Below are 230,686 nucleotides of genomic sequence, written 5' to 3'. Positions count from 1 at the left end.
CTGCAGGCGTTCAAGAACGTGATCCGGCGCTACGGGATGAGTGCGGTGTACGTGTCGCACGACCTGGCGGTGGTTGCGCAGATGGCCGACCGGATCGTCGTGTTGAGCGACGGCCAGATCCGCGAAGCGGGCGAGACCGAACAGATCCTGCATGCGCCGGCGCACCCGTACACGCAAAGCCTGATCGCGGCGGTCATGCCAGGCGCGATCGAACGCGACGCGAAATTCGCGCAGGCCGCGCCCGCGCCGCTGCTCGACGTGCGCGGCGCGGTCGCCGGCTACGGCGGCCGGACCGCGAAAGGCTGGCCCGCGAAGGTGATCCTGCACGAGGTGGACCTGCGCATCGGGCGCGGGCAGACGGTCGGCGTGATCGGCGAATCGGGCTCCGGCAAGACGACGCTCGCGAAGGTGATCGCGGGCCTCGTGCCGGCGACGGCCGGGCAGATCCTGCTCGACGGCGAGCCGCTCGCGCTCGACATCGGCAAGCGCTCCAAGGAGCAGCACCGCCGCGTGCAGATCGTGTTCCAGAACGCCGATACCGCGCTCAACCCGGTGCATACCGTCGAGCGCACGCTGGCGCGGCCGCTCGCGTTCTATCACGGGATCAAGGGCGCGCGGGCGCGGCAGCGCGTCGCGGAACTGCTCGACCTCGTGCGGCTGCCGCAGGCGGTGGCCGCGCGACGCACAGGCGAGCTGTCGGGCGGGCAGAAGCAGCGCGTGAACCTCGCGCGCGCACTCGCGGCCGAGCCCGACCTGATCCTGTGCGACGAAGTGACGTCGGCGCTCGACACCGTGGTCGGCGCCGCGATCATGGACTTGCTGCGCGACCTGCAGGCGAAGCTCGGCGTGTCGTACGTGTTCATCACGCACGACATCGCGAAGGTGCGCGCGATCAGCGACGACATCGTCGTGCTGTATGCGGGCCGCCGCGTCGAAACCGGCAGTCGCGATGCGCTGTGCGCGCCGCCTTATCACCCGTATTCGCACCTGCTCGTGTCGTCGGCGCCGGAGCTGCGCGCGGGCTGGCTCGACGATGCGGCCGAGCGTTGCCATCGGCCGCTGGTGCCGATCGGCGAGCGCGAGAACGAGGCCGAGCTGTGCCCGTTCCTGTCGCGCTGCTCGATGCGGGTGGACGGCGTGTGCAACCAGACGGCGCCCACGCTGCGCACGCTCGGGAACGGCGCGAAGGTGTTGTGTCATCGCAGCGAGGAAGACCTCACGCGCTTCCAGGCGGAGCCGGTGGAGGCCGACGGCGCGCCGGTGCAGCCGGTGCGTCTGTAGCGCGCCGGACGTTACGTGTTCGTCGCGCGTGCCGTGGCAGCCGGTGCTCCGCATAGTCTGCTGCGGCGGTCGCGCAAAACGGCAATTTGTACGCGTGCCGCGCGCGAATACGCGGCAACTGCGGTTTTTGACGGTGATTAAATGATTCTCATTGAACGGTCGCCGATCGTCATTGCCGGCATGCAAAGAAGGATCCGATGAAACTGGAATCGTACTGGCTGGATACCCGCCCCGCGTTTCGCGCCGGCAGCGAAGGGCCCGTCGACGGACGCGCGGACGTGGTCGTGATCGGCGGCGGTTTCACCGGCTTGTCGGCAGCGCTCGCGCTCGCGCAGCGCGGCGTCTCGGTGGTCGTGCTCGAAGCCGCGCAGGTCGCGGGCGAAGCGTCGGGCCGCAACGGCGGCCAGTGCAATACCGGCGTCGCGCAGGACTATGCGTCGCTCGCCGCGCGCATCGGTGTCGCGCAGGCGAAGCAGTTCTATCGCGCGTACGAAAGCGCGGTGAAGAGCGTCGAGACGATCGTGACCGAACAGGCGATCGACTGCGACTTCCGGCGCGCGGGCAAGCTGAAGCTCGCCGCGAAGCCGCAGCATTTCGCGGGGCTCGCCAGAACGTTCGACGCGTTGCGGCACGACGTCGATCCGGACATCGAATTGATCGAGCCGACGCGGATCCGCGATGAAGTCGGCTCCGACGGTTTTTACGGCGGGCTGTTGCAGCGCAACGGTGCGCAGATGCACATGGGCAAGTTCGGCGTCGGGCTCGCGCACGCAGCCGTGCGGGCCGGCGCGCGCATCTACGAGCATGCGGCCGTCACGCAACTCGAGCGGCTCGACGGCGAGCGCCACACGATCACCAGCACGCGCGGCACGATCGTCGCCGACCGCGTGCTGGTCGCGACCGGCGCATCGCAGCTCGGGCCGTTCGCATGGTTCCGGCGGCGCATCGCGCCGGTCGGCAGCTTCATCGTCGTCACCGAGCCGTTGGCCGACGCGCAGTTGAACCGGCTGTTCCCGCATCGTCGTGCGTATGTGACGTCGCGCCAGATCGGCAACTACTTCCGCGTGACGCCCGATAACCGATTGTTGTTCGGCGGCCGCGCGCGCTTCGCGATGTCGAGCCCTCGCTCGGACGCGAAAAGCGGCGACATCCTGCGCGCCGGCATGGCCGGCTATTTCCCCGAGCTGGCTCACGTCCGCCTCGATTACTGCTGGGGCGGGCTGGTCGACATCACCGCCGACCGGCTGCCGCGCGCGGGCCAGCACGACGGGCTCTATTACTCGATGGGCTACAGCGGCCACGGCGTGCAGATGGCGGTGCACATGGGCCGCGTGATGGCCGACGTGCTGTACGGCGCGGCCGCGTCGAACCCGTGGCGCGAGCTCGACTGGCCGGCGATGCCCGGCCATTTCGGGCACGCGTGGTTCCTGCCGATCGTCGGCGCGTATTACCGGATGCAGGATTTCCTGCACTGAAGCGAGCGCCCAGGAGATTCGACATGAAAGTGCGTTTCGTTTACCCATTCTCCGTCGTGCAGGCGGCGGCATGAGGGCGGCGAGCATGACTGGTCCGTTCCACGATCCGGTTGAGGATGCGACGCCCCGCCCGGTGCGTGTCGCGCGGCCCGTGTCGCCTGCGATCGGCGACGTGCTGCGCACGATCGACGCGTCGTTCGCGCAGCCGCTGAACCTCGACACGCTCGCGGCCGTGGCCGGATTGAGCGTGTCGCGTTTCACCGCGCGTTTTCGCAGCGAAACCGGGCTGTCGCCGCACCGATATCTGTGCCTCGTGCGAGTGCGGCGTGCGCAGGACTTGCTGCGCGCCGGTCTCGCGCCGTCGGTCGTCGCGACCGACGTCGGCTTCTTCGATCAGAGCCATCTGTGCCGGCATTTCCGGCGGGTGCTCGGGATCACGCCGGGTGATTACGTGGTGGCGCGGCCGGGTAGGCCGCCCGCGCGAACTTCGCCGACGCGCACACGCGCCGAACGCAGCGACGCGTCGTGTCACGTCGCGTAGGCGCCAGGCGCGGGCCGCATGCCGCGCGCCCGCAGATTTCCGGCTCGTAGCCGGCGAACGACGATTTCCGATATCGCGCGACGGCTTTCGACCGGCCGCCGCGCACTGCACAGGAGCAGGAATGACCGCAGCTTTCGTGTTGCACCGTGCCGACGGCACACTTTCTTCAACCGCGTTTCGCAAGCAGGCGTTCGGCGAGAACGATCCTTTCGCGCGAGATCGCGAGATTGCGTGGGAAGGGCCCGACGCGATGGCTGCGGGACGGATCGGCTTCGTCGGCGAACTCGACATCGCGAGCTTTCCGCACATCGAAACCCTCGTGGTCGTCGCAGGCGAGCTGACACTCGAAGCGGCCGGCGCCGCGCCGCTGGTGCTCGGCCCGCGCGAGGGCGTGGTGATCGGCGGTGGCACCGCGCTGCGCATCTCCGCGCAAACGCCCGTGCTGTTGACGTTCTGCGCGGCCGCGTGCACGAACCCGACGAAGCGCGGCCTCTTCGCGCTGCGTGCCGACGCCGACTTCAAGCCGTCGTCGACGCTGCCCGCGGAAGTGCTGCTCGGGCCCGCGCCGCAATGCCGCAGCGACAACGTGTTTCTCGACGACAGCGCCGAGTACTGCGCGGGCACGTGGGATTCGACGCCCTATCACCGGATCATTCGCCCGCATCGCGTGAACGAATTCATGCTCCTGCTGGACGGCGGCGTGCGGTTCGCCGCGCCCGACGGCAGCGTCCTGTCGCTCGGCGCAGGCGACGCGCTGTTCGTGCCGCGCGGCGCGCCGATCGGCTGGGAAAGCAGCGAACGCGTGGCGAAGTTCTACGTTGTGCAAAACGTCCAAGCATCAACCGACCGAGACTGAACATGTCCCCTCCGCTGCGCCATATTGAAACTTCGCCCACGCCACCGGCTTCGGCCGACGTCGTCGTGATCGGCGGCGGCATCATCGGCGTCTTCACCGCCTACTACCTCGCCCGGCGCGGGGTGTCGGTCGCGCTGGTCGAGAAGGGCCGCATCGGCGCCGAGCAGTCGAGCCGCAACTGGGGCTGGTGCCGGCAGCAGAACCGCGACGCGCGCGAGTTGCCGATGGCGAGCAAGAGCATCGACCTGTGGGAACGATTCGCCGCCGAATCCGGCGAAGACACGGGCTTTCATCGCTGCGGGCTGCTGTATCTGAGCAACGACGACGAAGAGCTGTCACGCTGGGCCAGCTGGGGCGAATTCGCGAAGACCGCGGGCGTGACCACGTACATGCTCGACAGCAAGCAGGCCGCCGAGCGCGGACGGGCAACGGGGCGGCAGTGGAAGGGCGGCGTGTTCTCGCCGACCGACGGCACGGCCGACCCCGGCAAGGCCGCGCCGGCCGTGGCCGCCGCGCTGATCAAGCTGGGCGGCAGTGTCCACCAGCACTGCGCGGCGCGCGGCATCGAACTCGAAGGCGGCCGGGTCGCGGGCGTCGTCACCGAGGCGGGCGTCATCAAGACCCGAACGGTCGTGATGGCCGGCGGTGCATGGGCGTCGTCGTTCTGCCGCCAGCTCGGCATCCGGTTTCCGCAAGCGTCGATCCGTCAGTCGATCCTGAGCGTGTCGCCGGTCGAAACGCCGTTGCCGGATGCGATGTACACGTCCGGCGTGTCCATCACGCGCCGCAGCGACGGACGCTACGCATTGGCGATCAGCGGCCGCGCGCGCGTGGACCTGACGCCGCAGTTCCTGCGCTTCGCGCCGCAATTCGTGCCGATGTTCGCGAAACGCTGGCGCAATCTGCTGCCGGGCGGCCTCGAAGGCGTGCGCGGCGGCCACGAAACGTTGAAGCGCTGGCGCCTCGACGCGCCGACGCCGATGGAAGCCGTGCGCATTCTCGATCCGAAGCCCGACATGCCGACGGTCGCCGAAACGTACCGCCGCGCGGCCGAACTGTTGCCCGAACTGCGCGAAGCGAAAATCACGCACGCGTGGGCCGGGTTCGTCGACAGCACGCCAGACGGCGTGCCGGGCATCGGCGAAGTGCCGGGGGTGCCGGGGCTAATCCTCGCGGCAGGGTTTTCGGGTCACGGTTTCGGGATTGGCCCGGGCGCCGGGCACCTGATCGCCGATCTCGCGTCTGGTGCGCAACCTTTCGTGGACCCGGCGCCGTACCGGCCCGGCCGGTTCAGCGAGTCCGCATGGGGCAAGGTCGCGGATTTCTAGTCCGCGGTCGTCACGGGAACGATGGTGGCGGCCTCGGGATGATGCGTTTCGATCCGGACGGCGCGCGAGCGGCCGGATCGGTGTAGTGAATGCTCGCCGCGCTGTGCAGCCCGGTGCTGCCGACAATGGAGTGCCTGATGCGTTTCAGTTCCTACTGGCTCGATACGTCGGAGCCATTCGCGAGCAGCTCGCCGGAGTTGCATGACGGAAGTTGCGACGTGGTGGTGGTGGGCGGCGGCATCACCGGTTCGGCCGCCGCACTGGCGCTGGCCAAGAAAGGCGCGCGCGTGATCGTCTGCGAGGCGGGCACCGTCGGGCAGGCGGCATCGGGACGCAACGGCGGCATGTGCAACAACGGCTTCGCGCAGGATTACGCGTCGCTGTCGCAGCGCATCGGCACGGAGCTGGCGAACCGGTTGTATCTCGCGTTCGATGCGGGTGTCGATACGGTCGAGCGGCTGGTCCGGGAGGAGTCGATCGATTGCGATTTCGCGCGGCGCGGCAAGCTGAAGCTCGCGGCGAAGCCCGAGCACTACGACAAGCTCGTGCGAAGCCAGGCGCTGCTCGCCGCCAGCGTCGACCCCGACACGCGCCTGGTCACGAAGGCGGAGCTGCGCGACGAGATCGGCTCGAACCGATATCACGGCGGGCTGCTGTTCGGCAAGAGCGCCGGGATGCATGTTGGCCGTTATGTGCGCGGCCTCGCGCGCGCCGCGCAAGCCCGCGGCGCGCATATTCTCGAGCATGCGCCGGTGCTCGGCCTGCAGCGGCAAGCGGGTGGCGCGTACGCGGTGCAAACACCGCTCGGCGAGATCCGCGCGCGCCAGGTGCTGCTCGCGAGCGGCATTTCGCAGGTCGGGCCGTTCGGCTGGGTTCGCCGCAGGATCGTGCCGGTCGGCGCGTTCATCATCGTCACCGAGCTGTTGCCGAACGACCTGCTCGACCGCTTGCTGCCGACGCGCCGGATGGTCACCGACACGAAGAACTTCGTGAATTTCTTTCGCGTCACGCCCGACAACCGGATGCTGTTCGGCGGGCGCGCGCGTTTTGCCGCGTCGAATCCGCGCTCCGACGAAAAGAGCGGGGCGATCCTGCGGCAGCAGATGGCCGCCGTGTTTCCCGAGCTGGCCGACGTACGCATCGACTATTGCTGGGGCGGGATGGTCGACATGACGGCCAACCGCCTGCCGCGCGCCGGCGAGCGCGACGGCGTTTACTACTCGATGGGTTATAGCGGCCACGGCACGCACATGGCGACGCTGATGGGCACGCTGATGGCGGAGATCATGGACGGACGCGCCGACCTCAACCCGTGGCAAAGCTTCGACTGGCCCGCGATTCCCGGGCATTTCGGCAAACCGTGGTTTCTGCCCTTCGTCGGCGCATGGTATCGACTCAAGGACACCTTTCAATGAATTCACTCGTCAATTCACCGGTTCGTCACCTGAAGGAAGCCGGCAGGCTGGATCGCTTCTTCATCGACGGCGACTGGGTGCTACCCGACGGCGGCGACCGGTTCGCGGTCGTCTGCCCGTCCACCGAAGACACGCTGTGCGACATCCCGCTCGGCAGCGCGCGCGACGCCGACCGCGCCGTGCAGGCCGCACGCAACGCATTCGAGCGCTGGGCCGCGACCTCGCCGCAACAACGCGCCGCGTTGCTCGACCGCGTGCATGCGTTGATGCTGGAGCGCGCGGAATGGTTCGCCACGGCGCTCGCGCTTGAAATGGGCGCGCCGATCGCTTATGCACGCGGCGCCCATGTGCCGCTCGCGGCCGAACATATCCGGGTCGCGCGCGACAATCTGGCCCACTACCCGTTCGTCTCGCGGCGCGGGACGACCGCGGTCGTACGCGAGCCGATCGGCGTATGCGCGCTGATCACGCCGTGGAACTGGCCGATCTATCAGATCACCGCGAAAGTCGGCCCCGCGCTCGCGGCAGGCTGCACGGTAGTACTGAAACCCAGCGAGCTGTCTCCGCTCAGCGCGCTGCTGTTCGCGGAAGTGATCGCCGATGCAGGCGTGCCCGCGGGCGTGTTCAACCTGGTGAGCGGCAGCGGCGAGGCGGTGGGCGCCGCGCTGTCGTCGCACCCCGAGGTCGACATGGTGTCGATTACCGGGTCGACGCGCGCGGGCGTGCTCGTCGCGCAGGCGGCGGCCCCGACCGTCAAGCGCGTCGCGCAGGAGCTGGGCGGCAAATCGCCGAACATCGTGTTGCCGGACGCGGACCTGCAGCAGGCCATCGCGCCGGGCGTGGCCGCCGCGTTCCGCAACATGGGGCAATCGTGCAGCGCGCCGACGCGCATGATCGTGCCGCGCGATGCGCTCGGCGCGGTCGAGGCGCTGGCTGTCGCGGCAGCGCAGCGGCTGATGGTCGGCGATCCGTTCGACGACGCGACGACGCACGGCCCGCTCGCCAATCGCGCGCAGTTCGGTCGCGTCGCGCAGATGATCGACGTGGGCATCGACGAACGGGCGAAGCTGATCGCCGGCGGCCCCGGACGGCCCGCGGGATTCGACCGCGGCTTCTATGCGCGGCCGACGATCTTTTCCGATGTGCGCACCGACATGGCGATCGCGCAGCAGGAGATCTTCGGGCCGGTCCTCGCGATCCTTCCTTACGATACGGTCGACGAAGCCGTCGCGATCGCGAACGACACCGTCTATGGGCTCGGCGCGCATGTGCAGGGCGCCGACAAGGAACGCGCACGTGCAGTGGCCGCGCGCATCCGGTCGGGGCAGGTGCATCTGAACTACCCGGCATGGGATCCGCAGGCGCCGTTCGGCGGCTACAAGCAGTCGGGCAATGGTCGCGAATACGGGATCGAAGGGATGGAGGAGTATATGGAGATCAAGTCCGTCGTCGGCTATTACGACTGACGCAGCCGTCTACTTTTCGAAGGTGCCGAAATTGGAAAACCCTGTGATTCCCGACACGTCGCTGCAAGCGCATCACGCGCACTGGGCGAAGCTGCGCCGCGACCTGCATGCGCATCCCGAGCTGCGATTCGAAGAACACCGGACGGCCGACGTCGTCGCCCGCGAGCTCGAAGCGCTCGGCTATGCGGTGTCGCGCGGGCTCGGCGGCACGGGCGTCGTGGCGAGCCTGCCCGGCGTGGATCCGGGCCGCGGCATCGTGCTGCGCGCCGATCTGGATGCGTTGCCGATCCACGAAGCCAACGACTTCGCGCATGCGTCGTGCACGCACGGGATCATGCACGCGTGCGGCCATGACGGCCATACCGTGATGTTGCTCGGCGCCGCGCGCGTGCTGAAAGCGTTGCCGCAGCTGCCGGGCACCGTCCATTTCGTGTTTCAGCCGGGCGAAGAAGGCGGCGCGGGCGCGCGCAAGATGATCGACGACGGGCTGTTCGAGCAATGCCCGACAGAGGCGGTATTCGGCATGCACAACTGGCCCGGTTTGCCGGCCGGGCATTTCGGCTTGCGCACCGGCCCGATCATGGCCGCGGGCTCGCGGTTCAGGATCACGATCACCGGCAAGGGCGCGCATGCGGCGCAGCCGCACCTGGGCATCGATCCCGTTCCGCTCGCGTGCTCGATGGTGCTGCAGTGTCAGACGATCGCCGCGCGGCACAAGGATCCCGTCGACCCGGCGGTGATTTCCGTCTGCATGTTCCATGCGGGCACGACGGACAACGTCATTCCGGACACGGCCGAGCTGCGCGGCACGATCCGCACGCTGTCGTCCGCGTTGCAGCAGCAGTTGCAGCGCGATGTCCGGCTCATGTGTGAAGGGCTGGCGGCGGCTTATGGCGCGCAGGTCGACGTCGAATTCTTTCAGTACTACCCAGCAACGGTCAACACGCCGACCGAGACGGCGCTGTGCGAAGCGGTGATTCGCGACACGTTCGGCGACGAACGCCTGTATCCCGACGTGCCGCCGAACATGACGTCCGAAGACTTCGGCTTCATGCTGGAGGAGCGCCCGGGCGCGTACGTGCTCATCGGCAATGCGCCGGTCGGATCGACGTCGCCGGCGTTGCATCACCCGAAATACGATTTCAACGACGACATCATTCCGGCTGGCGTCCGGTACTGGGTCGCCTTGGCACGGCAGTATTTCGCGCGATTGCCGTGACGCTGTGTGCGAGGCCGAACCGGTCGGCAGTCGAGCCGCGCATCGAATGGTCACGCGCGTACTTGGCATTAAGTTTTAATTAATGGCGTATTTATAGATCATTAGGCACAGGAAAATCATTCCTTCCTATAGTCGGGTTGTGAAACTGCGCCATTTCGAAGGATGACTTTGATGAACGACGAACACGTGATGAACGCTTCCGGCGCCGCGACGGCGCTGCACTATCGACGATTTACCGCGGCCGACGTCCCCGCGGCCCACGCACTCTCCATGGCGCTTCGCTGGCCGTTCAGGGCGGAGGACTGGCAGTTTTCCGCGGACACCTCGATCGCGTTCGCGGCCGAGGAAAACGGGGTGGTCATCGGTACGGCGATGTGCTGGAAGTACGGTGCGGACCGTGCCGCGATCGGACACGTGATCGTGTCGTCCGAGCATCAGGGCCGAGGGATCGGCCGCGCGCTGATGGAGATCCTCCTCGACGAACTCGGATCGCGCATCGTATTCCTGCATGCGACGCCAGCCGGCCAGCCGCTCTACGAAAAGCTCGGTTTCAACGTGTGCGGATCGCTGGATCAATTTCAAGGGAACGTGAGTCAGCCCGCAGCGGTGGCGCTGCCTGACGGCGCTCGACTGCGGGCTGGCACATCTGCGGACCTGAGCCGCTTCGTCGAGCTTGACGCGCGTGCTTCCGGCCTCGAGCGCGACGCGCTGATGTCGGCTTTGATGAAGCGAGGCGAAAGCGTCGTGCTCGAGCAGGATGGCGAGATCGCCGGATTCTCAGTGCTGCGCCGCTTCGGTCGCGGTTATGTGGTCGGCCCGGTCGTCGCACCGCGTTCGAGCGACGACGCGCACGCGAAGGCGCTGATCAGTCACTGGCTAAGCGCGCGGGAGAACGAATTCGTTCGCATCGACGTTCCGTCGGGAACGAGCTTGCCCGACTGGCTCGACGCGCAGGGATTGAAACGCGTCGACACCTGCTCGAAGATGGTTCGCAACGCGCCGGCCGACGCGCACCGCGACGCGTCCGATCCGGTCTATGTGCAGTACGGCTTGATCAGTCAGGCGATGTTGTAGGCGCCGGCCGCGCGGCCGGCGGCGGCAAGCATCACGCTCCCTGCGCGAGCGCCTTCACCTGTTCGGCCGTCATCGCACCGCGATAAATGCGGAATTCGTCGATCAACCCGTTGAAGAACGGATCGCCCGGATACTGCGAACGTCCGATCCAGTTCTGCGCGGTTTTCCCGATGCGCCAGGGGGCGAAGATCACGTCGTTCGCCGAGCCGATCGCATTGCCGTTCAGATAGAGCGTCGCGGTATCGGCCGCCAGCGTGACGGCGACGTGTGCCCATTGCCCTGCCGGCAGTGCCGCGTTGCCGTCGATCGTGCACTCGCCATGCCCGCCATTGGTCGTGATCGCGAAGCGCATCGTGCCGCCATGGCTCTTCGGCGTGACGAACAGATAGCGGCCGGTGCCCGAACCGAAATCGAAGAGGCGCGCCCACGTCTGGCCGCCGCGCCAGTTGACCCACGCCGCGATCGTGAAATCCGACACGTCCGCGACGATGTCGTTCGGCAACGCGACATAGCCAGTCGAGCCGTCGAGCGACACCGCATTGCCGGTTTTGCTGGGCCCGCGCGATGCGCCGCCGACGAGCGTGCCCGCATGACCGTTGCCGCTCGCGTCCGCCGAACTCGTGCCACCCGTCTCGTCGAACGTCAGCAGCGTATGCAGTTGCAGGGCCGTCGATGCGGCGACTTCCGCCGAATTCGCGGATTCGCCCGATGCAGTGCGCGCGCTGATCGTGTAGTACCAGGTGCCCGCGGCCGGGCGGTCGGTATACGTCAACGGATCGACGATGCCGGTCGCGATGGTCGTATACGGACCGCCTGCGGTGGCGGCACGCTTCACGTCGTAGCTGGCCGCGTTCGCGATGCCCCACCACGACAGCAGGACCTTCCCGGCGGCCGGCCACGCGGTCAGCCCGCTCGGTGCGGTTGCGGGCGCAACGGGATCGCGCGTGCAGGTCAGCGTGCCGTAGCCGAGCTGGTCGTAGCCGCCGCTCGTTTCGCCGTAGTTGCCGCCGCCGCCTTCGGGCTGGATCGCACGCGCGAACTTCTCGGACCACGGTGCGGCGAGCCCCCTGCGGTTAACGTAATGGTTGTAGACGAGCGCCCAGCACGGACGAATCACGCCCCGGCTGCCGGTCGAGAATTGCGCTTGTGTGACGTCGACGTTGGCGTAGCGCGCGTACGGCACCGTCGGAAACGTGCCGTCCGGCTGCACGAGATTCGCTTTCGCAACGTATTCGGCGCCCGCGAGGAAGCGGTTGTTGTCGTGGCCGTACAGGTCGATGCCCTGGTTCCACGCCATTTCGCAGATCGCGCCGGCGAGCGCGATGCCGAGCGTGTTGTGCCCCTGGTCGCGGCCCGATTCCTGCCATTGGCCCAGATGGCCGGGATGCAGGTAATAGACGGCCTGCGCGATCGCGCCGTTGCCCGCGCCGTCGATGAAATAGTTGACGGCTTCGTCGAACTTCGCGGGGTCGTCGCACAGCACGCCGATCGCCATGATCGACGCGATGTTGCACAGATCCCAGTTCGCCCAGTAGTGCGTGATGTCGGTGTTGTTGTGGCGGTTCAGGAAGTCGGCGTTGATCGGGTAGAACTTGTCGGCCATCATCGCGCGGAACGCGGCGAAGTCGGCCGCGGCCCAGCCGGTATACGTGCGCATGATTTCGCCGGCGTTCGCGAATTCGTACCCGTAGAGGCCGGCGGCCAGGTCGACGTTCGAATCGCCCGTGAGGTTCTGCAGCGTCGACGACCATTCGTTCATGATCTGCACGGCCTTGTCCGCATACGCTTTGTCGCCCGACACCTTCCAGCGCAGCGCGCACGCATAGGCGGCCGCGATGTCCCTATACAGCACCGGATAGTTTTGCGCGCCGGTGCCGCCGCGTGTGACGACGGCCTGCGGGCGCGGCGACCACGTCAGCTGCGCATGGCTGTTCGCGATCAGCGTGTTCCAGCCTTCGCGCCACGGCGACGCGGCGGTCGCGACCTTCTGCGCGATCCGGTCGAAATCGGCTTGCGTGTGCAGCAGTCCTGGATGGACGAACGTCGTGCGGGTCGTGACGGCGGCCGTGCCCGTCTCCACGCGCGCGAGCGCACGGTTGCCGGCCGCCGCTGCCGCGGTCGTGACGCCGCGGACGTTCTCGCTTGCGCCGGAGCCGTTGCATGCCGACAGCGCGAGCGCACCGACGCTGTAAAGGAAGGTGCGCCGGGAAACGCGCGCGTTCGATTCAAGCAGGAGAGGGGTGTCGTGCATGTCGCGTGGGTTCCTTGACGAGTCTCACAGGAGGCAGGCGATGTCGCGCGGCGAAATCAGTTATCGCATGACGACGCGGATTGTAACGGAACGGAGGGCGCTGAGGACCACGAATTTGCGGCGACGTGCCAAATTTTCAGATAGCAGATTGTCGCGCGCCGGTTGATTAACATGCTAAGAAAGCGGAAAAAAATGGCGATTGATACGTTTGCGAGATATGATCGTCGCCGGCATGCGGGCGGCAGACTTTTCAGGTGTGCAGACCGATAGATTCCCACTATTTCATACGGTCGTCATACGACGGATGATGTGGCGCGGGTTTCGTATTGCACTGGCGGTCCGCACGCAAGCCCAAGAAACCACGAACGACAAGAATCGGAGATCGACACGATGACGAGCAGCGTCCCAGGTTTGAACGAACCGTCTGCGCCACACGCGGCGTGGTTCGTGTCGCGCTCGACGCTGGCTTGCGCGGGTGTGACGGCAATGCGGGCATGCGGTGAACGATCTCGCGCGCGTAGGCATTTTTTCTAAAGACCGCGCAACGTCGCGCCGATATCATTCAGGCGCTCGAAAACGACGCAATCGGCGACGCGCACCGACTCGTGCGCGACAGGCCCGCACCGCCGGCCGGCCCGCAACGAAGCACGACCGGGCGCGCGGCACCCGGGCAACAAGACGGAGACGCTAGCTAAACGATGGGAACGGCAACAGGTTCGGTGCGACGCGCAATCGCGATCGCGGCCGGGGGAACGTTGTGCGCGGCGGCCGCGGGCGGCGCGCACGCGCAGGCATCGAACGCGGCGGTAACGCCGCCGGCCGATGCGGCGGCGATGCTGCCGAAGATCGACGTGATGGGCGAGGCCGGCCGCGCATCGCTCGGGCTCGTCGGGTTGCGTACCGCCACCGCGACGAGGACCGACACGCCGGTCGCCGAGATCTCGCAGACGACCAACGTCGTGACCGCACAGCAGATCGAGATGACCGGCGCGACCGACCTGAACCAGGCGCTACGCTACGTGCCGGGCTTCGCGACGTTCGGGTCCGATACGCGGACCGACTGGTATGCGGCGCTGCGCGGCTTCACGCCGACGCTGTATGTCGACGGCGTCGCGGCGCCGAACACGGCGGTCATCGCGAACTGGCGCGTCGATCCTTACACGATCGACTCGATCGCCGTGCTGCGCGGGCCGACGTCGGTACTGTACGGCGCGGGCGAGCCGGGCGCGATCGTCGATGCACATACGAAGCTCGCCGACGGCGAGCGCGTGCGCGAAGCCGGCGTGCAGATCGGCAACGATGCGCGCAAGCAGACCATGCTCGACATCGGCGACAAACTGGATCCGGACGGCCGATATGCGTACCGCTTCGTCGGCGTCGCGCGCGACGGCAATGCGGAGACCGGCCCGAAGGCCGACCGGCGCGTAGCCGTGGCGCCGTCGTTCCGCTGGCGGCCGACGGCCGACACGTCGCTGACGGTGTCCGCTTCGTTCCTGCAGGATCACGGCGACATTTCGTCGAACTTCCTCCCGGCGTCGGGCACGGTCTTGCCGAATCGTAACGGGCGCCTGTCGCAGGACATCTACATGGGCGACCCGACGTTCAACGACTACCGGAAGAAACAATGGTCGCTCGGCTATGCGCTCGAGCATCGCGTGAACCCGATCTGGACGCTGCAACAGGACGTGCGCTGGTCGCGCCTGTCGCTCGACGACGCGACGGTGTTCGGCAACGGCTTCCTGCCCGGCAGCACGACGAACATGATGCGGTTCGCGGGCCTGTTCCAGTTGAACTACAGCCGGCTCGACATCGACAACCGCGCGCAGGCGCGCTTCGCCACCGGCCCGCTCGAGCACACGCTGCTGCTCGGCCTGCAGTTCGACCGGCAGACGACGACCAACAGCGTATGGCTCGCGCTCGCGCCGTCGCTCGACCTGTACCACCCCGTCTATCGTCCGGTGACGGCCGCGATCTTTTCCGGCCGCACGTCGCTCGGGCACGTCGATCAGTACACGGCGATGAATTCGCTCGGCGCGTATGCGCAGGACCAGATCCGCTGGAACCGCTGGACGCTGACGCTCGGCGGCCGCGAAGATCGCGTGAACGCGCGCTTCGACGACCGCGCGGCCGGCATCGGCACGCAACAGGACGTCAGTGCGTTTTCAGGCCGCGTCGGGCTCACCTATCAGGGCGATGCGGGATTGTCGCCCTACGTGAGCTATTCGACGTCGTTCGATCCGGTGATCGGCGTGCGGATGTACGGCGGCGGTTTGCCGAAACCGACGCGCGGCAAGCAGACCGAAGCCGGGCTGCGCTGGCAGCCGGCCGGCCGGAACCTGATGCTCACCGCGGCCGTTTATCGGATCGACCAGACCAACGTCGTGACGCCGACGCCGACGAATCTCGACCCGACCGGTACGTCGTCCGTGCAGACCGGCAAGGTGCGTTCGCGCGGCATCGAACTGAGCGCGGTCGGCAACGTGACGCGCGAGCTGTCGATCGTCGCGTCGTACGTCTATCAGGACGTCAAGAACGTGCAGGCGAATGATGCATCGCTGAACAACTGGCCGGTGTCCGTGCCGCTGCCGCGGCAGATGGCGTCGCTGTGGACGGACTGGACCTGGCACACCGGCGCGCTGTCGGGCCTCGGGATCGGCGCCGGCGTGCGCTACCAGAGTGCGTCGGCCGGTGCGCCCGACAATTCGCTGACGGTGCCGAGCGCGACGCTGTACGATCTCGCGATGCACTACGAGGTGCGTCACTGGCGATTCGCGCTGAATGTCGCGAATGTGTTCGACCGCCGCTACGTCGGCGGCTGCCAGTCTTACGCGGTGTGCGTGTTCGGCAACGAGCGCACGGTGCTGGCCACCGCGAAATACAACTGGTAGCCGTCCCGTCATGCCGGGCGCGACTACGCGTCGCGCTGCGGTTCCCGCGCGGCATCACGCCCGGCCGCATCGCGCTGTCGCCGCCATTCGGTCGGCGTGATGCCGAACCGTTCGCGGAACGCGGTGGCGAAATTCGCCGGCGTCGAAAAGCCGATCTCCTTCGCGATGCTCGCAATGCTGAGCGACGTCGTATCGAGCAGGTCCTGCGCGATGCGCAGGCGCTCGTGCCGCAGATATTCGAACACCGTCTGTCCCAGGTTGTCGCGAAACGCGCGGGACAGCCGCTTTTCGTGCGTGCCGACCGCACGCGCGAGCTGCTCGACCGTCGGCGGATCGTTCAGCGTGCGCGACAGATGCCGAATGGCCGCGCGCACGATGATGTCGTCGTCCTTGCCTGTGGCAAACGGATCGTGCACGGTGGGCGCATCCATCGGCAAGGGCCGTTTCGTCCGCGCGAGCTGCACGCGGATTCGCGCGACGACTTCGGCCGGTTCGAACGGCTTCACCACATAATCGACGCCGCCGATTTCGAGGCCTTCGACGCGCTCGTGCAAGTCGCCGGCCACCGTCAGGAAAATGACAGGGATCGCCCTCGTCAACGGATCGGCCGCCAAGCGCCGGCACGCGGTGAAACCGTCCATGCGCGGCATCCGGACATCCATCAGGATCAGGTCCGGCATCAGTGCCTGCGCGCGCTCGCACGCCTGCATGCCGTCGAACGCGATGCTGATCCGGCATCCGGTGCTGCGCAGGATATCGATCAGCAAACGAAGCTGATCGGGCTGATCGTCGACGATCAGGATATGGGCATTATTCAATGCGGCGGTCGATGGAGACATCGTGTACCTGTTCAGGAAAGGCTGCGGGCAGCGTTCCTGCGCGCAGTCGATTCCGGTTCGGGAAAATCGTCGGAAGCCGCGACATGGCTTCGCGAACACGCACGGTACGCTCGCATCGACAAACGGACTTCGCCGGACTGCACGGCAGGCAGTCAGTCGGCGCATTACTCGGCGTTGTTTCTTTTGATCGCTGAGCCGATAAAGGGGCGGAAGATTGCCGCTGCCGGAATCGATGCGAGCGGAATTGTAGGGGGATATCTCGATTCTCGCTAGAGTGCCTATCTCTATTATCGGGATGAGAGTCGGGACTAACATTCAATCCCTTGTCGATATTTTGCATTTTTTTGCGAGATTGCTTTTAATGGCGCGGCGCTCCAGCAAAGTATCCATCCTTCCGGGAAAACATTTTTATTAAGCGCGGCAATACGAAATCGTTTGCGAGTTCGGTGTTTTTAACATAAGCCTTTGAAAACATTGAATTTTGCAATCTATGAAGAATGCCGCCTTCTCTAATCCCGGGGTCCGTCTCATAATTCGTCCGAACTTTGGGTGACGGATGGATTCGACGGGGTTGGACCTCCTGCATACCGAGGCCAGCATTGACGTGAACGAAAAGCCGTTCACGTGCAGCAGATGAAATAAAAGAAACGGGGTTGGTCGCGCCACGCGCGGCATTCAATTCGGAATGTCAATGACAGCAGGTTGACTCGCGAGAGTCGGCGGGGACGCGCTCGTCCATGACGGTCATTTTGTATTCCTGATGGTTTTTATCGAATGAACGGAACGGGCCGTCGACCGAGCGGCGCGCCCGGGCAGCGTATCGCGCATTGAGTTCGAAGTTGAAGTCGAAGCTGTGAATAAAAGTAAGTAGTCCAAATCCAAACGAAAGACACGAAACGGAGCAAAAAAATGCAGAGGAACCAGATTTCGGCGCTCGTCGCCGCCATGTTCGCAAGCGCAGGTGTGCTGGTCGCGGGGGCCGCACACGCGGACAACTTCGTCGATCGCGGCAACCCGGACAACGCGCTGAACGGGCAGTGCATCGACGGTACGAACCCGTTGTGTGTCGCGACGAAGAGCGGGACGTTCGTCGCGACGAGCAGCACGAACTTCACGTCTGGTACGAATGCGAAGGCCGGCTCCAGCGGCATCGCGATCGGCGACCAGTCGAACGCGGGCAGCCAGGGCGGCTCCGGCAGCGGCGGCGGCATCGCGATCGGCGTCGGCGCGCAGGCACTGGCGAACTCGGCCACGGCGATCGGCACGGTGGCCGTCGCGCAGGGCAATACGGCGCTCGCGGTGGGCCGTCAGTCCGCCGCGATCGGCGATTACTCGATGGCGCTCGGCAACGTCGCGGATGCGCATGGCACGAGTTCGATCGCACTCGGTCACTCGGCGCTGGCGAGCGGCGATCGCTCGATCGCGATCGGCGGCGCGAATCCGACGACGAGCGACGGCGTGTCGAACGGCGCATCCTACGATGCAGCGACGCAAACCCGTGCGGGCGGCACGCAATCCGTCGCGATCGGCGCCGGCGCGCAGACGAACGACAATAACCAGGTCGCGATCGGCTCGGGCAGCGTCGGTGCGAACAACGGCGGCACGCCGGTATTCGGCGGCACGGCCGCGCCGGTCGGCGGCGCCGTCTCGTTCGGTTCGCTCGGCCACGAGCGCCAGATCAAGAACGTCGCGGCGGGCGCGGCCGACACGGACGCCGTGAACGTCGAGCAGCTGAAGAACGTGAACAGCACGCTCAGCACCGGCCTCGCCAATGTCGACGCCCGCGTGACCTCCGTCGGCAATACGCTGTCGACGTCGATCGCGAACGTCGACCAGCGCGTGACCAACGTCGGCAACAGCCTCAGCACGAGCATCGTGACGGCGACGCAGAACGTCGTCAAATACACCGACGACTCGCATGCCGCGATCGCGCTAGACGGCAGCAACGGCACGACGATCGGCGGTGTCGCGGCCGGGGTCGCCGATACGGACGCGGTCAACGTCGGCCAGCTGAAGGGCAGCGTTGCACCGTTGCAGACCTCGCTGTCGACGGCCGCCGCGAACATCACGAACCTGCAGAACAACGTGACGGGCCTCAATGCATCGCTGAGCACGGCCGCGTCGAACATCGGCGGCCTGCAGGCAGCCGATGCGCGCAACGTGAAGTACGACGGCGCGAGCGGCTTCGACTCGGTCACGTTCGCCGGCCCGAACGGCACGACGCTGCACAACGTCGCGGGCGGCAAGGATGCGCACGATGCCGTGAACGTCGGGCAACTGGGCAGCGGCCTCGCGTCGCTCAGCACGAGCGTGACCAGCAGCGTGAGCACGACGATCGGCAACCTGAGCACGTCGATCACGAGCCAGATCGGCAACGCGACGAAGAACGCGGTGCAGTACGACGACGATGCGCATGGCGGCGTCACGCTCGGCGGCCAGGGCGCGCCGGCACCGGTCGGCCTGCACAACGTCGCGGACGGCGTGAGCGCGAACGACGCGGTGAACGTCGGCCAACTCGGCAAGGCGACCGATACGCTGAACCAGTCGATCGCCAACGTCGGCAACAGCGTGACGAAGCTCGGCGACCAGGTGACGACGAACACCGGTAACATCGCCGCGCTGCAGCAGGATGCGCTGCAATGGAACCCGAGCCTCGGCACGTACGATGCGAGCCACGGCGGCAACAGCCCGCAACGCATCGGCAACCTCGCGGCCGGCCAGAACGGCACCGACGCGGTCAACGTCGACCAGCTGAACGCGGCGATTCACGACGGCACGAGCCAGCTCGACGCGCTCGCCGTGAAGTACGACGATCCGAGCAAGCGTCAGGTTTCGCTCGGCGCGGGCAACGGCGGCGTTCCGGTGCGCGTGACCAACGTCGCCGAAGGAAACGTGTCGGCCGGCAGCACGGACGCCGTGAACGGCGCGCAGCTGCGCCGCGCGATCGACGGCACGGCAGCCGCGCTCGGCGGTGGTGCGACGGCGAACACCGATGGCTCGATCACGGCGCCCGCGTACAAGATCGGCGGCGATTCGTTCAACAATGTCGGCGACGCGCTGACGAACCTCGATGGCCGTGTCGGCAGCAACACGACGACGCTCGCGAATCACGAGACGCGCATCGGCAATGCCGAAACGAACATCGCCGTCAATACGACCGCAATCGCCGGGCTGCAGAAGGATGCGCTGCAGTTCGATCCGACGCTCGGTGCATACAACGCCGCCCGCGGCGGCGCGCCGACGAAGCTGACCAGCATCGCCGACGGCAATGTCGCGGCCGGCAGCACGGACGCGGTGAACGGCGGGCAGTTGTACGGCGTGAAGTCCGATCTCGAGCAGCAGATCACGCAGGTGTCGAACCAGACGGGCGAGGCCGTGAAGAACGTCGTCAAGTACGACGTCGACGGCAACGGCAACCGGCTGAACTCGGTCTCGCTGATCGGCGGCAACCCGAACGCGGCGGTCGTGCTGAAGAACGTCGCGGCCGGCACCGACGATACGGACGCGGTGAACGTGAAGCAGCTGAAGTCGGTGCAGTCGAACCTCGACCAGCTCGGCGCGCTTGCGGTGCAGTACGACGACAGCTCGAAGAGCTCGATCACGCTCGGCGGTGCCGGTGGCACGCGCATCACCAACGTGAAGGCCGGCACGCTCAGCGCGACCAGCACGGACGCGGTGAACGGCTCGCAGCTCTACGCGACGAACCAGCAGGTGTCGAAGAACACGACCGATATCGCGAACCTGCAGGACAACGTGACCAACATCGCGAACGGCAAGGCCGGGCTCGTGCAGCAGCAGGACCCGAAAGGCGCGATCACGGTCGGCAAGGACTCGGGCGGCACCAGCGTGAACTTCTCCGGCACCGCGGGCGACCGCGTGCTGACCGGTGTCGCGGCCGGCGTGAACGCCAACGACGCGGTCAACATGGCACAGTTCAACGACGCGCTGAAGACGGCGGCGGTCAACGACCAGATCCGTGCGGCCGCAACCGATGCGAACACGACGTGGATCGCGCGTGCCGATGCCGGTTCGATCGGCTCGACGGCGACGGCAACCGGCAAGAACGCGGTGGCGGTTGGCCAGGGCTCCGTTGCGGATCGAGACAATTCGTTCTCGGTCGGCGCGAAGGGCAACGAACGACAGGTCACCAACGTCGCGGCCGGCACGGCGCCGACCGACGCGGTGAACGTGCAGCAGCTGAACGACAACCTCAATGCTGCGTCGACGCAGGCGAAGGGCTACACCGACCAGCGGATCGGCCAGGTGTACAACTCGTTCAACGACCTGAAGAAGGACATGTACGGCGGCGTGGCGTCGGCGATGGCGGTGGCCGGTTTGCCGCAGCCGACGGGGGCCGGGCGCTCGATGGTGTCGGCGGCGACGTCGAACTATCACGGGCAGCAAGGCTTCGCGGCCGGCTATTCGTACGTGACGGAGAGCAATCGCTGGGTCGTCAAGGCGTCGGTGACGGGCAATGCGCGCTCCGACTTCGGCGCGGTGGTGGGCGCAGGCTATCAGTTCTGATGCGGCGCGAAGGACGTTGAACGGCGGTAGCTGGGCATGCTGACGATGCCCGACACCGCAGGCAACTTCGACGACTGAAGGGCCCCGGGCGAGCGATCGCGACCCCGGGGCCTTGTCATTTGCCGGGATCGAATGCGGGCCGGTCGAAGGCCACCGTCGGCTGCATGCCGCCGGCACCCCACGCCTGCGCGGGCCGCGCGACGTGCAGCGTGTCGAGCAACTGCCCCATCCCGGCGAACACGCGGTACGCGCTCGCCACTTCCGCGTACTGCCCGCTGATGTAGTCGATGCGCGCGCTGTAATACTCGTTCTCCGCGTTGAGCAGATCGAGCAGCGAACGTTGACCGATGCCGAACTGCAACAGGTACGCTTCGCGCGTCGACGCGCTGGAATCGACGTACTGCTTGAGCACGACCAACCGGTCGCGTGCGGTGACGTACGCGTTGTAGGCGTGCGATTCGCCTTCCGCGATCTCCAGGCGCGTGCGGTTGCGGTCTTCCTCGGCTTCCCGGATCTGCGCATGCGCTTCGCCGATATGCGCCTTGTCGGCGCCGCCCTGAAACAGGTTGTAGCGCAGCCGCAGCATCACGCGGCGGTCGTTCGTCGGACCGAGCACGCCGTCACGGTCGTGGCTCGCGCTCAGCTCCAGATCGATGCGCGGCCAGAGTGCGGCTTTCGCCGCGTCATAGTGCGCATTGGCCTGCGCGACGTCCGCCTCGGCGGCCGCGAGGGACGGGTGGTTCGCCAGCGCCGTATCCAGTGCGAATCGTTCCGTCGGCGGCAGCGTGGCTTCCGGCGCGACCGGCTTGACGAGCACGTTCGGCGGCGCACCCACCAGCCGCGCGTAGGCCACTTCGGCGTCTTTCAGGTTGCTTTGTTCTGATCGTAAGTTATCCTGCGCGAGCGCCAAGCGGCTTTCCGCCTGGTAAAGGTCGGCGCGCCGGCCGACGCCGCGGTCGCTGCGCAGCTTGATCTGATCGTGGATCCGGCGGTGGGACTCCACGTTGTCGGTGGCGGCGGCCACCGTTTCCTGGCGACGCAGGACTTCCAGATACGCGCCCACCACGCGCAGCGCCACGTCCTCCGAGGTCGACGCGACGCGATTCGCGGACGAGTCGATGCGTGCCCGTTGCCGCGCCACTTCGCTCTTGACCGCGAAACCGTCGAACAGCATTTGCGACAACGTCACGCTGGCCGTCCGGTGCGTGAACGTCGTGCGGTTCAGGCCGAGCAGACGCGTTTCGACGTCGTCGCGCTGCTCCTTGCCGATCGCCGCGTCGATATCCACGCGGGGCAGGTAGCCGGCTCGCGCCTGCTTCAGGCCTTGATCCGCCGCTTCCCTGTTGTATGTCGTGGCAAGGACTTCGGGGTTGGTCCGGATCGCCTGCTCGACCGCTTCCTGCAGGCTTTGCGCGGCGGCGGGCGCGGGGGTGCCCGCGAGCGCTGACGCGAATGCGAGCACGGCAAGCAGAGGGCAGTTCCTGTTCATCGACTGGTTCCTGTCGCCCGACGGCGGTTTGCAGCCAGCCTTGGGCACGATCAAACGTTGCGCGATGCCGGCGATCATGCGGCCGGCCATCGCAACAGATGCATCAAACACACTGCCGTGAACGACGATCCGGAGGAGCGTTTGTCCGTCGGACGTCGGTCACGGGGCATTCCGAGCGGCTCACACCTCCTGAATGTGCGGCAGCGGCGGCGGCACGTAAGTGACCACGGTGCCGCTGCCCTGATCGTGCGAGAGCTGGAAGCTGCCGCCCGCCAGATTGCCTTGAAGCGCGACCTGCGCGGTGTGGGCGCCGTCGCTCACCGTGAGCGTGCCGCCCGTTCCCGTGTCGTTGGCCGTGAAGCTCAGCGTCGTGTGATCGCCGAACAGCACGTCGGTCAGGTCGAGAGCGTCGCCGGCGCCGAAGCCGCTGACCGTGCCGGTGAAACCGGCCGAGTGGTCGAGCTTGAGCGTGCCCGCGGCGCCATCGGCGAACGTCGTGTTTTCCGCGGACGCGCCGCCGAACTCGAGCGTTGCGCCGCCGCTGATCGTCGCGCTGCCGGCGCCCGTCACGTCGCCGTGGATCGTCAGGTTGCCGTTGTTGGCCCACAGGTTGCCCGTGTTGTTCACCGCGCTTTCGATCACGAGGCCGCCGCTGCCCGTTGCCTCGAGCGTGCCGGCGTTGGCGACCGCGTGCGTGCCCGTGTCGATCACGAGCGCGTTGGCGCCGTCGGCGACGATCGTTCCTTCGTTGACGAGCGTCAGCTGGCCGGCGCCGAGCTGGCCGGCACCCGTGATCGTGTTGTCGACGTTCACGAGCGTGGCATCCGGCGTGCTGCCGAACACGACGTTGTGGGCGTCGTCGGACAGCGTCACGTGACCGCCGCCTTCCAGCGTCGCGCTCTTCGGGAGGATTTCGAAACGGGTGATGTCGCCGGTCGAGCCGAGTGCGATCGTGCCCGTGTTCTCCACGATCCCGCCGATCGGCAGCATCGCGCCGTCGCTCACCGTCATGACGCCGGCGTTCTGCACGACCGGTTCCTGGTCGAACACGAAGTTGTCGCCGGTGAGGTCGGCCGAATGCACGCCCGTTACCGTGATGGTGGCACCATCGCCCAGCGTGATCACCGCATTGCCGTTCGCGTCGTCTGCCAGATGCGCCTGGACGTCGCTGAAGCTTGCGATGCCCGTGAAGCCCACGAGATCGATCTTGTCGGCGGCGAGGTCGAACGTGTGCAGCGTGTCGGCGCCGATCGGCTGCGAGAACACGAACAGGTCGTTGCCGGCCGATCCCGTCAGTTGGTCGTCGCCCGACCATGCGAAGATCGGCGCGTTGGCTGCGTACGCTTCGACGTTGTCCGCGATCGTGGCGGCGGCGTGGGTGCCGTCCGCGGCCGTCCAGGTTTCGGTCACCGTGAGCACGGTCGCGCCGGTGAAGGACGCGGCCGGCGTGATGGTGAGCGCGCCGAGGTCGTTCGTCGGCACGAGCCAGGTGCCGTTGCCGAGGTCGGTGCCGGCGTTCAGCGTCCAGCCGGACGGGATGCCGGCGATCGTCACTGCGAGGTCGGCCGCGTGGCCGGACGGATCGGCGAGTGCGAGGTTGATCTCGGATCCGGCGACGCCGGCGGGTGCTGTCTGCGTCAACGAGCGCGAGTTGCCCGCGGTGTCCCACTCGGTGACGGTGAGGGAGTCCTTGTTGAGATTCAGGCTCTGTTGCGTGGTGTAGGTCCAGGTTCCGGCGGTTTGCTGCGTCGCGGTGTAATCGGCGTTGGTCGTGTTGTCGTGGATCAGGACTTTCCAGACATTGGACGTGTCGGTATTGGCCGTCACGGTGTGGCTGCTTTGATTGTATTGCCATGACAGCGTCGACGGCGCGGTGGTGTCGAGCGTGAAGCTCAAGCTCGTGGCGTTCGAGATATTGCCCGCGATGTCGATCTGACGGACTTGCAGGTTGTTCACGCCTTCGGTCGCGCTGAAGGTCGTGTTCCAGTGCGCGCCGTTGTCGATGCTGTATTGCACGGTTGCGCCGGTTTCGATGCCGGAGAGGTTCAGCGTGCCGACGTTGGTGACGTGGTCGGTGGTGCTGCTGCCGGAGTCGGTCGTGAGCGCGACGCCGGGTGCTGCGGCCGACGTATCGAGCGTGAAGCTCAGCGATGTCGCTGACGATGTGTTGCCGGCTACGTCGATCTGGCGGACTTGGACGTTGTTCAGCCCTTCAACTGCGCTGAAGCTCGTGTTCCAATGTGCGCCGTTGTCGATGCTGTACTGAATGGTGGCGCCGGTCTCGATGCCCGAGAGGTTCAGCGTGCCGACGTTGGTGATGTGGTCGGTGGCGCTGGTGCCGGAATCGGTGGTCAATGCAACGCCGGGTGCCGCGGCTGAGGTATCGAGCGTGAAGCTGAACGACGTGGCCGACGACGTGTTGCCTGCGATGTCGATTTCGCGGACCTGCACGTTGTTCACGCCCTGGACGGCGCTGAAGCTCGTGTTCCAGTGCGCGCCGTTGTCGACGCTGTATTGAACGGTGGCGCCGGTTTCGATGCCGGAGAGGTTCAGCGTGCCGACGTTGGTGATGTGGTCGGTGGCGCTGGTGCCGGAATCGGTGGTCAGCGCAACGCCGGGCGCGGCGGCTGACGTATCGAGTGTGAAGCTCAGCGATGTGGCTGACGATGTGTTGCCCGCGACATCGATCTGTCGAACCTGCACGTTGTTCAGGTCTTCGAGGGCACCGAAACTCGTACTCCAATGCGCGCCGTTATCGACGCTGTACTGAACTGTGGCGCCGGTCTCGATGCCTGAGAGGTTCAGCGTGCCGACGTTGGTGATGTGATCGGTGGCGCTGCTGCCGGAGTCGGCGGTCAGCGCGACACCGGGCGCAGCGACCGAGGTATCGAGCGTGAAGCTGAATGACGTGGCCGAGGACGTGTTGCCCGCGATGTCGATCTCGCGAACCTGCACGTTATTCACGCCTTGGACGGCACTGAAGCTCGTGTTCCAATGCGCGCCGTTGTCGATGCTGTACTGAATGGTGGCGCCGGCTTCGGTGCCAGTGACGTTCAGCGTACCGACGTTGGTGATGTGGTCGGTGGCGCTGGTGCCGGAATCGGTGGTCAGCGCAACACCCGGCGCGGCAGCCGACGTATCGAGCGTGAAGCTGAACGACGTGGCCGACGACGTATTGCCCGCGACATCGATCTGTCGAACCTGTACGTTGTTCAACCCTTCGACAGCGCTGAAACTCGTGTTCCAGTGCGCCCCGTTGTCGATGCTGTACTGAACGATGGCGCCGGTTTCGGTGCCAGTGACGTTCAATGTACCGACATTGGAGATGTGGTCCGTGGCGCCGCTACCGGAATCACTCGTGAGCGCGACACCGGGCGCAGCAGCCGAGGTGTCGAGCGTGAAGCTGAGCGATGTGGGAGCCGATGTATTGCCTGCGATATCGTTCTGCCGAACCTGTACGTCATTCACACCTTCGACGGCGTTGAAGCTGGTGTTCCAGGTGTGGCCACCATCCGTCGAGTATTCGATCGTGGCGCCGGTTTCGACACCGGTGAGATTCAGCGTGCCGACGTTGGTGATGTGGTCGCTGACATTGCTGCCGGAATCGGTGGTCAGCGCGACACCCGGCGCAGCGGCCGAGGTGTCGAGCGTGAAGCTGAACGACGTGGCCGACGACGTATTGCCAGCGACATCGGTTTGCCGAATCTGGACATTGTTCAGCCCTTCGACGGCGCTGAAACTCGTGTTCCAATGCGCGCCGTTGTCGACGCTGTACTGCACGGTGGCGCCGGTTTCGATGCCTGAGAGGTTCAGCGTGCCGACGTTGGTGACGTGATCGGTCGAGCTACTGCCGGAATCCGCGGTCAGGGCGACACCGGGCTCGGCAGCCGAGGTATCGAGCGTGAAGCTGAACGAGCTCGGGTCCGACGTATTGCCTGCGACATCGGTTTGCCGAATTTGTACATTGTTCACGCCTTCGACGGCATTGAAACTGGTGTTCCAGGTATGACCGCCATCGATCGAGTATTCGACAACGGCGCCAGTCTCCACCCCGGACACGTTGAGTGTACCGACGTTGGTGATGTGATCGGTAGCGTTGCTGCCGGAGTCGGCGGTCAGTGCAACACCCGGTGCAGCGGCTGACGTATCGAGCGTGAAGTTGAACGAAGTCGGGGCGGACGTGTTGCCCGCGACATCGGTCTGCCGCACCTGGACGTCATTCACGCCTTCGACGGCATTGAAACTGGTGTTCCAGGTATGGCCACCATCGATCGAGTATTCGACGCTGGCACCCGTTTCAACAGCGGTCAGATTCAACGTGCCGACGTTGGTGATGTGATCGGTCGAGCTGCTACCGGAATCGCTCGTGAGTGCGATACCGGGCGCGGCGGCTGACGTATCGAGCGTGAAGCCGAAAGACGTCGAATCAGACGTGTTGCCCGCGACATCGGTTTGCCGGACCTGTACGTCATTCACACCTTCGACGGCGTTGAAGCTGGTGTTCCAGGTGTGGCCACCATCCGTCGAGTATTCGATCGTGGCGCCGGTTTCGACACCGGTGAGATTCAGCGTGCCGACGTTGGTGACGTGGTCGGTGACATTGCTGCCGGAATCGGTGGTCAGGGCAACACCCGGCGCAGCGGCCGAGGTGTCGAGCGTGAAGCTGAGCGATGTAGCTGACGACGTGTTGCCCGCGACATCGATTTGCCGGACCTGTACATCGTTCACGCCTTCGACGGCGTTGAAGCTGGTGTTCCAGGTATGGCCACCATCCGTCGAATATTCGACCGTGGCGCCAGTTTCAACATCGGTGAGATTCAGCGTGCCGACATTGGTGGTGTGATCGGTAGAGCTGCTACCGGAATCGCTCGTGAGTGCGACAACGGGCGCGGCGGCTGACGTATCGAGCGTGAAGCTGAACGACGTGGCCGACGACGTATTGCCAGCGACATCAGTCTGCCGAATTTGTACATCGTTCAAGCCTTCGACGGCATTGAAACTGGTGTTCCAAGTATGGCCGCCATCGGTCGAGTATTCGACAACTGCGCCAGTTTCCACATCAGACACGTTGAGTGTACCGACGTTGGTGATGTGGTCGGCGGCGCTGCTACCGGAATCCCTCGTGAGTGCGACACCGGGCGCAGCAGCTGAGGTATCGAGCGTGAAGCTGAATGAAGTCGGGTCTGATGTATTGCCAGCGATATCGGTTTGCCGAACCTGTACGTCGTTCACGCCCTCGATGGCGTTGAAGTTGGTGATCCAGGTGTGGCCACCATCCGTCGAGTATTCAACGGTGGCGCCGGTTTCGACACCGGAGAGATTCAACGTGCCGACATTGGTGATGTGATCGGTCGAACCACTGCCGGAATCGGTGGTCAGGGCGACGCCGGGCGCGGCGGCCGACGTATCGAGTGTGAAGCTGAACGCCGTCGGGTCCGACGTATTGCCCGCGACATCGGTTTGCCGAACCTGCACGCCGTTCACGCCTTCGACGGCATTGAAACTGGTGCTCCAGGTATGACCGCCATCGATCGAGTATTCGACAACTGCGCCAGTCTCCACACCAGACAGGCTAAGTGTGCCGACGTTGGTGATGTGGTCGGTGGCGTTGCTGCCGGAGTCGGCGGTCAGTGCAACACCTGGTGCAGCGGCTGAGGTATCGAGCGTGAAGTTGAGCGAGGTCGGGTCCGACGTGTTGCCTGCGACATCGGTTTGACGGACCTGGACCTCATTCACGCCTTCGACGGCATTGAAACTGGTGTTCCAGGTATGACCGCCATCGATCGAGTATTCGACAACTGCGCCAGTCTCCACACCAGACAGGCTAAGTGTGCCGACGTTGGTGATGTGGTCGGTAGCGTTGCTGCCGGAGTCGGCGGTCAGTGCAACACCTGGTGCAGCGGCCGAGGTATCGAGCGTGAAGCTGAGCGAAGTCGGGTCCGACGTATTACCTGCGACATCGGTTTGCCGAACCTGGACGTCATTCACGCCTTCGACCGCGTTGAAGCTGGTGTTCCAGGTATGACCGCCATTGGTCGAGTATTCGACGGTGCCGCCAGTTTCAACGCCCGTAAGATTCAACGTACCGACGTTGGTGATGTGATCGGTTGAGCTAGTGCCGGAATCGGCGGTCAATGCGACGCCGGGCCCGGCGGCTGAGGTATCAAGTGTGAAGCTGAACGCCGTCGGATCCGACGTATTGCCAGCGATATCGGTCTGCCGGACCTGTACATCGTTCACGCCTTCGACGGCATTGAAGCTGGTGTTCCAGGTGTGACCGCCGTCGGTCGAGTATTCGACGATGGCGCTCGTTTCAATGCCGGTAAGATTCAGCGTGCCGACATTGGTGGTGTGATCGGTAGCGCTGCTCCCGGAATCGCTCGTGAGCGCGACACCGGGCGCGGCGGCCGAGGTATCCAGCGTAAAGCTGAACGAAGTCGGATCTGATGTATTGCCAGCGATATCTGTCTGCCGAACCTGGACGTCGTTCACCCCTTCGACGGCATTGAAATTGGTGTTCCAGGTGTGTCCACCATCGGTCGAGTATTCGACGGTGGCGCCCGTTTCGACACCGTTGAGATTCAACGTACCGACATTGGTAATGTGGTCGGTGGCACTGCTACCGGAATCGCTCGATAGTGTGACACCGGGCGCAGCAGCTGAGGTATCAAGCGCGAAGCTGAACGCCGTCGGATCGGATGTATTTCCTGCGACGTCGGTTTGCCGAACCTGTACGTCATTCATGCCTTCGACCGCGTTGAAATTGGTGTTCCAGGTATGACCGCCATCGGTCGAGTATTCGACGGTGGCGCCGGTTTCAACACCGGTGAGATTCAACGTGCCGGCATTGGTGATGTGGTCGGTGACATTGCTGCCGGAATCGGTGGTCAATGAAACGCCGGGCGCGGCGGCCGACGTATCAAGTGTGAAGCTGAACGCCGTCGGGTCCGACGTATTGCCTGCGATATCGGTTTGACGGACCTGGACGTCATTCACGCCTTCGATGGCATTGAAACTGGTGTTCCAGGTATGACCGCCATCGATCGAGTATTCGACGGTGGCGCCCGTTTCGACACCGGTGAGGTTCAACGTACCGACATTGGTAATGTGATCGGTGGCACTGCTGCCGGAATCGGTAGTCAGTGCGACACCGAGCGCAGTGGCTGAGGTGTCGAGCGTGAAGCTGAACGAGGTTGGAGCGGACGTGTTGCCTGCGACATCGGTTTGCCGGACCTGCACGTCGTTCACGCCTTCGACGGCATTGAAACTGGTGTTCCAGGTATGGCCGCCGTCGATCGAGTATTCGACAACTGCGCCAGTCTCCACACCAGACACGTTGAGTGTGCCGACCTTGGTGATGTGATCAGTGGCGTTGCTGCCGGAATCGGCGGTCAACGCAATACCCGGTGCAGCGGCCGAGGTATCGAGTGTGAAGTGGAACGTCGTCGAATCCGACGTGTTGCCTGCGATATCGGTCTGCCGCACCTGTACGTCATTCACGCCTTCGACGGCATTGAAGCTGGTGTTCCAGGTGTGGCCACCATCCGTCGAGTATTCGACGGTGGCGCCCGTTTCGACGCCGGTGAGATTCAGCGTACCGACATTGGTGATGTGATCGGTGGCGCTGCTGCCGGAGTCGGTGGTCAGTGCGACACCGGGCGCAGTGGCTGACGTATCGAACGTGAAGCTGAACGACGTGGCCGACGACGTATTGCCAGCGACATCAGTTTGCCGAACCTGTACGTCGTTCACGCCTTCAACGGCATTGAAGCTGGTGCTCCAGGTATGGCCGCCATCGATTGAGTATTCGACGCTGGCACCCGTTTCAACAGCGGTCAGATTCAACGTGCCGACGTTGGTGATGTGGTCGGTCGAGCTAGTACCGGAATCGGCGGTTAGTGCGACACCGGGCGCAGCGGCTGAGGTATCGAGTGTGAAGCTGAACGAAGTCGGAGCCGATGTATTGCCCGCGACATCGGTTTGCCGAACCTGGACGTCATTCACGCCTTCGATGGCATTGAAACTGGTGTTCCAAGTATGGCCGCCATCGATCGAGTATTCGACAACTGCCCCAGTCTCCACACCAGACACGTTGAGTGTACCGACGTTGGTGATGTGATCGGTGGCACTGCTGCCGGAATCGGTAGTCAATGCAACACGGGGTGCAGCAGCCGACGTATCGAGCGTGAAGTTGAAAGACGTCGGGTCTGACGTGTTGCCAGCGATATCGGTTTGCCGGACCTGCACGTCATTCACGCCTTCGACGGCATTGAAATTGGTGCTCCAGGTATGGCCGCCATCCGTCGAGTATTCGACCGTGGCGCCCGTTTCGACCCCGGTGAGATTCAACGTACCGACATTGGTGATGTGATCGATCGAGCCACTGCCGGAATCGGTAGTCAGGGCGACACCGGGCGCTGCGGCTGACGTATCGAGCGTGAAGCTGAACGAGGTCGGGGCGGACGTGTTGCCTGCGACATCGGTCTGCCGGACCTGCACGTCGTTCACGCCTTCGACAGCGCTGAAGCTGGTGTTCCAGGTATGGCCGCCATCCGTCGAGTATTCGATCGTGGCGCCGGTTTCGACACCGGTGAGATTCAACGTACCGACATTGGTGATGTGATCGGTGGTGTTGCTACCGGAGTCGGTGGTCAGTGCGACGCCCGGCGCGGCGGCCGAGGTGTCGAGTGTGAAGCTAAACGAAGTCGGATCCGTTGTATTGCCAGCGACATCGGTTTGCCGAACCTGTACGTCATTCACGCCTTCGATGGCATTGAAACTAGTGTTCCAGGTACGACCGCCATCGATTGAGTATTCGACGGTGGCGCCCGTTTCGACACCGGTGAGATTCAGCGTGCCGACGTTGGTGACGTGGTCGGTCGTGTTGCTACCGGAATCGCTCGTGAGTGCGACACCGGGCGCGGCGGCCGAGGTGTCGAGCGTGAAGCTGAACGAGGTCGGGGCAGACGTATTGCCTGCGACATCGGTCTGCCGAACCTGTACGTCGTTCACGCCTTCGACGGCGTTGAAACTGGTGTTCCAGGTATGGCCACCATCCGTCGAGTATTCGACAGCCGCGCCCGTTTCGATACCGGTGAGATTCAATGTGCCGACATTGGTGATGCGGTCCGTGGCGCTGCTACCGGAATCATTCGTGAGCGCGACACCGGGCGCAGCAGCCGAGGTGTCGAGCGTGAAGCTGAGCGATGTGGGAGCCGACGTATTGCCTGCGATATCGGTCTGCCGTACCTGTACGTCATTCACACCTTCGACGGCGTTGAAGCTGGTGCTCCAGGTGTGGCCGCCATCGATCGAGTATTCGACAGTCGCGCCGGTTTCGACACCAGTGAGATTCAACGTGCCAACGTTGGTGACGTGGTCGGTCGAGCTGCTACCGGAATCGCTCGTGAGCGCAACACCCGGCGCAGCAGCCGACGTATCGAGCGTGAAGCTGAGCGATGTAGCTGACGACGTGTTGCCCGCGACATCGATCTGCCGGACCTGCACATTGTTCAGCCCTTCGACGGCGCTGAAACTCGTGTTCCAGGTGTGGCCGCCGTCGATCGAGTATTCGACAACTGCACCGGTCTCCACTCCAGATACGTTGAGTGTACCGACGTTGGTGATGTGGTCGGTGGCGTTGCTGCCGGAGTCGGCGGTCAGTGCAACGCCGGGCGCAGCGGCAGAGGTATCAAGTGTGAAGCTGAATGCTGTCGGATCCGACGTATTGCCCGCGACATCGGTTTGCCGGACCTGGACGTTGTTCACGCCTTCAACCGCATTGAAACTGGTGCTCCAGGTGTGGCCGCCATCGATCGAGTATTCGACAGTCGCGCCGGTTTCGACACCAGTGAGATTCAACGTGCCAACGTTGGTGACGTGATCGGTCGAGCTGCCACCGGAATCGCTCGTGAGCGCAACACCCGGCGCAGCGGCTGACGTATCGAACGTGAAGCTGAACGACGTGGCCGACGACGTATTACCCGCAACATCGACCTGCCGAACCTGCACGTTGTTCAACCCCTCGACGGCGCTGAAGCTCGTGTTCCAATGGCCACCGTGATCGACGCTGTATTGAACTGTGGCGCCGGTTTCGATGCCAGTGACGTTCAGCGTGCCGACGTTGGTGACGTGGTCGGTCGAGCTGCCACCGGAATCACTCGTAAGCGCAACACCCGGCGCAGCTGCCGCCGTATCCAGCGTGAAACTGAACGAGGTCGGAGCCGACGCATTACCCGCAACATCGACCTGCCGAACCTGCACATTGTTCAGCCCTTCGACGGCACTGAAGCTCGTGTTCCAATGCCCGCCGTTATCAACGCTGTACTGAACGGTGGCCCCCGGCTCGATACCCGAGAGATTCAACGTCCCGACATTGGTAACGTGATCTGCAGCATTGCCACCGGAGTCGGCAGTCAACGCAACGCCGGGCGCCCCAGCCGCCGTATCCAGCGTGAAACTGAACGAGGTCGGAGCCGACGCATTTCCCGCAACATCGACCTGCCGAACCTGCACATTATTGACGCCTTCAACGGCACTGAAGGTCGTACTCCAATGCGCGCCGTTATCAACGCTGTACTGCACGGTAGCACCCGTGTCGACCCCGGTGACATTGAGCGCCCCGACATTCGTAACATGATCCGTCGCACTACTACCCGAATCGACCGCCAACGCCACCCCAGGCGCCGTCCCACCAGCCGTATCCAGCGTGAACGTGCACGAAGAGGCGGCCGACGCATTGCCGGTCACGTCGATCTGCCGCACCATCACGGTATTCGTTCCTTCGACGGCGCAGAAGCTCGTGTTCCAGTGCGCGCCGTTGTCGGTGCTGTACTGAACGGTCGCGCCGTGCGCCACCGCGCCGACCGACAACGTACAGTCCGACGTGAGGTGGTCGGTCGCCGACATCCCCGTGTCGTGCGCCAGCACGACGACAGGCGCGGGCGGTGCAATGTCGACATAGGCGGTCGCCCAGCTCAGCGTACCGTTGCCGAGCCGGATCGCGTACGTGAAGCTGTCCTGCGCGTAGCCGAGCGTATTGAAGCTGTTCGACAACCACGACGCGTCGAGATGGCTCGCGTCATACCCGACCTTGCCGTCCGACGTGATCCAGATGTGCGCGCCGTGCGCGCTGAAATCAGTGCTCACCGATTCGGCCCGGACCGTATCCTGCGTCAGCAACGCCGCCTGTTCGAGCGAGACGGTCGTTTCGGTGCCGGAGTCGAGCGAATAGAGCGTCTTGGCCGCGCCGCCGAGATCGTTCGCCATCACGTTCAGGTAGACGGTGGTGAGCGAGTTGTCTGTGAGCCCCGTCTGCGCCGACGTAAATACGTCGTTCGTTGCCTGCGGCGTATTGCTGATGGAAACCGCGGTCCCGCTTGAAGTCGTCGCCATGTCGTGCTCCCCGTCCTGTCATGTTTTGATGCGGGCGCTGCGCCGCCCGATGCGGCGCATGCCCGACGAACTGCAAACCGCTTTTCGTGTCAACGCTCGCGCAACGCCATTTCCTTGGTCTTGATGACGGGCTTGAGCAGGTAATGCAATACGGTACGGCGCCCGGTGCGGATGTCGACGGTCGCGATCATCCCCGGCACGATCGCGACCGGCTGGCTCCGGCCGCTCGGCTTGCTTTGCCGGGTGCGCACCAGTACGCGGTAATAGCTGTCCGGTTTCTCGCCGGGACGGTCCGGCACGATCGTGTCGGCGCTGATGTCTTCGACGACGGCGGGAAAGCCGCCATAGATCGAGAAATCGTACGCGGACAGCTTGACCGTCGCGTCCTGCCCCGGATGCAGGAACGCGATGTCCGCCGGCCGCACGCGTGCCTCGATCAACAGCGTGTCGTCGAGCGGCACGATTTCCAGCAGGTCCATCCCCGGCTGGATCACGCCGCCCACGGTGTTGATCTTGATCTGCTTGATCATCCCTTTCAGCGGCGCGCGCACGAGCGTGCGCGTGACGCGATCCTCGAGCGCGACGTTGGCCGCACTCAGCGCCGACTGATCGGCGCGCGCGAGATTCAGTTCCTTCATCGCGTCGGCACGAAAATGCGCGGTCGTTTCGTCGATTTTCTGGCGCGCCTCGCGATAGGCGGCTTCCAGCCGCGGCATCGCGAGCCGCGTCGCATCGAGGTCGCCCTTCATGTCGGTCGCCTGCCGCTCGAGCCGCAGCACCTCGACGTCCGATACCGCGCCTTTCTCCACGAGCGGGCTAGTCAACGCCAGTTCCTTCGCGACGAGCGCGTAGCTGTGTTGCAACTGCCCCTCGCGCGAGCGCTTTTCCGCGAGCTCCTGCCGGTGCTGTTCAGCCTGTTGCCTGAGCACGTCGAGATTGGCCTGCAATTCGCGCTGACGCGACTCGAACAGCGAGCGTTCCTCATCCAGCAGGCCCGGATTCGCGCGCGCCAGGGCGGCCGGCACGACGAACGCGGCGCCGTTCGCTTCGGCGCTCAGCCGCGCGATGCGGGCGAGGAGGGCGGCATCCTTCGCCTGTCCTTCCTTGTACGACGACGTGAACCGCGTATCGTCGATGCGCATCAGCGGCTGGCCTTTCTGGACGACCTGGCCGACGCGCACCATGATCTCGGAGACGATCCCGCCCTCCAGGTTCTGCACCACCTGCACGCGGCTGGACGGAATCACCTTGCCTTCCCCGACGGTGACTTCGTCGACTTCGGCGAACGCGGCCCACAGGAGGGCGATGACGATGAATGCGAGCGTCGCCCACAGGATCCAGTGGGTGAAGTAGCGCGGCCCCTCCATCGCGGCCGCGCAGCGTTCGCGCATGAACGCGGTATCGTCGGCGCGCGGCTTCAGCGCGGCGCCGATGCGCGCGCGCAGCGCGTTGAGCACGGCGATGCGTTGCGTCGTCGGCGAGTCGGCGCCGTCGGGTTCAGCCAGCAGCGACATGGAGCTTTCTCCCTGCAAGAGCCGCGAGGACCTGGTCCTTCGGGCCGTCAGCGACGACGCGGCCCTGATCCATCACGATCAGGCGATCGACGAGCGAGAGCAGCGACGGACGGTGCGTGACCAGCAGCAGCGTGCGGCCGGCGAGCTGGGCCGACAGACGGGCCTTGAACAGCTCTTCGGAGCGGTTGTCCATCGCGCTGCTCGGCTCGTCGAGCAGCAGCACCGGCGGCGACAGCAGCATCGCGCGGGCGATGGCGATGGCCTGGCGCTGCCCGCCGGACAATGCTTCGCCGCGTTCGCCCACCGCGAGGTCGAAGCCGTTCGGCACCCGGTTGACGAAGTCCGCGACGCCGGACACCTGCGCGGCGCGCAACACGGCGTCGTCGTCCGCGCCCGGCGCGCCCAGCACGATGTTGTCGCGCACGGTGCCGTTGAACAGCATCACGTCCTGCGGCACGTGACCGATCCCGCGCCGCAGTGCGGCAGGATCGTATTGACGCAGTTCGACGCCGTCGATCAGCACGTTGCCGGACGAAGGCGGGTAGAGACCGAGGACGAGTTTTTCGATGGTGGTCTTGCCCGAGCCGACGCGCCCGATGATCCCGACGCGCTCGCCCGCGGCGATGCGGAACGACACGCCTTCGAGCGAGACGCCGCTCTGGCCGGGGTACGCGAAGCTGACGTCGCGGAATTCGATCTCGCCGGCGAGTGCGGGCCGATGGACGAAGCGCTGCTCGGCCGGACGCTCGCCGGGCAGGTTCATCACGCCGTCGATCGACGCGAGCGCGCTGCGCGACTGGTGGTAGCGCGTCAGCAGCGACGCGACCTGGCCCATCGGCGCGAGCGCGCGGCCGGTGAAGATCGTGCAGGCGATCAGTCCGCCGGTCGTGAGCCGGTCGTCGCCGATCATGTACACGCCGCACAGGACCACCGCGAGATAGGCCGCCTGCTGCGCGAACATCGCGAAATTGACCGCGCAACCCGACAGCAGGCGCGACTTGAGCCCGAGCCGTGCGATCTCGCCGAGCATCTGCTCCCAGCGCGCCTGCATCGGTCCTTCCGCGCCGTTGACCTTGATCGTCTCGAGGCCGACCAGCGTTTCGATCAGCAGGGCCTGGCGCTGGCTCGCGTGACGCTGGCTGGCTTGCACGGCCCGCGCGAGCGGCCCCTGCACGGCCACGCCCGCGCCGATCACGAGCGGCAAGGCCAGCAGCGGCAGCCAGCCGAGCCCGCCGCCGACCCAGAACATCGCCACGACGAACACGATCGAAAACGGCAGGTCGATCAGCGCCGCCGCGGTCGCCGACGTGAGGAATTCGCGCACGGCTTCGAATTCCTGGATCTGCGAAGCGAATCCGCCGACGGACGGCGGCCGCGCCGCCATCCGGATGCCGAGTACTTTCTCGTAGAGGTTTGCCGACAGGATCACGTCGATCTTCTTGCCGGCCACGTCGATGAAATAGCCGCGCAACGTGCGCATCACGACGTCGAACACGATCACGAGCGCGATGCCGGCCGCCAGCGCCCACAGCGTCTCGAGCGCGCGGTTCGGCACGACGCGGTCGTAGACGTTCATCGTGAACAGCGGCATCGCCAGCGCGAAAAGATTGACCAGCGTCGACGCGAGCATCACTTCCGCATAGATCGGCCACGATTGCGCGACCACGCCCCAGAACCAGTGGCGCGGGCGCGGCACGACGCTTTCCGTATCGCGTGCATCGAACCGGTGGGCCGGGCGCGCGAACAGCACGTGGCCCGCATGGCGTTGCGCGAGTTCGGCCGCGTCGACGGCTTCCTCGCCGATGCCGGTTTCAGGAAGGATCACCTGCAGGGTGCCGCACGCGTTGCGGCGAACCAGCACGCAGGCCTGGCCGTCGTTGAGCAGCAGCACCGCGGGCAGGACCGCATCCGGGATGTCGGGCAGCGCGCGCCGGGCCAGTTTGGCCGACAGGCCGGCGCGCGCCGCGGCCCGCACGAACAGGGCCGGCGTGAGGCGCCGGCCGGCGAGCGGCAGGCCGGCCACGAGCGTGTCGACGCCCACCGGCCGGTCGAACAGCCGCGTCAGCACGAGCAGGCAGCCCAGCAGCGGATCGTCTTCGATACCCGATCCGTGCGGCAGATTCCAGCCGTGCGTGGCGCACGGCTCCCCGGCCGCGGCAGCGGCTTGCGTAGCGGCGGCCTGCATTACAGCACGCCGCCGGCCTGGTGACGGTCCGACCGGTGCGGCAGCCTGCCGCGCGCGCAGATCGCCGCCGTCAAGCGCTCCGTCTTGTTCATGCCTCACCCCGATTGTTTATGTGCTGTTGGTCGCTTGTGCGACTGCTTGTGACTGCCTTGTGTTTGCTTCTGTTTGCGTAGGAGCAACAGCAAGGAGCGGGCCAGATGCGGCGACTGCCGCGCGGGGTGGGGTTTAGGCAGGCATGCGCCGGCCGACGGTCGTATGCGAATGCGGGTTTGGTTTCAGGTCTGATACGTTGCGGCTGCGCGGGCGCCGGGCGATTTCGTGCCTATCCAGCGGCAATGGCGCACTGGAGAAGGCGCGCACGCTACTGCTGATGCGGAATCGCGGTCGGCACGGGGCCGGATCGGGTATCGAAAATGTTTCAGGCGTGAAACGTTGCGGTTCTGGGGGCGTATCGGTGGTGTACATATGCGTCGGTTCAACGCACCGTCGGGCGCCTGCACTTCATGCGCCGACGCGCCGGGAGGCTTCGATCGCAACCGTGACGAATCGAAAAGGCCGCATCGATGCTTCGCGGTCCTTCTCCATCGCAGCCGCGTTCAATCCACAATCTTGAACACCCGGTTCTTCTCGATCACGCCGGCTTTCGGCAGTTTGCCGTCGTCCTCGGCCTCGGGGCGCAGATGCCGTTCGTCGAGCGTCGGCCCCGTATAGCGGCTGCGCGGCCGAATCACCTTGCCCACGCGCAGCTGTTCGATGCAGTGGGCCAGCAGCCCGACGCTGCGTGCGATCGAGAACAGCCCGAACGCCGCGTCGCGCGGCAACCGAAGCTGTACCGACAGCATCGCGAGCGCGACATCGATGGTCGGCCGCTGGCCGGTGAGCGTCGTCACCTTGTCGATGAAGTGCGCGAGTTCCGTCGGCGGATCGAGCCGCGCGAGCAACGCGGCCGCGCGCGGGTCGCCGTCGGGGTACAGATGATGACCGAAGCCGGGGATCGGGATCGCGGACTTCAGATGATGATCGACCACGTGCGCGGCGCCGAGCCGCTGCACATCGTCGAACACCGCGCGCACGCGGCCTGACGCATCGCCGTGCAGCGGGCCCGACAACGTCGCGAGCCCGGTCAGCAGGCAGCCCGCGAGCGACGCGCCGGTCGACGCGGTGATGCGCGCGGCGAACGCCGAACTCGTGATCTCGTGATCGGCGACGAGCACCATCGCGCGGCGCAGCAGGTCCGCGCCGCGATCGTCCAGGCCCCAGCCCGCCGCGAGCCGCTGATGGGTCCACGGCGGGCCCCCATCGTCGTGCGCGCCGAACGCGCGCGCGACGATCGCGACGAGTTGTCCGGCTTCGATGTGCAGCGTGTTGTCGAGCCGGCCGAGCGTCGAGTGGCCGTGCGCCGCCAACGTGGCAAGCAGCGTGAACGCGCACTGGCGATCACGCTCGCCGGCCGGCAATGCAACCGCGGGCGCGTCGAACGTCACGGGTGCGGTGGCTTGCCAGAGCAGTGCGGCCGTGTCCTCGAGCGTGGCGGTGTCCGACAGTTGAATGCTGTCGCGGCCGCGATACCACGCGCGGCCCTTGGAGAAGGTGGTGATGCCGCTCGGGATGCACGGCTCGGCGCCGAAGATCGTGCCGGCCGCCAGCGCCGCGCGCTTGCGGCCGACCTGTTTCTTGCGGCACAGCGCGATCACGTCTTCCGCGCGATACAGGCTCTTGCGCGGATCGTCGGGATCCTGCATCACGGCGATGCTGCCGCGGCTCGCATACGCGTAGACGGTCTGCGCCCGCACGCCGAGCCGCCGCGCGGCTTCCGTCAGGGTGATCCAGTTGTGCATGGGGAGTCGTGATGAGGATGCGGCCGGCGCCCGGCCGCCTGCGCCGACTATAGACCGGGTTCAGCCCGATGTCATCTCGGCCGGGCGCCGCTCGAGCACCTCGACGAGGATCTCGCCCGGCGCGCGCACGAAGCAGCCGCGCACGCCGGCGCGGATCCGCGTCACCGGCTGGACGATCTCGGCGCCGTGCTTGACCAAGTGGGCGTACGCGGCATCGAGATCCTCGACCAGCACGCCGAAGTGATCGATGCCTTGTGCGCGAGTGCCGTCGGGCACCGTGGCCGGTCGCGCGTCGGGCAGCGCCGTGATGAACAGGTTGATGGCGCCGATCCTCAGGTCGACGCGCCCCGGGCGCCGCACGATCTCGGCGTTCAGGCAGCGCGCGAACCACGCCGCGGTGGCCTCGGCATCAGCCGAGCAGAGTTGCAGGTGATCCCATTTGAATTCGATCATGATCGTGGGCCGGATGAGGGTTGAGCCGCCGCGGCGGCCGGTCAAGGGAGGTGAACGCGCTCAGAGCTCGATGCGCGACAGCTTGCCGAGCAGCACGGAGTACGACAGCGTGCCGACGAGGCAGATCGCACCCATCAGGTTCAGCGCCCAGAAGAAGTTGCCGGTGTGCTGGGTCACGTAGCCAATCATCAGCGGCGTGGTGACGGCCGCGATATTGGCCGCGAGGCTCGTGATGCTGCTGGTGAGCCCGACATAGCGTCTCGGCGCGATCTCGGATACGGCGGCCCATGACATCGAGCCGATCCCCTGCGCGAAGAACGCGACGGTCAGGATCGCGATCACCAGCGCGTTCGAGTGCACGAAGTTGACCAGCACGATCGACGCGCCGAGGAAGGTGCCGATCACGAGCGGCGCCTTGCGCGACGACGACATCGACACGCCGCGCCGGATGCAAAGATCGGACAGGTAGCCGGCGATCAGGATTCCCAACGTTGCGCCAATGAACGGCATCGCCTGAAAGAAGCCAACCTTGATCATCGACATGTGCCGCTCCTCGACCAGGTAGGTCATGAACCAGGTCGTGAAGAACACCAGCAGCGTGTTGTTGCAGAACTTGCCGAGACAGATCGCGAGGATCTGCCGGTAGCCGAGCAGACGCAGCGCCATGCGCCAGTCGAAGCGCTCGCGCGCGGTCACGACAGGGCGCCCTTCGGTGATGTACTGCAGCTCGGCCGCATTGACGCTGCGATGCCGCGACGGATCGCGATAGAGCCGGTACCAGACGAGGCTGAACAGGATGCCGAAGCCGCCCGTCGCGAAGAACACCGCGCGCCAGCCGAACGCCGACGAGATCCACAGCAGCAGCCCGGCGAAGAGCGGCGTGCCGATGTACTGGCCCATCACGTAGACGCTCGTCGCGAAGCCGCGCTCCTGGACCGGGAACCACATCGTCACCGCGCGGGCATTCGACGGAAAGGCCGGCGCCTCCAGCGCGCCCATCGCGAGCCGCGAGCCGAGCAGCATGTGATAGCCGTGCGCGAGCCCTTGCGTCAGCGTCGCCAGCGACCAGCCGACCAGCGACAGCGCATAGGCGACGCGCGAACCGAGCAGGTCGGCGAGCACGCCCGCCGGCACCAGCGCGATCGAGTATGCGAGGCCGAACACGGCGAACAGCTCGCCCATCTGCACGCGGGTGAGCGCGAGATCCTTCGACAGCGCCGGTGCGACGATGCCGAGCGCCGAGCGATCGACGTAGTTGAGAATGGTCGCCACCAGCAGCATCGACAGCACGCCGTAGCGCACTCGCGACCTTCTGGCGACGTCCGCGTGCGAGCCGAACTCGCGCATGACCGAAACCTGTTCTTCTGCGGTTTTCAAGGTTGTCTCCTGTCTCCTGATGGGTGGGCCGGCGCGTTGTCGTCATGCGCGCCGGCGATCGTCGGGTCAGCCGCGTCCGACGTAGGGCATCGCGCTTGCCATGATCGTCATGTTGAGAATGTTGGCTTCGAGCGGCAGGTTCGCCATCTGCACGATGGCGTCCGCGACGTGCGCGACGTCGACGCGCGGCTCCGGTGCGATGCGGCCGTCGGCCTGCTGCACGCCGCTGTTCATACGCTCGGTCAGCGACGTGGCGGCGTTGCCGATGTCGATCTGGCCGCACGCGATGTTGAACGGCCGGCCGTCGAGCGCGAGCGAGCGGGTGATGCCGAGGACGGCATGCTTGGTGGCCGTGTACGCGATCGTGTTCGGGCGCGGCGAGTGCGCCGAGATCGAACCGTTGTTGATGATGCGGCCGCCTTGCGGAGTCTGGCGCTTCATCTGGCGCCACGCGGCGCGTGCGCACAGGAACACGCCGGTCAGGTTGGTCGCGACCACGTCGTTCCAGAATTCGAGCGAGTAGTCGTCGAGCGGCACGGCGCCGGCATTGCGGCCGGCGTTGTTGAACAGCACGTCGAGGTGCCCGAACTCGCGTTCGATCCGCGCGAAGCTTGCGTCGACCGACGCCTCGTCGGCGACGTCGGTCGGAATCGCCGCGGCCAACCCGCCAGCCTGCTCGATGATTTCCTTCGTCGCGAGCAGCGGTTCGATGCGCCTGCCGAGCAATGCCACGCCGAATCCGGCTCGTGCCAGCGCGACGGCCGCTGCGTGGCCGATTCCCGTGCCGGCGCCCGTCACTGCCGCGATTTTTTTCCGTGCCTGCATTTTCACGACCTCGTCTTCCGTCCGTTGAACATGCAAAAAGCATTGCGCGGCGGCGATTCCCCAGCAATCTTGATTCTTTCAATCAATATCAAGTGCCCCGTCGCGACGGGGCGGCGTCAGGGTTTTCCTGAGTTCGCGGGCACGTCGTCCACGGGCCTGCGATGGGGGATGCGCATGATGCGCCGAAACCGGAACCCGCCGAGGAAGCCGGCAGCGCGATGCCGCGCGGACACGTTGATTGAATCAATCAATATTGACCCGCGCCGAGCGCGCTTCGTAGGCTGTGCTCCGTTTTCCGACCCAAGGACGAGACCATGCCTGACAACAATTCCCCCCGCCTGCTGGTAGCGCGACGGGTTCCCGCCGCCGTGGCCGCCCGTGCCGAAGCCGAATTCCATGCGTACGTGACGGACGCCGACATGGATGCGCCGTCCGTCGTCGAGTTCTGCAATCGCTACGCGACGCCGGCCGTGCTGATCGGCAAGAAATCGGGGCTGCAGGCCGAGCACATCGCGGCATTGCCGCCGAGCGTGAAGATCATCGCGAACGCGAGCGCCGGCTACGACCACCTGGATGTGGCCGCCGCACGCGAGCGCGGAATCGTGGTCAGCAATGCGCCCGACGCGCTGACCGACTGCACGGCCGATTTCACGATGCTGCTGATTCTCGCCGCGTGCCGGCGTGCATCGGAGTACGAGCGCATCGTGCGCGCGGGGTGGGGCAAGTCGTTCGGCATGACCGACATGCTCGGCACGCGCGTGAACGGCAAGACGCTCGGGATCGTCGGCTTTGGCCGGATCGGCCGCGCGGTCGCCCAGCGCGCACGCGGCTTCGGGATGAAGATCGTCTATACCGACAGGCGGCCGGCACCGCCCGAGGTCGAGGCGGGCGCGCGCTATTGCGCGGATCTCGATACGCTGCTGCCGCAGTGCGACATTGTCACGCTGCACGTGCCGGGCGGCGGCACGCCGTTGATGACGCGCCGCGCGTTCGGCCTGATGCGCGACGGTGCGGTGTTCGTCAACGCGGCGCGCGGGAGTCTGGTCGACGAGGATGCGCTTTACGACGCGTTGAAGTCGCAGCGGTTGTTCGGCGCGGGGCTGGACGTCTATCGGAACGAGCCCGATATCGATCCGCGTTTCGCCGCGCTCGATAGCGTGTTTCTGTCGCCGCACATGGCCAGCGCGACGATCGAGACGCGCGACCAGATGGGGTTTGCCGCGCTCGATAACGTCGCCGCGGTGCTTGACGGAAGGGCGGCGCCGAACGCGGTTTGACGGGGACCGCGAGGGGGGGGTGGAGCTCGCGGGGCGCATCCCTGCCGCTGGCATGACGCAGTGTCGGGGCTTCCGATGACCGGAGGCACCCGGCTGTCAGCACGGCGTTACACGTCAGAATCATTTTCCGTCGATGTCCTGGCCCCCCCGCCGATGTCCGGCCCATGCCGGTAGCGATCGCGCCGGGCCGCGGCGCGCGACGCGCGTCCGTGCGACGCCGCACCAACGGATCGCATCGTCCATCGCGACGCTTCCCGCCGGCTTCGTTCCATTGCGCGATCCGGTACGCCGTATCGACGCTGTAACGTTTTTGGCGCGATTTTTCCCGTGCGCGGTGCTTGGCAAGGCCGCCCGCTGTCCCGGCAGAGCGATGGCGAGACTGGCACGTTGTTAGCTTCACCGGTTGTGGTGGGAACGAGGGTCGCCGCGCATTCGTGATCGTCCGACGAATCGATGCGCATGCGCCGCCGGTGACGCGTTCGAAACGCAGCACATTCGCTCGCCGCCAGCCGATGGCGCCACACGGCCCACGCCGGCCGCACGCACGCGATGCGGAACGCGCCGGCAGCAACGTGCTGGACATCGGCAGTCATCACACCTCCGCCGGGAGAGCATAATGTTGGCCAACTCAATTCGCACCCTACGAGCCTTTCTGATCGTCTTCACCGTTTGCGTGATGACGTTCGCGCCCGGACGGGCAAACGCCCTGTCGAACCAGTTGCTGTTGCTGCTGCCGGACAACTTCACGCTGCCCGACCCGCGTGTGTCCGCGTGGCTCGATTCCGCGTCGGAGGAAGGGCTGCAGATCTCGCTCATCAGCGACACGCAATTCAAGCAGGGCGGCACGTCGCTGCAGCAGTACCAGGGGCTCATCCTCCCGGACCAGGTACATACGGTCGCCGACGATACCCTCGTGACCGCCATCCAGAACTATGCGCTCAACGGCGGGCGCGTGATGCTCGTCTATGACTTCGGCGTACTGAACGCAACCGGCTTCTATCCGCCCGGGCAATCGCGCTTCAGCTCGATGGCCGGCGTCAACTACGTGCTCTACGACACGCTCGGCGGCAGCATGATCGGCCTCGGCCCGGTGACCGGGATGGGCAGCACGTTGCGCGCGCTGCAGGTTCCGCCCGGGAAGTCCATGGCGTGGTCCGGCTCGACGACCGCCGCAACGGCATTGGCCGCAACCGCGTCGATTGCCTCGACCGGCTCGACGACGGATCAGCAGCTCTTCCTGCAGCCGAGCCCGTCGAACGCGGGCGGCCTCGCCGGTTACAACCATCAGGCGCACTTCACGTACCAGATGAATAACGGCCGCATGACCGGCGTGCCGCTGAATCTCGGGCGCGTGTGGAAGGGCGGCAAGGTCAAATCCGGATCGTATTCGCCGACCTCGACGAAGCTGTCGTCGGTGAATGGCGCGACGTCGCTCGTGACCGCGTCGCCCTCCGTGACGACGGACGTGCTCGAAGGAATTTCCGGCTACGTATACGGTTTCCTGTCCTATCCGAGCTACGTCACGCAAGGCACGTATACCGGCACGACGCTGCTGACCTCGCCGAACTTCGGTCTCGTCGCCGGCTATCAGCCGTACGGAAACGGTGGCGTGATGTTCGTCAACCTGCCGCTCGCCTATCTCGACGGACAAACCGACGGCATGCCGATCCACGGCTTCCTGCGTTACTTCACGACGAACATCGTGCCGATGCCGCATCTGTCGCTGCAGCCGCGCGCCCAGGCTGGGATGGTGCTGAACTGGCACTTCTGCGCGGCGGACCAGATCCAGCCGGCGCAGTACCTGAAGAATTACGGTGTCTGGAACAGCGGCCCGTACTCGATCGTCGTGACGGCCGGCCCGGATGACGTGATGATCGGCGACGGTCTCGGGATCAACCTGACGAACAATACGCCGGCGAAGCAGCTGATGTCGTTCCTGCTCAAGCGCGGGCACAAGATCGGCAGCCACGGCGGCTGGGCGCACGACTACTGGGGGGCGAACGCCAGCGAAACCAACGCGAGCACGTTCACGCAATATCTGGTGCTGAACCACAATGCGGTGCAGTCGGTCACCGGAAAGCCGGACGTCGAATGGGCGGCGCCGGAAGGCAACACGCCGACGTGGGTAGTGAACTGGCTCGAAGCGAACGGCTATTCGGGCTACTACTTCACCGGCCATACCGGCAATGCGCAAACGCGTGCGTATCGCAACGGTTCGCTGCTGAACCCGGGCGTCTGGGCGTTTCCGGTGATGCCGTTCGGCAAGTATGCGACGTTCGAAGAGTTCCAGCAGTTCGCGGTGCCGACGACAGACGTGCAGAACTGGTATCAGTCGCTGATGGATTTCGTCGTCGCGAACCGCACGAGCCGGCTGATCTACATGCACCCGCTGGGCGCGTCGTGGTATCCGACCGTCGTCACGACGATGCTCGGATATGCAGCATCGCTTGCGGCGACCGGCCAGTTCAAGTGGTTCACGATGGACCAGCTCACGCAGTTCGACCGGCGCCGTCTACTGGTGAACTGGACGGCGACCGATACCGGCACCGGCTGGACATTCAGCGCGACGCATCCGACGAGCCTGCAGGACATGACCTGGCTGCTGCCGAAGAGCACCTATCAGATGCCGAGCGTGCAAAGCGGCAGCGCGACGGTCGTGATCACCGATCCGAACAACTGGCTGGTCATCGCGGGCACGGGCAAGTCGCTGTCGTTCACGAGCGCGAAGGCGCATTGATGCACGTCGGCTTGCTTGCCAACCGGGAAACACCATGAAACGAGCTTCGTTCATGCGTGCGCTGCGCACGCTCGTCTCGGCGAGCGTCGCGCTCACGTTCGGTGTGTCGTTCGCGCAGCACGCGCCGCGGGCCCCGCACGCGTTCGCGCGGCCGCCGCTCCATCTGCACGGGCCCGCGAAACGGAACCCGGTCGGGCTGTCGCCGCAGCGGATCCGCAGTTTCTACGGGTTCGATCAATTGCCGGCGCGCGGCTACGGCGGCGACGATCAGGTCATCGCGATCGTCGATGCGTACGACAACCCGAACGTCGAAGCGGACCTGCGATCGTTCAGCAGCACGTTCGGCCTGCCGCCGTGCGCGTCCCCGCGCTGCTTCACGAAGATCTACGCGACCCCGGACAAGCGTCCGCCGCCACCCGACGCGTTGTGGGCGCTCGAGAGCTCGCTCGACGTGCAGTGGGCGCATGCGATCGCACCGAATGCGCGGATCGTGCTGGTCGAAGCCGCATCGAGTTCGCTCGACGACCTGATGAGCGCGATCGCGCTCGCGACGACGCCGGCTCCCGCCGGCCCCGGCGCGAAGGTCGTGTCGATCAGCTGGGGCACCCCCGAATTCCTGGCCGAAACGCAATTCGATGGACAGTTCGCCAGCGCGAACGGCGTGTCGTTCGTCGCCGGGTCCGGCGACGGCGGCAATGGGATCGACTATCCGGCCGCGTCGCCGTATGTGCTGAGCGTCGGCGGCACGTCGATCGCGACCGATGCGGGCGGCGCCTATGCGGGCGAAACGGCGTGGGCGGGCAGCGGCGGCGGACAGAGCGCCATCGAGCCGGAGCCGACGTATCAGTCGAATCTCGGGATACCGTCGGATAGCGTCGGGCTGCACGGCGTGCCCGACGTCGCCTATCACGCCGACCCGGCGTCCGGCTTCGCGGTCTACGATTCGTACGGCTATGCGGGGCAGCGCGGCTGGTTCGTCGTCGGCGGCACGAGCGCGGGCGCACCGCAATGGTCTGCGTTGATCGCGATTGCGAACAGCGTGCGCGTCGCGCGCGGCAAGACGACGTTGAACGCAGTGGGCGCGATCCACACCGTGCTGTACGGGCTCGCGTCGAGCGCCTCCGCGACGAACTTCCGCGACATTGTCAGCGGCTCGAACGGCGCGTGCGGCACGCTTTGCACCGCGACCACCGGATACGACTACGTGACCGGCCTCGGGCGCCCGATGGCCGCCAATCTGGTCCAGGCGCTGATCGCCGCACCTTGATGCGGATAGGCGCGACGAAAGCACGATCGCGCGATCGCGCGAATAAGCGGCTTCTCGGCTTGGGACAGTGACGAGGTTGGCACACTGTCCCGATACGAAATCTTGAAGTCCGCATTCCGGCAGCCGGCCCATCAGCCGGCCAGCCTCTCGCGTCGTCAATTCAAGCCGTTGCGTTGCACGCCACGGCTTGCGTCTCCAATCCGCCGCTGAATGACCTAGAACCGGTCCAATTCACGCGTCGTCATCGTAATCCGTTTCGTTGCAATCCTCGCAATCTCCGGCCGTGGACACCCCGCGACCCGATCGTTTGCGCGGCGCGAAAACGGATATTCCTATAAAACTACGACGCCGCTTCCGGTTTTCAGTTTGATTTATATAAAGACGATAGGGCATACTGCGGAAATCGATCGCTATCGATTGTCGTCAATGTCGCGAATATAATGCCGACGGTGTAGTCGACGGCCTTTCGCGACGACATAAAGGGCTGTTGAGCCACTTCCCACATTTCAAGGAATCCTTTCATATCCATGGCTACCTACCTCGAACTCAAAGCACAGGCAGAAGCGCTGGCACAGAAAGCGGAAGCAGCGCGACTCGCCGAACTGGAAAGCCTTATCGCGACGATGCGTGAGCAGATTGCCGAATATGGCATCACGCCCGACCAGCTTTTCGGGCGACGTCGTGCCGCTTCGTCGGGCGCCACCCGCGCGCCGGTCGCACCGAAGTATCGCGATCCGAAAACGGGCGCGACGTGGAGCGGGCGCGGCAAGCCGCCGCATTGGATTGCAGGCGCGAAGAACCGTGACCGGTTTTTGATCGAGCAGTGAAGGAAGTCGACGGTTGAGTCCGATGCCGTCAACGCTCCCCGATGGAAAATACCGGGCGACGTGCCGCGAGCGGACGATCTTTGCGGCCAGGGCGATGGGACACGGCGACGTATTTCCGGACGCCGAGTTGATCGTCGAGAATGGATGGGCCACCTTCACCCGGAATGCCGCTGAAGTGTGGAATTGCAGTGCGCGCTATGCCGCTGCTCACTTCGACATTCAGTCCGCCTAGGAAGCGCCGCCAATGAGCGAGCTTGTTCAGATTGCGCCGGGTGTTGTGTTCTCCTCCGATGTGCTTGGCATCGCATGGGCGCGCAAGTATCAGCCGGGCGGTGGGAATGCGGCGCGCAATGGAAACATGCCGTCCGCGGATCGCCCGGGCCCACCGGCACAGGAAAGCGAACACGACGCTCGCGCAACCGCGTCGGGCCAATTGTCGTTGTTGTAGAGAGAACGGCAGGATGACGGGCATCCTGCGACTATCGACTTTCGACTGTCGGCCTTTACATCGCGGCCAACATTACTGCTCCAGCACGGCCTGCGGCGTATTGCGGAAGCTGATCGCCATACGGTTGTAGGTGTTCATCAGGCTGACCGCAATCGTGAGGTCGACGATCTCGCGTTCATCGAATACGGCGCGCGCCGCCTCGTAGGCGTCGTCCGGTACACCGGTCGCCGCGACCAGCGTGACCGACTCGGCCCATGCCAGCGCGGCGCGCTCGCGTTCGTCGAACAGATTGCCGGCTTCCCGCCACGCCTGCACCAGCGCCAGCTTTTCAACCTTCACGCCTTTCTTCACCAGGTCGCGCGTGTGCATGTCGAGGCAGTACGCGCAGTTATTGATCTGCGACACGCGAAGGTAGACGAGGTCGACGAGAACCGGCGACAGCCCGCTCTGCATGACGTAACCATACACGCCGCCCAGGGCCTTCACGCCCGCGGGCGCAATCTGGTTGTAATCGAGACGCTTGCTCATGACGTAACTCCTTGATGAAGGGGATTTACTTGACCGGGGTGGTCAGGACCGTGTCGTTGCTGTCCGCGACGAATACCGCGAGCAATCTGGCGGGCCGCGATTCGCTCGCATTGCGGCTCACGCGATGAACGGCGCCGGGCTCCTCGAAGAAGCTTTCTCCGGCGTGATAGACGCGCTTCGGGCCGTCGTTCACCTGAGACTCGATGTCGCCCGACACGACGTACGCATAGATGAAAGCCGAGCCTGCATGCCGGTGCGCCGGTGATGCGGCGCCGGGTGCGTAGTCGACGACGACGGCGGTCAGCGACTTGCCCGGAATGTTGGGAATCGCATGCTGGAAGTTCGGCGTGACGGTTTCACCGGCGCCGTGTGCCGCGGCCGGCACCGCGCTGCACAAGGCGAGGCTGGTGCAGGCGGCAGCTGCAATGGACTGAATGTTCATGGTCGTCTGGCTCGTTGATGTTCGCCCATTGTGGTGTTGGAAGCGGACACCGGAAAGCACCAGGAATGAACATTTTCGTTGTACCAAGACGCAATGGCGGCGCCGCGCTTGCCGTGCCGTCAGTGGCCCGGGCGAACGAGCTCCAGCAGGCGCGCACAGTCGGCGGCAAGGGTTCGTTCGGTCAGGTTCGTCACGCCGAGCAGCAAACCCTGTGGCCGCGGCGTGCCCGTGTACCACGGCGAAAGCGGCACCGGAGCCAGCCCGAACGCGCGTGCCCGCAACGCGATATCGACATCCGACACCTCCGCGGGCAGCGTCGTTACCACCGCCATGCCGGCAGTCGCCTGGATCTTGATCGCGTTCGAGCCCAGTTCCTTCAGACAACTAAGCAGAGCCTCCCGGTGCGATGCGTAGAGACGTTTCATACGACGTAAATGGCGAAGATAGTGCCCGTCCTGCATGAACTCGGTGACGGCATGCTGGATGCACGCCGCCGGCGCGGGCGCGAGGCACGCCGCGATATCGCCGAAGCGACGCGTCATGTGCGGCGGCACCACGAGAAAGCCAAGACGCAGCGCCGGGCTGATCGTCTTGCTGAAACTGCCGACGTGCAGAACCCGTCCCTCCTGATCGATCGACGCAAGCGCGGGCGCTGCCCGGCCGCTCAGTTGCAGCTCGCTCAGATAGTCGTCTTCGATGATCCACGCATCGTTTTCTCGGGCCCAGGCGAGCAGTGCAATCCGCCGAGGGAGCGACATCGTCATCCCGAGCGGTGCCTGCTGGCCGGGCGTGACCACGGCAAGCGCCGCTTCCTTCGCCTGCCGGATGCCTCCCTCCACATCGAGGCCGTCGGCGTCCACCGGCACGGCCGTCACGGTCATGCCAGCCAGCCCGAGCGCGGTACGCGTGAGCGGAAAGCCGGGGTCTTCGATCCATGCTTGCCGGCCTTCGATTCCGAGCCCGCGAATCGCGAGGCTCAGTGCGCCTGAGAAACCGGCCGTGACGAACACCTGCGACGGACTGCAACGAAGACCGCGGGCGACACCCAGATAGGCGGCGATTTCCCGGCGCAAGTCCGGTTCGCCGCGCGGATCGGGGTAGCCGACCGGTGCCGCGGATGCCCGGCGCGCCGCACGCGCCAGGATGCGCGACCACAGCTTGAACGGAAACGCGTCCTGTGACGGCACGCCCATTTGAAACGCGCGAGGCGTCGCGCCGAACGCGTCGAACAGATCCGGCAGGGGCGGCGCTTCCGGCGACCAGCCGGCCGCGATCGGCACGGCGGGACGCTCTGCTACCCGCGTGCCGGCCGCGCCGAGGCCGATCGCGAATTGCTCGTCGATCAGACGCTCGTAAGCGGCGCGTACGGTGCCCCGCGATACGCCGAGCTGGGCGGCCAGATCCGACCAGGAAGGCAGCCGCGCGCCCGAAGCAAGCTTGCCGGACTCGATCGCGTCGCGGATCGCGCTGTAGATCTGCGCGGACAGCGACGTGCGTCTGGAGTGATCCAGGCCAATGGAAAGCGTCGTCATGTGTCGATGGTGCATTCGAATGTGTCGATCTTGGGACTGTTGCATGCCCCGAGAGAAGCGTAGCTTTTCTCCGTGGGCGCAGCCAATCGGTCCCGGCCCGAATCCTACGCGATGGGCACGCGAGCCACACGAAATCCAGCGAACAGATGAAGGAAGATACCGTGCAGACGAATGGATCGATCAACGCCGTGATCCCGGACAGCCAACTGGCCCGCGAGGTCACGCAACTCATTCGGGATACCGAGGGCGATTTGCTGTTCAACCACTCGACTCGCGTCTACCTGTGGGGTGCGCTGCTCGGCGCACGAAACAACATCGCGTTCGATCGCGAGTTGCTCTACGTTGCGGCCATGTTTCATGACATCGGGTTGACGTCGATCTATCACGAAAGCCAGCTTCGCTTCGAAGTGGACGGCGCCAATGCGGCGCGCGATTTCCTGCGAAGCCATCGGATCAGCGAGGCAGACATCGAGAGGGTGTGGACAGCGGTGGCGCTCCACACGACGCCGGGCATTCCGGAGCACATGCATGGAGAAATCGCGCTGGTACAAGCCGGAGCGGGAATGGACGTGGCAGGGCGCGGCTTCGAGCAGTTCACCGACGAACAACGCGCCGCGGTGGTCGACGCCTATCCGCGCGGCGCCGACTTTGCCCACAAGATGATCGATGCGTTCTACGACGGGATGAAGCATCGCCCGGGCACGACGTTCGGCACCTTCAACGATGACTTCCTCGCGCACAAGGATCCGGGATTCGTCCGAGTCGATCTGTGCAGCGTCATGTTGAATTCGAGCTGGGGCTGAGGTTTCTTCGCTTTGCGTGCGGACTCATCGGTGCGACCGAATGCCCGCTGAGATCTGGCCCGGATAATGGTCGGAAGAAAGGGTGCCGGCCCGACGCGCACAGGCGCCGACGCAGAAATCCGGACGCAAAAAACGGCCCACCATCCCCTTGAAATTTTCCGCAGAATACCTATCTTAAGTTTCGCTCAGGCAGACGCGCGGGCCGCTTCACTCCGCGCGCTGCGTGTTTCGATTTGTTTGCCAGCAAGGTGGCAGGCGAACTGGAGCGCGTAGGCCCGTTCGCCTCCATGCTGCATCGAGGAGGATGTGATCATGAGCGATCTCTACTTCGGAACCGACCTCTTCAGCGAGTTCGACCGCCTGCAGCAGCAGATGGCGCAACTCTTCGGCGGTTTCCCGTCCAGCATCCGCGCGAGCCGTTTCGGCACGTTCCCGCAGGTCAATATCGGCGCGACAGACGATTCGATCGAGATCGTCGCATTCGCGCCCGGCGTCGAGGCCGGCGCGTTCGACGTGTCGATCGACAAGGGGCTCTTGACCATCAGCGGCGAGCGCAAATCGTCCCAGCCCGACACGGACAGCGAGCGGCGCACGTATGCGCAGGAGCGCTTTAGCGGGATGTTCCGGCGCGTCATCGAGCTGCCCGAAACCGCCGACCCCGACAAGGTTCAGGCGCGCTACGAAAACGGCTGTCTATCGATCAGCATCGGCAAGCGCGAATCGTCCAAGCCGCGCGCCATCACCGTCCAGTAATACGAGGAGCCGATCATGAAAGACACTACCCAACTGGCCGAACGGGATTCGTCTGCCGTCGCCCGTCGCGGCACCGAACAGCCGGTGCGTCGCGTGACACTCGTGCCGGCCGTCGACGTCTACGAGGACAGCCAGGGCGTCACGCTGTGGGCCGATTTGCCCGGCGTCACGAAGGACAAGCTCGACGTCAAGGTTCACGACAGCAGCCTGCTGATCGAGGCCGAGGCAATGGTGCCGACGCCGCAAAACCTGCGGGTGCAGCATGCCGAGATCCGTGAGCCGCATTTCGCGCGCACGTTCACGCTGTCGGCCGACTTCGACACGTCCAGGATCGAGGCGAGCCTCCAGGATGGCGTGCTGAAACTGACGATCCCGCGCCGCGACGAAGCGCGTCCACGACGCATCGAAATCAAGACGAGCTGATGCGTCGGCTGCCGCGGTGCAGCACGGGGTGCCTCGCTCGGTACCCGCTGCGCTGCCCGCGGCTCAAACCAGTTGAAGCTGAATCGGAGCACGCCATGAACACCGATCCGAAAAAATGGAACCCCTTCAAGTTTCTTCGCGGCGCTGCCCGCAAGTCTGATGCGCAAGGCCCGGAAAACGCGTCGGCCAGCGAGCAATGGCGCGCGTCGTGGCCAGACATTTCGCGCCTGTTCTCGCGCGAATCATGGGGTGCGATGGAGGACTTCTTTCATGACCCGTTTGCCGGCCGCGGCGCGCTCGAGCGCTGGTTCGGCGACTTCAGTTCATCGCGTTTCCAGCCGCGCATCGACGTCGTCGACGAAGGGCCGGTGCTGCGCGTGACCGCCGAACTGCCCGGCATGGAGCGCGACGATCTGAAGGTGAGCGTCGAGGATGGGGCAATCGTGCTGCGCGGCGAGAAAAAGCAGGATGTGCACAGTGAGGAAAACGGCTGCTACCGGCTGGAGCGCGCGCATGGAAGCTTCACGCGCACGATTCCGATGCCGGAAAACGCCGACCCCGAGCACACGTTGGCAAAGTTCGACAACGGCGTCCTCACGTTGACCGTGCCGAAATCGGAGCCGGCCAAGTTCGCGAGCCGCACGATCGATATCGGCTGATGTAACGCACCGCGCGTCGGAACCGACGCGCCCGGTTCACTCGTCCGCCATCAGATGACGAATCACGAGTGCCGGATCAGCGATATCCAGAATCAGTCGGCGCAGGATGCGCCGGCGCATGTGTTCCTCGTCGAGTATCCAGGGCGCGCCCTTCTCGCTGAGATAACGGGTGATCGCGTCCTGGTGATCGGCGTTGGCGGGCAGGTTCAAGCGGACCGCCAGCAGTCCAGCCACGACGTCGTCGATATCGACGTCCAGCGGTTTCGAATCGATGTTCAGCTTCAGTTTCATTGCCGCTCCACCACAAAAAGCGGCGCCGCATGACGGGAACGACTTGCGGCGCCGAACGCATTGCGCCGGCCGCGACTGTCAGCCGGCGCGTGCAAGACCCGCAGGTCAGTACTCGAGCTCCGGCGCGGGCGCCTGCGCAGGCTTTTCGTCCTTCGGCGCATCGGCAACCGTTGCATCCGTCGTCAGAATCAGCCCGGCAATCGATGCGGCGTTCTGCAGTGCCGTACGCGTGACCTTGGTCGGATCGACCACGCCGGCCTCGACCAGATCGCCATACTCGCCGGTGGCCGCGTTATAGCCGAAGTTGCCCTTGCCTTCGAGCACCTTCGCGATGACGACCGAAGGCTCGTCCCCGGCATTCGACGCGATCACGCGCAGCGGTGCCTCGAGCGCGCGCAGCACGATCTGGATGCCGGCGTCCTGATCGCTGTTGGCGCCTTTCAGGCTCGTCGCCGTCGAACGCGCGCGCAGGAGCGCCACGCCACCACCCGGCACGATACCTTCCTCGACCGCCGCGCGCGTGGCGTGCAGCGCATCGTCGACGCGGTCCTTTTTCTCCTTCATCTCGACTTCGGTGGCAGCGCCCACCTTGATCACGGCCACGCCGCCGGCGAGCTTCGCCACGCGTTCCTGCAGCTTCTCGCGATCGTAGTCGCTCGTGGTTTCCTCGATCTGCGTACGGATCGACTTCACACGCGCCTCGATGCGCTCCTGGTCGCCCGCGCCGTCGATGATGATCGTGTCTTCCTTGCGGACTTCGACGCGTTTCGCACTGCCAAGATCTTCGAGCGACGCCTTCTGCAGTTGCTTGCCGGTTTCTTCGGAGATGACGGTCGCGCCGGTGAGGATCGCGATGTCCTCCAGCATGGCCTTGCGCCGGTCGCCGAAACCGGGCGCCTTGACGGCCGCGACCTTCAGGATGCCCCGCATCGCGTTGACCACGAGCGTGGCCAGCGCTTCCCCGTCGATGTCTTCCGCGACGATCAGCAGCGGCTTGCCGGCCTTCGAGGTGGCCTCGAGAACCGGCAGCAGATCGCGGATGTTCGAGATCTTTTTGTCGTGCAACAGGATCAGCGCGTCGTCCAGATACGCCGCTTGCTTCTCCGGATCGTTGATGAAGTACGGGCTGACGTAGCCGCGGTCGAACTGCATCCCTTCGACCACATCCAGCTCGTTCTCGAGCGACTTGCCGTCCTCGACCGTGATGACGCCTTCCTTGCCGACCTTTTCCATCGCGTCGGCGATGATCTTGCCGATCGCCTCGTCGGCGTTCGCCGAGATCGACCCCACCTGCGCGATCTCGCGGTTCGTGGAAATCGGCTTCGACAGTTTGCGCAGCTCGTCGAGCACGGCGGCCACGGCCTTGTCGATGCCGCGCTTGAGGTCCATCGGATTCATGCCGGCGGCCACGTGCTTCATACCTTCCTGCACGATCGCCTGCGCGAGCACGGTGGCCGTGGTCGTGCCGTCGCCGGCCACATCGGCCGTCTTCGATGCGACCTGCTTGACGATCTGCGCGCCCATGTTTTCGAAGCGGTCCTTCAGCTCGATTTCCTTCGCGACCGACACGCCATCCTTCGTGATGGTGGGCGCGCCGAAGCTGCGCTCGATCACCACGTTGCGGCCTTTCGGCCCGAGCGTCACTTTCACCGCATCGGCGAGCACGTTCACGCCCTTGACGATGCGGGCGCGGGCGCTGTCATGGAATTTGACGTCTTTTGCACTCATGTTGTTGCTCCGGATAGTAGTCGTTGACTCAACGCGGCGCGAACGGCCCGTCGGGCGTTCGCGACCGGATCAGGATCTCAGGCGGCCTTGCGGGACGCGCCGGTATCGGACTCGAGGACACCCATCACGTCTTCCTCACGCATGACGAGGAGTTCGTCGCCATCGACCTTGACGGTCTGGCCTGCGTATTTGCCGAAGAGAACCTGGTCACCGACTTTCACCTGGAGCGCGCGCAGCGTTCCATCCTGCAGCAGCCGGCCGCTGCCGACCGCGACGACTTCACCCTGCTCGGGCTTTTCCGCGGCCGAGTCGGGAATCACGATGCCCGAGGCCGTCGTCCGCTGCGTCTCGATTCGCTTGACGATTACCCGGTCGTAGAGGGGACGAATCTGCATTCTCATCTCCTGAGCGATTGAAGGTTCACGAAAAAGGAATCCGGTTGCCGGGCGTCCTCACACGTAAGAGTCGCCGCCGGGCAGCCGCACCACTGTCTGGCGGATAGCGAAATAGAGGCGCCCATCGCGCCCTTCAAGAGGCGTCAAAACGCCTCTTTGTAACAAATTGTTTCAGCGTGGCAGCGGGATGCGGCGGACCGTACCGAGGCGGTAAACCGTGCGGCCGCGCCCATTCGCGCGACGCGGCTCAGGCGGCACGGGGCAGGGCGGCTCGCGTCCGCCGTCGGCGTCGAGCGTGTCGTCCGGCTCGTCGAGCGTGCGCCACACGCCGCCCGTGACGGGCCGGAACAGCCAGCGCACGTAGCCCCGGCGCGCGGCAAGCTGCATCAGCTCGTCGCGATCGGTTTCGTCAACGAGAAGCTGCGAGGGGTCGGCCGCGTGCTCGCCATAGTCGCCGAACGCCTGACGGCACGCGAGCGCTTCGGCAGCGCTCGCGCCAATCACGTTGCAGCCGCGCCGCTCGACGCGCTCCACGTCCCATGCGCCGGATTGCCACGCGGCATCGAGCAGCATGGCCTCCACGTGCTCGAAGCTATGCCAGGGTGCATCGATCTGGAAAGCCGAGCCCGGAACCGGCCGTGGCGGAATCTCGACGCCGGGGAGCGCGAGCGGTGTCGCGCGCCGGAATCCATGCCAGTGGAGTATCGCGAAGAGCGGAGTATTGACCTCGGCGGCCGCCGTGACCGTGACGGCAAAGAGCGGCATGCGCACGCTGTCCATCTGTTCCCGAAGCATATCGAAAAGGACCATGAAGCCTCCCGGATGACATGTTGCAGGGCCTCTTGAAATTTCCGTTGCTTGCGCTATTTTATGCATCGCTCAGGCAGTCGCGATAAGCGCTGCGTGTTTCGATTTGTTTGTCGGCGGCGCTTTTCCACGGACGGGCGAACTGGAGCGCGTGGTCCGGTTCGTTCTTCGTGAGAGGCCTCCGGTTTCAAGGAGCCAGTCATGAGCGATCTTTTCTTCAGCACAAATCTGCTGGGCGAATTCGACCGCCTGCACCGGCAGATGGCCAGCGTCCTGGCTGGCTTTCCCGCGCGCCTGCGCGCGATGCGCTACGAACTCTTTTCTCCACATCGGCCGCACCGACGACAGCGTCGAGATCACCGCGATCGCTGGCGGCGCTCGACCGGCAGCGACCGATGGACCGCTTGACCAGGGGCGCTGACGATCAGCGACGTGTGCAAGCCGCCAACGTACGCGACACGCACCCTCGGCGCCGGCTGTCTCGACGACACCGGCTCGCCGGCGCGCTTCGTCGCGCGAGTGCGCGGCGGCGCATGGCGGCGGCGCCGTTCCATACGGCCTGCACCACGCGTCGCTTTTCTGCACCGTGCCCCTGCATTGGGACGATGTCTTATGGGAGACCAAAATGCTCAGCCCGCACGAATTTGCGACCTTGATGCTGGTTCGCCAGGCGCCGGACCAGATCGACATGAATCGCGCCGAGCTCGATGCCCTATTGGAGCGCCAACTGGTGATGCTCGAACATTGCGCCGCAGGCGCACGCCGCGCCTACCTGACCGAGAAGGGCAAAACGTTCCTCGATGCGCTGCACCCGAGCGGCACACCACGCCGCAGCCGGCAGACTACTGACAACGGCGGATGATGAAGCAGGGAGGCGGCTACTGGACGCGCTGCGTGATTGACTGCGCGATCTCAACGACAAGCTTTTCGTCGCGCGTCGGGCTTGCGGCAGCGACAGCCCACATCGTATGGCCCGCGCTCAGGCGATGCACTGCAGGAGGTGTCGTATGCAAACGGACAACGTCATCGAGTATCACGGCTGCGAGGTCCGGCCGGTGGTAACCGCCACCGGCGGTGGCCGCTACGCGGCATCGGCCATCGTCACCGACCGTGCCGGCGAAACACGCACGCTCGGCGTCGATGGGGACTTCGCCGATGCGCAGGCGGCGCGCAATGAAGCGCTGGAGCTTGCCGTCGCATGGATCCAGCAGCGCTCGGTCGTGTCGGAGCGGTATGTCAGACGGACCTAGCGTGCCGGTTGGAAACGGGGCTCGTGAGACGTTCCATGCATGAACGTCCGCACGAACCACGATATCGAGCCGATGCAGCCGTGCATATAAGCCGAATGTGCTCACAGGGTACGAATCGCCGATGAAACGACCGGAAAGGAGGGGTTTATAGGCGAATACGACTGGATGTTGACGAGCATACTTGAGATCCCAATGACTCGAACCGGGCTCGTCCATGGTGACCCTGAATATGCAAGCGATTGCGTGCGGCAAGACGATTCACGTTGTGCTGATGGCTGATGCCGGGAGTGCCAACGTTTTCGTGATGGACAACGAGAACGGCTCCCGTCAATCGCAGAGCATGAAGGTTCGCCAGTACCTCGACGCGGGCATGACCGACGCGAGTGTTGCCCGCCATGTGATCAGTGTTGTCGTGGCCGCGATCGAACGTCGTGGTCACCGATGGGCGCACTGAACTTCTGCTTGCTCGTAGAGGTTGATTAACCGGTACGAGGCTCGCGTTCGCGTTGACGGTCAGCTACGTGTTCCCGTTCATGCCGCGATACGGTTCAATGCTCAAGGTCCGACGCGCGTTCATGCGCGGCTTCTGCCGCAGCACGGCTCGCGTGCAACCGGCCACGGAGGGGTGGCAAATGCTCATCAATTCGACGCGGTTCCGAATCGATCCGACGCCGCGCAGGGCTGACGGAGAATTCATCGCGCACGCGAGAATCATCACGATTCTGGAGGACGGCGACGAGAGAGAAGTGCACGTCAGCGGCGACCTGGCCGGCTTCGATGTGCGTGACGATGCAGTTGCGTATGCAACGAAGTGGGTGGAGGAATGGCTGGCCGCTCAATTTGGCTGAACTTGAGGAACGGTAACGCCGCTGCTTCGGCCATCGCGGCGCGCTACATTCACGGCCGCTTCATCTCCTCGCTTTCCATCACTGCCTGTCGCGCTTCGCTTGCGGAAACGGATTCCATCGCTTCGTCGACCGACGCCAATGCATACTCGCAAGCCAATTTCGTTTCTTCGATATCGGCCTCAGGCTCTTCGTCGTCGTTCGGAGGCGGATCGAGCATGTCCCGAAGCATCGTCGCCAACTCCGGCGTGTCCCATGGTTCGCCTTTTTGACTTTTCCGCTTGATGTAGTGACGAATTTCCGCGTCTTGTTCGACTGTGAGCGGCAGGTGCCGAAACGTGCTGTTCGGGTTGGCGTCAATCATGATGTTGCTCCCGGGTCATACGGAGTGGATGCCGCGACTGTCGCTGGACCGCACGCGCGCGGCAAACTTCTATTTGCGGAAGCTCGCATCCTGAATTCGCTGGAGGCGAGCAAAAAGCTCATCCATCTGGAGTTCGAGCACCTTGTTGCGCTCGAATCGCAAGCGGAGCTTGTTGAGCTTGACTCGCCAGTACGCGGGATCATTGACGGACGATCGGTTGACGAACGCATGTTGCGTCTTTTCAAGTAATCCGATCGATCGCCTGATATTCGCCAGCTCGTGCTCCACATCGCAGTACCAGCTCATGATTGCCACCTTCCTTTTTGGATTTGAAATTTTTGTTCGCTGAGCGGCGAAAACTCGTCACGAACTCGTGGCGCTCGTGGCGACGAACCGTGAGGATGAGCCCGTTCTTACCGGATCGCCAACGCGTGGCGGGGTGACGCGAAAGGGGCAACGACACGTGCGAGAGAGGGGCGGGGGCGGGGTGAGCAGTCAAGCCGCTTACGTGCACTCGGGCAAATTCATCATACGCGCATCCAACCTCGCGTGCGGGGCATATTTTTGCCGCGATGAAGCGGCGTTCGGAGGGAAATTGGGCTGGGCGGGTATCGAGACGAGGCGGGACGTGTTTGAGTGGAATCGGAGTGCGTGACTGTCGGCGGGTTTGTGTCGATCATTGCGATCGTGGTGGCAGTTGTCGCGACGGTGTGCGCGGCTGGTGCGCTGCGATTGCGATCCGGGGCCGGCGCGACATCGGCATCCGCAAGGCGCTGCGTTCAATGCGTGAGCGACGCACAAGCTCGAATTCGAAGTGCTGCACGAATGAGCACAACGCTCCCGTCGACTTCCGTTCAGACCGCCTTTTACGCGTCTTTCAGCCAGGGCATTTCCACGGGTGACACGACCAGTTGCCGGAAATCGCGTTTCAGATCGAAGATGAACCCGACCAGGATCATGGAGTCGGCGTAAGGAATCGGAAAGACATGCGGATTTTCCGGAGTACGCAGCGGGCGCTCGGGTGTGTCCGCTGTCGCCGCGGCGTTCTCGCGAACGCTTTCCAGTTCGTCGGCCATGGCCGGGCCACTGACTTTCAGCACACGGCTACGCAGGTCGCTAAAGGGCTCGATGCGCGCGGCGTCTTCGTGGTATTCGGGCACTTCGTAAATGAACCAGGACATTGTCGTCTCCCATGAGAAGGGGCGCTATTCTAACGCTGCGCGAGGATCCGCCGAAAATCGGCCACGTCGTGCGGTGTCCGCGGTCGCTGCGAGTCAGTCTACCAGCAGCGTTTCTGACGACGCGGGGCCGCCGCCGCCGCGGAAGCGTTCTGTCGGCTAACCCACTCATCAGTCGTCAGTGTTGTCGTCCGGAACGGGCGTCGCAACCATGGCTTCGCGTTTTTCCGCCCATTTCAGCATCGCGTCCAAAGCAGGACACAAAGCCTGCCCCCAATCCGTTAGACGGTACTCGACTTTCGGCGGCACTTGCGGATACAGCTTTCGCGACACAATTCCATCGGATTCCAGTTGCCGAAGTTGTTGGGCCAGCATCTTCTGAGAAATCCCGGGGATCAACTTCTCGAGATCCGAGTAGCGTTGTACTTTTCCATCGAACAAATGGAAAAGGATGATCAGTTTCCATCGACCTTCCAGCAGTCGAAGAACTTCCTCTACTCCCAGTGCGGCGGTCGCGGGCGTGTATATCTTTCCCATAGCGCAGTAACTTACTTTCCGGTGCGTTCTTGTTGAATAGATAGTCTATGGCGAAAATACCAGTACAGCCAACTATCGCGAGAACGCAACCATGTCACTTTCACTACCCGATCCAGTCGCTGCCTACTTCAAGATCACCAATGGCGAGGACGTTACGCACATCGTGCGTGTCTTCTCACAGGATGCGGTCGTCGTTGACGAAGGGCGGACGCACCGAGGCCATGGTGCCATCGAGTCGTGGCGACAGGAGGCGCGGAAGAAATACGAGTACACCGCGGAGCCAGTCAGCGCTTCGCAGGAAGGCGATCGGCTGACGGTCACGGCCAATGTCGTCGGCAACTTCCCGGGTAGTCCTGTCCAGCTCGATCATGTGTTCAGCCTTGAAGGCGACAAGATCAAGTCGTTGGAGATCGGTTGATGGCCATGAACCTGGAATTGCAAGGCAAGCGCGTCCTGGTGACGGCAGGCACCAAGGGGATCGGAAAGGCCGTCGTCGGCCTGTTCCACGAACTCGGCGCGAAAGTACTCACCACGGCCAGAGGAGAGCCGACCGATACGTTGGCTGACGTCTTCGTCGCAGCAGACTTGACGACAGTCGACGGCTGCGATGCGGTGGCAAGGGCCGTCACGGACCACTTTGGAGGCGTGGACATCATCGTCCACGTCGCGGGTGGTTCGATGGCACCTGGTGGAGGGTTCGCCGCATTGGGTGAAGACGAGTGGGGGCAAGAATTGAACCTCAATCTGCTTCCTGCCGTCCGGCTGGATCGTGCATTGTTGCCCGGCATGTTGGCACAGGGTGCCGGCGTCGTCATTCACGTCACCTCGATCCAACGCGAACTTCCGTTACCGGAATCGACCACCGCCTATGCGGCGGCAAAGGCCGCGCTCTCGACATACAGCAAGAGCCTGTCGAAAGAGGTTTCACCGAAGGGCATTCGTGTCGTTAGGGTGGCGCCCGGGTGGGTTGAAACCGAGGCATCCGTGGCGCTGGCCGAGCGGCTTGCCTTGCAGGCGGGCACCGACTACGAGGGTGGGAAAACGATCATCATGAATTCACTGGGCGGCATTCCGCTGGGGCGGCCGTCGCAACCCATCGAGGTGGCGCACCTCATTGCATTCCTCGCTTCTCCGCGCGCAGCCACGATCACCGGAACGGAGTATGTGATCGATGGGGGCACGATTCCTACTGCATAGGCATTGGGAAATATGAAGCGGCAAGGGAATCATCGCCCGGCGAAGCGCGCTATACGCATAACCCAACGGACAGAGGCGGTACGCGATTCGCCCAAGGTTGCGCACGCTCGAGTTGAGCAGCGAGCGAGAAGAGGAGCGATTCCGCACCGAACGCACCAGCGAAATGGCTGCCGACCGGCAGGCCTTGCTCGTCCCAGTAAAGCGGCACCGACATCGCGGGCTGGCCGGTCGCGTTGAACCATGCGGTGAATGGAGAAAACCGATGCGACCGCTCGATGACTTCGCTCAGCGACTGCGTGTCGTCCGTGGTGGCAAGTTCGGCCGGCGCTAGCGGCGGCATTGCGAGCGTCGGCGTCAGCAGCACGTCGTAGCGCTCCATCAAGCGGCCGAACGTGCGGCCCAGCGCATGAATCCAGTCGACGGCGCCTGCATATTCCGCGCCGCTGACATTGCCCTTCTCCCGAAGGATGATGCGCGTGCGGGCCTCGACTTCGTCGTCGCGCACGGCACGGCCGCGCTGGCTGCCGAGCGCGTCGACCAGCGCGCGGGTCTGCGCGCCGATGATCGTGAATACGCGCCCATAGAACGCTTCCGAATCGACGGGGCTGTCGAGCGGTTCGACGTGATGGCCGAGCGAGCGCAACAACGCGACGGTATGGTCGAGTGCGGCCCGGCATGACGGGTGAAGCGGCCACGGCGGCGCCTGCTCGATCACGGCGATTTTCAACGGGCGTGGATCGCGCTGCGTGGCCGCGACGAATGTGTCGGCCTCATACGGCGCCGCATACGGCGCGCCGGTATCGGCGCCGGCGGTCAGGTCGAGCAGCGCGGCGCTGTCGCGAACCGAGCGCGTGATCGCGTGGTTGATCCCCATGCCCGCCCATCCTTCGCCGATCATCGGGCCATTCGGCGTGCGGCCGCGCGTCGGCTTCAGGCCGAACACGCCGCAGCAAGACGCCGGCACGCGCAATGAGCCACCGCCGTCGTTGCCGTGCGCGAACGGCAGCACGCGGGCAGCGACGAGCGCCGCCGCGGCGCCGCTCGACCCGCCTGCGGTTACGTGCGGACTCCACGGATTGCGGGTGATGCCGAAGCGCGTGGACGATGTGCAATACGACGTGCCCAGTTCCGGCGACAGCGACGTTCCCGCGATCGGTATGCTCGCGCGCCGCAGGCGCGCCACCAGTTCGCCGTCGAAGTCGGGCCGGTAGTCGCCGAACAGAAAAGAGCCGTTCGTCATGCGTGCGCCGCGCACCGGCATGAACAGGTCCTTGATCAGTGTCGGCACGCCGGCGAGCACGCTTTCGCCGCCGGTTAACGCAGAGGCCGCGTGCCGCGCCGAGTCGTCGAGCCGTTCCGCAACGGCATTCAGCATGGGGTCGATCGCGTCGAGATTCGCGCGGACGGCATCCAGCAGTTCCGTCGGTGTCACTTCTTTTGCGCGGACGAGTGCCGCGAGCGCGATCCCGTCGTGCGTGGCGATGAGCGTCTGGAAGTCTTTCATGGGTCTATCGTTGGAGAACATGAGTACGTGAGTGGATCATTCGTCGCCGCGGCAGCGAGCTGCCGGCAACAACCAGAGCAACGCGATGACGGCCGTGCCCGCCGCAATCGCGAACACGGCGGGGCGTAGGCCGCCGAACGCCTGTGCGCAACCGAATACGACCAGCGGGCTGACGAACTGCCCGAGATAGAGCGCGGCAGTGAACCCACCGAGGCCGCGCCCGCGCATCGCGAGTGACAGCGTGCGCATCAGCGGCAGGATTGCATTGGGAACCAGTATCCCGCCGCCGAAGCCGTGAATCACGACCGCCGCGACGATGGCCGGTACCGTATGGGCGCGGGCCAGCAAGGCGAGGCCCGTCGCAAGCAGCGCAAGCAGCACGACGTTGACGAAGCGGCGGCCGAGCGCGGCGCGCAACCATGGCCATGCGATCGAACCGGCCAGCGTCGACAGCAGGCCGACGCCCGCTACCGCGCCGATCACCGTCGACGAGCGCTGGCCGATGTCGATCATCAGCTGCGGCATCTGCACCGGAACCACGAACGAGCTGACCATCCCGATGCAGATCAGCACGTAGCCGGTGGCGAGCGTCGATGCGAGCCGGGCACCGGACAGCGTCGTGACGCCGTCGCCCGGTTCGGCGGGTTCGCCGTCGCGCAGCGGTTCCCACAGTACGGTCGCAATCGCCGGCACGAGCAAAATCGGCAGCAGATAGAGATAGAACGGATAGCGCCACGCGTGCTCGCCGGCGGCGCCGCCGAGCACGAAGAACACCGTGCCGACGAGGCCGATCGTGACGACCTGCCGGTTCACGTAGCGCACGCGCTGCTCGCCGCGCCAGTAGTCGCCGATCAGCGTCGTGCAGCACGTCATCACGCACGCTTCCGCGGCGCCGAGCGCGAACCGGCAGGCGAGGATCGCGCCGAGGTCGTTGAGCCATGCAGGCGCGGCGCCGACCAGGCCGTACACGAGCGTGGCGAGCAACAGCAGCATCTTGCGTCCGACGCGATCGGCAAGCCAGCCGGCGAGCGGCGCGCACAGCGCGATCGCGAGCGCCGGGCCGGTCGCAACGAGCGGCACGAGCCCGGCCAGCCGCGGATCGGCCGGCACGAATTCGGCCGCGAGTTTGGGCAGGATCGGCGTGATCATCACCGCGCCCATGACGGTGAGGCTGCTGCCGAGCAGCAGCACGGCGCCCTGGCGTGCGCCGGCCTGCCTGACGGCGCCCGCATAGCGCGCGCCGGGCGTTGAAGAAAACGGATTCATCGACGGCTCCCGAAACGGAACATCAGAACGACAGCGCCGCACGCAGCGCGACCTGATACCCCTGCGCGCGGTTTTGCGCGCCGAATTCCTTGTACGCGTGCAGCCATATCGCGGGCCTGCCCGGTTCGACGTAGCTGATCGCCGGGCCCAGCGCGTTGACGCGCGCGCGGTTGCCGTCGACGTTCGGGCCATGGTCGTTGCTCAACTGCCGCTCGACGTAGCCGCCGAGGCCCGCGGTAAACGGGCCGATATGCTGGCCGACCGCAAATTCCTGGCGAAAGCCGGTGCCGCTGCGGTAGTTCGTCGCGCGATTGGTCGTGTTCTGGTCGATCTCGATGCTGGTCGAGATTTCGAATCCGCTGTCGGTGATGTAGGTCGCACCGATGATCGGCGAGAAGGTCCAGTGATTGACGCCGGGATTGAAGAGTCGGGACGCGCGATAGGCGCCGGTCGGCGCCTGCGCCTGCAGCGCGATGTTGACGAACAGATTCGGCAGCGTCCACGCGAGGATCAGCGGCTGAAAGTCCGCATCGCCGATATTAGTCGGATTGGCCGACATCGCGAGCGTTCCTGCCGGCGTCGGCACGTTTACGTGCCCGTTCAGGTTCAGGAACGGCACGATCGCGCCGAAGCCGACGTTGGCGCCGAACAATTTGACGTTAGTCATCCTGATGTATGCGAGGCTCCACGACGCGACAGTCAGCGAGAAGTCGGCGTTGCCGCCGTTGCGGAGCGTGTGCGTCGAGTAATACGCGAAGCGCGTGGCGAGCGTGCCGTTGGGCGTGGACGGCGGCGTGATTCCCGCGCCGAAATCGAACACGCCGAACGGCGTGATGGGGCCGTCGTTTTCGAGCGCGCGGGCGGGATGGCAGGCGAGCGTGGCCGCCAATGCGCCGATTGCGACGGTGGTCGTCCGTGCGCCGCGGCGCTGCGCGCCGTGCGGACGTCTGAGGATCTTCATCGTGCCGTTCCCCGTACAGTTGAAATGTGTACGGAGTCTAGGAACGTCAAAATCCGGCGCGTTATCCGCTTTTGGTAATTATCGGGGTGGGCGTTTGAGGGTGTCGGACGGCAGTTCGCCGAACAGCTCCCGGTAGTGTGCCGCGAACCGGCTCAGGTGCCAGAAGCCCCAGCGGCAGGCGACGTCGCTGACCGAAGCGTTCGATGGAGAATGCTCGCGCAGTTCGCGGCGCACGCCATTGAGCCGCAGCACGCGCAAGTACCACGCGGGATGCGTGCCGAGGATTTCCTCGAAGCAATACTGCAATTTGCGCCGGCTTGCGCCCACTGCGCGGCACACGTCGAGCACGGTCAGCGGCGCGTCGGGCTGCGAGACGACGAGTTCGCGCACGCGCTCGACGATGCGGCGGCGCGCGGACGGATCGAGCCGAACCGGGCGGCCGGCTGCTTCCAGCGCGTCGACGAGCTCGATCAGAATGGCGTCGCGCAGCGTCTTGCGCGCTTGCGGCCGCGCGAACGGGTGCTCGGACGTGTCGGCCGCATCGAAGCCGGCCACCAGCAGGGATGTCAACGCGTCGTAGCGGGCGGCCGGCACACGGACGATGCTGGTTTCGTTCGACAAGGTTCCGGTGCAGTCGCCGTCGTCGTCTTCATCGGTGAGCCATGCCAGCGTGCGCAGCGTGTCGGTCGGCACCGTCAGCAGCACGACGTCCTGATGGTCGGGCGTGCGCAGCTCGGGCAGCGACGTACCGCCGGAGACGAGCAATGCCTTGTCGCGCAGCGGCGTGCCGCCGCAGTATCCGGCGCCCGCGGTTTCCAGCGGGATGCTGAATGATGTGCTGCCGGCGCGCTGATCGCCGCGCTTGAGTAACGCGCGATTCACGCGTTCGCGCAGCAACTGCATGCCGTCGAAACGAATTTCGTGCAGCGTGCCCTGGAACGGCCCGGGCGACAATTGATCGAGCCGGATCGACCAGCCGTGCGTGCATTCCGCATGGCTGTCGACGTCATTGCACGTGAAGCGCCGGTTGAATGGCGTCGCGCCCAACGTAGGATCGATCTGCGAACGAGTAATGGACCGACCGAGGTGCACCGGGTCGTCTTTCATGATGGCGGGTGACGAAGGAGATTCCCGGCGACATTGTTTCGCCAAAAAGACATTGGCAAGTCGTTTTTACCCGAGCTCACTGGATGGCGAGCCCGGTGGAAACGCCTGCGTCAGGTCCTCTGCTTCGGCCGGTGTCGTCGGCCCGTCGATCAACTGCTCCAGCAGTTCCGCGGATAGTTCAGGCGGCAGCCCGCGGGCCGCTGCCTCATGATGTGCTTGGCTCACACAATGACGGATCGGTCCACGCTATGGCGCAAAGACCGATGCGCAACGCCTTCACGGTGTTCATCGCAACATAGTCAACCATCGAGTGGGCGTCAGTCCAAACGCCTCGACAAACTGACGAGACATATGACTTTGATCCGCAAAACCCACCGCGGCCGCACACTCGGCTAGCGGCGTGCCATTCGATATCAGACGCCTGGCGATATCCAGTCGGCGCATTGTCATGTATCTGGAAGGGCTCGTTCCAAAGAACTGCCGGAAGTCGCGCGAGAGGCTCCATCGGTCACGTCCACTCTCCCTCGCGAGCACATCCAACTCGATCCGCTGGCTAGGGGCGCTCCGGATGCAATCGCGGGCAATCAGCGCTGCCTTGATGTTGCCGGTGTGCTTTGCTTTGGCTGTCCCGGCGGCGGCCTGCAGGGCCGTAGCGAGATCAAACAGGAGATCTGTACGCTCGAGCGGTTCAAGCGGGCGGTCGAACTCTCTGAGCATCGCCCATATCGCTCGATATAGCTGCGCGTTTTGCGACACGCCTTCCTTGATGAACGGAAGGGAAGTCTGGCCGAGAATTTGCTGAAGCACTTCCGGCTGCAGATGGACGATGCGATAGCAATATCCAGCAACCGTTCCGGCCCGCCCATCGTGTATTTCGTCCGGGTGAATGACGACGGTATCGCCCGGTGAGCTATGCACCAATTCGCCCCGATAGCGGATCGATTGAATTCCGGCGGTGGTTATCCCGACCGCGTAAGTGTCGTGACGATGCGGGCCATACGCTCGGCCTCTGAAAAAAGCCTCGATTCGATAAAAAAGGGCATCGTCGGAAGATACGCGCATCCAGTCCCGCCCGGATCCTGAGCGTTCGACACGCCCGGTTTCCTTCGGTGCAGTTTGGGCAGCGGATTTGTCGCCAGGTCGCAAGGATGCCATGCTGCGGTGCAATGTGTGTCGTCCGAGGGCGCTTGTTCGATCCCTCGTCCAAGGTTCTATCTCACTTCGACTTTGGCTGGCATCGTCGCACAAAGCTGGCTCGCGGGCAATGCAGGAGGGCTGCGCACAGGAAAGGGCGTAACGCGCACAAAGGTTCAAGACACTATCGATATGTCGGGGCTACCTTTACTTCGCACCGCTCCGTACGGAACGGTTCCCGGATTAACCAACGACTAGGCCCTAGATACGATGACCACGCAAAGTAAGAGCGCAGAGATTGCGATTCACCTGTCCGCAACGGCTCGCTCCGCAGACGAGCGGAAGAGATTGATGGAGTCGAAGTTCAACTTCGGCGAGCTCTTTACCGACCATATGCTCACAGCACAGTACGCGCCCACGGAAGGCTGGCACGATTTCCGTATTGCCGCCGTGGCGCCTTTCGAAATGCATCCTGCGTCTACGGTGCTCCACTACGGCCAGGCAATATTCGAGGGGATGAAGGCCTACGCGACCCCCGACGGTGGCGTCGCACTGTTTCGTCCGGAAATGAACGCCCGTCGATTCAGGGAAAGTGCGGAACGCATGGCCATGCCTCCGGTTCCGGAAGAGATGTTTGTGGCGTCGCTCAACGCACTTGTCCAGACTGAACGAACGTGGGTGCCCGATGCCATCGGCGCGGCGCTGTACTTGCGTCCGATGATGTTCGCGCGGGATGTGCGGTTGCTCACGAAACCATCGCAGTCGTACACCTTTGCCGTGCTTGCGAGCCCGGTCTCGGAATACTTTCGCAATGGATTGGCGCCGATCACGGTGTGGATATCGGACAAATATATTCGCGCTGCGCGTGGGGGCACCGGCGAAGCGAAGTGTGCCGGCAACTACGCGGGCGGTTTTGCTGCACAGGCCGAAGCCGCGGCACATGACTGCGAGCAAGTGGTTTGGCTGGATGCATTCGATCGGCAGACCATCGAGGAACTGGGCGGGATGAACGTGTATTTTGTTTTCAAAAACGGAGATCGAACAACGCTCGTCACACCGAAGGCGACGGGCACGCTGTTGAAGGGGGTGACGCGGGACAGTCTACTGACGGTTGCCAAAGATGGTGGATATGAAGTGGAAGAACGGCGCATCGATGTTCAGGAGTGGCGCGAAGGGTGTCGTTCGGGGGCAATTACAGAAGTATTCGCATGCGGAACGGCGGCGGTTATCGTGCCAGTCGGGCGCGCCAAATCGTCCACTGGTGAAGATATCGTGGTGAATGGTGGCGCACCCGGTCCCGTCGCAGCGAATCTCCGAGATAGGCTTCTGGCGATCCAGCACGGCACGGCGCCGGATACACACGGCTGGCTGACGCGGGTGACCGGCGGCGCCTGAGCCAAGCGCTGAAACTCGATAGGGATGGTTGACCGCGTTAGAGAGCGGATCGAACAAATCTAATGCGATAAGGACCACGAATTAATTTGCAGCCGGCCGCCGGCAGGTACTTTCGTCGCCCTACCCGTAGTATTGCCGGCATCAATGGTCCGATATCAAAACGAAATGCTCCGGAGCGCACCCCGTCGTTATATTGCTATCTGACTATACGGAACAGTGAGCTAAGAGGAATCGCGAATCATGCAGAGATTTGAAAACTTTATCGATGGAAGGCGCGTTCCGTCAGCGTCCGGGAAGTGGTTGCCGAGTCTTGACCCATATCGTAACGAGACGTGGTGCGAGATCCCGGATAGCACCGCAGAGGACGTCGATGCGGCGGTGAAGGCTGCGCGTGCCGCATTCCTGTCACCGTCCTGGGCCGGAGCGTCGGCGACCGCACGTGGCGCGATGCTTCGTCGACTCGGAGACTTGATCACCGATAACGCGCAGCGGCTCGCGGAGATCGAGGTTCGAGACAACGGAAAGCTTCTGAGCGAGATGTTGATTCAACTGCGTAATCTTCCACAGTGGTACTACTACTATGGCGGCCTCGCGGACAAAATCGAAGGCAGTGTGTTGCCGATCGAGAAGAAGGATCACTTCGTTTACACGACGTGGGAACCGCTCGGCGTTGTGGCTGCAATCACGGCGTGGAACTCCCCGTTGCTCCTGCTGACCTGGAAGTTGGCGCCGGGCCTCGCCGCAGGCAATACATTCGTCATCAAACCGTCGGAGTTTGCCAGCGCATCGACACTCGCATTTGCGGAACTCTTCGAGAAGGCCGGATTCCCTCCGGGCGTGATCAACGTTGTGTGCGGAACCGGGCAGGCCGTTGGTGCACCGCTTGTCACGCATCCGGACGTGGCAAAAATCGCGTTCACTGGATCCGATGCGGCTGGCAAGGCGATCAATCGGGCCGCTGCGGAAGATCTGAAGCACGTCACGCTGGAACTGGGTGGGAAGTCGCCGAACATCGTATTTGAGGATGCTGACCTCGATGCCGCGGCGGCGGGCGTGGCGTCCGGCATCTTTGCCGCGGCCGGTCAGACTTGCATTGCCGGTTCGCGGTTGCTGCTGCAGCGTTCGATTTACGACGGGTTTCTCGAGAAGATCCGTCAAATGGCGCAGGACGTGAAGATGGGTGATCCGCTCGAGCCGGAAACTCAGTACGGACCTCTCGCAAACGTGCCTCACTACAACAAGGTTCTGAGTTGCATCGCGGATGCGCAGAAGGAAGGGGCCGTGTTGGCGTGGGGCGGCAAGCCGTACGATCATCCCAACGGCGGACTCTTCGTGGAACCGACCATCTTCCGGGACGTCGATAACAACTCGCAGTTGGCACAGCGTGAGATCTTTGGGCCGGTCCTTGCCGTTATTCCGTTTGAAGACGAGGAAGAGGCACTGGCATTGGCCAACCATTCGGATTTCGGCCTCGCGGCAGGTGTATGGACGAAGGACATGGCGCGCGTGTTCCGAATGACGAAGGGATTGCAATCGGGCACGGTGTGGGTCAATACGTACCGAGCGCTCAGTTACATGGCGCCGTTTGGCGGCGTGAAGGACAGTGGCCTCGGGAGAGAAAGTGGGCAGGAGATGATCAAAGCCTACATGCAAAGCAAGACGGTCTGGATCAACAACGCTACCGGGAAACCTGCCAATCCGTTCGTCATGCGGCTCGAGTAGCCTCGTGAGGTGATTCGTATGACCTTGGAGCGGTCGTACGCGTTCAGCCTCACGACTCTTTCCAGGGCGCCTTTAGATCATTACCTCGACAAGGCGTCGGTTGATTTCGCACTACTGAGTTAATGCCTTGACGGACAAAAGTAACGGGCATGGAAGCCAGTGCGGGATCGTAGGCTTGGTGTATCTACTTGATCTCTTATTCCGATGACATCAGACGCTGATCAGAACATTCGTCCTTGGCAGCATGACATTCATTCAGCCTTCAAGACTTCCAATGTCGGGCACATTTCATACGTGCCGGATGGAGGGCATCGTGGGTTGATTCATTTGTGCGAGCAGGACGCCGACATTGGTACCACCGTACTGACAACGGAAGAGGAGGGCGTCGCGCTTTCAGCCGGGCTATGGCTCGGTGGGAAGCGAAGTGTCGTTCTCATGCAGTCTTCGGGGGTTGGCAACTGCTTGAACATGTTCACGCTGGCAGAAAACTGTCGCCTCCCGTTGGTCCTCTTGGTCACGATGCGAGGAGAGTTTGCCGAGTTCATACCGTGGCAGATTCCGATGGGGAAGCGAGCCGGCGCGGCCCTGGAATTGATGGGCTTCGACGTGTTTCGCGCGGAGGATCCGGAAGCCGTCGGGGAGATTTGCTCGGGTGCGCTTGATCATGCGTTCTACTCGAATCGATGCGTCGCGGTTCTCCTGGCACAGCGACTTATCGGTCGCAAAAATTGGGCAAAGTAAAGGTAGAGCAAAGATGAATGAACTTCGATTGGAACGCCGTGCCGCAGTTGCACACCTGCTTGATGACAGGAAAGAATCGATCGTCGTCGCGGGCCTGGGATCACCGATCTACGATGTCTTTGCGGCAGGCGATCATTCGCTCAATTTCTACGACTGGGGCGCAATGGGCTCAGCAGCCATGGTGGGCCTCGGTCTCGCCCTTGCACAGCCGCAGCGTCCCGTCATCGTATTCACCGGCGACGGCGAGATGCTCATGGGCCTGGGTGCGTTTGCGACGATTGCTCAACATTGCCCGCCGAACCTCGCAATCGTCGTGCTCGACAACGAACAGTATGCGGAAACGGGAATGCAGCGTACCGCGACAGGCATCGGAACTGATCTGGCTGCAGTGGCCCGGGGCTGTGGGCTCAAGAATGCGGTCACACTTACCTCGGACAGTGAATTGACATTGCTGAAGGAGAAAATTCAGGCGTGCGATGGCACGAAAGTCGCCGTCCTGAAGATCGTACCGGGTGACCAGCCGAGAACGATTCCGATGCGGGATGGTGCAGCGATCGCAAACCGCTTCATTCTCGCTCTGTAGAAGATAGCGATCCGGCATCACGGACGTTCGATAGGAGGACCCGATGAATCTGCTCAATAAGCAACGAGGAAGTTGTGTAAATGGCAGGTTGAAGGACTGAATCGCCGAGAGCTAGCCTTCACGCATCGTGCAGAAGCACGTCGAAACATAAAAGAGGAAAATGATGGAGAGCGGAATCGACCATCACGGAGACGCAGTTGAAGAGTTTGATTACGTCATCGTCGGCGCGGGTTCGGCCGGATGTACGCTAGCCGCGCGGTTAAGCGAGGATGCCGGTGTTTCCGTGCTTCTGCTCGAGGCCGGCGGGCGAGACAAAAATATCTGGATTCATATCCCGGTCGGGTATATCAAGACGCTGGATATGCCGCGGCTCAACTGGAGATTCTGGTCCGAACCTGATCCTTACACTTACAATCGACCGATTTCGATTCCGCGCGGCCGTGTGCTCGGTGGGACGAGCTCTATCAATGCGATGCTTTATGTGCGCGGCGAGAGGCAAGACTACGACGGTTGGGTTGCGCTTGGGAACCGCGGCTGGTCGTGGGACGAGGTTCTGCCGTACTTCTGCAAAGCGGAGAACTGGGAGGGTACGCCGGCGCCGTGGCGCGGAAGAGGCGGGCCTTTGAATACCCGGGATCTCTACGAGCGTGGTGAAGTTCCCGATGCGATCATTGCCGCCGCAGCGCAGTGTGGTTATCCGATCAATCCGGATTACAACTCGGGTGACACGGAAGGGTTCGGATACTTTCAGGTTACGCAAAAAGATGGCCGTCGCTGGTCGACTAGCCGGGCATATTTGCGGCCCGCGATGGCGCGTCCGAATCTCAAGGTTGAAACTGAAGCACACGCAACGTCGGTCACGTTAGCGGGAAAACGCGCAACAGGCGTCACCTTTGTGCAACGAGGGCAAGCTCGTGCCGTCAAGGCTCGTCGGGAGGTGATATTGGCGGCTGGCGCGGTGCAGTCGCCGCAGCTTCTGGAACTCTCCGGCATCGGGAACCCCGAAATTTTGCGAGCGCACGGGATACCGGTGCGTCACGCGTTGCCCGGGGTGGGTGAGAACTACCAGGACCACTTCATCGTTCGCATGTCCTGGCGGGTAACCAGGCCGATCACGGTTAACGAAAAGGTGCATGGTCTGAACCTCGCCAAAGAGGTCGTCAAGTATGCGTTCACGCGACGCGGTGTGCTGACGTTCGCAGCAGGGGTGGTGTGCGGTTATGTGCGTACCCGACCGGACGTTGCGACGCCGGACATCCAATATACGATTGCTGACGCGACATTCAAGGATCCCGTGAAGCGGGTGTTGGACCCGGAGCCGGGCATGACCATTGGCCCGTCTCCGTTGCGTCCGGTCAGTCGCGGGTCGATTCACATTGCGTCGGCGGATCCGATGGCTGCGCCCAAAATATGTCCGAATTTCCTGCATGCGGAAAGCGATCGCGTCACGCTTGTGAATGGCATGAAGATCGCGCGGCAAATTGCCTCTGCACCTGCGCTTTCATCGTATGTCTCGCACGAAGTGGGGCCCGGGTCCTCGGCTGGCAGTGACGATGAGCTGCTCGATTTTGCCAGGCGAAGCGGGGCCACGATTCATCACCCTGTCGGAACGGCGAAGATGGGGAGCGACGAGATGGCGGTGGTCGACGAGCGACTTCGAGTGCGTGGTATCGCCGGATTGCGTGTAGTCGACGCATCCATCATGCCGACAATCGTGTCCGGCAATACAAATGCGCCTGTCATCATGATTGCCGAGAAGGCATCGGACATGATCAAGCAGGACGCGAAAAATAACACCGGCGGAAGCAGCGAGATATCGATCAGTCGAGAACCACTTTCGCGCGATTCAGAATCTTCCTCGCCCGTTCGATAACCGGTCGGTCAATCATGCGGCCATCCATCATGACCGCGTGCGTATTTTGCGTTGCCGTAATGACTCTCTCGGCCCATTCGATTTCGGCTGCGGAAGGAGCGAAGATCGCTTGTGTCAACGCGAGCTGAGTCGGATGGACGCAAAGCTTGCCGAGGAATCCGAGGTTGCGTTCGAAGCGAGCAGATTGCTCGAACACATCCAGGTCGGCAATATTTTCGGTGACGCCGGCGATTGGAGCAGGCAGGCCAGCGGAACGCGAAGCCACAACGATTCTCGAGCTCGGATATATCAGGCCGACGTGGTCGTCGGGCGGGAGGTCGACGTCGGTCTGATAGTCCATGTTGCCAAATGCAAGACGGCAGAGTGGCTTCGCCGACGCGATTTCGTCGACACGGACCACCGCTCGCGCTGTCTCAATCATTCCCACAAGCGCCGTGTTGGGGGGAAGTGCGTCCTGGGCCATGGTCACTTGATCCGCCGAATCGACCATGGTCAGAAATACGCCGGCGATTTGACCGGAGATCTGGTGCAACGCCGCGGCATCAAGATTGAAGTCGCTGCTACTCACGGGATTGACGCGGATGGCTACCCGACGGCCGTCCGAGTTAGCGAGGAATGCGATTGTGTTGTGTCTTGCTACGTTCTTGCCGGACGCTATGACCGAGGCCTCCCAGTCGATGATGACGACATTTGCGTCGCTCTGCAGCGCTTTCGGGAAACGCTCGGGGCGATCGCCAGGGACGAACAGAAAAGACGTCGCACTTTCCAGCAGTCGCTGGTCACTCAAGTCTCGAGGCGCGCGCTCGGAAGGGGACAGCGTAGATTGCTTCATATGCGTCCTTTGTCGAAATTCATAGCACTTTCCAGATCGAGGTTGCGCTTGCCACGAGGGCGCCGGACTCGTCCGACACGGTTGACTGGAGAAAGCAGATTTGCCGCCCCTTCCGCATGAAATGGCTGCAAGCTGTCAGGGTTCCCTCGCGTGCTGCGCGCATGTACTGGATGTTCATTTCGAGTGTCGCGCCTGCCCCCACGTGATGTTTGAGCAGGTGCCCCATCGAGATGTCGAGGAGTGTCGCGGTTATCCCTCCATGCAGAGAGCCTTGCGGGTTATACATGAAGTCGCGAATCGGCATCGTGACGGTACATGAGGCTTCACCGTACTCGACGCTCATCCCGAACAGGCGGGCCAGAAAAAAGGTATTGAAGTCTTGACGGTACGTCTGGATCGCATTCTCGAAGGCGATCCGTGCTTGCGATTCGTCCATGATATTGAGGATGTTTTCTGGCTATTGTTGAGCAGTTTGCTCTGCCCGATCGCGAATCACGCCCCGAGCGGCCAGCTCATCGAGTTGATGCGCGGAGAGCCCGAGAAGCGATTCGAGGATCTCACGAGTGTGCTGGCCCAGCATCGGTGGTGGCGATGCGTGGGTCATGGGCGCATCGTCCAGGCGAACCGGGTTTGTGATGTTTTTCACCACCCCTGCAATGGGATGATCCATCGAAAGAATCATCCCGCGCTCGGTCAGTTGCGGCGCTTCACACACTTCGCCCACTGTCCGAATCAAACCGCACGGGACGCCAGCCTTACCCAGCTTTTCGACCCAATAAGCTCTGCTGTTGTCCCGGATGAGCGCGGCAACCAACGGCCGCAACTCGTGTCGATTGCTCACGCGCAGCGGTGCGGTGGCAAAGCGTGGATCGTCGACCAGATCGGAGGCGTTGGCCACCTCGCAGAACAGTTTCCAGAATTTGTCGTTCGCCACACCCAGGTTGATCCATCCATCGGATGCCTGGAAGGTCTCATACGGGCAGATGGTCGGGTGTTCGTTACCTCGTCGGGTCGGCGATGACCCTGTGGAGAAATAAATGCCCGCGTTGAAGGTGAGCAACGAAGCGAGTGCATCGAGCATTGAAATTTGAACCGAGCGCGCGATGCCTGTTCGATTTCGTTCGTACAGTGCCGAGAGGATGCCTTGTACGGCGAAGAGGCCTGCAATCATGTCCGCGATCGAGGTGCCAACCTTGGTCGGTTGCCCGCTGGGGTCGCCCGTGATGTCCATGACGCCGGCTTCACCCTGCACGATCAGATCGTAACCAGGGCGCTGCGCATCGGGTCCTTGTGCGCCGAAACCAGAGATCGAGCAGCAGATCAACCGGGGATTGATACTTCGCAACGTCTCGTGATCGAGGCCAAGGCGCTTCATGGCGCCGGGCCGGAAGTTGTCAACGACGACATCCGCGGTCTCGATCATGCTCAGCAGAATCTGTCGTCCCGCGTCGCTCTTCAGGTCGATCGCACAACTACGCTTGTTACGGTTGACGGACAGAAAGTAGGCGCTTTCGCCTGCGACGAACGGCGGCCCGAACGCTCGGCTGTCGTCCCCGCTGGTGGGTTCCTCGATCTTGATGACGTCAGCGCCGAGATCGGCCAGATGCATGGTCGCGAATGGACCTGACACGACTCGGGTTAGATCGATAATCCGTATTCCCGCAAGGGGGCGTGCTGACGTGCCGCTATCGAACGTTGCGAATCCCGAGTCCATCTGGCTCTCCTCAATGTGTCTGAGGCAGCATAGCGGCAGCAGTTATATTTCTGAAATGGATTTTCTGTATCTAAACATTCATGTAAAGTATGGCCGATTGCCATCGCGATAAAGGTCACCGGGATGAACCTCCGCTCCGTAGATTTGAACCTGCTTGTCATCTTCGATGCGCTTATGCGGGAGCGGAATGTGACGCGGGCCGCGCTGAGAATTCCGATGAGTCAGCCTGCCATGAGCAACGCGCTGTCCAGACTTCGTCATCTGTTCAAGGATGATCTGTTCATTCGTTCTGGCGGGGCGATGGAGCCCACGCCGCGGGCCATTGAACTCGGTGAGTCCGTGCGGCAGATTCTTCGGCAGACAGAGCGGCTGATGTCGAGCGACGTCAATTTCGATCCCGCGACGAGCGAGCGTGAATTCACCGCGCGGATGTCCGATCTGGTCGGTTGCCTGTTGTTGCCCCAGCTACTCGCTACGTTGTCGGAATCCGCACCACGCGTCACGCTGGACGTACTCCACCTGTCACCGGAGCGAACGATCAAGGCGCTGGAAAGCGACGAACTGGATTTCGGTGTCAGCATGCAATTGCAACCCGCGCCGAATATACGGAGCGAGAAGCTGTTCATGGACCAGATGGTGTGCGTCATGCGCGCCGATCACCCGCTGACGAAGGGCAAGCTGACGCTCCAGCGTTTTCTGAATGCGGATCATCTTCGGGTGGCGATGAGCCCGACCGACATACGTTTTGTCGATAACGTCCTGGCCGACCAGGGTTATTCCCGGAATGTGGTCGCGAAGGTCCCGCATTGGCTGCTGATCCCGCCGATCCTTCGCGAGACTCAACTGATCGCCGTCATTTCCGGCAAGCTGGCTGCGCGTTTCGCATCGGAACCATTGGCGGTGCGCGCGTTGCCATTCCCGTCGGAGCCATTCTCGTGGGACATCTACTGGCATCGTCGCAACGACAACAGCGTGGCGCATAAATGGATGCGGAGCCTGATTGCCAGTACCTGCGCCTCGCTCTGACGGTCCGGTCGAGATGAACCGATTTTTTCCGCAATAGGGTGGCAATATTGCGCATTGGGCCACTAGCGCCTGACGCGTAGCCTCAACGTGTGGGCCCGGAAGGGAGTACGCCGCCTGCCCTGATCTGCGAGCCTATCCAGCCTCTTGGCTCGCCATGCCTTCCATCCATTGCTCGAACGCGGACACCGCGGCATCGTCGGCGCGATCGACGTTCGTCACCAGCGTGTAGTCGTCGGCGCGCCATACAGGCGATGCGATGGGACACACGAGGCGGCCTTCGGCGAGATCGCGCCCGATCAGCGGCAGCGACGCCAGCGCCACGCCCAGCCCCTCGATGGCAGCGCCAAGCTGAAGATTTACATGATCGAATTCGACATGGCGCGCCGCGCGCAGATCGGCAGCACCCGCTTCCCGCAACCAGTGCGACCACGCTGAGCGCGTCGTGGCCGAATGCAGCAGCGTGTGATGGCGCAGATCGGCCACGCTCTGTATCGGATGCTGGCGCAGCAACGCGGGGTTGCAGGCCGGCACGCGCAGGTCGGGCATCAACGGGCGCGATACGACGCCCGCACCCTGTTCCGGACCGGAGCGAACACCGATATCGAAAGCGTCGGCGACATAGCGCAGCTTGCGCGATGTCGTCGACACCCTGACGTCGATGTCGGGATACCGCGAATGGAAATCGGCAAGCCGTGGCAGCAGCCAGCAAAACGCGAAGCTCATCGGCACATTCACCCGCACGACGCCCGATATCCGGTGCGTGAGGGTATTGTGGCGCAGCCGCACCACCGCGGTGCCGAGGTGTTCGAACGCGTGGCTGACGTCGTTCAGCAATACGGCCCCTTCGTCGGTCAGCACGACGCCGCGCGGACGACGGTCAAACAACGGCAGGCCGAACCAGTCCTCCAGCAGCCGGATCTGTTTTCCGACGGCCCAATGGGTGACATGCAGTTCCGCCGCCGCGCCCGCGAAGCTGCCGTGCCGCGCGACCGCATCGAAAGCGCGCAGCGCATTGAGCGGCGGCAACTCGTCCCGATTCTTCGCAGCACCTCGGCTTTCGCTCATGACGTACGTGACTTTTTCTCTCCGTTGACGCGATTTTAGCTCAATTGATATGGCTGATACCTCGGCCATAAAATTGACGCGTCGAACCAGAAGAACACACCACGAGTAGCTTCCATCAGCCACTCGTATAGAGAGAACGTCGATGCGCTTGCCGGTTTTTTCCCCTCCCGTCACGCGGGACGCTGTGCCATCACGACCGCGCGTGCTATGGCTATCCTGCATTGCACACGCAATCCACGATGGCTATACGGACATGATCTATGCGCTGCTGCCCGTATGGCAGTCCGAGTTCGGGCTCGACTTCGCGGCCCTGGCTATCCTGCGCGGCCTCTATGCCGGCACGATGGCGGTGCTGCAGTTGCCGGCAGGACGTCTCGCGCAACGCCTCGGTAGTCGCGCCGTCCTCGCGATCGGCACGCTGCTCGCCGCGCTGGGCTATGCAATTGCCGGCATGTCGGGTGGCCTGCTCGGTTTGTGCGTGGCGCTGGCGATATCGGGCGGTGGATCCAGCACGCAACATCCGATTGCATCGGGCGCCATCTCCCGCACCTACGGGCGTGACGCGCGAGGCCCTCTGAGCCTCTACAACTTTTCCGGCGATCTGGGGAAATCCGCGCTGCCGGCAGCCATTTCGCTGCTCGTGACCATGATGCCGTGGCGTCACGCGCTGTGGGTCGTCGCTGGATTGGGCTGCGTCGCTGCCGCAGGCATCGCGCTCTGGTTTCCCGCCGTGCCAAGTGGCGCCGGAAAGACGGCGGCAAAAGAGCAAGCGTCCGCTCAACGCACGGGCACCCAGGGGCGCGGATTCAACGCGCTGTTTTCCATCGGCGTGCTAGATACGGCCGTACGCATGGGACTGCTTACCTTTCTGCCTTTCCTGCTCAACGCAAAAGGCATCTCGCCTCAATTGCTGGGAACGGCCCTTGCGCTTGTTTTCATTGGCGGGGCGGCCGGCAAATTCTTTTGTGGCTGGCTTGGCGCGCGTATGGGTGTGGTGAGGACGGTGCTGCTCACGGAAGGCGGTACGGCCGCGTGCATCATCGGCGTGATGTATCTGCCGTTGGCGCTTACCATGGTGCTGCTGCCGATTCTGGGCATGATGCTCAACGGCACGTCGTCCGTGCTGTACGGAACCGTTCCGGAGATGTCCCCGCCCGAGCGCACGGAGCGCGCATTCGCAATTTTCTACACGGGAACGATCGCATCGGGCGCGATATCGCCTGTCCTCTACGGTTTCCTCGGCGACAGGATCGGCGTGCAGGCCGCCACGTATGCCACCGCGTTCACCGCTCTGGCAATTTTTCCGCTCGTGCTCGCACTGCGCCCGCATCTCGGAGATCACACGACAGGATGAACACCATGACGAAGTCTGACTACCCGACCGTGGCCGTTGTCGGTCCAGGCGCAATCGGAACGACCGTTGCCGCAGCCCTTCATGACGCTGGCCGCACGCCGATGATTTGCGGCCGCTCGGCGCACGAGCGGTTGACGCTGCGCTTCGATGGCGGCGAGATCGTCGTGCCCGGGCCCGTGCGGAACGATCCGCAAGCGGTCAACGAAAGGTTCGATCTCGTGTTCGTTGCGGTCAAGTCGACGCAAGTGGCGAGCGCGGCACCCTGGATCCCGGCGCTATGCGATGCGAAGACGGTGGTCTGCGTGCTGCAAAATGGCGTCGAGCAAACAGCCGCCTTCGCGCCATATGCGGCCGGCGCGGCGATCGTGCCATCTGTCGTCTGGTTTCCGGCGCAACGCGAATCGGATACGTCGGTGTGGCTGCGCGGCAAACCTCGGCTCACTGTGCCCGATACGCCGGCGAGCAACGTGGTGGTCTCGGCGTTGCACGGCACGCGATGCCCGGTCGAGGTGGCGGATGATTTCATCTCGCTCGCATGGCGAAAGCTTTTGCAGAACGCGGTGGCGGGACTCATGGTGTTGACTGGCCGGCGCGCCGGCATGTTCTCGCGAAGCGACATCACCGAACTGTCGCTCGCCTACCTGCGGGAATGTCTCGAAGTCGCCCGTGCGGAGGGCGCGAAGCTGGGCGATGAAGTGCCGCGGGAGATCGTCGACGGATTCCATCGCTTCCCGCCCGATTTGGGGACGTCCATTCTTGCCGATCGGCAGGGTAACCGCCCGCTCGAATGGGACTGCCGGAATGGCGTGGTGCAGCGACGCGGACGATCTCACGGAATTGCGACGCCGATCAGCGATCTGGTCGTGCCGCTTCTCGCGGCCGCCAGCGATGGGCCTGGCTAATGGCAAGGAGCCCGGTAGCCGACCCGAAGCTGTCACCGGCCGATTTCGAGGTGATGGAGCCTTTCGAATGTCTTTCGGATCGCGTCAGCGACGTTCCTGGTGCCCCCCCGGGAAGCCGCGACGAACCGTATTTTATTTGCTATGTGAATAGTTAGATACAACATATCCATTTCGAAAATAAACGCTGCAGACCTATCGTTGAGTCTGCGGGCCTCCAGACACGAGTCTACGTGTCGAAGCCGGCTGGTCGTCGGCATTCCTGTCGGCGCGACAAGGAAAGGAGGAGACCCAGATGCACAACGAGCTCACCGCGGCACGCCGTAGTGCCTTCAGCGCCGACGAGAGGAGGGTGGTTTTTGCCGCCTCGCTCGGCGCTGTATTCGAATGGTACGACTTCTTCTTATACGGATCGCTGGCGGCACTGATTGCCGCGCAATTCTTCAGTAGTCTGAATCATACGACTGCGTTTGTTTTCGCGCTGCTGACCTTCGCGGCCGGGTTCATTGTTCGACCGATTGGAGCGCTTGTATTCGGCAGACTGGGCGATCTCGTCGGTCGAAAACACACGTTTCTATTGACGATTCTCATCATGGGTTGCTCGACGCTGCTGGTCGGGCTGTTGCCTGGCTACGCGACCCTGGGCGTTGCCGCACCGATTATCTTGGTCGTTCTTCGAATGCTCCAGGGCTTGGCGCTTGGCGGAGAGTACGGCGCGGCGGCCACATACGTTGCCGAGCACGCGCCGCATGACAAGCGAGGCGGGTGGACCTCATGGATTCAGACCACGTCCACGATCGGGCTGCTGCTGTCGCTGGTCTTGATCATCACCGTGCGTTCGCTGACGGGTACATCGTTCGAGGTGTGGGGGTGGCGCATCCCCTTCTTGTTTTCTGGCGTCCTGTTGGGGATCTCCGTATACGTGCGTCTTTCGATGCATGAGTCACCGGCGTTCCAGCGCATCAAGGCAGAGGGACGAACGTCTCGCGCACCGTTGTCGGAAGCATTTGGTCAGTGGCGCTATCTGAAGCTTGTCCTGCAGGCGCTATTTGGATTGCTGGCGGGACAGGCGGTTGTATGGTTCACGGCGCTTTTTTACGCGATGTTCTTTCTGACGCAGACATTGAAGGTCGATGCCGGGACAACCAACCTGTTGGTTGGACTTGCGCTGGTCATCAGCACACCGCTCTACGTATTCTTCGGACGTCTTTCCGACCGTATCGGACGAAAGCCAATCATTCTGTGTGGCTCGTTCCTGGCGGCATTGACTATCGTTCCGATTTTTCATGGGTTGACTCACTTTGCCAATCCGGCATTAGCTGCCGCTCAGGCGTCTTCGCCGGTGGCCATCGTCAGTGATCCGGCTGACTGCTCGTTCCAGTTCAATCCAACCGGCACCGCATCGTTCAACAGCGCGTGTGACGTTGCGCGACGTGTGCTGTCGGCAAATTCCGCAAGCTACGCGACAGTCGATGCAGCCGCCGGGTCGAGCACGCGCGTCAAGATTGGCTCAACGGAGATCGCTGCGCCTTCGTTAAAAGGGCTTGCTCCGGCACAAGCGAAAGTGGCCGAGCAGCAGTTCAGGGTGGCTACGATCAGGGCGTTGGGCGCGGCAGGATATCCGCTGAAGGCTGATCCCGATACGGTGAATCGCCCGATGATTCTGGTTCTGCTTGTGCTGCTCATGGCGTACGGGGCGATGACCCTTGGCCCTATTGCCGCCATTCTTGTCGAGATGTTCCCCACGCGGATCAGGTACACAGCGATGTCGTTGCCGTATCACGTCGGCAACGGCTATTTTGGCGGGCTACTACCGACGGTGTGTTTTGCGCTGGTTGCGCAGACAGGGGACATCTACTTCGGGCTCTGGTATCCGGTGACAGTCGCAGCCATGTCGTTTGTCATAGGGCTGGTGTTCATCCGAGAACCTCGTCGAGACGCACTTTATAGCGACGACTGAGCCATCAAAATATTCACTAAGTGAATGTCGCGATACCGTAAATCCATTTGATAAATGAATGGTGCATTCTTAAAGTCAAGTTGCGCGACGGCAAATGGAAACCGCTCCGCGACAAATCTTATCCAGGAGAGCAAGAGTCATGAGTAACGCTGAACAACTCAAGAGCGAGATCAAGGTTGTCATGTTCGATCAATACGGTACCGTGGTCGACATGCAGAAGGGGCTGACGGAAATCGCCGCACCCTTTCTCAAGGAGAAGGGTTGGACGGGCAACCCGAATTCGTTCGTGACGTGGTGGCGCCGCACGCACTTCGAGAACTCGATGATCGATGCGCTGCTGCACAAGGAGCATACGCCGTACCGTGAAATCGGCCATCGTGCGGTCGCCTATACGTTGGAGCGCGCAGGCATCCAGTACACGCAAGAGGAAGTCCGCTATCTCGTGTCGTGCATCGAGCGCCTCAAGCCGTTCCCCGACGTTCCCGAGGCACTTGCACGTCTGCAGACGCGCTATAAGATCGTGGTCCTTTCGAACGGCGATCCCGACATGCTCGAAACGGCCAAGGAATACCACAAGATTCCGTTCGACAACGTGATTTCCGTGAAAGCCGCCGAGTCGTTCAAGCCGCACGTCGCAACTTACACGAAGGCAGCGGAGATCATGGGGGTGAAACTCAGCGAAGTTCTCTTCGTTGCGAACCACGCATTCGATTGCATCGGCGCAAAGTCGGCTGGCATGCGCTCGGCGTTCATCGACCGTCGCAAGCGCCCGTTCGGCGGCACGCCGCATCAACCGGATATCTGGATAGACGACATGGCATCGCTCGCGGATCTGATGGTCTAACCAAACCCCACCCGATGCTTCGCCGTCGGACGCGCCGGTGCATGGTGGCTTCGAAGACGAAGTATTGATGCCGACTGAGCACGTATGGTTGGCATACGGAAGTGTTGTTCCGGCGTGGTGAATCGAAAGGTGCCACGCCGATCATTTTGGCTATGTTTTCGGCAGCGCGATCGCGAAGGTCGTCGCCGAATTCGTTACGCGTCATCGCTCCGGTGTGGAGGTCGGGGACGCACCACCGGAAGCGTGTTTTTTCATCCGGCTCCACAGCTCTTCGGCCGCGGTGCTCTGGTTTTCTGCCGAGCGATAGATGCGGATTTCCAGGTCGGTCGCCCAACTGTCCGCGCCGGCTATCGCCACCGACTTTTCTTGCAACTCTCGCGCTATGCAACTCGCAGGGAGCCATCCTAATCCGTTGCCTGCCACGACCATTGCCTTTACGGCCTCGGACATGTGCGCTTCGAAGGTACGCCGCAGACCGCATGTTTCTACTGAATTCAGGATGAGCATTTCCACGACGTTGCCCAAGAATGTTCCAGGCGCATACGCCATGAATGGAATTGGCTCTCGAGACTCGCCAGACAGTCGATACAGCGCACTTCCATTCGCATCGGTCGCAGAGACCGGAATCAATTTATCCGTGCCCAGCGTCAGAAAGGGGAAGCGGTTGGCATCGAGAAGGATGGGTAGTTGCGGGTGGTGGTAGGCAAGGAACAGATCCGTGTCGCCTTCCACCAGTGCTTGCACGCCATCCGGAATGTTGACCGCCTGGACTTTTGCCTTGATGTGCCCGAGCTCGTCCCGCAGCTTTCTGAGGCGCTGTGGCAGAAAGGTAAAAAGCAGCGTATGCACGACGGAGAGGCGCACCACCTGCACACCGTCGGCGACGAGCTCATGGGCGTGCGCCAACGTGCGCGCGGCGTAGATGCCTCGCAGTATCTCGGCAGCCTGACCACGAAACATGACCCCGGTTGAGGTCAAGCGTACGGGACTGACCGTACGATCAATGAGCTTTGCACCGAGCCAGGTCTCGAGTGCGGCGATCCGGCGGCTCAGGGCCGATTGGGTTAAGTGGCGATCGTGGGCCGCGCGAGAAAAGCTTCTTGTTTCCGCCAAAGACAGGAAGTCCTCCAGCCATTTCGCTTCCATTTCAATTCCGAAAGAAGTTCTGAGAGACGCCCGTGGCGACTCTACGGGTACGAAAACACCACTGTCCTACATCGCGCGTCTTTGCTCAATGCCGGATCCGACGCATGGTATTCCGAATGCGCATGGTGCTCACGCATACGAAATTGGACACGTACTCTCGCCTGGGTCGATACGGGAAGTCGCTCGTGTAAGAGCAGAGACGCCCCCGGACGGCGAGCAAGCGCGAGCACCGTGCGCTCGACCCGCGGGAGGTGGATTCAGCGCTCAACCGGGATCGACCCACGCTCTCGAGTATTGCATCTGTCTCGCTTACTTCTGCAAGGAATGTGTATGAACCCCGTATTTCAACATTGCAAAAATCCGTCCTGGCTCGATGCCGCAAAGGGGGATCGGGCCGCGGCGGCCGTCGAGAACCTCGGCGAGTGGCGCATGGCAGTGAAGGAGATTCACAGCTGGCCCGAGTATGCGTCACAGCCGTTGCACTCGCTCGATAATCTCGCGGCGCAAACGAATGTGTCGAAGATCTACTATAAGGACGAGAGCCAGCGCTTTGGTCGTGGTATGGGCAGTTTCAAGGCGCTGGGTGCCCCGTATGCGGTGTTTTGCATTCTGGCAGACGCTGTAGAGAAGAAGACCGGTACGCGTCCCACATCGGACGATCTTCGGAGCGGCAAGTACCGGGAAATTACGGAGCGTGTCACGGTTACTGTCGCGACCGACGGAAACCAGGGACGCGGTCTGGCCTATGCGGCGAAAGCGTTCGGTTGCCGCTGTGTTGTCTATATCCACGAGCACGTTAGCCCGGGCAGGAAAGAGGCCATGGAGGCGCTCGGCGCCATTGTGATTCGCATTCAGGGCGAATACGAGGCATCCGTGGGGCGTTCGCGCAGCGACGCGAAGAACAACGGATGGCATTTCGTGTCGAGCACTTCGTGGGACGACTACGCTTCCGGGTCACCGCGCGATGTGATGAATGCGTATATGGTGCTCGTGGACGAGGCGCTGCAACAGTTGCCCGATCCGAAAGCGATCACGCATATTTTTGTTCAGGGTGGCGTCGGCAGCATCGCCGCTGCGATTTTCCTGCGCTTCTACCAGGAACTCGATGGCGCCGCGCCTCGCATGGTGATGGTCGAGCCGAATGAAGCCGATTGTTTGTATCAAAGCGCATTCAACCGCACACCGACTCCGTCCGCCGGATCGCTGCACACCATCATGGCGGGGCTGGCATGCCGTGAGGTTTCTCCGGCCGCTTGGGCACTGCTCGATTGGCTCGGCAGCGATTTCGTTACGATCCCCGATTCGTGGGCAGAAGATGCGATGCGCGCGTTGGCGGCCGGTAATGGAGACAACCCGATTGTGTGTGGTGAAACCGCGGCGGGAGGGACTGCTGTGGTTCTGAAGGCCAAGGAACTCCCCGAACTCCGCGAGGCGCTGGGCCTTGACCAGCAGAGCCAGATTTTGCTGTTTGGTCTGGAGGGCGCAACGGATCCGGCAATCTATGAGCAGATCGTCGGACGATCGGTAGCCGACGTTTTCGACGGCGTCGCACGATAAATCGAAACTGGAGGAGCGAGCACCGTCGTGCGATATCGCACGGCGGTCTTGATCCAGCAGGGCGGCCGGTTTTTTTGAAAATCGGCGGCACGAAATTCAAAGAAATATCGGTTCGAATTTTTACCGACTGAGTACGAACACCACTCAGTTGCATTCGAAAGGCCGATCATCCAGGCAAGAAGCCATTACGCGACGCATCGAGGGTCATGGGCTTGCCGGGTTAACAGGAGACTGCCGTGAGCAAAACTGCGGAACGCGTGTCAGCATTGGGGATTCAGCTTCCCAATATCCCCACACCAGTCGGAAGCTACGCCCCGTATTACCGAGCCGGAAACCTGCTGTTTCTCTCGGGGCAAGGGGCTCGGAACGAAGACGGAACGCTTAGAAAAGGACGTCTCGGAAGCGGTTATACGACGCAGGACGGATATGACGACGCCCGAAGGATAGCGTTGCAGCTCCTTGCTACCGCCCAACGTGCAGTCGGGGACCTCGACAATATCCGGGGCATCGTGAAGATCTTCGGAATGGTGCAGGCGGATGCTGACTTCAAGGAGCACCCGAAGGTGATCGATGGGTGTTCGGAGCTATTCATGGAGGTGTTCGGCGAACGAGGGCGACATGCGCGCTCTGCGGTTGGAATGGCTTCGCTGCCGGCGGGCCTTGCGGTCGAAATCGAAGCGATTTTTGAGGTCGCTTAGTCGCGGTTGACGAACCTGCCTTTCAGGTTACTCCAACACAAAAACTGAACATTACTTTACGTCGGAATTACGTCCGATGGATGAGTGTGTTCGCCGAATGTTCCCATCGAGAACTCTATGAGAAAGACCCCATCCCTTACGCGCTATATCATTGGCGCGATGATCCTTGGCGCCATCGTCGGGGCGATCTGCCACAATCAAGTCCAGGATTCCGCGCAGATTGCCTCGATAGCCGGGTACCTCTCGATCGGCACTGAAGTCTTCCTCCGCTTGATCAAGATGATTGTTGCGCCGCTTGTATTCGCAACCCTTGTACCAGGCATCGCAAAAATGGGGGATGTGGGTGCGGTGGGTCGAGTGGGGCTCAAGGCGATGTCCTGGTTCGTCGGCGCATCGTTGGTGTCGCTCGTTCTTGGTCTCGTTCTGGCTAACTGGCTTCAACCCGGCGCCAATACCAATTTCCCGCTCCCTGAGGTCACTGCGAGCGTATCGTTGAGCACCAACGCCTTCTCGCTGAAGGACTTCATCACTCATCTCGTCCCTCGCTCCGCTGCGGAGGCAATGGCCCAGAACGAGATTCTTCAGGTCGTTGTTTTTTCCATATTCTGTGGGATCGCTTTGGCGGCACTCGAAGAACGAGGCAAAATGCTGGTTCAGGTGGTCGATCAGCTCGGTATGATGATGCTGAAGATAACGGAAGCGGTCATGCGCTTCTCTCCGATTGCGGTCTTCACTGCTATCGCTTCGATTATTGCCACCAAAGGTCTAGGTATTCTGATGACCTTCGCGAAGTTCATCGGAATGTTCTATCTGGGGCTTGCGACTCTTTGGTCGGTACTGATACTCGTGGGTTTCATTTTTCTTGGACGCAGAATCTTCTCCCTGGTCAAGATGATTCGTGCGCCGTTCCTGCTTTCTTTCATGACGGCGAGCTCCGAGGCAGCGTTTCCGCAGATGCTCACGGCACTTGATAAATTCGGTGTGAGTCGGCGCATCTCGAGCTTTGTCCTCCCGCTCGGGTATTCATTCAATCTTGACGGGACGATGGTTTACTGCACCTTTACGATCCTGTTCATCGCGCAAGCATACGGCATCGCCCTGCCGATCGAGACGCAAGTCACGATGCTCCTGATGCTGATGGTGACTTCCAAGGGCATCGCAGGCGTTCCTCGGGCATCGTTGGTGGTCATTGCAGCGACGCTCGCGCATTTCAATTTGCCGGAAGCAGGTCTGCTCATGATCATGGCTATCGACACCTTCATGGATATGGGGCGGTCCGCGACCAATGCCGTTGGGAACTCTATCGCATGCGCGGTCGTGGCGAAGTGGGAGGGCGCATTGGATGCGCCAAGAGCCAGTGCGCAAGAGACGGAAACGGATCTCGCGCGGCACGAAGCAGGGCGAACGTCACCTTCTCCTGGAATATCGACTTGATTGGAACCGCAGGGGTTCTTGCTATTGATGAAGCCGCGCAACCAAGGTCGTTTCGTTTGGCCATAAACTACAAGGGGTATGCCTACCAAGGAACATCATGAGCCGCCCCCTTATCCCTGATCTCAGCTCCCGCGAGCTTCAAGCGGTATGTACCATCGCCGAATGCGGCAGTTTCATGGCGGCGTCGATCACCCTCAATGTTTCCCAACCAGCATTGACGCGTACGGTCCAGCGTGTCGAGCAAGCTATCGGTCTCGACATCTTTCGTCGCACAACGCGACGACTGGAAATCACCGCGGCCGGTGAAGAATTCATTGCGCTGGCCAACCGTATTCTCGCGGATCTGCGCATCTCGGTTGACAGCATGCGCGAGATTACGGATGAACTGCGAGGTCAAGTCATTATTTCCACGGTGATGTCTGTCGCATGTATCCAACTGCCCGGCATCATAGCCCGCTACAGCAAGTCGAAACCGCGTGTGGAAATCCAGATTCGCGAAGGTGTCTACGGAAAAATCGTGGAAGACGTTCGCGGTGGTGTAGCCGACTTTGGCATCACCTACATTGATGATGTGCCTAACGAGCTGTCGACCATCAAATTGGCCATCGAAGCGTTCCATGTCGTAATGCCGAACGGGCATCCGCTGTCGAAGAAGTCCGGTATATCGCTCGAGGAAGCATCGCACTTTCCCATGGTGTCGATGCCCAAGGAGTCGCAGACGAGGCGACATCTGGAGGGTCTGGCGCTTGCGGGCGGCTTGGTGCTTCAACACGCCGTTACAGTCAGTCAGTTCGCGACCGTTATGCAATGCGTCCAGGCCGGGGTCGGATTGGCGATCCTTCCGGGAGGAGCGGTACCGAGCGCACTTAGCGCCGGTCTTGTTTCAAGACCGCTAACGAAACCTGTCATCAATCGGACACTGGGAATCGTCGTTTTGAAAGACCGAGCGCTAACGCCGAGTGCGCGCGGCTTTCTCGGTCAGCTTCAAGCGTCTTGGGGATAGTCTCGGCAGCATATATGCATATTTCGCAACAAATATTCGAAACAATTGGATGTATGTATTTGTCGGGTGCGACGGTACGATGCCCATCTAGCTGTCGAGGTGGATGCATTCCAGCATCGTGACGGAGACACCCGGAATCCATTTGAATTCGGAGATTTGATTTGAAAACGATTGGTATTGTCGGCGGAATCGCATGGCCAAGTTCGATTATTTACTATCAGACAATTAATAGTCTTGTCGCTCGACAGATGGGTGGCGAAGGTCTGCACTGCGCGAAACTGGTTCTTGCACAGACCGACTTCGAGGAGATCGAACGGCGGCAACGGGAAGGGCGCTGGGATATCGTGGGCGACTTGCTTGCTGCAGAGGGTAACAAGCTGAAGGCTGCGGGCGCCGATTTCTTCCTTCTGGCCTGTAATACCGTACATACGGCCGCTGAGCGGATCGAGGCGAATGTCGATCTGCCGTTCATCCACATAGTCGACCCAACGGCCAGCAGCGTGCTGGAGCGAGGCTACAAAACCGTTGGTTTGCTTGGCAGCCGCTACACGATGACGGGAACCTACTTCGTTAACCGGCTCAAGGATCGCTACGGCCTCGACGTGGTCATTGCGGAGGGCGAGCATCAGGAGAACGTACACAACGCCTTGTACGAAGAACTCGCCAAGGGCATCTTCCTGCCCGAAACGCGCGAGAAGTTCAGGAGAGCGATCGCCGACCTGGTATCTCGTGGCGCGGAAGTGATCGTTCTGGGATGTACGGAGTTCGGCATGCTTGTCAAACCCGAGGATAGCCCCGTCCCGATTATCGATACGACTATCGCTCATGCCGAGGCTGCAGTCAGATTGGCATTGGCGTCCGAATAGCGTCTCGGTCATATCAAGCTCCGCTAGCTCCAACACCCGGCCGTGGTCTTGCATGCGTCGCGCCGAGTCGGGCATGACTTGACCTTCTCTCGTGCGGTCGTTGGGTTCGCGTCGAAACAGCTCGTTGCGACATAGAGTACGTTGACCGCCTGCGGCTTACGGTTGAGTACCCTCGATGAAGTGCCGGTATTCAACCTCGCAGTGGCTCACGCGCGGTCGCAGCTTCGGCGATTGGGGTGACGTGTTCGGCGCTGACGTGCTCGTGCCGGTGCTCGTTGCGCCACACCGGCGACGGGCGTCGCCCCGTACACGCTTGCTTTCTCGTCGTAGCGACGCCGGCCATCGGTGCTCTGTCGCACCACTCTCCACTCTGAGTCTTTGTCAGGCGTAGGTGTCCACCTCAAATAGGTAGGCGCCTATGCTCGTCACTCCTGGCGACCACGGCCCGACGTTGAAGAAGGACCGCTTGCCCTAGACCCTTCATTTCGCAGGAGGTGGGACCGCCAGAGACCTGGCGTCCTCGGCAGGGAGCGGCGACGCGGAAAAGCGACGCTCCCCAACAACGCGTCAGAAGTCGCGCGTCTGGCGACCGCAGAGCCTCATTCAATACGTGCGTTAGTTACCTTCGTTGTAAGCGATCAGGTAAAGACGCCCCTCTATGAATGGAGCTTCTTGGAAAGCCGCTGGCCGTCCCTCAAGAAACCATGTCGCTCGTAGAAGTGGTGAGCAGCCGGTCGGTGGTCACCGCTCGTCACTTCCAACTTGACACATCCCACCTGCCTAAACCAGTGTTCTGCAGCGTCAATCAGTGCGCTACCAACTCCGTTTCCCCGATATCGCTCGTCGACGACCATGCTAGTTATGCGCCCGAGATTGCCCACCGCATGGAAGAGAGGTAGTGCGTGGAGGCTAATACAACCGATGACTTCTTCTCGCACGGAGGCCACGATGATTTCGTCTACCGGGCTCGGAAGCATCGCTGCAATCTTCTCGAGGACTAGCGCTGGAGTTGTCTGGTAGCCGAGTTGCTGCAGCAAGAATGCGATTGTTGCGTGATCCGATGATCGCGATTCACGAATGAGAATGTCCGATGACTTCATCACGCACAGTGCTCCAAGGTAAAAGATCTTCGTAGTCGCTGAGAGTTTTTTGCCTTCGGTGACGCCCTAAACAGCGAGACCAGATAGCGATACGGCTCGACACCGTTTGCGTGGCACGTCTCGACGAGGGAGTACAGGTTAGCACTGGCCTGCGCGCCGGCGACCGTATCAGAGAGCAGCCAGCCCTTGCGGCCGACGACGAACGGTCGGATCGCATTCTCGCAAGGGTTGTTCGAGATCGGCCAGCTGCCGTTCTCGACGTAGCAGGCGGCGACTCGGGTGAGGAATAACGGGACGTCAGGCTTCAAACACAGCTCGACCAATTCCTGCCGTGCTGCCTCGTCGAATTCGCATCGACCGTCTCGCTTCCGGCCAACTACCAGTCTGTTTCGAAGATTCGGCTGCTCTGTCATTAAGGTCTGAGTGCAGGTGTCCACGCGGACACCTAGCTTCTGACCTCCCGACCCTCTTGGAAAGGGCGTCAGTTATTGACCGCATACCCTTCGTTGGCGACGAGTCGCCTCCGTGCGCCGGGACTGCGCTGAACATGCCGCATCCGCAGCGGATATGACGTTCCCCTCGCTACGGAAGTTGATGGCACCGCCTGCCGCTCGGGCACCTGTATGGACACGAGGATCCGGCGCAGGGGCGAGAAAGATTTTATTTCAAATGAAGACACTTTATCTCGTTTGTCGCGGAGAGCAAATCAGCGAAAAATTCACTTCAGCTCGAACGCAGCCGCCGAGTAATCCGGGAAGCTGGCACTGACCCCGACGGGTCGCCTGCAATAGCTTTTCTTCTTATCGGCGGTGATCTTGAGTTCGCGAAGCAGAGATGCGGCGCCGATGCGCCCCAAGCCCGTTTCGCATTCTCTCTTTCCATTTGTTGAGGTGAACAATGAAATCCCATTCGATCGTAGCCATGCTTGTGGCGCTATCCGCCTATGTTGCTACCCCGGCTTTCGCTAGCGAAAGCACCGTAACTCGCGCGCAAGTACGTGCCGAGTTGGCAGCGCTTCAGAAGGCTGGCTATTCGCCAAGCCGTCCCAACGACCCGCATTACCCGGACAATTTGCAGGCGGCATTGAACCGAATTCGAGACAACAGCGGCGGTGCGACCGAACGGCAGAAACTCGGCAACAGCAGCAACAGCAGCAACAGCGATTACGGGACACAGTTGGGCCGCGGCGCCGTCACTAGCACGGCCGAGCATTCAACTTATTTCGGTCATTGAGCACTGTGCCACGAAGCTCGCCATTGACTGACACCGTACAGGGTGACGCGATGCAGATGGTGTTTGGCGCGCTGATCCCAACGCTGTCAGATAGTCATCGTTGTGTGAGGGAATACATTCCGACCCGGCGCCTTTCGCGGCAGACCGTCCCGCCGCTGGCGGGACGGCTTATAGGCGCTGATACGTATCGTGAGTTCCGTGGCGCCCCTCGTTGCTCGACGACGCAATGCCCGTGAGGGGTGGTGGTGCTACCTACGTCAAGGTCCGGCCGCGCGGTCCCAATATACTTACTGCACTGGAAATTGCGTCACTTCCGGTCGGCATGAAACTCGATAGAGACGCGCTACACGGTGCTTCTCACCAAGCCTCCATCTACGCAGAGGTTCTGTCCAACGATGTATCCCGCAGCCTCGCTGCACAGGAAGGCACACGCCGCGGCAAATTCCTGAGGCGTTCCGGCTCGGCCCGCGGGCACGCTTTCGATCATGGCGTCGGCCACGGCGCGCAGCTCGCGAAGGCGGTCGGTCAGGATCGCGCCGGGAAGCAGATTGTTGATCGTCACGTTGAACGGCGCGACCTGCCTTGACACGCCGGCAACATAGCCCGTGAGGGCCATTCGCGGCGAAGTGGACAACTCCATCTTTTCTAGCGGCGTGCGCACCGTTACCGAGGTAATGTTCACGATGCGGCCAAAGCGGCGTTCGATCATCCCTGGCAACACACCTTGGATCAGGTCAACGGCAGAAAGAAAATTCAGCTCCAGCGCCTCGTGCCATTTGGCAGCGTCCAGCTCCATGTACGACACAGCCGGTGGCCCGCCGGCATTTGTCACCAGGATATCCGTGCTCTGGCAGACGTCCAGCAATGCTGTGCGCCCGGCGGGTTTCGACAGATCCGCCACCAGCCACTCCACACCCGATGTCGCGTGCGGCGACACCTGCTCGGCGGCACGTCGCAAATTCTCTTCGCTTCTCGACACAAGGGTCACGTGCGCGCCCTCGGCTGCCAGCGCCCTGGCGCAGGAAAATCCCAATCCCGTTGATGCGCCGCACACCACTGCCCGACGGCCGACGATTCCAAGATCCATTTCAATGCTCCATTATTAAGGATTACAGCGCAATTCCCGGCACCACCACGAACTCGGCTTGCGACACCGGTAAGCGAATCGCCTTGGCGGTTTGATACTCGGGTGACTCGTAGAATGCACGTGCATGATCCATGTCCGGGAATTCCACGAGGACCATTCGGCGTTGCTCCTCCGGGCCCTCCAACGTCATCGGCGCCTGGCCGCGTGAAAGAAAGCGCCCGCCATGGGCTTCGATGACGGCGGGGCTCAATGCCGTATAGCCGGAATAGATTTCGGGGTCGTCGACCTTGACACGTGCGATCAGATAGGCAGGCACAATGGGCTCCTTCTATAGTCCAGTTGAATGTAGAGTGCTCGCGTGATCAGCAGGTGTGCGCATAGGCCATGTAGAGTTCGCGCGCACGCTGGGCGATCGGTCCATAAGGCAGGCTGCGGTCTTCAACGCGATTGCAGTGAAGCACCTTGCCGTGGTTGCCCGTGCTGAACACCTCGTCAGCCTCCATGACCTCCGACGGGGTCAGTTGTGTCTCGCGCACGGTGATGCCGTCATCGCGAAGCAACGCCATGACGCGCTGGCGTGTGATGCCATTCAGAAAGCTGCCATTGGGTGTGGGCGTGAGGGCCACGCCGTCGCGCACGATCCACAGGTTGGCGACGGCGAACTCCGCCACGTTGCCATCCGAGTCCAGTACCACCGCGTTCTCGAACCCCCGGGCTATTGCGTCTCGAATGATGCGCTGTGTGTTTGGATACAAGCAGGACGCCTTTGCCTCCGTGGGGGCCATGGAAGGGGCAGGCCGGCGGAACTCGCTGAACGTGGCACTGAAGCCTTTGTCTTCCGGCAACGGCGCCTCGAAGATGTGTAGTGCGAAGGTGGTGGTTTCGGCATCGGGCAGTAGGAAGCCACCGGGACAGAAGAACAGCATCTTGATGTAGTAGTCAGTGTCCTGATTGGTCAGATGACTCATGCCTTCGTGCACCAGCCGCTCGATTTCCTGGAGGTCGATCTTGGGCTCCATGCCCATCGTGAGCGCGGAATTGATGACGCGTTGGCTATGCGCCGATAAATCAGGCAGATGCCCGTTGATCGCCCGCGCACCGTCGAAAACCGTCGAGGCCATCCAGAACGCGTGATCCGCAGCACCGATCATGGGAACGCCCGAGTCGCTCCATTTGCCGTCAAACCAGATGATTTCGTTTTTGCTCATGGGTGATTTCCTTTGTTGCGTCGGTCTGCTTCGCGGGCTCATGGGGGGCAATGTCTCTTGCATCCGAAACGTCGCCACGGGCATCCCGTTCCACCGAAACCGGCCGGCGGGAGGGTTGTCCCCGGAGTACCTGTGATATGAGCCATGGATATAATAGGACTCAACATTGGCTCCAGTGGGTGCGTCACGGTGCTATCTAATATTGGTGGAACTCATAACTGGACGTTGGCGGAACTTCGAGCGTTTTGCCTCGTCTGTGAATGCCGGAATCTGACTCAGGTCGCCCTCCGTCTGGAGATGAGTCAATCGGCGGTTTCTCTCATGGTCCAGCGATGGCGATTGGCGCTTGGCACCACTCTTTTCGTGCGAACCCGCTATGGCGTAACGCCAACCGATGCCGCGATGGCGCTGAGGGACAAGCTCCATCCGTTGCTGGAAGGCATGTCGCTGGCGTTGGCCAATTCGCGTGGATTCGACCCGAAGACGTCCGAACGTGTGTTCCGCCTCCGCATGAGTGACATCGGGCAATTGGTGTTCTTGCCGGGCCTCAACAGCTTCCTGGCGCAGCATGCGCCAGGCATTCGACTGCAAATCAAGAACCTTGCCTGGGAGGCGCTGGAAGCGGGGCTCAGCGCCGGAGAGGTGGACGTGGCGATCGGCTCGCTGCCGATGATCAAGGGGCGGGTCTCTTCGCGCGTGCTGCGCAAGGAACGCTATGTCACGGCCATGCGGAGGAGACATCCACTGGCCAAACGCGCGCTGGATCTGGCCGCGTTCGCAGCGGCCGAGCATATGGCCATCGACGCCACAAGTAGCGGGCATTCGTTGGTGGAAAGCGTGATGCGATCGAAGGGCATGCAGAGACGCATCAGCCTCACGATGCCCCACTTCCTGGCCGCTGAACGCATCCTGGGAAGCAGCGACTATCTGCTGACCGTACCGGAGGTCGCCGTGATGTCCTTTCGAGATCCAAGCGCGCTCCACATCGTTCCAACTCCGCTGGAGCTTCCCACGTTCGATATCCGCTTACATTGGCACGAAAGAAGCCGCCAGGACCAGGAAATCAAGTGGCTGCGCGCGTCAATCACCAGCTTGTTCGAGAAGACATGAGGCCAAGCTGAACCACAGGCACGAATGCCGGAGCTTGGCTCTCAATCGCCTTGCTCGCTGCAGCGCCGCTGCGCTCGCGCTCGGAATCTCGGATCCACTTGCGTAGCAGGTTCACGTCCACGTCTTATCGTGAGGACATCGACTCGAGAGCACGAGCGAAGTCCGCGATCAGATCCGTGACTTCCTCCAACCCGACGGATACTCGTACAAGACCATCGGGAATGTCCATCTCCTTGCGCTTCGCAGGCCCGGCTTCCCAGAAGATCGTCGATGCCACGGGAATGACAAGTGTTCGAGTGTCGCCCAATCCGGTCGCCTTGATCGGGATTTGCAATGCATTGAGGAAGGCGTTTGTGCTGCCGGCGTCGCGCAGTTCAAACGACATCAGCCACGCATTCGCGCTAAAGAGCGCCGCGGCACGTGCGTGTTGAGGATGGTCTGATAATCCGGGATAGTTCACTCTTGCAATCGCAGGGTGCGACGAGAGATATTCGGCGAGCGCCTGCGCACTTTCGCTACTTTGACGGATTCGCAGCGCCAACGTTTCCATACCGATCGAAATCAGGTTTGCATGCTGCGACGACAGGGCTGCGCCCATGTCACGGAGTGCCTTCTTGCGGATCTGGCGCAATCCCTGTTGCTGCGGCGGCGCGCTGCGATACTCGTGCGCGATATTGACGTAGCTGCTCCAATCGAATTGCCCTGGATCCGTTACGGCCCCTCCCAGGGCCGTGCCGTGGCCTGAAAGGGTTTTACTGAGCGAGTTGATCACAAGGCTGGCTCCCACACTTGCGGGCTTGAATAGCGCGGGCGATGTAATGGTATTGTCGATGACGTAGATGAGCCCGTGTTTCGCGCATAGCATCCCGATGCCGGATAAGTCCGCGATTTGCGTTCCCGGATTGGCGATCGTTTCGACGAAAACCATCTTCGTCGCAGGCGTGATTGCATCGGCCAATGCATGGGTAGATGTCATATCCACCATGGACACGGAAATTCCCAGCTGCTGTAACGTTCCGAGCAGGCTATTCGTGTTGCCAAATATATGGCGACTTGCAACAAGGTGGTCACCCGCACGAAGTAGCGTCATGAACACTGCGGCGATAGCGGCCATGCCGGTGGCGAAACACACGGTTCCTACGCCACCTTCGAGTTCATTGATCTTGGCCTCGAGCAGGGCAGTAGTCGGTGTGCCCTGACGCGAGTAGTTGAAGCTGCCTTTCTTCGTTCCTTGAAAAATGCCGATCAGATCCTCGACGTTCTCGAAGCCATACTGAGCTGACGTATGAACCGGCGCCCTCAGCGCGCCGTGCTCCATACCGATTCGGCGATCTCGATGGACGATGGTGGTAGTGAGCCCATCTTTTTTCGCAGTATTCATCAAAGTCCTTTGGCTATTGAATTGGGAGGGGTCATGCTGACGTTGCGGGTCACGCCGGCTCTAACGCATCGTCACGAACTCTTCCGCAGCGGTTGGATGAATGGCCACCGTGTTATCGAAATCTCGCTTCGTTGCCCCCATCTTCAATGCGACCGCGAAACCTTGAAGGATTTCGTCCATACCTGATCCGATACCATGTATGCCGACGATTTTCTCATCCTCGCCCACGCATACGAGCTTCATGCGAGCCGGTTGCCGGTGCCGGGTTACAGCTGAATACATCGAGGTGAAGGTAGCCTGATAGACCTTGACTCCATCATCGCCGTACTTCATCCGCGCCTCGGGCTCGGTTAGCCCCACGGTGCCGATCGGCGGATGGCTAAATACCACCGTGGGTACGTTGTTGTAGTCGAGATGTTCGTGCGGCTTGTTGTTGAACAAGCGCTCCGACAGGCGCCGCCCAGCGGCCACGGCGACTGGCGTGAGGTCGAGGAGCCCAGTGATGTCGCCGACTGCATAGATGCCGGGGACGGTGGTGTTCTGATATTTGTCGACGATTACGTAACCGCGGTTGTCGATAGCGACGCCTGTCGCCCGTATATTCAGGTCATCGGTATGGGGCTCGCGGCCGATCGCCCAGACGATGCAATCCGCGGTGTAGCTTTCACCACCTTCAAGCTGCAGCGTCAAGCTTCCGTCCGGGTTTTTGTGGATCGCTTTCGGGATCGCATGTGTATGCAGCGTCGGCCCGTCAGACTTCATCACTTCCACCAGCGTATCGGAGAGCAATGGATCGAAGTGGCGCATGGGGGTATTTTTTCTTACAAACAGATGTGTCTGCGAGCCGAGCGCATTGAGCACGCCGGCTAGTTCCACCGCGATGTAGCCACCACCGATAATGGCTGTGCGGGCAGGCATTTCTCGTAATGCAAAAAAACCGTTCGAATCGATGCCGTGTTCCGCGCCGGGGATGTCCGGGCGCGATGGTCGACAACCCGTTGCGACGAGAATGTGATCGGCGGTCATTCGCTCGCCATCGACTTCGACGACCCGTGTATCGACGAATCGGCCGAAGCCTGCGATCACATCGACCTTATTCTGGTCCAAACTGGTTTCATAGGATGCGTGGATGCGATCGATATACGCACTCCGGTTTTTCACCAGGGTCGCCCAGTCGAATCGCTCTATTTCGGCATTGAATCCGTAGTCCGAACTATAGTGCCGGATCGCATCTGCAATATGCGCCGCGTACCACATGACTTTCTTGGGAACACAACCCACGTTGACGCAGGTGCCACCGATTTCTTTCGCCTCGATCAGCGCGCATTTCTTTCCATGCATGGCAGCGCGGTTGACGGAGGCAATGCCGCCGCTTCCGCCACCGATCGCGATGTAGTCGTAATGCTTCATCTGGAGTTTCTCCTTATCGACATCTTTGTGGTGGCGCGTGTCGTCCTCATCGTCAGCATGACGCCGAGTAGCACGACGACTGCCGCCACCGCGCTCTGCGCCGGCAGCGCTTCACCCAGAACGACAACGCCGAGGACGGCACTCAGCACCGGAACCGAAAGCTGCACCGTGCCGGCGATGATGGCTGGCGTGCGAACCCGGACCCAGTACCACATCACATATCCGAGCCCCGAAGTGACGGCGCCGGAAATCGCGGCGTACGTTAGTCCTTCTGTACTGGTTCGAAGATCATGCCGACACACCCATAGCAGGACGACGGCCAGCGGAAGTGCCAGCAGGAAGCTATTTGCCGTCCCAACGATGGGTGAGCCGTTCGAGCGACCAATGAGAGAAAATGCCCCCCACGCAATGCCCGCTCCGAGCATGAGCGTCGAGTAACGCAATGGTGGTGCGGAATGGGAGGGCGCGAGAAAGATGAAAAGACCTGTCACCGCCAGCGCAACACCCGATAGACCGGTTTTTTCGCCTTTGACGTATCCAAAGCCGAGCATCATCAATTGTGCCGAAACGAACAGGATCAATGCGCCGGCGCCCGTATCGATACCGCGATAGGCGAAGGAGAACGCTGCAACGTAGATGAACAGCAAGGTGCCGGACAACACACCATGTACAGACACGGTTGGTCGTTTCCCGGTGAAATAGACGATGAGCGTTAGTGTCGCCGCGCCCGTTGCCAGTCTTACAGCTGTGAACGTGGCCGGGTCAAGGGGCGTTTTCTGTAAAGCCATTCGCGTGAGAAGTGAATTTCCCGAAAACGCAAGCATTGCGATGGCCGTCACGCCCGCCAGCCACCAGGATGCTCGCCTGCCGGTGGTATTGACTGTCCGAATTTCCATTTCCTCCACGCCGTCTGCTCCTGCTATCAGATGTTCATATCGCTGACAAAAATAGGAGAACGATCTATACAGGAAGGAAACCTTCCACGGAAAGATAGCGTTCGCCGGTATCGTAGGCGAAACCGAGCACGCGAGCGCCGCTGCGCAACTCGGGTAGCTGGCGCGCAATCGCTGCTAGCGTGGCACCGGACGAGATGCCGATCAGCAAGCCTTCGTCACGTGCGGCTCGGCGTGCGTAATCGCGAGCTGGACCGTCGTCGATTTGAATGACGCCGTCCAGCAAGCTGGTGTCAAGATTCCCGGGTACGAAACCCGGGGCAAGACCTTGAAGCGTGTGGGGAGCAGGGCGGCCGCCGGAGAGTACGGGCGAGGCCGACGGCTCCACGGCAAATACCTTCAGATTCGGGAATCGCGCTTTGAGTACTTTGGCCACACCGGTCAAATGGCCGCCGGTGCCGACTCCCGTGATGAGGGCGTCCAGCCCATCGGGAAAGTCATTGAGTACCTCCTGCGCGGTAGTGGCCTCATGTGCCGCGACGTTGACAGGATTCTCGAACTGTTGCGGCATCCAGGCGCCGGGCGTCTCTTCGGCGAGTTCGCGTGCGCGATCGATGGCACCCTTCATGCCGAATTCCCTGGGCGTAAGATCGAAGGTTGCGCCGTACGCCAGCATGAGGCGGCGGCGTTCGATGGACATGCTTTCCGGCATCACGAGGATCAGCTTGTAACCTTTGACGGCGGCAACCAGCGCCAGTCCCACCCCGGTGTTGCCACTGGTGGGTTCGATGATGGTGCCGCCCGGTCTGAGTTTGCCGGATCTTTCCGCCTCCTCAATCATCGCGAGCGCAATTCGATCCTTAATGGAGCCACCCGGATTGCCTCGCTCGGACTTGATCCATACGTTGGCGTTTGCGCCAAACAGGCGATTCATGCGGATGATCGGTGTATTACCAATAGTCTGCAGGACGTTGTCGAATTTCATGATGTCTGGAAGGCGAAAGATGAGCGATTACACGTGAAGTAATTCCGAGATCACTTGCGGTGTGCACTCGTTGTCAAGACCATGCGAAACTTGACGTCGCCCGATTTCATCCGCCGGTATGCCTCGTTGGCCTGTTCCAGCGGCATGACCTCGATCTTCGGACGAACCCCGGCCAGCACGCTAAACGAAAGCGTCGACTCATTTTCGTAGGGCGTGCCGGTGATGGAGCCGAGCATGCTGCGCTCGCCCACGACCATTTGGCCGGTCGAAACAGGCAACGGATCCTTGCCGGCACCCAGCAGTACCAACCGTCCTTGCGGTGCCAGGCCGCCCATCAGCGCCGACACGGTGCCCGGATGAGCGATCGTGGTCAAAATGGCCTGCGCGCCGCCCATGCTGCCGAGCTTGGCCACTGCATCTTCCTGCTCGGTGTCGATGTAGATGTGTGCGCCGAGCGCGAGCGCGTCATCGGCGATGTCGTTGCCTCGTCCGACAGCGACGACTCGGAAGCCCATGCGGCGCGCGTATTGCAGCGCCATATGCCCCAAGCCGCCGATACCGAGGATGACGACGGTGTCGCCAGCTTGGGCACCGCACTTCTTCAGCGCGTTGAACGTGGCGATCCCGGCGCAGAGAATCGGCGCCGCTTCCTCGGCATCGAGTTCGTCCGGAATAGAAACTAGCCCGGTGGCGCGTGCGAGCATCATTTCGGCATACCCACCGTCGCATGTTGCACCGACGAAGGGTTGATTCTGGCAGAGCTGAAAGTGTCCCTTTCGGCACTGGACACATTCGTTGCAATGTCCGCCCAGGCGACCAACCCCCACGCGCTGACCGACCTTCCAGATGGAGGGAACATGCGCGCCGAGCGCGGCGATGCGTCCGACCACCTCGTGACCGGGCACACGCGGCGGTTGTACTTCCGTACTGGCTCCTTCGACGTCGCCGACGTCGGCGCCGCAGATGCCGCAGGCTTCTACTTCGATCAGCACTTCGCCGGTGCCTGGTGTGGGTGTCGGACGTTCCACTAGTTCAAGGAAGCCGGGGCGCGTTATTTGCATCGCACGGTAGACGGTTTTCATGATCGTTGCTCCAAGTGTGGTCGAAAGGTATGAAGGCATGAGCGCACCGGCAAGGGCCAGACGCCGGGTATGGGGCGTCGACCATGCTCGATCGAGGTCGGACATTCGGGCCGGGTTCGAAGCTGGCCCGCGAGCTGCGTGCTCCGCGCGGCTCAAGTTCTCAGAGCTGCGCGAATCCGCCATCGACGACGATTTCGGCGCCCATCATGTACCGTGAATCATCGCTGGCAAGGAATAGAACAGCCTGGGCAATTTCCAGCGGCTCTCCCATGCGGCCGGCCGGAATCCGTAAGGACATTTGGCGTTTCGTCTCAGCCAGCTGCGCGGGCGTTGCACCTTCCAACTCAAAGATTGGCGTATCGACCGCGCCGGGGCTGACGGCATTGACCCGTATCTTGCGATCCAGCAATTCGCAGGACCACGAGCGCGCGAACGAGCGAACCGCCGCCTTCGTGGCTGCAAGCGCCGAGAAACCGCCCATGCCAACATTGTTGAGCCATGCAGAATTGAGAATCACCGACGCCCCATCGCGCAGCACGGGTGTCACGGCTTGCATGGAGAAGAAGAGCCCCTTGACGTTGACTGCCAGCAGTTCGTCAAAGCGGGCCTCATCCGTGGTCAGCAGCGGCGTGGAGAACGCCACACCGGCATTGCCGAAGAAGACATCCAGCCCGTCGTCGCCAAAGGCGTCCGCGACCTGACGAGCCATCCGCTTCATGTCCTCGCTGTTGCGCACGTCGGCCTGGATGGTCGTGACCGCACCGCCCAGCTTCGCGCGCGCACGCTTCAGCCGTGCCTCGTCGCGACCGGTGATCGCTACCTGCGCGCCCTCGCGCACGAACAACTCGGCGGTAGCCAGACCGATGCCGCTGGTTGCGCCGGTAATCAAGGCGGTTTTACCCTTTAATCTCATGGTCAATTCGTTGATATGAGTAGATTGTCAGGAGAACGTCCTAATCATTCGACTGGATCACCAGTTTTTCGCTTTCCATTTCGAGCGTGGTGCTGACATCCGAGCCGCGGACGAGCGTCAAATCGACGGGGCACCGGTCGGCAATTGCCAGGAGTTTCTGCCGCTGCTCGTCGTCGAGCGGCCCCTCGAGCGAGATCGTCCGAGCGAACAGGTCGGCGGGTGTCTGATCGGGGCGCTTGCTATGCGTCACACGCGTAGATGCACGCACGAGCGGAATGCCTTTTCGGCGCGCGTACATGCGCATGGTCATGACCGTACATGCGGCGAGCGCGGCACAGACGAACTCGTAAGGCGATAGTCCGCTTGCCATCCCGCCAACGGACTCCGGTTCGTCGGCCAGGAACTGATGCTTTCCGCTGCGCATGGCCAACTGAAACAGACCCTTGCCTGTTTCCTCGGCCAATACACCATCTCCCTCGGAAATATCGGGTATATCGGCGGCTGCCGCGGGCAGGTAGCGTACGGCCCAAGCCGCGACCACCGACGCGACGTAGTCCGAATCCGGCCGACGAGTCAGCAGATGGTCGGCGTCGTCGAGCGACACGAAGCTCTTCGGATGGTGCGCGGCGACAAAGATTCGCGTTGCATGCTGAATGTCCACAATACGATCACCGGGCGCATGCATCACAAGCAGGGGCTTGTGCATGCGTGCAATGCGATCCTCCAGCTTTTGTTGGCGCGCATCGTCGAGAAACGACTTTCGGAACGTGAACGGGCGTCCCGCAAGCAGAACCTCGGCTTCACCGTCTGCTTCGATTTGCGCGAGCGAATCGCGCCCGAACAGCCCGAGAACGTGTTCGACGCTCGAAGGGGCGCCGATTGTTGCGACAGCCTGCACCGAGGGCATATCGGCCGCGGCGGCCAACGCGGCCGCTCCGCCGAGGCTATGACCGATCAGCAGGGAAGGCGCGCGGCCTGAGGCGGTCATGGCGCGGCCGGCCGCCACGAGATCATCGACATCTGCCGCGAACGTGGAATTTGCGAACTCGCCTTCGCTACCGCCCAAGCCAGCGAAATCGAAACGAAGCACGCCGATTCCGCTCAACGCAAGCGCTCGGGCAATGCGTGCCGCAGCGACGCTGTCCTTACCGCACGTGAAGCAGTGAGCGAAAATCGCCCAACCGCGGGGCGTGGTCTGTGGGCTTTCGAGCCGGCCGGACAGAAGGGTTCCGTGCGCGCCGTGAAAATCGAAACGTTGCTCCGCCATGATCATCTCCTCAGTGAGACGCGGTCGTCAAAGAAGTGTTTGCTGTCGCAATGCGTGAAACGAGCGCCTGCACACCTAACCCGGCTGCCTCCACAGCTCCGGCCAGATAGCCGGGAAAGTGGGGTGACCATTCGCTGGCGATACCGGTCAGGCGCCCGCTCCATGGGCCGGAGGAAACCGTCGCGACAGGGGCGGCGGCATGCGCGTTCGCAACGACGAGGTCCGCGGACGTCGCCGTATAGGGTTCCTGTGCCCAGTCCTTGATGAATTCCGCGCGAGGTGCGGCTGCCGCCGGGCCGAACAGGCGCACAAACTGTGCGCGGCTATGCATGCACAGCACTTCGTCGGATACGTTCTGGCGAACCTGGGCGGGCACGCCGAAGAAGCCGAACAGTGCCGCGCTGCCGCCAGGCATCGAGGCGTCGTGAATTTCTCCCAACGGCCCGCGCGCGCTGCGGGCTTCGCCGGAGAGTCCCTGATCGCGCCAGAACGGCGTATCGTAGATCGCGATGTACTTTGCGTGGGGAGCCATCCAGGTCGCTGTAGCGCGCCATTGCCGGGCCAGCATGGGTGGAAGCTCCGGCTCGAACGCGATGGTGTTCTCGGCGAGGCGGGGCGGCAGCGCCAGCAATACCTGTGTGACGCGCCACGTCGTGAAGCCGCCGGAAGCATCTTCACTATCCAGCTCGACATCCCCGTCCACGATGCGCATGCGGTTCACCGACTGGCCGGTGATAACCCGCTGGGGATCCAGCGCCCGGCGTAGGCGATCCACTAGCGAGCTCATGCCGCCGATCACGCGCATCGAGGCCGGCGAGTTGACATAGCCGCGCATGCGCACGGGTGGCTCATCGGGTGAGCGCTCCACCATCATGTCGCCCGTTTCGAACTGTTCGAACTGTTCCAGGCCCAACGCGTCGACGAGGCGTCGCAGCTCCTGCTGATACTCGGGCCAAAACCAGGTGGGCCCAAGGTCGAAGCGGTCGATCGCGTCCGCAGTGAAATCGGCGTCGGCTGAAGCCTGTCCCGGGCCCGGGACGGAGATGATCCGGCCGCCGAGCGTATCGCGTGCTTCCAGCAGCACGTAGTCCCGGATGCCCTGGCGCTCGAGCAACCAGGCGGCATAAAGGCCGCTTAATCCTGCGCCGATGATGGCAATGCGAGCTGTTTGCATGGCTATACTTCCGCTCCGATGGCGACCGGAAGACCAGTCTTGAGATAAACAGTGGCTCCCTGCGAAGCAGCGACGACGTTGAGGGAGTCGTCGGCTGGAACGCGGATCCAACTGCCGCGACCGTAAATTTCGCCCTCTGCGACTACGGCACCCGTCAGGACGAGTAGTTCGGCACCGTCTCCCTGCGCCGTGACGAGAGCATCGTTCGGCGCCACGCGGTGCAAGCAGACTTGTTCGGTGTCGCCGGCAAACAGTGGACAGACGTCGCGACCGTTCTGCCTGCGCCAGGCGGCTGGATCACGGGTGTCCACGCGGACACGGCGCGCCTCATGTAACGGCATCTGACGCAGCTTGACGAAGATCGTGGCGCCTTCACGACTCGACGGCTGATGACAGGAGCCGGGCGGATTGCGGAGATACCAACCGGCCGGATAGTGGCCGTCTTCGTCAGAGAAAGTGCCTGAGAGCACGAGGATTTCCTCGCCGGCTGGATGCTGATGGCGCGGGAAATGTGAACCTGGGGCGTAACGTACGATACTCGTTGCTCGCGCTTTCTCTGCGCCTACACGATCCAGCATGACGCGTTCGACGCCCCCTTGGGGCGACGCGACCCATTGGTATTCGTGTGGCGTGACGATCGCGCGGCGCGAGAAATCGGCGTTGATTAGCATGGATTCTTCCAGACATCGGATCGAAAAATGTGGGCTGGCCGTCTCATCGTCGAGCGGCCAGCTCATTTTCGTACTGCTTACTTGTTGGGCAATTGCTGATAGGTCTCGATGACGCGTGCCGAATAGGTCAGCGCAGCACCTGCGTTGAGGGCGATCGCAACGCCGAGCGCCTCGGAGATCTCCTCCAGCGACGCGCCGGCCTCGACGGCCTTCTTGGTGTGAACCGAAATACAGCCGTCGCAACGCGTGGTCACGGCCACGGCCAGCGCGATCAGCTCGTGCATCTTCGCTTCCAGATGGCCGGTCTTCGCGGCGGCGTTGTCGATTGTCATCAGACCGCGCACGACCTCGGGGCTCTGCTTGGCATAATCGCCCACGCGTTCCAGCAGGTTGTCACGGTAGGAATTCCAGTCTTGCATCATGGCTTTTGCTCCTGTTGAGAATTGAGACGCCGGGTATCAGCATTGGCCCGGCGACATGGAATTACACCGTCTGGTAAATGCGCACATCGGGTGCGGCATCGAGCAGCGGTTTGAGGGCGCCCACGACGTCGGCGTTGAACAACTCGCTTTGCAGATAAGCGCTCGCATGCGCTTCGGTATCGAAGCCGTGCAGCACCTGGACATCGTCGTCCCGCACCAACAGTTCCTTGGATTTCGCACCCTCGATGGTCTCGAGGAACGGCGCCTTGTATTTCTGATAAATACCGGCAGCTGCAGCGCGATTGCCTTGGGCGACCTTCAGCGTAATTTGCAGATAGACCATTTGCAGTTATCCTTAATAAGTGGAAGTGAATGCGAACCTGCGCGGCGCTCGTGTGCGCCGTACCTCAATTGCGGCCGGCCATCACGCCGCCGTCGACATCCCAAATTGCGCCGGTGACCCAGCTCGCCTTGTCCGAGAGCAGGAAAGCGACGACTTCCGCGACGTCTTGCGGCGTACCAACGCGGCCGATCGGATGGAACGTGTTGAACCCTTGCAGTGCGGTGTGGACTTCGGCCTTCGGGATGAAGCCCTCGTAGATGGGGGTCTGAACGACCGCCGGCGACACGGCATTGACACGGATGTGCTTGGGCGCGAGTTCCATCGCGAGGTGCTGTGTCAGCGAGTGCAGACCGGCCTTCGCCATCGAATAGGCGGACGACGGCGTGGCTGCGATGGCCTGCTTGGCCCACATCGAACCGATGTTGACGATGGCGCCCGGCTTGCCGTTGGCGACCAGATTGGCGGCGACCTTCTGCGTGATGAAGTAGAACGCCTTGTTCAGCTTCATGTATTGGTCATAATCCGCGCCGGTATGCTCGAGGAAAGGCTTGGGGAAGAACACACCCGCGGCATTGACCAGCAGATCGATGTCGGCGTGCTGTTCGTCGATGGTTTTGAGCAGCGTCGCTACGCCGTCGTCGCTGGACAGGTCTGCGGTCACTGCCCATACTTGGCCGAGCTTGGCCAGTTCCGCTCGCGCTTCTTCCGTTTTCTCCGGACGATTGCCGACGATTACTGCGCTGCCGCCTTCGGCCAGCACCATGCGCGCCGACTGCATGCCCATGCCACTGGTACCGCCGACGACCAGCAGTTTCTTGCCCTTGAATTGGTTGCTCATCTCGAAACCTCTGTTGTATACCCGCCGCTGGGCAGGTGTTGGACTAGAAGAAAAAACTCGCACGGCGCGGGTGGCTCGCTACTTCGATGCCCCGCCGGTGCAGCAGACGGCGACTGTCCGGGCTTCCGCCAGCCCGCCATCGGAACCAATGCGAACGGATAAAAGGGTGCTGCTTTTTCCCGTATTTGCATTGCGACCACGTCGTGGGCGGAAGCTGCTGACCGTCGACATGGGCGTAATTCTTTGCCTGTTTGCATCCGCCGACAAACGAGATAAAGTGTCCGATGTTGAAAGAAAAACTTTGTCTCCATGAAATCTCCCGTCCATCTCAACGCATTACGGGCCTTTGAGGCCAGCGCTCGCCATCAGAGCTTCTCTGCGGCTGCGGTGGAACTGAACGTCACACCGGCAGCGGTCGGGCAATTGGTGCGGACACTCGAGGATTGGTTGGGCACGCCGTTGTTTCTTCGAAGCACCAGCGGGCGAGCGAGGCTCGTCCCGACGGAGATGGCCGAACGCGCGTTGCCGGACATCAGGGCCGGTTTCGACCGGCTGACGCTGGGTTTGGAGCGGTTGCAGGAGATTTCGACCAGTGGTGTGCTCACCGTGACGGTCAGCCCGGCGTTTGCCGCCAAGTGGCTGCTCCCCCGCATCGATCGGTTCCAGGCCGCATGGCCTGACACGGACGTGCGCCTGGATACGAACCATAAGTCAGTCGATTTCGTAGCCCAGCGGATCGATATCGGGGTGCGCTATGGGATGGGAAGCTGGTCGGGCCTCAAGGCGGACAAGCTGATGGACGAGGAGGTTTATCCGGTCTGCTCACCGGAACTGCTGCGGCAGCATTGGCGTCTGCGCAAACCGGCAGACATCGTGCGCGAGACCTTGATCCATGACTTGTCGATGGACGGCCACGCAGGCTTTCCGACCTGGGAGGTATGGATGAAGAAAGCCGGTGTGACGAACGCGCCTCCCACGCGCGGCATGCAGATCAACAATTCGGCCGCGGTGCTCCAGGCTGCGATCGAGGGACACGGCATTGCGCTCGCACGCAGCGTCATGGCGCGAGATGATCTCGCGAGCGGACGATTGGTTCGATTATTCCCGGATATCAGCGTTGCATCCGAGTTGGCCTACTACGTCGTTTATCGGCCGGAGTGCGCCAGCTTGCCGAGATTGGTCGCCTTTCGTGACTGGTTGCTCGCCGAGGCGACGCAGCATGACGGAACAGGTCTCTGATCGTCGAAAGAGCCAGTGCTTCTCTGTCACGACCGCATACCTGTCCCCTGGCATTCGCTGAGCGTTGTTCGGGTCAGCGAGCTTGCATACCGCGCGCGAGCACTTTCCAGGTTTCGCGGACCAAATTTTCCGGGTCAACATTGTTTGGGCGCATGGCGTCGCTTCGCAAAGCCAGGCAGAGGACACCATCCATCATTGCCCACAGCGCGTTGGCAGCACTTTCAGGTTCCAGGTCTGCATGAAAGTCGCCAGCCGCGATCCCCTCCCGAATAATGCTTTCCAATTTCGCGTTCTGCTGACGCGCCATCGACGCGATGCGTTCGATCGCTTCCGGTTCATCCGGTGGATTGGCGAGGATACGAAACTGTTGAGGTCGCTCGAATGCGAAGCGCACATACGCGTTGAACACACTTAATGCGCGTTCCTCTGCCGTACCGGAGGCGCTATACGCCTCGTCAATGAACGCGTGGTTTTCCTCCATGGCCCGCTCGGCGATGGCCATGAGCAGCGCAGGTTTGCGGCCGATCCGGTTGTAAACAGTTTGAAGGGAAACGTCCGCGCGTCGCGCGACCTCTTCAGCCGTCACGGCAGCCACACCTCCTTCGATCAGGAGGTCCTCCGCAATGTCGACGAGCGTACGCCGCATTTCAGCGGCTCGGCGCTGCGTGCGGGTCAGGGTTGGTGTATCCATGGGTTGACTTTACCTTTTTCAAAATTTAGAGTCCACTCCAACAATGGATTTCACTACACGGAGATGCTCATGCGGCGGCTTGAAGTGACGTTTCCTTCTGACGGGGACGATTGTGGAGCTTGGCTATACCTTCCGGACACCAGCAGGCCGGCCCCGGTGATCGTGATGGCACATGGTCTGGGCGGCACGCGTGAAATGCGACTGGACGCGTTTGCTCACAGATTCTGCGAGGCGGGATTTGCCTGTCTGGTGTTTGATTATCGGCACTTCGGCAGCAGTGGCGGCGAGCCGCGGCAGTTGCTCGATGTAGGCAAGCAGCTACAAGACTGGAGGGCCGCGATAGCATTTGCTCGAACACGAACCGACATAGACGCAGAGAGATTGATTGTCTGGGGATCGTCGTTTGGGGGGGGGCATGCGCTGACCATCGCGGCCGACAACGCGCACGTGTCCGCGGTCATTGCCCAGTGTCCGTTCACGGATGGGCTGGCTTCTGTTTGCGCTTTACCATTAGGATCGCTAATCAAGGTCACTGCCAGAGCGATCCGCGATCAATTCCGCGCATGGTCGGGAGGGCACCCGGTGACCATCCCGATAACCGGGAAGCCCGGGGAGGCCGCATTAATGGTGGCTCCTGATGCCGAACCCGGCTACCTGAAGTTGGTGCCGAACGATATGTCACCGGTCTTTCGTAACTACGTGGCCGCCCGGTTCGCCCTTCAAATCATTCGCTATTTTCCCGGTCGCAAGACTTCGCGGATCGCCTGCCCGGTGCTGTTCTGTGTTTGTGATCCTGATACCGTCGCGCCGACGCGTACTACGTTGCGTCACGCAAAACGTGCACCCAAAGGATTGGTGAATATATATCCGTTCGGACATTTCGACATTTATGTCGGTTATGCCTTTGAGCGAGCAGTCAGCGATCAAATCACCTTCCTCCAAAGATTCGTTGATTAATAAATAGAGAAATCCATGAAAAAATATGATGTTCGCAACCGAATCATCGCCATAACAGGCTCTACCGGAGGGCTGGGGGGCCGTCTTGCTCGTGTGCTGGTCGACAAAGGCGCGCGAGTCGCACTCCTTGATATTGACCGCCGTGCGCTGCATGCGCAACAAGAGGCACTTGGGCAATCGGCCTTCGCGTTTGAAACCGATGTCCGTTCGATGAGCAGCGTCAATGACGCGATGAACGCGGCCGCGGAGCATTTTGGCGGAATTGACATCGTGATCGCGAATGCCGGAATCGATTGCGTCGAGCCTTTGATCTCGGCAAATCCAGAAAATTTCGAGCGTGTCATCGATATCAACCTGACCGGCGTCTGGCGGACGTTCCGTTCGAGTATTCCATATGTGGCGCAACGACAAGGCTATCTTATGGCGGTTTCTTCCATGGCTGCATTCGTGCATTCACCGTTGCAAGCCCACTACACGGCAAGCAAGGCTGCGGTGTGGGCGATGTGTAACAGCATTCGACTCGAGGTCCGACACATGGGGGTCGACGTCGGCAGCGTGCATCCCACATTCTTCCAAACTCCCATGATGGAACAAGTTCATTCCGACAAGGCGGGATTGAAATTGTGGGGAGGAAATCGCGCCGGAATTTGGAAGATGATTTCGATCGAAAGCGTGGTGGATGGCATCGTCAATGGAATCGAGAACCGTAGAGACATGGTCGTGCTGCCGAAACAAAACGCATTGATCGCCAGAGCCCCGGGGTTATTCCGTCCGCTGATCGAAGCTATTGGCTTCAAAGAGAGGGATGTCAGGAAAGCAATCGAGATCTCGACGCGACGTTGAATCTGGTTCGGAGGGAGCGAGGTGCGGCTGTCCATCGAGGCCGCGGTGCAGCACAAGTACACCCCATTCAGCGACGAAATGAAGTGGCGTCCGACCAAGGCCCGCAACGGTGCGACGGTGACATTGGTCGCCGGCGCGAGGCGGTTGTCGAGGTGGCGTGAAAGTTTTTGTTTCTGAAGGGAAAACTTTATCTCGTTTGCCTGACGAAAAGAAAGCGTCGAATCTTATGCGACGCCAACCAGCCAGCTTCACCATGAGTCGTATCAACAGACGAAACGAACTCTCCTCGTCATGTCCCCGGTGGACGAACCGACGCGAGGCTGCCGGGGCGCGTACGGAGCGTAACAACGGACGATCAACTTCGCGAGCGCGGTAGTGGGATGCCAGCGTAGGCGTTAATGAAAAGAGGGTGGAATGATGAAAATGAATGGAATTGATCTAGCGGCTCTCGGCGCTATGGCTGATAAAGCCAAGAATAGTGGCGAGAATGCGACCGCTAAATTCAAGGTAAAGACGAAATGGATGGGGCAAGCAAAGACAGTCGGCGTCGTATCTGAATACGTGCTTTTCGACGAGACTTTCAATCGCCATTTCGACATTGGCGCGGACGAGCCACGTGAACTTCTCGGAGCGAATAGTGCGCCGAATCCGCAGGAGCTTTTGATGGCGGCTCTGAATGCCTGTATGTCAGTAGGTTTTGCGGCAAATGCAACGGCAATGGGAATCAAGCTCGACAAGCTGGAAATTGAAACGGTCGGCGAGCTGGATCTTCGTGGTTTCCTGGGAATCGATCCGGCAGTCAAGCCCGGCTACGAAGAGGTACACTATACGGTCAGGGTCAAGTCCGATGCATCCCGCGAGCAGTTGGAAGAATTGCATCGGGCTGTCGTGAAGACGTCGCCGAATTTCTCCAATTTCTCGACCGCGATAAAAATGGTTCCGGAATTTATTATCGAACATCTGTAGAGAGAGTGCGCCGCCGGGGTTGCTGTGATCTTCGTCATTGATTCCGGGCGGCGCTTGTCGAATATCTCAATGCTCCAAGGGCCTTCCATGTCGCATATCCTTTTCAAGCAAGTCGATGTCTTCACCAGCGTACGGTTCAAAGGCAATCCTGTCGCGGTTGTGTTGCGCGCCGATGGATTGACCACTGAACAGATGCAGCAAATCGCCAATTGGACGAACCTGTCGGAGACAACCTTCGTATTGCCGACCCTGGACCCGAGGGCAGACTATCGAGTTCGCATCTTTACACCCGGGGCCGAGTTGCCCTTCGCCGGCCACCCCACCATCGGGACCGCCCATGCGCTTCTCGAGGCGGGCCTCATCCACGCAAAGGAAGGAACGCTCATCCAGGAATGCAATGCCGGTTTGATCGGGCTGAAGGTGGCGCGAGAGGACGATGGCGAACAGTGGATCTCGTTTGATCTCCCGGAGTCCACGATCATCCCGCTGGACGATGCCCAGATCGATGAGTTGGACGCCATACTCGGTAGCCCGGCGTGCCGCCAGTTCAAACCCAGTTTGATCGACGTCGGCGCACGCTGGATCGTCGCTCAGCTTGCTGATGCGCAGGCCGTGCTATCAACCAAGCCCGACCTGCAGCGCATGAAAGTGCAAGACACCAAGGCCAAGGCAACGGGAGTTGTGATCTTCGGGGAGTACGACGAAAAGGCGCCTTCCCGGATCGAGGTTCGCGCATTCGCTCCCGCACATGGGGTCAATGAAGATCCGGTTTGCGGCAGCGGCAATGGCGCTGTCGGCGTCTTCATTCGCCATACGGGCCAAACCGCTCACTTCGGCAGCGAGTTCCTGGCATCGCAGGGCAAGGTCGTTGGTCGGGCGGGTATTCTCCGCGTGGCCGTGACCGATCAGCGCATCCAGGTCGGCGGAGTCGCTGTCACTTGCATTGACGGTCAGTTGTCGATTTGACGACTTGCAGGTTGCGCGATTCGGTCTGTCAGAAGCAGGCATGGGTGGGAGCGCGGGACGGCAGAACACCTCTTCGAGCGGCCGCAGCGGGTAGCGTTGACGCGGTTCCTGCACAGCGGCCGCAACGCGGAACGGTACCGCGCCGATCCGCCATGCCCGCAAGGTGCTGACATCGTCGCCCGGATCATCGACAATCCGGCGTGTGCGCCGCGCCACCCGCGCGCCAAGCCGCCCGAGAGACGCCTGCATGTCCGGACTATCCATCCGATCCGCCAGCCTCGCCGATGCGCAGGCGATCGCCGATTTTCACGTCAAGGTCTGGCGGCACACCTATCGCGATCTCGCGCCGGCTCAAGCGCATGCCGCCCTCGACGCGCACTATCGCGGCAGGAAATGGCGGGAGAAGCTGGCGTCGAACGATGGCGACCAACTGGTGCTCGTCGCGGAAATCGACGGCACGATCGTCGGAATCGGCGCGGCCGGCGCGCCGTCGGAGCCGATTTTCGGCGGCCGTGGCGAGATCAAGTTCCTGTATGTCGACCCCGAGTTCAAGCGTCGCGGCATCGGCCGCACGCTGCTCGCCCGGCTCGCCACGCATTTGCAGCAGATGCGGTATCGGGGCGCGGCGTTGAGTGTCGTCAAGGGAAACGACGCCGCGATCGCCTTTTACGCGTCGCTGCACGGCCGGTTGGCGGGCGAGTATGTCGATCCGGGGCCGATCTGGCGATCGCACAACCTCGTGATGGTATGGGACGACCTGGCGAGTCTCGCTACCTGAATCAGCCCGCTGCCGCGCGTCACGCCAGACAGGCGCGCAACCACGTCGTGAACGCGGTTACGAGCGGCGAATCGGCCAGCTCGTGACGCGTGACCAGATAGTACGCATGACGCGACGGCACCGCCGCGCTGAACGGCCGCACGAGCGTGCCGTCGAGCAGGTCGTCGCGCACGGAGAGGCTGTCGCCGAGCGCGACGCCTTGCCCGTGCACCGCGGCTTCGACGCCGATGTGCGCGTTGCCGATTTCCAGAATGCGGATGCCCGGCAGCTTGTCCGCGTTCGCTTCCGCCAGCCAGCGCGTCCACGAGCCCGCGTGCTCGCAGAACAGCGTGCGTCCCGCGAGATCCTGCACCTTGCGGATCGCATCGGGCCCGTTCATCAACGCCGGGCTCACGACCGGGAACAGCGCCGGATGCGCGAGCAGCTCGACGCGCCGGTTTCGCCAGTTGCCTTCCCCGTAGCGAATGCATACGTCGACGTCGGGCGAGTAGGTCTCGCGATCGTCGTTCGACGGAATCACTTTCAGGTGGATCCCCGGATAGCGCTCGAGAAAATCGCCGATGTGCCGGGCGAGCCAACGTGACGTGAGCGACAGCGGCGTCGACACGACGAGATCGCCGGCGGCTGCCGGCGAATCGAGCCGGACGGTCGCGTTCGCGATCATGTCGAACGCGGCGCCGACCGGTTCCAGCAACGCCTCGCCTTCGGGCGTGAGCTTCACGCGGGCTTTTGATCTGACGAATAGTGCGACGCCGAGCGTGCTCTCGAGAATCCGGATCTGATGGCTGACCGCGCTCGCGGTCACGTGCAGTTCGTCGGCGGCGGCCGACACGGTGCCGCACCGGGCGGCAGCCTCGAACGCGCGAAGCGGGTTCAGCGGGGGCAGGCGGTTGCGCATTGGCGGGCGCGTCGCAGGCGACGGTGCTGAGAAAAATTTCATTAAAGCGGATTCAATTTCTCGCTACAACAAAAAAAATTGAATGCCTACAGTGGGGGTAATCCAACCGAGTCGAGGTCGACCGCAATGAGCCTTACCGAACCGATCGAGCGCCTGTGGGGCGGCCGCTTCCAGTCGAAACCGTCCGACGCGCTGCAGAACCTGTCGCGCTCCGATCCGAGTTTCTTCCGGCTCGTGCCGTACGACCTCGCGGGCTCCTGCGCGCATGCGCGCGAGTTGCATCGCGCCGGCATCGTGAACGACGACGAGCTCGCGCAACTGCTGGCCGCCATGGACGGCATCGCGCGCGACCACGCGGCCGGTGCGATCGCGCCGTCGCTCGCCGACGAGGACGTGCACACCTTCCTCGAGCGCGTGCTCACGCAGCGGCTGCCGGCGCTGGGCGGCAAGCTGCGCGCCGGGCGCTCGCGCAACGATCAGGCGGCGAACGACCTGCGCCTGTACCTGCGCGACAAGGCGCGCCAGCTCGTGCGCGGCGTGCTCGACCTGCAGGATGCGTTGATCGGACAGGCGAGCCGGCACGTCGACACGGTAACCGCCGGATTCACCCACCTGCAGCCGGCGCAGCCGATCGTGTTCGGTCATCAGTTGCTCGCGCACGCGCAGTCGCTGTATCGCGACGTCGATCGCCTGGTCGACTGGGACCGCCGCACCGCGCGTTCGCCGCTCGGCGCGGCCGCGCTCGCGGGCTCGGCGATCTGCGTGCGGCCCGAGCTGTCCGCGCGGGAACTCGGTTACGACGCGCCGTGCGAGAACTCGATCGATGCGGTGGCCGCGCGCGATCACGTCGCCGAATTCGTATTCGTCACGAGCATGCTGGCCGTGAACCTGTCCCGGCTGTCGGAAGAAGTGATCCTGTGGACGTCGCGGCAATTCCGCTGGGTGGAACTCGACGATGCGTATGCGACCGGCAGCTCGATCATGCCGCAGAAGAAGAACCCGGACATCGCCGAACTCGCGCGCGGCAAGGCGGGCCGCCTGATCGGCAACCTGACGGGCCTGCTCGCGACGCTGAAGTCGCTGCCGCTCGCGTACAACCGCGATCTCGCGGAAGACAAGATCGCGGCGTTCGATTCGATCGACACGCTCGAACTCGTGCTGCCCGCGATGGCGGGGATGATCCGTACGATGCGCGTGAACGTCGACGAGATGCGTCGCCAGGCGCCGCTCGGCTTCACGCTCGCGACCGAGGTGGCGGACTGGCTCGCGCTGACGGGCGTGCCGTTCAGCGAGGCGCACGAGATCACCGGCACGCTCGTGCGCGCGTGCGAGCGGGACGGCATCGAGCTGGCCGACGCGAGCGCGGAACAGTTGCAGGCCGTCGATACGCGCCTCGCGCCCGCGGTGCGCGCGCATCTGACGCTCGACGCGGCCGTCGCCGCGCGCGGCGGTGCGGGCGGCACGTCACCCGCGCGCGTGCGCGAGCAGATCGACCGGCTGAGCGACGCGATCGAACGCCAGTCCGCATGGGTGACCGACTATCGGGGGCCGTCATGCTGAGCGCATCCGAATCGGGCCGTCTCGATGACACGCCGGCCCCGGCCGCACGCGCCGCGGACGATATCGCCGGGTTCGTGCGCGTGCGCCGGCGCTACTGGGGGCGCTATGTCGCGTCGATCGCGATCATTGCCGCGCTCGCGTATGTGGCGTTCGCGTTCGCGCGCGGACAGATCGAATGGCGTGTCGTCGGCCAGTTCCTGACCGCACGCTCGATCCTGACGGGGCTCGGCAACACGATCGTGATGACCGTCCTCGCGATGACGCTCGGCGTCGTGCTCGGGGTCGTCACCGCGGTGATGCGGTTGTCGTCGAACCCGGTGCTCGGCGCGATCGCGCAGGGCTACATCTGGTTGTTTCGCGGCACGCCGGTGATCCTGCAACTGCTGCTGTGGTTCAACCTCGCGCTGGTGTTTCCGACGCTCGGCATCCCGGGTATCGCCGAATACCGGACCGTCGACGTGATGACGCCGTTCCTCGCGGCGGTGCTCGGGCTCGGCATCAATCAGGGGGCCTATACGTCGGAAGTCGTGCGGGCGGGGCTGCTGTCGGTCGACACGGGCCAGTACGAGGCCGCGAAATCGATCGGCATGGCGCGCCTGCAGGCGCTGCGCCGGATCATCCTGCCGCAGGCGATGCGCGTGATCGTGCCGCCGATCGGCAACGAGCTGATCGGCATGGTCAAGCTGACGTCGCTCGCGAGCGTCGCGCAGTACGCGGAGATGCTGCACAACGCGCAGAACATCTACTACGCGAACGCCCGCGTGATCGAGCTGCTGATCGTCGCGGGCATCTGGTATCTCGCGATCGTCACCGTGCTGTCGCTCGCGCAGGCCCGCGTCGAGCGGCGTTTCGCGCGCGGCGCGGGCCGGGCGGCGGGCCGCACATGAACGACACGACCCTCAACCCTCGGGAGAACGTCATGACCAACGCAGTCGTTCGCGCGGTCGACGTACGCAAGTCGTACGGCGATTTCCAGGCGCTGCACGGCATCACGCTCGACGTCGAGCCGGGCGAAGTGCTGTGCATCATCGGGCCGTCGGGCTCGGGCAAGAGCACGTTCCTGCGCTGCATCAACCAGCTCGAGACGATCAGCGCCGGCGCGCTGTGGGTCAACGGCGAACTGGCCGGCTACCGCCGCGCCGGCAACCGGCTCCACGAACTGTCGGAGCGCCAGGTCGCGCGCCAGCGGCTGGCGACGACCATGGTGTTCCAGCGCTTCAACCTGTTTCCGCACAAGACCGCGCTCGAGAACGTGATCGAAGGCCCGGTGCAGGTGCTCAAGCGCCGCCGTGCGCAAGCGGAGGAGGAAGCACGCGCGCTGCTCGCGCGCGTCGGGCTCGCGCACAAGTGCGACGCGTTTCCGGTCGAGCTGTCCGGCGGCCAGCAGCAGCGCGTCGCGATCGCGCGGGCGCTCGCGATGCATCCGCAACTGATCCTGTTCGACGAACCGACGTCGGCGCTCGACCCCGAACTGGTCGGTGAAGTGCTGGCCGTGATGCGCGACCTCGCGAAGAGCGGGATGACGATGATCGTCGTCACGCACGAGCTCGGGTTCGCGCGCGAGGTGGCCGACCGCGTGGTGTTCATGGACGGCGGCCGGATCGTCGAGAGCGGGCCGCCCGACCAGGTGCTGTCCGCGCCGACGCATGCGCGCACGCGCGAGTTCATCTCCGCCGTGCTTGCATGACCGGGCCGGGCGCCCCGTTTTGCAGCGCCCCAACGATCGAGCCGTCGACGCGCGCGGCATCGTCCCCATTCCTCTACATGACAAGGCGACACCCATGAAAGCATCCGTCCTGACCCGCACGCTGGCCGCCGTCGCATTCGGCGCACTCGCGCTTCATTCATCGTTCGCCGCCGCGCAATCCGCCAGCGCGAAACGCACGCTGAACGTCGCGATCGTGCCGAACTATCCGCCGTTCGAATACAAGGATCCGGCGACCGACAAGCTCGCGGGCTTCGACGTCGATCTCGGCGAGGCGCTCGCCGCGAAGATGGGCGCGAAGCTGAACTGGGTCGAAACGAGCTTCGACCAGATGATGAGCGCGGTCGCGACGCAGCGCGTCGACATGATCCTGTCCGGCATGACCGACCTGCCGACGCGCCGCGATGCGGTGACGTTCGTCGACTACATCGAGACCGGCCCGCAGTTCTATACGCTGAAGACACGCGCGGGCGAGTTCGCGCAGATGGGCGCGCTGTGCGGCAAGCGCGTCGGCTCGAGCCGACGCACGTCGTTCCCCGACAACACCACCGCGTGGAGCGCCGAGAACTGCGTGAAGGCCGGCAAGCCGGCGATCATCGTCGTCGGTACCGACGGGTCGTCGGACGCGCGGATGCAGTTGCGCCAGAACCGCATCGACGCGGCCGTGCAGGGCGGCGAGACGCTGCCGTACCAGAACAGCCTCGAGCAGAACGCGTATGCGCCGGTGGGCAAGCCGTTCCTGTCGCAATACACGGGCATCGGCGTCGCGAAGAGCAATACCGCACTGAGCGGCGCGTTGACGACGGCGCTCAACCAGCTGATCGCGGACGGCTCGTACCAGAAGCTGCTCGCGAAGTGGGGGCTCCAGGAGCATGCGGTCGCGAAGGCGATGGTCAACGGCACGCACTGAGCGCGCGATGACGGCCCTGTCTCCCCGCTGGCCGGACGCGAAGCGCGCGTGCGTCGCGCTCGCGTTCGATCTCGACGGCCCGACCGGCGACGCGATGCTGAACGGGTCGATCTGGCGCAACCCCGCGTATTTCACGCTGGGCAGCTACGGGCCGTGGCGCGCGCTCGGACGGCTGCTCGACATGCTTGCGTCGTTCGGCCTGCCCGCGACGTTCTTCGTGCCCGCGTGGGTTGCGCGCACCTGGCCCGACCAATGCGCGGCCATCGTCGAGCGCGGCCACGAGATCGGATATCACGGTTACCGGCACGAAGCGTTCTGGGCGCTCGAGCCCTGGCGGCAGCGCGAGATCATGGCACAGTCGGCCGACATCTTCGAGCGCACGCTCGGCGTGCGGCCGGTCGGGTTCCGCACGCCGTCCGGTGACTGGAGCGACGCGACGGTGGCTGTGCTGCGCGAAGCGGGCGTGCGCTATTCGAGCTCGATGCGGGGCGACGACCGTCCGTACCTGCTGCCCGGCGCGGACGGCGAGCCGCCGCTCGTCGAGATTCCCGGCCGCTGGGAGACCGACGATTACGCGTCGCTTGCGTATCACCGCAACCCCGACTATCCGGCCGGGCTCGACCGGATCGCCGGCTACGCGGCGACGCTCGACAACTGGACGCGCGAATTCGACGGGATATACCGCGAAGGGCTGTGCCTGACGACGCTGCTTCATCCGAAAGTCTGCGGCAAGCCGGGGCGCATCGCGCTGCTGGAGGCGTGGCTCGGCCACATGTGCGCGCAGGATGGCGTCTGGTTCGCGCGCTGCCGCGACGTGGCCGACTGGTGGCTCGCGCAGCACGCGCACGGCGCGCAAACCACGCACCGGAGCGACATGTGAACACACCTTGTGCTTGGCCGGGCGGCGCGCGATGCGCGGTCGCGATCACGGTCGACTTCAACGACATTCATGGCATCCAGACACGCGAGCCGCGCATCGTCGGCCGGGAAAAATCGCTGTCGGTGTGGCGCTACGGCGCGACGCGCGGCGTCGACCGGCTACTCGCAGCGTTCGACGACTTCAGCGTACCGACGAGCTGGTTCGTGCCGGGCCGCGTCGCGCAGACGCATGGCGGCGCCGTGCGGGCGATCGCCGCCGCCGGCCACGAGCTCGGCGTGAGCGGTTTTCGCTGCGAGGATTTCGACGCACTGCCGCTTGCCGCGCAGATCGACGCGTGCCGCGCCGGGCGGGCGGCACTCGCGGACGCGACCGGACGCCGCGCGGAAGGCTTTCGCTCGTTTACCGGCAACTGGGCCGACGGCTTTGCGGACTTTCTCGTGGCGGAAGGCTTCACGTGGTCGTCGTCGTGGCGCGGCGACGATTTGCCGTACCTGCATCCGCGCGCCGACGCAGGCGCGGCCGGCCTGCGGCTCGTCGAACTGCCGCTGCACTACGAACTGGAGGACGAGCCGTACTTCGAGTTCAACCTGTCGCCGCCGGTGCCGGCCGGTCAGCCGCGCATCGCCGCGTACCGTGACGTGCTCGACAACTGGCGGCGCGATGTCGACGGGTTTCGGCGCTTCGGGCTGTGCTGCGTGCTGCGCCTGCATCCGGAGATCATCGGCACGGCAGGGCGGATCGACCTGCTGCGTGCGTTGCTCGCGCACCTGCGCGACGCGGGCGACGTCTGGTTTGCGACCGGGCGCGATGTAGCGTGCTGGTGGCGCGCGCAGGTTTGCGACAACGAGCCGATCCATCCGGTCGACGTGTTTGCACGCTGCGTGGCAGACGCGTCGGCGCGATGACGATGGATACTGAAACGCGCGCCACGCGGCTCGCGACGTTTGTCGCGCAAACGCCTGCCGCCGCCGTGCCTGACGATGTCGTCGCCAAGGCCACGCGTCATGTGCTCGATACGTTCGGTTCCGCACTGGCCGGAACCTCGGCCGTCGAGACGCGCAGTGCACGCGCGCTCGCCGGCGCTGTCGTGCGCGGCGGCGCGTCGCTGTGGGGCACGCCATGCAGCGCAAGCGCGCGCGACGCCGCGTTCGTCAACGGGATCGCCGCACACGCGCTCGAGCTCGACGATGCCGGCGGCTGCGATCATTCGGGTGCCGTCGTGTTGCCGGCCGTGCTCGCCGCGTTGTCATGCGCGCAGCGCCCCGTGACCGGCCGGGAATGCGTGACCGCAATCGTGCTCGGCTACGACGTCGGCCGGCGCGTGCTGGAAGCCGCCGGCGGCTACTCGGCTCACAACGGTGCCGGCTGGCACTCGACGCTCAGTTGCGGCGTGTTCGGCGCGGCGGCCGCGAGCGCACGCGTGCTCGGGCTCGACGCCGCGCGCACGCGCGACGCGCTCGGCCATGCGGCGAGTTTCTCCGGTGGTCTGTGGGGCTTCATCCACGACGGCTCACAGACGAAGCGGCTGCATGCCGGCCGGGCCGCGGAAGGCGGCGTGCTCGCGGCGCTGCTGGCACGCGAAGGCGTGACGGGTCCGGCCAGCGTGTTCGACGACGTGTGGGGTGGCTTCTTCAACACGTTCGCCACGCAATCGCATGCGCCCGACGCACTGACCGACGGCCTCGGCGCGCACTGGAAACTGATGCGCTGCTCGATCAAGCCGCACGCGTCGTGCCGCAGCGCGCATGCGGCAATCGACGCGGCGCTGCAGCTTGCGGACGGTCACACGTTCGACGCCGGCGAGATCGAGCGCGTGGTCGTGCGGGCGAGCGCGTTCGTGGCCCGGATGTGCGGCGGCCGCGACCTGTCGACGCTGTCGTCGGCGCAGATGAGCCTGCCGTACGCGGTGGCGGCGGCCCTCGCGTATGGCGACACGGGGATCGGCGTTTATCGCGACGACAGGCGGATGGATTCGCGCGTCACGGCGTTGCTCGCACGTATCGCGATCGAGGTCGATCCGGCGCTGGGCGATCTCGACGAGCCGACGGTGAGCCTGCATCGCGCGGACGGGCGGCGGGACTCGCGTCACGTGCCGATCGCGCTCGGCGATCCGCGCAATCCGTTGTCAGATGCGGCGCTGCTGGCGAAGTATCGTGCGCTGGCGGCCATGGCGCTCGAGCATGCGCAGGTCGATGCGTTGAGCGACGCGTGCCTGTCGCTGGAACAGTTGGCGGACGCGCGGGTGCTGAACGCGCTGCTCGCGGGGGATGCGCGCTAAACGGCTCGTGAGGATCCGTGAAACGCTGGCCGGTCCAGTTCGGCTTCGACGCGAGCGTGTAAGCGAACGCACCAGCAACGGGGCAGGTGGGCGTGAAGCGCTATGCGACGAGCGCTCCCGATAGATGTTGACCACGGTGGTGCCCGTAAACATGGAGTGGATCAGCCGATCTGCGTGACACAGCAGGCAACCACGCGCCGGGGCGACACAGCGCGTTTTTTCGGGATTCGGCCGGATACCCGGAGCGTGGCGGGCCCGCGACAGCCCGGGCAATGTTTCCCGGGCAGGTGTTATATTGCGCGCGCATGCGCCCCGACCGAGGAGCCAAGAGCCGTAGTACCCGCGGACCGGCGCGCCAGAGAACGACAACAGAAAACGGGTCCGTCGCGCCATCGGTCCAGCCTCTCCGTGACCAGTGCCAGGCCGACGGGTCGATGCATCGAGGGGATCAACATGAACCGGGTCTATCGGCTGGTCTGGAACCGCACCTTGCGCGCCCCGCAAGTGGTATCCGAACGCACACGCGCGTCGCACGGCGGGATCGACGCCGGCCATGGCGCCATGCCTGCGCGCCGCTGCGCCGCTTCCATCGTTTCCATCGGCGTGTCGCTCGGTCTGGCCGGCACGGCCCTCCCGGGCTGGGCCGCCACGTGCACTGTCAGCACCATCGCGAATTGCAGCGCCCCCGGCGGCAACGGTATCCCGGACCGAAGCGGCAACGGCGGCAGCGGTAACGGCGGTGGCGGTGGTGCCTCTGCGTTGGGCGGAGGCACCACCACGATCCAGGTTCCTGGCGGGCCCACGTCGGGCGGGGCAGGCGGAACCGGTGCCATGAACGACAGTGGCCAGAGCGGCCCCGGCGGGGCGCCCGGCGTAGCGCCCGCCGGCGATGCCGTGATCAACGGGAACGCCCAGGGCGGCGCGGGCCAGGGCTTCGACGGATTCAATTTCGCGGGTGGTGGCGGCGGCGGTGGCGCGGGCGTGTATTCCACCGGCACCGGCGTGACCGTCAACAACGGCGTGACGGTGCAGGGCGGCACAGGCGGAAATGGCGGCGCGGGCACATCGGGGCCTGCCTCCAACGGCGGCGGCGGCGGAGGCGGGGGCGGTGCGCTGGTGATCGTGACGCCAGCGGCCGACGTGACGAACCGCGGCACGCTCATTGGCGGAAATGGCGGCAACGGGGGAGGCGGCGGAAACCCCGGGGGCGGCGGTGGTGGCGGCGACGGGCTGCTGACCGTGGGACCGGGGTCGCAGGTGACCAACCTTGGGACGATCGTGGGTGGTGTGGGCGGCGCCGCTGGCGGTGGCGGAAGCACGGCCGGCGCCAGCGGCGCGGGCGTCAACTTGGGCGGCGGATTCACCGTGCTGTCCAACGTCGGCACGATCACGGGCGGTGCCGGCAACGGAGGGGCCGCGGGAGCGGGTGTCATCGCCAATGGTGGCGATGTCATCGTCAACGGCGGCACGATTGCGGGCGGCTTGTTCGCGGACGGCGTGACGCGCGCGGCAGCCATCCGGTTCAACGGAGCGAACGATACGCTGCAGTTGCTCGGCGGATCCAACATCATCGGTGATCTCGATGTGGCGGCGGGTGCGTCGGCCACCATCACCGCGGGCACGCCGGGGCTTGCGCTGTCCAACCACATCACGCTCGGCGATGCCGCATCGCGCGTGACCTTGAACTCAAACACGACGGATCTCGCGGTATCAGGCGTCATATCGGGGACGGGCAACGTGGCCGTGAGCGGCGGCCACACGATCACGCTGACGGGCGACAGCACCTATACCGGCGGCACCACGATCAGCGCCGGCACACTGCAGATCGGCAATGGCGGGACCACCGGCTCCGTCGTCGGCGACATCGTCAACAACGGCACGCTGGCTTTCAACCGCAGCGACACGGTGTCGTATGGCGGCACCATCGGCGGGACGGGCAGCCTCGTGCAGGCGGGTACCGGCACGCTGGCGATATCCGGCGCCGCCGGCTATGCGGGGAGCACCACCGTCAACGCCGGCACGCTCGCGCTGATCGGCGCGGGCAGCATTGCCGCTTCCAGCGGGGTCGTCAATAACGGCACGTTCGATATCTCGGGGACTACCTCCGGGGCTACGATCAATGCGCTGACTGGCACCGGGTCTGTTGCGTTGGGCGACCGGACACTGACGCTGGCCAATGCGGCCGGCACGTTTGCCGGAACTATCGGCGGTACGGGTGCGGTGACCGTCGGCGGCGGTACGCAAGCACTGTCGGGGGTGAACACCTACACGGGCGTCACCGCTGTCAATGCCGGCACGCTCGCGCTGATCGGCGCGGGTAGCATTGCCGCCTCCAGCGGGGTCGTCAACAACGGCGCGTTCGATATCTCGGGGACTACCTCCGGGGCCACGATCAATGCGCTCACCGGCACGGGTACGGTTGCGCTGGGCAGTCGGACACTGACGCTGGCCAATGCGTCCGGCACGTTCAGCGGTGCCATTGGCGGCACTGGCGGGCTCACCGTGGCGGGCGGCACGCAGACGCTGTCGGGCGCCAACGGCTATACCGGCGCAACGTCGATCAGCGCCGGCACGCTCGCGCTGTCAGGCGGCGGCAGCATTGCCGCTTCCAGTGGGGTCGTCAATAACGGCACGTTCGATATCTCGGGGACTACCTCCGGGGCCACGATCAATGCGTTGACTGGCACGGGCACGGTTGCGCTGGGCGGCCAGACGCTGACGCTGGCCAATGCGGCCGGCACGTTCGGCGGAACCATCGGCGGTACGGGTGCGGTGACCGTCGGCGGCGGTACGCAAGCGCTGTCGGGGGTGAACACCTACACGGGCGTCACCACCGTCAATGCCGGCACGCTGGCGTTGACCGGCGCCGGCAGCATTGCCGCTTCCAGCGGGGTCGTCAACAACGGTACGTTCGATATCTCGGGGACTACCACCGGGGCCACGATCAACGCGCTGACTGGCACGGGCGCGGTTGCGTTGGGCGACCGGACACTGACGCTGGCCAACGCGGCCGGCACGTACGCCGGAACCATCGGCGGCACGGGTGCAGTGACCGTCGGCGGCGGTACGCAAACGCTGTCGGGGGTGAACACCTACACGGGCGTCACTACCGTCAATGCTGGCACGCTGGCGTTGACCGGCGCGGGCAGCATTGCCGCTTCCAGCGGGGTCATCAACAACGGCACGTTCGATATTTCGGGGACTACCTCGGGGGCCACGATCAATGCGCTCGCCGGCACGGGCTCTGTTGCGCTGGGCGGCCGCACGCTGACGCTGGCCAATGCGGCGGGCACGTTCAGCGGCGCCATTGGCGGCACCGGCGGGCTCACCGTGGCAGGTGGCACGCAGACGCTGTCGGGCGCCAACGGCTATACCGGCGCAACGTCGATCAGCGCCGGCACGCTCGCGCTGTCCGGCGCCGGCAGCATTGCGACCTCCAGCGGCGTCATCAACAACGGCACGTTCGACATCTCCGGGACGACCTCCGGCGCAACGATCAACGCGCTGACTGGCACGGGCACGGTTGCGCTGGGCAGCCGCACGCTGACGCTGACCAATGCGTCCGGCACGTTCAGTGGCGCCATCGGCGGCACCGGCGGGCTCACCGTGGCGGGCGGCACGCAGACGCTGTCCGGCGTGAACACTTATACCGGGGCGACGATGGTCAACGCGGGCACGCTCGCGTTGTCGGGTGCCGGCCGGCTTGCCTCTTCCACGTCGGTCACGCTGGCCGGCGCAACGGCCGCGCTCGACCTGTCCGCCGGCGGCAGCCAGACGGTCGCGCATCTCTCCGGCGTGGCAGGCAGCCGCGTGGTGCTCGGCGGCAATGCGCTCACGCTGTCGGACGACTCGTCGCAAACATTTAGCGGCAGCCTCAGCGGCATCGGCGGTTTGGTCAAACAAGGCGCGGGCACGCTGACGCTGAACGGTGTCAGCAGCGCGTTCTCCGGGACGACGACCGTGGCTGGCGGCACGTTGGCCGTGGGCGACGCGGCTAATGCCGGTGCGGTGTTGGGCGGCAATGTCCTGGTGAACGCGCTTGGCACGTTGCGCGGCCATGGCACGGTATCCGGCGACGTCAGCAGTAGCGGCGTGGTCGCGCCGGGCGGCTCCATCGGAACGCTGTCCGTGGGCGGCAACTATACGCAGGCGGCCGGCGGCACCCTGTCGATCGAGGTCAGCCCGACGGAGGCATCGCAACTTCGCGTAGGCGGTGCCGCGACGCTCAACGGCTCATTGGCCGTTCTGTTCGATCCCGGCACCTATACCGCACGCCGCTACACCGTGCTGAGTGCCGCCAACGGCGTGACGGGCCGCTTCGCGAACGTCGGCACCACCACGGCCGGCGCGAATCTCGGCGCGTTGCAGTCATCGGTGGACTACGGTGCCAATGGAGTCGACTTGCTGCTCGCCGAAGCCGCCGGGCCCACGCCGGCCGGCCCGACTGTCATCGCGCCGACCAAGACCTCCATCTACACCGCGCTCGGCACGACGGCATTGCTTCAGGCGCAGGGCGCCAGTTCGACGCTGCTCGGCCGTCTGGTGGGCCCGCAGGATAACGCGGCGGGTTCGCGCAACGTGTGGGCTGTTGCCAGCGGTTCTAGCACCAAGGTGGGCGGCACGGGCGGCGCGCCCGGCTTCCTCACCCACGCCTATGGGTTCCTGGCGGGCGCGGGCGGAAGGCTCGGCGATGCCACGATCGGTGCGGCCGGCGGCTATACGCACACCACGCTGGGTGAAGACACGACGGGCGCATCGGGTGCCATCGATACGCTGCGTGTCGCCCTGTATGGCGCGCAGCCCGTGGGTGCCGTCAACCTGTCGGCCACGGTCGGCTATGGGCTCGATTTCCTGTCGCAGAAGCGGCCGTTCGGCAGCGCGGGTACCGCCGAAGGCGATCATCTCGGCCACGAATTCACCGCCGCGACGCAGGCCAGCCTGCCGATGGACGCCGGCGGCCTTCGGCTCGCGCCGCATATCGGGCTCCGGTATGCGTACGTGCGCGGCAGCGGCTTCGGGGAGAGCGGGGCGAACGGCCAGAACCTGCACGTCGGCCCCGACAGCGCGAGGAGCCTCCAGCCTTACGTGGGTGTCTCGCTCGAGAAGGCTTTCGGCGATGCCCTGCGCCCCGTCAACGTACAGCTTCGGCTGGCCTATGCGCACGAGGTGCTGGGTGCGCGCCGCGTCGTCCAGGTGGGGAGCCAGGACGGGACCGTGTTCGCCGCGCCGGGCACCGATCTGCCGCGTTCATTCCTGACCACGGGCGCCGGCGTCACGCTTCAAGCCGCCAAGGCGACCACGGTATCGCTCGGGTTCGATGCGACGATCGACACGAGCCATGTGTCGGCGCAGTCGGCGTATGTGCGGGTCAATCACTCGTTCTGACTGCGGGGGTATGGATTTGGCCGTGCGGTTGCGCTTCGCATCCGCGCGACCGGCGACCCGACACAGGCGCCAGCTACGGCGCAAGCGATTGCGCCATTCGGTTCATGAACACCTGCACCCGCACCGGCAGGTTCCGCCGGTGCGGGTGCGCCAGCGACACCGGGCACGGTGGGAGGCGGGAAGTCGTGCAGCCCGTCGACGTGCGTGTAGCCGCGCGACCACCATGCCCAATGCGTCCTGAGGAACGACCTCGAACCTGTCTCGCCGCGCATCGTCACGTGCTCCGTTCCGTTGCGGCCATGGCAGCCGGCTTCCGCAGCGATCGCTACGGCATCAACCGATCGAGCAGCGGCGACCGGAAGATCCGGCTCGGGTCGTAGCGTTCGAGCGTCGCACGCGCCGCATCCCAGCTGCTCGACGGCGGCTGGCCGTCACGATGCAGGTTCGGGATCGTGGTCGCGAGCATCGTGCCGTCCTGCCAGGCGGCCGTGTCGGTATAGCCCCAGCCCTTCGACCATTCGGGGCGCAGCGTCGCATACGAACCGGTGTAGTTCGCGAGCATCCATTGCTCGATCTCGCGATAGAAGCGATCGGCGCCCGGCGTGCCCGGTAACGTCAGGATATCGAACCATACGGCGATGTCCCATTCGAGGTGGTCGGGGCGCGGCTTGAGCGCGGACAGCGTGGGAACGACCGCGCCGGCGCCGGCATCGGCCGGCTTGTCGAGACCGGTGACACGGATCTCGACGGGACCGTTGATCGGGTACTCGCCGCGTGCCTTGTACGCGTCGATACGATTCTGATAGAACTGCACGAATTCGCTGATCACGCGCTGCACGTCGGCGCGCCGCGCCAGTATCGCGTAGCCGTTCGCGGTGACGCGCAGCGTCGTCGGCCGAATGTACTGCAGCACGGTGCGCGACCAGCCCCAGATGTCCCCGCTCAGCGTGAGTGCGAGGCCCGCGGTCGTGATGGCCAGCTGCGTCTGGCCGAACAACGGCGTCAATGCGCCTTCGCCGCCGATCACGATCCGCTTGACGAGATCCGAGATGGACTGCGAGATCGAATCGGAGAACGGATAGTTGTAGGGCTGCGTGACGGCGCGCGACAGGAGCGGCTTGCCGGGCGTCGGCGTCCAGACCTTGAGCCACGGGCTGGTCGTGAACGGGAACCAGATCGCTTCCATCCGGCCCGAGCGATCGAGAAACGACGCGATGGTGCGGCCCGGCGTGCCGGCCGGCGCAAACAGTTCGGACGACGGAATGTCGACGAAGCTCTGGCAGCGCAGCCGCTGGTTCGGGCCTGCAATCAGCGTGACTTCGACGACGAACGCCATCCCGATGTGCGCGAGGAACGCGCCGATCTCGGGATCGCTGCGCTCGAACCGGCGCAGCACGTATTGCTGCCGGGCCGGATCGAACACGACCGCGGTCAGCGCGACCACGAGATTGCTCAGCGAGCCATAGGTGTGACCCGGTTGCAGGGTCTCGCCGGCCGCCGGTACGGCGGTGCCGTGCGCGTCGATCGCGAGCGCACCGCCGAGCGTGATGCCGCCTGGCGCGGGCGCGGCGATCACGCCGAGCCCATATTGCTCGAGCGTCGCGAGCAGCGCCTCCAGCGAGACGCCCGTTTGCGCGGTGACGCGCGCCGGACGCGCCGACGTGTCGACGGAGACGGCCGTGAGCGACTGCGTCGTATCGAGCAGCACGAGGTTCGCCGCGCCGGCGCTCGGTTCCAGCGTCAGCGGCGACCAGTTGTGCATGTAGCCGCGCGGGCGTATCCGGTAGCCGTTCGCGCGCGCCCAGTTGACTGCCGCGACGACGTCGTCGGCGGAACGCGGCGCGGCGGTCCATACGTCCTGCACGGCGATCTCACCACTCCAGTTCTGGAACGCCTGCTTGTAAAGCGGGATATTGGCCGGGAAGCCGGGCGGTGTCGCGCCGGCCGCTCGCGCGTGCGCCGCAATCTGGTAAAGCGGCGTCCAGCCGGTGACGACGCCGGCCGCCGCGAGCTTCGCCATGTCGGCGAGGAAGGCGCGGCGCGGCGCAGGTTCGTCTCGGAAGTCGTGACTCATGGTGTGCTCCAATTTTTCGGAATTGTTTTGCAGATTGGAAAGACGACAAGTGACGCGTTGAGACCGGTGCGGCAAAGCGCGGCCGCACCTCAGCACGAATGTCCAAGGGGAAATCGAAAAACCGCCGGGCGACTTCTTCAATTGGCCGTCGACCTGCCTGCCGGCAAACGGATAGGGAGATTCGATTGAATAGCGCGTGACGAAGCGCTAGCCGCGACGATCGACAAAAGATGATTGCGCGTGAATATTAATTTACATATTTCGTTTTTTTAAATAAACCGGCTCGTAATTTAAAATCGATTGACGATACATTATTTATTCCGTTGGAAAGCGTAACAATTTATTTATCGGGCGGCAAGTGGTGGAGTTGACAAATTCCGCGCCCTTCAATATGGGAATTTTATGACCGGCAATGGCTTCGCCATTTGTGGATATTTTGCAACACCGGTGCCGGCGGTGCTGAAAATGATGTTCGTGGAAATTTTTATCGCTTGAAAGGGTAATCAACGGGGCACAGCCGCGGGCCCACGACGGGGATTATGCTTTGTTGGCACATAGATCGAATCGATCGTTGAGAAACGCGAAACAATATCCGGACGACAATGCCTGAGGCCAGGTCGGCGGGCGAGAAGAGCATGATGAAAATCAACAATTCACCTCTCGCTTAAGGATTCGGATGAGAATCCGTGGTATGTGGCGCCGAGACAATTTTTACAAACTTTCGTGGTAAATGGATGTTGATTTATCCAGAAAACTTATAATCGCATCGCTGCGCAGCGCGCAGATCGATCGATTTCAGGATCGCGCGCGGCGTGACTAAAAAAATGGACATCACGGTAACTGCAAGGATTTTAAATCGTCGCTATCATACGCGGCTGGGATATGCAGGGATCAAATTCAATGGAAAGAACCGTTTCGTTTTTTGTTCGTGATTTTTGTTGAATTCGACGGGAATAAAGTCCGCTCCGGGCTGACGCCGGGTTTTCCGATTCAGGATTCTGCGCGGCCGGCGGCATGGCGTTTTCATCCAGCAACGCTCATTGACTGAAATGGATGTTTCAGCTTCTCGCAGCGCTCGCCGGTAAGGATCGTCCATCAATGCGACGCCGCCTGCATGGCGCCGTCCAGTAAGGAGGAAACATCGTGCCTGTTTCATGCTTGTCATCGGGCTGTTCGACCGTCGGTGACGAGGCTGCGCTCGCCGCGCCTGAAGGTCGTTCGCACGAGCATGGCGTCTTCCGGATCGCGGGCTGGGCATGCTTGCCCGACCGTCCCGGCCCCGCACGCGATCCCGCATCGAACTGAACAGGGAACGGCGCGCCGCCGTTTCGCGTGAGCCGAACGCATCGGCGCGCGATGGCGGCGGCGCGTCGCCCGCCAACAGAGGCACGCGACGAAGCGTGATGAAACGCGCGCCGCGCACACCGCGCCGGCTCGCCCGCGCTGGCGTTGCGTCGCCGTCCTCAAGAATGCACAACAAGGAGAGTCAGATGTTCGCGAAGCTCGGGAAGGTGATTTCGAGCGCCGGCAGTGAGCGGTTCGCATCCGACATGCATGCATTGCTGGTCGAATCGATTCCGCTCGCGATCACCCGGATGACGGAATGGACGCTCGACGAGCCGGCGGGCGAAGTCGTCCGCGTACAATCGCTCGGCGCGTTCGGCGTGCCGGCCGACGACGGGCGCGCCGGCGCGCCGGCCGCGCACGGCGAGCGGGAACCGGCAGCGCATCCGCTGTCGAACCGGATCGTGGCTGCCTGCGACCGGCAGCTCATTCACATCAATCCGCTGATGCGGCGCGGCAATGGCGGCAATGGCGGCGAAGTCGCGCCGCCGCGCGCGCCGGGCGGCGGATTTCAATGCCATCTCGTGTCGGGCAAGGCGAATCGCCGCTACGTGATCTCGCTGCATCGAACGGCATCGCATCGCGACTTCTCGTTGCAGGAGATGTCTTTCCTGAAGAGTTTCGCCGATACGCTGCTGCCGCTCGTCGAGTGGCATGCATCGACGCGCCGGCACGGCGAACTCGAAGGCGCGGCGGCGCCCGGTGCGACGCCGGCCATGCCCGGCGTCGAGGCGCTGCGCCACGAGTTCGAATCGCGGCTCGCGCGCGCGGCGGTCGTGCTGTCGGCGCGCGAAAGCGAAGTGTGCCTCGGCCTGCTCGCGGGCAAGATGCTGCGCGAAATGGCCGGCGAGCTCGGGGTGAAGGAAAGCACGGTCGAGACGTACATCAAGCGCGCCGCGGTGAAGCTCGGCATCAGCGGCCGGCACGGGCTCACGAAATGGATGATCGACGATTACGTGCCGTGCGCGTCCGCGGCGTGATGCCGTCACGCCAGGCGCGCGCGTCGATACCCGACGCACGACGAACGCCGCCGGCCGACGTGCCGGAATGAGAATGGCTGCCGCGCGTGCCCGCGCCGCCGCTTGTCGTCGCGGGCGATGACGGCGAGGTCACGGGGTGCGGCAGTTCGGTCTGCGTCGCCGGCCGGATTGCCGGCGCGCGACGGGAGAGGCAGGCCGGCGGCCGCCATCCCGTGACGTTTCGCGCGCCGTCTGCGTAGGCAGCACGCGCGTTCGGGCCGCGAGCCTTCAGGTTCCCATGCACGGCGCCGCGCAGTCGCGCGGCGCGTTTCTCGCGCCGTCCCGGGCGGCGTCCGTCGTGGTGCCGGCCGTCTCCTCGAGCATCCAGCGCGTCAGGCCATGACGCCCGCCGAAACCCAGCTTGACGGCTGCCCGCTTCAGATAGGTCTCGACGGTGCTTTCGCGCAGCGCGAAACGCACGGCGATGGCGGACACCGTGTCGCCGGCCAGCAGCGCCGTGCATGCCTCGATCTCGCGCGCGGACAACTTGACGCCGGCTTGCCGCAAACGATCGGCGAACCGCCGCGCCACGCGCTCCCGGCCCGATTGCGTCGCCGCCGGCGCGGCGGTGGTCACACGGGCGACCGGCGGAGCCGAATCGAGCGCCGTGACATGGCTGTCGATGATCGGAAACAGCACGTGCGAGAGCTCCTTGAGGAAGCTCCGCTGATGCGGCGAGAAATCGTCGAACGTATTCGCGCGATACAACGAGATCACGTAATAGTGGCCCCGCTTGCGGGTCGCCAGATGGAATTGCACGCGATGCGGCGGCACGGTCTCCGCCTGCATGAGGAAGAAGCGCTCGAGCAGTGCGTGGGTGGGGGCGTGGCCGGCGAGCGTGTCGGAGACGTGCACGCGGCTCGTGTCGAGGCGCGGCGGCATCCGCGGCCCGTGACAGACAGCGGCCGGGCCGTCCTTCGTGAGCGCCGCGCCGGCCACGCCGAGGTTGCGCACGCCGAGATCGCCGTCAGGCGCGGCGTCGGCCGCGAACGCCGAAATGCGCATTTCGTCGACGGGGACCGCCGCGCAGATCAGGCTGCACATCATGCGGGGAAAGCGTCGGCTCCCGCTGGTCGAGATCGCTTCGCCGACGTGTGCGAACAATCTGCTGAACTCCATGAAAGGATTCCTGATGAGACGTTGAAGCTGCGCTTGCGCGCATGGTTGCCGACGTGATTTAAACACCCCTCCGCGAACGCGTCTGTAACGGATAGCCGGGACAACCGATGAATCGCCGGCCGCCGAATCCGGCGCGGCGCGCGGCTCATCCCGCGACTTCGGCTTGCACGGCACACATGGCCGTATCGGAGAAGATGCGGCCGCTATCCAGGCGAATGACGCGATCCGCCAGCTTGAAATACTGATCGTCATGGGTGATGATCACGACACATTTCCCGCGGGATTTCAGATCGGGAACCAGCACTTCATAGAAAAATCGCTTGAAGACCGGATCTTGATCGGCGGCCCATTCGTCCAGGATGTAAATCGGACGATCTTCGATGTACGCGCAAAGCAACGCCAGTCGCTTGCGTTGTCCTGTCGATAAAGCCCTGGTCGTCGAGTACGTCTTGCCGTTGATCTCGATCTTGCCTGCCAATTTCAGCGTGTCGAGGTATTGCCGGGCAAGTTCGATGCTGCCGTTTTCCCCATCCGGCCCGATGATGCGGTTGAACAAATGGAAATCGGTGAAGACGGCGGAAAACAGGTTGCGGTACCGTTCCCTGGCATCGTCGTCGATGACTTGTCCATCGAGCGCAATATGGCCTTCGGTCGGCGCATAGAGGCCGCTGAGTACCTTGCCCAACGTGCTCTTGCCGCTGCCGTTGCCACCGATGACATAGACGAGCTCGCCGGCATGAATCGTCATATTGATGGGGCCAAGCACGAAGTCGGCCGACGACTCGTTGTCGCGGTAGTTCATCTTCACGTCTTTCAGCTCGATGCGCTTCCATGGCTTCGCCGATGACGATTCCCCGGTGCCCGCGGCGGACGGTTCCTTGGGCGAATCCTGCGTGTCGTCGAGCAGAAAGCCGAATTCCGCCAGCCGCGCGAGCGCGGTCTTGCCTTCGGCCACGATCGGCAGAATATTGATCAGCATGGTCAGCGGGCCCATCATGTACAGAACGGCCAGAATGCTCGCCGTGAGTACGGAAGGGTCCACGACGCCGAGCGAAGGTACGCCGAACAGCAGGAATCCGAGCAGGACCGCTACCGTGATCTGGCCGATGCTGTCGCCGCCCATGAACCAGAAGCGTTCGATGTAATTGAATCCTGCCACGCGCTTCGACGACAATTCGATCGCGGCTCGGGTGAACCAGCGCCGCCTCGCCCGGTTGAGCTTGAGCTCCTTGATGCCGAACACGAGGCCGTGCGTATATTCATTGAACTGGACGAATTCATCGCGAACCCGCTCCGTGAAATTGACCGCCTTTCGATAGAAAAACAGATAAAGCACCAGGCCGACGATGGTCAGGAGGATCGTCGAAGCGAAAACGATCCACGAGAGATAGGCGAGATAGACGATGCTGCATATCAAGACGACGGATTGAACGATGATCGTCGGCAGGGTGAGCAGGGTCTGGCTCAGTTGCGGAATGTCCTGGGTCAGCATGGTCAGCACATGCGGGGCGCCGCGCCTGTCGATTTCATCCAGCGGGGTCGCCAGGATCCTTTTGCACAGGTTGACGCGCAACCTCGTCATGACTTTCATGCACGCATAGGAGGGCATCACGGCAGCGCTGCTCCTGCATAGAACGGCGACGACATTCACCGCAACGAACAGCAGCAACAGCGTCTGTCGATCCTCCCCGTCATGCAGCACCCGGCTGATCAATCCGACGCCCACGATCGACGCGATGCCGCTGACGAGGCCCGTCAGGACCGTGCCCAGCGTCAACCAGGGATGACTGCGCCACATCAGGGTGGCGGCCGAATGCCACGGCGGCGATTTACTTTGAGCGGAATCCATGAGTTGCCAATATGACTCAGTTGATCAGGTGGCTGAGTTCGACATTGTTTGCCGCTGATCTCAACCTCGACGAGGTTTCGTGCTTGCCCAGGAACGTGATGCTTTCCACGATTTCCAGCGGCGAGTCGGAAAACAGGATGCAGCACTTCAGCAAGCGCTGCGCACGGTCCCAACCGAGGCTCGATGAATCGGCCACGCTGCGCACTGCAGCCTCGATCGACGCGACTGTCCAGCTGGGCTCATGTGTCAGCCGCGACTCGATCAGTCGAAGAAACTGCAGGAGGGTGCGGGGATTCCCTTCTATGCTGTACATCAGCACGTAATCCACCCGCCGTTTCTTCGTGATCAACGGAAAAATCAGATCGATCACGTCGGCGGTCGATTCGCATTTCCCGTAAGCGAGCGAAATTGCCTCGCCGAGCTTGCAGTCCCGGTGGAGCGAATCGAGCGCGGACTTGACGAACGCCGCTTCGAGGTCGACGGTGGTGATTGTCATGATCTTCAAGGGTCTGTCGAGAGAGGGATCGCAGCGAGCGCCGGCCGCAGCCATTACCAGCCGTCCGGAATCGGAAGGGAATAGGTCAGCGGCTTTTCCGGCATGACTTCGTCCATGATGTCGGAGTAACCGGACTCCTGTCCGACCAGATTGGGTTCGAAGCAATAGCAATTGAAGGTCTGCTGCAGGACGAGGTTGTTGCGGTCGTTGATCGCCGGCGGGTTTTCGTTGATCGCAATGAATGCGTCGTAAAGCGAGTCCCGGACGACGTACGCATGCGCGGTGAGCGTCTCCACGGTCTTGACGATGTTCGGCGCGACGGGAATGGGCGGCGTGAAGTGATAGGCGCCCAGAAACAGCATGTGCCAGTCGTTCGGCAACTGCGCGATGAACTCGGGGAAGCGCGCGGCGAAGTCGGGGTCGAAGAACGCGTCGTCCTCGAAGATCAGGACTTCGCTCGCGCCGGCGGCCTTGGCCTGTTTCACGGCGGCGAGATGGCTCATCGTGCAGCCGTAGTCCTGCGGGCGCATATGGCGCAACGATTCCGGCACGGTCACTTGCCGCGCGTCGACGGCGGACAGTCGTTCCACCGTGAGGATGTTCTGCTCCGCGAATTTCCTTTGCATGGCTTCCCAGCGGTCGGGACGCCGGTCCAGATTGATGCAGACCTTGCGGGCGAAGGTGTTGTCGATCGTCGGTGTCGAGTTCATGAGGGCTTTTTTTCCAGAAACGGATTGACGTGGGTAGCGAGCACGCCGGCGTGCGGATCGAGCAGCATGGTCAGGTGGTCGCCGGGTACATCCGTCACCTCGACGGGCAGCGCCGAGAAGCGCGACCAGCCCCAGGTCGGGTCCAGACGGAGCTGCGCGATCTCGGGCGACGGATCGTAGTCGCCGGGATCCCGCTCGGTGCTGCGGAACAAGGCGATCGGCACGGGAAGCGCGGTGGCTTGCGGCGCGTAGCGCGATTTGAAGTTGGCCTGATAGACCCGCAGATACGCGCGCACGCGGTCGGATCCGGCATCCGCGAACCAACTGCCGCGGTCGCCGATTCTGTCGAGGATCAGGCCGGCCTGGGCATCGGGGTCGAGCGCGACGAGGTCCGCTCGCGTCACCTCGAGGTCGGTCCCGAGGAAGGTGCCGATTTCATGCGCGATCGCGACCAGCCAATCGGTGTCGTCCCAGTCTTGCCAGTAGGTGGCGGCCGAGCTGTCGACGGGGGCCGACGCGTCGAAGATCGCCAGCAGCTTGACGACGGCGCCCTTGGCGACGAGCTGCCGGCTCATTTCGAGCGCCACCTGCGCGCCGAACGAGTGGCCCGCCAGGTAGTACGGACCCGCGCCCACCAGCGGCCAGATGCGTTCGATATGACGGGCCGCGATGTCTTCCACGCGGGTGAGCGGCAGGCAAGCGCCGTCGAGGCCGAGCGCTTCGAGGCCGAGCACCGCGTGAGCGTCGCTCAGGTGGTTCGCGAGCGGGTGGAAGTAGACCACGTTCCCGCCGGCGCCCGGCAGCAGGAAGAGCGGCGCGGCGGGACCGCCGTCCCGGATCGTCACGAGTCCGCCGGCAGGGGCGGACGGCGCTTTCCCGGCCAGTGCCGCCGCCAGTTTCTCGATCGTCGGATTCTCGAAGAGACAGGAAATGGGCAGCCGGCGATCAAACGCCTTTTCGACATTGGCCATCAGCTGGATCGCGATGATCGAGTGCCCGCCGAGGTCGAAATAATTGTCGCTGACCGTGATGTCGTCTCGTTTGAAGATCCGCTGCCAGATCGCCAGCAACGTACTTTCGTCCGCCGTCGGCGCGGCGGCGCGTGCCGTCGTGGCCGCACCGGCGGCGGGTTGGGCGGGGTGGGCGGGTTCCGCGGCAGCGGCGGCCACGTCGCGCGGCGCGCCCGGCCGGCCGCCGGCGGCCTGCGCCGGCGCATCGTCGAGCTGGCCGGTCAGCTGCGCCGGATCGTCTGCGAAGCGTTCCAGCAACGCGCGGAGGGTGCCCAGCATCTGCCGCACCGCGTCCGGGGCGACGCGGTGCGCGTCGTGCGTGATAAGGAACGCGAGGCGGTTATCCGGGTGTACGGTCAGGGTCAGCGGGTAATTCGATTCCGCGAAGGCGCGGGTGTCGCGGATCTCGATGCCGTCCGGCCCGAGATCGGGAGCGGCGGCCACCGGGAAGTTCTCGAACACCAGCAGGCTGTCGAACAGGCTGTCGCGGGCGGGCAGTTCGCTCCATGACTGGATATCGACCAGCGAACTGTACGAATGCGGCTCCATCGCCGTCTGGGCTGCGTGGACCTCCGCCAGCCACTCGACGAAGGGGCGCTCCGGCGCGATGCGCACGCGAAACGGCAGCGTGTTGATGAACAGCCCCACGATCGACTCGACGCCGTCGAGCTGCGGCGGGCGGCCGGACACGGTGACGCCGAACACGACGTCGTTCGTCCCGGCGTGGCGCCGCAGCACCAGCGCCCAGACCGCGCGTATCAGGACGTTGAGGGTGAGGCGATGGGTGCGCATGAGCGCTTGCAGCCGGGTGGTCAGGGCTTCGTCCAGCAGGCATTGCTGTGTCCGGAGCGTGTCCTGCCGCGCGGCGTCGCCGGCGCTCTGTCGGGCCGGCTTGGCCGCGATCGGCGTGGCGGCATGGAACCCGGCCAGCTCGGCGCGCCACCAGGCTTCGTCGGCCGAACGAGGATGACGCGCGAGCCAGTCGATGTACCTGCGGTATCCCGGCGTCGGTGACGCGATCGCGGGCGTGCCGGTGCGGGCGAGCGACAGGTAATCGTCGAACACTTCCTTCATCAGCGTGGCGGTGCTCCAGCCGTCGAGAATGATGTGGTGCGCACTCCAGCAGAACCGATGGCGTGCGTCCGCTTCCTGAATCAGCGTGCAGCGGAACAACGGCGCCCGATGCAGATCGAAGCCGCGCCGCCGGTCGTCGGCGAGGAACGCATCGAAATCCTGCGCGCGGCGGGACGCATCGCGGTGTCGCCAGTCGAGGAACGTCCACGGCAGGTCGACCGTGTGCAGGACGGTCTGGACGGGATGGTCGCGATCGGCCCACGCGAACGCGGTGCGCAATACGGGATGGCGCGCGAGCGCGTTGGCCCAGGCTTGCCGGAGCGCCGGCACCTGGAGCGGGCCGCTGACGACGAAGCTGAACTGCTGGAAGTAGGCGGCAGGGTCCAGTTCGTACAGCGAATGGAACAGAATGCCCTGCTGCAGGGACGACAGCGGGTAGCTGTCTTCGACGTTGTCCCACGTGGTGTCGGACACCGACGCCACGAAGTCGAGCAACCGGTCCTTGAAATGCGCGGCCAGGTTTTCGACCGTCTGCCGCTGGTGGAGACGCTCGCCGTAGCGCCAGTCCACCTGAAGCTTGCCGTCGGAAACGGCGGCGACGATCTCCAACGCGTGCGTGCGCCGGGACCGCTCGGCGCGCAGCGAACCGAGGTCTTCGGCCGCCGGGCTCCAGCCGTCGGACTGCTGCAACACGGTATCGAGCTGCCCGTGATAGTTGAACAGGATATCGGCATTCGGCAGCGCGGCGAGGCTGTCACGCACGGCCTCGTCGGGGCTCAGGTAGCGCAGCAGCGCATATCCGAGGCCGTCGGCCGGAATCCGGCGCAGCTGTTGCTGCCCGGCACGCAGCGCTTCCTCCGGCGTGTGCATCGCGTCGGCCTCGAGCACGATCGGGTAGATGGAGGTGAACCAGCCCACCGTTCGGGTGACGTCGAGCGGCGCATCCGACACGTGGCGGCCGTGACTTTCGAGATCGATCCGGGTGCGGGCGTTGCCGGTGGCCATGCTGCACGCTTGCGCGAGCGCGACGAGCAGGACGTCGTTGATGCGGGTGTCGTAGGCCCGCGGCAGCCGGCGCAGCAACGCCGTGGTGTCGGCTTCGTCCAGCTCGAATGAAACGGATGCCGCGTCGCCGACCGCATTGCTGGCCGCTTTATTGGCCGCATTGTTGGCCGCGCCCGCGGCCGGATAATCGACCGGCATGGGCTCGACGTCCTGCGAGAGCAGGGCTTGCCACCGTGGGGCCTCGTCGCCGATGGCCGGCGACCGCGCCAGTTGCTGCAGATGCAACGCCCATTCGCGGAACGAAGTCGTCTTCGCGGGCAACGGCCGGCCGTGGTACGCGGCATGCAGGTCCTCGAGGAGCACGCGCCATGACACGCCGTCCACCGCAAGGTGATGGATCGAGACGAACAGGCGCGCGAGCGGTTCGTCGGCAAAGCAGAAAAGCCGGGCCGCCAGCAACGGGCCATGCGTGATGTCGATACCGCGTTCCGCTTCCTCGGCGGCGGCGCGCATCGCCGCGATGCGCTCGCCGGCGTCGCCTGCCAGCACTTCCTTCGCGAAGAGCGCCGGCATCTCGCCGGCGGCGACCACTTCCTGAGTCCACTGGCCCGCGCTGCGCGAGAAACGCAGGCGCAATGCATCGTGATGTTCGTACACTTGCCGGAACGCGTCGGCGAGCCTCGACGCGTCGATATCCGCCGGCACCTGGATCAGGACCGTTTGATTGTAATGCGACGGCGTATCGATCTCCTGTTCGAAGAACCAGTGCTGGACCGGTGTGAGCGGCGCATCGCCCAGCGGGCTGACGCTCGACGCGTGCGCTGCCCGTTCTTCAGGCGCGGCGGCCAGCAGAGCGACCGTCTGATACTGGAACAGCTGTTTCGCCGTCACGCGAAGTCCCGCCTGATTGGCGCGCGAAATCACCTGAATGCTCAGGATCGAGTCGCCGCCCAGTTCGAAGAAATTGTCGTGGATGCCGATGGACGGCAGTTGCAGCACGTCTTGCCAGATCGACGCCAGCAGGATTTCCCGGGGCGTGGCGGCCGGCGCATGCGGCTGGGCCGCGTCGACCGTGTCCGCCGGGACGGGCAGCGCCTTGCGGTTGATCTTGCCGTTGGGCAGCAGCGGCAGGGATTCGAGCACGACGAACTTCGACGGCACCATGTAGTCGGCGAGCTTGCCGCTCAGATAGCCGCGAAGATCGGCGAGGTCCGGCGATGCGGTCGCGACATAGGCGATCAGGAACGTCCGGGCGCCGTCGGTTTTCGCGATCACGACACAGTCGTCGACCGACGGATGCTCGCGCAGCGCCGCCTCGATTTCACCGGGTTCGATGCGCAGGCCGCGCAGCTTGATCTGGTGGTCGATGCGGCCGAGGAATTCGATGTTGCCGTCGGGCCGGTAGCGCGCGAGATCGCCGGTGCGGTAGAGGCGGGCATGCGGGTCGGCAGAGAACGGATCGGCGATGAACTTCTCGGCGCTCAGTTCGGGCTCACCGTGGTAGCCGCGCCCGACCGGCGTGCCGCCGATCAGCAGCTCGCCCGCCACGCCGATCGGCACGGGCTGCAGCTGCGCGTCCACGATGTAGACGCGCGTATTGGCGATGGGCCGGCCGATCGGCACGATGCGCTGCGGGTCGTCGCGCCGGCATTCCCATGCGGTCACGTCGACGGCGGCCTCGGTGGGGCCGTAGAGGTTGAACAGTCTGACGTCCAGGCGTGCAAGGCAATGCTGCTGCAGGTCGTATGGCAGCGCCTCGCCGCTGCACACGACGCGGCGCAGCGACGTGCAGTGCGCGTCGAGGTCCGGATGATCGAGAAAGGCGCGCAGCATCGAGGGCACGAAATGGACCGTGGTGATCCGTTCGCGCTCGATGAGTTCGACCAGATAGTCGGTCTCGCGCTGTCCGCCGGGCCGGGCGAACACGAGGCGCGCGCCGGTGACGAGTGGCCAGAAGAATTCCCAGACCGACACGTCGAAGCTGAACGGGGTCTTCTGCAGCACGGCATCGTCGGCGCCGAGCGTGTACGCGTGTTGCATCCACAGGATGCGGTTGGTGATGGCGCGATGGGTGTTGAGCGCGCCCTTGGGCCTGCCGGTCGAACCGGAGGTGTAGATCATGTAGGCGAGGTTCTCGCCGCTCAGCGCAGGTGCGGGGTTGGACGCGGGCGCGGCATCGAGGTCGAGCATGTCGCGATCGACGACGATCACGCGGGCGTCGGTGTCGGGCAGCGCATCAAGCAGATGCTGCTGGGTGAGAAGCCAGCGCAGCTGCGCGTTGTCGATCATGAAGCGCACGCGCTCGGCGGGGTATTCCGGGTCGACGGGGACGTAAGCGCCGCCGGCCTTGAGGATCGCGAGCAAGGCGACAACCATGTCGAGCGAGCGCTCCATCGCGACGCCGACGAGGGCATCGGGAGCGACGCCGAGCTCGATGAGGCGGTGGGCGAGGCGATTGGCGCGCAGGTTGAGTTCGGCGTAGGTGAGCGCGACGTCGTCGTAGACGGCGGCGACGGCATCGGGCGTACGCTCGACCTGCTGTTCGAACAACCGGTGCAGCGGTTGCGCGGCGGCGTCGCCGAAATCCGTCCCGGTCCGGTTCCATTCGACGGTCAGCAGGTTCCGTTCCGCCTCGCTCGACAACGCAAGCGCGCTGAGCGGCCGGTCCGGATCGGCGACCACGGCATCGAGGAGCGTGCGAAAGTGTTCCGCCATGCGATCGATCGTGTCGGCGTCGAACAGGTCCAGGTTGTATTCCAGCGAGCCGGCAAGCCCATGGTCGGCATCCTGGATATGGAGCGTGAGGTCGAACTTGGCGGTGTGGGTCTCCACCGACACCGGCGTGGCCACGAGACCGGGGAAGTCCACCGCCTGGGGCTGCGCTTTCTCGTACGCGAACACGGCCTGGAAAACGGGCGTGCGGCTCAGGTTGCGTTCGAGCTTGAGCGAGTCCACCACCTGCTCGAACGGAATCTCCTGGCGACTGTAGCCGTCCAGCGCGACGCGCTTCACGCGCGCCAGCAGTTCGCCGAAGGTCGGATTGCCCGACAGCTCCACGCGCAGCGCGAGCATGTTCGCGAAGAAGCCGATCAGCGGCTCGGTCATGCTGGAACGCCGATTGGCAATCGGCGAGCCGATGACGAGGTCTTGCTGGTTGCTGTACCGCGAAAGGAGCAGCGCATACGCGGCGAGCACGACCATGTACGTGCTGGTGCCGGACGCGCGCGCGATCGCGCGCAGGCCGTCGGCGCGTTCGGCGTTCAGCTGGAACGGCAGCACCGCGCCGTGAAAACGCTGGATGGCGGGCCGGGGGCGATCGGTGGGCAGTTCGATCAGGTCCGGCGCATCCGCCAGCGCCGCGCTCACGAGCGCCAGTTCCCGATGCGTGTCGGCCGACGCCAGGCGCTCGTGCTGCCAGGCGGCGTAGTCCGCGTACTGGACGGCCAGTTCCGGCAGCGACTGGCCGGCATAGAGCGCGGCCAGTTCGCGGATGAGGATGCCTGACGACCACGCATCCGAAATGATGTGATGCATCGTGATGCCGAACACATGCAGGCGCGCGTTCACGCGGTACAGCACGACGCGATAGAGCGGCCCGGTGGCAAGATCGAATGGGCGGTCGGCTTCCTCGGCGAGCAGCGCGAGCGTGTCGGACTCGCTGGCGACGTCGACGACGTCGAGCGCGACCGGCGCCGGCGGGGCGATGCGTTGAACCCCGAGGCCGTCGACGGCGGGAAACGTGGTGCGCAGGATCTCGTGACGCCGGCTGATTTCACACACGGCGGCGCGCAGGCGCGCGACGTCCAGATCGCCGTCGAAACGCAGCGCGCTCGAAATGTTGTAGGTGGCCGACGGGCCTTCCAGTTGCGCGAGGAACCACAGGCGCTGCTGCGGAAAGGAGAGCGGCAGGTCGTTCGCACGCGAGCGGAGCGGGATGTTGCCGGCCATCGAACCGGTCCGCGGCGACGACGCCTCGATCAGGTCGGACACCGCGCCGATGGTCTGGAGTTCGAAGATGGCGTCGATGCCGATCTCGACGGAGAAGCTGCTCCAGATCCGCGACACGAGCTGCATGGCCTGCAGCGAATCTCCGCCGTAGTCGAAGAAGCGGCCGGTGAGATCGACGGCCGGATTGTCGAGCACTTCGCGCCAGATGCGCACCAGCTCGAGCTGGATCGGCGTGGCGTCGAGGCTGGCGGCGTCGGGCGCGGCGGTGGGCTCCATGGCCAGGAGCGCCGGGCGATCCAGCTTGCCGTTGGCGTTGAGCGGAAATTCGGCGATCGGGAAAATGTCCGACGGGACCATATAGTCCGGCAGCTTCCCGGCCAGGAAGGCCCTGAGGTCCGCAACGTTCAGGTTCGCGGAACCCTTGACGTAGGCCGCCAGCTTGCGCACCCCATGGGCGGATTCGCGCAGCATGACCGCCGCGCCGACGACATCCTCGTGCGCGGTGAGCGCGGCCTCGATCTCGCCCAGTTCGACACGGTGCCCACGGATCTTGACCTGGTCGTCGACGCGTCCGTAGCACTGGATCTGTCCGTCGGGCAGCCAGCGGCCAATGTCGCCGGTGCGATAAATGCGCGCTTCGCCGGGAAACGGATGCTCGACGAATTTCGCGGCAGTGACGTCGGGCCGCTGGTGATAGCCGCGTGCGAGGCCGTCGCCGGCGATGCAAATTTCCCCCGGCACGCCGATCGGGACCGGCCGCAGCGCGTCGTCGAGCATGTACACGCGCGTGTTGGCGATGGGCCGGCCGATCAGCACCGTGGGCGGCGTGCCGTCGACGCGCTCGACGATGCAGCCGACCGTCGCCTCGGTGGGACCGTATTCGTTGTAGATGTCGAGCGCGGGATCGATCTTCCGCAGCGTCGCGATGTGCTGGGGCGTCAGTTCCTCGCCGCCGACGATCACCTTGCGCACGCCGGAGCGTGACAGGTTCATGTATTCCAGCAGGTGAATGTGGGTGGGCGTGAGCTTGAGGGTGTCGACGCCGCTGCCGGGCTGGAACATGCGGGCCAGGATGGTGTCGATGCTTTCCGACTGCGGATAGATGCGCAGCGATTTGCCGCGCACCAGCGGGCAGAAGATATTGGTCAGCGTGAAATCGAAGCACAGCGAGCTGTACAGGCCGAAGCTGCCGGTCGTGCTATCCGCAAAGTAATACCCGGCGGCCCACGCAATGTAGTGGGCCAGGTTCCGGTGTTCGAGCAGGCAGCCTTTCGGTCGCCCGGTCGAGCCGGACGTGTAGATCACGTAAGCCAGGTTCGCCGGCTCGGCGCGGCAAGGCGGATTGTCCGGCAGCGGCGTCCAGCCGGGGAGTTCCTGATCCAGCAGCAGCGTCACGCCGGAGAATTCGTACCACTGCGCGAGCTGGCTCGATTGGGTCACCAGCAGCGACAGGCCGGTGTCGCCGAGGATGTGATTGATCCGTTCGGCCGGATACGCCGGGTCCAGCGGAACGAACGCCGCCCCCGCCTTCAATATGCCGAGAATCGCGACGATCATCCATTCGGAACGGTCGAGCATGATGCCGACCAGCGATTCCGGCCCGACGCCATGGTGGTGGCGCAACTCGTGCGCCAGGCGGTTGGCCTGGGCGTTCAGATCGGCGTAGGTCGTGAGCGAACTGTCGGTGACGAGCGCCGGCGCCGCGGGCGTGCGGGCGACCTGCGCTTCGAACATCTCGACGACCGTGGGATGGCTGGGGCCGGCCGTCGCGGTTTCATTGAAGGAAGCCAGCATCCGGCGCGCTTGCGGCGGGATCGCCTCGATGTCGCCGACCGGCTTGTCGAGCTGTTCGAATTCCTCGAGCACCACGCCGAGGCTCGCTGCGAAACCGTCGATGAGCAAAGGCTCGATGACGCCTGCGTAACGAATCTCGATTTCGCCGCGCGCGAGTCGCAGGTGCAACTGCAGGTCGTCGTCTTCGCGGCTCAGCGCACGGTGCACGCGGTCGTCCACCAGCGAGACCTTCGTGAGCTGCGCGAGATCCATGTCCTTTTCGTTGCGCACGAGCGTTTCCAGCGGGAAATGGTGCTCGGCATAGCTGTCTTCCACGATCCCGGCCACGCGCGACAGGTAGTCGTCGATGTGCTCGTCGGGTCGGACCTCGATGATCAGCGGAACGGTGGCGGCACGGGCCGACGGGTGCTCGGCAAGCCCCGGCGTGCCGAGCACCGTGACCGGGATCCGGAAGTACTTCCAGAGCAGCAACGCAATGCCCGCGGCCGTGACGGCGAATTCGGCAAGCTCGCCGTCGCCGATGCGCCGCAACAGGTCGAGCGACGCGGGCGTGAGCGGCACCGTGCGGGACAGCAGACGGCCCGGCTGCGGACTCGGCGCGTGCGTTGCGATCCGGTAGACGCCGGTCACTAGGGAAAGGCCTTCGCGCCAGAAACGCGCGGTTTGCGCATAGCGATGGTCGGTGACCAGTACGTTATTGTCTTGCACACGAAACTCCTTGAGACGTTTTGTTCATCCGAAACAACCCGACGCAGGCCGCATGGCGCCCGCCGGTCAAACCCCGCCCGGCCCGCATCACGTTTTCTCCTCGAGCGCATCGTCGGCGGTGACTTCGGGCGTGCGTTTCAGGCGCAGGCCGACCCGGACCCTCGGGCTGGCGGCGGGCGCATGGCCGGAGAGCGAAATACGATCGACCGGCGTGGTCGGATCACGGAGAAAGACGTCGTGGATCTCGAGCAGTCGATCGCGCATCGCCGCGATGGTCGCGGGGCGGAACAGGTGGGTGTTGTAGATGAACTGGATGAGGTGCCTGCCGTCGCTTTCCACGATCTGGAAGGACAGGTCGAACTTGGCCGTGGTGTCCATCTGCGAGCGGTCCGTGATGCGAAGGCCCGGCTGAGGCGCCGGCATCGAAATGTGGTTCGCTTGAATGTCGAAGATCGGGAAATGGCCCGCCGGGGTGCGGATCCGCAGATCTTCCAGCAGGACATCGAACGGATAGGACGCGTGCTCCAGCGCTTGCGTGGAAGCTTTCGCCACACCGTCGATCACTTCTTCCACGGTCGCGGATTGCCGCACCGGCACGCGGAGCACGACGGTGTTGAGGAACACCCCGATCTGCGATTCGAGCTGTTCGCTGTCGCGCCCGGCCGACACGCTGCCGATGACGATGTCCTCACGCCCCGTGTAGCGGTGCATCAGCACGCAGAACGATGCGAGGAGCACCGCGTAGAGCGACGTATGGTGAGCGCGGGCCAATTGCGCGAGCCCTTCCACCTGCGGGCCCGACAGTTCGACTTCGAGCGTCTGCCCGGCATGACCGGGCCGCTCGGGGCGCGGGTAGTCGGATGCCAGTTGCAGGCGGGGCAGCGGCGGCGCGAGTTGCTCGAGCCAGTACGCGCGATGCGCGGCGGCACGCGCGCCTGCCAGGCTGGCGTTGTGCCACGCGGCGTAGTCGCGGTACTGGATCGAAAGCGGCGGCAGGTCGCGTCCCGCATACAGCGTATGCAGATCGTCGGTCAGCACGCGAATCGACCACGCATCCGATATCACGTGGTGCATGTTCAGCAGCAGCAGGTGTTGCGCCGGTGAGAGCCGGACCAGCTTGACGCGAAAGAGCGGTCCCGTCGCGAGATCGAATGGCTGCTCGCTTTCCGCGCGGATCAGCGCATCGATCGCTTGCGGCCCGGCATCGTCCGCAAGGTCCACCTGCTCGACGCGGAAACCGGAGGCTTCGCGGGTGAGGATGCGTTGCCGCAGATCGCCTTCGATCATCGCAAACACGGTGCGCAGGCTCTCGTGGCGATCGACCAGCGTGTCGAACGCACGGACGAGGCGCGCCGTATCGACGGCGCCGTCCAGTTGCAGCGCGCCTGCCATGTTGTACGTGGACGGATCCGCGCCGCGGCTGGCGAGCCAGATCCGCTTCTGGGCGCGAGACACCGCGTAGGACGATTGCGCGGCAAGGGCCGGGATGATCGCGTCGACACCGGCGTCGTCGGCGGGCGTGGAAGCCAGCTTCCGCGCGAGCGCGCGTGGCGACGGCGCATGGAAGATATCGGCGACCGCGACGTTCAGTTTCAGTTCGCGCCTGATCCGGCTGACCATCTGGATCGCCTTGAGGCTTTGGCCGCCATGCTCGAAGAAATTGTCGTCGACACCGCCCGGCTGGCGGCCGAGCACCTCCGCGAAGATGCGCAGCAGCGCCGCCTCGACCGGCGTCCGCGGTTCGACCGGCACGCCGTCGGGCACGGACGCGGCCTCCGGGAGCGGCAGCGCGGCGCGGTTGATCTTGCCGTTCGGCATGACGGGCAGGGCCGGCAGCAGCATCAAGGTGTCGGGCACCATATGCGCCGGCAGTTTGTCGCGCAGTGCATCGCGCAGGCGTTTGGGCGTCCAGCCGGTGCCCGACGCGTAGCCGCACAGGGTCTTTTCCGCGTCCGGCGTGTCGCGCACGACCACGACGGCGTTGGAAATGCCGGCGAGACCGCTCAGGGCGGTTTCGATTTCCCCGAGCTCGATGCGATATCCGCGAATCTTGACCTGGAAGTCGCGGCGTCCGAAGAAGTGGAGATTGCCGTCCGGCCCGAAGCAGCCGACATCGCCGGTGCGATACAGGCGCGCGCCCGGTTCCGGACTGAACGGGTCGTCGCGGAACACCGCCCGGGTGCGCGCTTCGTCGAACAGGTAGCCGCGCCCGACGCCGGCTCCGCCGATGCAGATCTCGCCCTTGACGCCGATCGGGCAGAGGTTCATGTCGGCATCCACGACGTAGAGGCGCAGGTTCTCGATGGGGCGGCCGATCGGAATCGCCGGCAGATCCGGCGTGCGCTCCATGCTGTAGTGCGCCACGGAGTCCGACGCTTCGGTCGGCCCATAGGCGTTGATGAGCCGGACCCCCGGATTCAGACGGAACCACGCTTGCGCGGCCGCGGGCTGCAGGGTTTCGCCGATGGTCAGCAGCGTGTCGAGATGCGGGAAAGCCGGTGCCGCATGCGTTTCCAGCTCGCCGAGAAAGGTGGCCAGATAGGACGGCACGAATTGCATCGCCGTGATGCGGTCGCGGTGAAGGCTGTCGATCAGGCGCGCGGGCTCGAGGATCACGGCATCGGGATAGATCACGGTCGTACCGCCCGACACCAGCGCCGCGAAGCACTGCCAGACCGAAATATCGGAGCAGTGCGAAGCGGTCTGCGCGACCGCGCTCCGCGCGCCGAGCCCGACCCGGCGCGCCATGGCGAGCACGTGATTGAGCATGCCGCGATGCTCGACCATCGCGCCCTTCGGTTGGCCGGTCGAACCCGACGTGAAGATCACGTAGGCCAGGTCCACGGGCCGGCAACGCGGCGTCACGGGCGCCGGCGCCCCGGCGCCGTGAGGGTCGGGCAGCCGGGCGGGATCGACCAGCGGGATCGACGCCAGGGCCGGGGGCGGCACGCAGTCCGTGGCGACGATGACCGTCGGCCGGGCCAGCGTCAGGATGGTCTCGACCCGCTGGGCCGGATAGGCCGGATCGACCGGAACGTAGGCCGCGCCGCACTTCCAGATGGCCAGGATCGTTTCCAGCATCAGTGGCGAGCGCGGCATCCAGACGGCGATCCGGTCGTCCGGCTGGATCGCCGCGGTCTGCAGCAGATGACCGGCGATCCGGTTGGCGCCCTCGACGAGGTCCCGATAGGTGCGGACCTCCGTGCCGTGGCGGACCGCAATGCGCTCCGGATGCGCGGCGGCCGCGGCCTCGATCAGGTCGGGCAGCGTCCGGTCGGACGGAACCGGCGCGAAACTGTCGTTCCAGTCGAGCAGGATGGCGTCCCGCTCGTCCGCGGTGAGGAGCGGAATGCCGCGGTTCGGGCGATCTTCGGCACCGGCCAGGCCGGCGAGCAGCGTTTCGACATGGCGCAACAGGCGGACGATCGTGTCGCGGTCGAACCGGCCATCGTCGTACAGCACTTGAAGCGACAGGCGCTTGCCCGGCGTCACGACCAGGGTCAGCGGGTAATTGTTCGGATCGGACACCTGGAATTCGCCGATCCGCAGCCCAGGCAGCGCATCGGCCAGCGCTTCCTCGACCGGATAGTTCTGGAAGATGAGCAGGCTCTCGAAGAGCGGCACGCCGGGCGGCAGGCCCGCGAATGTCTGAATGTCGGCCAGCGGATAGTGCGCATACTCCTCCTGCTGCGCGAGATCCATCTGCAGCTGGGCGAGCCACGCGGACGTCGGGCGCGTGTCGATGCGGACCCGCACCGGCAGCGTGTTGATGAACAGCCCGACCATCTCGTCCGACGCCGGCAGCGACGCCGGTCGACCGGAAACGATCGTGCCGAACACGACGTCCGCCTCGCCGCTATAGCGGCCCAGCAACTGCGCCCACGCGCCCTGGGCGAGCGTGTTGAGGGTGATGCGGCGCGTTTGCGCGAAGGCGACGAGCCGCCGCGTCTCGCTTTCGGAGAGCAGCAGCTGTTCTTCCACATAGGCACCCGGCGCGGCCGTGCCGTCGAGTTCGGGGCGTCCCAGCACGAGCGGCGTCGTGGCCGGGAAATCCTCCAGCTTCGTCTTCCAGAAGCGTTCCGCCGCGGTGGCGTCCTGGCGCGCCAGCCAGCGCACGTAATCGGCGAAGGCGGGCGGCGCGGCGCGCTGCGGGGCGCCTTCGTCCGCCAGGTCCTGATAGGTGGCGGCCACTTCGCTCAGGAGCCGGGCGGAGCTCCACCCGTCGAGCAGGATGTGGTGATGGCTCCAATGGAAGCGCCATGCGTGATCTTCCACGCGCAGCAGCGCGAGCCGCATCAGCGGCGCCCGGGTAAAGTCGAAGCCGCGTGCGCGGTCTTGCGCCACGTAGGCCGCCCAACGCCGCTCCGCCTCGTCGGCGGACGCCGCGCGCAGATCCTCGTCATGCCAGGGCAAGTCGATACGGCGATGCACGACCTGCACGGGGCTTTCGATTTCTTCCCAGTGAAACGAGGTTCGCAGGATGTCGTGCCGGTGCGCCACCGTCTCCCACGCGCGGCGGAACCGTTCGACGTCGAGTGCCCCGTCGATACGAAAATCGAGGCTGCTGAAATAGGCATCCGATGCCGGTTCGTACAGGCTATGGAACAGCATGCCCTGTTGGGTCGGTGTCAGCGCGTAGACGTCGGCGATCTCGTCCGGTATGACCGAGGCCAGCGCCTGCGGCAGCGCATTCGCCGGCTGGCCCGACGCGGGCTGCGCCGATGCGGACTGGACGGCATGGTCGGCGACCAGAGCTTCGAGCGCCGCGATGTAGGCATGTGCCACGCGCCGGATGGTGTCGGCGTCGTGGCAGGCGCGGCTGAATTCCCATGCAACGTGCAGGCGGTTACCGGTCACGTAGGCGTTGACGTCGAGCAGGTGCTCGCGCAGCTGCTTCGCATTGCGGCCGTCTCCGCTCGGCTCCGCGGCCTGTTTCCAGTCGCGGGCGGCGTTCAGCATCTGATCGGTCTGACCCAGGTAGTTGAACAGCAGCCGAGGCCGCGGAACAGGGCCGTCGAGCCGGTCCCGCAGCAGACCGTAGGTGAGGCCCGCGCTCGGTACGGCGCGCAGTTGCGTCTTGATCGACGCAACCAGGCGAGCCGGGTCGTGCGAGCCGGCATCGACCGTCAGCACGACCGGGAACACGGACGTGAACCAGCCCACCGTGCGCGAGATGTCGAGATCCGCGATCAGTTCCTCGCGCCCGTGCGCTTCGAGATCCACCAGCACGTCGGCGCATCCGCTCCAGTTGCCGACGGCACGCGCGAGCGCGGCCAGCAGCACGTCGTTGATCTGCGCGTCGTAGGCGCGGGGCGCCGCGCCCAGCAAGGCCGCGGTCGCGGATTCGCCCAGCTCGACCACGATCGTTTCGGCGGACGACACGGAATTGGCGGCAGCCGTTGCGGTGCGATCGAGCGGCAGGCCGGGCAGGGTGGCACGCGCCAACGCCTGCCAGTGGGCGAGGTCGGCGTCGGCGGCGCCGGAGCCGGCCCAAACCGAGATGGCCCGGGTCCATGCGGTCCACGTCGCGCCGCCGCCCGCGAATTCGGGAGCCTGGCCGTGGCGCAGGCGAGTATAGGCGTCGTACACGGTTTCGAGCAGCGCGCCCCATGACACGCCGTCGATGACCAGATGATGGGCGACCAGCAGCAAGCGCAGCGATCGGCCTTCGTCGAGGCGGAACAGGTCCGCGCGCACGACGGGGCCGTCCGACAGATTCAGGCTCGCATGAGCGTGCGCGACGTGCTGCGCGAGCTGATCGCGCCCGATCTCGACTACGCCGACGGGAATCTCAGGATCGTCGACGACTTCCTGGATCCAGCCGGACTCGCCCGCACGAAAGCGCAGCCGCAGCGCGTCATGCCATTTGACCGCGTGCCGCAGCGCCTGGCGCAGCAAGACCGGATCGACATCCGCCGGCACGTCGAGCAGGACCGCCTGGTTGTACTGGTCCTGGTCGTCCTTGCGCTGAGCGAAGAAGTCCTTCTGGATCGGCGTCAGCGGCAGCGGGCCGGACGACGCGACGAACTCCGCCGCGCCGAGCGTGGCGCGGGTGGCCACGGCGGCGAGTTCGGCAACCGTCGGATGCTGGAAGATGAGCCGGGTGGTGAGCTTCAGCCCCGCCTTGGCGGCCAGCGACACGATGCGCATGCTGAGAATCGAATCGCCGCCCAGCGCGAAGAAATTGTCGTGGATGCCCGGCGCCGGAATGCCCAGCGCTTCGCCCCAGAGGCGGCACAGCAGCGTCTCGGTGGGCGTGCGGGGCAAGGTCGGCGCCTGTCCCGCAGCGGACAGCCGCGCGCGGTCCAGCGGGGGCAGCGCGTTGCGGTCGATCTTGCCGTTGCCGCTCAAGGGCAGCGCGTCGAGCACCACGTAGATGCCGGGCACCATGTAGTCCGGCAGCGTGGCGGACAACGCGGCGGCAATCTCCGCGTCGCTCAGCGACGCGCCGGCGCGGAACGCGACATACGCGCACAGCGCGGCGCGGCCGGCGTCGTCGCGATAATCGAGCGCGGCCGCCTGGCGGATTTCCGGAATGGCGGCCAGCGCGTTGTCGATCTCCCCGAGTTCGATGCGGTAGCCGCGGATCTTCAGCTGATGGTCCTTGCGGCCGTAGAGCACGATCGAACCATCGGGGAGATAGCAGCCGATGTCGCGGGTGCGGTACATGCGCACACCGCTCTCCGCGCGGAACGGATCCTCGAGGAACGCTTCCCGCGTGCCGGCCTCGTTGTTGAGATAGCCGCGGCCGACGGCGACGCCGGATACGCACAGTTCGCCGGGAACCCCGATCGGGCACAGGTTCATCTGCGGGTCGACGACATAGATGCGCACGTTGCGGACCGGCTTGCCGACCGGTACGTAAGGCGTGGTCGGCGCGCACGTCATGCGGTGCTGCGCGACGTCGTCGGACGCTTCGGCCGGGCCGTACGCGTTCACCACCGCGATGTCCGGGAACACGTCGAACCAGCGCTTCACCAGGGCCGGGCTGACCATCTCGCCGGTGACGAGGAGGTGCCGCAGGTGCCGCATCAGCGCGGGCCGTTCCGACGCGTGGTCGAGCACGGCGGACAGATAGGACGGCACCAGTTCGAGGATGCTGATCCGGGCGGCTTCCAGGGTCGCGACGAACGACGCCGGGTCGCGGATGCACGCGTCGTCGACGATCACGGTCTTGCCGCCGACGAGCGGCGCGGTGAAAAATTGCCAGACCGAAATATCGAAGCAATGCGGCGCGGTTTGCGCGATCACCGACGACGCCGAGATCGAAAACTCGTCGATTTCGGCGAGCATGTGATTCAGCATGCCGGCGTGCTCGACCATCGCCCCTTTGGGCTTGCCGGTCGAACCGGACGTGTAGATCACGTAGGCGAGGCTGTCGGGCGATACGGGGCGGCCGGGATTGGCGTCGTCGACGATATCGGTGGCGGTATCGAGCGACACGACCGGCGCGAGCGCGGCCAGCTCGGGCGGCAGGAGGCCGTCGCAGGTCATGACGAGCGCGGCGCCGGAATCCTCGAGAATCGTGCGGATGCGGGCCGCCGGATAGTCGGGGTCGATCGGGATATAGGCGGCGCCGCACTTCCAGACCGCGAGGATCGCCTCCATCAGACGCTCCGACCGGTGCATGCAGATCGCGACCAGCGCGTCCGGCCGCAGCTCGACGGCGGCCAGCAGGCGGTGCGCCGTGCGGTTGGCGCGGGCGTTCAGCTCGCCCGCGCTCAGGACGATATCCCGGTACTCGACCGCCGGCCGCTCGGGGTGGTCCGCCGCGGCCTGTTCCAGGCGATGCACCACGGTGCGCGCGGCGTCGAACGGCACGTCGGTGTCGTTGAAGGTGTCCAGCAACTGCCGGCGTTCGGCCTCGGGCAGCATCGGCAGGCGCCCGAGCAGCCGGTTCGGATCGGCCGCGAATGCGTCGAGCGTCGCGGCCACGTGGCCCAGCATCCGCTGCATGGTGTCTTCATCGAAGCGCCGCGGATCGAACGACAGCTCCATCTTCCAGTCGTCGCGCGCCGTCACGACGAATTCGAGCGGGATGTCGGCGCGGTTGTAAAGCTGCACCTCGTCGACCGCCAGGCCATGCGCGCCGTGCGTCAGCGACGCATCGAGCGGGTAATTCATGAACGTGATGTTGCTCTCGAACAGCGGCGTCGTCAGCGGCACTTCGCTGCAGCGCTGGATATCGGGAAGCGGGGTGTGCTCGAACTGCGCACGGGCGGCCACGCGCGCCTGGATCATCTTCAGCCAGGCCGCGAGCGGCTGCCGCGGGTCGACCCGCACCCGCACCGGCACCGTATTGATGAACAGGCCGAGCATGGTTTCGATCCCCGGCAGGTTGGCGCCCCGTCCGGACACGACGGCGCCGAACACCACGTCGGTTTCCCCGCTGTAACGCGACAGCACGAGCGCCCAGGCCGCTTGCGCGAGGGTGTTGAGGGTGACGTGATGCCGGGCCGCGAATTGCCGCAGGCGCGCGCTCAGGTCGGCCGACAGGTCGGCCTGGACTTGCGCGAGGCCCTGGCCGAAGCGCTCGCCCGCTTCCGCGCGCGCTGCCGTGGGCAGCGGGGTCGGCGAGCGGAACCCTTCGAGATAGCGCGTCCAGTATTGCTGCGCGGCTTGCGGTTCGCGCTGCTGCAGCCACTGGATGTAGTCGCGATAGGGGCGCACCGCGGGGAGCGCCGGCGGCGCGCCGCGCGTGAGCGCGCCATAGACCTCGAAAATTTCCTCGATGACGAGCGACAGGCACCAGCCGTCGGCCAGGATGTGATGGTGGCTCCAGCTGAACAGGTACGCGTCGTCGGCGACGCGCACGAGCCGGCAGCGCACGAGCGGCGCGCGATCGAGCGCGAAGCCCTCGGCCAGATCGTTGTCGAGATGCGTGCGCCACCGCGTGCGCTGTTCGTCTTCCGGCAGGTCGCGCCAGTCGTCCTGCACCCACGGCAGCGCGGCGTGCGCGTGCACGACCTGCATGGGCTTGTCGAATTCCTCCCAATGGAACGACGTGCGCATCACCGGATGCCGATCGACCAGCTGCTGCCATGCGGCATGAAACAGCGCGGGGTCGAGGCTGCCGGTGATCCGGCAACCGAGCTGGTTGAAGCTGCTTCTCGTGCCGGGCGAGTGCACGGCATGAAAGAGCATCGCCTCCTGCATCGGGGAGAGCTCGTAGATATCGGCAATGGTGGGGGATGTCACGATTTGATCCTTGAGACAAGCGCGTCCAACGCTTCCTGGCTGATGCGCGCGGCCGGAAAATCCGTCGGGCTCAGCCCGCGCGGGTCGCCGCCGCTGGCCGCGACGATCGACAGCAGACGGCTGCGGTAGCACTGCGTCAGCTGCGCGATGGCGTCCGGCGCGCAGGCTTCCCGGTTGTAGTGCCAGGTCAGGCGCAAACGCCCGTCGCACACCATCCCGTCGATCTCGAAAAGATGGCCGCGCCGCGCGCGCGCGCTGTGCTCGGGGCTCTGGAAGTCGAGCACCGGCTTCCAGCCCGTGTCGTCGGTCAGCACGCGATCGATCTGGCCGAGATAGTTGAAGCGCACCGGCGCCGGCGGCTGCCGTTCCAGTGCTGCCGCGATGCCGGCGTCCTTGCCGAGGTAGCGTGCGATGCCGTAGCCGAGCCCGCGCATCGGCACCGCGCGCAATTGTTCCTTGACGTTGCGCAACGCCTCGGCCGCCACGGTGGCGTCGCCGGCATTCAGGAACACCGGATAGTGCGCGGTGAACCAGCCGATGGTGCGCGACGTATCGACACCGTCGAAGAGGTCCTCGCGGCCGTGGGCTTCGAGATCGACGACCAGCGAAGCGTTGCCGGTCCAGTCGCCGAACGCGAGCAGCAGGGCCGTCAGCAGCACTTCATTGATCTGGGTGTTGAAGGCGCGCGGCACGTCCTGCAACAGCGCGAGCGTCTGCTGGGCGTCGAACTCGATGAACGTCGAGCCGGCTTCGGCGACGGTGCCGACCGGCATGTCGTCGAAGCCGGACGGTTCTTCGGCGTTCGCCTGGAGCCAATAGTCCAGTCCGTCGAGCGCGCTCGCGCCGAGTTGGGACAGACGCGTCGACCAGTCGCGCCAGGCCGTCGTCCTGGCCGGGAGCTGCACCGCTTCGCCCGCCTCGAGCTGGCGGCACGCCGTGTACAGGTCTTCGAACAGGATGCGCCACGAGACGCCGTCGATCACCAGGTGATGCGCCACCACGAGCAGGCGCTGCGGCTCGCCGGGACCGAACTGGAACAGGTGGGCGCGCAGCAGCGGCGGCGCGGACAACGTGAAGCTTTCCTGCATGCGGGTGGCGGTCGCGAGCATCTCGGCCTGCCGCGCGGCGGGCGCCGCGCCGGCCAGCGACGTGACGCCGAGCGGGATCGCCAGCGGCGGCGCCGCATGCGATTGCTGCCACGCGCCGGCGACGCGCTCGAAACTCAGCCGCAGCGCGTCATGATGCGTCGCGACGGCCGCCAGCGCGCGCTCGATCACGTCCGGCCGCAGCGACGCGGGCACCTCGATCATGGTCGACTGGTTGTAGTGGTGCGGATCCGCCACGTCTTGCGCGAAGAACCAATGCTGGATCGGCGTCAGCGGGGCGGGACCGACCACCGGCTCCTGAGGAATCCGGATGGGTGGCGCGTCCACGACAACCCGGGCGAGGTCGGCGATGGTCGGATGGGCGAAAAACTGATCGGCGGTGAATCGCAGGCCGACTTGCTGGGCCATCGACATCACCTGAATGAGCAGGATCGAGTCGCCGCCCAGTTCGAAGAAATTGTCGTGCACGCCGATCGGCTCGCGGCCCAGCACCTCCGACCAGATCGTGCCCAGGCGCGCCTCGACGTCATTGGTCGGCGCGGCATACTCGGCTTCGCTCGCCACGGGCGCCAGTTCCAGCGCGGCGAGCACCTTGCGGTCGGGCTTGCCGTTCGGTGTCAGCGGCAACCGTTCGAGCGTCACGATCGATGCCGGCACCATGAACTCGGGCAGGCGTTCCTTCAGGTATGCCCGCAGGCCGGCGACGCTGGCCGTCGCCGTCTCGACGCAGGCCACCAGCTGCCGGTGCTGCGGCGTGTCCTCGCGCACGAACACGATCGCGTCCGCGACGTCGGCGTGCTGCCTGAGCGCCGCTTCGATTTCCCCCATTTCGATGCGATAGCCGCGAATCTTCACTTGCATGTCGCGGCGCCCGGTGACTTCCAGATTGCCGTCAGGCAGCCAGACGCCGAGGTCGCCGGTGCGATAGAGGCGCTCGCCCGGCTCGAACGGGTGGTCGACGAAAGCGGCGGCAGTCAGGTCGTCCCGGCCGACGTAGCCGCGCGCCAGCGCGATGCCGGACACGCAGATCTCCCCCGTGCAGCCCTCGGGCGCCAGTGCCCCGTGCTCGTCGAGCAGGTACAGGTGCGTATTGTGGATCGGCCGGCCGACCGGCAGACGGGCGCCGTAGGCGGTGGCCGGATCGACCACGTAGTCCGCGATGCAGACGGTGGCCTCGGTGGGGCCGTACGAGTTGTGGCACGTGCGGGTGCGGGCCAGCTCGCGCAGATCCGCCACGCGGGCGTTGTCGCCCGCGCTGATGACCCGTTTCACGGCGCCGAGCGCGTTCCAGTCGAGCGCGGCGAGATAGGCAGGCGTCGCGTTGACGGTGGTGACGCCCTGCTGCGCGATATATTCGACGAAACGCGGCACGTCCCGGATCACGGCAGGCTTCGCCAGCACCAGGCGCGCGCCCGCGAGCAGCGTGACGAAAATCTCCATGATCGAACCGTCGAAGCCCGGGGAGTAGAACTGGACGAACCGGTCGGCGGCATCGAAACCGAAGGCGTCCACATGGTATTGCGCCATGTTCAGGAGGCCTGCGTGTTCGAGCACGACGCCCTTGGGCACGCCCGTGGAGCCGGACGTGTAGATGATGTACGCGGCGTCGTCCGGCCGGACCTCGACCTGCGCCGATGCCGCTGCGGGTGCCAGCGTGTCGAGCTGAAAGTCGAGGGCGAACATCGGAATCGCCCAGAAATCGGCGAGCAGCGGCAGGTGTTCCGAGTGCGTCAGCAGCGCCTTGACCTTCGCGTCCTCGATCATGAAGCGCAGGCGCTCCTGCGGAAACTCCGGGTCGAGCGGCAGATACACCGCGCCCGCCTTGAGCGCGCCGAGCAGGCCGACGATCCAGCGCTCGGAACGGTCGGCCACCACGCCCACCACGTCGCCGCGTTCGATCGCGTATTCCGTGAGCAGGAAGCTCGCGAGCCGCGACGCCTGATCGTCCAGTTCGGCATAGGTCAGCGATGCGTCGGCGGTCGCCACGGCGATGCTGTCCGGCGCGGCCGCGACCCGTTGCGCGAACTGCGCCAGGAAGGTGCCCTGCACCGCGACGGGCGCCGCATGCGAACGAAGTCGCGCACGTTCGTCGTCGTCGAGCAGCGAGACGGTGTCGAGCGGCGCATCCAGCGTGCCGAAGCCGGCCAGGACGTTGCGCAGGTGCCGCGCGACATGCTGGAGATAATGCAGCGTGAACACAGTCGGCCGGCCCGTCAGCACGATCTCGTAGCGCTCGCGATGCCGGATCTCGATCGACAGGTCGTAGTCCGCCGACGGCCACTCTTCATGAAGACCGTCGAAGCGCACGCCTACGTTGGTCGTGCGGCGCTCGCCATGCAGCTTGTGCGCCAGCGCGGCGATCGGAAAGTCCTGATACGAATAGCTGCGCTGTACCCTGTCGCGAACCTGGTTCAGATACGCGCGTACCGTGGGCCCGGGCTGGATCGCGTCGAACAGCGGGACGGGGTCGGCCGAACCGCTCGCGGGTTCGACGATCAGGTGCGGCGACTCCACGAACAGGCCGGCCGTGCCGTCGTAGCGCCCGAGGACACGGAACAGGGCCGCCAGCAGCACGACGAAAGCGCCCAACGCCTGACCGGCAGCGAGCTTCTCCAGCACCTGCGACGCATCGCCGTCGAGCTCGAACGTCAGTTCCGGTGCCGGGCCGAGCGGCAGCGCATAGGCTTGCCACGCCTGCTGAAGCCGGAAGTCTTCGTCGATGCGACCGAGCGCGTCGCTCCAGAACGCCACGTGTTCCTGGTATTGCCCGCTGGTCGAGAGCGTGTTGAGATTCAGTTCTGACACAGCACGATCTCCCTCGTCGCGTACAGGATTTCGGAATCGATGCCCTTGGCCTTGCAGTGCGCGACGAACTGGGTGGACTGGATATGGCTGGGCGAGTTTTCGTCGAAGGTGTTGTCGAGGAGGTAATTCAGCCACGGCTCCTGACCCATCGCGTAGACATAGGCCGCGTTGAACGCGAAATCGTCCACCAGCGCGGCGGCCTCGCCGAACTGGCAGCCGCGCGCACGGCGCGACTGATCGATGTCGCGCGGCAGCGCCTTGGGAAACAGCGGGCCACAGACCCACGACGGCGGCGCGCCCTCGGTTTCCATCCCGACGAACAGGGTGTCCGGCTTGCCGGCGAGCCGGAAGACGTGCTCGTAAAGGGTGGGGTCCAGGTTGCACGAATCGGCGATGCACAGCACCGAGCGCGTGCCGAAGCGGATCATGAAGCCCTGCTTGCTCTGGATCGCCAGGTCGTTGTGTTCGCCCAGGAACGGAATGGCGGTGATGGCGCCGTTGGTCACCTTGATTTCCTGAGCATCCCGAACTTCCAGCACGTCGTCGAAGCCGAGCTTGCGCAACGCCAGTTGCAGTGACGGATCTTGCGGAAAACCGTCCAGGTTCCTGCCGACCACCACGGTCTTGACCTTGTGGCGAAGCTGCAGCAGCGTTTCCAACACGATGTGATCGTGATGGCTGTGCGTGATCAGCACGTAGTCGATCTGGTCCGGCAGGTCGGCGAAGGTATAGCGCGGCAGCGCGGTGTCGTAGCCGTAGCTGATCACCGGATCGATCAGGATGCTCACGCCGCGGCTCTGAATCAGCAGGCACGCGTGGCCGTAGTAACGGATGCGGATGTCGTCGCCATCGAACGAACGATCCGGTTTCGGTGCCGGCGCCTCCTCGACGAAGAACGAGCGGAACAGCGGCTCGTCCTTCTCCTCCACGCGCATCAGATCGACGATTTTCGCGTAGCTGCCGGGCGTGTCGCGCATGCGGAACAGCACGTCGAGCGCGCGATCGTCGAAGGCCGTGTTGCTGAACACCGTGCGCTCGTCGCTGAGCCGGGGCGTGCTGAGAATGAATGGCCGCGGCGTGTGCTCGTCGATCGCCGACAGCGCGATGCTCTGCGCGTCGCGCACATAAAGCGGGCTCGCGTACAGCAAGCTCTCGTAGACCCGAAAGGACGGGTTGTGGTTCAGGTCGTAGTAGATCTCGACATAGCCTTTCAACACCTCGGGAATCTGCGGGTAGAGCGGGTCCGACGCCATCCCCTTGGCCTGTTCCAGCAGCAGCGTGGAGAAGGCCTTATAGGCCTTCGCCAGTTCCAGTTGCCCGGTCGCGCGCCGGGTGGTCTGCTCGATCAGCGCGCGGATCTCGTCGACGCGCTTGCCGTCCAGATCGAGGAACGGGCCGCCGCGCATCGCCGGATCCTTGCACGCCGCCGCATGCATCATCGGCGACGCGACATAGGACTTCATCAGCGGCAGGAACCGCTCGGCCACGTTGAGTGCGGCGGTCAACGGCGGAAGCGTGTGAAACCACGCGTACCAGCCGTTGATCAGCGGTTCGAACTGGATGTTTTGCCGCAGGTAGACCTGCGTGTTGGACGAAATGGTCAACGAAGGCTCCTTAGAATGCACTGAGTTCGACGGTGGGCTGGCGGGCTTCGGCCTGCAGCACGGGTTGTCCCAAGGTCAGGTTCCGGATGCGAACGCCCGGATTGGCCAGCACTTCGCCGATGACGGACGTCAGCTCGTTGGCGAGACCCTGCACCAGCGCCTCGCTGAAGCGCCCGGCGTGATAGACGACGCGGATCGCGAGGCCCTCGGCGCGCGGCTCGGCCAGGAACCAGAAGTCCGTCGCGGCTTCCGTGTCCGCGCCTTGCAGGTCGTGGTCCGGCAGCTCGGCGATGCGCACCTGTCCCGCGTAGCGATCGACGGCGCCTTGTCGCTGGTTCTGCAGCGTCAGGCCGATGTCGAACAGCGGATTGCGTCCCGCGACGCGTTTGATGCGCAGGTCGTCGAGCAAGCGATCCAGCGGATACAGCGGGTGCGAGAACGCTTCGAGGGTGGTGTCCCGCACGCGGGTCAGCAGCGTATCGAAACGATCGTCGCCGGCGACGCGATCGCGCAGCGCCAGCACGTTCAGATAGGGGCCGACCTGCGACTCGAGTTCGGGAAGCTCGCGGCCCGCGACCGGCGTGCCGACGACGATGTCCTCCTGGCCGGAGCGGCGGTAGAACAGCGCCTTGATCGCGGACAGCAGCGCGATGAACAAGGTCGCGCCGTGGCGTTTGCCGAGCGATTCCAGCGCCGTCGTCTCGGCGGCGGGCAGCTCGAACCGCCAGGTTTTCCAGCTCGGCGCGGCCGGCTGCTCGATGTCGCCCGGCAGTTCCAGCGCGCGCAGGCCGCCGCCCAGCCTGGTCAGCCAGTATTCCTTCATGCGTTCGCCGTCCGGCCCGGCGAGCAGGCGGTTCAGCCAGCCGGCGTAATCCTTGTACTGGATCGAGAGCGCGGGCAACGGATTGTCGCGACGCTGGACCAACGCGTCATAGATCTTCGACAGGTCGTCGAGCAGCACCTCCGTCGACCAGCCGTCGCTCACGATGTGATGCATCGTGCAGATGCAGACGTGGCGGACTTCGGAGAGCCTGAGCAGCTTGACGCGGAACAGCGGCCCGGTGCCGAGATCCATCGGCGCGAGCCGTTCGCGCGCGGTGATCGACATGGCCTGGGCATCCCGGTCCTCGGCTTCCTGCAAATCGATGACCTCGACCGGGAAGGCGGCTTCGCCCGGAGGCAGCACCTGCTGGACCGGCTGATTGCCGGACAGCACGAAACGCGTGCGCAAGATCTCGTGACGTTCGCTCAATGCACGGAACGCCCGCACGAGCGCGTCCACGTCCAGCACCCCTTCGAACAGCAGGGACGTGGGCAGCGGCCCGCCGGCTTGCGCCCCATTCAGGCGATCCTGGACCCACAGCCGCGTCTGGGCGGGCGAGAGTGCGTAATGTTCCTGCGCCGGCAGCGGCGTGACCGGCGCGTAATCGATCGGCTGCGTATCGGCGATGCGTTTCGCGAGGCTAGCAATGGTGGGATGCGAGAACAGGCTGCGGATTTCCAGTTTCACCCGCAGGTCGCGGCGAATGCGCGCGGCGACCTTCGTCGCGGAAAGCGAATTGCCGCCCAGCTCGAAGAAATTGGCGGTCGTGCTGATCCGGGCCTGGCCGAGCACTTCCTGCCAGATTGCCGTCAACTGCGCTTCGAGCGCGTTGGCGGGCGCAACGTGGTCCAGGCCGTCGCCGGGTTCAGGCAGTCTGGCGCGATCGAGCTTGCCGTTGGGCAGTTGCGCGAACGCGGGCACGACGACGAATGCGGACGGCACCATGTAATCCGGCAGCCGCTGCCGCAGGTGCCCGCGTACCGCTGCGATCAGTTCGGCTTCGGGGTGCGACGAGCGCAGCCATGCGACGAGTCGCGCGCCATCGTCCGCACCGCGCAGTGCCACGACCGCGGCCTCGACCAGCGGATGCGATGCCAGCGCCGCCTCGATTTCACCGGGTTCGATGCGCAGGCCGCGCAGCTTGATCTGATGGTCGATGCGGCCGAGGAATTCGATATTGCCGTCGGGCCGGTAGCGCGCGAGATCGCCGGTGCGGTAGAGGCGGGCATGCGGATCGGCGGAGAACGGATCGGCGATGAACTTCTCGGCGCTCAACTCGGGCTCGCCATGGTAGCCGCGCCCGACCGGCGTGCCGCCGATCAGCAGCTCGCCCGCCACGCCGATCGGCACGGGCTGCAGCTGCGCGTCCACGATGTAGACGCGCGTATTGGCGATGGGCCGCCCGATCGGCACGATGCGGTGCGGGTCGTCGCGCCGGCATTCCCATGCGGTCACGTCGACGGCGGCCTCGGTGGGGCCGTAGAGGTTGAACAGCCTGACGTCCAGCCGCGCGAGGCAACGCTGCTGCAGATCGAATGGCAGGGCTTCGCCGCTGCACACGACGCGGCGCAGCGACGTGCAGTGCGCGTCGAGGTCCGGATGATCGAGAAAGGCGCGCAGCATCGAGGGCACGAAATGGACCGTGGTGATCCGTTCGCGCTCGATGAGTTCGACCAGATAGTCGGTCTCGCGCTGGCCGCCGGGCCGGGCGAACACGAGGCGCGCGCCGGTGATGAGCGGCCAGAAGAATTCCCAGACCGACACGTCGAAGCTGAACGGGGTTTTCTGCAGCACGGCATCGTCGGCGCCGAGCGTGTACGCGTGTTGCATCCACAGGATGCGGTTGGTGATGGCGCGATGGGTGTTGAGCGCGCCCTTGGGCCTGCCGGTCGAGCCGGAGGTGTAGATCATGTAGGCAAGGTTGTCGCCGCTCAGCGCGGGCGCGGGGTTGGACGCGGGCGCGGCATCGAGGTCGAGCGTGTCGCGATCAACGACGATCACGCGGGCGTCGGTGTCGGGAAGCGCGCCAAGCAGATGCTGCTGGGTGAGGAGCCAGCGCAGCTGCGCGTTGTCGATCATGAAGCGCACGCGCTCGGCGGGGTATTCCGGGTCGACGGGGACGTAAGCGCCGCCGGCCTTGAGGATCGCGAGCAGCGCGATGATCATGTCGAGCGAGCGCTCCATCGCGACGCCGACGAGGGCATCGGGGGCGACGCCGAGCTCGATGAGGCGGTGGGCGAGGCGATTGGCGCGCAGGTTGAGTTCGGCGTAGGTGAGCGCGACGTCGTCGTAGACGGCTGCGACGGCATCGGGCGTGCGCTCGACCTGCTGTTCGAACAACCGGTGCAGCGGTTGTGCGGCGGCGTCACCGAAATCCGTCTCGGTCCGATTCCACTCGACGGTCAGCAGGTTCCGCTCCGCCTCGCTCGTCAGCGGCAGCCGCGCAACGGCGGCCGACGCATCGTCCGCGACACGCGTCAGCAAGGTCCGGTAGATCCCGAGAAAACGTTGCACCGTGCGCTCGTCGAACAGATCGCTGTTGTAGTCGCAGTCGATCAGGAGTGCCTGCCCCGCGTCGAGGACGTTGACGTTCAGATCGAACGCGGTATGGCGGATCAGCGGCGTGACCAGGTCGACCGTCAGGCCGGGCAATTCGGGCAGCGCCGACACGGGTTCCAGATTGAAGACGACCGAGACCAGCGGGGCGGCGTTGAGATCGCGCTGCGCGCCGATTTCGCGCACCAGTTCGGCGAACGGGAAATCCTGGTGCTCGAGCGCGTCGAGCAGGTTCTGGCGGGTGCCAGCCAGGAAGCTGGCCACGGTGGCCTGCTCCGGCAGCGTGGAGCGCAACGGCAGCAGATGCGTGCAGTAGCCGGCGAGGCGATCGCTGCCAGCCACGGAGCGGCCGGTCACCGGGATGCCGGTGACGATCTCCTGCTGGCCGGTGATGCGGTGCAGGAACAGATTGAAGCCCGCGAGCAGCATCATGTAGAGCGTGCAGCCGTTCTGACGGGCGGCGGTGCGCAGCGACGCGGCCTCCGCCGCGTCCAGATGCAGGGACACGCGCGCGCCGTGAAACGTCTTCACCGCGGGCCGCGGGTAATCCAGCGGAAGATTCAGCGGTTCGGCCTGGCGCGCGCATTGCGCCAGCCAGTACGCGCGATTCGCCTTCGTTTCCGGGCTGTGGCGCTGGCCGTCGAGCTGCTTCAGGTACTCGCGGAACTGCAGCGGCGCCGCGGCCGGTGCAGCACCGGCATAAGCGCGGGCGAGATCCTCGAGCAGGATGCCGAACGTCGAGCCGTCACAGATGATGTGATGGGCCGTCATCACCAGCAGGTGACGCGTGCTGTCCAGGCGCACGAGCGCGGCGCGAAAGAGCGGACCGTTCACGAGGTCGAACGGCTGGCGGCTTTCGTGGTCGCGCCACGCGTCCTGGTTCGTGTCGATCAGCGGAATCTGAAGCTTCAGCGACGGATGCACGATCTGGCCCGACCCGTCCGGCGTCAGCGTGGTGCGCAGCGCTTCGTGCCGGTCGACGAGACCCTGCACGGCCGCGCGCATGGTGGCCTCGTCGAGCCGGCCATTCAGTTCGAGGGTGGTGTTGACGTTGTAGGCCAGCGATCCTTCGGGATCGACTTCTGACAGGATCCACAGCTGACGTTGCGCTTCGCTCAGCGCGGCCACCGTGCCGTGCTTCGAGTGAGGCCGGATGAAACCGCCCCGGCGCAGGTCGGCGACGCTGTCCTTCACCGCCCGGATGAACCGGTCGATATCGGCTTCCGTATGCGCGGTGGAGAGGAAGCAGGTGCGCCACTCCCAGATGTAGATGCCCTTTTCGAGCATGTGATAGAAGAACAGGTCGAGGTTCTCGGTGAATTCGAAACGGAACATCGAGCCGAACCACGTGACCTTGATCGGCGCCTCGGCCTCCGCGAAAAACGCATTCAACGTTTCGGCGATTTGCGCGGTCCGCTCGTTGAGCGCGGCCTGCAGCGCCGGCCCCTCCTGTTCGATCTTCTCCAGCACGGCCAGCGCGGCCGCCATCGCGAGCGGATACTGGCAGAAGGTGCCGCCGAACGCGGTGCGGTCGGCCGCGGGGAACGAGTGGTCGCCGTAGGTCCACATGCCGCCGTCGATGGCGTCCATGAAGCGGCTGGAACCGGCGATGACGCCCAGCGGCAGGCCGCCGCCGATGATCTTGCCGTACGTCGCGAGATCGGCCCGGACCCCGAACATGGCCTGGGAGCCGCCCGGATGGACGCGGAAGCCGGTGATCATTTCGTCGAAGATCAGCGCGATCCCGGCCTCCTCGGTGATGCGGCGCAGCTCCTTGAGGAATGCGACGGGCTGCAGGGACGGGTTGCGGCTCTGCACCGGCTCCACCATCACGGCGGCGAGGGTCGACGCCATCCCGCGAATGGCCTCGAGCGCGGCGTCGCTGCCGTAGTCGAGCAGCACCATGTTCTCGACCGAACCGAACGGCACGCCGGGGGCGATGGTTTCCGTCACGCCTTCCGCGTTCGCCGCGGCGAGCGTGCCATCGGCATGGCCGTGATACGAATGCGTGAACATCACGATCTTGTCGCGCCCGGTCACGGCGCGCGCGAGCCGCATCGCGGTCATGACCGCCTCGGTGCCGGTGTTCGAGAAAGCCACGCGATCGAGACCGGTGACGCGCGAAAAGCGCGCGGCCACTTCGCCGACGAGGCTCGAGCGCGCGCCCAGTTCGAGCGGGCGCTGCCACTCGCGGGTGACCTGGTGCTGGATGAAGTCCGGCGTGTGGCCGAACAGATGCACGCCGAAGCCCATCGTGAAATCGATGTACTCGTTGCCGTCGATATCCCACAGCCGCGAACCGGCCGCGCGATCGCCGACGATCGGATACAGCATCTCCTTGGTCGAAAACCGGAAGCCGACCGTGGCACGGCTGTCGGCCAGCACCGGGCGGGACGCCTGCACCGATTCCTTCGATTTCCGGGTGCGCGTCGTGTAACGCACGATCAGCGCTTCGAGATGCTCCTGCTGCACGGCGGACAAGCCGCGCGCCCGCTGTTCGACCGGGCTGCCCCACGGCATCATCGGCTTGGACGGCCGATTGTCCGCCGCGGCCGCGGTTGCAGGCGCGGGCTTCGTTGCGGGCCCGGCGGCCGGGGCCGCGATCGCGGCCTTCGGTGTGACGTTGGCGACGCTCGCAGCGCTCGCGACGGCTTGCGCGGCGATCGTCGTCGGCCGGACGCCGGCCTGGCCGGTCAGCGACGTGCGCAGCAATTCCATCTGCTGGCCCATGACGCGGGACAGCAACTGATTCTGCTCCCGCAATACGCGCTCGACCGTGGAGCCGCCTTCGGCCGCCACCCATTCCGCCGGGGCGGCGAGCGGCGCAAGCGCCGCTTCGGACGGCGCGACCGCCACCGCGGACAGCCCGGCTTCGGCCGTGGCCTCGGGCTCGACCGGGGCCGCAACCGCCGGCAGATTGTCCGCGACGTACTCGGCGAGCGCCTGCACCGTCGCCAGGTCTTCGAAGAAGCGGCGCATGACCAGCTTCACGCCGTACTGTTTCTCGATGTGCCGGATGGCCTCGATCAGCACGATCGAGTCGGCGCCCATCTCCAGGAACGGCAGGTCGATGTTGATGGTGGCGGGATCGGCCTGGATCAATTCGCCGATCTTGCCGCGAAGCCATTCGAGAACCTCGCCGCTACGGTTGTGCGTCGGCGTTGCAGCGATGGGTGATGCGCTTGTCTGAGTCATGGACATGTCCGCTTTCTGGAACCAGGTACGGCTGCGTTGGAAGGGATAGGACGGCAATGCGACGCGCGTGGGCGCGGGTGTTTCGGTGGGGGCCCAGTCGACATCGACGCCGCGCGCATACAGGCTCGACAGCGTTTCGATCAGCGCTTGCTGCTCGACTTGCGGCCGCTGCAGCGCAAGGAACTGGATCCCGGCGTCCGGCGCACAGCACGCGCGGGCCAGGTTGACGAGCACCGGCTTGGGACCGATTTCGACCAGCAGGTTGAATCCGGCTTCGGCGAGGCGCTCGACGCTGCTCGCGAACTGCACCGGCTCCCGGCAGTGACGGCGCCAGTACTCATCGGTGGGCGCCTCGTCCATCACGGCGCCCGTGAGATTGGAATAGAACGGAATCGCCGGGCGCGTGGCGCGTACTGCTTTTGCCACGGCCTGGAAGCGGTCCAGCATCGGCTCGACCAGCGGCGAGTGGAACGCGTGCGACGTATTGAGCAGCACGGACCGGATGTCCAGCACCGCGAACGCGTCGACCAGCGTCGCGATGCGCTCGCGCTTGCCGGAGATCACGATGCTGGCCGGACCGTTGACGGCAGCCACCGCGACCTCGTGCGGCCACGCTTCGATCGCGCGCTCGACCGTGGCGAGGTCGGTGAAGATGGCCGCCATCTCGCCGTCGCGGGGCAACGCCTGCATCAGCCGGCCGCGTTCGGCGATCAGCCGCAGGCCGTCTTCCGGCGAGAAGACGCCGGCCGCGCAAGCCGCTGCGTACTCGCCGACGCTGTGTCCCATCACCGCGTCGGGCACCACGCCGAACGACGCCAGCAACGTGGTGAGCGCGAACTGCAGCGAGAACAGGGCCGGCTGGCTGTAGCCGGTCTGGTGGATATCGTCGTTCGGGGCCGACAGCACCTCGAGCAACGGTTTGTCGAGCAGCGGATCGGCCACCGCACGGCAGCGGTCGATGGCGTCGCGGAACACCGGATAGGCGTCGTACAGACGGCGGCCCATGCCGGCGTATTGCGAGCCCTGACCGGTGAACAGGAACGCCATCTTCACCCGCGGCGGCTGCGCCGCGTCGGCCGGTTCCTTCGCCTGGAACGCGCGCAGCTTTTCGATGGCGTCCTCGAGCGACGTCACCGGCAGCGCCAGCCGATGCGCGAAATGCGAGCGGCCGGTCGATGCCGAAAAGGCCACGGCCGCGATATCGAGACTGGGTTCGGCTTCGAGCCGCCGCTGATAGCGCCGGCCAAGCTCGCGCAATGCCGCCGGCGTCTTGGCCGACAGGACCAGCGGATGCACGTTGTGCTTCGACGGCGTCGCCTGCCGCACCGGCGCGGGCGCTTCTTCCAGCACCAGGTGCGCATTGGTGCCGCTCGCGCCGAACGCGCTGACGCCGGCGCGCCGCGGCCGCTCGCCGCGCGGCCACGCGCTCGCCTCGGCGCAGACCTCGATCGGCAGCGCGTCCCACCGCACCAGCGGGCTCGGCTGGCGGAAATGCAGGTGGGCGGGAATGCGGTCGTGGTTCAGCGACAGCACGACCTTGATGACCCCCGCGATGCCGGCGGCGGATTCCGTGTGGCCGATGTTGGTTTTCACCGAGCCGATGCGCAGCCGCCGGCCGTCGCCGCGGTCGGCGCCGAACACCGTCGCCAGCGCCTCGACCTCGACGGGATCGCCCAGCGGCGTGCCGGTGCCGTGCGCTTCCACGTAATCGATAGAGGCGGCGGGAAGCCCGCCCAGCGCCTGGCGGATGACGGCTTCCTGCGCGCGGCCGTTCGGCGCGGTAAAGCCGCTCGACGCACCGTCGTGGTTGACGGCCGAACCGCGGAGCACGGCCAGCACGCGATCGCCCGCGGCGAGCGCATCGGACAGGCGCTTGAGTACCAGCGCGCCGCAGCCTTCACTGCGCACGAAGCCGTCCGCCGCCGCGTCGAAGGTCTTGCAGCGGCCGTCCGGCGCCAGCGCCCGCGTGCGCGAGACGGCAATCGAGTTGTCCGGCGACAGGATCAGGTTGACGCCGCCCGCGATCGCGAGATCGCACTCGCCGCTGCGCAGATTCTGGCTGGCGGTATGGATCGCGGTGAGCGACGACGAGCAGGCGGTGTCGATCGCCATGCTCGGCCCCTGCACACCGAGCCCGTAGGAGATGCGGCCGGCCGCCGTGTTGAGCGGATTGCCGGTGAAGAAATAGCCGTCGATGCCGCTGCCGCCGCCGTTGCGAAGCTGCAGATTCGCGTAATCGTTGGTGGTGATGCCGACGAAGACGCCGGTCCGGCTGCCCTTGAGACTGTCGACGGGAATGCCGGCGTGCTCCAGCGCTTCGTGACTGACTTCGAGCAACAGGCGCTGCTGCGGGTCCATCGCGGCCGCTTCGCGCGGCGTGATCCGGAAAAATGCCGGATCGAACTGATCGACGTCTTCGAGAAAACCGCCGAAGCGGCAATACATCCTCCCCGGCGCTTCCGGATCGGGATCGTAGTACGCGTCGACATCCCAGCGCTCGCGCGGCACTTCGGAAATCGCATCCACGCCGTCGTTCAGCAGCCGCCAATAGGCGTCGAGATCGTGCGCGGCGCCCGGAAACCGGCAGCTCATGCCGACGATCGCGATCGGTTCCGGCGTGCCGGCCTCGCGCGGCGCAACGGCTGGCGCGGCCGGCCGCGACGGCACGGCCTGCGTCGGCGCCGCGCTCGCGTCCGGCGCCGTGGGGGACGAATGCGCCGCCAGGAAATCCGCGAGGGCATTGACCGTCGGATGATCGAACAACAGCGCGACCGACAACGGGATGCCAAGCACTTTCTCGAGCTGCGTGCGCACATCCAGCGCCATCAGCGAATCCATGCCCATCTCGAAGAAGCCGAGGTCGCGGTCCAGCGTCGCCGCGCCGAAGCCGAGCACCTGGGCCACCGCGCGATCGATGCTATCCGCCAGCAGGCGCTTTCGCTCGCGGGGTGAGGCGTCGCTCAACGCGGGCATCGCCAGCGCGGCTGGCGCGGCTCCGTCCACCCGCACGCGATCGAGGAACGGCTTAGGTCCGCGCGCCTCGTAGGAGCCCTGGAACAGCGCCAGGTCGATATCGACGACCGCGATCTGGGGCATCGCGGGGAGGCGATCCAGCACGTCGAGCGCGCGATCCGCCGCCAGCGAGCGGATCCCGACACGCCGCAGCAACGCTTCGGCCTCGGGGAACGTCATGCCGCCTTGCGCCCACGGCCCCCAGTTCACGCTCAGGGCCGGCAGGCCCAGACCGCGGCGATGATGCGCGAGCGCGTCGAGGAATCGGTTCGCGGCACTGTAGTGCGCCTGGTCGCGCGAACCCCACGCGGACGCGATCGACGAAAACAGGATGAAGAAATCGAGCGGGAACGGTTCGCTGTGCTGATGAAGCAGCCAGGCACCCGCGACCTTCGGCTGCAGGACGGCGTCCAGTTCCTCGCGCTCGACCTGCATCAGCGGCTTGTAGCCGACGATGCCGGCCGCGTGCACGATGCCCCGCAGCGGCACGCCGTCGCGCCGGAGCGCGGCGAAGAAATCGGCGACCGCCACCGGGTCGGCGATATCGAGGCGCTCGCAACGCACGGATAGGTTCCGCTCGCGCAGCTCGGCGATCGCCTGCCGGCTCTCGTCGCTCCTCGGCCCTTGTCGGCCGACGAGGATCAGCGTGCGTGCGCCGCGCGCGGCCAGCCACCGGGCGGTGTGCAGCCCGAGCGCGCCGAACCCGCCGGTGATCAGGTAGGCCGCTTCCGGGTCGACCCGCAGCGCGGCCGTGTCGGCTGGCGCGAGCGGGCCCAGGCGCGCGACATGGCGCACGTCGTGCCGCAACGCCACCAGCTCTTCACGGCCTTCACCGAGGATTTCCTGAAGCAGCGCCTGCGTCTCGTCCTCCGGCGCGGCCGGATCGAGATCGATCGAGGTGCCGAACCATTCCGGGTGCTCGATCATCGCGCCCCGCGCCAGGCCCGACAACGCAGCCTGTGCGAGCCCCGATACGCGGGGCGATTCGCCGGCTTCCGCCGCGTCGCGCGTGACCACCCAGATCCTGGGTCGGGTCGACGACGCCCAATCGCGCTCGCTGCCGACCAACGCCTGCACGAGATGCAGCAGGGCGGTGGCCATGCGCGACGCGCCGACGGCTTCGTCCAGCGCCCATAGAAACACGATGCGCTGGCCCGGGGCGGCGGTCTCGTTCAGCAAGCGGACGAAATGATCCGGCCGCTCGGGCGCGACTTGCCAGCCCGCTTCCGCGCCGCCGCCATGGTCGGGGCCGGGGCGCACCAGCGAGCAGGATGCGCCGCGCGCGCGCAGCAGCGCGGCGAACCGCTCGCCGACACCGCTTTCGTCCGCGAAAATCAGCCACGGGGACGCGTCGGCGGCGAACCGGGCCTCCGGCAACGCGGCTTGCGGCTCCCATGCGACGTGATAGAGCGGGTGGGCGTTCGGGGCAGCGCTTGCGGCCGGAGCGAACGCAGTCTGAAGCAGGTCCGGCAACGCGTTCAGCACGTCCTCAGAGTACTTGCCCGACGTCTTGAGCTGCCGCAACGCTTCCTCGATGCTGCCGGCATCCATGCCGACGATGGGCGACGGCGTTTTCTCCAGACCGAAGCGCTGCCGCTCGAACGGGTAGTTCGGCAGGGTCGTGGCGGGCTGGGCCGGCACCGGGAACAATGCGTTCCAGTCGAACTGCGCGCCCTGCACATACAGCGCCGCGAGTGCGCGCTCCAGTGCATCGCCGGCGCATGGCGGCGGCAGCCAGCCGTCGGCAAACCCCTCCGGCGCGGGCGGCGCTTCGGCCTGCGCGTTGGCCTGCGCTTCGGGTCGATTCGACAACTCGGCCAGCTGCAACCAGTACTGGGGATGGGTTACCTCGTCGGTCACCTCGGCGCCGAGGCAGCCGGAAATCAGGCGGACCGAGGGCCGTGCGAGGGGCATGTCCTGAAGCGCGGCGCGCAACGCGTCGGCATCCGACCGGGCTGCGACGACGCGCAGCGCGTCGGCAACGCTCATGACCCCCGCCACGCAGGCCGCGACATATTCTCCAACGCCGTGGCCCGACACGACGGACGGGCGGATGCCCCATGCGTTCCACAGTTGCGCCCACGCGAACTGGATCGCGAAGCGGCCCTCGTCGGTATCGAGTGCCGCCAGCGGCACCGAGCAACGCGCGAAGGCGTCGCGGAAAAGCGGTTCGGACGCGTGGAGTTCGCGTGCGACGCCGGTGTCCGGCGCACCGAACATGAAGCCGATGCGCAACGCCTTGCCCGTGCGTGCCGATGCCGCCGACGGTTCCCTCACGCCCGACACATAGGCCGCGCGAAACGGATAATGGGTCCGGCCCGTGGCGGCGGCCCGGCAGATCGCGGCCAGTTCCCGCGGCGTCGCGCCGGCGATCGCGCGCTCGTAGCGTTGTGCGAGCGCCGTGAGCGCCGTTTCGGACCGGGCCGACAGCAGCAGCAGCGCGCGCTGCGCGGCGTGGGCCGGCGCGACGGGCGGTTCCTCGACGATCGCGTGCGCATTGGTGCCGCTGAATCCGAACGCGCTCACCCCGGCGATTCGCCTGCGTTCGCCGCGCCGCCACGCGACCGGGTCGGCCGCCACGCGAATGGGGATGTCCTGCCACGGCGTATGCGGATTGGGCTGCGTGAAATGCAGATGCGCCGGGATCCGGTCGTGCTCGAACGACAGCAACACCTTGATCAGGCCGGCGATGCCGGAGGCCGACTCCAGATGCCCGATATTGGTCTTGACCGACCCGATCACGAGCGGCTCGGCCGCCTCGCGCCCGGGGCCATAGACGCCGGCCAGCGCCTCGACCTCGATCGGGTCGCCGAGGGACGTTCCCGTACCGTGGGCCTCGACATAGGAGATGTCGCCGGGCACGAGGCCGGCCTGATTCAGTGCGCGACGGATCACCCGTTCCTGCGAATCGCGGCTCGGCACGGTCAGCCCGCCGCCCCCACCGCCCTGATCGACCGCCGTGCCACGCACGATACCGAGCACGCGGTCGCCGTCGGCGAGCGCGTCGGAGAGGCGCTTGAGCACCACCATGCCGCAACCTTCGCCGCGCACATAGCCGTCCGCCGCCGCGTCGAAGGTCTTGCACCGGCCGTCCGGCGACAGCATGCGCGCTTGCGAGAAACTGACCATCACCTCGGGCGAGAGCATCAGGTTGACGCCGCCTGCAAGCGCCATGTTGCTTTCGCGCGAGCGCAGGCTTTCGCAGGCCAGGTGCAGACAGACCAGCGACGACGAGCAGGCGGTATCGATCGCCATGCTCGGGCCGGTGAGGCCCAGGACGAACGACAGGCGGCCCGCGGCCATGTTCAGCGCGCTGCCCGTGCCGGCGTAGCTGCTCGACGGCGTCGCCGCATTGGACACCTGGATCGCATGGTCGAAGCAGGTAATGCCGACATACACGCCCGTGGCGGACTGCCTGAAGCGTTCGGGCGGGAGATGGGCGTTTTCGAGCGCTTCCCAGGCCACTTCGAGCAGGAGCCTTTGCTGCGGGTCGAGGTAAGTGGCTTCGCGCGGCGCGATTCCGAAGAACGCCGCGTCGAATTCATCCACGCGTTCGAGAAACGCGCCGTGGCGGGTCGCCATCTTGCCGGGCGTGGACGGATCGGGGTCGTAATAGCGATCGATGTCCCAGCGTTCGCCCGGCACTTCGGCGACGGCATCGCGCGCGTGATCGAGCAATTGCCAGAACGCGGACGGCGTATCGCTCTGGCCGGGGAATCGGCAAGCCATGCCGATGACGGCGATCGGCTCGTTGCGGTCCGAACGCAGTGCCGCGATCTCCGCGCGCCGCAGGCGCAGTTCGTCGAGCGCGGCTTTCAGTGCATGCGTGGCCTTGGCGTTCATTGGGCGCCGATCTCCTGGGCGATCAGTTCGGAAAGGTCGTCCTCGTCGAGGTCGTCGGATGCTTCATCGACGACAGGCGCGGGGAGCGACGGCGACAGTTCGTTGAGAACGTACTGGGCGAGCGTTTGCAGGTTCGGATAGGAAAAGAACAGCGTCGCGCGAAACGGCCGTCCGAACACCTTGTTGAGGCGGTCGGTCAGTTCGAGCGCGACCAGCGAATCCAGGCCGAGATCGAGCAGCGATTGCTCAGGCGCAATGGCGTCGGGGCCGGACAGACGAAGGGTCTCGGCCAGCATCTTCGCGAGCGTGTCGGTGATGAGCTCGACCCGCTCGCGCGGCGCGCACGCATGCAGTTGGCGCAGCAATGCCGTCTCTTGCTGAGCAGGCTGCGCGGCCGGTTGCGCCAGCTCGGAAAACAGCGCCGACCCGGCGGCCGGCGCGTCGACCCGGAACAGGGTCGGCCAGTCGATTCGGGCCACCCCGGACTGGACGACGCCGGACGCCATCAGCCGTTCCAGTGCCGCGATGGCCAGTTCGGGCGATAGCGTGCCGACGCCGAGCGCGGCCAGCTGTTCGTGCGCGCGCCGTCCATAGTCGGTGGCGGCGTGGCCGATCTCCGCCCACGGCCCCCAATTGATGCTGAGCCCCGGTTTTCCCTGCGCGCGCCGATGCTGCGCGAGGGCGTCGAGGAAGCTGTTCGCCGCCGCGTAGTTGCCCTGGCCTGGCATGGTGATCAGCGCGGCCATCGACGAGAACAGCACGAAATGATCGAGCGGCAGGTCGGCCGTCAGCTCGTGCAGATACCACGCGCCATCGGCCTTGCCGCTTCCGGCGCGATGGAAGGCATCGTCGTCCTGGCGCGTGAGGAGCGCATCGTCCAGCGCGCCGGCGAGGTGAAAGACTCCCTTGAGCGGCGGCATCGAATGCGCGATTTCACCGAGCGCCTGCGCGACGTCCTCGCGACGCGACAGGTCGGCGCGAATGAACCGCGCGTCGAGCGTGCTCAGGATTTTCTCGGCCGCGGGGGAGGGCGCGCCGCGCCCGAGCAGCACGACCTTGCCGGCGCCGTTGGCGGCAAGCCAGGACGCGAGCCGCAGGCCGAGCCCGCCGAGCCCGCCGGTCACCAGATAGGTCGCGTCGTGGTGGAATCGGATCGGACGGTGACTGACGAATTCGCGATTGTCGCGGGCGATACGCGCGACGTAGCGCTGTCCGCTGCGAAACGCGATCATGTCTTCACGGCCGCCGGCCTGTACCGCCTGCACGATGTGCGCCGCCGACGGCTGCGCGGGATCGAGGTCGATGAGCCCGCCCCACATCGCCGCATGCTCCACGGCGATCGCCCGCCCCAGTCCCCACAGGGGGGCCTGCGCCGCGGCGGTCGATTCGCCGTCCAGCACGTTCATCGCGCCCGACGTCACCAGCCACAGACGCGCCTGCCGCGCCGCCGGTGCGCGTGACGCAAGCGCCCTGACCAGTTGCAGCACGCTCGCGCTGGCACGCCGTCTCGCCGCGATGTCGGCCGGCGCGAGATCGAGACTCCACAGGTGAACGACGCCCTTCAGCGGCCGGTCGAGCGCGGGCAGTTCCGGCGTCGCGTCGGCGAAGCGCAGCGTGCACGTATCGCCCGCGCTTTCCAGCAGGTCGGCCAGTTGCGCGCCGACGCCGCCGCGGTCCGCGAGAATCAGCCACTCGCCCTGCGCCGAAGCGCCGGTTGCCGCGTCGACGCTCGACGGTCTCCACACGCGTTGATAGAGCAGCGCGGACAAGTCGTGCCGCTCGATGGTGGACGCGGAACGCACATGCTGCAACCGCAGCGCATCGATCTCGATCAGCAATCGCCCGGCGAGGTCATGGACGCGGATATCGCCCTCCAGCGCGCCTTGCCCGATCGGCTTGCGCAGCGTGGCGTGACTCCACGCATCCGTTGACGACGGCGGCTGATGAACCCGTACCGCACCGATCGAACTGGGCAGGTACAGGTCGCCCGCCTCCAGCGCGTCCGGATCGATCGCGGCGGCGAGCACGCGGCTGCACGCGTCGAGAAAGGCGGGGTGCACCTGGTATTGCGACGATGCCAGCGCGTCGGCCGGCAGGCTGATTTTCCCGAGCGCCTCGCCGGCCGTGCGCCAGATCTGCTGGATCGCGTCGAACACGCCGTCGATCTGCACGCCGTGCTGCCGCACTTCGCCATTGAAGTCCGCGCCTGAAGTCGTTTCGATGCAGCGGGCCTGCACCGCGGCGGCATCGAATCTCGTCGGCGCGGCGGATTGCCTCGGCGCACACAGCTCCCGCAGCCGACGCAACTGCGGAAGATTGCCGAGGATCAGCTCGACCGGCGGACCGAAATCGAGCAGGCAAGCCACTTCGTCCACGCCGATCGACTCGAGATCGCGCACCAGCTCGACGCAGGTTTCAGGCGTGCCGATGAGGCCGCGCGATTGCGCGAAGCGTTCGTAGAGAAACTCGACGAACTCGTCCAGTTCGCGCGCGCCCATCGCGCGCACGTCCACCGACTGGCCGCGGCTCTGCGCCAGCCCGTTCAACAGCCCGATATTGCTGCGGATGTAGTTGCAGAACGGCGCACGCGCCTGCTCGCGCACCCGCGCCGCATCGTCGCCGACGAACGTGTGCAGCATCACGGACACGGTGCCGGCCGCCGGATCGAAGCCATGCGTTGCGCGCGCCGCGCGGTAGAGCGCGATCTTTTGCGCGAGCTGGTCCCGATCCTGGTCGAGCACGTGGGTCAGCAGGTTGGCGCCGACTTCACCGGCGCGCACGAAGGTCTGCGGATTGCTCGCGGCGGTCACCCAGACGGGCAGCTCCGGCTGCACCGGCGTCGGATAGATGCGCAACTGCACCGGCTTGCCGACGCCGTTGCGCGCATCCAGCGACCCGCCGCGCCAAAGATGCTGGACGGCGCGCATCGTGGTCAGCATCTCATCGTGCCGGTTCGCATATTTGTCCGGCGCGAACACGAAGTCGTCCGGATTCCATCCGGACGCGAACGACACGCCCACGCGGCCGTTCGACAGGTTGTCCACCATGGACCACTCTTCCGCGATCCGGATCGGGTTGTGCAGCGCTGCGACCACGCTGCCCGCGACCAGCTTCACGCGCTCGGTGGCCGCGGCGAGCGCGGCGTGCAGGACAGCGGGATTCGGGTACAGCGAGCCGAATTCGGTGAAATGGCGCTCCGGCACCCAGACGCTGGAAAACCCGTTCGCATCGGCGAAACGGGCGCTTTCCATGACAAGCTGGTACTTGTTGCCGGACAACGCCTCTTCACTGCTGGCGAAGAACATCAGGCCGAATTTCATGCGTGGCTCCGATCCGATTCGTGAATTTCGGCACTCGCGCATATCTGCCATGACGCGGCGGCGCGGGTGTCCTCGATCCGGTGATAGACGGCAAACGAAAACGGTCCCCAGGACCGGCGGCTCAGCACGGTCTGCACGCTGTGCGATGCATGCGGATGCAGCGGCAACGGCGCATGCAGGGCGAGGTCCTTCAACGTGGTATGACTGGCGGCGCCGATTTCCGACGTCGCCGCCAGCGCCATTTCCACATAGGCGGAATAGGGCAGCACGGGCGATCCCTTGACGCGATGACCGCTGAGAAAGGTAGTGGCCGGCGCGTCGAGACGCGACTGCCAGATCCACGTGGCCGGCGCATGCGCGTGCTGCTCCATCAGACGCCCGAGCAACGGATGCCGCGGCGCACGTGGGCTGATCCAGAACGCGCGACGTTCGAACGGGTAGGTCGGCAGCGCGAGCCGGCGGCGCGGGGCGTCCTGCTCCACGGCGTCCCAGTCGATGGACGCGCCGCGTACGTAAAGCTCGGCGAGCGTGCGCAGGATCGTGTCCCACGCGGCCGTGTGCGCGCCGATTTCGATCACGATGCCGCGGCTTCCGGCCGCAGCGTCGTCCTGCGCCGGCGGCACGTCCGCAAACGCGGCCGCGGCGCGATGCCCGTCGCCCGTGCTGCTGACGGCGCCCGGCGTGATGCCGAAGGACATCCACAGTTGCGCGAGCGCGCGCTGGAATGCCGTGAATCCGGCTTCGGCGGAATCGCCCCCGGGCGCGTCGGACACCGCCGATTGCCGCTGCATCAGCGCGCCGAAAGCGGGGCAGGCCGAACGCAATTGCCGCACCGCGTCGTCGCTGCCGCCGTTGTCGGCGCAAAAGTGGAATGTCACCGCCGGCGGCGTTTCGGCGGGCTCGCCGGCCGAAACGGCATCCAGTTGCGAACGCAACGTATCGAGACTCGACGCGACGATGGCCGCGCGCCGCGTGAAGTGGGTGCGCCCGGTATTTGCCGTGAACGCGACATCGCGCACGCGGATCCCGGGATGGGCGTCGAGATACGCCGCATAGGACGCCGCCAGTGCCTGCAACGCTTCGGGGGTGCGCGCGGAGAGCGTCACGACGCGCGCCGCGGGCGCCGCTGGGTCGGCTTCGATCTCGCCGGGCCGTGGCGCTTCGGACAGGATCACGTGCGCGTTGGTGCCGCCGAAGCCGAACGAACTCACGCCGGCCATGCGCGGCCCGTGTTCCGAATGCCAGCGCGTGACCTGCTGCGGAATACGGAAGGGCGTGCCGTCGAGCGCGATTTCAGGATTGATCGACCGGAAATGGAGGTTCGGCGGAATGGCGCGATGGTGTAGCGCAAGGGCGGTCTTGATCAGGCTGGCGATGCCCGCGGCCGATTCCAGATGGCCGATGTTGGTCTTGACCGAACCGATCCAGCAGTGATCGTCCGGCGGACGGGATTCGCTCAGGACGGCCGCCAGCGCGTTCAATTCGATCGGATCGCCGAGCGGCGTTCCCGTACCGTGCGCTTCGACGAAGCCGATGTCCTGCGCGCGTACGCCGGCATCGTGCAGCGCACCGCGAATCACGGCCTGCTGGGCCGGGCCGTTCGGCGCGGTCAGGCCATTGCTGCGTCCATCCTGGTTCACCGCCGAGCCGCGGATCACGGCGAACACGGTGTCGCCGTTTTCGAGCGCATCGTCGAGACGCTTGAGCAGCACCATGCCCACACCTTCGCCGCGCACATAGCCGTTGGCTGCCGCATCGAACGCCTTGCATCGGCCATCCGGCGAAAGCATGCCCGCCTGCGTGAAGGAGTCGCTCAATTGCGGTGCCAGAATCAGGTTGACCCCGCCGGCCAGCGCCGCATCGGCCTCGCCGCGCTGCAGCGCGCGGCACGCGTGGTGAACCGCGACGAGCGAGGACGAACACGCGGTATCGACCGCCCAGCTCGGGCCGCGCAAATCGAGCGTGTAGGAAATGCGGTTGGCGGCGACGCTGAGCGCATTGCCGGTCGCGACATAAGGGCCGACATCCGCGACTTCTTCCTGCGCCAGACGGATGTAGTCGGAATTGCTGATGCCCACGATGACCGCGGTGCGTCCGCCGGCGAGACGCCGCGGCGCGATCCCCGCATGCTCGAGCGTCTCCCACGCAACTTCGAGCAGCAGGCGCTGTTGCGGATCCATCGATTCGGCTTCGCGGGCGCTGATGCCGAAGAACGCCGCATCGAACAGATCGACCTGGTCCAGCAGTCCGGTGGGCGGAAGGTCGCCGGCACGCTTCTTCGACGCGCCGACTGCGTCCCGGCCGTCCAGCAGAAGCTGCCAGAATGCGTCGGGATGACCGGCGCCGGGGAAACGGCATCCCATGCCGACGATCGCGATATCCGCGCGTGCTGCGGCGGAACCGGGCGCGTGGTCCGGCACGGCATTCCCGCTACCGCTCAAATGGCGCGCCAGCAGGGAAATACTCGGAAAATCGTAGACGACGGTAGGCGAGACCGGCAGCCCGAGCCAGTCCTGCAACTCGCCCGACAGCATGATGGCGTCCTTCGAATCGAGCCCGTAGATGCTGAACGGCGCGTCGGGGTCGATCTTGCCGGCATCGATTCCCGACAAACGAGAAACACGCTCGACGCACCATTGCACCAGCGCTTGCGTGTCGCGTAGCGCGGCCGGGGAGGGTGCGTACGCCGCGGAGAACGAACGCCGCCACTCGCCCGCGATCGCGAGCCCCTGTTCATCGAGGAATGCTTGCCTGATTCGGCGCCGCTGGATTTTTCCACTGGACGTGCGCAGGATCGTGGCGGGCTTCAACAGGATCGCCGCATACAGATCGACGTCATGCGCTTCGGCGAGCGTGCGCCGGATCGCCGCGGCGACGGCTTCCGCGTCCAGCGTGTTGAGCGCTTCCCGGCGCACTTCACATGCGATAACGACCCGCTCCACGTCATCGACGTTGATCGAGAAAGCCGCCGACGCGTTGGGCGCCAGCGCGGGGTGGCTGCCCTCGGCCGATTGCTCGAGATCCTGCGGGTAGTGATTGCGCCCGGCGACGATGATGAGGTCCTTGAGACGGCCGGTGACGAAGAGGTTCTCGCCATCGACGAAGCCGAGATCGCCCGTGCGCAAGTAATGCGCATCATCGCCATCCAGCTTCGCGCGAAACGTGTGCTCCGTTTCGTCGACGCGGTTCCAGTAACCGACGCCGACGCTCGGGCCCGTCACCCAGATTTCGCCGATCCGGTCGGACGGGCAGCGCTCACCGGTATCCGGATTCACGATCTGCAGGCGGTGCTCCGCCCAGGCCCGGCCGCACGACACCAGCGCGTGGCGCTTGCCGCCGTCGCTTCTCGTCGCCACGCCTTGTGCGAGGCCGTCGGCGTCGTAGTCCGCCACGAGCGGCAGCGAGCGTGCCGGCTGACCGGTGATGAACAAGGTCGCCTCGGCCATGCCGTACACCGGGCGCATGGTGTGCGCATGGAAGCCACAGCCGGCGAAGGCGCGCGAAAAACGCGCCACCGACTCCGCGCGCACCGGTTCCGCGCCGTTGAATGCAACCCGCCAACTGCTCAGATCCAGCAGCGCGCGGGCTTCATCGGATATTTTGCGCGCGCACAGGTCGTACGCGAAATCCGGCGCGGCGCAATGCGTGCCGCGATACTTCGTGATTGCCTGCAGCCAGCGGATGGGTTTCTGCACGAACGCCGCGGGCGCCATCAGCACCGCCAACACACCGAGATAGATCGGCAGCAGCACCTTCCCGAAGAAACCCATGTCGTGAAACACCGGGAGCCAACTGACGAACACCGTCGACGCATCGGCATCGCTCGCCTCGGAGATCACCGCCATATTGCTCAGGATGTTCGCGTGGCTGATCATCACGCCTTTTGGCGTACCGGTGGAGCCCGACGTGTATTGCAGAAGCGCCAGCGTCTGCGGCGTGATGTCCGGTGCGCGCCATTGCTCGGCCGGTGCGTCGAAGCCCTGGTCCGTCGCAAGGATCTTCAGTTCCAGCGTGTCGGAATAGCCATCCGCGCGATGCGCGATGCCGTCGAGCGTGGCTGCGTCGGTTAGCGCGACGACCGGGCTGGCATCGGCGACGATGGCCTTCAGACGATCGGCGGGACGATGCCGGCGCGGAGGATAGGCCGGCACGCCGATCAGGCCGGCGTACAGGCATCCCGCCCATGCGCAGATGAATTCCAGGCCGGGCGGATAGACCAGCAGGACGCGGTCGCCCGGTTGCGCCATGCCCTGCAGCCTCGCGGCGATGCCGCGCGCGCGTTTGTCCAGGTCGCCGAACGTGAGTCGAGCCCGCTCCGATTCGCCGTTCTCGAGAAAAATGAATGCCGTCTTCTCCGGTTCGACCTTGCCGCGAAATATGAAAATTTCTGTAACAGTCCTGAATTTTGTATCGGGAAGCATCTCGACCTTCGTTGTCTGCTGAACGTTGAATTCCTCAGGACCCGTTGCGACGATCCCGCCAAGCTTGCTTCTTGAATTGGATGGCATGAAATTAGAGCACCGCTCCAACCCGACGTCTGCCCCGTAATCCATGGACACGGCGTTTCGCGCGCTTGATCAATACGGGTTTTAATTTGCGCGCGCGGCCCTGCTAACGACCGGCCATTCCTTCGATGTCGGGGGAGTACGGGTCCAGCAGAGACACGACGACCTTGCGCTCGCCTTCGAACGGGTTGCGGCCATGCGCGAAGCGCATGTTGTCGACCAGCAGCACGTCGCCTCGTTGCCATGGAAACGTGATCGCGCATTCGCGGAACGCGTTGCGGATCTGCTCGATGTCGGCGAGATCGAACGGACTCCCGTCGCCATGGCACGCGTTGCGCGGAATTCGGTCAGTGCCGAACAGGCTGACGATCGAACTCGCGAGCGATGCTTCCAGGTTCGAGATATGGAACAGGTGTGCCTGATTGAAGAACACCCTGTCGCGGGTGACCGGATGGTAAGCCACGCCCTGATTGATCTGTACGGTGCGTAACGTGTCATCGTCGAGCCATTCGAGCTCGATGTCGTTGTCTGCGCAGAAGGCCGCAACCTGGCTGCGGTCGCGGGTCTGAAAGACGGTTTCCCACGGAATGTCGACATGCCGCCGGTAGTGCCTGACGTAGCGCACCCGTTTCGCCTCGAAGCGCTCCATGATGCGCGGTCCGATCCTGCGGCTCACCTCGCGCATGTCGGCAATTGGCGTTTCGCCGCCGGTCGTGGCCGGCGTCAGGCAACAGAATGCAACTCTCAGCGGCCAGCTTCGTTGATACGCGTTTTCGCAATGAAGTGCGATCGTCTCGCTCGGCGGATACTCGGTTGCGGTGAAGATGCCGTTGCCGATCGAGGTGCGCGGCGTGGAACGATAGACGTAGTCGGACTTATGGGCCGAAATCGCGTTGGCAAACGCTTCGAAGCCGCCCACGGATGAAACGTCGAAGCCGCGAAACAGCAGCGCACCATGTTCCAGAAACCGGGATTCGAGTTCCACCCGGTTGTCGTTCACCGCCAGCACGAGATCGTGCCCGTGCGCGCGTGCGTTCGACGCAGGCTCCAGCAGCCACGGAGAGCTCCTGTCGGCAAGCAGCTTGCGTTCCGTCATGCCCAGCATCGTCAATGGTCCTTTTCTGAACGAGGATCGCGGCGCAACCCGGACCGGTCGGCCGGCAGGGGTCGCGCCGCGGTGCGGCTAGGCACGGCAGGCCGTTTCCACGGCATGCTCGAAGCGGTTGAGAATTTCGTGGATATCCGCTTCCGACACGACCAGCGGCGGCAGGAACCGGAGCACCGCGCCATTGCGGCCGCCGGTTTCGATCACGAGTCCGTTTCGCAGGCAGTTCAGCTTGATGGCTTTCGCCCGTGCCGCATCGGTCGGGCCGGTTTGGCCGTTCGTGCCGGGTATGACGACTTCAGCGCCGATCATCAGGCCGCGGCCGCGTATCTGGCCGAGACACGGGAAGCGTTCGGCCAACCCTTCGAGGCCGGCAACCAGCAGTTTGCCCATTCGCTCCGCGTGCGCCGACAGGCCGTCCCGTTCGACGATCTGCATGGTCGACAACCCGGCCACCATCGCAATCTGGTTGCCTCTAAAGGTGCCGGCGTGCGCGCCGGGCGGCCAGGTGTCCAGGCGCTCGTCATAGACCACCACCGATAACGGATAGCCGCCGCCGAATGCCTTCGACAACACCAGTACGTCGGGCCGGATGCCGGAATGTTCGATGGCGAACAGCGCGCCGGTTCGACCGAGCCCGGTCTGCACTTCGTCGACGATCAACGGGATTTCATGCCGAAGCGTCAGGTCGCGCAATTCGATCAACCAGGCGTCGGAAGCGGGGATGCAGCCGCCTTCGCCTTGCACGACTTCGACAATGATTGCCGCCGGTTTGGTTATCCCGCTCTCGGGATCGGACAGGACGGTCCGAATGTAGTTGATGCTGAGTTGATCGGTCGCCGAGCCATCGGTGCCGAACGGGCAGCGAAACACATAGGGATACGGCAGGAAATGAACGTCGCGTCCATTGCCGCCGGCCGATTTGGGCGTGAGATTTCCCGATGCGGCGAGTGCGCCGGCCGTCATGCCGTGGTAGGCGCCGTGGAACGCCATGATCGTCGAGCGGCCCGTATAGTGCTTGGTCAGCTTGACAGCCGCTTCGACGCCATCCGCGCCGCTGGGGCTGCAAAACTGGATCTTGCCGGATTCGGCGATCTTCCCGGGCAGGAGCGAGAAAAGCTTCTCGACGAACGCGTGCTTTGCCGGCGTTGCCAGGTCGAGTGCCTGCTGCATTTGATCGGACGACAGAAACCGCATGACGGCTTCATTGACTTCCGGGTGATTGTGTCCGAGCGCGAGCGTACCTGCATTCGACAGACAGTCGATGTATTCCTGCCCGTCGGCGTCGCGTACGCGTATGCCTTTGGCATGGGTAAACAGCCGTGGGAAAGATGTCGCGTAGGTCCGTGCCTTCGATTCGACATGCTTCAGATACTCGAGTTTTTCCATGCGCGGAGAGCCGGCTTGCGAGGCGGATTGATGGACACTGGCGCACGAGAATCGCTTCATCCCGGCCAATGGCGTGATTGGAGCATGTCCTCCACATCACGTCTGTCACGTAAAAATGGGACACAGGCAATGCAACGTCACTACGTGATGCAATCGCCTCTCGACCATCGACGCGTGGTTTTTGGACGCGCCGTCAAGCCGGCACGGTCGAGCGGAAATAGTCGATGGTCCGCCGCAGCCCGGCTTCGAGCCCGACCGTCGGCGCCCAGTCGAGGTGGGCGCGTGCGAGGCCGATATCGGGGCAGCGTTGTGTCGGATCATCCTTCGGCAGCGGACGGAATACGAGCCGCGACGTCGAGCCGGTCAGCCGCAAAATGATCTGCGCGAGTTCGCTGATCGCGATCTCGTGCGGATTGCCGAGATTGATCGGGCCGGTGAGGTCCGCGGGCGACGCCATCATCCGGATCAAACCGTCGACCATATCGTCGACATAGCAGAACGCCCGGGTCTGGCTGCCGTCGCCGTACAGCGTGATGTTCTCGCCGCGCAGCGCCTGCACGATGAAGTTGGACACCACGCGACCGTCATTGGGATGCATGCGCGGCCCGTACGTGTTGAAGATGCGTACCACCTTGATTCGCACGTTTTGCTGGCGGTGATAGTCGAAGAACAGCGTCTCCGCGCAACGCTTTCCTTCGTCGTAGCAGGCGCGCGGCCCGAGCGGGTTGACGTTGCCCCGGTAACTCTCCGGTTGCGGATGCACATCGGGGTCGCCGTACACCTCGCTCGTCGAGGTTTGCAGCACGCGTGCATGCGTGCGCTTGGCGAGCCCCAGCATGTTGATCGCGCCCATCACACTGGTCTTGGTGGTCTGCACGGGATCGAATTGATAGTGGATCGGCGAAGCCGGACAGGCGAGGTTGTAGATCTCGTCCACCTCCACGTACAACGGAAAGGTCACGTCGTGGCGCAGCGCCTCGAAGCTCGGGTTGCCGAGCAGGGCGGCCACGTTCTGCTTCGTGCCGGTGAAATAGTTGTCGACGCACAATACGTCGTGACCGAGTTCGACCAGCCGCTCGCAAAGATGCGAACCGAGGAAACCCGCGCCACCTGTCACGAGGATTCGTTTTCGATTACGTTGCACAATTGCACTCCAAGTATCGCGCGCAAGGAAGCGACGCGCGGCCTCCACGCATGCTTGACCGGCCCGCGGCGCCGGCATGGAAGCCGATAACGCGCGAGCCTCTTCATTCGACGATCACGGCACCGGCCGGCACGCCGGTCGCGAGGATCGGCCCGTCATGCTTGCAGTGCGCTCCACGCAACGTGTTCCGTGCGCCGCAGGCGCGCCGCGATGATGCCGGCCATCGCCCGCATTTCGCTTCTCATAAAGAAATGATCGCCTTCGATCACATGAAAATCGAAGTGCCCGGTCGTCTCGGCGCCCCAGCCTGCAACGGCATCAACCGGGGCGTGTTCATCCGCGCGGCCCGCGAACGCGGTGATGTCCACCGCGAGCCTGCGCCCGGGCACGGGCCGGTAGTTTTCGATCAGCGTGAAATCCGCACGCAGCGCCGGCATCAGCAGCGCCATCAGTTCGCTGTTGTCCAGCACCGGCCTCGGTGTGCCGCCCATCTCGTGCAGTGCATCGACGAAGGCGCGGTCGTCCAGCGCCTGCATCTGTCGAACCGGCCGCTCCCTGCCCGGTGCGGCGCGCCCGCTCACGAACAGATGCCGCAGATTCGGTTGCGCCCGGGCGGGAAGCCGCAGCGCCAGTTCGACGGCGATAGCCGCGCCCATGCTGTGTCCGAGCAGTGCGAAGGGACGATCGAAGCAGTTGTCCAGGTCGCACAGCAACGCGTCGATCAGCGTCGACATGTCTCGCGCGGCAGGCTCGGACAGGCGGCTGCCCCGGCCTGCAAGTTCATGACGGCACACTTCGATGCCGGGCAACAACGCTTGCAGCGCACGATAAACGGCGGCCGAGCCGCCCGCATAGGGAAAACAGATCAGGCGCATGCGAGCGGGGTCTCGAACGGCTCGCTTGCTGCCGGCGCGCGGGAGATCGCGCTGCGGGAATTCACGTGTTCGGCGTTTTTCACCATTCAAGTTCCAGTCATTGTTGCCATGGCGATGCGTCGGCAATCTTCACGTGGAGCGAAACGGGCGCGACAGCCAGGCGCGCGCAGGTTCACGCTCCGATGGCCGGTTCGTCAACGCTACAAGGGCGGTGCGTCGAGCACGACGCAACGCATGGAAGCATTGACTTGCGTCATGAAAATTCACGGTGCGCGCCGCTCGCATCCGGAATACGCCCGATCCGCTCTGGCATGAGTTAAACATGCGGCCGCGTGAATGTATGTCGTAGGAAAAGGGGACGCGCGGAGTCGAAATTGTCTGCCCCTGACGTCATACGCACATCACATGCTGGGCTTGGCGATCCATCGGTCACCATCGCAGTCGCCTTCGACGCAAATCTCGATCCAAAGTCGAGATCGCGTCAGCGGTACACGGAAACCTGAGCGGCCCCTCGCGTTGATTCAAGGACGGTACTGACGAGCGGGCGCATCTTGCTCAGCCCGCCGTGCCGACTCGAGGCGGGGAAACACGTAGGGAAACACCCGCTCTTGTTTCAGCGCGGATACATCGGAGTCGGTCCCGGTGCGTTGCGCGGCCGTGCGTATCGCAGTCCGCATGTCGGGCGGCATCCGACGCGTGCATGTGCAACGGTTGTGGATGAGAGTCGGTTGTCGGCTCTGCCGTCCGTTGCACGGCCTGTTCGCCGCGCGGAGCCGCGCGCGCAAACAGCCCCGTCCGGTCCGGGAAATCAGTGCGAACCTGACGCGGCGCGTAGCAGATTTGAAACGAAAACGCGTTTTTGCGTCGCGATTCTCGTGCGCGCCGCCCGGTGTCCCTCAAAGGGGCTGGATTTCCGATGGGTGGCACGCTTCTCGCTGGCGCTCGGAGGTAAGGCCAACGCCGACGCATATCAGCGCTGTGCCTGCATGGCAGCGGTTCGCCCTCTGAAGGGTGGGCGCTCACGCGTTCGCACTGCATTGCGCGGAACGCTGCGGCTCTTGCGATCGTATGAACGGCCGGTGCCCCCATACACGCAACCTCGGCAGCGGTGCCCGTGCATTGCTGCCTCGATACGAAGAGGTATGACGCGATGTTACCTAATCGACGTGAACGGGCGAAGGCGCCGGGGCTTGAATCCGGCGACAGGACGGCTGCTTGTCGGCCAGTGGCCGCCGTGGCGGCGGGCACGTCGTGGCTGGCGGTCCTGACCATCGCGGCGATCGTGCTGAACGGATGCACGCTGGCGCCGGGCATGAGCTTCAGCGACAGTTCGGCAGGGGGCGCCGCGACCTCCGCACGGTTTGGCGACGCGTCGCGCGCGGTCCACGATGCCAGAGGCACCGGCGGGAAGGGCTCGGCTGCATCCGGACGCGATGCGGCCCCGGCGGGCTCGCTGATCGAGATCAATGACGAGCTCATCCGTACCGAACGCGCCGCCGTCGAACCGGGCATTCCCACCAAAGTGCGCAAGCTGTTTGCCCGGCCCGGCCCCTATACGCTCGGTCCCGGCGATGTGTTGAGCATCGTCGTCTGGGATCATCCGGAGCTCAACATGCCGCCCCCGACGATCGGCGCCGGCGCGGACGCAGCCGGATCGAACTCGGTCGTCGCCGGCTATACGGTCGATTCCGGTGGCAACGTGCAATTTGCCTATGCCGGTCCGATCAAGCTGAGCGGCCTGACCGAGATGAAAGCGCGCGACCTGCTGGCGTCGAAGATCGCTCGCTACATCCGCAACCCGCAGGTGACGCTGCGCATACAGGCATATCGCAGCAAGCGCGTCTATCTCGACGGAGAAGTGCGCAACCCGGGCATCCAGATCCTCAACGACCTGCCGATGACGTTGCCCGAGGCGATCAACCGCGCGGGTGGCTTTACCGCGAACGGCGATCGTGCGGCGGTCGCGGTGACGCGTGGCGACGATACCGCCGTCGTCGACATCGCCGCGATGATCGAAAAGGGCATCAATCCGGACAAGATCCTGCTGCGCGATGGCGACCTCGTGCGCGTGTACTCCGTGAACGACCGAAAGGTGTTCGTGCTCGGCGAAGTCGGGCGCGCGACCTCGCTGCCGCTCAACAACGGACGGCTGTCGCTGAACGAGGCCCTCGGGTCCGCCGGCGGGGTCAGCCAATACTCGGGCGATGCCGGGCAGGTGTATGTCGTGCGCAACAAGCGTCCTGGCAAACCGGAAATTTTCCATCTCGACGCGCGATCGCCGGTTGCAATGGCGCTGGCCAACGACTTCGAACTGAAGCCGAACGATGTCGTGTTCGTCGATGCGTCGCCGCTCGTTCGCTGGAGCCGCGTCATCAACATGCTCCTGCCGAGCGCGCAGACCCTCGCCACCGGTCGAAACGCTGCGTACTGACGGCGGGCGGGACTCTGTAACCCTTCGTTTTCCGATCATTCAGCGCGCCGTCCTTGCGGCGCGCTGAATGATCGCGTCCATCCCATCGATCATGTTGTTGGAACCACGAAGCGTATGCGTCATGCCATTGGTTGCTCATACATCTATATCGATGAATCTCTCAAGCCTTGGTCTCGCATCGCCGCTCGTATGCGAGTGTGCTCTAACACACCGTAACGGAGGCCACGTGCGCATAACCTTCTTCCTTGAGATGCGTCACCTGATTCGATTCATCGAGTCCGGGCCATTTGCCGATGCGCACGAAGGCGTTTCCCCGTCGACCGATGCGCATGCCGGGCTTTGACGAACACGAAAGGGGGCCGACGGGATTCGGCGTATGAAAGACACAATCGATGGAGACGTTTCCATGTCGCACGCATACGATTCTGACCAGAAGGTCGCGGTTGTCGTGGTCGGCTGCTCGCTCAACGGGCTGGGCGTTGTCCGCTCGCTCGCCCGCGAGCGGGTTCCGATCGTCGCGGTGGATTGCAAACGAATCGGGCCGGCCTTGTGGTCGCGCCATGTCCGCGGGCATTTGATCCGCAGCTTCGTGGGGCGCAAGTTTGTCGACGACATGGCCCGTCTCGGCGCGACGTTCGAGCGTCCCCCGGTGCTCCTGCTGACGGACGAGGATGCCGTTCATTCCGTTTCCGAGAACCGCGACGAGCTGGCGAAATGGTTCTGCTTCTGTCTACCCGAGGATCGCAACGTCAAGCTCCTGAGCAGCAAGTCGTCGTTTCATGAATTTGCGTGGCAGCACGGTTTCCCGGTTCCGCGCTCCGTCATTCTGCAGACGCAGGCCGACCTCGGCCTGCTCGCCGAGCTGCGCTTTCCGTGCGTGCTGAAGCCCGACGACAAGCGCTACGTGCTGACGGGGAAGAAAGAGCGGGCGGTGCGCGTGCGGACGTTGAGCGAGGCGCGCGAACACGCGGTCGTCATGCTCAGTTCACCGGGCGGCATCGTCGCGCAGGAGTGGATCGAGGGGCCAGGCAGCAATATCCATTTCACACTCTTCTATCGTGGAGCGGGCGGGGAAGTCGTCAGCGTGTTCACCGGCCGCAAGATCCTGAGCGATCCCCCCGACATCGGCAATACGGCGATTTGCGTCGCCGCGGATGAAGCGCGCGATGTCCTCGAGCCGATGACGCTGGACTTCGCGGAGCGCGCGGGCATGGTCGGTATGGGCAGCATGGAATACAAATGGGACGACAACTACAAGGAATTCGTGATGATCGAGCCGACCGTCGGAAGGACGGACTGGCAAGAGGAAATCGCGACGCTGTGCGGGGTCAATATTCCCGCGGCCGCGTATCGATATGAACTCGGCTTTCCGCCATTGCCCGCTCAAATGAATCATGCATCGGTCGCGTGGCGCGCGACCTTCCTCGACCGGCCTCCGCCCCGCCTGACGCGTGCCGGTACGAGGATGATCGACGGCTACTTCCGATGGAACGATCCGTTGCCCGCATTGCAGTTTTACTGCGCGATCGGTCCTCTGCGCCGCGTCGTCAGAGGATGGCGGGAAAAAAAGCGTACGCGGATTGCTCGACAAATACTCAGGGAGGCAAAGAATGCCATCGACTGACACGGTAATCATTGGCGCAGGTCCGTACGGCTTGTCGCTCGCGACACATCTGAAGGCCGCCGGCGTGCCGCATCAAATCCTCGGTCAGCCGATGTGCGCGTGGCGAAACTACATGCCACCCGGCATGCTCATGCGCTCGGAGGCATTTGCTTCGAATCTCAGTGCGCCGCGACGCGGCTATACGCTGAAGGACTATTGCCGGGTGAAGGGCATCCCGTATCAGCCGGTGGGCATGAAGCTGACATTGGAAACCTTCGTCGACTACGGGCTTTGGTTTCAATCAACCCTGGCCGTCGAGACCCGGCCGGTCGAAGTCGTCGACCTGCGCCGCAGCGACGATGGCTTCAACCTGAGCCTGAGCGACGGCAGCACGCTGGACGCGCGCAGGGTGGTGATGGCGCTGGGCCTCAAGGGATTTGCCCACACACCGCCGGCGCTGCAGGGATTGCCGGATACCTACGTGTCGCATTCCGAAAAGTACGGCAGCCTGACGTGGGCCGCCGGACGGGACATCGTCATCGTCGGTGGCGGGCAATCGGCGCTCGGGCTGGCTGCACTGCTGAACGAAGTGGGCGCAAGCGTTCGCGTGCTGGTGCGAGATCAGTCGGTGGACTGGAATCCGACGCCGGAAACCGAGCGCTCGTTCGTGTCGAAGATGCGGAGTCCGGACGCAGGCCTGGGCCGTGGCTGGCGAACGCATGTGCTGTGTGAATATCCGCAGATCTTTCACGCGCTGAGCCCGCGATTGCGCAAGCATCTCATCGAGCGATTGCATGGGCCGTCCGGCGCGTGGTGGCTGCATGATCGCGTCGTCGACAAAATCCCGATCGCCGTCGGCACGGAAGTACGAAGCGCGGCAATCGACGACGACAAGGTGGCGCTGCGGGTCGCGAACGGGAACGGAGAGTCGACCGTCACGGCTTCGCATGTCATTGTCGCCACCGGATTCAGGACCGACATGACGCGGCACACGTTCATTTCGAAAGAAATCATGGAGTCGATTTCTCTCTTCAGCGGCGGGCCGGAGCTGACGAGCCACTTCGAGACGACGGTGCGCGGGCTTTACGTGATCGGCCCGGCTTCCGCGCAATCCTTTGGTCCGGTGATGCGCTTCGTCTACGGGGCAAAACACGCCGCTCCGCACGTGGCATTGCACATCGGCAACGCGCACCGAAGCGAGACGGCGAAAATCGGATGGCGCGACGCGGCAGGCCAACTCCTTGAGCCGACGAGCGAGCGAGACGGTTCGTTATAGGAAACCGGCACCAGCGCACCGTTGCTGAACGAAACCATTCGAATCGGTTGCTCGAATGCAACGATACGGAGAGTCGACGATGATCTCGGGTAAAGCAATGTTGAGAGAGATCCTTTCGCGATGTGTGATGATGTTCGGCATCGACCATATGGTTCGCGTGTTGCTATGGCGCGATCGAGTGGCGATCCTGCTCTACCACGACCCCGATCCGGCGACGCTGGATCGGCACCTCACCTACCTGAAAACCATCTGCGATCTCGTGCCGCTCGACGCACGCGGGTTGCCGGGGAACGGGCGTCCGCGCGCGGCCATCACGTTTGACGACGGACTGGCGGGGAATGCCCGCCTGCTGCCGATCTTCATCAAGCACAAGGTGCGGCCGACGATTTTCCTGTGCAGCCGCATCGTCTGCCGGCCGCGCAGGCACTGGTGGTTGCATCCGGCCGCGGAGCAGCTTGGCGTCGAGCGCCTGAAGCGCCTCGCGAACGATCAACGCCTCGCCGAGCTACGTGTGCACGGCTTTGACCAGGATGGCGACGACGAGCCGACAGGGCTGAACCTGCAACAGCTCGAAGCGATGCGCCCATTCGTGGATTTTCAGGCGCATACGCGCTTTCACCCGATACTGACGCGCTGCGGCGATAGCGAATGCAAAGCGGAAATCATCGAATCCCGGCGTGAAGTCGAGGCGTTGACCGGCAACCGTTGCGAACACTTCGCCTATCCGAACGGAAATTACGGCAAGCGGGAAATCAATCTGCTGAAGGCGGCGGGGTACAAGAGCGCGCGAACCTGCGATGTCGGCTGGAACGATCACCGTAGCGACGCGTTTCGTCTGAAAACCATCATCATCGACGATCGCGCATCGCTCAGGTGGTTCATCTGCAATTTGACGGGCATCCCGCCGTTTTTGGGTTATCTGCGCAAGGGCGGCGGTTTGCGCGGGCATTTTCCCCAGTTCTGATCCGGCCGCGACCCTGTCGATACGCGAGCGCGCCCCGATATGGAACGTTCAATGTGCGCTGGTGAACATACACGGCGCCCGCCGATGACAGACTACGGATATCGCAAGACGAACGACGTAGCTTGCGGATATTTCGGATTTCGAAAGAGTCGTGCGTAAGGAGTATTCGACATGATTGCCCGACAGCTTGAAATGGGGACGATCGATGCCAGCGATGAAACCGGCGGTTCGTCTCCGAAGGAGATGATGCGTTTCGTCATCGACAACATCTGGACCGTCATCCTCATCACCGCGGCGGTGACGATAGCGGCGAGCCTTTACTGCGTGTTCGCCACGCGCATTTACTCCGCCGATGCGATTCTGCAGGTCGATCGATCGAATTCCGGCGGGCTGAGCATCGCTGCGCAGCCGACCGCGCAGACCCAGCAGCAGCCAGCCACGCCGATGGCGCAGCTGAGCCAGACCGAAATACAAATCATCCGCAGCCGCTCGGTGCTGACGCCAATCATCGAGCAATACCGGTTGTTCGTGTCCGTTACGCCGCGCACGGTGCCGGTGCTCGGCCAGATTGCCGAGCGATTTGCGACGCCGGGCCATCTCGCCGCGCCCTGGCTGGGACTGAGCGACTACGGCTGGGGCGGAGAACGAGCCGATATTGCCGTTCTGGATGTGCCGGCCAGTCTCGAGAGCAAGGAGCTGCAATTGATCGCGCTGCAACATGGCGGCTATCGGCTTGCCGATCCGAATGGACGGGTGCTGGTGGAAGGGACGGTGGGCAAGGAGGCGACCGGCAATGGCGTGCGGATCCGGATTACGCAACTGGTGGCGCACTCGGGGATGCGCTTCGGCGTGGTCCGTTATAACGACATCGATGCCATGCAGCGCTTCTTGCGCGATCTGCGGGTGAGCGAGCAGGGCGCGGATACCGGCCTCATCAAGGTTTCCTACGAGAGTGCCGACCCGGCACGTGCCACCGCGGTCGCCAACGATATCGCGCAGAACTACATGGCCTCGCATATTGCATACCGTCAGGACGAGGCCACCCGGATGCTGGCCTTCGTCAACGGCGAGCTGCCGCGCCTGCGTACCGAGATGAAGGAGGCGGAAGACAAGCTCACCAAGCATCAGGCGACGACCGCTTCGCTGCAGCCGGCCAGCGAGAGCCAGGTCTACCTGCAAGGGATCATGGACTTCGACCGACAGATCGCGACGCTCTCGATTCAGCGCACACAAATGCTCGAGCGCTTCACGACGGAGAGCGCGCAAGTCCGGACTATCGATCAGCAGCTCGGCCAGCTCAACATGGCGAAGCGCAATTTCGAGGCCCGCTTTGCCAGCATGCCTGCCGCCGCGCGCCAGTCGGCCGATCTGACACGCGATGCGAAAGTGGCCGAGCAGATCTACGTGGCAATGGTCGGCAAGGCAAACGAGTTGTCGGTCACGCGTGCGGGCACGATCGGCAACGCGCACATTCTCGATGCCGCCGTGCGACCGGCGGCGCCGATCAAGCCGCAGAGCGCCTTCATCATCCCCATCGGCGGCGTGCTGGGGCTCATGTGCGGCGTGTTGTTCGTCACCGTGCCGCGCCGGTTCTCGTCGAAGATCGAGGATCCGGTTGCCGTCGAGCGGCGCTTCCGGCTATCCGGTCTGGGCGTGATCCCGTTCAGCGAGGAACAGGTCAGGCTCTCGCGTTGCCTGCAGCAGGTCGATGCAATGCAACGCGAGCCGGATGCGTGCGGCGATGCGTCGGCTCCCCGGATTCCGGACGGACGTGCAGGCGCCGCGGACGAAGCCGCGCCGCCGGTGTGCGACTTGCGCGCCACGCTGCTGGCGATGCGGTGCCCTCAGGATGTGTCGGTCGAGGCGCTGCGCTGCGTGCGCACCGCGGTCGTCAACGAGATGGCGGACGTGCCCAGCAAGGTGCTGGTGATCACGAGCCCGACGCCGTCGACCGGCAAGAGCTTCGTCGCGTCCAACCTTGCCGTGCTCCTGGCGGAAACGGGCAGTCGGGTGCTGTTGATCGACGCCGACTTGCGGCGCGGCAATCTCGCCGCTCGCTTCGGGCAGCCGCGCGCATGCGGTCTTGCCGATCTGCTGGCGGGGCACATCGAAGCACGGCAGGCGATTCGGCCGATCATCGACGACAGGTTGTCGTTCATCTCGACCGGGCCGTATACCGCCAATCCGTCGGTATTGCTGTCGACGCCGCGGATGAACGAATTGCTGAACGAGTTCCGTGCCAGTTTCGACTTCGTCATCGTCGATTCGCCGCCGGTGCTGGCTGTGAGCGATGCGTCGATGGCCGCGGGCAGCGCCGACGCGACGATTCTCGTGCTGCGTGCAAACGTGCAGACCGAGCGCGAGATCGAGGAAACGCTGAGCCGGCTCGAGCGGGCAGGCGCGCGCGTGATCGGCCCGGTGTTCAATGCCGTCGCCATCCGGCGCAGCGACAAGCGCCTTTACCAATACACGAGCGCCTATATCGCCGACGAGCCGGCCAGGTGGCAAATCAACTAACGACGTCGCCGGCGCCCCAAGGGTGCCGGTGAGAACACTATCCGACACCATTCGAGCTGCTTCCCGTGGTCTACATCACGCTCATCGCGCTGCTTTTCAGCATCACGAACTTCATCCCGGTCAGTGCGATCGGCTTCGCGCCGATTTGCCTCTGCGCGTGGCGCTTGTTCGACCGGCGCTATCCGCCGTTCGTGACCTGCTTGTCCGTGTTCGGGCTGTTGGCGTTGGGCTCGACGCTGCTTTACGACCCGCAAGCGTTGCTGTCGTACGACTTCTACCGCCACGACGGCAACTTCTTCGTGTCCTATGCGCCGATTCTTGCCGGTTGCCTGTATTCGCATGAGCTGGATCTCGACAAGGCGCTGAGACGCTTCTTCGTGTTTGCCGTGCTCGCGAACCTGCCGCCCTATGCCGTCTATGTCGCGCAAAACGGCCTGTTGGCGATATTTTCGAACGCCAACGACTCGTTCGGCAGCTACTTCATTGCCCGTAACGCCGCCGGCGGTTTCCTCGCGATGCTGTTCTGTCTCGGCCTGTCCTGTTACGTGAAGCGCCACGACAAGCTCGTGCTCGGGTTGCTGGTCCTCAACGCGATGTTCGTGTTTTCCACCTACAGTCGCGGATCGATGCTGGGGATGGCGACCGCAATCGCGTACCTGTTGCTGGGCCGCAAGCGCTGGTTGGTGGCGGTGCTGATGGCCGCGGCAGTGGTGTTCTCCTTCGGCGCGGCCTGGAACCACACGCAATCGGCAGTCGACTACATGGCCCACGAGCACACGGTGCGGGATGTGGACGCGAAAACGGCCAACGTGGATGTGCGCTTCGGATGGCTGTGGCCGCGGGCATTGGCGTATTTCGAAGCAAGCCCGATCATCGGGATGGGTGTCGGGTCGTTCGACGACGAAGTGCATGACGTCGTGAACTATTTCGGTGTGGTCGGCCAGCCGCGGGACGTCACCGTGCTCCATACCGATGCGCATGCACACAATTCCTACCTGCATATCGCCGCGGAGCTGGGCGTGATCGGTCTCGCGCTGATGCTCGCCTTCTATTGGTATCTCGTCAAATGGGCGGTGGAAGGCGCCGCGTCGACGCTGCCTGCGCGCCGCAGCAGTGTCGGCGCGTATACGTTCGTCGAGTTGTCATCGGTGTGCCTGCTCGCGATGGGCACGACGGAGCACCGGCTGACCACGCCGTCGAATGTCCTGATTCTCGCGCTGGTCGTGTCGTTGCTGCTGTCGTGGCGCGTGCGGCGCGCGGGTGGGGCGGCAAAAGTGGCGCGTCCCGCGACGCGCGGCGTGGCGCTTACGGCAGTGGCGTCACGACGAGATAGCCGAGACACGGGCACGGTTTATCGTCAGCGCCGGGCCGTGGCTCCGGTACGTAGAAGCTGATCGACAGGTGACCGCCGGCCCAGGACGACACGAGACGCGGTTCCGGAATCGGCGTGCCGAGGATGGCATCGACGTAATCGATGCGAAACCGGCCCGATGCCGGTGCCGGCAGGCCGTCGACCGAAAGCCATCTGCGCCCGGGTGTGCCGCCGACCTGGAACACGATGCTTTCGCCGGAGATCAGCGCGTTGCCCGACAGTTCGGGGCTGAATTCGATCCGGTGATGAAACGCAGCGAGCGGGCCCGACAGGACGGACTTGAGCGTGATCAGCGAGCGCCCGGACGCGTTATAGACCCGCGTCGACCCGCGATGCGTGAGCCGGTACGGCTCGCTGCCATCCCAGTGATAGATCATCGACACGTATTTGTCGGGGTCGTCCCAATTCCGATCGAGCGCCCAAGCGGCAAGATCGAAAAAGTACGTAGGCAGGTAATTCGGATTGTCGATGTAGGTATCGCCCATCTCGGTCTGCCACAAGCCGCGCACCTTGCCGGTGGCGACGTAGCGCTGGTAAAGCCGGTCGAGGCTGTCGAGGCCGAGATAATGGACGTCGAGATAGTCGACCCAATCGAGCATTCGCGCGTGAGCGGTAGGGCTGGTGTATTCGAGCCAGCGCATGTAGTTGTCGAGGCCGCCCTGGTCGGGCCAGCCGCCGTAGACGACGTACGCGTGATACTTGCGGATGATTCTGGCTGCCGGTATGTGGATCCGCTCGACATAGTCGCGCATCGCGTCGGGGTACGGGCGGGCCAGCGCCGGATTGCGGTTGTTGCCCGGTCCATGCCAGAACGACGCTTGCGGCGAGCCGCCCGAAAGCGGGCCGGCCGCCTCGTTCCAGATCTGGAAGTACTTGACGTTGTACGGCGGTGCCGAATACTTCTTCACGACGGCCTCGACATACCGTTCCCACACCGCGACGTCCTTCGGCGCGGAAAACCCGTCTCCGGGCACGGACGCATTCCATGCCGGGGTATAGCCGACGAACAGCAGGGACTTGATGCCGTTGCGATTGTTGCGCAACAGGATCGGCGGCAATTCCGCGCCGTAGCTCGGGCCGGTCCGGTCAATATCGATCCGGCCGTCGTGCGGGCCGGGCTGCCCCGGGCCGACGGAATCGCGTCCCCAGCGAAGGCCCATGCGTTGCCAGTACGGAATATCTTCGTCCGAGCCCGGCCATCCGTTGGTGCCGATCAGCTCCGTGATCCGGTGTCGCACCGGCGACGTGCGTGCAGGATTCGTGTCGGTGCCGCTCCATGCCGGCAGCGCGTTTCCCAGTACCGCCAGCGCAAACGCAACGCACGCGCCGCGCGCCGCGCGCGTCATTTCAATGGGACGGCACATGGGCGTGCGCTCCGTTCGCGACGGGATCGCGCGCGTCGGGGGGCAGCGCGGTGTTCGGCTCGCCGAGCGACAAGTGACGCATCACCTCGCTCGCGTAACGCGACTTCGTGTACAAGCCAACGTCGTAGGACAGCTGCGCGTTCGCGAGATGATCGGCGAGCGCATCGAGTGCTGCCGCGAGGCTGGCCGGGTTCGCCGAGTATTTGATCTTGTTGCCGATTTCGTCACCGAAGGTCGACATGCTGCCGAGATCATGAACGAGGATCGGCATGCCGAGCGCGGCCGCTTCGACGATCACCAGCGGCGCGTTCTCGCCGCAAATCGACGGGAGCACCAGCGCGTCGAGCCCGCGCGCACGCGGAAACAGCTCGGCGTGCGGCAGGCTGCCCGCGAACGACACACGTCCTGCGTCGATCAGCGAAGCGTACTGGCTTTCCAGCCGGCGTCTGTCGGGACCGTCGCCGAACAGCGTGATGCACCGCACGCCGTGAAATTGCGTGGCCGCCAGCAGCTCGAGGAACTGGCCGATGCCCTTTTCCGCCGAAATTCGCCCGATGAACGCGAGTTGCAGCCCTGAATCGCGTCGGCCGGCGCGCCGTGGATGACATTCCGGAATCGCAACGGGGTTGGGAAAGAACACGCTGTTCGTGATGCCGCGCCGGCGCAATGCTTCGCGCATGAACACGCTCGGGCACAGGAACAGATCGAAGGCGCTGCGCGGATCGGTCAGCCGGTCCATGGTCAGCCAGTGCATTTTCCTGAGCGTGTCGTAGACGAAGCCGCGCGGGCTCGAGCGTGTCATCAGCGGACGCAGCGTGCCGATATCATCGAGCGGGACCGGCACCACGCGCCCGCGTGGGTAATAGAGCATCAGCGGGTTATGAAACACGAGGTGGTAGTCGTGGCAGGTCAGATAGGTTCTGTAGCCGAACCGCTGCCTGTTTCGCCTGATCACGCCGAGAATCGACGAAGACATGTAGCCGTGATAGTTGTGGACCCAGATGCGATCCGGCATGAACCGCTGAATCGTCCTGTCCAGCGCCAGCGCGGCACGAATGTTCCATACGGGATTGGCGGTCAGGCTGACCTCCGCGACATCGCCTTTGTCGAATTTCTCGACCACCACGTCCGGCATCTCCCGCAACGTCTCCACCGACAATCGATAGACCTGCTCGGCCCCGCCGAAGGCATCGTAGTCGTTCACGATCAGCACGCGCTTGCTTTGCATAAGAGGCCTCGGAGCGCGCCGTTCCGCCATAGGTCAGGACGCGATGGTTGCGGGGCGCATCGCGATGGATGAATGGAATGGCTTCGATCCGGAACGGATCGATTTCGAGTGGTGCCGCCATTGATTCACGAATACGCGCCGGATTTTCCCGATCCACTTCTCAGCATGCGGTATGCCAGCAGTGAAAGAAACGAGGCGTGCCAAGGGTAAGCACGACGAGGCGGCATTTTTAAATGCCCAATTCGATGAAAAACGTTGCAGGCGTGAATCGTCGGCGCGTGGAATCGGCGCGTGGCGGGCATCCGTGGTTTCAAGAGAGAAACGCTGCGCGGGATAACGGCGCGATCGCGCGTTCGTTGATCGTATGAATTTCGGCCGCCCGATTCGATATGAACATTTCGATTAATTCAAAGGAGCCGTCCACAGACACTTTGCGGAATTAAGGTATTTCTTTGTGGGTTTCATAACAGAGCACGCGTGCTTCCTTCAGTACGATCGGACATGAATCGGGGTGGCGGGCGACAGACGCCGAGTAGCGAAGGGACGGGGCCAGCGGCCATTTCCAGTCCCCGGTCGGTGCGGTCGTCATAAGCGGAAGGACCGGCTACGTCGGCGGTTTCGTGGCACGACCGTCGCGGTGGCTGCAATGCTGGGGGAAGCTGAAATGCCTGGATATTTCCACAGAGCGATCGACGTCACGTTGATCGTGTTGGGCGCGGTCGGAACATCCCGTGTCGGTATGGCCGACATCGGAAGTCCACCCCGACTGGATCCCTCGTTGGTCGCATTCGTCGCCGCGCTTGCGCTGTCGGTATTCCCCGCGTGCGGCGCCTACTCGGCGCGATGCACGAAGTCGCTCGCAAGCGCGATCAGCCGCACGACGCTCGCGTGGTTCGTCGTGCAGCTGTGCGGCCTCGTATTGCTGTTCATGATTCATCGCAGCGCGCCGCCGTTGTTGCCGTGGTTCATCTACTGGACCCTCGTGAGCGGGATTTCGCTTCTCGTTTCACATACGGCCGCCCTCGTTGCATTGTCTGTCGCGCGGCCGGCCTGGCTCGGGCATTGGCAGACGGAACATGGCTACGGAATCGGCGGCGCCGCCCCGGCATCGGCCGGCGAAGCGCGCCCGTCCGTGCCGGCGCGGTACATCGTGAAGCGCTGTTTCGACGTGGTCGGCGGTGCGTTGCTGATCGTCGTGCTGTCGCCGCTGCTGATCACGCTGATGGTCGTCGTATGGTGCGATGGCGGGCCGGCGTTCTACGGACACGTTCGCGTCGGGCAGCATGGCCGCAAATTTCGCTGCATGAAGTTCCGCTCGATGGTCGTGAACGCCGACCAGATGCTCAAGCAACTGCTGGAAACCGATCCTCAGGCTCGCGCCGAGTGGGAGAGTGGCTTCAAGCTCAAGAACGATGTCCGCGTGACCCGTATCGGCCGCTTTCTGCGTCGCACGAGCCTGGACGAGCTGCCGCAGCTCTGGAACGTGATGCGCGGAGAGATGAGTCTGGTGGGGCCGCGGCCGATCGTCGATGAAGAGCTCGCGCGTTACGGCGCCGACGTCAAGTACTACCTGCAGGTCAGGCCCGGCATGACGGGGCTTTGGCAGGTCAGCGGCCGCAGCAATACCGACTATGCGACGCGCGTGTCGCTGGATGTGGACTATGTGAAGAACTGGTCGGTCCTTCGGGACGTGGTGATCCTGTTCAAGACGATCAGGGTGGTCGTCAAGGGCCACGGCGCGTACTGATCACCCGGGCGCGATCCTGTCGCCGGGATCGATTACCTCACGCACATACTGAAGAGATGTCGACATGGCTCATGTGATGCAAAGCGATACGGCCGTCAGCGATTCAACGCGCTTCGGCAGGGTGGCGATCGTGCACGACTGGCTGACGACGTATGCCGGCTCCGAACGCGTGCTGGAGCAGATCATCCGGATCTGGCCTGACGCGGACTTGTTCAGCATCGTCGACTTCTTCCCCGACGAGCATCGCGCCGCGCTGGGCGGCAAGCATGCGAAGACCTCGTTCATCCAGCATCTGCCTCGGGCGAGAACGGCTTTTCGCACGTACTTGCCGCTCATGCCGCTGGCCGTCGAACAGTTCGATCTCTCCGCGTACGACCTCGTGATTTCGTCGAGCCATGCGGTTGCGAAGGGGGTCATTACCGGGCCCGACCAGGTTCATGTCAGCTATGTGCATTCGCCTATCCGCTACGCGTGGGATCTTCAGCACCAGTACCTGATGCAGGCTGGCGTGACGAAGGGGCCGAAGAGCTGGCTCGCACGCAGCGTGCTGCATTACATGCGGATCTGGGATCAGCGCACCGCGCATGGTGTCGATGCGTTCGTCGCGAACTCGGAATTTATCGGCCGCCGGATTCGCAAGATCTATGGAGCCGGCTCGACCGTCGTGTATCCGCCGGTAGACGTCGATCGTTTCGACCTCGGCACAAACCGTGAGGATTTCTATCTGATCGCATCGCGGATGGTGCCGTACAAGCGTATCCCGCTGATCGTCGAGGCGTTCGCGAGCCTCCCCAATCGACGTCTGGTCGTCGTCGGCGACGGGCCGGACTTCAAGCGGGCGAAGGCGCTGGCGGGGCCGAACGTCACGTTGCTCGGGTATCAGCCGACCCCCGTGCTGGTCGACCTGATGCGGCGCACGCGCGCGTTCGTGTTCGCCGCGGAAGAGGATTTCGGCATCACGCTCGTGGAGGCGCAGGCCTGCGGCGCGCCGGTCATCGCGTACGGCCGGGGCGGGGCGCTCGAAACGGTCATCGAGTCGCAGGATCCGAACTACGGCACGGGCCTCTTTTTCATGCAGCAGAGCGTGCCGGCGATCGTCGATGCGATCACGCGCTTCGAAGCGCATGAGCCGATGCGTCCGGAGGTGTGTCGCGGCAATGCGGTTCGCTTTACCGCGGAGCGCTTCAGAGCCGAGTTTCTGCAGGTCGTCGAGAACGCCATATGCGAGGCGCGCGCGCGATGTTCGCCACACGGTGCATTCGAGGGAGCGTGAATTGATCGCACAGATCGCAGCGTGGCGGAGCCGCCTGTCCCGGCTTCACCCCGACCATCTGCGGATCGCGCGGGGCGCGATCTGGATTTCGACGTTTGTCTTGCTCGGCAAAGTCGCGGCCGCGCTGCGGGAAATGGCGATTGCCTACCACTACGGCATCAGCCAGGTCGTCGATGCCTACCAGCTCACGTTCAACCTGATTACGTTTCTGCCGGCGGCATTCGTCGTCGGGCTTCAGATCATGCTGGTGCCCACGCTGGTCGGATTACGCACGCAGCCCGTGCGCGAGCAGGCCCGCTTTCTGGGCGAATTGCAGATGGTGGCGCTGGTGTTCGGCAGCGTTTGCGCAACGGCGTTGCTGGTTGCGTGGCCCTGGGTGCTCGGACTGTTCGAGCGCAACCTGTCCGGCGAGACGCGCGAGATGTCTCGCGCGATGATGATGACGATGAGCCCGATCGGCATCCTGATGATGACGATCTGCGTGTTCGCGGCGCGCCTGCAGGCGCGCGAGCGCCACATCAACACGTTGCTGGAAGCGCTGCCTGCCGTCGTGGTGCTGCTCTTCCTGATCGTCTGGCAGCAAGGGAATTCGCCCGCGCCGCTGATGTGGGGCACGACGATCGGTTTCCTGCTGCAAGCGGCATGGCTCGCCGCGCTGGCGCGCGCCACCGACGGTGTGCAAACCCGCTTCTTTTTTTCGCTGCGGTCGCCGCAGTGGTCGCGCAACTATCGCACGGTCGGCATGTTCATGCTGTGTCAGCTCGTGTTGAGCCTTGCGGTGCCCCTCGATCAGTATTTCGTCGCGGGCCTCGGCGATGGCGCGATCGCGACGCTCTCCTATTCAGGCCGGCTGATTGCGCTGCTCGAGGGCGTCGGCGCGATGGCCATCGGCCGCGCGACATTGCCGGTGTTCTCGGATATCCAGAGCAACGGCGAGCCGGCGAGGGCACGCGAGATGGCGCTCAAGTGGTCGTTCCTGATGCTGGGCGTTGGCGTGCTGGTGACGGCGATCGTCTGGCCGCTCGCGCCGATCGTCATCAAGCTGATTTTTCAACACGGCGCGTTCACGGATGCGGACACGGCCACCGTCGCCCATCTGGTGCGCTGGAGTCTCGTGAAGTTGCCGTTTTATTTCGCACAACTGGTGCTGCTGCAACTGTTCGCGAGCGAAGGGCGCCTGAAGGCATTGGCCGGCATGGCCATCGTGTGCTTCATCGTCAAGGCGCTCGCCAATGTCGTGTTGATCCAGTGGCTCGGCATCGTCGGTATCGTGCTCGCGTCGGCGGCATCCGCCGCGAGCGCGTTCGCCTACCATCTCTCGCTCATGGGTTGGGATCGGCACGTTCGAACGGTGACCCGGAGCGGGAAACGAAAGTCATGATCGTCATCCGTTCACTGCGCGGCCGTGGAGCGGTGGTGGCGACCTGATGAACCACGCATGTCGCGAATCGAACGTCCAGTGTGTCGTTACGCACGGTCTGCGAAATCGATGCGACTTAGAGTGAATGCATGAAAGGGCGGGCGCGATCGTCCGGAAAGCATCGCGCGTCCGAATGCGCTTCAGTCGCGGGAGACAGCGGCGCGTTCCTCGACAGCGGAGCGATACCATGTCATCACTGCAAGTAGAGACGTGCGACATCGACGAAGGCCGGCAGCCGGAGTGCGGTCCGGTCGTCGATCAGTCGACGGCGCCGGTGCGTACGCGGATTCTGCCGGTCATTCTGGCCGGCGGTTCGGGCACACGCCTATGGCCGGTTTCGCGCGAGCATTATCCGAAGCAACTGATCGACGTCGTCGGATCGGATTCGTTGCTGCAAGCCACCGCAACGCGAATGACCGATCTCCCGGCCGGCTGGCAGGTGTCGGGCTCACCTGTCGTCGTGTGCGGCGCCGACCTTCAATTCCTGATCGCCGAGCAACTGCGCGCGGGCGGGATCGACGCGCGGTTCATCGTCGAGCCCGTGCGGCGGGATACCGCGCCCGCGTTGACACTGGCGGCCTCGTTCGCATGCGCGGCCGGCGACGACGCGATCCTGGTCGTCATGCCGTCCGACCAGTTGATCAAGGACACACCGGCGCTCAAGCGGGCCGTTGCCTTGGCCGCGCGCCATGCGGAAGCGGGAGCGATCGCGACGCTCGGTGTGCCGCCGACCCACGCCGCGACTGCTTTCGGGTACATCTGCGTCGGTGCCGCGATTGGCGACGGCGCGCACCGGATCGAGCGGTTCGTCGAGAAGCCATCGTCGGAGCGCGCGGCCGAGTACCTCGCGGCGGGCGGCTACTGGTGGAACAGCGGCATCTTCGTGTTGCGCGCGTCGGTCTGGCTCGCGACGTTGCAACGGCTGCAGCCGGACATGCACGAGTCGTGTCTTGCTGCGTTCGTCGCCGGCGCGTCCAGCGGCAGCGTCTTCAATCCCGAGCCGGGCGCGTTCGCCCGCGTCGACGCGAACTCGATCGATTATGCGGTCATGGAGCGCATCGGCATGCCCGAATCGGAGTGCGACGGGGTTGTCGTACCGCTCGACGCCGGCTGGTCGGACCTCGGTTCGTGGGATGGCGTGTGGGACGCGCTCGACAAGGACGATTGCGGCAATGTGGGGCGCGGACGCGTCATGTTCGAAGGCGCGGCTTCCACGTACGCTCATTCGAACGGACGCCTCGTGGCATGCGTGGGTACCACCAATGTCGTCGTGGTGGAAACGGCCGATGCGGTGCTCGTGGCCGACCGGGCGCACGTGCAGGACGTGAAGCGGCTCGTGGCGCGCATCAAGGCGGAGCGGGCGCCCGAGGCCGATTCGCATCGCAAGGTGCATCGCCCATGGGGCTTCTATGATTCGATCGATCGCGGCGAGCGTTTTCAGGTGAAGCATATCGTCGTGTCGCCCGGTGGGCGGCTGTCGTTGCAGATGCATCACCACCGTGCGGAGCATTGGGTCGTCGTGCGTGGCACCGCGCTCGTCACGCGCGGTGACGAGCAGCTGCTGCTCACCGAAAACGAGTCGGCCTTCATCCCGGTCGGCGTGCGTCACCGGCTCGAGAATCCGGGCAAAGTCCCGCTCGAGATCATCGAGGTTCAATCGGGCACGTATCTGGGCGAAGACGACATCGTTCGTTTCGACGACAGCTATGGGCGCTGCGACCCGCACGCGTGATGCCGGATGAAGCGCGTGCGACGTCCGCCGCATCGGCGTCGCTCGCCTTGGCCTGGTGCCACGCCTGCCGCGCCTGCCGGGGCGTCGGTTCGTCTCGGCACGGCAACGCCGCGCCGACGCGCGTTCGCGGCGCGGCGCACTGCTGCCGCATTTCGCATGCGGGTTAGACAGAGGGGCTGGGCAACGGGGCGAGGCCGCAAATCGCTTCGCCCTCCGGCCGCCCGACCGTACCAGCATCGGGCAGGGCCGGGCGGTGCCGATGCGGCAACAAGCGGTCGAACTCCCGCTTGACGAGTCCATAGCATTCGCAGGCGTTCGCTTCGAGACCGTTGCGATCCAGCACCCGGATATGGCCGCGGCGATGGAGGATGAGGCCTTCGCGATGCAGCTTTCCGGCCGCTTCGGTGACGCCCTCGCGCCGCACGCCGAGCATTTCCGAGATCAGTTGCTGGGTGACCGCCAGTTCGTACGAGTCGACCCGGTCGACCTCGATCAGCAGCCACCGGCAAAGTTGCTTGTTCAATGAATGGTGGCGGTTGCACGCGGCCATCTGCGCGATCTGGGTGAGCAGTGCGTGCATGTAGAGCAGCATCAGGCGCTGCATGCGTTCGGATCGCGCGAAATGGAGCCGGAGCGCCTGCGCGCTCATTCGATATGCGAAGCCGGCGTACTGCACCTGGACGCGGTTCGGCATCGCTTCTCCGCCGGTCAGGACGGGCACGCCGGTCATGCCTTCGCGGCCGACTGCGGCAACCTCGACGGAGCCGCCGTTTTCCATCATGTAGAGGATGGAGATAACTGCCGTGGTCGGGAAGTAGACGTGATGGATCCGCTGCCCCGAGTCATATAGCAACTGTTCCGCGCGCAAACGAACGAGTTCGAGGTGGGGGGCGAGCGCTTGCCATTCATCGTATGGCAGTGCGCTGAGGAGGTGGTTGCCGTGAAGATCCGATTGCAGCGCCAACATGTCAAGTTCTCCATCCGAAGCCGCATGTGACGCAGCTTGTTGCATCCGCATCCGGTTTGTACGGCTAGCCCTGATCTGCCGGATGAACGGCGACCAGGGGCAGTACCGTGTCGATTCAACGCTATGCGGCCCCGATGCAGATGCTCAATTTATCGAGCAAGTGGCTAGGTTTAAAGCTAGAAACATGCCAATCGAACGGAAAGCAAGCGCTGATATGGTGCAACGAGTTGTCCGTGCGAGCGCTTGCGGGAATACGTACACCGACGATTGCGTTGTGTTTCAATTTCGAACGCCGTTTTCCGGCGAGCGGCGCGGCGATCTTCCCAATGATTCAACGGAGGTGGTTGATTCGATTGGGTTTCCATGGCGAAGACCCGCGCACGTCCGCTGCGCATCGCACGTCAAGCGGCTGCATCCGAAGCAAATCGGCATCCGGCCGGGATCGAATTGTTTCAGAAGTGTTCACGGTGGTTTCCCTAGGGCGGACCGCAGGATTCAATGTGCGGTAGGCGAGCGCCGGGTGCCTGTGCGTGAACCGCGGTCTGTCCCGACAATTCCATGGCTTTGATGGGCACGGTGCTGAATTCCGCCGTGAGCCACAGATTGGCCCAGCCGGCCACCCTCACGATGAGCGGCGGCGCACAACGACGCTGATTGGACTGCCGACAGGACACCGGGCATCAGAAAAACTCTGGCAGTTTTTGCAGATGCGTTGTCATCTTCCACAAATTCAGACTGGCTGAATGTGGATAAAGTACGCATCACGGAGACGCTTCAAAGCACCGGGGTGCCAGATTCCCGTGCTTCGAGCCGGTAGCCAATGATGCAACCATCGAGCGCAGTTCAGCACCATTGACGGATCGCCGACAGATCGACCGTAAGGTCACATCAGATTGAGGAGTCAATCATCATGAAGCTTGTCCTTTCGAAAGTCGCAAAGGCAATCGTGTCCGCGTGCGCCACTCAGAAAACCGACGTCATGGTCTGCAATTCGGCGGGACAGGAGATCCCGTACGTCATGTTGTTCACCATGTATGGCTTCGTCTGAGCGCGGAGCCACGCCTTTACAAGGAAGGAGATTCTCATGCGCACGACAATTGCAGCGATACTCTGCTTCGTCACGTGCTTCCCGTTGGCCGCAAGCGCCGATGTAGTCGATGCGGGCTGCGCCGCGGCAGGGATGGTCACAAGTGGAAAGACGCGCGCCGAGGTGCGGGCCGAACTCGTTCAGGCAGAACGCGACGGCTGGATTCCGACGCACTCGCGCAGTCAGCGGACCTATCCGCCCGATATGGCGCAGGCTCGCCGGAATCGGGATGTCCATGATGCAGGCGCCGGGGCGACGCCATCCTTGCAGGCGTCGAACCAGCAACCTTGAGCAATGACCGTGGCGTCTGCATGCCGGCGCCGACATATCGCCGCATCGTCATGTGGACTCCAGCGCGAGCAACGCTCAGAATTTGTGTCGTATAGCGAGCCGATAAACCATCTGGTGGTTATTCGATGAATCTCCGGATCCGCCAATGTTGGCGACCGCCGGCGCGCCCGTCGACGATGTGCCGGAAGCGCGTTGCCAGCCGCCCGAGAAGTACACGTCGGTACGCTTCGACAGCAGATAGTCCAGCGTGAACGCCACCTGACTGTAGTGCTGATTGCCGACGGAATTGCCTTGTGCCGTCGTGACGCTGCGCGCCTTCATGTAGTCATACGCGACGCCGACGAAAAAGGCCGGCGTGACACGGTAGTTCAAACCGATGTCATAGTTGTTGAAGATGGCCGTACCGTTCAGGAACGACGCACCGAGATTGGCGTATTGAACATTCGAATACGACGCGCTGATCGTCGCGTTTCCGATCGTGTAGGCCGCCGCGATGACGGCGTCCTGATAGGCTTGCGCGACCTGATAAGCCGAGTTCAGGGAAGAGGCCAGCAGATTGAAGCCGCTTGCATAGTTGGTGAACCATCCGTTACCTGGTGTCGATGTCGGGTGTTTGAAGTAATCGAACGCCGCGCCGATCTGAAGCGGGCCGTGTGTGTAACCGACTCCAAGCGAATAGCCCGACGTCGAAGTGAAGTCGCCGGGCACGCCGCCGAGGCTATATTCGACGCCAAAGGAGAAGCCGTGGAAGTCCGGGCTCATGTAGCGCACCGAGTTGTTGAATCGCACGCTGTTACTGGTGTTGTCGAAATCTCCCGGATGCGCGCTCGCCAGGTCGCCGACCGCTGCGGCACCGGCAAGAAACTCGGGGAAATACCACACCATGTCGTATTGACGGCCAACGGTGAGAGAGCCGTAAGTGTCGCTGCTCAGTCCGACGAAAGCTTGCCGGCCGAACGCCGTGCCGCCCTGGGCAAGTTGTCCGTTATTCACGTTGATGCCGGACTCGAGCGTAAAAATCGCCCTGAGACCGCCTCCCAGATCTTCCTTGCCGGTCAGCCCCCAGCGACTGCCGTCGATACCGTTCAGCGAGTCCATGTAGACGGCTTTGCCGCCGCCTACGTTGGTCTGGTAATGAATGCCGTTGTCGATCTCGCCATAGAGCGTGACGCTGCTTTGGCTATGCGCGACGGAACTGGCCAGCCCAATGAGCGAGCCGACAATGATTTCGATTTTTTTGGTTTTCATGAGATCTCCGAAATTCAAAGGCAATACAAAAAAACAGTTCTCCTGACGTTCATCGATTCAGCGAGCGGTACGGGTCAGGCCGAAAAGGATTTCTTCAGGCCGTTCTTCGTCAGGCCATAGCAAGCGCCCATCAGGGCCACACAAGCCGCGGCAATGAGTATTGGCGCTGCTGCAACGCGAAACATCGCGTCGACGGTCCAGTTGTTCGCGTACAGGACACCCGCGAGGTAAGTGCCGCCCGCCGCGCCGAGCCGACCGAACCCATAGGCCCATGCGACGCCCGGCGCGCGCAATTCCGGGCTGTAGAAGAGCGTGCACAACGCGATCGCGCAGGTTTGTCCGCCGCTGATGCAAAAGCCGCAAAAGAAGATCGTCGTGAGTAAAGCGAGATGCGATGAGCCGATTGCTATCGAGATCGCGTACATCGACACGGCGCCGCCGACGTAGACCGCGGACAGGATTCTGTAGGGGCTCGTGCGATCCATGATGGGTCCCATCAGCAGACTGGCCACCATGCCGCCGATGATCACGGTGATCGTCGCCCAGACCACGAGCGCGGGTGGGAACGAGATGGACGCGAGAACGGTCGGCAGCCAGCTTTGCAGAAAATAGAAAGCTGCCAGGTTGATCGCGAATACGGCCCACAGCAGGAATGTCCCCACGCGGAATCGTGCGGAGAACAATCCGAGCACACTTGCGTCCGCCGGCTTCTCTTCGTGAGTGACCAGTTCGCTGTCCGATTGCAGCGTGAAATCGGGAAAGAGGCGCCTGGTTGCACGAAGCAGTTCGGCCGGCTCCGCATTTGTCGACAGGTAGGCCACGGATTCCGGCAGCAGCGGGATAAGCAACACCGTCAAGCCCAGTGCCGCGAGCCCGCCCAGCCACAGTGGACCTTCCCAGCCAAACCGCGGGATCAACGCGCTACTGCAGAGGCCCGCGAAGATAAACCCCAGCGCATATCCCAGGTAGACGAGAATGACGAAAGTCGCGCGGGTTCTCTTTGGGCTGAATTCCGAAACGAGGCCCACCGCGCAAGGCGTGGCCGCTCCGAGGCCGATGCCTGTGAGGAACCTCAAGGCGATCAGCTGCGGCACGCTGGTGGCAAAGACGGTCAGCACGGTGAACAGGCCGAAAGCAGTGGTTGCCACGAAAGCGATCTTCTTCGTGCCGAAGCGACGGGTCGCGAACGGAATGCTGAAGTTACCGATTAGCAGCCCGAAGAAAACAGCTGAAAAAATCGCGCCGAATACCGTCTTGGGCAGTTGCCATTCCTTCGCGAGAACGGGCACGATGAAGCTGATGACCTGGGTGTCGAAGCCATCGAACAGCATGAGCAGCGCACAGAAGGCGACGATGAAATACTGCCTCTTGCCGATTCTACGACTGTCGATGAGATCGTAGACGTTGATTTTCCGTATTTCCATATTATTCTCCTCGCGTTAAAAGGAAGGGTTTGCTGCGGGTATTGCATTTTTTCTGGCTTAAAGGCGGTGGCGCGGATGGTCGAACATTCAGCATCAGTAAAACGGGTTTGAATAATCAATAGTTAATATGATGAATATATGCTTAATTTACAAGGAATGTCCGGTTACGCGAATAGATCGGCGCTGCGGACTCAACCCACGACGGCCTTGCCGTACGGGCAAGGCGCCGCACGCTATGGTGCTGCGCTGTCGTCCGTTCGGCATTGGTATGACAAAAACAATCTGTCTCCATTGATTTATTATTCGTCGCTCCAGATCTCATCGCGTGACGAAATCCGGGTCGCCTGGATCGTGAAGTCATTTTGATTGCACGGGGAAATATTGCCGCAGTTCAGGCAGCATTTCTTATTCTTGTGTTGCCGCAGTGGCGCTCCGTTCGGCCGATTGTGCGGTGAGAGCAGTCAATCGAAGCGTAATTCGCGGTCGGTGGCTCGCTGAACTTCGCGGTGCCGTCCACGTCGATCTGCTCGACGCACATCGTGGCTTTCGTCCGACTCGTGAAGCGTGCACGTGATGTGCCACAGCCCACGCACGAAGCACAATCGGGTCCGAACCGGACGGCAAGGCCGGATTCCAGGTGCAGGGAAGGGGAGGTCTTGCGCAATGAAGTCGTGGCGCCATTCCAGCTTGGTATGACGCGACTATGCCGGCTCGTGCTTCGCATCGATTTCGCTACAATTCCAACATGTCGCTAAAATGCCGGATATGAACCATTACGTTAGTCTTCCTGATTTTGCGGATCCCGACGCGATCGATCGGCCGGCGGTAGCGATGCACATGCGCGTCGACGAGCATGCTGCCGAAATTCCGGTTCACAAGCATCTGAAGGGGCAACTGGTGCTGGCGTTGCACGGCGCCGTAACCTGTCGGGTCGCGGGCGCGTTCTGGATCGTCCCGCCGCAATGCGGCGTCTGGATTCCCGGCGAGATGCCGCACAGTAACCATGCCACACCCAATGCCCGGCTTTGCTATCTGTTCGCGGAGCCCGGTATCGTCGACTTGCCGACGGATTGCTGCACGCTGTCCATTTCGCCGATGCTGCGGGAAATGATCCTGCGTCTGGCCGGTGCGCCGCTGGACTATGAGCAGGGCGGCCATATCGACCGGCTTGCACGCGTGCTGTTGCATGAGCTGACGTTGATGCCGGTCGAGCGCCTCTATCTGCCGGTTACGGATCATCCGCGAATCCGGCAGATGGCGGACGCGTTGAACGCCAATCCCGGCGATCGCAGCACCGTCGCGCAATGGGCCAAGCGTCTCGCCATGAGCGAGCGTTCGCTGGCAAGGCTCGTCGTCAGTGAAACGGGACTGACCTTTGGCCGCTGGCGGCAGCAGTTGCAACTGCTCGTTGCGGTGCGCGAGCTTGCCGGCGGCGCTTCCGTGCAACGCGTGTCGGACGAACTCGGCTACGAGTCGGTAACCGCCTTCATCACCATGTTCAAGAAAGCGCTCGGGCATTCGCCAGGCCGCTATTTCGCCGCGCTGGCTCGCACGCAATCGGAGGCCGCGCTCGCGCCGGCGGCTTCGACCGAGATGGACGACCGAGCGGATGGCCCAGCGGATGCCGTGGCCGATGTGTGAAGCCGCGCGCCTCGGCGCGTCGATGAACGTGTGGCGCGAGCGGCCGCAATCATGCGGCCGGTTCCTTGCTGGTGCCCGTCGTGATGTAACGCGCTTCGCGTTTCGACGCGCCTTTCGCCCAATTTCCCGCCCGTGACGCCGGGTTCTCCACGCGAGGCCGCCCGCATCGAATAGAAATGCTGTCGATCACGCATTTCGCAGAAGAGACTGCAGCCGACACCGCGTCGGCGGCCTTTAATACGACCACACATTCTGCGGCATCCCCCGTAATCTTTGCGCACTCGCCACTAAATTCGCATTGCTTTTACGGAGTTGCAAGATGACCGACTTATCGACGGGGACACCCTCGATCCTTTCCCTGGGCCAGACGAAAGTCGACGACGACCCACTCGAAACCGCCGAATGGCTCGACGCGCTCGATGGCGTGGTTCGGCATGCAGGTGCCGAACGGGCTCAGTACCTGTTCGATCGGCTCGCGGCCCACGCTTCGTCCAACGGTATCGCAACGGCGCGCCTCAATATCACGCCCTACGCGAATACGATTGCCGTCGATCAGCAGCCGCCGTATCCGGGCGACTTCGATATCGAAGAAAAGCTTGCCGCCGCGCTGCGCTGGAATGCGCTGGCCATGGTGGTGCGGGCCAATCGCGCCTACGGTGAGCTCGGCGGGCATATTGCCAGCTATGCGTCGGCGGCCGACCTGTTCGAAGTGGGCTTCAATCATTTCTTTCGTGGCCCGAATGATGCCCACGGTGGCGATCTCGTCTATTTTCAACCTCATTCCGCGCCGGGCGTTTACGCGCGGGCTTACCTCGAAGGCTTTCTCGACGACGCGCATCTCGAGCATTACCGACAGGAAATCACAGGTGCGGGACTGTGTTCCTACCCGCATCCGTGGCTGATGCCGGACTTCTGGCAGTTCCCGACCGGCTCGATGGGCATTGGGCCGATCAACTCGATCTACCAGGCGCGTTTCATGCGTTATCTGCAGAACCGCGGACTGCAACGCACGGAAGGCCGCAAGGTGTGGGGCTATTTCGGCGATGGCGAGATGGACGAACCCGAGGCGATCGGTGCGCTTTCGCTGGCCGCGCGCGAGCGACTCGACAATCTCGTGTTCGTGATCAACTGCAATTTGCAGCGGCTCGACGGACCGGTGCGCAGCAACGGCCGCATCATCGACGAACTCGAAGCGCAGTTCAAGGGGGCGGGCTGGAACGTCATCAAGGTGTTGTGGGGTTCGGACTGGGACGCCCTGTTTACACGTGATCGCACCGGGGCGCTGTTGCGCGCGTTCGCGCACACCGTGGACGGCCAGTTCCAGACGTTTTCCGCCAACGACGGCGCCTACAATCGTGAACGCTTTTTCGGTCAGAACGCCGAACTGGCCGCGCTCGTCGCGCATCTGAGCAACGACGATATCGATCGCCTGCGGCGCGGTGGCCACGATGTGCGCAAATTGCACGCTGCGTACGAAAAGGCGTCGAAACACAGCGGGCAACCTACGGTCATTCTCGCGAAGACGATGAAGGGCTTCGGCATGGGCGCGATCGGCCAGGGGCGCATGACGACACATCAGCAAAAGAAGCTCGACATCGACCAGCTGAAGGCGTTTCGCGACCGCTTTCGCCTGCCACTCTCCGACGACGATGTCGAACAACTCAAGTTCTACAAACCGGACGAAAGCAGTGCCGTCATGCAGTATCTGCACGCACGCCGTGCGGCGCTGGGCGGCTACCTTCCCCGAAGGCGCACATCGGCATCGCACGCGCCGGCCGTGCCCGCGATGTCGTCGTGGGGACGATTCGCGCTCGACACCAACGACAAGGAAATGTCGACCACGATGGCGTTCGTGCGCATGCTCGGCAACCTGTTGAAGGACGCCGAGCTGGGGCCGCGTGTGGTGCCCGTCGTCGCCGACGAGGCGCGCACCTTCGGCATGGCGAATCTGTTCCGGCAAGTCGGCATCTATTCTCCGCTCGGTCAACTGTACGAGCCGGAAGACATGGGTTCGATGCTCTATTACCGTGAGGATACGGGCGGCCAGATTCTGGAAGAGGGCATCTCCGAGGCGGGCGCGGTGTCGTCGTGGATTGCCGCGGCGACGTCATACAGCGTGCACGATCTGACGATGCTGCCGTTTTATATCTACTACTCGATGTTCGGTTTCCAGCGTATCGGCGACCTGATCTGGGCGGCTGCCGACCAGCGCGCGCGCGGTTTCCTGATCGGCGCGACGGCCGGCAAGACGACGCTCGGTGGTGAAGGTCTGCAGCATCAAGACGGCACGAGCCACCTTGCGGCCTCGACGATACCGAACTGCCGTGCGTACGATCCGGCCTTCGCGTACGAAGTGGCGATGATCGTCGACGAAGGCATGCAGGAGATGATCGCGCGTCAGCGCGACGTGTTTTACTACATGACGGTCACCAACGAAAACTACGCGCAACGTTCGTTGACTGAAGCGGATGTCGATCGCGTCCGGCGCGGCGTGCTCAAGGGGATGTACGTGCTGGAGCCCGCGCAGGTCGAGATCGCGCAGGTGCAGTTGCTCGGCTCGGGCGCGATTCTCGGTGAAGTCCAGGCCGCGGCACGGATGTTGAAAGACGACTGGAATATCGACGCGGCCGTCTGGAGCGTGACGAGCTTTACCGAATTGCATCGCGACGGCGTGTCCGCGGAGCGCGCGCAGCGGCTGGTGGAACGCGGCGAGCCTGCGGTGCCCTACGTGACGGCGGCCCTGGGCGCCGCGCGTGGGCCGGTGATCGCCGCGACCGACTATGTGCGCGCCGTGCCCGAACTGATCCGCGCGTACGTACCGTCCCGCTATGTCGTGCTCGGCACCGACGGCTTCGGGCGCAGCGATACACGTGCGGCATTGCGTGCGTTCTTCGAAGTGGACCGTGCGTCGATCGTGATCGCCGCGCTGAAAGCACTCGTCGACGAAGGCCAGCAGGACCCTGACATCGTGCGTCGGGCGATCGACCGATACGGGCGAACCGGAAGCGGGCTGATCGAACCCTGGCTTGTCTAGAACCCGTTGACCGGTGAGCGCCATGAGAGCGGCGCGCGAATCGGCTGCTCGAAGGCCTCGCGCGTCCATCGGTCCATCGCGGGAAATCCGATCGAATCAAGTGCGTCCGGCCTGATGAAGAGGGGGCGCCGACTGTTGAAACGCTTGCTGTTGGAGACGAATGTGCGGGTGACACGAATAGAAGTACCGGATATCGGCGATTACAAGAACATCCCCGTGATCGAAGTTCTGGTGGGAGTCGGACAACGCGTCGAACAGGAGCAGTCGCTCGTCATGCTCGAGTCGGACAAGGCGACGATGGATGTGCCCAGTCCCACCGCTGGCGTGATCAAGGAGGTGAAGGTCGCGGTTGGCGAGACGGTGTCGCAAGGCACGTTGATCGCGCTGCTCGAAAGCGATGGCGAGGGGCAGGACGACGCGGTGCCTGTGCCTGCGGGCGCGTCCGCTGCGCGCGACCTCACGTGTCCGCCGGCGAATGTCACGACAGGGCCAGTGCCAGCGCCCGCGGCGGCGCCCGAACTGAAATCCGCATCCACGCCATTGCATCGCGCCCCGGCGCGCGAAGGCGAGCCGTATCGCGCAAGCCACGCGTCGCCGTCGGTGCGCAAGTTCGCGCGAGAACTGGGCGTCGAGATATCGCATGTGCAGGGCACCGGTCGGAAGCAGCGCGTTACATCGGAAGACGTTGCCGCGTTCGTCAGGAATGCGATGACGGCATCGTCCGGCACGTCTCCGGTCTCGACGCCTGTCCCGGCGAACGGCGCGGAGCTGGGTCTATTGCCATGGCCGAAGGTGGATTTCGCGAAATTTGGTCCCGTCGATTCGCAGCCGCTGTCGCGCATCAAGAAGATCTCGGGCGCGAACCTGCATCGCAACTGGGTGATGATCCCGCACGTCACGAACAACGACGAAGCGGACATCACCGAGCTCGAAGCGCTGCGCGTGCAGCTGAACAAGGAGCACGAGAAGGCGGGCGTGAAGTTCACGATGCTCGCGTTCGTGATCAAGGCGGTCGTCGCCGGGCTGAAGAAGTTCCCGACCTTCAATGCGAGCCTCGACGGCGACAATCTGGTGTTCAAGCAGTACTACCACGTCGGTTTCGCTGCCGATACGCCGAACGGTCTCGTCGTGCCTGTGATCCGCGATGCGGACAAGAAGGGGCTCGTCGACATCGCGAAGGAAACGGCCGAGCTGTCGAAGGCCGCGCGCGACGGCAAGCTGAAGCCGGACCAGATGCAAGGCGGCTGCTTCTCGATCTCGTCGCTCGGCGGGATCGGCGGTACGCATTTCACGCCGCTTATCAATGCGCCGGAAGTGGCGATTCTCGGGTTGTCGCGCGGCGCGATGAAGCCGGTTTGGGACGGCAAGCAGTTCTTGCCGCGGTTGATCCTGCCACTCTCGCTGTCGTTCGACCACCGCGCTGTGGATGGCGCGGAAGCCGCGCGGTTCAATGCGTATCTCGGAGCGTTGCTTTCCGATTTCCGGCGCATCGTTCTTTGATGAGTGGAGGGGCTCGCGGGGGCGTGGGGTTTCTGTGGGGTTTCTGTCGGTCATCCACGCCTCGTCGTTGAACTTGCTTTCATAACGGTCCGCTAGCGTCGCCCCTGCGCGGGGCGGCGGTCACTTTTCTTTGTCTTCCAAAGAAAAGTAACCAAAAGAAAGGCGCGTCCTTGGGCGGACAGCAAAGGTGGTCCTGCCCAAGTCCCCGTTCTCCAGTCGGGCCGTCGTTCAGCGGTTGAGCCCTCTGCCTCTGTCAGCAGCTAATCAAGAAGGGGACAGTAATGAGTCTCATCGAAGTCAAAGTTCCGGATATCGGCGATTTCAGCGGCGTCGATGTCATCGAAGTCAACGTCAAGCCGGGCGACGTGATCGAAAAAGAACAAACGCTCATCACGCTCGAATCCGATAAAGCCTCCATGGAAGTGCCCAGCGACGTCGCCGGCACCGTCAAGGAAGTCAAGGTCAAAGCCGGCGAGAAAGTCTCGCAAGGCACCATCATCGCCATCGTCGAAGCAGCAGCAAGCGACGCCGCACCCGCGAAAGCACCCGAGGCAGCGAAACCCGCACCGGCTGCGCCCGCTCCGGCCGCCGCGCCGCAAGCCGGCAGCTACAGCGGCGCCGCCGACATCGAGTGCGACATGCTCGTGCTCGGCGCCGGCCCCGGCGGCTACTCAGCCGCGTTCCGCTCGGCCGACCTCGGCATGAAGACGGTGCTGGTCGAACGCTACTCGACGCTCGGCGGCGTGTGCCTGAACGTCGGTTGCATCCCGTCGAAGGCGCTGCTGCACACGGCACTCGTCATCGACGAAGCCGCGGCGCTCGCGTCGCACGGCATCACGTTCGGCAAGCCGGAAGTCGATCTCGACAAGCTGCGCGACTTCAAGGGCGGCGCGGTCAAGAAACTGACGACGGGCCTCGCCGGCATGGCGAAGGCGCGCAAGGTCGAAGTGGTCACGGGCGTCGGCGCATTCGTCGATCCGTATCACATGGAAGTGCAGGGCGAAAACGGCAAGAAGGTCGTCAAGTTCAAGCAGGCAATCATCGCCGCGGGCTCGCAAGCGGTGAAGCTGCCGTTCATGCCGGAAGATCCGCGCGTCGTCGATTCGACGGGCGCGCTCGAACTGCGCCAACTGCCGAAGCGCATGCTCGTGATCGGCGGCGGCATCATCGGCCTCGAAATGGCCACGGTGTACGCGACGCTCGGTGCCGAGATCGATGTTGTCGAAATGATGGACGGCCTGATGATGGGCGCGGACCGCGATCTCGTGAAGGTCTGGGAAAAGTACAACGCGAAGCGCTTCGGCAACGTGATGCTGAAGACCAAGACGGTCGGCGCGGAAGCGAAGGAAGACGGCATCTACGTGAAGTTCGAGGGCGAGAAGGCGCCCGCGGAAGCGCAGCGCTACGACCTCGTGCTCGTCGCGGTGGGCCGCAGCCCGAACGGCAAGCAGATCGGCGCCGACAAGGCAGGCGTGGCCGTCACCGACCGCGGCTTCATCGACGTCGACAAGCAGATGCGCACGAACGTCCCGCACATCTTCGCGATCGGCGACGTCGTCGGCCAGCCGATGCTCGCGCACAAGGCCGTGCATGAAGGCCACGTCGCAGCGGAAGCCGCGCACGGCGAGAAGGCGTACTTCGACGCGCTGCACATCCCGTCGGTGGCCTACACCGATCCGGAAGTGGCGTGGGCCGGCAAGACGGAAGACCAGTGCAAGGCCGAAGGCATCAAGTACGGCAAGGCCGTGTTCCCGTGGGCCGCATCGGGCCGCGCGATCGCGAACGGCCGCGACGAAGGCTTCACGAAGCTGATCTTCGACGAGGAAACCCATCGCGTGATCGGCGGCGGCATCGTCGGCCTGAACGCAGGCGACCTGATCAGCGAAGTGTGTCTCGCCGTCGAGATGGGCGCGGACGCGGAAGATATCGGCAAGACGATCCATCCGCACCCGACGCTCGGCGAATCGGTCGGCATGGCCGCCGAACTGTACGAAGGCGTGTGTACCGACCTGCCGCCGCCCAGAAAGGCCTGATCGCCATCTCGGCTTGCGTGTCGCAAGTATGACGAATAGCGGGTTTTCCCGAGCGTGCGGCGAGAATGTCTGTTTTTGGTGATAACTCGACTTTTTATCGGAATTTTCCGGAGAGCTGCCTCGCATAAACTCGTTCATCAGGTGATGTTGTTCGAATGCATGCTGGAGCGGAAATCGATGTTCTTCCCGAAAGCGAGCGTTCGAACCTCAGGGCACCGGAGCCTTGTGCAAAGAGGAGACCCAGGTCATGAACGTTGCGCTGGACAGGATAGACCTTAGCATCCTGAGTGAACTTCAGGAGGACTCAAGTTTGACGAATCTCGAACTGGCGGCTCGAGTCAACCTGTCGCCCTCTCCCTGTCTCGTCAGAGTCAGAAATCTGGAGCGTCTCGGTGTAATCAGCCGGCGCGTCGCCGTGCTCAATGCGTCCCTTCTCGGCCTGGGCATCATGGCCATCGTCGAGATCAGTCTGGAGCGGCAGGGCATGCAGGCGCGGGAGAGTTTCGCCGACACGGTCAGAGGCATCACCGAAGTCATGGACTGCTTCATGATGACAGGGCAAACCGACTATCTGCTGCGCGTGGTGGCGAGGGATCTCGTCGAACTCGAACACATCATCACACACAAGCTGACGTCGCTTCCCGGTGTGGCCAGCGTTCGCTCGAACGTCGTCCTGAAACGGCTTGCCAACAAGACGACGCTTCCTATCGACAAGACACGGCCTATCCAGATTCATGGACTGGCGCAGGCGTCGTGATCACATCGCGTAAGGTGTTCTCATGAGTAACGCAATGCCCGCCGGCGGGCCGGCGGATTCGCGCGCCGACATCGCGACGGCGTCGGAGATTATCGAAGAAGCGCGCGCCGGGCGGATGTTCATTCTGGTCGACGACGAGGATCGCGAGAACGAAGGCGACCTCATCATTCCCGCGCAATTCGCCACGCCCGACGCCGTCAACTTCATGGCGACGCATGCGCGTGGCTTGATCTGCCTCGCGATGACACGCTCGCGCTGCGAATCGCTGGGCTTGCATTTGATGAGCCGAATCAACGGCTCGCGGCACGAGACGGCCTTCACGGTGTCGATCGAGGCGCGTGACGGTGTGAGTACCGGCATCTCGGCGGCCGACCGTTCCCGCACGATTTCGATTGCGATCAATCCGGAAACGGGGCGAGACGAGCTCGTTTCTCCCGGGCATGTCTTTCCGCTCATGGCGCGCGACGGCGGCACGCTCGTGCGCGCGGGTCACACCGAGGCGGCAGTAGATATCGCCCGGCTGGCCGGGCTCGCACCGGCCGGTGCGATCTGCGAAATCATGAACGACGACGGCACCATGGCGAGGCTGCCTGACCTCATCGCCTTTTCACGGCGGCATCAGTTGAAGCTGGGCACGATCGCCGATCTCATCGCGTATCGCCGACGAACGGAACGGCTCGTGGAGGCCGTTGAACACGGCAGCTTTACCGAGCCGAATGGAAGGCATTGGCGGATCGTGGTCTACCGGAACCGGATCGACCAGGTCGAGCATATCGCCTTCGTCATGGGCGATCTACGGGGAGCCGACCCTGTTCTCGTGCGCATGCATGCGATGGATACCATGAACGACGTCATCGGCGGTCACCACCTCGCGTCTCTACGCGGCGCTGCGCGTTTGCTGGCGGACGAGAATCGCGGCGTCATCGTGGTGATCCGCGAGTCGCGCGTCACGGCCGTGTCGGAACGTGTGCGTTCCATGATGCATCCCAAGCCCGCCGAGCCGGAACTGCGTGATTACGGAATAGGCGCGCAAATTCTCACCGAACTCGGCGTGAAGAACATGATCCTGCTCTCCAATCATGAAAGAACGATCGTGGGGCTGGAGGGCTACGGTTTGAACATGGTGGAGCAGAGAAAAATAGAGCGTATTCACGACCATCAGGAAGTTTGACGCCATCCGGTCGTGCCGCCGTGCCGATGCAGAAATCGGGTTCTCCGGTTCTGGTTGCAGTGGCGTCTTTCCGGATGAAGTCGTGCCGCTCATTGCAGGGCGTTTCGTGACCATAAAAGCAACTGGAGGAGAGATGAGACACGCAGAAAACCTCGGCATCGTCGGCGAGCGCGCGAGTGCCATAGCCGCGGGGCGGCCCGCATGAAAACAACGGCAGACAATCCCTATACGATCGGACTCGAGCGCGACCGGGCGAACTTCATTGCCTTGTCGCCGCTGACGTTTCTCGAACGCGCCGCGTCTGTCTGGCCGGAGCGCACGGCCATCGTGCACGGCACGATTCGCCGCGACTGGGCCGAAACCTATCGGCGTTGCCGGCTGCTCGCCGGTGCGCTGCGCGGGCGCGGCATTGGCAACGGCGATACGGTGGCGATGATCGCGGCCAATACGCCGGAACTGTTCGAGGCGCATTTCGGTGTACCGCTTTGCGGCGCCGTACTGAACACCATCAACACACGGCTCGATGCCGACACGATCGCTTTCATTCTCGACCACGGCGACGCGAAGCTGCTGATCACCGACCGCGAATTCTCCCCGACGGTGAAGAAAGCCCTGGCACGGCTTGGCCGCGTCATTCAGGTCATCGACATCGACGATCCACAGTGTGGAGAAGGCGATCTGCTCGGCGAAAAAGACTACGAAGCGTTGCTGCAGGAGGCCATGCACACGGAATTCTCTGTCGCGATGCCGGAAGACGAATGGCAGGCCATTTCGCTTAACTACACATCCGGCACGACGGGCAATCCGAAAGGTGTCGTGTATCACCATCGCGGCGCATATCTGAACGCCGTGTCGAATGCACTATCGTGGCATCTGGACGAGGACACGACCTATTTGTGGACCTTGCCGATGTTTCATTGCAATGGTTGGTGTTTTCCGTGGACCATGGCGTTGGTGGCCGGCACCAGTGTCTTTCTGCGCCATACGCGGGCCGAGCGGATCCTCGCCGCCATCCGCGCCGAGGCGGTCACGCATTTTTGTGCCGCGTCCGTGGTGTTGAACATGATCAATAACGCCGCGCCGGAGCTGAAAGCGGGCATTCGTCACCGAGTCAAGGTCATGACCGGCGGTGCGCCGCCGCCCGCTTCGGTGATCGCCGGCATGGAGTGCATGGGCTGGGAGGTGACGCACGCGTACGGGTTGACCGAGTCTTATGGGCCGGTCGTGCAATGCGTGTGGCGCGAGTCGTGGAATGCGCTCGATCTCGATGCGAAAGCGCGACTCAAGGCCCGCCAGGGTGTGCGCGGCCCTGTTCTCGAGGCAATGATGGTGGCCCACCCGGATACGCTGGAGCCCGTTCCAAAAGACGGGCAAACGCTCGGCGAGGTATTTCTGCGCGGCAACAACGTCATGAAGGGCTACCTGAAGAATCCGGACGCCACCGTGGAGGCATTTTCCGGCGGGTGGTTTCACACGGGCGATCTCGGGGTATGGCATCCCGATGGCTACCTGGAAATCAAGGATCGTTCGAAGGACATCATCATCTCGGGAGGCGAAAACATTTCGTCGATCGAGATCGAGGACATACTGTATTCCCATCCCGCTGTTCTGGAGGCGGCAATCGTCGCGCGTCCCGACGACAAGTGGGGCGAGACACCTTGTGCTTTCATCACGCTCAAAGACGATTCGGTCGTGACTGAAGCGGACATCATCGCGTTTTGCCGCGAGCGGCTGGCACATTTCAAGGTGCCCAAGACCATCGTGTTCTCGCCACTGCCGAAGACTGCGACCGGCAAGATCCAGAAGTTCAACTTGAGGGAGCGAGCGCGCCAGCTGTGAAAGAGGCGGCGGCGTAGCACCCGCCGCCGCGTTTCGATCAACGCGACGAAGCCTCGTTCTTGTCCACTCGAAATTTTCCGGGACTTTGTCCCATGGTCTTCTTGAACATGGTGATGAACGAGTTCGGACCTTCATAGCCGAGCTCGAGCGCCACTGCGTGAACCGACGCGCCTGCCGACAATCGCTGAAGCGCAATGATGATATGCAGACGCTCGCGCCAGCGCCCGAAGGTCATGCCGGTTTCGCTGCGTACCAGCCGCGCGAGCGTACGTTCGCTCATCGCATATCGGCGCCCCCATTCCGCGATCGTGCTGCGGTCGGCGGGGTTGTCGAGCAACGCCGAAGCGATCTGTTGAAGCCGGGGATTGTCGGAGATCGGGAGAAAGACGTCGTCGGGCGCGAGCAGCGCGAGTTGATCCAGCAACACTCTGGCGAGCCGGCCCACCGGGCCGTCCTTCGGATAGTCGGGCGGGAACCTGGCCAGTGAACGGATCAGCTCGCGGATGAGCGGCGTGATCGTAAAGCTGCGGCAGTCGGTGGGCAGACCGGCCTCGTCCGGTGGAATGAAGATGACGTACAGCTTGGCGAAATCGGAAGCATGATTGCTGTGAGGAATGCCGCCCGGAATCCACACCGCGCCGTTGGGCGGGACGATCCACCATCCGCTCGGTGATCGGCACATGACCGACCCGCTCAATGCGACGACCATTTGCCCCTTGCGATGAACGTGCATCGGCAGCTCATCCTCTTTTCCACTCGTCTCCAGCAGAACGGAAATGACCGGCAAATCGACGGAGTCCGGATCGAACGGTTGATAGTTGATCTTCACCGCGTCTGTCATGGCTCGCGAAGCGGACATACGGATTTCAGGATTTTCGGGTTCCACGGTTCACTCGCTTTCTGCGCCTGCCGGGCCTCGGTGAATTCATGTGTCGTCGCCCTCGGCGCAACATACGGTGGGCCATCCGACTGACGCGATTTTAATCCGCCGAATCAACGATGGCGCCGGCAAATCAAAATTAAATTTGGGCCTGCTGGACCTACACTGACCCGATGAAAATTCACGAGACATCAGGTATGAAAACCGACGAATTGATTTGCACACACATCGATGCGGACGTCGTGCGGCTGACGATCAACCGGCCACCGGCGAACGCGCTGAGCGAACCGCTCATCACCGCATTGATGTCCATATTCCGCGACCTCGCTCGACAAGACGTGCCACCGGGCATCGTGCTCACCGGGGCGGGAGAGAAGTTCTTTTGTGCCGGCGGCGATATCAATGAAGTGGCGGACCACGAGCTCGCCCTGTCGCGCATGGAAGCGTTCCACGCGTTCCTGGCGCAACTCGATCAGTATCCGAGCCCGCTCGTGTGCGCGGTCAACGGGTATGCAGTGGGTGCCGGATTCGAAATGGTGCTGCATGCGGATTACGTCGTCGCGTCCGCTGAATCCCGGCTGGGATTTCCCGAGATCAATCATGGCTTGTTGCCCGCGGCAAAAGGCATGCGCCACGCAGCGGCCCTGCTGGGTCGACGTGCCGCGCGTTCGCTGCTTTTTTCAGGCGAACTGATCACCGCCGGAGAAGCGTTGGCGATAGGCGCGGTGGACGCGATATCCGCGCGCGATGAAACGCTGCGAGACGCGCTGGCCAAATGCCGCGAGCTTTGCACCAAAGATCGCCAACTCTTCGCCGCCATCAAGCGAACGCTGCGCGAGAGTCCACGGATGAACGACGAAGCGCTGCTGCAGATGACGCTCGATGACCTGCGTGGATATCTCGGTAACGCGCAGACCGCGGACGCAAGATCCAGATTTCTGAACCGCAACAAGAAGGTCTGATCGTGAGCAATCTCAAACTGCCGGAAACGCTGCATCTTGCGCGCATGACGTATGAGGACGTCGCGGCTGCATTAGCCACGCAGTTCGATCGCGTCATCATTCCTTGCGGCGCAATCGAGCAGCACGGCCCCCATCTGCCGCTGAGCATGGATGCCGATCATGCTGACGCGCTCGCCGTGGAAATCGCCACATTGCTGGGGCGAACCCTGATCGCACCGACGATACAAGCGGGATGCTCGAAGCACCACATGGCCTTCCCGGGCACGATCTCGTTGCAGGAACACACGTATGCCGCGCTCTGCCACGATTACTGCGTGAGCCTCGCGACACATGGATTCAAGCGCATCTACCTGTTCTCGGCGCATGTCGGCAACTTCAATGCCCTTCATGCGATGTTGCCGGGATTGCGACAGGCTGTCGGACCGGACGTCCAGGTGCTTGCCTATACGAATCATCAGGCGTGGCTGCGTGAATGGCGACTGGCGGTCGAGGAAGCCGGTGGCGATCCGGAATCCGTGGGCGGACACGCAGACATCGCCGAAACCTCCCTCATGATCCACCTTCATCCCGACAGTGTCCGACTCGCTCAACTCACGGCAGGCCACGTGGGCGTCATGACGACCGAGCAATTAAACCGGATGTGGAAGGAGGGCGTGGCGTCCATCTCCCGAACCGGCGTGCTGGGCGATGCGCGAGGATCGTCACGCGAGATTGGCGAGGCCTGCCTGCGTGCGACGGCGAGACTTCTCGCGTCGGCATTTGCAGCCGAATCGTCGACGTAGAAAAGGGCGGAAAGCCGGCAGCATGATCTGCCGGTATCGGCAAGGTCGCGGCATGAAAAGAATAAAAAATGCTGCGTGATCTGCGGCAATATTTATTCACGGAAACAAAAGAGACATCAAGGCAGAAACGGCATCCAGATAGATAAGTACCACTATCTAATAAGGATGAGACGTTTCCAAATCAAGTCAAACGGCGATGTCCATTGGTCAACGAACGGCGCGACACTGACCGAACCTCGGTAACAGTTCGCGCGCGCCGTGAATTTTCAAATTACTACTGTCAAGGAAAAGAAAATGCCATTGAAATTCGGTTTTTGGTCCGAGCAGGAGACGCAGGTCGGGCATAGCTACTCGAACAGGCTTCGCGAGCTGGTTCGCGAAGCGCTTTTCGCGGAGCAAATGGGTTTCGACTTCGTTGCGTTGTCGGAGCAGCACTTTGCGCTTGGCGGAGTGTCGAGTTCGGCGCCTGAAGTGGTCTTTGGTTATCTCGCGGCCGTCACTTCGCGAATCAAGCTTCGTCCTGCCGTGGCGTTGATGCCGAAGGCCATCAATCACGCTCTGCGTACCGCGGAACGGCTGGCGGCCACCGACATCCTCTCCGACGGTCGGATGGAGATGTATTGCGGGCGCGCGAACACGACGATCGCAATGCGCGCGTTCAATGTATCGCCCGAGGAAACCCTTCCGCAAATGGAAGAGGGCATGGCGCTGTTGCGCAAAGCGATGCGTGAGGACGTTTTCACCTTCGACGGAAAGTATTACCAGGTGCCGCCCCGGTCGCTCGTGCCGAAGCCGTTGCAAAAACCGTATCCCGTGCTCGGCGTTGCCGCCACCAGCGCGAACAGCCACGCTTGGGCCGGCTCGGAAGGCCTGGCGGTGATGAGCCATGCGATTTATCAGGGATGGGAAAAACAGAAGGGCCTGCTGGACACCTACTGGAAGAGCTGGAAGCGCGATGATACCGGACCGTTGCACAAGCCGCGTGCCGGCATGCCGCTCTTCATCGGTATCGGCAAGACCGACCAGGAAGCGAAGGACATTTACGCCCGCGCGATCATGAACTACGCGCGCATCTCGACCGACGCCTATCCGCGGCTCGCCAAACTCGCGGACAACTACGCGTACATGGCCGAAAGCGTGCCCGCGATGCAACGCGCCGCCGAAGATTGGGACTACCTCCTGAACGAATCCGCCACGACGGTGTGCGGAAGCCCCGATACCGTCATCCGTCAGTTGGAGCAATACGAGAAGCTCGGAATCGACGAGGTGCTGCTGCATATCGACTCGGTACCGCACGAGCAGATCATGTCGGCGATCGAGATGGTGGGTCGCTACGTGATTCCTCATTTCAACGATCGCAACAATATTGTCCGCCCGACCGACGAGTTGCTCGAGAAGATTCGCGCCATGCGCCCGCAGGCTGCCAACCCGCAGCACACTCAAGGATGAACCTACGTATGAATACGTCTTCGCGCTATCAGTATCTGAATGTCGAACAGCGGTCCTCCGGTGTCGCGATTGTCACGATGAATCGCCCGGAAATCCTGAACGCCATCAACTGGGACATGCACAGCGAGCTGGAACGGGTGTTCGTCGATCTGGATCACGACAAATCGGTCAAGGCGATCGTTTTGACCGGCGCCGGCCGCGGTTTCTGCTCCGGTGGCGATCAGAAGTCGATCGACAATGGCGATATCCCGTCGGCGACGCGCGGCGGCCGTCATCTCGTGAGAAACATGCTCGAGGTCGAGGTGCCGATCGTGGCGGCGGTCAATGGCGTCGCCGTTGGTCTGGGCGCGACGCTCGCGCTGTTCTGCGACATGATTTATGCGAGCCCGACCGCACGGTTCGCCGATACGCACGTCAATGCCGGTGTCGTTGCGGGCGACGGCGGTGCGGTGATCTGGCCGCTTCTTCTCGGGCCGGTCCGCGCTCGGCACTATCTGATGACGGGCGACTTCGTCAGCGCGGAGGAAGCGCTAACGATGGGGATGATCAACAAGATCGTCGAAAGCGACAAGCTGCTGGAGGCGGCGATCGATTACGCGGAACTGCTCGCGAGCGGTCCGCGCGACGCGATCGTCTGGACGAAATACTGCGTCAACAAGCTCGTCAAGCAGAATGCCCATCTGCTTCTCGATACGTCGCTCGCTCTGGAGACGATCACGTTCAATTCCCCCGAGCGCCGCGAAGCGGTGGCTTCGTTTACCGAAAGGCGCAAGCGCTTTGGAGACAACTGGAAATGAGCGCGGCACCGTGGACTTCCGGCAGTCAATTCACGACCACCACCATTCCGGCCTTGCTGATCGAGCGCGTGAAGAACGACGCCGACGCAAACGCGTTCTTTCAGAAGCGTGCCGGGGAGTGGGTGCCCACCACCTGGAAAGGCTATGCGAACGCAGTCTGTTCCGTGTCCGCCGCCCTCAGGGCGGCCGGTGTAGCACGAGGCGATCGGATTGCCATCATGGGCGACGTATCCCGGGAGTGGCTCATTGCCGACATGGCGACGATCTGCTCGGGAGCGGTTACGGTAGGCGTCTATTTCACCGCGTCGGTCGAAGAGGTCCGCTACTACCTGGAGGATTCAGGGGCGAGACTCGCTTTTGCCGGAAGTGCCGAACAGCTTCGGATCATGGAAGCGGCCGATACGTCCCGCAGGCTCCTCAAGATCGTGGTGCTCGATCCGGACTGGAAGCGCCCGCCTGGCGAAACCGGCATGAATGTCGTTTCACTCGCCGAGTTCGCGTCGCATTTTTTTGGCGACGAAGTCGCTTATCTGCGTGAGCAGGCCGAGCTTGCGAGGCCGACGGACCTGGTGAGCCTGGGTTATACCTCCGGAACCACGGGGCCGCCCAAAGGCGCGATGCTAACGCATGTGTCGATGCTCGCGGGCGCGTTCACGTGGCCGACCTTCTGTCCGGCGATATTGTCCGAACCGCAGCGCATGGTGGTCCATCTGCCGCTTTCGCACACGGTCGCGCGCATTCAGGCGACGACGCTGCCGTTGATCGCGAAGACGGTACCTTACTTCGTCGACGTGTCGGCCGATTTCGCGAAATGCATACAGGAAGTCAGACCGACGTCTTATATGGCGCCGCCGCGCTTCTATCAGAAGTTCGCGACCCAGATCATCAACCACGTAAACGGCAGCAGCGAAGCCGAGCAGAGAAACTACAAGCTCGCGCTTGGCATCGCGCGGGAAGTGCTGGCCGATCGGCTGGACGCAGGCACGGGCGACACATTCAAGGAACAGCTCTACGCCACCTGCCGTGAGCGCGTTTTCAAGCCGTTGCTGGCCAGAATCGGCTTCGACGATTTGCGCTATCCGTATACGGCCTCCGCTCCGGTGCCGCCCGAGGTCGTCACACTGTTTCAGTTGTGGGGCGTCAACTTGAAAGAGAATTACGGGCAAACGGAGATGGTCGGCGGAAACCTCGCGCAGGTGACCGACTGGTCGAGGCCTGGCAACTCCGGCGTCCCGCTTGACGACCCCGCCTGGGAAACCCGCGTGTTGCCGGACGGCGAAATGATCGTTCGAGGGCCGGGGCTGTTCATCGGCTACTGGAACAAGGAAGCCGAAACGAAGGCTGCGTTGCGGGACGGCTGGCTGTATACCGGCGACATCGTCAACGTTGGCGCGGACGGTTCGTACAAGCTGATCGATCGAAAGAAGGAGCTTATCAATACGGCCGCCGGCAAATCGATCAGCCCGGTTCAGATCGAAAACGAACTTCGCCAGAGCCCGTACATTACCGAGGCACTGGTGATTGGCGAAGGGCGCAAGTATCTGACGGCGTTGATCGAAGTCGACGGCACGCTCACCATGGACTGGGCCAGGACGCGCGACCCTTCGGTCACGCAGTACGCCGATCTGGCCACCTCGCAGATCGTTATCGACCTGATCCGTGAAGAGGTGGAAAAGGCGAATGCGAGGTTGGCGCGGGCAGAGCAGATCAAGGCGTTCAGGATATTCCCCGAGGAACTCACACCGGAAAACGGCGTGATGACCGCCACGCGCAAGAAACGCCGCAACGCATTGACGGCACGCTACGAGCACATTATTGCCGGCCTTTACGACGATGCCGAAGAACAGTTGATCAAAGAGCAGCTTGCCGGTTCAGGGCCAGCAGCTTCCGTTCATCAGCAATAGGAATCGCCGCCAGCGCAACTGGCCACGAGAACCCGTCGACGGTGCGGCGCGGGCAATGAACGGTGCAACGCCACGGGTACTTCACCACGCATGCTTCATGCAAGTACCTGTGGCGCTCCGCCATGAAGCCGCACCCCCGTTCCGTCCACCGAGAGAGGTACCGCCGTGATAGCACTTTCCCCTGACCGCACGACCTTCCGCGAAGCCATGTCCCGTATCGGCGCCGCGGTGAATATCATCACCACCACGACACCTTCCGGCGATGTCGGCATGACGGTGTCCGCGGTGTGCTCCGTCACCGACGACCCTGCTACCGTGCTCGTTTGCATAGGCCAGTCCAGCCGTCAATATGGCCACTTCAGCAAGGCGGGCATCATCTGTGTCAACGTTCTTTCCCACGAGCACGAGATGCTTGCACCGATCTTCGCGGGCAAGGGCGATGTCCAGATGACCGAGCGCTTCACGTACGGCGAGTGGATCCGTCTCGTCACGGGTGCGCCGGTGCTGGCCACGGCGGCCGCGAGTCTCGACTGCACGGTGGACCGAAGCATCGACATCGGCACACATACGGTCTTTTTCTGCGCCGTGCAGGCGGTACATCTCGGTTCCGCGTGTTCGGGCCTCGTCTATCACGGGCGCGCTTATCATCGGCTGCCGCACGCCATGGCTTGAGCTTGCCGTCCGCCACGTCCTGAATGACCTTGCATCGGTCCAGCTGGCGCATCGTCATCGTGATCCGCTCCGTTGCAGCCATCGCAGCCTCCGGCGCCGGACACCCGGCGGCCGTTCAGCTTACGCGGCACGAAAGCGGACATTTCTATGTAGCCATTACAATCCGATGTCATACCCGGATTCAGATGTCGTAGCGCCAGCTAAATACAGATGTCGCACGTTTCATCGGTTTTCTGTCCGTCAGCGTTGAAGCGCCGAGCCTGAAGCAGCAGGGCGCTGACGCTCACCCACGGGCCTTGGCAGACCGCCGATTC

The 230,686-nt window shown here is 64.0% G+C and carries 157 protein-coding genes and 1 pseudogene (1 of these 158 cut by a window edge); 84 read left to right on the top strand and 74 right to left on the bottom strand.

All coding sequences use genetic code 11. From position 1 onward, the window contains the following. From ABIC50_RS11525 to ABIC50_RS11485, 9 genes are all read left to right on the top strand, one after another. A protein-coding gene (locus ABIC50_RS11525; protein WP_354163905.1) for an ABC transporter ATP-binding protein crosses the window boundary here: on the top strand, positions 1–1,281 show its 3' portion. The gene continues 594 nt to the left of window position 1, outside the view; the window shows 1,281 of its 1,875 coding nt (coding positions 595–1,875); the start codon falls outside the window, past its left edge; it ends in the stop codon at positions 1,279–1,281. 197 nt (positions 1,282–1,478) lie between these two features. After that, the gene (locus tag ABIC50_RS11520) at positions 1,479–2,756 is read left to right on the top strand and encodes an NAD(P)/FAD-dependent oxidoreductase (protein WP_354163903.1); all 1,278 of its coding nucleotides are present in this window, start codon (positions 1,479–1,481) and stop codon (positions 2,754–2,756) included. Between the two features lie 85 nt (positions 2,757–2,841). Further along, positions 2,842–3,297 carry a helix-turn-helix domain-containing protein gene (locus ABIC50_RS11515; protein WP_354163901.1) on the top strand — a complete coding sequence of 152 codons (456 nt, stop codon included), beginning with the start codon at positions 2,842–2,844 and terminating at the stop codon, positions 3,295–3,297. A 121-nt stretch (positions 3,298–3,418) separates the two neighbouring features. Further along, positions 3,419–4,153 carry a cupin domain-containing protein gene (locus ABIC50_RS11510; protein ID WP_354163899.1) on the top strand — a complete coding sequence of 245 codons (735 nt, stop codon included), beginning with the start codon at positions 3,419–3,421 and terminating at the stop codon, positions 4,151–4,153. 2 nt (positions 4,154–4,155) lie between these two features. Next, on the top strand, positions 4,156–5,481 hold the full coding sequence (locus tag ABIC50_RS11505; protein WP_229082733.1) for an NAD(P)/FAD-dependent oxidoreductase: 1,326 nt from the start codon (positions 4,156–4,158) through the stop codon (positions 5,479–5,481). Between the two features lie 137 nt (positions 5,482–5,618). After that, complete coding sequence (locus tag ABIC50_RS11500; RefSeq protein WP_354163897.1) at positions 5,619–6,896, top strand: NAD(P)/FAD-dependent oxidoreductase; 1,278 nt, start codon at positions 5,619–5,621, stop codon at positions 6,894–6,896. Beyond that, positions 6,893–8,362 (top strand): aldehyde dehydrogenase family protein, encoded by a 1,470-nt coding sequence (locus tag ABIC50_RS11495; RefSeq protein WP_354163895.1) that lies wholly within the window; start codon positions 6,893–6,895, stop codon positions 8,360–8,362. Before ABIC50_RS11500 ends, ABIC50_RS11495 begins: the two co-directional genes overlap by 4 nt. A gap of 31 nt (positions 8,363–8,393) precedes the next feature. Further along, positions 8,394–9,581, top strand: a complete 1,188-nt coding sequence (locus ABIC50_RS11490; protein WP_354164473.1) for a M20 aminoacylase family protein — start codon at positions 8,394–8,396, stop codon at positions 9,579–9,581. Between the two features lie 171 nt (positions 9,582–9,752). Continuing rightward, on the top strand, positions 9,753–10,655 hold the full coding sequence (locus ABIC50_RS11485; RefSeq protein WP_354163893.1) for a GNAT family N-acetyltransferase: 903 nt from the start codon (positions 9,753–9,755) through the stop codon (positions 10,653–10,655). A 31-nt stretch (positions 10,656–10,686) separates the two neighbouring features. On the opposite strand, the gene ABIC50_RS11480 is transcribed toward ABIC50_RS11485, so the two are convergent. Then, positions 10,687–12,906, bottom strand: coding sequence for a LamG-like jellyroll fold domain-containing protein (locus ABIC50_RS11480; RefSeq protein WP_354163891.1), 2,220 nt, complete (start codon positions 12,904–12,906; stop codon positions 10,687–10,689). A gap of 698 nt (positions 12,907–13,604) precedes the next feature. Here ABIC50_RS11480 and ABIC50_RS11475 point away from each other — a divergent pair. Next, positions 13,605–15,794: a TonB-dependent siderophore receptor gene (locus ABIC50_RS11475; RefSeq protein ID WP_354163889.1), complete on the top strand. Its 2,190-nt coding sequence runs from the start codon at positions 13,605–13,607 to the stop codon at positions 15,792–15,794. Positions 15,795–15,817: 23 nt separating this feature from the next. On the opposite strand, the gene ABIC50_RS11470 is transcribed toward ABIC50_RS11475, so the two are convergent. After that, positions 15,818–16,633 (bottom strand): response regulator transcription factor, encoded by an 816-nt coding sequence (locus ABIC50_RS11470; RefSeq protein WP_354164471.1) that lies wholly within the window; start codon positions 16,631–16,633, stop codon positions 15,818–15,820. A gap of 909 nt (positions 16,634–17,542) precedes the next feature. Between ABIC50_RS11470 and ABIC50_RS11465 the strand changes: the two genes are divergently transcribed. Continuing rightward, positions 17,543–21,157 (top strand): YadA-like family protein, encoded by a 3,615-nt coding sequence (locus tag ABIC50_RS11465; RefSeq protein WP_354163887.1) that lies wholly within the window; start codon positions 17,543–17,545, stop codon positions 21,155–21,157. A gap of 115 nt (positions 21,158–21,272) precedes the next feature. On the opposite strand, the gene ABIC50_RS11460 is transcribed toward ABIC50_RS11465, so the two are convergent. The 8 genes from ABIC50_RS11460 to ABIC50_RS11425 all read right to left on the bottom strand — a co-directional run bounded on the left by ABIC50_RS11460 (position 21,273) and on the right by ABIC50_RS11425 (position 42,232). After that, entirely contained in the window at positions 21,273–22,646 is a 1,374-nt protein-coding gene (locus tag ABIC50_RS11460; protein ID WP_354163885.1) for a TolC family outer membrane protein, read from the bottom strand. A gap of 180 nt (positions 22,647–22,826) precedes the next feature. Then, positions 22,827–34,040: an Ig-like domain-containing protein gene (locus tag ABIC50_RS11455; protein ID WP_354163883.1), complete on the bottom strand. Its 11,214-nt coding sequence runs from the start codon at positions 34,038–34,040 to the stop codon at positions 22,827–22,829. A gap of 89 nt (positions 34,041–34,129) precedes the next feature. Continuing rightward, positions 34,130–35,554, bottom strand: coding sequence for an HlyD family type I secretion periplasmic adaptor subunit (locus ABIC50_RS11450; protein WP_354163881.1), 1,425 nt, complete (start codon positions 35,552–35,554; stop codon positions 34,130–34,132). Then, on the bottom strand, positions 35,538–37,739 hold the full coding sequence (locus ABIC50_RS11445; RefSeq protein ID WP_354163879.1) for a type I secretion system permease/ATPase: 2,202 nt from the start codon (positions 37,737–37,739) through the stop codon (positions 35,538–35,540). Before ABIC50_RS11445 ends, ABIC50_RS11450 begins: the two co-directional genes overlap by 17 nt. A 596-nt stretch (positions 37,740–38,335) precedes the next feature. After that, positions 38,336–39,577 (bottom strand): citrate synthase family protein, encoded by a 1,242-nt coding sequence (locus tag ABIC50_RS11440; RefSeq protein WP_354163877.1) that lies wholly within the window; start codon positions 39,575–39,577, stop codon positions 38,336–38,338. Between the two features lie 60 nt (positions 39,578–39,637). Then, positions 39,638–40,030: a VOC family protein gene (locus ABIC50_RS11435; RefSeq protein WP_354164468.1), complete on the bottom strand. Its 393-nt coding sequence runs from the start codon at positions 40,028–40,030 to the stop codon at positions 39,638–39,640. Between the two features lie 60 nt (positions 40,031–40,090). After that, positions 40,091–41,377 (bottom strand): MFS transporter, encoded by a 1,287-nt coding sequence (locus ABIC50_RS11430; RefSeq protein WP_105831551.1) that lies wholly within the window; start codon positions 41,375–41,377, stop codon positions 40,091–40,093. Positions 41,378–41,473: 96 nt separating this feature from the next. Continuing rightward, positions 41,474–42,232 carry an SDR family oxidoreductase gene (locus ABIC50_RS11425; RefSeq protein ID WP_354163875.1) on the bottom strand — a complete coding sequence of 253 codons (759 nt, stop codon included), beginning with the start codon at positions 42,230–42,232 and terminating at the stop codon, positions 41,474–41,476. Between the two features lie 314 nt (positions 42,233–42,546). On the opposite strand from ABIC50_RS11425, the gene ABIC50_RS11420 reads away from it, so the two are divergent. The 4 genes from ABIC50_RS11420 to ABIC50_RS11405 all read left to right on the top strand — a co-directional run bounded on the left by ABIC50_RS11420 (position 42,547) and on the right by ABIC50_RS11405 (position 48,340). Next, on the top strand, positions 42,547–43,509 hold the full coding sequence (locus tag ABIC50_RS11420) for a 2-hydroxyacid dehydrogenase (protein WP_354163873.1): 963 nt from the start codon (positions 42,547–42,549) through the stop codon (positions 43,507–43,509). A 616-nt stretch (positions 43,510–44,125) separates the two neighbouring features. Then, positions 44,126–46,246 carry a polysaccharide deacetylase family protein gene (locus ABIC50_RS11415; protein ID WP_354163871.1) on the top strand — a complete coding sequence of 707 codons (2,121 nt, stop codon included), beginning with the start codon at positions 44,126–44,128 and terminating at the stop codon, positions 46,244–46,246. A gap of 34 nt (positions 46,247–46,280) precedes the next feature. Then, positions 46,281–47,513 carry a S53 family peptidase gene (locus ABIC50_RS11410; RefSeq protein WP_354163869.1) on the top strand — a complete coding sequence of 411 codons (1,233 nt, stop codon included), beginning with the start codon at positions 46,281–46,283 and terminating at the stop codon, positions 47,511–47,513. 527 nt (positions 47,514–48,040) lie between these two features. Beyond that, the gene (locus tag ABIC50_RS11405) at positions 48,041–48,340 is read left to right on the top strand and encodes an H-NS histone family protein (RefSeq protein ID WP_011661253.1); all 300 of its coding nucleotides are present in this window, start codon (positions 48,041–48,043) and stop codon (positions 48,338–48,340) included. 28 nt (positions 48,341–48,368) lie between these two features. On the opposite strand, the gene ABIC50_RS11400 is transcribed toward ABIC50_RS11405, so the two are convergent. From ABIC50_RS11400 to pdxR, 4 genes are all read right to left on the bottom strand, one after another. Then, positions 48,369–48,812 carry a hypothetical protein gene (locus tag ABIC50_RS11400; RefSeq protein WP_354163867.1) on the bottom strand — a complete coding sequence of 148 codons (444 nt, stop codon included), beginning with the start codon at positions 48,810–48,812 and terminating at the stop codon, positions 48,369–48,371. A 48-nt stretch (positions 48,813–48,860) separates the two neighbouring features. Then, on the bottom strand, positions 48,861–49,316 hold the full coding sequence (locus tag ABIC50_RS11395) for a carboxymuconolactone decarboxylase family protein (RefSeq protein WP_354163865.1): 456 nt from the start codon (positions 49,314–49,316) through the stop codon (positions 48,861–48,863). 25 nt (positions 49,317–49,341) lie between these two features. Then, positions 49,342–49,758, bottom strand: coding sequence for a cupin domain-containing protein (locus tag ABIC50_RS11390; protein ID WP_175743144.1), 417 nt, complete (start codon positions 49,756–49,758; stop codon positions 49,342–49,344). 119 nt (positions 49,759–49,877) lie between these two features. After that, positions 49,878–51,290: a MocR-like pyridoxine biosynthesis transcription factor PdxR gene (pdxR, locus tag ABIC50_RS11385; protein WP_354163863.1), complete on the bottom strand. Its 1,413-nt coding sequence runs from the start codon at positions 51,288–51,290 to the stop codon at positions 49,878–49,880. 146 nt (positions 51,291–51,436) lie between these two features. Here pdxR and ABIC50_RS11380 point away from each other — a divergent pair, with 146 nt between their 5' ends. From ABIC50_RS11380 to ABIC50_RS11365, 4 genes are all read left to right on the top strand, one after another. Next, positions 51,437–52,093, top strand: coding sequence for an HD domain-containing protein (locus ABIC50_RS11380; RefSeq protein WP_354163861.1), 657 nt, complete (start codon positions 51,437–51,439; stop codon positions 52,091–52,093). Between the two features lie 312 nt (positions 52,094–52,405). Then, positions 52,406–52,846 carry an Hsp20/alpha crystallin family protein gene (locus ABIC50_RS11375; protein ID WP_006751146.1) on the top strand — a complete coding sequence of 147 codons (441 nt, stop codon included), beginning with the start codon at positions 52,406–52,408 and terminating at the stop codon, positions 52,844–52,846. A gap of 15 nt (positions 52,847–52,861) precedes the next feature. Continuing rightward, positions 52,862–53,269, top strand: a complete 408-nt coding sequence (locus tag ABIC50_RS11370; protein WP_105787986.1) for an Hsp20/alpha crystallin family protein — start codon at positions 52,862–52,864, stop codon at positions 53,267–53,269. A 95-nt stretch (positions 53,270–53,364) separates the two neighbouring features. Beyond that, positions 53,365–53,928 (top strand): Hsp20/alpha crystallin family protein, encoded by a 564-nt coding sequence (locus tag ABIC50_RS11365; RefSeq protein ID WP_354164465.1) that lies wholly within the window; start codon positions 53,365–53,367, stop codon positions 53,926–53,928. A 36-nt stretch (positions 53,929–53,964) separates the two neighbouring features. On the opposite strand, the gene ABIC50_RS11360 is transcribed toward ABIC50_RS11365, so the two are convergent. The 4 genes from ABIC50_RS11360 to ABIC50_RS11345 form a co-directional block, all read right to left on the bottom strand. Continuing rightward, positions 53,965–54,219, bottom strand: a complete 255-nt coding sequence (locus tag ABIC50_RS11360) for a hypothetical protein (protein ID WP_011661262.1) — start codon at positions 54,217–54,219, stop codon at positions 53,965–53,967. Positions 54,220–54,324: 105 nt separating this feature from the next. Then, on the bottom strand, positions 54,325–55,947 hold the full coding sequence (gene groL, locus ABIC50_RS11355) for a chaperonin GroEL (protein ID WP_126224667.1): 1,623 nt from the start codon (positions 55,945–55,947) through the stop codon (positions 54,325–54,327). A 77-nt stretch (positions 55,948–56,024) separates the two neighbouring features. Next, positions 56,025–56,342 (bottom strand): co-chaperone GroES, encoded by a 318-nt coding sequence (locus ABIC50_RS11350; protein ID WP_006759515.1) that lies wholly within the window; start codon positions 56,340–56,342, stop codon positions 56,025–56,027. Between the two features lie 171 nt (positions 56,343–56,513). Next, the gene (locus tag ABIC50_RS11345; RefSeq protein ID WP_354164463.1) at positions 56,514–57,152 is read right to left on the bottom strand and encodes a diguanylate cyclase; all 639 of its coding nucleotides are present in this window, start codon (positions 57,150–57,152) and stop codon (positions 56,514–56,516) included. 198 nt (positions 57,153–57,350) lie between these two features. Between ABIC50_RS11345 and ABIC50_RS11340 the strand changes: the two genes are divergently transcribed. The 5 genes from ABIC50_RS11340 to ABIC50_RS11320 all read left to right on the top strand — a co-directional run bounded on the left by ABIC50_RS11340 (position 57,351) and on the right by ABIC50_RS11320 (position 59,247). Next, positions 57,351–57,557 (top strand): hypothetical protein, encoded by a 207-nt coding sequence (locus tag ABIC50_RS11340; RefSeq protein WP_354163859.1) that lies wholly within the window; start codon positions 57,351–57,353, stop codon positions 57,555–57,557. A 217-nt stretch (positions 57,558–57,774) separates the two neighbouring features. Continuing rightward, the gene (locus ABIC50_RS11335; protein ID WP_354163858.1) at positions 57,775–58,011 is read left to right on the top strand and encodes a hypothetical protein; all 237 of its coding nucleotides are present in this window, start codon (positions 57,775–57,777) and stop codon (positions 58,009–58,011) included. Positions 58,012–58,156: 145 nt separating this feature from the next. Continuing rightward, positions 58,157–58,399: a hypothetical protein gene (locus ABIC50_RS11330; protein ID WP_175679394.1), complete on the top strand. Its 243-nt coding sequence runs from the start codon at positions 58,157–58,159 to the stop codon at positions 58,397–58,399. Between the two features lie 214 nt (positions 58,400–58,613). Next, the gene (locus ABIC50_RS11325; RefSeq protein WP_011661267.1) at positions 58,614–58,853 is read left to right on the top strand and encodes a hypothetical protein; all 240 of its coding nucleotides are present in this window, start codon (positions 58,614–58,616) and stop codon (positions 58,851–58,853) included. Positions 58,854–59,031: 178 nt separating this feature from the next. Next, positions 59,032–59,247 (top strand): hypothetical protein, encoded by a 216-nt coding sequence (locus ABIC50_RS11320; protein ID WP_354164460.1) that lies wholly within the window; start codon positions 59,032–59,034, stop codon positions 59,245–59,247. Positions 59,248–59,296: 49 nt separating this feature from the next. Here ABIC50_RS11320 and ABIC50_RS11315 read toward each other — a convergent pair whose 3' ends face one another. The 4 genes from ABIC50_RS11315 to ABIC50_RS11300 form a co-directional block, all read right to left on the bottom strand. Next, on the bottom strand, positions 59,297–59,608 hold the full coding sequence (locus ABIC50_RS11315) for a hypothetical protein (RefSeq protein ID WP_354163856.1): 312 nt from the start codon (positions 59,606–59,608) through the stop codon (positions 59,297–59,299). Between the two features lie 69 nt (positions 59,609–59,677). Then, positions 59,678–59,914, bottom strand: coding sequence for a hypothetical protein (locus ABIC50_RS11310; RefSeq protein ID WP_011661270.1), 237 nt, complete (start codon positions 59,912–59,914; stop codon positions 59,678–59,680). A gap of 560 nt (positions 59,915–60,474) precedes the next feature. Then, entirely contained in the window at positions 60,475–60,789 is a 315-nt protein-coding gene (locus ABIC50_RS11305; RefSeq protein ID WP_354163854.1) for a helicase, read from the bottom strand. A gap of 168 nt (positions 60,790–60,957) precedes the next feature. Continuing rightward, the gene (locus tag ABIC50_RS11300) at positions 60,958–61,323 is read right to left on the bottom strand and encodes a winged helix-turn-helix transcriptional regulator (protein ID WP_175696034.1); all 366 of its coding nucleotides are present in this window, start codon (positions 61,321–61,323) and stop codon (positions 60,958–60,960) included. Positions 61,324–61,414: 91 nt separating this feature from the next. Between ABIC50_RS11300 and ABIC50_RS11295 the strand changes: the two genes are divergently transcribed. After that, positions 61,415–61,741, top strand: coding sequence for a nuclear transport factor 2 family protein (locus ABIC50_RS11295; protein ID WP_354163852.1), 327 nt, complete (start codon positions 61,415–61,417; stop codon positions 61,739–61,741). After that, positions 61,741–62,520 carry an SDR family oxidoreductase gene (locus tag ABIC50_RS11290; RefSeq protein ID WP_354163850.1) on the top strand — a complete coding sequence of 260 codons (780 nt, stop codon included), beginning with the start codon at positions 61,741–61,743 and terminating at the stop codon, positions 62,518–62,520. Before ABIC50_RS11295 ends, ABIC50_RS11290 begins: the two co-directional genes overlap by 1 nt. Positions 62,521–62,569: 49 nt before the next feature. Here ABIC50_RS11290 and ABIC50_RS11285 read toward each other — a convergent pair whose 3' ends face one another. The 6 genes from ABIC50_RS11285 to ABIC50_RS11260 all read right to left on the bottom strand — a co-directional run bounded on the left by ABIC50_RS11285 (position 62,570) and on the right by ABIC50_RS11260 (position 68,513). Further along, positions 62,570–64,024 carry an amidase gene (locus tag ABIC50_RS11285; RefSeq protein WP_354163848.1) on the bottom strand — a complete coding sequence of 485 codons (1,455 nt, stop codon included), beginning with the start codon at positions 64,022–64,024 and terminating at the stop codon, positions 62,570–62,572. 36 nt (positions 64,025–64,060) lie between these two features. Continuing rightward, positions 64,061–65,290 carry an MFS transporter gene (locus ABIC50_RS11280; protein WP_354163846.1) on the bottom strand — a complete coding sequence of 410 codons (1,230 nt, stop codon included), beginning with the start codon at positions 65,288–65,290 and terminating at the stop codon, positions 64,061–64,063. Between the two features lie 22 nt (positions 65,291–65,312). After that, positions 65,313–66,251, bottom strand: coding sequence for a SphA family protein (locus ABIC50_RS11275; RefSeq protein WP_354163845.1), 939 nt, complete (start codon positions 66,249–66,251; stop codon positions 65,313–65,315). A 78-nt stretch (positions 66,252–66,329) separates the two neighbouring features. Next, entirely contained in the window at positions 66,330–67,358 is a 1,029-nt protein-coding gene (locus ABIC50_RS11270; RefSeq protein WP_354163843.1) for a helix-turn-helix domain-containing protein, read from the bottom strand. Between the two features lie 66 nt (positions 67,359–67,424). Then, on the bottom strand, positions 67,425–67,583 hold the full coding sequence (locus tag ABIC50_RS11265; protein ID WP_354163841.1) for a hypothetical protein: 159 nt from the start codon (positions 67,581–67,583) through the stop codon (positions 67,425–67,427). Between the two features lie 60 nt (positions 67,584–67,643). Then, positions 67,644–68,513 carry an AraC family transcriptional regulator gene (locus ABIC50_RS11260; protein WP_354163839.1) on the bottom strand — a complete coding sequence of 290 codons (870 nt, stop codon included), beginning with the start codon at positions 68,511–68,513 and terminating at the stop codon, positions 67,644–67,646. Between the two features lie 249 nt (positions 68,514–68,762). Between ABIC50_RS11260 and ABIC50_RS11255 the strand changes: the two genes are divergently transcribed. From ABIC50_RS11255 to ABIC50_RS11235, 5 genes are all read left to right on the top strand, one after another. Next, the gene (locus ABIC50_RS11255) at positions 68,763–69,887 is read left to right on the top strand and encodes a branched-chain amino acid aminotransferase (RefSeq protein WP_471685634.1); all 1,125 of its coding nucleotides are present in this window, start codon (positions 68,763–68,765) and stop codon (positions 69,885–69,887) included. 240 nt (positions 69,888–70,127) lie between these two features. Further along, complete coding sequence (locus ABIC50_RS11250) at positions 70,128–71,609, top strand: aldehyde dehydrogenase (RefSeq protein WP_354163835.1); 1,482 nt, start codon at positions 70,128–70,130, stop codon at positions 71,607–71,609. Between the two features lie 204 nt (positions 71,610–71,813). Further along, a complete protein-coding gene (locus tag ABIC50_RS11245) occupies positions 71,814–72,350 on the top strand; it encodes a hypothetical protein (protein WP_011661282.1) in 537 nt (178 codons plus the stop codon). A gap of 13 nt (positions 72,351–72,363) precedes the next feature. Continuing rightward, positions 72,364–72,933: a thiamine pyrophosphate-dependent enzyme gene (locus ABIC50_RS11240; RefSeq protein ID WP_354163833.1), complete on the top strand. Its 570-nt coding sequence runs from the start codon at positions 72,364–72,366 to the stop codon at positions 72,931–72,933. A gap of 163 nt (positions 72,934–73,096) precedes the next feature. Next, on the top strand, positions 73,097–74,806 hold the full coding sequence (locus tag ABIC50_RS11235) for a GMC family oxidoreductase (RefSeq protein WP_354163831.1): 1,710 nt from the start codon (positions 73,097–73,099) through the stop codon (positions 74,804–74,806). On the opposite strand, the gene ABIC50_RS11230 is transcribed toward ABIC50_RS11235, so the two are convergent. The 3 genes from ABIC50_RS11230 to ABIC50_RS11220 are packed head-to-tail and all read right to left on the bottom strand — an operon-like array spanning position 74,754 to position 77,352. After that, positions 74,754–75,638, bottom strand: a complete 885-nt coding sequence (locus ABIC50_RS11230) for an HpcH/HpaI aldolase/citrate lyase family protein (RefSeq protein WP_354163829.1) — start codon at positions 75,636–75,638, stop codon at positions 74,754–74,756. The two genes, ABIC50_RS11235 and ABIC50_RS11230, sit on opposite strands and share 53 nt — an antisense overlap. A gap of 19 nt (positions 75,639–75,657) precedes the next feature. Then, complete coding sequence (locus ABIC50_RS11225; protein ID WP_165754493.1) at positions 75,658–76,074, bottom strand: PaaI family thioesterase; 417 nt, start codon at positions 76,072–76,074, stop codon at positions 75,658–75,660. A gap of 21 nt (positions 76,075–76,095) precedes the next feature. Further along, positions 76,096–77,352 carry a CaiB/BaiF CoA transferase family protein gene (locus ABIC50_RS11220; protein WP_354163828.1) on the bottom strand — a complete coding sequence of 419 codons (1,257 nt, stop codon included), beginning with the start codon at positions 77,350–77,352 and terminating at the stop codon, positions 76,096–76,098. A gap of 123 nt (positions 77,353–77,475) precedes the next feature. On the opposite strand from ABIC50_RS11220, the gene ABIC50_RS11215 reads away from it, so the two are divergent. After that, positions 77,476–78,378, top strand: a complete 903-nt coding sequence (locus ABIC50_RS11215) for a LysR family transcriptional regulator (RefSeq protein ID WP_011661288.1) — start codon at positions 77,476–77,478, stop codon at positions 78,376–78,378. Positions 78,379–78,510: 132 nt separating this feature from the next. Here the strand turns inward: ABIC50_RS11215 and gcvA (ABIC50_RS11210) are convergent, their stop codons facing one another. Continuing rightward, positions 78,511–79,443, bottom strand: coding sequence for a transcriptional regulator GcvA (gene gcvA, locus ABIC50_RS11210; RefSeq protein WP_354164457.1), 933 nt, complete (start codon positions 79,441–79,443; stop codon positions 78,511–78,513). Positions 79,444–79,585: 142 nt separating this feature from the next. Here gcvA (ABIC50_RS11210) and ABIC50_RS11205 point away from each other — a divergent pair, with 142 nt between their 5' ends. The 4 genes from ABIC50_RS11205 (at position 79,586) to ABIC50_RS11190 (ending at position 84,500) form a co-directional block, all read left to right on the top strand. Then, positions 79,586–80,797 (top strand): MFS transporter, encoded by a 1,212-nt coding sequence (locus ABIC50_RS11205; RefSeq protein WP_354163826.1) that lies wholly within the window; start codon positions 79,586–79,588, stop codon positions 80,795–80,797. Positions 80,798–80,802: 5 nt separating this feature from the next. After that, a complete protein-coding gene (locus ABIC50_RS11200; protein ID WP_354163825.1) occupies positions 80,803–81,699 on the top strand; it encodes an oxidoreductase in 897 nt (298 codons plus the stop codon). Positions 81,700–81,991: 292 nt separating this feature from the next. Next, positions 81,992–83,656 carry an MFS transporter gene (locus tag ABIC50_RS11195; RefSeq protein WP_354163823.1) on the top strand — a complete coding sequence of 555 codons (1,665 nt, stop codon included), beginning with the start codon at positions 81,992–81,994 and terminating at the stop codon, positions 83,654–83,656. Positions 83,657–83,795: 139 nt separating this feature from the next. Continuing rightward, a complete protein-coding gene (locus tag ABIC50_RS11190) occupies positions 83,796–84,500 on the top strand; it encodes a haloacid dehalogenase type II (RefSeq protein WP_354163821.1) in 705 nt (234 codons plus the stop codon). A 201-nt stretch (positions 84,501–84,701) separates the two neighbouring features. Here ABIC50_RS11190 and ABIC50_RS11185 read toward each other — a convergent pair whose 3' ends face one another. After that, positions 84,702–85,646 carry a LysR family transcriptional regulator gene (locus ABIC50_RS11185; RefSeq protein ID WP_354163819.1) on the bottom strand — a complete coding sequence of 315 codons (945 nt, stop codon included), beginning with the start codon at positions 85,644–85,646 and terminating at the stop codon, positions 84,702–84,704. Between the two features lie 330 nt (positions 85,647–85,976). Between ABIC50_RS11185 and ABIC50_RS11180 the strand changes: the two genes are divergently transcribed. From ABIC50_RS11180 to ABIC50_RS11160, 5 genes are all read left to right on the top strand, one after another. Beyond that, on the top strand, positions 85,977–87,203 hold the full coding sequence (locus tag ABIC50_RS11180) for a diaminopropionate ammonia-lyase (RefSeq protein ID WP_354163817.1): 1,227 nt from the start codon (positions 85,977–85,979) through the stop codon (positions 87,201–87,203). 236 nt (positions 87,204–87,439) lie between these two features. Then, positions 87,440–87,901: a RidA family protein gene (locus ABIC50_RS11175; RefSeq protein WP_354163816.1), complete on the top strand. Its 462-nt coding sequence runs from the start codon at positions 87,440–87,442 to the stop codon at positions 87,899–87,901. A 117-nt stretch (positions 87,902–88,018) separates the two neighbouring features. Continuing rightward, positions 88,019–89,335: a dicarboxylate/amino acid:cation symporter gene (locus ABIC50_RS11170; RefSeq protein WP_354163814.1), complete on the top strand. Its 1,317-nt coding sequence runs from the start codon at positions 88,019–88,021 to the stop codon at positions 89,333–89,335. A gap of 97 nt (positions 89,336–89,432) precedes the next feature. Further along, positions 89,433–90,338 carry a LysR family transcriptional regulator gene (locus ABIC50_RS11165; protein WP_354163812.1) on the top strand — a complete coding sequence of 302 codons (906 nt, stop codon included), beginning with the start codon at positions 89,433–89,435 and terminating at the stop codon, positions 90,336–90,338. Between the two features lie 161 nt (positions 90,339–90,499). Beyond that, positions 90,500–91,204, top strand: a complete 705-nt coding sequence (locus ABIC50_RS11160; RefSeq protein ID WP_354163810.1) for an aspartate/glutamate racemase family protein — start codon at positions 90,500–90,502, stop codon at positions 91,202–91,204. A 656-nt stretch (positions 91,205–91,860) separates the two neighbouring features. Here ABIC50_RS11160 and ABIC50_RS11155 read toward each other — a convergent pair. Further along, the gene (locus ABIC50_RS11155) at positions 91,861–92,181 is read right to left on the bottom strand and encodes a GNAT family N-acetyltransferase (RefSeq protein ID WP_354164456.1); all 321 of its coding nucleotides are present in this window, start codon (positions 92,179–92,181) and stop codon (positions 91,861–91,863) included. A 94-nt stretch (positions 92,182–92,275) separates the two neighbouring features. Further along, positions 92,276–92,567: pseudogene (locus ABIC50_RS33980) on the bottom strand (transposase domain-containing protein); the annotation flags it as partial. Between the two features lie 634 nt (positions 92,568–93,201). On the opposite strand from ABIC50_RS33980, the gene ABIC50_RS11145 reads away from it, so the two are divergent. After that, the gene (locus ABIC50_RS11145; protein WP_354163808.1) at positions 93,202–93,537 is read left to right on the top strand and encodes a DUF4148 domain-containing protein; all 336 of its coding nucleotides are present in this window, start codon (positions 93,202–93,204) and stop codon (positions 93,535–93,537) included. Positions 93,538–93,880: 343 nt separating this feature from the next. Here ABIC50_RS11145 and ABIC50_RS11140 read toward each other — a convergent pair whose 3' ends face one another. From ABIC50_RS11140 to ABIC50_RS11130, 3 genes are read right to left on the bottom strand one after another with little or no spacing between them, the layout of a single operon-like run. Further along, positions 93,881–94,624 carry an SDR family oxidoreductase gene (locus ABIC50_RS11140; protein WP_354163806.1) on the bottom strand — a complete coding sequence of 248 codons (744 nt, stop codon included), beginning with the start codon at positions 94,622–94,624 and terminating at the stop codon, positions 93,881–93,883. Between the two features lie 22 nt (positions 94,625–94,646). Beyond that, the gene (locus ABIC50_RS11135; protein ID WP_105834179.1) at positions 94,647–94,940 is read right to left on the bottom strand and encodes a DUF1330 domain-containing protein; all 294 of its coding nucleotides are present in this window, start codon (positions 94,938–94,940) and stop codon (positions 94,647–94,649) included. 46 nt (positions 94,941–94,986) lie between these two features. Next, entirely contained in the window at positions 94,987–95,832 is an 846-nt protein-coding gene (locus ABIC50_RS11130; RefSeq protein WP_354163804.1) for a branched-chain amino acid aminotransferase, read from the bottom strand. A 144-nt stretch (positions 95,833–95,976) separates the two neighbouring features. Here ABIC50_RS11130 and ABIC50_RS11125 point away from each other — a divergent pair, with 144 nt between their 5' ends. Beyond that, on the top strand, positions 95,977–96,942 hold the full coding sequence (locus ABIC50_RS11125) for a LysR family transcriptional regulator (protein ID WP_354163802.1): 966 nt from the start codon (positions 95,977–95,979) through the stop codon (positions 96,940–96,942). A gap of 124 nt (positions 96,943–97,066) precedes the next feature. Here ABIC50_RS11125 and ABIC50_RS11120 read toward each other — a convergent pair whose 3' ends face one another. The 12 genes from ABIC50_RS11120 to ABIC50_RS11065 all read right to left on the bottom strand — a co-directional run bounded on the left by ABIC50_RS11120 (position 97,067) and on the right by ABIC50_RS11065 (position 108,321). Beyond that, positions 97,067–98,323 (bottom strand): cystathionine gamma-synthase family protein, encoded by a 1,257-nt coding sequence (locus ABIC50_RS11120; RefSeq protein WP_354163800.1) that lies wholly within the window; start codon positions 98,321–98,323, stop codon positions 97,067–97,069. 60 nt (positions 98,324–98,383) lie between these two features. Then, complete coding sequence (gene gorA / locus ABIC50_RS11115) at positions 98,384–99,733, bottom strand: glutathione-disulfide reductase (protein WP_354163798.1); 1,350 nt, start codon at positions 99,731–99,733, stop codon at positions 98,384–98,386. Continuing rightward, positions 99,730–100,629 carry a DMT family transporter gene (locus ABIC50_RS11110; RefSeq protein ID WP_354164455.1) on the bottom strand — a complete coding sequence of 300 codons (900 nt, stop codon included), beginning with the start codon at positions 100,627–100,629 and terminating at the stop codon, positions 99,730–99,732. Before ABIC50_RS11110 ends, gorA begins: the two co-directional genes overlap by 4 nt. A gap of 64 nt (positions 100,630–100,693) precedes the next feature. Beyond that, on the bottom strand, positions 100,694–101,611 hold the full coding sequence (gene cysK / locus ABIC50_RS11105; RefSeq protein WP_354163796.1) for a cysteine synthase A: 918 nt from the start codon (positions 101,609–101,611) through the stop codon (positions 100,694–100,696). A 50-nt stretch (positions 101,612–101,661) separates the two neighbouring features. Further along, positions 101,662–102,693 carry an alcohol dehydrogenase gene (locus tag ABIC50_RS11100; RefSeq protein WP_354163794.1) on the bottom strand — a complete coding sequence of 344 codons (1,032 nt, stop codon included), beginning with the start codon at positions 102,691–102,693 and terminating at the stop codon, positions 101,662–101,664. 160 nt (positions 102,694–102,853) lie between these two features. Beyond that, positions 102,854–103,606, bottom strand: coding sequence for an SDR family oxidoreductase (locus tag ABIC50_RS11095; RefSeq protein ID WP_175734262.1), 753 nt, complete (start codon positions 103,604–103,606; stop codon positions 102,854–102,856). Positions 103,607–103,646: 40 nt separating this feature from the next. After that, entirely contained in the window at positions 103,647–104,873 is a 1,227-nt protein-coding gene (locus ABIC50_RS11090; protein ID WP_354163792.1) for a bifunctional alpha/beta hydrolase/OsmC family protein, read from the bottom strand. Positions 104,874–104,883: 10 nt separating this feature from the next. Beyond that, on the bottom strand, positions 104,884–106,047 hold the full coding sequence (locus tag ABIC50_RS11085) for a flavin monoamine oxidase family protein (RefSeq protein ID WP_354163790.1): 1,164 nt from the start codon (positions 106,045–106,047) through the stop codon (positions 104,884–104,886). Between the two features lie 2 nt (positions 106,048–106,049). Then, a complete protein-coding gene (locus ABIC50_RS11080; RefSeq protein ID WP_354164453.1) occupies positions 106,050–106,718 on the bottom strand; it encodes a cupin domain-containing protein in 669 nt (222 codons plus the stop codon). Positions 106,719–106,795: 77 nt separating this feature from the next. Continuing rightward, entirely contained in the window at positions 106,796–107,140 is a 345-nt protein-coding gene (locus ABIC50_RS11075; protein WP_011661316.1) for a carboxymuconolactone decarboxylase family protein, read from the bottom strand. 61 nt (positions 107,141–107,201) lie between these two features. Beyond that, on the bottom strand, positions 107,202–107,483 hold the full coding sequence (locus ABIC50_RS11070; RefSeq protein ID WP_012372478.1) for a hypothetical protein: 282 nt from the start codon (positions 107,481–107,483) through the stop codon (positions 107,202–107,204). Between the two features lie 64 nt (positions 107,484–107,547). Further along, entirely contained in the window at positions 107,548–108,321 is a 774-nt protein-coding gene (locus ABIC50_RS11065; RefSeq protein WP_011661318.1) for an SDR family NAD(P)-dependent oxidoreductase, read from the bottom strand. A 13-nt stretch (positions 108,322–108,334) separates the two neighbouring features. Between ABIC50_RS11065 and ABIC50_RS11060 the strand changes: the two genes are divergently transcribed. Both ABIC50_RS11060 and gcvA (ABIC50_RS11055) read left to right on the top strand, forming a co-directional pair. Further along, positions 108,335–108,634, top strand: a complete 300-nt coding sequence (locus ABIC50_RS11060; RefSeq protein ID WP_354163788.1) for a hypothetical protein — start codon at positions 108,335–108,337, stop codon at positions 108,632–108,634. Further along, entirely contained in the window at positions 108,631–109,560 is a 930-nt protein-coding gene (gene gcvA, locus ABIC50_RS11055; protein WP_175700810.1) for a transcriptional regulator GcvA, read from the top strand. The genes ABIC50_RS11060 and gcvA (ABIC50_RS11055) overlap by 4 nt, the downstream gene beginning before the upstream one ends. Before the next feature lie 73 nt (positions 109,561–109,633). Here the strand turns inward: gcvA (ABIC50_RS11055) and ABIC50_RS11050 are convergent, their stop codons facing one another. Continuing rightward, positions 109,634–110,251, bottom strand: coding sequence for a TetR/AcrR family transcriptional regulator (locus ABIC50_RS11050; protein WP_354163786.1), 618 nt, complete (start codon positions 110,249–110,251; stop codon positions 109,634–109,636). A gap of 69 nt (positions 110,252–110,320) precedes the next feature. On the opposite strand from ABIC50_RS11050, the gene ABIC50_RS11045 reads away from it, so the two are divergent. The 5 genes from ABIC50_RS11045 to ABIC50_RS11025 all read left to right on the top strand — a co-directional run bounded on the left by ABIC50_RS11045 (position 110,321) and on the right by ABIC50_RS11025 (position 114,761). Further along, positions 110,321–111,208: an alpha/beta hydrolase gene (locus ABIC50_RS11045; RefSeq protein ID WP_354163784.1), complete on the top strand. Its 888-nt coding sequence runs from the start codon at positions 110,321–110,323 to the stop codon at positions 111,206–111,208. 15 nt (positions 111,209–111,223) lie between these two features. Beyond that, positions 111,224–112,051 (top strand): SDR family NAD(P)-dependent oxidoreductase, encoded by an 828-nt coding sequence (locus ABIC50_RS11040; protein ID WP_354163782.1) that lies wholly within the window; start codon positions 111,224–111,226, stop codon positions 112,049–112,051. A gap of 417 nt (positions 112,052–112,468) precedes the next feature. Beyond that, positions 112,469–113,017 carry an OsmC family protein gene (locus ABIC50_RS11035; RefSeq protein WP_354164450.1) on the top strand — a complete coding sequence of 183 codons (549 nt, stop codon included), beginning with the start codon at positions 112,469–112,471 and terminating at the stop codon, positions 113,015–113,017. Positions 113,018–113,104: 87 nt separating this feature from the next. Then, positions 113,105–113,983: a PhzF family phenazine biosynthesis protein gene (locus tag ABIC50_RS11030; RefSeq protein WP_471685666.1), complete on the top strand. Its 879-nt coding sequence runs from the start codon at positions 113,105–113,107 to the stop codon at positions 113,981–113,983. Positions 113,984–114,185: 202 nt separating this feature from the next. Continuing rightward, positions 114,186–114,761: a GNAT family N-acetyltransferase gene (locus tag ABIC50_RS11025; RefSeq protein ID WP_354163778.1), complete on the top strand. Its 576-nt coding sequence runs from the start codon at positions 114,186–114,188 to the stop codon at positions 114,759–114,761. Positions 114,762–114,780: 19 nt separating this feature from the next. Here the strand turns inward: ABIC50_RS11025 and ABIC50_RS11020 are convergent, their stop codons facing one another. Further along, positions 114,781–115,659, bottom strand: a complete 879-nt coding sequence (locus tag ABIC50_RS11020) for a LysR substrate-binding domain-containing protein (RefSeq protein ID WP_006751123.1) — start codon at positions 115,657–115,659, stop codon at positions 114,781–114,783. Between the two features lie 126 nt (positions 115,660–115,785). On the opposite strand from ABIC50_RS11020, the gene argH reads away from it, so the two are divergent. From argH to ABIC50_RS10980, 8 genes are all read left to right on the top strand, one after another. Then, positions 115,786–117,219, top strand: a complete 1,434-nt coding sequence (argH, locus tag ABIC50_RS11015) for an argininosuccinate lyase (RefSeq protein ID WP_354163776.1) — start codon at positions 115,786–115,788, stop codon at positions 117,217–117,219. After that, entirely contained in the window at positions 117,213–118,106 is an 894-nt protein-coding gene (locus ABIC50_RS11010) for an amino acid ABC transporter permease (RefSeq protein ID WP_354163774.1), read from the top strand. The genes argH and ABIC50_RS11010 overlap by 7 nt, the downstream gene beginning before the upstream one ends. Then, positions 118,103–118,906, top strand: a complete 804-nt coding sequence (locus ABIC50_RS11005; RefSeq protein ID WP_354163772.1) for an amino acid ABC transporter ATP-binding protein — start codon at positions 118,103–118,105, stop codon at positions 118,904–118,906. Before ABIC50_RS11010 ends, ABIC50_RS11005 begins: the two co-directional genes overlap by 4 nt. Before the next feature lie 94 nt (positions 118,907–119,000). Next, positions 119,001–119,834 (top strand): ABC transporter substrate-binding protein, encoded by an 834-nt coding sequence (locus tag ABIC50_RS11000; RefSeq protein ID WP_354163770.1) that lies wholly within the window; start codon positions 119,001–119,003, stop codon positions 119,832–119,834. Between the two features lie 7 nt (positions 119,835–119,841). Then, positions 119,842–120,714, top strand: coding sequence for a polysaccharide deacetylase family protein (locus ABIC50_RS10995; RefSeq protein WP_354163768.1), 873 nt, complete (start codon positions 119,842–119,844; stop codon positions 120,712–120,714). Continuing rightward, the gene (locus tag ABIC50_RS10990; RefSeq protein WP_354163766.1) at positions 120,711–121,619 is read left to right on the top strand and encodes a polysaccharide deacetylase family protein; all 909 of its coding nucleotides are present in this window, start codon (positions 120,711–120,713) and stop codon (positions 121,617–121,619) included. Before ABIC50_RS10995 ends, ABIC50_RS10990 begins: the two co-directional genes overlap by 4 nt. Then, positions 121,616–122,992 carry an MmgE/PrpD family protein gene (locus ABIC50_RS10985; RefSeq protein ID WP_354163764.1) on the top strand — a complete coding sequence of 459 codons (1,377 nt, stop codon included), beginning with the start codon at positions 121,616–121,618 and terminating at the stop codon, positions 122,990–122,992. The genes ABIC50_RS10990 and ABIC50_RS10985 overlap by 4 nt, the downstream gene beginning before the upstream one ends. A gap of 453 nt (positions 122,993–123,445) precedes the next feature. Next, positions 123,446–128,377 (top strand): autotransporter-associated beta strand repeat-containing protein, encoded by a 4,932-nt coding sequence (locus ABIC50_RS10980; RefSeq protein ID WP_354163762.1) that lies wholly within the window; start codon positions 123,446–123,448, stop codon positions 128,375–128,377. Between the two features lie 325 nt (positions 128,378–128,702). Here the strand turns inward: ABIC50_RS10980 and ABIC50_RS10970 are convergent, their stop codons facing one another. Next, a complete protein-coding gene (locus ABIC50_RS10970) occupies positions 128,703–130,451 on the bottom strand; it encodes a cholesterol oxidase substrate-binding domain-containing protein (RefSeq protein ID WP_354163760.1) in 1,749 nt (582 codons plus the stop codon). Between the two features lie 1,490 nt (positions 130,452–131,941). Between ABIC50_RS10970 and ABIC50_RS10965 the strand changes: the two genes are divergently transcribed. Then, positions 131,942–132,775 carry a helix-turn-helix domain-containing protein gene (locus ABIC50_RS10965; RefSeq protein WP_127456119.1) on the top strand — a complete coding sequence of 278 codons (834 nt, stop codon included), beginning with the start codon at positions 131,942–131,944 and terminating at the stop codon, positions 132,773–132,775. Positions 132,776–133,042: 267 nt separating this feature from the next. On the opposite strand, the gene ABIC50_RS10960 is transcribed toward ABIC50_RS10965, so the two are convergent. The 15 genes from ABIC50_RS10960 to ABIC50_RS10890 form a co-directional block, all read right to left on the bottom strand. Further along, the gene (locus ABIC50_RS10960) at positions 133,043–133,933 is read right to left on the bottom strand and encodes a helix-turn-helix transcriptional regulator (protein ID WP_354163758.1); all 891 of its coding nucleotides are present in this window, start codon (positions 133,931–133,933) and stop codon (positions 133,043–133,045) included. 145 nt (positions 133,934–134,078) lie between these two features. Then, positions 134,079–135,782, bottom strand: a complete 1,704-nt coding sequence (locus tag ABIC50_RS10955) for a cyclic peptide export ABC transporter (protein WP_354163756.1) — start codon at positions 135,780–135,782, stop codon at positions 134,079–134,081. Between the two features lie 16 nt (positions 135,783–135,798). Continuing rightward, positions 135,799–136,278 carry a hypothetical protein gene (locus ABIC50_RS10950; protein WP_354163754.1) on the bottom strand — a complete coding sequence of 160 codons (480 nt, stop codon included), beginning with the start codon at positions 136,276–136,278 and terminating at the stop codon, positions 135,799–135,801. 53 nt (positions 136,279–136,331) lie between these two features. Further along, positions 136,332–136,988 carry a glycosyltransferase family 25 protein gene (locus ABIC50_RS10945; RefSeq protein ID WP_126224726.1) on the bottom strand — a complete coding sequence of 219 codons (657 nt, stop codon included), beginning with the start codon at positions 136,986–136,988 and terminating at the stop codon, positions 136,332–136,334. Continuing rightward, complete coding sequence (locus ABIC50_RS10940) at positions 136,985–146,449, bottom strand: non-ribosomal peptide synthetase (protein ID WP_354163752.1); 9,465 nt, start codon at positions 146,447–146,449, stop codon at positions 136,985–136,987. The genes ABIC50_RS10945 and ABIC50_RS10940 overlap by 4 nt, the downstream gene beginning before the upstream one ends. 165 nt (positions 146,450–146,614) lie before the next feature. Continuing rightward, positions 146,615–155,683 (bottom strand): non-ribosomal peptide synthetase, encoded by a 9,069-nt coding sequence (locus tag ABIC50_RS10935; protein WP_354164447.1) that lies wholly within the window; start codon positions 155,681–155,683, stop codon positions 146,615–146,617. A gap of 38 nt (positions 155,684–155,721) precedes the next feature. Next, the gene (locus tag ABIC50_RS10930) at positions 155,722–159,636 is read right to left on the bottom strand and encodes a non-ribosomal peptide synthetase (RefSeq protein ID WP_354163750.1); all 3,915 of its coding nucleotides are present in this window, start codon (positions 159,634–159,636) and stop codon (positions 155,722–155,724) included. Further along, a complete protein-coding gene (locus tag ABIC50_RS10925; protein WP_175709029.1) occupies positions 159,624–161,240 on the bottom strand; it encodes an MBL fold metallo-hydrolase in 1,617 nt (538 codons plus the stop codon). Before ABIC50_RS10925 ends, ABIC50_RS10930 begins: the two co-directional genes overlap by 13 nt. Before the next feature lie 10 nt (positions 161,241–161,250). Continuing rightward, complete coding sequence (locus tag ABIC50_RS10920; protein WP_354163748.1) at positions 161,251–174,669, bottom strand: non-ribosomal peptide synthetase/type I polyketide synthase; 13,419 nt, start codon at positions 174,667–174,669, stop codon at positions 161,251–161,253. Further along, positions 174,666–177,989, bottom strand: a complete 3,324-nt coding sequence (locus ABIC50_RS10915) for a type I polyketide synthase (RefSeq protein WP_354163746.1) — start codon at positions 177,987–177,989, stop codon at positions 174,666–174,668. The genes ABIC50_RS10920 and ABIC50_RS10915 overlap by 4 nt, the downstream gene beginning before the upstream one ends. Then, positions 177,986–182,410, bottom strand: a complete 4,425-nt coding sequence (locus tag ABIC50_RS10910; RefSeq protein ID WP_354164444.1) for a beta-ketoacyl synthase N-terminal-like domain-containing protein — start codon at positions 182,408–182,410, stop codon at positions 177,986–177,988. The genes ABIC50_RS10915 and ABIC50_RS10910 overlap by 4 nt, the downstream gene beginning before the upstream one ends. A gap of 190 nt (positions 182,411–182,600) precedes the next feature. Continuing rightward, positions 182,601–183,599, bottom strand: a complete 999-nt coding sequence (locus ABIC50_RS10905) for a TauD/TfdA family dioxygenase (RefSeq protein WP_354164443.1) — start codon at positions 183,597–183,599, stop codon at positions 182,601–182,603. Between the two features lie 78 nt (positions 183,600–183,677). Beyond that, positions 183,678–184,988 (bottom strand): diaminobutyrate--2-oxoglutarate transaminase family protein, encoded by a 1,311-nt coding sequence (locus ABIC50_RS10900; protein WP_354163744.1) that lies wholly within the window; start codon positions 184,986–184,988, stop codon positions 183,678–183,680. A gap of 193 nt (positions 184,989–185,181) precedes the next feature. Next, positions 185,182–186,132 carry a UDP-glucuronic acid decarboxylase family protein gene (locus ABIC50_RS10895; RefSeq protein ID WP_105831502.1) on the bottom strand — a complete coding sequence of 317 codons (951 nt, stop codon included), beginning with the start codon at positions 186,130–186,132 and terminating at the stop codon, positions 185,182–185,184. A gap of 155 nt (positions 186,133–186,287) precedes the next feature. Next, positions 186,288–187,007: a thioesterase II family protein gene (locus ABIC50_RS10890; protein WP_175700782.1), complete on the bottom strand. Its 720-nt coding sequence runs from the start codon at positions 187,005–187,007 to the stop codon at positions 186,288–186,290. Positions 187,008–188,157: 1,150 nt separating this feature from the next. Here ABIC50_RS10890 and ABIC50_RS10885 point away from each other — a divergent pair. The 6 genes from ABIC50_RS10885 (at position 188,158) to ABIC50_RS10860 (ending at position 197,192) form a co-directional block, all read left to right on the top strand. Continuing rightward, the gene (locus ABIC50_RS10885) at positions 188,158–189,438 is read left to right on the top strand and encodes a polysaccharide biosynthesis/export family protein (protein WP_354163742.1); all 1,281 of its coding nucleotides are present in this window, start codon (positions 188,158–188,160) and stop codon (positions 189,436–189,438) included. A gap of 406 nt (positions 189,439–189,844) precedes the next feature. Beyond that, positions 189,845–191,062, top strand: a complete 1,218-nt coding sequence (locus tag ABIC50_RS10880; RefSeq protein WP_175662141.1) for a carboxylate--amine ligase — start codon at positions 189,845–189,847, stop codon at positions 191,060–191,062. After that, positions 191,049–192,317, top strand: coding sequence for an NAD(P)-binding domain-containing protein (locus tag ABIC50_RS10875; protein WP_354163740.1), 1,269 nt, complete (start codon positions 191,049–191,051; stop codon positions 192,315–192,317). Before ABIC50_RS10880 ends, ABIC50_RS10875 begins: the two co-directional genes overlap by 14 nt. A 79-nt stretch (positions 192,318–192,396) precedes the next feature. Continuing rightward, complete coding sequence (locus ABIC50_RS10870) at positions 192,397–193,281, top strand: polysaccharide deacetylase family protein (protein ID WP_165754534.1); 885 nt, start codon at positions 192,397–192,399, stop codon at positions 193,279–193,281. A gap of 171 nt (positions 193,282–193,452) precedes the next feature. Beyond that, positions 193,453–195,798, top strand: a complete 2,346-nt coding sequence (locus ABIC50_RS10865) for a polysaccharide biosynthesis tyrosine autokinase (protein WP_354163738.1) — start codon at positions 193,453–193,455, stop codon at positions 195,796–195,798. Between the two features lie 65 nt (positions 195,799–195,863). Further along, a complete protein-coding gene (locus tag ABIC50_RS10860) occupies positions 195,864–197,192 on the top strand; it encodes an O-antigen ligase family protein (protein ID WP_354163736.1) in 1,329 nt (442 codons plus the stop codon). Here ABIC50_RS10860 and ABIC50_RS10855 read toward each other — a convergent pair. Both ABIC50_RS10855 and ABIC50_RS10850 read right to left on the bottom strand, forming a co-directional pair. Next, entirely contained in the window at positions 197,104–198,534 is a 1,431-nt protein-coding gene (locus ABIC50_RS10855; protein ID WP_354163734.1) for a hypothetical protein, read from the bottom strand. The two genes, ABIC50_RS10860 and ABIC50_RS10855, sit on opposite strands and share 89 nt — an antisense overlap. Then, the gene (locus ABIC50_RS10850; protein ID WP_354163732.1) at positions 198,518–199,762 is read right to left on the bottom strand and encodes a glycosyltransferase family 4 protein; all 1,245 of its coding nucleotides are present in this window, start codon (positions 199,760–199,762) and stop codon (positions 198,518–198,520) included. Before ABIC50_RS10850 ends, ABIC50_RS10855 begins: the two co-directional genes overlap by 17 nt. A 664-nt stretch (positions 199,763–200,426) precedes the next feature. Between ABIC50_RS10850 and ABIC50_RS10845 the strand changes: the two genes are divergently transcribed. From ABIC50_RS10845 to ABIC50_RS10830, 4 genes are all read left to right on the top strand, one after another. Next, entirely contained in the window at positions 200,427–201,509 is a 1,083-nt protein-coding gene (locus tag ABIC50_RS10845) for a sugar transferase (protein ID WP_354164441.1), read from the top strand. 64 nt (positions 201,510–201,573) lie between these two features. Next, positions 201,574–202,782 carry a glycosyltransferase family 4 protein gene (locus ABIC50_RS10840; RefSeq protein WP_175724155.1) on the top strand — a complete coding sequence of 403 codons (1,209 nt, stop codon included), beginning with the start codon at positions 201,574–201,576 and terminating at the stop codon, positions 202,780–202,782. Further along, positions 202,667–204,163, top strand: coding sequence for a murein biosynthesis integral membrane protein MurJ (murJ, locus tag ABIC50_RS10835; RefSeq protein ID WP_354163730.1), 1,497 nt, complete (start codon positions 202,667–202,669; stop codon positions 204,161–204,163). The genes ABIC50_RS10840 and murJ overlap by 116 nt, the downstream gene beginning before the upstream one ends. A 226-nt stretch (positions 204,164–204,389) precedes the next feature. Beyond that, complete coding sequence (locus ABIC50_RS10830; RefSeq protein WP_354163728.1) at positions 204,390–205,934, top strand: mannose-1-phosphate guanylyltransferase/mannose-6-phosphate isomerase; 1,545 nt, start codon at positions 204,390–204,392, stop codon at positions 205,932–205,934. Positions 205,935–206,097: 163 nt separating this feature from the next. On the opposite strand, the gene ABIC50_RS10825 is transcribed toward ABIC50_RS10830, so the two are convergent. Next, positions 206,098–206,901, bottom strand: a complete 804-nt coding sequence (locus ABIC50_RS10825; protein WP_354163726.1) for a Crp/Fnr family transcriptional regulator — start codon at positions 206,899–206,901, stop codon at positions 206,098–206,100. Positions 206,902–207,811: 910 nt separating this feature from the next. Here ABIC50_RS10825 and ABIC50_RS10820 point away from each other — a divergent pair. Next, complete coding sequence (locus tag ABIC50_RS10820) at positions 207,812–207,949, top strand: hypothetical protein (protein ID WP_354163724.1); 138 nt, start codon at positions 207,812–207,814, stop codon at positions 207,947–207,949. Positions 207,950–207,985: 36 nt separating this feature from the next. After that, on the top strand, positions 207,986–208,279 hold the full coding sequence (locus tag ABIC50_RS10815; RefSeq protein ID WP_354163722.1) for a DUF4148 domain-containing protein: 294 nt from the start codon (positions 207,986–207,988) through the stop codon (positions 208,277–208,279). A 75-nt stretch (positions 208,280–208,354) separates the two neighbouring features. Here the strand turns inward: ABIC50_RS10815 and ABIC50_RS10810 are convergent, their stop codons facing one another. Both ABIC50_RS10810 and ABIC50_RS10805 read right to left on the bottom strand, forming a co-directional pair. Then, positions 208,355–209,527 carry a porin gene (locus ABIC50_RS10810; RefSeq protein WP_354163720.1) on the bottom strand — a complete coding sequence of 391 codons (1,173 nt, stop codon included), beginning with the start codon at positions 209,525–209,527 and terminating at the stop codon, positions 208,355–208,357. Between the two features lie 74 nt (positions 209,528–209,601). Then, entirely contained in the window at positions 209,602–210,951 is a 1,350-nt protein-coding gene (locus ABIC50_RS10805) for an MFS transporter (RefSeq protein ID WP_354163718.1), read from the bottom strand. Positions 210,952–211,716: 765 nt separating this feature from the next. Between ABIC50_RS10805 and ABIC50_RS10800 the strand changes: the two genes are divergently transcribed. The 7 genes from ABIC50_RS10800 (at position 211,717) to ABIC50_RS10770 (ending at position 222,926) form a co-directional block, all read left to right on the top strand. Then, entirely contained in the window at positions 211,717–212,592 is an 876-nt protein-coding gene (locus tag ABIC50_RS10800) for an AraC family transcriptional regulator (protein ID WP_354163716.1), read from the top strand. A gap of 319 nt (positions 212,593–212,911) precedes the next feature. Beyond that, on the top strand, positions 212,912–215,626 hold the full coding sequence (gene mdeB, locus ABIC50_RS10795) for an alpha-ketoglutarate dehydrogenase (RefSeq protein WP_354164438.1): 2,715 nt from the start codon (positions 212,912–212,914) through the stop codon (positions 215,624–215,626). Between the two features lie 114 nt (positions 215,627–215,740). After that, complete coding sequence (aceF, locus tag ABIC50_RS10790; protein ID WP_354163714.1) at positions 215,741–217,126, top strand: dihydrolipoyllysine-residue acetyltransferase; 1,386 nt, start codon at positions 215,741–215,743, stop codon at positions 217,124–217,126. Positions 217,127–217,407: 281 nt separating this feature from the next. Then, positions 217,408–219,159 carry a dihydrolipoyl dehydrogenase gene (gene lpdA / locus ABIC50_RS10785; protein ID WP_354163712.1) on the top strand — a complete coding sequence of 584 codons (1,752 nt, stop codon included), beginning with the start codon at positions 217,408–217,410 and terminating at the stop codon, positions 219,157–219,159. Between the two features lie 247 nt (positions 219,160–219,406). Then, positions 219,407–219,916 (top strand): Lrp/AsnC family transcriptional regulator, encoded by a 510-nt coding sequence (locus ABIC50_RS10780; protein WP_011661374.1) that lies wholly within the window; start codon positions 219,407–219,409, stop codon positions 219,914–219,916. 22 nt (positions 219,917–219,938) lie between these two features. After that, positions 219,939–221,087, top strand: coding sequence for a 3,4-dihydroxy-2-butanone-4-phosphate synthase (gene ribB, locus ABIC50_RS10775; RefSeq protein WP_354163710.1), 1,149 nt, complete (start codon positions 219,939–219,941; stop codon positions 221,085–221,087). 201 nt (positions 221,088–221,288) lie between these two features. Next, complete coding sequence (locus ABIC50_RS10770; protein ID WP_354163708.1) at positions 221,289–222,926, top strand: acyl-CoA synthetase; 1,638 nt, start codon at positions 221,289–221,291, stop codon at positions 222,924–222,926. A gap of 37 nt (positions 222,927–222,963) precedes the next feature. Here ABIC50_RS10770 and ABIC50_RS10765 read toward each other — a convergent pair whose 3' ends face one another. Further along, positions 222,964–223,785: an AraC family transcriptional regulator gene (locus tag ABIC50_RS10765; RefSeq protein ID WP_354164436.1), complete on the bottom strand. Its 822-nt coding sequence runs from the start codon at positions 223,783–223,785 to the stop codon at positions 222,964–222,966. 218 nt (positions 223,786–224,003) lie between these two features. Here ABIC50_RS10765 and ABIC50_RS10760 point away from each other — a divergent pair, with 218 nt between their 5' ends. The 6 genes from ABIC50_RS10760 to ABIC50_RS10735 all read left to right on the top strand — a co-directional run bounded on the left by ABIC50_RS10760 (position 224,004) and on the right by ABIC50_RS10735 (position 230,372). After that, positions 224,004–224,768: an enoyl-CoA hydratase/isomerase family protein gene (locus tag ABIC50_RS10760; RefSeq protein ID WP_354163706.1), complete on the top strand. Its 765-nt coding sequence runs from the start codon at positions 224,004–224,006 to the stop codon at positions 224,766–224,768. Positions 224,769–224,770: 2 nt separating this feature from the next. After that, positions 224,771–225,550 carry a creatininase family protein gene (locus ABIC50_RS10755; protein WP_354163704.1) on the top strand — a complete coding sequence of 260 codons (780 nt, stop codon included), beginning with the start codon at positions 224,771–224,773 and terminating at the stop codon, positions 225,548–225,550. A 294-nt stretch (positions 225,551–225,844) separates the two neighbouring features. Further along, positions 225,845–226,999, top strand: a complete 1,155-nt coding sequence (locus ABIC50_RS10750) for an LLM class flavin-dependent oxidoreductase (RefSeq protein ID WP_354163702.1) — start codon at positions 225,845–225,847, stop codon at positions 226,997–226,999. Then, entirely contained in the window at positions 226,996–227,796 is an 801-nt protein-coding gene (locus ABIC50_RS10745) for an enoyl-CoA hydratase/isomerase family protein (protein ID WP_354163700.1), read from the top strand. Before ABIC50_RS10750 ends, ABIC50_RS10745 begins: the two co-directional genes overlap by 4 nt. After that, the gene (locus ABIC50_RS10740; RefSeq protein WP_354163698.1) at positions 227,793–229,700 is read left to right on the top strand and encodes an AMP-dependent synthetase/ligase; all 1,908 of its coding nucleotides are present in this window, start codon (positions 227,793–227,795) and stop codon (positions 229,698–229,700) included. The genes ABIC50_RS10745 and ABIC50_RS10740 overlap by 4 nt, the downstream gene beginning before the upstream one ends. A gap of 165 nt (positions 229,701–229,865) precedes the next feature. Beyond that, positions 229,866–230,372: a flavin reductase gene (locus ABIC50_RS10735; protein WP_229083575.1), complete on the top strand. Its 507-nt coding sequence runs from the start codon at positions 229,866–229,868 to the stop codon at positions 230,370–230,372. Positions 230,373–230,686 lie beyond the last annotated feature (314 nt).

Source organism: Burkholderia sp. 567 (genome assembly GCF_040545115.1).
Taxonomy (GTDB): Bacteria; Pseudomonadota; Gammaproteobacteria; order Burkholderiales; family Burkholderiaceae; genus Burkholderia; species Burkholderia ambifaria.
This window is presented reverse-complemented; position numbering and strand designations above follow the sequence as displayed.

Excerpts from the sequence above, each read along its gene's own strand:
- ABIC50_RS11520 (WP_354163903.1), top strand. The coding sequence starts at position 1,479 with ATGAAACTGGAATCGTACTGGCTGGATACCCGCCCCGCGTTTCGCGCC.
- ABIC50_RS11515 (WP_354163901.1), top strand. The coding sequence starts at position 2,842 with ATGACTGGTCCGTTCCACGATCCGGTTGAGGATGCGACGCCCCGCCCG.
- ABIC50_RS11510 (WP_354163899.1), top strand. The coding sequence starts at position 3,419 with ATGACCGCAGCTTTCGTGTTGCACCGTGCCGACGGCACACTTTCTTCA.
- ABIC50_RS11505 (WP_229082733.1), top strand. The coding sequence starts at position 4,156 with ATGTCCCCTCCGCTGCGCCATATTGAAACTTCGCCCACGCCACCGGCT.
- ABIC50_RS11500 (WP_354163897.1), top strand. The coding sequence starts at position 5,619 with ATGCGTTTCAGTTCCTACTGGCTCGATACGTCGGAGCCATTCGCGAGC.
- ABIC50_RS11495 (WP_354163895.1), top strand. The coding sequence starts at position 6,893 with ATGAATTCACTCGTCAATTCACCGGTTCGTCACCTGAAGGAAGCCGGC.
- ABIC50_RS11485 (WP_354163893.1), top strand. The coding sequence starts at position 9,753 with ATGAACGACGAACACGTGATGAACGCTTCCGGCGCCGCGACGGCGCTG.
- ABIC50_RS11480 (WP_354163891.1), bottom strand. The coding sequence starts at position 12,906 with ATGCACGACACCCCTCTCCTGCTTGAATCGAACGCGCGCGTTTCCCGG.
- ABIC50_RS11475 (WP_354163889.1), top strand. The coding sequence starts at position 13,605 with ATGGGAACGGCAACAGGTTCGGTGCGACGCGCAATCGCGATCGCGGCC.
- ABIC50_RS11470 (WP_354164471.1), bottom strand. The coding sequence starts at position 16,633 with ATGTCTCCATCGACCGCCGCATTGAATAATGCCCATATCCTGATCGTC.
- ABIC50_RS11465 (WP_354163887.1), top strand. The coding sequence starts at position 17,543 with ATGCAGAGGAACCAGATTTCGGCGCTCGTCGCCGCCATGTTCGCAAGC.
- ABIC50_RS11460 (WP_354163885.1), bottom strand. The coding sequence starts at position 22,646 with ATGAACAGGAACTGCCCTCTGCTTGCCGTGCTCGCATTCGCGTCAGCG.
- ABIC50_RS11455 (WP_354163883.1), bottom strand. The coding sequence starts at position 34,040 with ATGGCGACGACTTCAAGCGGGACCGCGGTTTCCATCAGCAATACGCCG.
- ABIC50_RS11450 (WP_354163881.1), bottom strand. The coding sequence starts at position 35,554 with ATGTCGCTGCTGGCTGAACCCGACGGCGCCGACTCGCCGACGACGCAA.
- ABIC50_RS11445 (WP_354163879.1), bottom strand. The coding sequence starts at position 37,739 with ATGCAGGCCGCCGCTACGCAAGCCGCTGCCGCGGCCGGGGAGCCGTGC.
- ABIC50_RS11440 (WP_354163877.1), bottom strand. The coding sequence starts at position 39,577 with ATGCACAACTGGATCACCCTGACGGAAGCCGCGCGGCGGCTCGGCGTG.
- ABIC50_RS11435 (WP_354164468.1), bottom strand. The coding sequence starts at position 40,030 with ATGATCGAATTCAAATGGGATCACCTGCAACTCTGCTCGGCTGATGCC.
- ABIC50_RS11430 (WP_105831551.1), bottom strand. The coding sequence starts at position 41,377 with ATGCGCGAGTTCGGCTCGCACGCGGACGTCGCCAGAAGGTCGCGAGTG.
- ABIC50_RS11425 (WP_354163875.1), bottom strand. The coding sequence starts at position 42,232 with ATGCAGGCACGGAAAAAAATCGCGGCAGTGACGGGCGCCGGCACGGGA.
- ABIC50_RS11420 (WP_354163873.1), top strand. The coding sequence starts at position 42,547 with ATGCCTGACAACAATTCCCCCCGCCTGCTGGTAGCGCGACGGGTTCCC.
- ABIC50_RS11415 (WP_354163871.1), top strand. The coding sequence starts at position 44,126 with ATGTTGGCCAACTCAATTCGCACCCTACGAGCCTTTCTGATCGTCTTC.
- ABIC50_RS11410 (WP_354163869.1), top strand. The coding sequence starts at position 46,281 with ATGAAACGAGCTTCGTTCATGCGTGCGCTGCGCACGCTCGTCTCGGCG.
- ABIC50_RS11405 (WP_011661253.1), top strand. The coding sequence starts at position 48,041 with ATGGCTACCTACCTCGAACTCAAAGCACAGGCAGAAGCGCTGGCACAG.
- ABIC50_RS11400 (WP_354163867.1), bottom strand. The coding sequence starts at position 48,812 with ATGCCCGTCATCCTGCCGTTCTCTCTACAACAACGACAATTGGCCCGA.
- ABIC50_RS11395 (WP_354163865.1), bottom strand. The coding sequence starts at position 49,316 with ATGAGCAAGCGTCTCGATTACAACCAGATTGCGCCCGCGGGCGTGAAG.
- ABIC50_RS11390 (WP_175743144.1), bottom strand. The coding sequence starts at position 49,758 with ATGAACATTCAGTCCATTGCAGCTGCCGCCTGCACCAGCCTCGCCTTG.
- pdxR (WP_354163863.1), bottom strand. The coding sequence starts at position 51,290 with ATGACGACGCTTTCCATTGGCCTGGATCACTCCAGACGCACGTCGCTG.
- ABIC50_RS11380 (WP_354163861.1), top strand. The coding sequence starts at position 51,437 with ATGAAGGAAGATACCGTGCAGACGAATGGATCGATCAACGCCGTGATC.
- ABIC50_RS11375 (WP_006751146.1), top strand. The coding sequence starts at position 52,406 with ATGAGCGATCTCTACTTCGGAACCGACCTCTTCAGCGAGTTCGACCGC.
- ABIC50_RS11370 (WP_105787986.1), top strand. The coding sequence starts at position 52,862 with ATGAAAGACACTACCCAACTGGCCGAACGGGATTCGTCTGCCGTCGCC.
- ABIC50_RS11365 (WP_354164465.1), top strand. The coding sequence starts at position 53,365 with ATGAACACCGATCCGAAAAAATGGAACCCCTTCAAGTTTCTTCGCGGC.
- ABIC50_RS11360 (WP_011661262.1), bottom strand. The coding sequence starts at position 54,219 with ATGAAACTGAAGCTGAACATCGATTCGAAACCGCTGGACGTCGATATC.
- groL (WP_126224667.1), bottom strand. The coding sequence starts at position 55,947 with ATGAGTGCAAAAGACGTCAAATTCCATGACAGCGCCCGCGCCCGCATC.
- ABIC50_RS11350 (WP_006759515.1), bottom strand. The coding sequence starts at position 56,342 with ATGCAGATTCGTCCCCTCTACGACCGGGTAATCGTCAAGCGAATCGAG.
- ABIC50_RS11345 (WP_354164463.1), bottom strand. The coding sequence starts at position 57,152 with ATGGTCCTTTTCGATATGCTTCGGGAACAGATGGACAGCGTGCGCATG.
- ABIC50_RS11340 (WP_354163859.1), top strand. The coding sequence starts at position 57,351 with ATGAGCGATCTTTTCTTCAGCACAAATCTGCTGGGCGAATTCGACCGC.
- ABIC50_RS11335 (WP_354163858.1), top strand. The coding sequence starts at position 57,775 with ATGCTCAGCCCGCACGAATTTGCGACCTTGATGCTGGTTCGCCAGGCG.
- ABIC50_RS11330 (WP_175679394.1), top strand. The coding sequence starts at position 58,157 with ATGCAAACGGACAACGTCATCGAGTATCACGGCTGCGAGGTCCGGCCG.
- ABIC50_RS11325 (WP_011661267.1), top strand. The coding sequence starts at position 58,614 with ATGGTGACCCTGAATATGCAAGCGATTGCGTGCGGCAAGACGATTCAC.
- ABIC50_RS11320 (WP_354164460.1), top strand. The coding sequence starts at position 59,032 with ATGCTCATCAATTCGACGCGGTTCCGAATCGATCCGACGCCGCGCAGG.
- ABIC50_RS11315 (WP_354163856.1), bottom strand. The coding sequence starts at position 59,608 with ATGATTGACGCCAACCCGAACAGCACGTTTCGGCACCTGCCGCTCACA.
- ABIC50_RS11310 (WP_011661270.1), bottom strand. The coding sequence starts at position 59,914 with ATGAGCTGGTACTGCGATGTGGAGCACGAGCTGGCGAATATCAGGCGA.
- ABIC50_RS11305 (WP_354163854.1), bottom strand. The coding sequence starts at position 60,789 with ATGTCCTGGTTCATTTACGAAGTGCCCGAATACCACGAAGACGCCGCG.
- ABIC50_RS11300 (WP_175696034.1), bottom strand. The coding sequence starts at position 61,323 with ATGGGAAAGATATACACGCCCGCGACCGCCGCACTGGGAGTAGAGGAA.
- ABIC50_RS11295 (WP_354163852.1), top strand. The coding sequence starts at position 61,415 with ATGTCACTTTCACTACCCGATCCAGTCGCTGCCTACTTCAAGATCACC.
- ABIC50_RS11290 (WP_354163850.1), top strand. The coding sequence starts at position 61,741 with ATGGCCATGAACCTGGAATTGCAAGGCAAGCGCGTCCTGGTGACGGCA.
- ABIC50_RS11285 (WP_354163848.1), bottom strand. The coding sequence starts at position 64,024 with ATGAAAGACTTCCAGACGCTCATCGCCACGCACGACGGGATCGCGCTC.
- ABIC50_RS11280 (WP_354163846.1), bottom strand. The coding sequence starts at position 65,290 with ATGAATCCGTTTTCTTCAACGCCCGGCGCGCGCTATGCGGGCGCCGTC.
- ABIC50_RS11275 (WP_354163845.1), bottom strand. The coding sequence starts at position 66,251 with ATGAAGATCCTCAGACGTCCGCACGGCGCGCAGCGCCGCGGCGCACGG.
- ABIC50_RS11270 (WP_354163843.1), bottom strand. The coding sequence starts at position 67,358 with ATGAAAGACGACCCGGTGCACCTCGGTCGGTCCATTACTCGTTCGCAG.
- ABIC50_RS11260 (WP_354163839.1), bottom strand. The coding sequence starts at position 68,513 with ATGGCATCCTTGCGACCTGGCGACAAATCCGCTGCCCAAACTGCACCG.
- ABIC50_RS11255 (WP_471685634.1), top strand. The coding sequence starts at position 68,763 with ATGACCACGCAAAGTAAGAGCGCAGAGATTGCGATTCACCTGTCCGCA.
- ABIC50_RS11250 (WP_354163835.1), top strand. The coding sequence starts at position 70,128 with ATGCAGAGATTTGAAAACTTTATCGATGGAAGGCGCGTTCCGTCAGCG.
- ABIC50_RS11245 (WP_011661282.1), top strand. The coding sequence starts at position 71,814 with ATGACATCAGACGCTGATCAGAACATTCGTCCTTGGCAGCATGACATT.
- ABIC50_RS11240 (WP_354163833.1), top strand. The coding sequence starts at position 72,364 with ATGAATGAACTTCGATTGGAACGCCGTGCCGCAGTTGCACACCTGCTT.
- ABIC50_RS11235 (WP_354163831.1), top strand. The coding sequence starts at position 73,097 with ATGGAGAGCGGAATCGACCATCACGGAGACGCAGTTGAAGAGTTTGAT.
- ABIC50_RS11230 (WP_354163829.1), bottom strand. The coding sequence starts at position 75,638 with ATGAAGCAATCTACGCTGTCCCCTTCCGAGCGCGCGCCTCGAGACTTG.
- ABIC50_RS11225 (WP_165754493.1), bottom strand. The coding sequence starts at position 76,074 with ATGGACGAATCGCAAGCACGGATCGCCTTCGAGAATGCGATCCAGACG.
- ABIC50_RS11220 (WP_354163828.1), bottom strand. The coding sequence starts at position 77,352 with ATGGACTCGGGATTCGCAACGTTCGATAGCGGCACGTCAGCACGCCCC.
- ABIC50_RS11215 (WP_011661288.1), top strand. The coding sequence starts at position 77,476 with ATGAACCTCCGCTCCGTAGATTTGAACCTGCTTGTCATCTTCGATGCG.
- gcvA (WP_354164457.1), bottom strand. The coding sequence starts at position 79,443 with ATGAGCGAAAGCCGAGGTGCTGCGAAGAATCGGGACGAGTTGCCGCCG.
- ABIC50_RS11205 (WP_354163826.1), top strand. The coding sequence starts at position 79,586 with ATGCGCTTGCCGGTTTTTTCCCCTCCCGTCACGCGGGACGCTGTGCCA.
- ABIC50_RS11200 (WP_354163825.1), top strand. The coding sequence starts at position 80,803 with ATGACGAAGTCTGACTACCCGACCGTGGCCGTTGTCGGTCCAGGCGCA.
- ABIC50_RS11195 (WP_354163823.1), top strand. The coding sequence starts at position 81,992 with ATGCACAACGAGCTCACCGCGGCACGCCGTAGTGCCTTCAGCGCCGAC.
- ABIC50_RS11190 (WP_354163821.1), top strand. The coding sequence starts at position 83,796 with ATGAGTAACGCTGAACAACTCAAGAGCGAGATCAAGGTTGTCATGTTC.
- ABIC50_RS11185 (WP_354163819.1), bottom strand. The coding sequence starts at position 85,646 with ATGGAAGCGAAATGGCTGGAGGACTTCCTGTCTTTGGCGGAAACAAGA.
- ABIC50_RS11180 (WP_354163817.1), top strand. The coding sequence starts at position 85,977 with ATGAACCCCGTATTTCAACATTGCAAAAATCCGTCCTGGCTCGATGCC.
- ABIC50_RS11170 (WP_354163814.1), top strand. The coding sequence starts at position 88,019 with ATGAGAAAGACCCCATCCCTTACGCGCTATATCATTGGCGCGATGATC.
- ABIC50_RS11165 (WP_354163812.1), top strand. The coding sequence starts at position 89,433 with ATGAGCCGCCCCCTTATCCCTGATCTCAGCTCCCGCGAGCTTCAAGCG.
- ABIC50_RS11155 (WP_354164456.1), bottom strand. The coding sequence starts at position 92,181 with ATGCTTCCGAGCCCGGTAGACGAAATCATCGTGGCCTCCGTGCGAGAA.
- ABIC50_RS11145 (WP_354163808.1), top strand. The coding sequence starts at position 93,202 with ATGAAATCCCATTCGATCGTAGCCATGCTTGTGGCGCTATCCGCCTAT.
- ABIC50_RS11140 (WP_354163806.1), bottom strand. The coding sequence starts at position 94,624 with ATGGATCTTGGAATCGTCGGCCGTCGGGCAGTGGTGTGCGGCGCATCA.
- ABIC50_RS11130 (WP_354163804.1), bottom strand. The coding sequence starts at position 95,832 with ATGAGCAAAAACGAAATCATCTGGTTTGACGGCAAATGGAGCGACTCG.
- ABIC50_RS11125 (WP_354163802.1), top strand. The coding sequence starts at position 95,977 with ATGGATATAATAGGACTCAACATTGGCTCCAGTGGGTGCGTCACGGTG.
- ABIC50_RS11120 (WP_354163800.1), bottom strand. The coding sequence starts at position 98,323 with ATGAATACTGCGAAAAAAGATGGGCTCACTACCACCATCGTCCATCGA.
- gorA (WP_354163798.1), bottom strand. The coding sequence starts at position 99,733 with ATGAAGCATTACGACTACATCGCGATCGGTGGCGGAAGCGGCGGCATT.
- ABIC50_RS11110 (WP_354164455.1), bottom strand. The coding sequence starts at position 100,629 with ATGGAAATTCGGACAGTCAATACCACCGGCAGGCGAGCATCCTGGTGG.
- cysK (WP_354163796.1), bottom strand. The coding sequence starts at position 101,611 with ATGAAATTCGACAACGTCCTGCAGACTATTGGTAATACACCGATCATC.
- ABIC50_RS11100 (WP_354163794.1), bottom strand. The coding sequence starts at position 102,693 with ATGAAAACCGTCTACCGTGCGATGCAAATAACGCGCCCCGGCTTCCTT.
- ABIC50_RS11095 (WP_175734262.1), bottom strand. The coding sequence starts at position 103,606 with ATGAGATTAAAGGGTAAAACCGCCTTGATTACCGGCGCAACCAGCGGC.
- ABIC50_RS11090 (WP_354163792.1), bottom strand. The coding sequence starts at position 104,873 with ATGGCGGAGCAACGTTTCGATTTTCACGGCGCGCACGGAACCCTTCTG.
- ABIC50_RS11085 (WP_354163790.1), bottom strand. The coding sequence starts at position 106,047 with ATGCAAACAGCTCGCATTGCCATCATCGGCGCAGGATTAAGCGGCCTT.
- ABIC50_RS11080 (WP_354164453.1), bottom strand. The coding sequence starts at position 106,718 with ATGCTAATCAACGCCGATTTCTCGCGCCGCGCGATCGTCACGCCACAC.
- ABIC50_RS11075 (WP_011661316.1), bottom strand. The coding sequence starts at position 107,140 with ATGATGCAAGACTGGAATTCCTACCGTGACAACCTGCTGGAACGCGTG.
- ABIC50_RS11070 (WP_012372478.1), bottom strand. The coding sequence starts at position 107,483 with ATGGTCTATCTGCAAATTACGCTGAAGGTCGCCCAAGGCAATCGCGCT.
- ABIC50_RS11065 (WP_011661318.1), bottom strand. The coding sequence starts at position 108,321 with ATGAGCAACCAATTCAAGGGCAAGAAACTGCTGGTCGTCGGCGGTACC.
- gcvA (WP_175700810.1), top strand. The coding sequence starts at position 108,631 with ATGAAATCTCCCGTCCATCTCAACGCATTACGGGCCTTTGAGGCCAGC.
- ABIC50_RS11050 (WP_354163786.1), bottom strand. The coding sequence starts at position 110,251 with ATGGATACACCAACCCTGACCCGCACGCAGCGCCGAGCCGCTGAAATG.
- ABIC50_RS11045 (WP_354163784.1), top strand. The coding sequence starts at position 110,321 with ATGCGGCGGCTTGAAGTGACGTTTCCTTCTGACGGGGACGATTGTGGA.
- ABIC50_RS11040 (WP_354163782.1), top strand. The coding sequence starts at position 111,224 with ATGAAAAAATATGATGTTCGCAACCGAATCATCGCCATAACAGGCTCT.
- ABIC50_RS11035 (WP_354164450.1), top strand. The coding sequence starts at position 112,469 with ATGAAAATGAATGGAATTGATCTAGCGGCTCTCGGCGCTATGGCTGAT.
- ABIC50_RS11030 (WP_471685666.1), top strand. The coding sequence starts at position 113,105 with ATGTCGCATATCCTTTTCAAGCAAGTCGATGTCTTCACCAGCGTACGG.
- ABIC50_RS11020 (WP_006751123.1), bottom strand. The coding sequence starts at position 115,659 with ATGCGCAACCGCCTGCCCCCGCTGAACCCGCTTCGCGCGTTCGAGGCT.
- argH (WP_354163776.1), top strand. The coding sequence starts at position 115,786 with ATGAGCCTTACCGAACCGATCGAGCGCCTGTGGGGCGGCCGCTTCCAG.
- ABIC50_RS11010 (WP_354163774.1), top strand. The coding sequence starts at position 117,213 with ATGCTGAGCGCATCCGAATCGGGCCGTCTCGATGACACGCCGGCCCCG.
- ABIC50_RS11005 (WP_354163772.1), top strand. The coding sequence starts at position 118,103 with ATGAACGACACGACCCTCAACCCTCGGGAGAACGTCATGACCAACGCA.
- ABIC50_RS11000 (WP_354163770.1), top strand. The coding sequence starts at position 119,001 with ATGAAAGCATCCGTCCTGACCCGCACGCTGGCCGCCGTCGCATTCGGC.
- ABIC50_RS10995 (WP_354163768.1), top strand. The coding sequence starts at position 119,842 with ATGACGGCCCTGTCTCCCCGCTGGCCGGACGCGAAGCGCGCGTGCGTC.
- ABIC50_RS10985 (WP_354163764.1), top strand. The coding sequence starts at position 121,616 with ATGACGATGGATACTGAAACGCGCGCCACGCGGCTCGCGACGTTTGTC.
- ABIC50_RS10980 (WP_354163762.1), top strand. The coding sequence starts at position 123,446 with ATGAACCGGGTCTATCGGCTGGTCTGGAACCGCACCTTGCGCGCCCCG.
- ABIC50_RS10970 (WP_354163760.1), bottom strand. The coding sequence starts at position 130,451 with ATGAGTCACGACTTCCGAGACGAACCTGCGCCGCGCCGCGCCTTCCTC.
- ABIC50_RS10965 (WP_127456119.1), top strand. The coding sequence starts at position 131,942 with ATGTTCGCGAAGCTCGGGAAGGTGATTTCGAGCGCCGGCAGTGAGCGG.
- ABIC50_RS10960 (WP_354163758.1), bottom strand. The coding sequence starts at position 133,933 with ATGGAGTTCAGCAGATTGTTCGCACACGTCGGCGAAGCGATCTCGACC.
- ABIC50_RS10955 (WP_354163756.1), bottom strand. The coding sequence starts at position 135,782 with ATGGATTCCGCTCAAAGTAAATCGCCGCCGTGGCATTCGGCCGCCACC.
- ABIC50_RS10950 (WP_354163754.1), bottom strand. The coding sequence starts at position 136,278 with ATGACAATCACCACCGTCGACCTCGAAGCGGCGTTCGTCAAGTCCGCG.
- ABIC50_RS10945 (WP_126224726.1), bottom strand. The coding sequence starts at position 136,988 with ATGAACTCGACACCGACGATCGACAACACCTTCGCCCGCAAGGTCTGC.
- ABIC50_RS10935 (WP_354164447.1), bottom strand. The coding sequence starts at position 155,683 with ATGCAGGAGGCGATGCTCTTTCATGCCGTGCACTCGCCCGGCACGAGA.
- ABIC50_RS10920 (WP_354163748.1), bottom strand. The coding sequence starts at position 174,669 with ATGAACGCCAAGGCCACGCATGCACTGAAAGCCGCGCTCGACGAACTG.
- ABIC50_RS10915 (WP_354163746.1), bottom strand. The coding sequence starts at position 177,989 with ATGAAATTCGGCCTGATGTTCTTCGCCAGCAGTGAAGAGGCGTTGTCC.
- ABIC50_RS10910 (WP_354164444.1), bottom strand. The coding sequence starts at position 182,410 with ATGCTTCCCGATACAAAATTCAGGACTGTTACAGAAATTTTCATATTT.
- ABIC50_RS10905 (WP_354164443.1), bottom strand. The coding sequence starts at position 183,599 with ATGCTGGGCATGACGGAACGCAAGCTGCTTGCCGACAGGAGCTCTCCG.
- ABIC50_RS10900 (WP_354163744.1), bottom strand. The coding sequence starts at position 184,988 with ATGGAAAAACTCGAGTATCTGAAGCATGTCGAATCGAAGGCACGGACC.
- ABIC50_RS10890 (WP_175700782.1), bottom strand. The coding sequence starts at position 187,007 with ATGCGCCTGATCTGTTTTCCCTATGCGGGCGGCTCGGCCGCCGTTTAT.
- ABIC50_RS10885 (WP_354163742.1), top strand. The coding sequence starts at position 188,158 with ATGTTACCTAATCGACGTGAACGGGCGAAGGCGCCGGGGCTTGAATCC.
- ABIC50_RS10880 (WP_175662141.1), top strand. The coding sequence starts at position 189,845 with ATGTCGCACGCATACGATTCTGACCAGAAGGTCGCGGTTGTCGTGGTC.
- ABIC50_RS10875 (WP_354163740.1), top strand. The coding sequence starts at position 191,049 with ATGCCATCGACTGACACGGTAATCATTGGCGCAGGTCCGTACGGCTTG.
- ABIC50_RS10870 (WP_165754534.1), top strand. The coding sequence starts at position 192,397 with ATGATCTCGGGTAAAGCAATGTTGAGAGAGATCCTTTCGCGATGTGTG.
- ABIC50_RS10865 (WP_354163738.1), top strand. The coding sequence starts at position 193,453 with ATGATTGCCCGACAGCTTGAAATGGGGACGATCGATGCCAGCGATGAA.
- ABIC50_RS10855 (WP_354163734.1), bottom strand. The coding sequence starts at position 198,534 with ATGTGCCGTCCCATTGAAATGACGCGCGCGGCGCGCGGCGCGTGCGTT.
- ABIC50_RS10850 (WP_354163732.1), bottom strand. The coding sequence starts at position 199,762 with ATGCAAAGCAAGCGCGTGCTGATCGTGAACGACTACGATGCCTTCGGC.
- ABIC50_RS10845 (WP_354164441.1), top strand. The coding sequence starts at position 200,427 with ATGCCTGGATATTTCCACAGAGCGATCGACGTCACGTTGATCGTGTTG.
- ABIC50_RS10840 (WP_175724155.1), top strand. The coding sequence starts at position 201,574 with ATGGCTCATGTGATGCAAAGCGATACGGCCGTCAGCGATTCAACGCGC.
- murJ (WP_354163730.1), top strand. The coding sequence starts at position 202,667 with ATGCGGTTCGCTTTACCGCGGAGCGCTTCAGAGCCGAGTTTCTGCAGG.
- ABIC50_RS10830 (WP_354163728.1), top strand. The coding sequence starts at position 204,390 with ATGTCATCACTGCAAGTAGAGACGTGCGACATCGACGAAGGCCGGCAG.
- ABIC50_RS10825 (WP_354163726.1), bottom strand. The coding sequence starts at position 206,901 with ATGTTGGCGCTGCAATCGGATCTTCACGGCAACCACCTCCTCAGCGCA.
- ABIC50_RS10820 (WP_354163724.1), top strand. The coding sequence starts at position 207,812 with ATGAAGCTTGTCCTTTCGAAAGTCGCAAAGGCAATCGTGTCCGCGTGC.
- ABIC50_RS10815 (WP_354163722.1), top strand. The coding sequence starts at position 207,986 with ATGCGCACGACAATTGCAGCGATACTCTGCTTCGTCACGTGCTTCCCG.
- ABIC50_RS10810 (WP_354163720.1), bottom strand. The coding sequence starts at position 209,527 with ATGAAAACCAAAAAAATCGAAATCATTGTCGGCTCGCTCATTGGGCTG.
- ABIC50_RS10805 (WP_354163718.1), bottom strand. The coding sequence starts at position 210,951 with ATGGAAATACGGAAAATCAACGTCTACGATCTCATCGACAGTCGTAGA.
- ABIC50_RS10800 (WP_354163716.1), top strand. The coding sequence starts at position 211,717 with ATGAACCATTACGTTAGTCTTCCTGATTTTGCGGATCCCGACGCGATC.
- mdeB (WP_354164438.1), top strand. The coding sequence starts at position 212,912 with ATGACCGACTTATCGACGGGGACACCCTCGATCCTTTCCCTGGGCCAG.
- aceF (WP_354163714.1), top strand. The coding sequence starts at position 215,741 with ATGAAGAGGGGGCGCCGACTGTTGAAACGCTTGCTGTTGGAGACGAAT.
- lpdA (WP_354163712.1), top strand. The coding sequence starts at position 217,408 with ATGAGTCTCATCGAAGTCAAAGTTCCGGATATCGGCGATTTCAGCGGC.
- ABIC50_RS10780 (WP_011661374.1), top strand. The coding sequence starts at position 219,407 with ATGAACGTTGCGCTGGACAGGATAGACCTTAGCATCCTGAGTGAACTT.
- ribB (WP_354163710.1), top strand. The coding sequence starts at position 219,939 with ATGAGTAACGCAATGCCCGCCGGCGGGCCGGCGGATTCGCGCGCCGAC.
- ABIC50_RS10770 (WP_354163708.1), top strand. The coding sequence starts at position 221,289 with ATGAAAACAACGGCAGACAATCCCTATACGATCGGACTCGAGCGCGAC.
- ABIC50_RS10765 (WP_354164436.1), bottom strand. The coding sequence starts at position 223,785 with ATGTCCGCTTCGCGAGCCATGACAGACGCGGTGAAGATCAACTATCAA.
- ABIC50_RS10760 (WP_354163706.1), top strand. The coding sequence starts at position 224,004 with ATGAAAACCGACGAATTGATTTGCACACACATCGATGCGGACGTCGTG.
- ABIC50_RS10750 (WP_354163702.1), top strand. The coding sequence starts at position 225,845 with ATGCCATTGAAATTCGGTTTTTGGTCCGAGCAGGAGACGCAGGTCGGG.
- ABIC50_RS10745 (WP_354163700.1), top strand. The coding sequence starts at position 226,996 with ATGAACCTACGTATGAATACGTCTTCGCGCTATCAGTATCTGAATGTC.
- ABIC50_RS10740 (WP_354163698.1), top strand. The coding sequence starts at position 227,793 with ATGAGCGCGGCACCGTGGACTTCCGGCAGTCAATTCACGACCACCACC.